Origin of the sequence: Microbacterium sp. SLBN-111, from assembly GCF_049739645.1 — a bacterium.
Taxonomy (GTDB): Bacteria; Actinomycetota; Actinomycetes; order Actinomycetales; family Microbacteriaceae; genus Microbacterium.
In genome coordinates this window covers 1761527-1992212 of record NZ_JBMGQH010000001.1, presented here as the reverse complement: position 1 = coordinate 1992212, position 230686 = coordinate 1761527, and the positions used below count along the sequence as shown (strand labels likewise).

Sequence of the window (230686 nt, the reverse complement as noted above, 5' to 3'; positions counted from 1 at the left end):
ACACGGCGCGCGCGTACCTCGCCGCGTTGAGGACGGTACCTCTGCCGGAGCGTCTGCGGATCTTCGTGCGCGTGCTCTGGCCCGACGACGAGGTCGCTCTCGCCTCCGCGCGGCATGCGGGAGCACCGACGGACGACCCGGCCCGGGCACGACGGCAGAGGCTCGCACGCGCGGTCCGGGGGTGGGCGTTCAGGCGTCGCCCCGGTACGCCCCGGGCGTCCGACGGGGCCGCCTCCCGCCCTCAACGGAACGAAGGGATGCCGACATGATCGGTCCTGTCGTCGCGTTCGTCGCCTGCCTGCTGAGCCTGTGGGTGGTGCTGCGCGGCCCCGCCGAGTCGACGCCCGCCCGGGCGACCTCAGGGATTCTCGTCATCTCGACGGTCATCCCGGTCGGATCCGTGACCGATCAGGCGATGGCGATGATCGCGCTCTCGACCATCGTCCTGCTGAGCATCATCGCGTCCGTGCGCCATGACGAGGCGCTCCCCTGGCCCCCCTCGTGGGGCGCGGTCCTCTTCGCTGCCTTCGGAACGTGGCTGGTCCTCCGCATCCTCGGACAGTTCTCGTTCGCGGCCACGGTCCTGCAGGTGTCGATCGTGGCCTCTGCCATGGCCCTGGCCTTCGTCGTTCCCCTGCTCCGCGCCGACGACCTGCCGATCATCGCGGACACCTTCTTGTGGCTCACCCTGGCGCACACGGCCTATGCCGTCCTCGAGCAGACGGTCGACATGGAAGCGGTCTGGCCCCTCCGATCGTCCGCGCTCGAGGACATCGGCGAACGGGTCAACATCCTGATCCCGGCCCTGGCCGGACGGTCTCAGAGCTCGTTCGGGCACCCCATACCGTTCGCGCTCTTCTCCAGCATCGCCCTCCTCGTTCTCCTCCACGCCGCCGCACAGACCCGGCGGTGGCGCTACGCAGGTGGCGTCGTCGTCGCTGCGACGGCTCTGGCCCTGTCTGGAACGCGCAGCGCCGTGGTGGCAGCGCTGGCCGCGCTCGCGGCCTACGTCGTCGCCAGCATCCGATGGCGTCGACTGCTGTGGATCCTCGTCGGCGCCGGAGTGGTCGCCATCGCCGCGCTCGTCACCGACCTCCCTACGCTCCTCGCCCTCGACGGGAACTTCGAATCGTCCGTGTCCTACATCCACCGCTCGCTGGTCATCGGGTCGTGGGACACCCTGTGGGCTCGCGATCTCGCCACACGTCTGTTCGGATCGGGGGCCGGTGCCGGTGCCGACCTGTTCCGTGAAGGCGTCGTACGAGGGGCGCACACTCTCCTCTACTTCGACAACGTCTACGTCTCCCTCTTCGCCCTCTCGGGTCTCGTCGCGCTCATCCTCTTCTGCGCCGTCCTCCTCCGCTCTGTCCTCGGTGGCGCGTTGGCGGTCGGGGGAGCGACGCTCGTCGCGGTGATGGGCTTCTCCTTCGACGAACAGCAGTGGCAGCTGGCACTCGTGCTGATGGCGTTCTGCACGATGCTCCCGCGGGCGTTCGGCACAGTGTCGCGCCGACCCGAGACCGCCGCAGCGGATGACGGGTCGCCTCAGCGCACGAGCGGTCGCCTCAGCACCAGCACCGCCGAGATGTAGCCGAGCAGGCTCGTCCCCTCGGCCACCGCGAGTGCCCAGGGGATCCCGGGTGCGCCGAGAGCTGCGACCAGGGGAATGGCCGCCACTCCCCCGCAGAACAGGCCCGCGACGTCGGAGATGAGCACGAGTCGGGTGCGTGCCCGGGGAACCAGAACGTTCCGGACGAGCGGTGTGCCGACGGAGACGAAGAAGAACGCGGCGGCGTACCCGCCGCAGTACTCCGGTGTCGCGGCGACGGGCGCACCCCACAGGACCGCGGTGCACCAGGGGCCGAGCACGGCCAGGCCCAGAGCGCCGACGACGCCCAGGGTGACGTGGAGAGCCAGGGCGACACGCTGTCGACGCCCGCCTCCCGCCCCTTCCAGGACCCAGTTCTGCAGCGCGTCACCGAGCGCGGAGATGCTGAAGAGCGAGTACCGGAAGAGACGATCCGCGGAGGACAACGGCACCACCCCGTCCCCGTCGTCGACGACGGTGGATGCGAAAACGGGAGATGACGAGCGGACACCGGCCAGGATCAGGACACCAGCCCCCGGGGCGCTGAGACGCACTGCGGACCGCAGCGCGTGCCGGCCGGGCCAGATCGGAAGGAGTCGCGAGAACCGGCGTCGGTGGAATGCCAGCTGCGCCAGCAGGATGCCCAGGATCGTGCACCCCGGATACCAGAGAGGGTTCCCGGTCAGCGCCACCATGCCCGCGCCGATGGCGAGCGCGACGATGCGCGGCACCACCTCGAATGCGGTGATGAGCCGCGCGCGCCCCAGCCCGATGGCATACCAGGTCATCGACATGCCCGACAGGGCCGCCGAGACGCACATCGCCGCCGCGAGCCAGCCGGTACCCGCGGGCGAACGCGCGATCGACAGCGTGACCGCGGCAGGCGCGACGATCACCAGAACGCCCGCGCGCAGCCACCACGCCGCCGCGTACGTCGACCGGCGTTCACCCTCGTTCGCAGCGAGAGCGACCGCGGGCGGCCCCACGACCTGCCACCCGAACATCGTCACCGCCGTCGCGAACGAGCCGATCGCCTGCCCGACGTTCACCGCCTCCCACTGGTCGAGCGTGGAAGCCCGGGAGACGACCCCGAGGAGGAGAAGCGGTGCGAGCGAGGCGAGCAGAGGCAGCGAGCCGAATCCGAGGATGCGCGCGAGCAGGACCTTCATACGGAGTCGCCGTGTGGGCGGGAGATCACCTCGCGATCCTCCCCAGGGCGCCGCATGGTCACGACCGACGCCCACCCCCGGAATGCGGCGTGACAACTCTCCACGAAGGGGTGATCCCACGGGTGACATGTTCACCAGCGTGCGGTTGCCGCCCGATGGGGAGGAGGCCCGAGCGAAGCGCGCCCGACCCTCCCCTCACGATCGAACCGTCGGGCCCGTCCTTGCGCGCACCGTCGGCTCCGTCCCCTAGAACGGGCGGGTGCCCGCCGAATCCGACGCCCTCCCACGCGTGACCGTCGTCACCGTCACGTACGCCGATCGCTGGGCCACGGGCTTGTCCGCGACGGTGCAGTCCGTCCTCGCGGAGCCGCGCGCCGACCTCATCGTCGTCTGCAACGGCATCGCCCCGGCCTCGGCGGCGTCGTTGACCGGAACCGCGTCCGCAGCGGCCGGTCGTATCGAGGTGATCGACCTCGGACGCAACCGCGGATCGGCCCCCGCCTTCGCGACGGGGCTGGCGGCCGCCTACCGACGTGCGACCGCGGTCCTCCTCCTCGATGACGACAACCCCCTTCCGCCCGGCGCACTGGCCACGCTGGAGGCCGTTTCCGACGCGCTGACTTCGAGGGCCGATGCCGCTCCGACCGCGCTGGCCTGTTTCCGCGCCGTCAATCCGGTCTACAGACTGCTGAAGGAAGGCGCCGCGGCCGACACGCTGTTCCGGGAACTCCGGCCGGGCGCGTTCCTCACCACCGACGTCTTCGCCTCGCGCCATCGGGCGGCGGTCGACCCGCGGCGGACGATCCCCACGGCAGTCGGCGACATCCGCGTGACGCCGCTGCCCAACAGCATGTGGGGCGGGCTGTACCTCCCGCCCGGGATCGCCGCACTCGGCGTCCTGCCCCCGACCGAGCTGGTGCTCTACGCCGACGACAATGCCTTCTCGGCACGCCTGCGGGGGCACGGCTGCGAGATCCTGCTCTGCCTGGATGTGGAGATTCGGGACACCGTCGACTGGCGCGCCAGCGCCGAACCACCGCGGCGGCGCGTGCGCATCCCCCGCGTCCTGCGGACCGCGCCGGACGAGTTGTGGCGGGTGCGCTACCAGAATCGCAACGCCGCGTTCGTGAGCGCTCTGCAGGCGCGGGGTTCGGTCCCGGCCCGCATGCGACTCGCCGTGAACGTCGCAGCCCGCCTGAGTCTTCTCTTCCTGGCGGCCCTGGCGGCAGGGCGACTGCGCGCCTTCGGGGCCGTCGCGACGGCCTGCCTGGCCGGCCTGCGGGGTCGTCTCGGCGAGAGCTATCCCCTGCCCGGTGGCGCGGACACCGGAACGACACCCGCGCGGGTGCGCAGCGCCCGCTCATAGACGTCGCGCGTTTCCCGGGCCATCCGATCCCAGGAGAACTGCGCGACCCGCCGGTGCCCACGACGCACGAGTTCCGCGGCGAACGCGGGGTCGTCGATGACGTCCGCCAAGGCGGACGCCATCCCGCTGACGTCATCGGGGTCGAAGTGGACGGCGGCCCCGCCGTAGACCTCGGGAAGACACGTTGCCGAACTGCTCGCGACCGGGCACCCGTGGCTCATCGCTTCCAGGCCCGGCAGTCCGAATCCCTCGTAGAAGGACGGGAACGCGAAGACGGCGGCATTCTCGTAGAGCCAGCGGAGGCTCCCTTCCGAGACGTACCCGGTGAAATGGGCGGCGCGGGCGAGATCGGGACGTTCCCGCAGGATCCGACGGCCGTCGTCGTCGATGCGTCCCGCGACGACGAGACCGAGTCCCGCGCGGGATGCGGCGAGGGTCTGGACGGCGTCGAAGAGGCGCTCCAGGTTCTTGTAGGGCACCTGGTTGCCCACGAAGAGCACGAATCGATCGAAGGGGACCGACACGGCCTCCGGCGGGTCCGGGATCGGATCGGCGGCCTCGTAGGTGAGAACGATCTTCTTCCGCCCGACCCCCGTGAATCGCCGGAGATCGTCTCCGCTGAACCGGCTGACGACGATGTCGAGACGCCCCAGGTGGGCGGCGGCCGCGAAGGCGAACAGACCGGCGCCCCGGCGCACGGCAGAGGCGAGACGAGACTTCTTCACGTTGCGGATCTTGAGCAATGTCATGTCATGGAAGGTCGTCACCCGCGGCACCCCCAGCACGACGGGTTGCTGCTGCATGCAGAAATGCACGAGGTCGGGCCGAAGGGCGCGGATCTGTCGCGCCAGATCCACCTGTTCCGCGACCGAGAAGAACGGCGCGGAGGATGCCACCGCACGGAAGCGCGTCGAGGGCGCCGCCCATTCGTGGATGCGGTCAGCGGGAAGCACCAGCGTGTACTGGTGGTCGTCGTCCAGGCGCGCGAGGCCCTCGACGAGCTTTCGGATGTAGCGCCCGGTGGTGGTGAAGTAGCCGCGCGCGTCGAGAACGATGTGGGCCATGGCGCCTTCATCGTCCCGGCGGGGCGTTCGACGCCCGTGCATCAGCGCAGCCGGTCCGACAGACGAGCCTCGCCGGTTTCGCGGGTGACGCCACTGATGAAGGCAGGGGACGGCTGACGGTTCCGGCGAAGAACCGGCGGCCGATGGCATCCCTCCCGCAGGAGCGCCGCCCCGCGGTCGGCCCGAGCCGACAGCGTCTTCACCCGCCAGCTCACCCGTCTGGCCCACCGCGCTCGGCGTGCTCGGCGACGCGGACGCGGGCCCAGCATCGGAATCGATTCGCCTCGTCCGCGCACACGTCGTCCCCGCACAGAGAGCATCCGCACATGCCTTCCCCACACGCACCCGTCGTCATCAACGGCCGGTTCCTCACGCACACACCGACGGGAGTGCAACGCTGGGCGCGCGAGATCACCCGCCGACTCGCGGACCGCCTGCGGGTCGTGATCGTGGCACCTCCCGGCGACCTGATCGAGCCCGACCTGGGGGCCCCGATCCTTCGAGTCGGCCGCCTCCGGGGGCACGCGTGGGAGCAGGTGTCGCTGCCCCGGTTCCTTCGGTCCATCGGGTCGCCCCTGTTGATCGGACTCGCGAACACCGGACCGACGTTCTACCGTCCGCAGATCGCGTCCCACCTCGACATCACCTGGGTGCGGCATCCCGAGAGCTTCGCCCCGTCGTTCCGCCTGCTGTACGGCGCGATCGTGCCCGGACTCCTCCGCCGCAGCGCGCACGTCCTGACCTGCAGCGACTTCTCCGCCGGGGAACTGGTCGCCCACTTCGGTCTGCCCCGGGAGAAGATCACGGTCGCGCACGCCGCCGTCGCTCCCGGCTTCCGCGCCGACGGTCCCCGATACGACATCGGCGAGCCGTACCTGTTGGCGGTGTCGTCGCCGAACCGTCACAAGAACTTCGATGCGCTCATGGCCGCCTTCGACGGTGCTCGGCTGTCCACGATCCGCCGGTTGCTCATCGTCGGACACCAGGCTCGGGCCTTCCAATCGCGAACGGAGGAGGAATCCGAACGCGTGGAGTTCCTGGGTCGCGTCGACGACGACCAGCTGATGGCGCTCTACCGGGGCGCCGCGGCGTTCGCCTTCCCGTCGCTGTACGAAGGATTCGGCATCCCTCCGCTCGAAGCGCAGCGCATGGGCACGCCGGTGCTCGCGGCGCGGGCGGCTTCGCTCCCCGAGGTGCTCGGCGACAGCGCACTGTGGGTCGACCCGACAGACGTGGCCGATATCCGGCGAGGCATCGAGAATCTCGACGCCGACCCCAACCTGCGCGCGCGGCTGTCCCTCGCGGGCCGCGAGAACGAGAAGCGGTTCTCGTGGGACACGGCTGCACACCGCGTCTCCGACGTGATCGACGACGTCCGGCGATCGCTGGGGACTCCGTGACCACACCACCCGCCCGGTCCGGCGCACGAGGACTGCTGGTGCACGAGTGGATCGCACCCGCCGGGGGTTCGGAGAACGTCCTCGAAGCGATGAGCCGCGCGTTCCCCGACGCAGAAGTGCAGTGTCTCTGGAACGATGCCCCCGAGCGATTCGGCGCGGCTCGCGTGACCGAGACCTGGATGGCGCGGACCCCGCTTCGGAACCACAAGGCGCTGGCCGCACCGGTCTGCGTGCCCACGTGGCGGATGCTCCCTCGCCGAGACGTGGACTGGATGCTGATCAGCTCTCATCTGTTCGCCCACCACGCGCATCTGCGCGGACGCGGGCCCGAGGTGGAGAAGTACGTCTACGTGCACACGCCCGCGCGCTACCTGTGGGTTCCGGAGTTCGATCCCCGCGGACAGCGCAGGACGGTCCGGGCCGTGGCACCGGTTCTGCGCACCATCGATCGGGTCCGCGCCCGCGAACCTCGCGCGCTGGCGGCCAACAGCGCCTTCGTACGCGAGCGGATCCGCGACTGCTGGGATCGGGACGCGGTGGTCATTCCCCCGCCGGTCGACGTCGACCGCCTCCGCGATATCGCCGGTTGGGAGGGCAGGCTCACCGCCGCAGATCGGTCCTTACGCGCTGCGCTTCCGCGCCCCTTCGTCCTGGGCGCGTCCCGGTTCGCCTCCTACAAGCGACTCGACCTCGTCATCGCCGCGGCCGAGCTGGTGGGGCTGCCCGCGGTGATCGCCGGTCGCGGACCGGACGAGGCCGTACTGCGCGCCCGCGCCGCCGCGGCGAGCGTACCGGTGACGGTGGTCACGTCGCCCTCGGATGCGCTTCTCGCGGCGCTCTACCTCGACGCATCCGTATTCGTCTTCCCCGCCATCGAAGACTTCGGCATCATGCCGGTCGAGGCCCAGGCTCTGGGGACGCCCGTCGTGACGGGACCGTTGGGCGGCCAGACGGAGACCTTCCTCGACGGGGTGTCGGGCATCGTCGCCGCCGGCTTCGACGCCGTCGATCTGGCGGACGCCGTCCGTCGTGCGCTCGCCCTTCCGGCGTTCGCCCCCGACGAGGTCACGGCCCCGTTCTCCGGTGCCGTGTTCGAGCGGCGTCTCCGGGATTTCGTCGGCCGGTGAGCCGGCATCCCGACCGGGGCGGACAGGGAAGGCGCAGGACGTCAAGGGTGCCGCCGCGGTGGGTGCGCTCACTTAGCGTCGCCCCATGACCACCGATCGCGACCAGTTCACCTTCGACAATCCCGTCACGCGCTACTCCCGCGTCGAACCGCCGCTGCAGCACCAGCCGGAACCGGGCGTGCAGGCCGACATGACGCCGGTCCCCGACCTGGGCGAGAAGACGTACCGCGGTCTGGGGCGCCTCACCGGCCGGAAGGCCCTCATCACGGGCGGCGACTCGGGCATCGGCGGCGCGGTCGCGATCGCGTTCGCGCGCGAGGGCGCCGACGTCGCGATCGTGCATCTGCCGGCCGAGCAGCGCGACGCCGATCACGTCCTGGAGCAGATCCGGGATGCCGGCCGGACCGGCGTCTCGATCGCGACCGACATCACCGACCCCGCCGCGTGCCGCGCCCTCGTCGCCGAGGCCGTCGAGGCGCTCGGAGGCCTGGACATCGTGGTGAACAACGCCGGGAAGCAGATCATGGTCGAGAGGGTCGACGACCTGTCGGACGAGCAGTTCGAGCTCACCTTCCGCACGAACGTGTTCGCGCCGTTCTGGATCACCAAGGCCGCGCTGCCGCACCTGCCCGAGGGCGCCACGATCATCAACACCGCGTCCCTCGAGGCGTACGTCCCCGCCCCCGACCGGCTCGACTACGCGGCGACGAAGGCCGCGATCAACAACCTGTCGAAGGGCCTCGCGCAGCAACTCGCTCCCCGTGGCATCCGGGTCAACGTCGTCGCGCCGGGGCCGACGTGGTCGGCGCTTCAGGTGAGCGACGGTGTCTCGGACGACCAAATGGAGCACTTCGACGACGAGAGCACCTATCAGCGCGCCGGTCAGCCCGCCGAGATCGCGCCCGCGTTCGTCTTCTTGGCCTCGGCGGAGTCGAGCTACGTCTCGGGCGAGACCCTGAACGTGAACGGCGGCATGGTCACGCCGTAGCGCCGAAGGCGTGGCATCCACCCTCGTCCCACTTATCGCGGACCATGTCCCGAAATGTGCTGGTTTGCGGCCCCCGGAACGACCAAAAGTGGGACATGGGGTGACGGCAGCCGGCACGTCCGTGCGGCACGAGCGGCGGTGAGGCCCCCGTCTTGCGCAAAACGGCTCGGGGCGCAAGCGGCCCATTCCGGCCGGGGCGGTGCGAAAGCGTGAAGGCATGCCGAGCCCGAACGACGTCCCCACCCTGTACTTCCTGCACGCCCTCGGGGCGAGCGCGGGGTCGTTCCAGCGGCTCGGCGACGCGCTCGCGGGCCGTGTGGACGTGCAGGGCATCGACCTGCCGGGCTTCGGCTCGGAGACGGCCGCGTCGGACACGTCGCTCGAGGCCACGGTCGCGCACGTCATCGGCATCCTGAATCAGCGGGCGCGGGGTCGCTGGATCCTGGGCGGGCACAGCATGGGCGGCAAGATCGCGGGGGTCGTCGCGGCGAAGGTGCTGCGCGGCGAAGCCCCGCTGACCGGGCTCGCGGGCCTGGTGCTGCTCGCGCCGTCGCCGCCGCGACCCGAACCCATGGACGAGGAGCGGCGCGCGCTCATGCTGTCGTGGGTCGCCGACGGCGCGATCTCGGAACCGGATGCCGAGACCTTCATCGACCAGAACACCGCGCGGCCACTCGACCCCGGCGCGCAGAGCCTCGCGCTCACCGACCTCCGCCGCACGTCGCCGACGGCATGGCGCGCGTGGCTCGAGGACGGGAGCCGCGCGGACGCGCGCGCCGAGGTGGGCACGCTCGATCTCCCGGTGCTGGTGCTCGCGGGCGACGACGACGCCGACCTCGGCGCCGCCGCGCAGCCCGGGCTGCTGGCCGACGTCTACCCGCGCGCCCGCTTCCACACGCTCGCCGACACCGGGCACATGATCCCGCTCGAGCGCCCGGCCGAAGCGGCCGAGCTCATCGCCGCGTTCGTGGCGGACGAGGTGCTCGCGGGACCCGTCGTGCCGGAGGAGTGGGCGCGGCTCATCGCCGGGGACCGCGTGGACGACCGGGTGCGTGGCATCCTGAACCGCCGGGCGGTGTCCGACGACCGCGGGTACGCGCCGCGCGTGCTCGACCTCGCGCAGCTCACGCTCCTGCGGGAGATCGCCGATCTCGTCGTTCCGCAGGACGGACCCGCGATCGACATCGCCGCGCGCGTCGATGCGCAGCTCGGCCGCGGCGAGGGCGACGGGTGGCGCCGCGACGGCCTGCCGCCCGATCCCGAGGCGTACCGCGCGGGGCTGGACACGCTCGCGCCCGCGTGGCCCACCGACCCGGCCGAGCGCGAGCGCGTCCTCGCCGCCGCGATCGAGGGTCACGGTCCGGAGGGCGGCCCGCTGGATGCCGACCTGCTCGCGGCCTGGCTCGAGGATGCCCGCGTCGACCTCGTGCGGCAGTGGCTCGCGCACCCGGCGAGCATGGCGCGCACGGGATTCGACGGCTTCGCCACGGGCGGCCGCGCGCCGATCCGAGGATACGTCGAGCTGACCCTCGGCCGACGCGAGGACTGGGAGCCCGCCGGCGTCGGCGGCACGATCGCGACGGGAGACGCCGCATGAACCTCGACGGCATGCGCACGCACGGGACCGACGACATCGTCGACGTCGTCGTGGTCGGCACGGGCGCGGGTGGCGCTCCGTTGACCGCCGAGCTCGCGCGGCGCGGGCTGTCGGTCGTGGCTCTGGAAGCCGGTCGCAACTTCTCCCCCGACGACCTGACGCCCGACGAGACCGAGGCCGTCGAGATCAACTGGATGTCCGAGCGGCTGAGCGGCGGGACGGATGCCACCGCCTTCGGCCCCAACAACAGCGGCCGCGGTGTCGGCGGCTCCACCCTGCACTGGGGTGCGTTCACGCCGCGTCCCGACGCCCGCGACCTGCGGCTGCGCACCGAGACGGGCGAGGGCCGCGACTGGCCGCTCGATCCCGCCGAGCTGCTGTCGTACGTCGCGCGGGTCGAGGGCGACATCGGCGTCTCCGGCCAGACCCCCTACCCGTGGGACCCCGACCGTTCGTACGCCTACGGTCCCTCTCCCCGCAATGCGCCCGCGACCCTCGTCGCGCGCGGATGCGAGGCGCTCGGCATCCGGTACGCCGATGCTCCGGCCGCGGTGCTGACGCGTGCGCGCCTGCAGGACCATCGCGGCGAACGCCGCGCGTGCATCAATTGCGGCGCCTGCCACCAGGGATGCCGAGTGGATGCCAAGGCCACCACCGCCAACACCTACCTCCCGGTCGCGGTGGCCCACGGGGCCGAGATCCGCACCGGCGCGATGGTCCACGACATCGAGCTCGACGCGCGCGGGCACGTCGCCGCGGTCGTTTACCGGCAGGACGGCGTCGACGTGCGGCAGCGGTGCCGGTCACTCGTGCTCGCGGCCGGGGGCGTGGAGACGCCGCGCCTGCTGCTGCACGCGGGTGTCGCGAACGGTTCCGGGCAGGTGGGCCGCAACTTCCTCGCGCACGGCGCGACGCAGGTGTGGGGACGCTTCGACGAGCCGGTACGCGGGCACCGCGGGTACCCGTCGTCGCTCATCACCGAGGACATGATGCGGCCGGCCGACGCCGACTTCGCCGGCGGCTACCTCGTACAGAGCCTCGGCGTGATGCCGCTCACCTTCGCCACGACCCTCACCCGCGGCGGGGGCCTGTGGGGTCGCGAGTTGATGCAACGCCTCGATCAGGCGCAGCACATGGCGGGCATCGGCATCAACGGCGATTGCCTGCCGTCGGACGGCAACCGGCTCGAACTCTCCGACGAGACCGACGAGTTCGGCATCCCTCGCGCCCGGGTGACCTTCACCGCGGGGCCGAACGAGAACGCGATGACCGAGCACGCCACGAGCTTCCTGCTGCGGGTGATGGAGGCGGCGGGCGCACGGGAGACTCTCGTGCTCGCGCGGTCGGCGCACACGATCGGCACCGCCCGGATGTCGACCGACCCCGCGGACGGCGTGGTCGACGGCGACGGCCGCTCGCACGAGATCCCGAACCTGTGGATCTGCGACAACAGCGTCTTCCCCTCGGCGCTGGCCGCGAACCCCGCCCTGACGATCATGGCGCTGTCGTTGCGCACGGCGGACCGGTTCCTCGCGGCACGGTGACGGCCGGGTGGCGGCCCCGAGCCCCCACGGCGGACGCCGCCGGGCCGACACGGGAGAATGGATGCCATGAAGCTCGCGCACCTCGTCCGGTTCGCCGCCCTCGCCGAGGAGCTGCACTTTCCGCGCGCGGCCGAGAAGCTCGGCATCCCGCTCGCGTCGCTGTACACCACGATCGACAAGCTCGAGGAGGAGGTCGGGCAGCCGCTCGTGTCGCGCACGCCCCCGACCCGCCTCACTCCGGCGGGCGTGCTGCTGCTCGACGAAGCACACGCGCGGATCGCCGACGCGCCGCCCCAGGCGACCGCGGCGCCGAAGGCGCAGGGCGGGAAGGCCAAGGCATCCAAGGGCAAGGGCCGCGCGCCGATCGTCAAGGGGCAGCCCAAGCCCTACAAGAAGCGTCAGGGGCGCTGAGCGCTTCCGACGCGGGGGGTTTGCCTCCCCATAAACGCTCGGGCTCGGGAGAAACGCCGCAACAGAGCGTTTTCGGCGAGGGAGAGCGTTTATGGCGGATGCCGGGCACGTGGCTCAGCGCCGGACGCGCTACCGCTCCGCCACCCGCCCGGCCTCGACGCGCCAGTGGCGGTCGGTCTGGACGGCATCCAGCATCCGGCGGTCGTGCGTGACGAGGAGCAGCGTGCCGGTGTACGACTCGAGCGCCTGCTCGAGCTGCTCGATCGCGGGGAGGTCGAGGTGGTTCGTCGGCTCGTCGAGCACGAGCACGTTGACGCCCCGGGCCTGCAGCAGCGCGAGTCCGGCGCGGGTGCGCTCGCCCGGCGACAACCCGTCGACCGGGCGGGTCACGTGGTCGGCCTTCAGCCCGAACTTCGCCAGGAGCGTGCGCACGTCGGCCGAGGTCATCTCGGGGACGAGCGCCTCGAACGTCTCGGCCAGCGGCCGCTCCCCCACCAGCTGCGACCGGGCCTGGTCGATCTCGCCGATCGCGACGCTGGACCCGAGGGATGCCGAGCCCTCGGCGGGCGTCTGACGGCCCAGGATGCCACGCAGCAACGTCGTCTTCCCGGCACCGTTCGGCCCGGTGATGCCGATGCGCTCGCCCGCGTTGACCTGGAGGGACACGGGTCCGAGCGCGAAGTCACCCTGCCGGAAGACGGCCCCGGACAGCGTCGACACGACGGAGCTCGACCGCGGCGCGGCGCCGATCGTGAACTCGAGCTTCCACTCCTTGCGCGGCTCCTCGACCTCGTCGAGCCGCGCGATCCGGCTCTCCATCTGGCGCACCTTCTGCGCCTGCTTCTCGCTCGACTCCATCGAGGCCTTGCGGCGGATCTTGTCGTTGTCGGGCGCCTTCTTCATCGCGTTGCGCACGCCCTGGCTCGACCACTCGCGCTGCGTCCGGGCGCGCGCGACGAGGTCGGCCTTGGTCTCGGCGAACTCCTCGTACTTCTCGCGGGCTTGGCGGCGCAGCGTCGCGCGCTCCTCGAGGTACGCGTCGTATCCGCCGCCGTACACGTGGTGCGAGTTCTGCGCGAGGTCGAGTTCGAGCACGCGAGTTACCGACCGCGCGAGGAACTCGCGGTCGTGGCTCACCAGCACGACCCCGCCACGGAGGCCCTTCACGAACGTCTCGAGACGCTCGAGGCCGTCGAGGTCGAGGTCGTTCGTGGGCTCGTCGAGCAGCGCGATGTCGAAGCGCGACAGCAGCAGCGCCGCGAGCCCGACGCGCGCCGCCTGCCCGCCGGAGAGTCCCGTCATCAGCGCATCGGCGCCGACCTCCAAGCCCAGGTCGGCGAGGACGACCGGCATCCGTTCGTCGAGGTCGGCGGCACCGCTGGCGAGCCAGCGCTCGAGGGCCGTGGCGTACGCGTCGTCGGCTCCCGCGACCGTGGGGTCGCCGAGCGCTGCGGCCGTGGCATCCATCTCCCTCGTCGCCTCGGCGCAACCGGTGCGGCGCGCGATGTACTCCGCGACGGTCTCACCGGCGATGCGCTCGTGCTCCTGCGGCAGCCAGCCGACGAAGGCGTCGGCCGGGGCGAACGCGATCGTGCCCGCGAGCGGTTCGTCGACGCCCGCCAGCAGCCGGAGGAGCGTCGACTTGCCCGCGCCGTTGGCCCCGACGACGCCGATGACATCCCCCGGCGCGACCGTGAGGTCGACGCCCTCGAACAGCGTGCGGTGGCCGTAGCCTCCCGCGAGTCCCTGGGCGACGAGTGTGGCGGTCATGCCTCGATTCTCCCAGGGCCCGGCGGGCAGCCCGCTCGCCGTGCGACGCCCGGGTCTCCTCGCCATAAACGCTCGCGCTCGGCAGAAACGCCGCGTCCGGGCGTTTACGCCGAGCAGAAGCGTTTCTGCCGGGGAGGGGACGCGGCAGGGGCGCGGACACCCCGGGGCGCGTCAGACGAAGCGGTCGCGGGCGCCCCAGCCGCCCACCCCACGCCTCGAGGTGCGGTTCGTCGCGGAGGACGTGGAGACCGGATGCCACGAGCTCGCCGGTCGTGAACCCGACGTCGGCGCCCCACCGCTCGGCGCGACGGCGGGCGCGGCGGGCGACGGCGGTGCCGAGAAGCGTTCCGTCCGCGGCGCGCACGTGCAGCCGACCCTCCTCGCCCTGGCCGAGGTCGGCGAGCCGCGCGGCCAGGGGTTCGGCCTCCTCGATCAGGATCGGACGGTCGAGGCGCCAGACCACCCGGGCGTCGGGGACGGCCCCCGACAGCACGCGCGGGTCGGCCGCGAGCGCCGCGGCGGACGGGGGCGCATCGAGCACCACCGTCGCGCGCGGCAACGCCGCGAGCACGGCATCCACGCACACGAACACGGCGGCTTCGGGATGTTCTCCGGCGAGGTGCACGACGAGGTCGGGCGTGGCGGGGAGGAGCCCGCGGCCGACGGAACCGGTGACGGGGATGTCGGCGGCGAGACGCAGCGTCTGCCGGTTGCCCTCGCGGACGCGGTCGAGGTCGCGGCCGGACCAGTCCGGACCGTCGTGCCAGGCGACGGCATCGGGGACGTGCGCGAGCACCGCTCCGGCCTGCCACGCGCTGTGCGCCCATTCCCAGTCCTCGCCGCCGTACGCGCGGAACGTCTCGTCGAACCCGCCGACCTCGTCGAAGAACGCGCGGGAGCAGGCCAGGACCGCGCCGATCACGAACCGGTACGCGCGGTCGTCGGCGCGCAGCAGATTGGCGGTGCGCGCGTACTCCTCCCGCAGCCACGCGGGTTCGGGGAGCTCGCGCGCCGGGCCCGCCTGGGCGACCGGGACGTCGGGACCGAGGCCCGCGAAGTCGGCGTGCCGACGCCGCCCGGCGGTCACGGCCTCGGGCAGCAGCGCGGGCAGGCGCGTGAGTGCCCGGACGTATCCGGGTTCGGGGGTCGTGTCGGCATCCAGGAAGCACAGGACATCGCCCGTGCTCGCCGCGACGCCCAGGTTGCGGGCGGCCGCGGCGCGGAATCCGCGATCCTCCTGGCGCACGAGCGTGACGCCGTCCGGCACGATCGGCGCCTCGGGCGACCCGTCGTCCGCGACGACGATCTCCAGGCGGTCGGCCGGGTGATCCTGCCGCGCGAGCGCGGCGAGCGTGCGCGCGAGTTCCTCGGGCTGCGCGTAGTGCGTCACGATCACGCTCACCCGCGGCTGTTCGGGCTCGCGTCCCGCCACGAGGTCCCAGCGGTTCCCGACGACCCACCGGGCGTCGTCGGGCGTCGAGTGTCCAAGACACGCCGCATCGGGGTGCGGCCCAACGGCGTGTCTTGGACGCTCGACCTCCAGAGCGGGCGCGGGAGCGGGCGCGGGCAGACCCGCCCACCAGTCCAGGTACGCGCGGGCGACGTCGGCGGGGCCGACGGGGACGGGATGGATGCCATGCCAGGTGGCATCCGGATCCTCCGCCGCCGCACGCACCTCGGCCGCCAGCGCGGACGGATCGACGGGGCGCACGGTGCCGGGGCGGAGCGCAGCCGTCTCGTCCACGTACCGGTTGCGGACGGCGAGGGGGCGGCGGCCCCAGCCGATCCACGACGTCAGCGACGCGGACGCCGAGACGTGCTGATGGGCGATGACCGGCACCGACACGGCCCGCGCCCGCTCGGCCATCGCGGCGTCGTCGAGCCAGCCGGTCACCTCGACCGCGACTCCGGCGTCGGCGGCACGCCGGACGAACGCGTCGAGGTCGGCCGCGTGCCCGTCGGACGCGCGGCCCAGGATCGTGAGCCGCCCGATGCCCGCCTCGACGGCCGCGGCGAGCGCCTCGTCGTGCCCCTTGCCCGGGTAGAAGTAGCCGAGCACGCCGACGGTGCCGTCGGGCTGCGGGCGCGGTCCGGCGGCGAGCGCGGGCACCGGGAGCGGAAGGACCGCGACGGGTCCATGCCACACGTCCTCCTCGGCGAGCAGGGCGCGCTCGTGCGCGCTGTTCACGGCGACCGCGTGCGCGGCCCGGGTCACCGCGGCGTAGAGCGCCCGGCGCCGGGGCCGGTTGCGCTCCCCGTCCGAGGCCTGTGGCACGTCGTGCAGCGTGACCGTGATCGGATGCCGTCGGGCCAGGGCCGCGAACCGCTCGGTCGCTTCCTCGGGCGAGGCTCCCCATAGACGGTCCGTGACGTGGGCGTGCAGGGGCGTGCCGGCGGGGAGGGTGTCGGGGTCGTCGGTCACCGACAGGTCGGGGAAGATCGCCCGCACCTCGTCGGCGATCGACCGCGCGTAGACCGCGACGCCGTGCGGGCCCGGGGGCGTCAGCAGAACAGGACGCACGCTCATGCCGCCCGCCACCGGCGCAGGAGCGGCGCGAGCCGTTCCACCGCCGCGCTCACGAAGTCGGGATGGGCGGCGTACCACCGGCGGTGGGCCTCGGTGACGGTGTGGGCGTCGAGTGTCTCGTCCGCGACGATCCAGTCGCGTCGGGGTTCGGCATCCAGGTTCCAGGCGTCGACGACCCACGGCTCGAGCGGCGCGCGCACGCCGGCGAGGATCGGGCGACCGGGGTCGACCGCGGTGCCCGGCGCACCGAGGGCCGCGACGATGCGCTCGCCCAGGGGCAGGAAGACGGCGTTGCCCGGGTGGTTGACGGTGCGGGCAAGGTCGGCGACGACCGGGGCGTACAGATCGGATGCCACGGCGTCGACGCCCAGGTCTTCGCGGCGGCGCAGCTCGGCGACGGAGTCCTCGGCCACGGCCCGGACGGTGTCCGCCGGAAGGGACGCGGCCACCGGGAGCCCCGCGGCCTCCGCGAGCAGCCGGACGTCGTGGTACGCCACGAGCGGCGGGTCCTCGTCGACGCCCGGAACGCGGATCGCGGCCTGGAACGGGTGCAGTCCGCCGAAGCGGAGCGAGGGCACCACGACCGTCCGGGCGTGGGCGGGCAGCGCCGCGCGCAGCTGCGCGGTGCCGAGCCGTAGGCCGCGGTAGTCATCGCGGATGGGCTGCACGATGAGGAACGACGCGCCCGCCAGCAGCCGGTGCAGGCGTTCGGCATCGGCGGCATCCATCTCGTGCACGGCCGGGACCCGCACACCGGGGTGCGCGTCGTTCGACACGACGAGCCGGATCGACTCGGCCTGGCAGTTGCCCACGACGACGCCGTACCCGTCGGGTGCGGGAGCGTCGCCGAAGAACTCCGCGTAATGCCGACGGCGCGCTAGCACCGCCGCGGTGTCGTCCGCAAGGACGTTCGCCCTTTCATAGCCGCCGCTCATGATGTGAACGTACGCCGTCGCCGCCGACGCCCGGGAAACCGTCCTCATCGGTTGCGACGACCCGGGTCTTGCGGTACGCCCCCCACCGCAGTCCAGGAGGACCCCCGATCGACGCCGCAGCCCCTCGCCGGATCCGGGTCGCCGCCGTGCCCGCCGGGCACCCGTACACGCGAGCCGTGACCGACGAGCGCGTCGTCGACCTCCGGTCCGATCCACCGCCGCCCGGTGCCGCCCCGGGGCAGTGGTGGCCGCCGCAGGTGCTGCTGCCGACGTGGCTCGACGCGCACGCCGACGAGATCGACCTGGTCCACGTCCACTTCGGCAGTGAGTCGTACTCGGCGGAGGAGCTGACGGCGACGGTGGATGCCCTGCGCCGCCGGGGCATCCCCTTCGTCTACACGGTGCACGACCTCGAGAATCCGCAGCTGACCGACCAGCGTGCGCACCGCGCCGCCCTCGCCGTGCTCATCGCGGGCGCCGACGAACTCACGACCCTCACCGCCGCGACCGCCGCCGAGGTGGAACGCGACTTCGGCCGCGCGCCCGACGTGATCCCCCACCCGACGCTCGTGGAGGGCGGGACCCTCCCCACAGGACACCCGCGCGCGACCACCCGCGTCGGCGTCCACCTGCGCGACCTCCGCCCCAACATCGACGGCGTGGGGACCACGGCGACGCTCGTCCGTGCCGTCGCCGACCTCCGGGCGCGCGGGGCGGACGTCGAGGCCGTCGTGCGCCTCAACGAGAACGTGCGCGACGCCGAGGCCGCGGCATCCATCCACGCCCTCGCGGGGAACGCCGACGGCGTGACGCTCGAGCGATCGGCCCGGCTCGACGACGACGCGCTCGCCGTCTGGCTCGCCGACCTCGACGCGTGCGTGCTGCCGTACTCGCACGGTACGCATTCCGGGTGGGCCGAGCTCTGCTACGACCTCGCGGTCCCGGTCGTCGGCACACGCGTCGGCCACGTGGCATCCCAGCACCCGAGCGACTTCCATCTGTTCGGCCTGGGCGATCCGGTGTCGCTGGAGCGGGCGATCGTGGATGCCACGGCCCCCGCGTGGTCGGTTCCGGGATCGGACGCGCGGGCCGCCGAAGTGGCCCGCCGTCGCGAGGAACGGCTCGACGAGCGCGAGCGGGTGCGGGCGGCCCACGTCGCGCTGTACCGCCGGTCGCTCCGGGCGGAGCACGCGGCATGACCCGCGCGCTGAACCGCCTGCGGGTACTCGTCGTCGCCCCGTCGCGCTACCCCCTGCGCCAACCGCACGCCGGCGGCCTCGAGGCGACGGTGTGGGACCGCGTGCGGTGGCTGCGCGACCGCGGACACGAGGTGACGCTGTGCGCCGCCGAGGGGTCGGACTTCCTCGAGGATTCGGCCTACGCGCTGCCCGCCCCGGCGTGGTCGCGGGTCGAGGACGCCTCCGACACCGGCTACCCCGAGGGGTACGCCGCGGCGACCGAGGCCGCGCACGCGGCGCTCCTCGAACGCCTCCGCGACGAGCGGCACCGCTTCGACGTCATCGACAACCACAGCCTGCACCCCGCTCCGATCCGGTGGAGCCGGGAGGCCGGCATCCCGGTCGTCACGACCTTGCACACGCCGCCGCTCGAACCGCTGCTCGAGGCCGCCGCGTACGCCCGCGGGAGCGCGCACCGCTTCGTCGCGGTGAGCCAGGCCACCGCCCGTGCGTGGTCGGTGGAGGGCGTCGATGCCTTCGTCTTCCCCAACGGCATCGACACCGACCGCTGGACCCGCGGACCGGGCGGCTCGCGGTGGGTGTGGTCGGGGCGCATCGTGCCCGAGAAGGCGCCGCACCTCGCGATCGAAGCGGCCCGGGTCGTGGATGCCGAGATCGTCGTCGCCGGGCGCATCGGCGACGTCGACTACTTCCAGCAGGAGGTCGCCCCGCGGCTGGGTGACCGCGCGCGCTACGTCGGCGCGCTGCATCAGCGGGACCTCTGCCGACTGGTCGGCGCCTCGGCCGTCGCGCTCGTGACGCCCATGTGGGAGGAGCCGTTCGGGCTGGTGATCGCGGAAGCACTCACCACCGGAACCCCCGTGGCCGCGTTCGACATCGGCGGGGTGTCGGAGGTGCTCGCCGGGATGCCGGGGACCGCCGCCGTCATGCCGGGCGACGTCACCGCGCTCGCCCACGCGGCCCGCGATCTCGCTGCCCAGGGGCAGCGCGAACCGCTGACGCGCGTGTGGACGCGGCGCGCGGCCGTGCGCGAGCACGCCCTGAGCCGCCGGTACCGCGACGTCGAGCGCGTGCTCGCGCACACCGCGCAGCCGGCGGCCGAGCGCCGCGTGCCGGCGGTGTCGTGGTGATCGGCTGGTACGTCCACCACCACGGGTTCGGGCACGTCGCCCGCTTCCTCGCCGTGCACCCGCACCTGCGCGGACCCGTGCGCGCGTTCTCGTCGCTCCCCCGCCCCGCGGGACTCGGCGACGCCGTCGAGTGGGTCGTGCTGCCGGAGGACGCGGACGCCGTCGAGCACGAGGACGGCAGCCGGTTCGACCCGCGGCACGCCGATCCGACCGCACGCGGCGCGCTGCACTGGGCGCCGCACGACCACCCCGGGCACCGCGCCCGCCTCGCGCGGATCGCCACCGGCGCCGCAGACCTCCGCGCGATGGTCGTCGACGTGAGCGCCGAGGTCGTGGCCTTCGCGCGGCTGCTCGGGCTCCGCACGATCGCGGTCACGCAGCCGGGCGAGCGCACCGACGCGGCGCACGCGCTCGCGTACGACCTGGCCGACCGCATCCTCGCGCCGTGGGCGCACGGCGCCGTCCCCGCCGGAGCGTTGGCGACCCGCACCGACCGCGTCGTGTGGACGGGCGGGATCTCGCGGTACGACGGGCGGGGCGTCGAGAGAGGGGATGCCGAGCGCTCGGTCCTCTTCCTCGGGCGGGTGCTCGACGACGACGTGCGTCGGGATGCCGAGGGCCTTCTCGCCGCGGCCGGATGGCGCACGCGCGCCGTCGGGCACGACGCGGACTCGCGCATCGACGACCCGTGGCCGCTCGTGACCTCGCACACCGTCGTCGTGAGCGCGGCGGGACAGAACAGCGTCGCCGACCTCGCCGCGGCGGGAGCGCGCGCGGTCGTCGTCGCGCAGGACCGTCCCTTCGACGAGCAGCGGCACACCGCGTGCGCGCTGCACCGGTGGGGTCTCGCGCGCGTCGCGCCCGAGGGAGTCGACGCCGCGGGGATCGTCGCGCTCGTCGAGGCCGCCGCCGCCGACGAACCCGACTGGTCACGGTGGCAGGTGGCCGGCGCCGCCGAGCGCGCCGCCGAATCCATCGAGGCGATGCTGCCGTGAGGATCGCGGTCCTCACCGTCGCCTCCGCCGCCCGCCGCGCGCACCTGGAACGTCAGCGCGCGGTGCTCGCCGAGGTCGCGCCGGACGTGATCCGGGTGGAGGTCTTCCTCGACGCGACGATGCCCGATGGCATCCGGGATGCCGACGTCCGCACGCGGCACGTGCCGCCCGGGCCGCACGGACTCCGCGTGGGCGCGGGACGCAACGCCGCAGCCGCGGCCGCGATCGCAGAGGGGGCGGAAGTGCTCGTGTTCCTCGACGTCGACTGCCTGCCGGGACCCGAGGTGTTCGCGCGGTACGCCGATGCCGCCGCGGCGCATCCCGACGCGCTGCTCGCCGGGCCGGTGACGTACCTGGCGAGCGTGCAGCGTCCCGCCGTGGCCGACCTGCCGCACGTGACGCGCCCGCACCGGGCACGGCCGGCGCTGCCCGCCGGGGAGACGCGCGTCGCCGAGCCGGACGAGTACGACTTGTTCTGGTCGCTGTCGTTCGCGGTCACCCCGGCGACGTGGGAACGCCTCGGCGGCTTCCACGACGCGTACGAGGGCTACGGCGCGGAGGACACCGACCTCGCCTGGACCGCGCGGGCCGCGGGCGTTCCGCTCGTGTGGACGGGCGGGGCGGATGCCTATCACCAGTGGCATCCGGTCTCCTCGCCGCCGTGGCAGCACCTCGACGACATCCTTCGCAACGGCGCCGCGTTCCACCGCCGCTGGGGCGTCTGGCCGATGCGCGGCTGGCTCGAGGCGTTCGCCGCCGCCGGCGCGATCGAGCGCCGCGGCGACGCATGGGTGCGGGTGTAGCCCGCGGGGGCACTACCCCCGGCCCGGCGAGTGCGCGAGGTTCCGCGCGCATCTCACGTTCAGTGTCCAAGACACGCGGACGGCGGCGCGTGGCATCCGCGTGTCTTGGACACTCAACGCCACCGGCCGCCGGATCAGCCTAGCGCCGCGCGCAGCGCGTCGATGATGCGGGTCGCGCGCGGGTCCTCGGACTCCATGCGGTTCGTCACGAACGCGAAGCCCACGCGGGCGTCGAGGTCGGCGAAGGCGACCTGACCGCCGGCGCCGTCGTGCCCGACGCTGCCCGGGCCGAGGTAGCGGCGGGCCGCGGAGTCGAGCTGCATCCCGGCGCCCCACTCCGGCCACGGCGCCGGAGCGTCGAACACCGGAGCACCGCTCGTGCGCATGGCCCCGGCGGCACGGACCGCCGCGTCGTCGAGGAGCCGCACTCCGTCGGTCTCGGCCACGGTCGCCGACCACATCGCGGCGAGCGCGCGAGCGGTGGCGATCCCACCGGCGCCGGGGATCACCGCGGCGCGGACGTCGTCGGCGTTGAATCCGTCGTCCTCGGTCACGAGGGTGGGCGGCAGCGCGCCGCCGAGGGTCATCGCCCGGTCGAGCCAGTCGACGCCGTGGGGGTCGCGCGCGGCGGCCTGAGCGGCGACGCCCGCGGCGAGGGTCGGTCCCACCTCGAGGTGGGCGACGGATGCCGCGACCTCCGCCGGCATCCCGAGCCAGGCTCCACCGCCGACCGCGTCCGCCATCTCGCCAAAGGCGGCGGAGATCCCGACTCCCCCGGCGCGCCGCACGATCTCGCCCGAGATCCAGCCGTGCGTCAGCGCGTGGTACGCCCATCCTTCGCCGGGCGTCCACAGGGGTGCCTGCGCCGCGATGATCGCGGACACCGCGTCGAAGTCGAGCAGCTGCGCGCGGCTGACGTCGACGCGCGGGGCCGAGACGCCGGCGCGGTGCGCGAGCGCGTCGCCGACGGTCACGGTGTCCTTCCCTTCGACGCCGAATTCGGGCCACAGCTCCGCGAGCGGACGGTCGTAGTCGAGGCGACCGGATGCCACGAGCCGGGCGGCGAGGATCGACATCAGGCCCTTCGTGCACGAGAACACCACGGTCGGGGTGTCGCGCTCCCACGGGCGGCCGTCGCGGGAGTCGGCGGTGCCGCCCCACAGGTCCACGACCTCGTGCCCGTCGACGCGCACCGACAGGGCACCGCCCATGCCCGGGTGGCTCTCGAACGCCGCGCGGAACGCCTCGGCGACCGCCTCGAACCCGGATGCCGCGAACCCCTGCACCGCGGTCATCGGACGAGCTCCGTCACCACGAGGCGGTCGTCGTCCCACGCGACCGGCAGCGGGTCGGACAGGGTGCCGACGAACGCGCCGTCCGCGGCGACGTTCTCGAACGCCAGCAGCACGGGTCGCCCGTCGGCGTCCTCCGCGATGCGTCCGCTGTACAGGTTCTCCGGCGCCACGAGCGTCGCGCGGCCGACGTCGTACGGGCCGCGCGGGTCGTCGAGCGCCACGGCCCAGATGCCGCCGCGCTCGCCCGTCCGGTCGCCGGCGAGGTGGGCGGAGTCGCACGAGAAGACCAGCGCCCAGCGCCCCTCGACCTGCACGACCTGCGGCACCTCGAGGTGCGCGAACCCCGCGCCGGGGGTGCTGCGCGGCGGCCGCACCTCCCACCGCACGAGGTCCGGCGACCACGCGTGACCGAGGACTCCGCGGTCGCGCCCCGGACCGTTGACGGCGCGGGCGGTGACGAGCATGTGCCAGCCGTCCCCCTCGGGATCCGCGAACACCCACGGGTCGCGCCACGCCTCCTCGTGCCAGGTGCCGGCGGCGAGCGTCTCGTACCAGCGCGGGTCCGCCGCGACCACGACGGCGGGGTCCTTCCCCCACTCGGTCAGATCCCGCGAGGTGGCGGCGAGCACCGTCTCGACGTTGGTGATCCGCCCCGGCTCGAGGAACCGCGACCCGGTGTAGAACATGCGCCACCCGGCCGCTTCCTCGACGATGCTGCCGGTCCAGGTGGCCGTGGCATCCGGAGCCTCTCCCCCGGCCGGCTCGAGCACCGTGCCGTGCACGGTCCACGAGCGCAGATCGCTCGAGGTCGCGTGGCCGACGGTCGCGTTGCGGTGCCGCAGGTCGGGGTCGCCGAGACTCGTCGGCGCCTGCAGGAAGAGCATGTGGTGGGTGTCGCCGTCGCGGGCGAGCCAGAAGTCCCAGACCCAGTGGTCGGGCAGCGTGAACGTCATGATGTCCGTTTCGGAAGGAGGGTCGGGCGCTCAGCCCTTGACGGCGCCCTGGACGAGCGCGCGGATGAACTGCCGCTGGAAGACGAGGAAGAGCAGCACAGCCGGCGTGATGATGATGAGCGCGCCCGCGTTCAGCAGCGGGATGCTGAGCGAGTACTGCCCCTGGAAGAAGGTGAGCGCGCCCGCGACGGTCCGCTGCAGCGGGTCGGCGATGAGGACGACCGGGAGCAGGAACTGGTTCCACGTCCAGATGAACAGAAGGATCGCCAGGGCCGAGAGCGCCGGCGTCGCCAACGGCAGCTGGATGCTGCGGAACTCGCGCCACAGCGACGCCCCGTCCACGCGCGCAGCCTCGGAGAGTTCGCGCGGGACGTTGATGAAGTGCGCGCGCATCCAGAACACGCCGAACGGCATGTACAGGCCGATGAGGGGGAAGATCACGGCCCACGGGGTGTTCACGGTGCCCATGGACTGCGCCTGGTAGTACAGCGGGATGATCAGGGCCTCGAACGGGATGGTGAGGCCCAGCACGAAGAACACGAGCACGCCGCGTCCGAACCGCACCTGCAGCGATCCGAGCGCGAACCCGGCCAGGGTCGCGGCGACGAGGCTCACGGGCACGACGCCGAGCACGATCACGAGGCTCGAGCCCATGAGCTGCCACACGTGACCGGTCTCGAACGCCGTGGCGAAGTTGCCCCACTGCGGGTCGGTCGGCCAGGTGAGCCCGGTCGGGTTGCGATCGGCGGGCTGCAGCGCCGCCGAGAACATGCTGATGAGGGGCAGCAGCGTCACGATCGCCGCGACGGCGAGGAGGACGGTTCCGAGGACGCGCTCGGTGCGGCTCGCGATCACGAGTCACTCGCTCTCGAGAGGCGTTGGATGGGGAGCACGACGACGAGGACGAGGACCATGAGCACGATGCCGAACGCGGAGGCCAGGCCCACGTCGCTCTGCGTGAAGCCGATCCGGTAGATCGACAGGCCGGGCACGAGCGTCGCGCGGCCGGGACCGCCCTGCGTCGAGGTGTAGATGATGTCGAAGCTCGACAGCGCGGCGATGACGGTGACGGTGACGAGCACCGCGATCTCCTGCCGCAGGCCCGGCAGCGTGATGGTGAAGAACTCGCGCCACCAGCCGGCGCCGTCGAGCCGGATCGCCTCGTACAGCGAGACGTCGATCTTGCCGAGGCCGGTGAGCAGCAGCACGGTACACAGTCCCGTGAGGACCCACGAGCCGATGAGGCCCACGGCGGGAAGAGCCGTGCCGTAGTCGGCGAGCCACGGCCGGGTGATCCAGCCGAGCCCGACCCAGCCGAGGATCTGGTTCACCGCGCCGGTCTGCGCGTACATCCACGACCACGCGATGCCGGCGGCGGCGAGCGGGATGATCTGCGGCAGGAACAGCACCGTCTGCGCGGTGGCGGCGAAGGCCTTGTACCGGATGCCACGGATCAGCGTCGCGAGCACCAGCCCGAGCCCCACCGGGATGATCGTGAAGAACGCGATGAGCACGAACGCGTTGCGGATCGCGCCGAGCAGGTCGGGGTCGGTGAAGACGGTGAGGTAGTTGCCGAAGCCCACCCACTTGGCCACGCCGATGCCGTTCCAGTCGTAGAACGAGTACTGCACGCCCTGGAACAGCGGCCAGATGACGAACGCGACGTAGAAGCCGAGCGCGGGGACGAGGAGCAGCCAGCCGGCGAGGGTGGCCCGGCGGGCCACTGCGCGTGCAGCGGCCCGCCGAGGCGGTGCGGTCGTCGTCGCCGGGTCGGCGGCGTCCGCCCGATCGGTCATTACTTGCCGACCTCGCTCTCGTAGAACTTCTGCACGCGGTCGACGAAGTCCTGACCGGTGATCTGGCTGGTCACCAGCAGCTGCGACTCGGGGATGATCGAGCCCGCGTAGATGCCGGCGGTGGTGTTGGCCATGAAGTCGACCTGGCCGTTCTCGGCGCCGATCTGCGCCGACATCTTCAGCGCGTTCTCGATGAGCGAGCCCGGCTGGACGGTCGGGAGCGCGAGGCTCGGGTCGCCACCGGGCGAGGCGCCCGTGACGTCGACGATGATCTGCCGCGCCGCGGGGTCGGTGTGCACCCAGTTGAGGAAGTACACGATCTCGTTGAGGTGCTTCGACTTGGCCGCGACCGAGAACGAGTTGGCCGCCCCCATGGCGACGTGGTTCGCCCCTGCCTCGGCCGGCGGCACCAGGAAGAAGCTCACGTTGTCGCCGAGCGCCTTCTGGTAGTTCGCCGCCTCCCAGTTGCCGTTGAACGTGAACAGACCCTCGCCCGCCCCGAATCGGCTCGTGAAGGTGAAGTAGTCGATCGCGTTGATGTCGGACGGGAAGTAACCGGCATCCGCCCACTTCCGGATGAGTTCGGCACCCTGGACGTTGCCCGGCTCGTCGTAGCGCGCGCCCGGCTCGTTGAACATCCACGACAGGAACTGATCCTTGTCGACGTACTGGTTCATCGCGGCCTGCACGACGAAGTTCACCACACCGTCCTTGTCGCCCGCCATGATCGGCAGGATGCCGGCGGCCTTGGCCTTGGCCATGTCGGCCTCGAGCTCGGCCAGGGTCTGCGGCGGGGCGGTGATGCCGAGCTGCGACGCGAGGGTGTCGTTCATGTAGATGCCGGTGATGCTGTAGCCGAGGCCGAGCTGGTACAGCGAGCCCGAGCCGCGGATGCCGTCCTCGCTCATGCGCAGGGGAGCGAGCTGCGACGCCGGCCAGGCGTCCCAGCCGTACGCGTCGAAGTACGGGTCGAGGTTGGCCACGAGCCCGTCGCGCACGGTGTCGCCGAGCGTGGGGAGGCGGATCAGGTCGGGAGGGGTGTCGCTCGCGAGGAGCTTGGGGGCGTTGGCGGTGAGGTTCTGGAACGTGTCGCGCGTGATGGTGAACGTCACGTTCGGGTGCTGCTTGGTGAACTCCTCGGTCAGCTTGTCGGTGACGGGGAATCCGGTCTCGTCGGCGATCGTGAGCTGCACCGGGTCGCTGGTGAGTTCGGTGCTCACGTCGGTGGCGGCGGCGGTCTGCGGTGCGGCGGCGCCGGGGGCGCAGCCGGCGAGCAGGGCGCCGGTGAGCCCGGCGATCGCCGCGAGCGCGAGGGGCGCGACGCGACGGGTTCGCGGGCGCGGGGTACGGGTGGACATGTCGACTCCTTCGTCTGTGCTGCGGGTACCCGAACGGGGTGTTTCTGGCGCGATCCCTCCTGCGGTACAGTGCTGAAAGGATTTAGCAGGGCTATTTACGCAGACCGCTTCGGCCCTGTCAAGATTCGACGGAGGATCGTTACCGTCGGCACCGGAGCCGACGACCCGGGAGGTGGGCATGGTCAAACGCGTCACGCTGAGCGATGTCGCGCGCCACGCGGGCCTCTCCCCCTCCGCGGCATCCATGATCCTCAACGGCCGACCCGACACCCGGCTCTCGCGCGACGCGCACGAGCGCGTCCTGGCCGCCGCCGCAGAACTCGGCTACCGCCCCAACGTCGCCGCCCGCGCCCTGCGGACCCGCACCTCGCACACGATCGGGTTCGTCTCGGACCTCGTCGCCACCACGCGATTCGCGAGCGGTCTCATCAAGGGCGCGCTCGGCGCGGCGGAGGCTGCCGGACACGTCGTGCTCGTCGCCGAGACGGGCGGCGAGCCCGAACGCGAGGCCGAGGCCGTCTCGGCGCTGCTCGATCGGCAGGTGGACGGGGTGATCTTCGCCTCGATGCGGGCGCGCGAGATCCTCGTCCCGCCGATCCCCGCCGGGGTGCGGGCGGTCATGCTAAACGCCACGAACGAGGTCCACGGCTGCAGCGTCCTGCCCGACGAGGAGACGGGCGGGCGCCGGGCAATCGAGCTGCTGCGGGATGCCGGCATCCGCGACGACATCCTGCTCCTCGGGTACGACGCCGAGGCCGAGCGCGACCTGTTCCGTTCGGCGACGGTCGCCGCCCGCCTGCGCGGGATCTACGACACGATGGCGCGCGAGGGCATGACCTTCTCCCGCGAGGAGTCGATCTGGCTGTGGGAGCCCGATCACGGGCACGAGGTCACGGCGCGGGTGCTGGCATCCGGTCCCCCTCCCCGGGCGATCGTCTGCCTCAACGACCGTCTCGCGTTCGGCGCCTCGCAGGCGCTCGGCGAGGCCGGGCTGCGGGTGCCGGACGACGTGGCGCTGGTCTCGTTCGACAACGACGAGCTCGCCGCGTACCTCCGCCCGGGCCTGACGACGATCGGCCTGCCGCACGAGGCGATGGGCCGCCGCGCCGTCGAGCTGCTCCTCGCCCCCGACGGCCCTCCCCCCGGCGAGCACCTGTTGGAGATGCCGGTGGTGATCCGCGCGTCCCTCCCCTGACGCTCGCCCGCCGCACGTCGCCGCGCCGCGCGTCCCCGCAAACGTTGAGTGTCCAAGACACGCGGACGCAGCCGAAGCCTGTCCGCGTGTCTTGGACACTGAAACGAAGGTGGATGCCACGACCCGCGGCGGGGGGATGTCGGGGGCTATGCGCTCCGGAGCCAGGCGGACGCCTCGCCGGGGAGCGCACCCTCCGCGACGGGAGCGCTCGACAGCAGCACCTCGCCCGCGGGGAGCTCGACCGGCTCGGTGCCGAAGTTCGTCACGACGGTCCAGCCGTCGGGGCGGGCGAAGGCCACCACATCCTCGCGGCCGAGGTCGAGCCACTCCAGCTCCTCGGCGGTCTGCAGCTCGTGCCGCAGATCGAGGGCGCGGCGGTACAGCGAGAGCGTCGAGGCGGGGTCACCGTCCTGGCGGTCGACGGCGTACGCGGCGAACCACTCCGGCTGCGGCAGGTGCGCCCCGCCCGCACCGAAGCCGAACGCGGAGTCGGCGGAGGTCCAGGGCAGCGGGACACGGCATCCATCCCGCCCGATGTCGACACCGGGGCTGCGGAAGAACGTCGGGTCCTGCCGGGCGTCGTCGGGGATCTCGGCGACCTCGTGCAGGCCGAGCTCCTCGCCCTGGTACAGGTACGCCGAACCCGGGAGCCCCAGCACGAACAGCGCGGCGGCGCGGGCGCGACGGGCGCCCCGATCGGCGTCCAGCGCGGGCTCAGTACCACCGGAGAGCAGCCACTCGTTGCCGTGCTTGAGCGTCGGGCGGCCGTCGGCGCCGCGCTCCGCGTCGGGCAGGCCGTAGCGCGTGGCGTGGCGGACGACGTCGTGGTTCGACAGCACCCACGTCGTCGACGACCCCGATTGCGCGGCGAGCGCGAGGTTGTCGGCGACGATGCGACGGAACTGGCCGGCGTCGAAGTCGGCCTCGAGCAGGTCGAAGTTGAACGACTGCCCCAGGCTCTCGATGCTCGCGTACAGCGGCACGCGCGAGGGGTGCACCCACGCTTCGGCGACCGCGGTGCGGGGCGGGTCGTACGAGTTGAACACCGCGCGCCACTCCGCGTACACCTCGTGCACGTCGTCACGGTCGAGGAGCGGGTGGTTGCCGTCCTGGGGCAGGGCGGCGAGTTCCGCGGCGGACGGCAGCGGCTCGCTGAGGTCCTTCGTCAGCATGTGCGCGACGTCGATGCGGAAGCCGTCGACCCCGCGGTCGCTCCAGAAGCGCAGCGTCGTCACGAAGTCGGCGCGCACCTCGGGGTTCGCCCAGTTCAGATCGGGCTGCGAGACGTCGAAGTTGTGGAAGTACCACTGCCCGTCGGCGACGCGCTCCCACGCGGAGCCCCCGAACACCGACTGCCAGTCCGTCGGCGGCTCGGAACCATCAGGCCCGGTGCCCTCGCGGAAGATGTACCGGTCGCGCGCCGCGGAACCGCGGCCGGCGGCGAGCGCCTCCTGGAACCAGGCGTGATCGTTCGAGGTGTGGTTCGGCACGATGTCGACCACGACCCGGATGCCATGCGCGTGCACCTGCGCGATGAGCTCGTCCATGTCGGCCAGGGTGCCCAGGCGCGGGTCGACGTCGCGGTAGTCGGCGACGTCGTACCCTCCGTCGGCGAGCGCCGAGGGGTAGAAGGGGCTGAGCCAGATGGCATCCACTCCCAGTTCGGCGAGGTACGGGACCCGCGAGGTGATGCCGGGGATGTCGCCGAGGCCGTCGCCGTTGCTGTCGGCGAAGCTGCGCGGATACACCTGGTACACCACGGCCTGGCGCCACCAGTCGGGGGCGTCGGAGAGCTCGCGGGCGTGCACGGAGGGTGCGGCGGTGGTCACGGAGGGGTCCTTTCGAGGTGTGGCGGGTCAGCCCTTGACGGCGCCCTGCGTGACGCCGGCCATCACCCATCGCTGGGTGAAGAGGTAGGCGACGATCGCGGGGGCCATGGCCATGAGGTACGAGGCGAAGGCGACGTTGTAGTTGTTGCTGAACTGCGTCTGGAACAGGTTCTGCCGCACGGGCAGCGTCTGCAAGGCCGGATCGCTGATGATGAGCGACGGCATCATGAAGTCGTTCCACGCGTACAGGAAGGCGAAGATGCCGACGGTCGCGCTCATCGGTGCGAGGAGCGGGAAGATGAGCCGCCAGAATGTCTGCCACGTCGTCGCCCCGTCGATGCGCGCGCTCTCCTCGAGCTCGAGCGGGATGGAGCGCAGGAACGCGGTGAACAGCAGCACGCTGAAGCTCAGCTGGAACATCGTCGCGAGGACGATCACGCCGAACGGGTTGTCGAGGCCGACCCGGCCGGTCAGCTGGATCTGCGGAAGAGCGACGACCGGGAACGGGATGAACATCGCCGCGAGCAGGTAGAAGAACGAGTACCGGAACAGCTTGCGGTCCCAGTTGCGGGCGATCGCGTACGACGCGAAGGCCGCGAGGACGATCGTCGCGACCACGGTGCCGGCGGTCACGAGCAGCGAGATCGCGAGGCCGACCGGGAACTTCGTGAGCGTCCACGCCTGCACGAACCCGTCAAAGCTGATCGGCGTCGGGAACGAGAAGGCGTTGCCGTCGACGACCTGCGCGCCGCTCTTGAGCGCCATCGTGACGGTGACGTACAGCGGGAGCAGCACGGTCACGGCGCAGAGGATGAGGACGGTGGTGGCCGACCAGTTGATGCGTTCGGCGCCGACCCGGCGGAAGCGACCGCCGGTGCGACGGCGGGACGGGACGGAGAGTTCTGCCTGCTCGAACGCGAGCGCGGGCTGGTTCACGGCGGTCATGCGAGGGTGTTCCTTCCGCGGGTCAGCGAGAGCTGCAGGAGCGAGATGGCGACGGCGACGAGGAAGAAGAGGGCGGCGTTCGCCATCTGGTAGGCGTAGTCGCCGCCGTTGAAGCCGAGGATGATCGACATCGCGACGCTGCGCGTCGAGGTGCCGGGGCCGCCGCCGGTGAGGCCGACGATGATGTCGTAGGCGTTGAGGAAGCCCTTGAAGCCGAGGATGACGTTGATCACGACGTATCCGGCGACGAGCGGCAGCGTGATCCGCAGCAGCTGTTGGACCTTCCCCGCCCCGTCGAGCCCGGCGGCCTCGTACACGTCGCCCGGCACCGACAGGAGTCCGGCGATGTAGATCAGCAGCGTCCCCGGGATCGCCTGCCACGCGGTGACGATCACGATCGCGAGCCACGCGAGGTCGGGGTTGGCGAGCAGGCTCGACTCGAGCCACGGGATGCCGAGGGCGCTCCCCGCCTGCGGCAGGGAGTTGCTGAAGAGGAAGTTGAAGACGTAGGCGATGATGATGCCCGAGATCACCATCGGGATGACGAAGACCGTCCGCAGCGCTTTCTTGAAGCGGATCTGCGCGGTGAGCCCGACGGCGAGGAGGAACGCCGCGACGTTGACGACGATCACCGTCGCCACCGAGAACCCGAACGTGAACAGGTACGACTGCAGGATCGCCGGGTCGCTGAAGATCGCGATGTAGTTCGTCAACCCGACGAAGTTCCACTCCCCGATGCCGATGGAGTCGGTGAAGCTGAAGAAGATGCCGATGATGCCGGGCACCGTGATCGCCAGCGTGAACAGCACGAGCGTCGGGATGAGGAAGAAGTAGTAGATCGGCTCGACCCGGCGGGTGCTGCGGCGTGCGGACGCCTTGCCGCCGGTGACGATGGTCGTGGTCGTGGTCATCGCTGGCCCCCTTCGGTGGCGGCGTCGGCGGAGTCGCTCGTCGATGCGGCGGGCTGCCGGAAGGCGAGGCGCGCCCAGTCCTGGTCCATGGTGCGCAGAGTTGCCTCGGGCGAGGCGCCGAGGATCATCGCCTGCGCGTAGTTGAACGTCGGGATGGTCTTCGGCACGAGCACCGACGCGCCCTGGTAGATCCGGCCCTCGTCGTAGTACGGGATCATCCCGGCCACGCGCGGGTCGCTCGGGGAGGGGGCGTCCTTGGTCGGGGCGAACCCGAGCTGCGACTCGTTGTACGCCTCGATGATCCGCGGCTGATAGAGGTACTCGAGGAAGTCGCGAGCGGCATCCTGGTGTCGGGATCCCTCGGGGATGATGGCCGCGAGGTCCATGTTGACCCGGACCTTCAGGTCGTTCGGGTCGTCCGTCATCGGGAGCGGGAAGGTGCCCACGCGCAGGTCGGGTGAGGTCTTGGCGATCTCGCCGAGCGCCCAGGGTCCCTGCAGGTACATGCCCGCTTGGCCCTGCGCGAACGCGAGGTTGCCGTCGCCGTACGCCCGGCTGTCGGCATCCGGGTTCGTGTAGGTCGAGGCGAGCTGGGTCATGCGGTCCATGGCCTGGCCGAAGTCCTTCTGGAACGACACCGTGGAGTCGGGGCCGACCTGGTCGCCCTCGGCGGCGAGCGCGTCGAAGAAGTCGATGACGTCGAGCGACCCGCCGACGGCGTAGTCGTACCAGCCCTGGCCGACGGTCCAGTCGTCCTTGAAGGTCCCGTAGAAGGGCGCGATGCCGTTCGCCTTGAGGGTTTCGGCGGTCTGGATGAGCTCGTCCCACGTGGTGGGCACCGAGAGCCCGAGCCGGTCGAAGATCTCCTGGTTGTAGATCACCGACGCAGCCATCACCGAGTACGGCAGCGCGCTCGTCCGCCCGGGGCAGACGCCGTACTGGTCCATGAGGGGCTGCAGGTCGTCGCGGACCGTCGCCGCGGCGGCGGTGCCGGATAGGTCGCTGAGTGCGCAGCGCTGCACGAACCGGGCGACCTCGTAGTTGTAGTTCGCGAGCATGATGTCGGGCGGGTTGCCGCGGACGAAGCTCGCGGACACGACGTCGACGCCCGAGGCATCCATCTCCACGCGGACCCTGTCCTGGGACGCGTTGTACTCGTCGACCACCTGGCTCATGAAGCCGAGGGCCTCGCGCTTGCTGAAGGTGAAGCGGATCGTCTCGCGGCCGTCGGCGGAGCAGCCGGCGAGCATCGCTGCTCCCAGGGCCGTCACCGCCAGCGCCGCGAGCCCGCGTCGCACCGTTGTCTTTCTCGACACGTGTCTCCTCGCATCCTTGCGATCTTGAATCAGAGATTAAATCTACTCGCCAAATCAATGTGTTGACGGCAGTATTGCATCAGGGACGAGAGGGGTCAAGAACCGATGACGGATGCCATGCCCTCGGTGCCCTCGCTCCGCCGCCACAGCCTCGACGCCGTGCTCGCCTACGCGTGGGACGCCGAGGTGTTCACCGCGAGCGACGTGATGTCGGCGGTCGCGCTGACCCGTTCGACGACGATCGACGTCCTCGACGAGCTCGTCGCGCGCGGGCTGCTGGTGGAGCTGCCGAACGCGCGCGCCGTGGGCGAGTACTCCAAGGGGCGGCCCGCCCGGCGCTTCGCGCTGCGCGCCGACGCCGCACTCGTGGTCGGAGTGGATGCCGGCCGGGGGCACGTGACCGCGACGGTCGCCGACCTCCGCGGCGTCCCGATCGCGACGTCGCGGCTGTCGATCGACCCCGAGCGCGACTCCCCCGAGCGGCGGCGTCGCGCGGCCGAGAAGGTCGTCGACGCGACGCTGACGCGCGCGCACGCCTCGCGCGACGCCCTCGTCGCGGTGTGCGTGGGCGTGCCCGCCCCGGTCGACCGCGCGGGCCGCTCCCCCGTGCACCACGACGGTTTCTGGCAGCGGATGAACCCCGACTTCGTGGACACCTTCGCGTCGTGGGCGCCGGTCGTCCGTGTCGAGAACGACGCCTCCCTCGCCGCGGTCGCCGAGCACGCGCAGGGCGCCGCCGTCGGCTACGACGACTTCGTGGCGCTGCTCGCCGGCGAGCGGTTCGGCGCCGGGCTGTGGCTCGACGGGCGGCTGCTGCGCGGAGCGCACGGCGGCGCCGGTGAGACGGTGGCGTTCGACCGGGTCGAGGGCGTCGGCAGTGCCTACGGCCTCGCGCCGCGGTGCGTCGACGCCGCGCGCACAGCGATCGCCGCGGGCACCCTGCCGGCCGGCAGCGCACTGGCCGACGTTCCCCGAGACGACCTGGATGCCAAGCGCATCCTCGACCTCGCCGCCGCCGGCGGACCCGGGGGCCCTGGCCGTCGCCGCCGAGGTCGGCGGCCAGCTCGCGATCGTGACGGGTCTCCTCGGCAGCCTGTTCGACGTGCGAAGGGTCGTGATCTCGGGCGCGATCGCCGCCGGCGCGGGGCCGATCATCGCCGCCGCGACCGAGACTCTCCCCGCCGCTCTGCACCTGCCGCCGCCCGAGATCGTGGCCTCCCCGCTCGGCGCCGACATCGTCTCGACCGGCGCCGTCGCCGCCGCCATCGAGGCGACCCGCGCCCGCGCGATCGACCTGGAGCCCTTCGCCCTGCCCGCCGAGCGCGCGCGGGCCTGAGTCGGAGGCGCGGGCGCAACCCGGTCGCCCGACCGAATGCCGGCGAATAACCTCGGGGCATGCCCGACTGGCCCGCGCACGTTCTCTGGTGGCACCTGTACCCGCTGGGGTTCGTCGGTGCTCCGATCCGCGACGGCGTGGGCCCCGAGGCGGAACCGGTGCACCGCCTCGAGCGCATCGAGCCGTGGCTCGACTACGTCATCGAGCTCGGCCTGAACGGTCTGCTGCTGGGGCCCATCTTCGCGTCCGAGACCCACGGGTACGACACCGTCGATCACTTCCGCGTCGACCCGCGGCTCGGCGACGACGCCGACGTCGACCGGCTCCTGGCCGCGGCGCGGGAGCGTGGCATCCGGGTCCTGCTCGACGGCGTGTTCAATCACGTGGGGCGCGGGCATCCCGCGTTCCAGGCCGCGCTTGCGGGCGGGGACACGACCCTGTTCCGCGGGGCGTGGGTCGACGGGCGGTTCGAGCCCGATGTGTTCGAGGGGCACGGCGCGCTCGTCGCGCTCGACCACTCGTCCGACGCGACCGCCGACCTCGTGGTCGACGTCATGTGCCACTGGCTCGCGCGCGGGATCGACGGCTGGAGACTGGATGCCGCCTACGCGGTGCCGACGGAATTCTGGGCGCGCGTGCTGCCCCGCGTGCGCGAGCGATTCCCCGAGGCGTGGTTCCTCGGCGAGGTCATCCACGGCGACGGGCCGGCGATCGTGAACGCATCGACGATGGACTCGCTGACGCAGTACGAACTGTGGCAGGGCATCTGGCACGGCATCGCCGACGGCAACTTCTTCGAGCTCAGTCACGCGATCGAGCGGCACGACGAGCTGCTCGCGACCTACGTTCCGCAGACGTTCGTCGGCAACCACGACGTCACGCGGATCGCCTCGGCCGTCGGGCCGGAGTTCGTGCCGCACGCCCTCGCCGTTCTGTTCACGGTGGGCGGCACCCCGTCGGTGTACGCCGGCGACGAGTTCGGCTGGACCGCGGTGAAGGAGGAGCGCGAGGGCGGCGACGACGCGGTGCGGCCGGAGTTCCCCGCGACACCGGCGGACGTGACCGACGTCGACGAGCGCATCCTCGACGCGCATCGCGCGCTCATCGCCCTGCGCCGGCGGCATCCGTGGCTCTGGCGCGCCCGCACCGACGTCGTCGAGGTCACGAACGCGACCCTCGTGCTGCGCACGGCCGTGGATGCCGAGGCGGTGATCGTCGCGCTGAACCTCGGCGACTCCCCCGCGTCGCTGCCGTCCGCCGACGCCCGGGCCCTGTCGGCCGGCGACGCGTCCGTGCGGGACGCCCGGGTCGACGTCCCGCCCCGCGGCTGGGCGGTGCTGTCCTCGCACGCGTGAGGGGTCAATTTCTGTCGCTTCAACGGGATGGAAGCGACAAAAGTTGACCCCTCACGCGCCAGAAACCCGGAAGCGGTGCTCGGGGCGGCCCGTCGAGCCGTAGCGAAGACCCACCGTGACCAGGCCCCGCTCGGCCAGTGCCGTCAGGTGGCGCTGCGCGGTCGCGCGCGAGACGCCGATGCGTTCCGCGACCTCCGTCGCCGACGCCTCGTCGCCGCCGAGCGCCGCGAGGATCGTCTGCTCGGTCGCCGAGCGGGCGAGCGAGGCTCCGTCGCGCTCGCCCCGCATCACCGCCGCGGCGCGGTCGACGTCGTCCTGCGTCAGCGGCCGCGGCGTCGCAAGCAGGTTGCGGTACCGGGCGTAGCGGTCGAGGCGCTCGGCGAGGACGCGCGTGTCGAACGGCTTCACGAGGAACGCCAGCGCGCCGGCCGCGAACGCGCGCCGCACGGTCGCGGCATCCGTCGCCGCCGACAGCACGAAGGCGTCGAGCCCGAGCGACCGGACGAGGTCGATCCCGTCACCGTCGGGCAGGTACACGTCGGCGAGCACCAGGTCGGGGGCGTGCGCGGCGACCGCCGCCCGGGCCTCGCCGACGGTGCGAGCGGGTTCCAGGGCCGCGAAGCCCGGGCGCGTGTCGACGGTGTCGCGGTGGAGCCCCGCCACCCGGAAGTCGTCGTCGACGACGAGCACGCGGATATCGGTCATCTCTCCTGCTCCGTTCCGGAATGCAGCACGCCCGGCAGTCGCGCCGCCACCACCGCGCCGCGGCCGGACCCGCCGGCATCCACGATCCAGACCTCTCCCCCGCGCCGCCGGGCGAACTCCCGCGACAGCGGCAGCCCCACGCCGAGGCCGTGGACGGCGGCGGGGTCGTCGGTGCGCTCGCGCGGCGCGAAGGCGGCGTCGACGTCGGCGATGCCGCCACCGGTGTCGGCCACCGTGAGCACCACGTCGGCGCCGTCGCCGAGCACGGCGACCTCGACCTCGCGGGGCTCGCCCCCGGATGCCGCGGCGCTCACGGCGTTGTCGACGAGGTTGCCGAGCACGGCGACGACGTCCTCCACGTCGGCGACGGTCGACGGCAGCCACGTGTCGTCGCTCACCCGCAGCGCCACCCCGCGCTCCCGCGCGGAAAGCCCCTTCGCGCCGAGGAACGAACGCAGCATCGCGTCGCCGACGAGGTCGAGACCGGGAACGGCCCAGTCGACCGAGCCGCGGTCCACGAGGTCGGCGAGGAACTCCCGCGCCTCGGCGGTGCGTCCCGCGTCGAGCAGCCCGACGGCGGCGTGCACGCGGTTGGCGTTCTCGTGGCGCTGCACGCGCAGCGCGTCGCCGAGCGCGCGGACGCTGTCGAGACGGTCCGTGAGCGCGACGACGTCGGTGCGGTCGCGGAGCACGGCGACGCGGCCGAGCGCCCGCGGCCCGCGCCGGACCGGCCGGACGTCGACGAACACGATGCGGTCGCCGATCGGCATCCCGTTCGGGGCTCCGGATCCGGCGAGCGCGGCGACGACCGCGGCCGGCACGCCCAGGTCGTCGAGCCGGCGCCCGACGGCGCCCGCCACCCCGAGGAGCGTCTCGGCCGTGGTCGTGCACACGCGCACCACGCCCGTGTCGTCGATGGCCACGACCCCCTCGTCCGCGCTCTCCAGCACGGCGGTCTGGGTCTGCACGAGGGCGACGAGCTCCTCGGGCTGCACGCCGAGCGTGACCCGTTCGAGGCGTCGGCGCATGAGGAGCGCGACCGCGACGCCGAGCCCCACGGCCACGACCACCGCGATGCCGATGCCGATCAGCAGCGCGGGGAGGTCGTCGAACACGCTCGCGCGCTCGAACCCCACGCTCACCTCGCCCACCGGGTCGCCTCCCCCGGGCGGGTACACCGGCACCTTGGCGCGCGCGGATTCGCCGAGCGTCCCGGTCTCCCACGTCACGACCTCGCGTCCGGCGAGCGCGTCGGCGAAGCTCGTGCTCACGACCTCGCCGAGGCGGTCGGGGTCGGGATGGGCGAGTCGGATGCCATGGTCGTCGGTGATCACGACGAACAGGCCCTCGGTCCGCGCGGTGACGTCGGAGGCGTAGCGCTCGAGCGTCCCGCCGCGTAGGGACGCGGCATCCGGAGTCCCCGGGTCGGCCGAATACTCCGCGACGAGCTCACGGACCTCGGGTGCTTCGGCGACGGAGCGGGCGATGTTGAGCGCGGACGAATCGGCTTCGGCACGGAGCTGTTGGATGCCGAGCCACGCGAACACCGCGGTGCACACGGCGACGACGGCCACCATCGTGGCGATCTGCACGAGGAGCATCCGGGTGGCGAATCGCATGACACCTCCGGACGCCGTCGTGCGCGAAATGCGCAGAACACACGCTACGCGCACAACGCCGCTCAATGCGAGCAAGCGCGCGCGGGGGCACCGCGATCCGTAGCCTCGGCCCATTCCCCGGCGCGGAGCGTGCCGGCATCCACGACGAAGGAGTCGCGATGACCCCCCACATCCTCTCGGCCGCGGCCGACGACTACGCCGTGGCGTACACGCCCGCGGACGGCGTGCTCGTGGCGCTCGGCTTCCTCATGGTGCTGTCGTTCATGGCGCTGATCATGACGCGGCGACTCACGCCGATGGTCGCGCTCATCGTGGTCCCCACGGTCTTCGGTCTCATCGCCGGGGCGGGCTTCGGCCTCGGCGACATGGTGATCGACGCGATCGGCAAGATGGCGCCCACCGCCGCCCTGCTGCTGTTCGCGATCATGTACTTCGGCATCATGATCGACGTCGGCCTGTTCGATCCGCTGATCCGCGTGATCACGCGCTTCCTCGGCGACGACCCCGCCAAGATCGTCCTCGGCACGGCGATCCTCGCCGGTGCGGTGTCGCTCGATGGAGACGGCTCGACGACGTTCATCATCACGACCTCGGCGATGCTGCCGCTCTACCTGCGCCTGGGCATGAGCCCGGTGGTCCTCACGTGCGTCGCAGGCCTGATGAACGGCACGCTGAACATCGTGCCGTGGGGCGGCCCGACGGTCCGCGCGGCCACGGCCCTCGGCCTGCAGCCGACCGACGTCTTCGTTCCGATGGTCCCGTCGCTGCTCGCCGGTCTCGTCGTCGCGCTCGCGTTCGCGTGGTTCCTGGGCCTCTCGGAGCGCAAGCGCCTCGCCGGCTCGGTGGACACCTCGAAGCTCGACGGCCCCGGCGGATTCGGCCGCCTGGGTGCGCCGAAGCTGTTCCGCGGCGCCGAGTCGAAGCCCGGCGCGCTCGCGTCGCTGCGCACCGGCAACATCGTGACCGTCCGCGGTGGGCGGGGCGCGGTCGCCGCCCCCGAGCTCGTCGAAGCGGCCGACACCGCGATGGCCGACACGATGCTCGACCCCAACCGCGCGACGCTCCGCCCGAAGCTCATCTGGTTCAACCTCGCTCTCACGATCGCCGTGATGGTGCTGCTCGTGCTCGACCTCTTCCCGCTGGCGTTCGTGTTCATGGTCGGCGCGGCCCTCGCGCTCATCGTCAACTTCCCGAAGCTGCGCGGACAGGCGGACGAGATCGTCGCCCACGCCCCGAGCATCGTCGGTGTCGTCTCGATGGTCCTCGCCGCAGGCGTTCTGGTCGGGGTGCTGAACGGCACCGGGATGGTCACCGCGATGGCCGACTGGATCACCCAGGTCATCCCGTCGTCGCTCGGACCGTTCCTCGCCGTCATCACCGGTGTGCTCTCGATCCCGTTCACGTTCTTCATGTCGAACGACGCGTTCTACTTCGGCATCCTGCCCGTGCTCGCCGAGAGCGCCGCGAACTACGGCATCACTCCGGTCGAGATGGCCCGCGCGTCGATCACCGGCCAGCCGGTCCACCTGCAGAGCCCGCTGGTGCCCGCGATCCTGCTGCTCGTCTCGCTCGCCGGCGTCAACCTCGGCGACCACCACAAGAAGGTGCTGTGGCGAGCGACGATCGTCTCTCTCGTGATGCTCGCCGTCGGCGTGCTCGTGGGGGCCGTCCCGCTCCTCGGCTGAGCCGCCCGTTCGACGGGGGCCCGGATGCCATGGCATCCGGGCCCCCGCTCGTGTCGGCGCAGCACCGATAAACGCGATCCACGCGCAGAAACGCGGGGCCAGCGCGTTTCTGCGCGTGGATCGCGTTTATGAGGGAGGGCTCGCCGGCGTGACCCCCAGCGCGGCCCGCAGCGCGGCGACCACCTCGGGCGCGGCACCGTCCCGCACGAACACCGGGATGCGGTCGAGCGGGGCGTCCACCTCCACCTCGCCGCCGCCGGCGAACACCTCGCCGCTCCACAGGTCGGTCCACTCCGCCCCGGCCGGCAGCACGACGCGACGCGAGCTCGCACCGGCGGTCACGACCGGGGCGACGAGCAGATCGGGGCCGAACAGGTACTGGTCCTTCACGGCCCAGCAGCGGGCGTCGTCCGGGAACTCGTGGAAGAGTCCGCGGAGCACCGGCTGGCCGTCCTCGTGCGCGTCCCGCATGACGTCGCGCGTGTAGGGCCGGAGCGCCTCGCGCGCGAACAGGTACCGCTCGAGGATCGGGGTGACGGCGTCGCCGTAGCTCCACACCTCGTTGGGGCCGCCGGTCGGCGAACGATGCGACCCGTCGGCGGCGCGCACGGGCGTCGTGGGCAGCCGGTCGCCGTGCAGCCGCATCACGGGGCAGAAGGCGCCGAACTGGAACCACCGCACGAGCAGCTCGCGGAACCCCTCGTCGTCGGGGTCGCCGTGGTGGAAGCCGCCGATGTCCGTCGTGAACCACGGGATGCCGGCGACCCCCATGTGGATTCCCGCCGTCACCTGCGCGCGCAGCGCCTCGAAGGTCGACGCGATGTCGCCCGACCACACGAGCGCGCCGTAGCGCTGGCTCCCCGCCCACGCGGTGCGCAGGAGGTTGACGACCTGGCTCTCGCCGTCGCCCCACTGCCCCTCGGCGACCAGACGCGCGTAGTGCTGCGGGTAGAGGTTCCCGACCTTCAGCACCGACCCGAGGTGGTAGCGGAAGTTGTCGTAGTCGTACACGCCGTACTCCGGCTCGGCTTCGTCGAGCCAGAAGGTGCGGATGCCATGAACCCCGTAGTTCGCGCGGATGCGGTCCCACACGAACGCGCGCGTGCGGGGGTTCGTGGCATCCAGGAAAGCACTCGGCCCCTCGAACGCCATGTGCACGTCGAGGCCCCGCTCGGCGCGGACGAGCAGGTTCTCCTTCTTCATCCGCGGGTAGTTCTCGGAGTCGAGCGACACCTGCGGCCACACCGACACCATGAGCTCGATGCCGAGCTCGTCGAGCTCGCGCACCATCGCGGCCGGGTCCGGCCAGAACTCCTCCTCGAAGCGGAAGTCGCCCATCTTGGGCCAGTGGAAGAAATCGGCGACGATGACATCCATCGGCCATCCCCGCCGCTTGTGCTCGCGCGCGACCTCCAGCAGCTGCTCCTGGTTCCAGTAGCGCAGCTTGCACTGCCAGAACCCCAGGCCCCGCTCGGGAATCATCGGGGCGTGGCCGGTCGCGTCGGCGTAGGCGCGGACGATGTCGCGCGGGCTCTCCCCGGCGGTGACCCAGTAGTCCAGCTGGTCGGTGGCCTCCGCCGACCAGCGCGTGCCGTTCAGCGCGAAGGACGCCTCCCCGATCGCGGGGTTGTGCCACAGGAATCCGTACCCGCGGCTGGACAGCACGAACGGCACGCTCGACTGCGAGTTGCGGTGCGCGAGTTCGAAGGTGCAGCCCTTCAGGTCGAGCACGTCCTGCTGGTACTGCCCCATGCCGTACAGGTGCTCGTCGGGGGCGGTGTCGAACGACGCCGTCAGCCGCACGTCGCCGCCCGGGATCGGACCGGTGCTCGCGCGCGATCAGGGCCAACGAGCCGCCGGGATCGCGTTCCTCGAACAGGAGCCGTCCGTCGGCGTCGAAGAAGGCGAGGTGGCACGCGTTGCGGTCGTACCCGGTCTGCAGCGACCTCCCGGTCGAGGACGTCGCCACCACGGTCAGCCGCCCGTTGGTCAGGGTCGCGCGCGTCCCGTCGATCGTGATGTCGGGCACGATCGCGGGCGGCTCGAGGAGCGCCCAGTCGTGGTCGACGACGTCCTGCATGAGCCGCGCCCGCACGCGCACGCTGTCCCGTCCCCACGGTTCGACGACGACCGTCTCGCCGTCGCCGCGCCAGACGAGCCGCGTCCCGTCGATCGCGAAGTGCGTGACGACCGGGGTCACGCGGATGCCTCGAGCGCGGCGGAGCGGTCCGCGACACGTCGCGTGTGCTCGTGCGCGAACACCAGGTAGACGCTCGCGGTCCAGGTGTACGCCCGGTCGCGCAGTCCGGCACCGCTCCGCGCGTCGAAGTTCTCGGCGAAGCCCGACCGCTCGCACAGGGCGCGGAATCGGGCGTTGACGGTGTCGGCGAGCTCGATGTGACCGCCGCGCCGCAGGCCCTCCTCGATGAGCATCGTCGACGGCGCCCAGATCGGGCCGCGCCAGTAGCCGTCGTCCTCGTACTCGGGGGTGTCGACGAGTTGCGTCGCGGGTCCCCACTCCGTCAGGTGCGCCGCGATCTGCCCGGCGAGACGATTCGACACCTCGGCGGGGAAGCGGTCCGACGCGAGAACCGGCAGCAGGTTCAGCAGGCTCGTGCGCTTGCTCACGATCCCGCTGAGGGCCCCGACGGCGAAGAAGCCGTCGGCGTCGCGCAGTTCGGCGAGGAGCGCCCGCTCGACGCGATCCCGCACCTCGCGCCACGCCGGCCCCTCGTCCACGCCGAGTTCGTCGGCGAGGTCGGCCAGCACGTCGAGCTGCACCGTGAGGAACGCCGCGAGGTCGGGCGATTCGATGACGCGATCGTGGTCGAACGTGGTGGAGTTGTCCCACCCGCTGTCGTTGCCGTGCTGGTAGTAGGGCAGCGTGTGACCCGGGGCCGTGCGGAAGTCGAGCCAGAAGCGCGACCAGCGCGACAGGTGGTCGTAGACCGTGCGGAGCTCCTCCCCGGTGAGCGGCCGCGCGAGCCGCTCGCGGAGCTTGGCGAGCGCCCAGCCGTGGATCGGCGGCTTGACGTAGTTGTACAGCACCTCGGAATGCGTGACGGAGTCGGGCATCGCGCCCGCGGCATCCTGGTGATCGAACGGCGCGAGGAACTGGTCCAGGGCCGCGTGCGGGAGTCCCGGGGCGAGGGCGAGGGCGTTGAACGTGTGGTCCCAGCTCCACACCTTGTCCATCCAGTGCTTCGACATCAGCACCGACTCGCGCCGCACGAACCCGGCCGGTGCCACGGTCGCCGACCACAGGACGTAGGCCGCGCGCGCGACGGCGGGCGTCTCCTCGGTGCGCCACCCGGCGATCGCGTCGAGATAGTCGCCGAACTCCGTCGCGACGCGGGCCCGGATGTCGGCGAACGACTCGATGGCGACGTACGCGGGGGCGGCCGACTCGATCTGCTCGATCGCGATCTCCCACCCGTCGCGGCCGCCGATCGTCAGGGCACGCGCGCTCTGCCCCAGTGCCTCGGCCCCCACGACCGACACCTCGCCCGACAGCACCGTCAGCCGGTACCGGCGCCCCGTCTCGTACGACGTGAACACGTGGGCGCCGTCGAACGGGTCGCGGAAGAAGTACGACCCGGTGAACGGGGTCAGCTCCTCGGCCGCGTCCGCGAGCGTGAGGTCCGCCCCGCCGCCCGCGATCCGCACCACGTCCGTGGCGGCGAACACCGCCTCGGCCACGGCTTCGCCACCGACCGACCAGGTCAGCGACGCCGCGTCGCCTCGGGTCGTGGCATCCACTCTCCGACCCCCGATCGTGGGGACGAGGCTCAGCACCGCGTGCATGCCGTTCACGTGCGAGACGAGGTGGACGTCGTCGGCGTGACGGTGCAGGCCCACGACGGGAGAGAGATCCAGCCACGAGCCGCGATAGCTGAAGGGGATTTCGCGGACGTCGAACGTGGGGAGCGACGGTGAAGACAACGAGGGGCCTTTCGGAGGAGGGGTCAGTCCTTGACGGCGCCGGCGGTCACGCCGGCCGCGACGTATCTCTGCGCCAGGATCAGCAGGACGGCGGCGGGAATGGATGCCACCACGGCGGTCGCCATGATCGCGTTCCACTCCTGGTTGTTGTTGCCGATGTAGCGGTAGATGCCGATGGTGATGGGCTGCAGCTTTCCGGCGCTGTTCAGGGTCGAGGCGAAGATGAAGTCGGACCACGACCACAGGAACGCGAACAGCGAGACGGTCACGATCGAGTTGCGGCTCACCGGCAGCACGATCGAGCGGAACGTGCGCCAGGTGCCGGCGCCGTCGATGCGCGCCGCGGCGAGCAGTTCGTCGGGGATCCCCCGCATGAACGCGGTGAAGATCAGCACGCCGAACGGGACCGCCAACGTCGAGTCGGCGAGGATCAGCCCGGGCACCGAGTTGAGGATCCCCGCGTTGAGGTAGATCGCGTAGAACCCCATCGCCATGATGATCCCGGGGATCATCTGGGCGATGAGCAGCGCGAAGCTCAGGGCGTTGCCCCCGCGCGGGCGCAGCTTCGCGAGCGCGTAGGCCGCGGGGGCCGACAGGACGAGGGTGAGGACCACCGTGCCCACGCCGATCACGAAGCTCGTGCCGAGGTAAGGCAGCTGGTCCGAGAGCACCTTCTCGTATCCCTCGAACGTCGGCGCGAGGGGGAAGAGGTCCGGCGGCGACTTGCGCATGTCGCTCTGGGGCGTGAGCGAGACGTTGATCATCCAATAGATCGGGAACAGCATGATCCCGGTCAGGATCACCCCGATGGCGGTGATCCACCACGGTCGGCGGGTCATCAGACCTCCAGACGGCGCTGGGCGCGGATGTAGATCAGCCCGAAGACGAGCGCGATCACGATGAGCAGGTTCCCCACGGCCGCCGCGGGGCTCAGGTCGGGGAGCGCGGAGCCGAAGCCGAGCCGGTACGACCAGATGGCGAAGGTGGTGGAGCTCGACCCCGGTCCTCCCCGGGTCATGATCCAGATGATGTCGAACACCTTCAGCGTGTACACGAGCCCCAGCAGGATCGTGATCGCGGAGACCGGGCGCAGCAGCGGGAACGTGATGCGCCAGAACTTCTGCCACGCGTTCGCCCCGTCGATCGAGGCGGCCTCGTAGATGTCGCTCGAGATGTTCTGCAGTCCGCTGTAGAGGATGACGAGGTTGAACGGGACCCCGATCCAGATGTTCGCGATGAGCACCGAGACGAGGGCCCACTGCGGCGACGTCAGCCAGTTCACGGGCGCGAGACCGATGGCGCTGAGGGCCGCGTTGACGACACCCGAGTCGGAGTTCAGCATCCAGGACCACGCGGATGCCGACACCAGCAGCGGCAGCAGCCACGGGACGAGGAACAGCGCCCGCAGCGTCGACGACAGCGGGAAGCGCTGGAAGAAGAACACCGCCAGCGCCATGCCGATCGAGTACTGGAAGGCGATGGAGACAAGCGTGAAGGTCGCGGTGTTCCCCAGCGCCGGCCAGAACGTCGGGTCCTGGAAGATCGTGACGTAGTTCGCGAACCACACGAACGGGGCGTTGCCGTCGATGAACGAGCGGACGGTGTAGTCGCGCAGGCTCAGGTCGAGGTTGCGGATGAGCGGATAGGCGTAGAAGACGATCAGGTAGAGGACGACGGGGGCGAGGAACCCCCACGCCGCCCACTGCCCCCGGCGCCGCGGACGACGACCGGGGCCGGGGAGGACGGCGGATCCCTCCGCCGCCCTCCCGGTGTCGCCGGTGCCCGTCGAAGCAGCGATCTGCGTCGCGGTCATGACGGCGTACCCCTTTCGATGGATGCGATTACTTGCTCGAGGCGGCCTGCTGCGCGGCGGTCAGAGCGTCCTGCGGCGACTGGGCGCCGGTGAGCGAGTTCTGCACGGCGGTCCACAGCTGCTCCGAGATGACCGGGTACTTCACGCCGAGGTTGTCGCCCGTGCGCGCCTTCGCGGCGCCGACGGCCTCGACCCACGGCTTCAGCGTCGCGTCCTGCGCGAGCTGCTCCTTCTGCGCCTCGGGGGTCGCGGCGATGTAGTTCAGCGTGTTGTCGGTGCCGACCACGTTCGCGGTGCTGGTGAGGCACTCGACGATCTTGGCGGAGGCGGCGTAGCGCGCCGAGTCCTTCTGCACCGGCAGGGTGAGGAACTCGCCGCCCGTGGGCGCCGGAGCCGATCCACCCTTGGCCCCGGGGATCGGGATGACCTCGTAGCCCGCCTTGGCGGCGCCGGCCTTCTGCCACGTGCCGTTCTCGGCGAAGCCGAAGTCGCCGGTCTGGAACTCCTGCCAGCTGGTGGTCTGGGTGTTGTTGATGACCGAGTTCGGGGCCCAGCCCTTCTTCACCCAGTCGGTCCACAGCTGCACGGCGGAGACCGCCTGCGCGGAGTCGAGCTTCGTCAGGTCGGCGCCGGCGCCCCAGAACCACGGCAGGAACTGGAAGCTGCCCTCCTCGGTGCCGATGCCCGAGAACGTGATCCCCTTCTTCCCGGATGCCACGACCTTCTCGAGCGCGGCGTTGAGGGTCGACCAGTCCTTGATCGAGGAGGGGTCGACGCCCGCGGCGCTCAGGACCGTCGGGTTGTAGTAGAGCGCGAGGGTGTTGGCGCCGATGGGGACGCCGTACGTCTTGCCGTCGACGACACCGGCTCCGAGGATGTTCTCCGAGACATCGCCGACCTGCAGGCCGTTCTCGTCGGTCGCGGTGACGATACCGGCTTCGACGAGCGTCGAGACGGCCGGGTTGTCGATGAGCAGGATGTCGGGCGAGTTCCCCTGCTGGCCGGCGAGCAGTGCCTTGCTCGTCAGGTCGCTGGTGTCGAAACCGGTGCGTTCGACCGTGACTCCGGCATCCGTCGCGCATTTGTCGATGACCTTGGCCCAGTCCGACGAGGCGTCGTACTGCGGGTACGGGTCCCAGAAGGTGTACGTGCCGCCGGCGGCATCCGTGCTCCCTCCGGTGCTGCCACCGGAGCATCCGGCGAGAGCGCCGACGGCGACGACGCCGACGGCGAGCGCTCCGAGAGCGCGGGTACGGGTAATGAACGTGCTCACTGGTATTTCCTCTCTGAAATGTGACTGCGTTGTCGTGCGAGCGACGCGTTGAACCGGTTCGACGATGGGCGGCGAGACGGGCGCGCGTCTACCGCCTCGTCAGGCGGTGCTCCCCCGGTCGGTCAGTTCGGGCTCGATGAACCCGACCACGGGGGGTCCGTAGTCGGGATCCGCGATGCGCCGGACAAGGTGCTGGACCGCCTTGCGTCCCAGACCGTCGGGGGAAGTCTCGACCGCCGTGTACGGCAGCAGGAACGTGCGACCGAAGTCCCTCGAATAGAGGCTGACGACGGACAGATCGCGCGGCACCTGGGTCCCGCGCTCGCGCAGGACTCCGGGGAGCGCCGCGATCGACGCGTCGTTGTGCACGATGAGCGCCGTGGCGTCGCGGCGGGCGTCGAGGATCGCGTTCAGGCTGCGCTCGATGGCCGGCTGCTGCGACTCGCCGTAGTGGGCGTGAATGCGGATGCCATGGCGGGCCGCCCGCTCGAGCGCGGCATCCCGGAACCGCCAGGCGTACGCTCCCCCGCGCTCGAAGACGTGACGGGGAGGGGAGACGAGCGCGATCTCGTGGTGGCCGAGCCCGTACAGGTGGTCGACGATGAGGCGCGCGGCCTCGCCGAAGTCGAGGTCGAAGACGTCGAGGCCCTCGGTGTCGCGGGGCAGGCCGACGAGGGCCCCGGGCTGGCGCGCGGCCCGCAGCGCGTCGAGACGCGGGTCGTCGTGCGTGACGTCGAGCAGCACGACACCGTCGACCATGTTCGACGACGTGATGCGCTTGATCGCCCCCGCGCCGTCGCTGTCGGTCACCATCAGGATGTCGTAGCCGCGCTCCCGCGCCGCCTCCGACACCGCCAGGATGTACTGCAGCATGGCGGGCGGGAACTCGTCCTCGTGGAACTGCAGGAGCAGCGCGAGGACCATCGTCTGCGACGTCGCGAGGGCCCGCGCGCCCGCATTCACGGTGAAACCGAGCTCGGCGATGGCGGCATCGATGCGCTCGCGCGTCTCGCGCGAGATCGGGCGATTGCCGGAGAGGGCGTAGGAGACGGTGCTGCGGGAGACCCCCGCGGCCTTCGCCACGTCGCCGATCGTCGGCATCATCGCCCTCCCTTCGTCGTCGAACCGGTTCGATCATCGTAGCGCCGTTCCCGGCGCGGAGCAAGCGATCTGTCGTCGAACACAGTTCATTCTTGCGACGCTCGCGGCACCCGCGCGCGGGCGCGCCGACGCGGCGCCGTCACCGCGCCGCCGGGCGCCCCGACGCCGCGCGGCCCACCCGATACGCGAGACTGCACGCACGTGGCATCCCGGCAGCACGCTGCAACCGAGATGTCGGGCGGATGCCGTCTCGCGGCCCGGGGCCGCGCCGCGCGGGCGCACCTCCCGCCCGCAGAGAACGGCGAGAGGCCCCGAAGTCCGCGGACCTCGGGGCCTCCCTCCCACGGCGACGCGCTACACGATCGAGCGAGCGCGACGCCGCGCGACCAGTCCGGCTCCCGCGGCCACGGCACCGGCCGCGGCGAGCAGCACGCCGAGTCCCGCGAACGCGCCGCCCGTCGCCGCGAGCGAGCCGGCGGTCGACTCGGCCGTCGAGCCTACGCCCGCGGTCGCGCCACCGGGCGTTCCCGCGGTACCGCCGTTCCCGGGCGTTCCACCACCGGGCGTCCCCGCGCCCCCGCCGTCGCCCGGCGTTCCGCCACCCGGCGTTCCCGCGTCGGCGGCGGGGTGCAGCGCGGTGAAGGTCAGGCGATCGAGGTTCGGCGCCCACTGCGACCGGAGCCCGAGAGTCGGGAACCGCTGCGAGATGTAGGTGTCCGCGTGGAAGTCGGTCTGCTCCTCGGAGGCGAACCGAATGGTGTTCTCCCCGGCCCGCAGCTGCACCTCCACCGTCAGCTCCCAGAACTGGTTGGCGTTGTAGCTCTGCGGGAACAGCACCTTCTGCACGGGGCCGCCGTTCACGCTGATGTCGGCGCGACGGGCCACCGGGTCGGGGTTGTAGTGCGACGCGGGCGACTGCTCCTCGTTGGAGTAGCGCACGGTCATCGCGTACGTCCCGGCTTCGGCCACCGTGACGGTGTTCGTCAGCGTGTTGCCGTTGCCGGGCGCCCCGCCGACGCCGACGACCGCCGTCCCACCGCTGGCCAGCGACAGGTTCTGCGTCGTGGCCGTGCCCGCGAGCGTTCCCGACTCGGCCTCGATCGTCTGGGAGGCCAGGACGTTCTCGGACGCACCGACCGCGACACGATCGACCGCCAGCGCGCCGGACTGACCGACGATCTCCACCTTGTTGATCCCGCCGACGAGGAACGCCGGAACCGTCACCGTGTCGGACACGGATGCCAGGTCCACACCGTTCACGCGAAGGGTCGCCGTTCCGCCGCCGAGCGTCTTCACCTCGAGGGACTTCTCTGCGTCGTCCTTGCCGTAGACCCAGAACGTGGCGGACTGGCCGGCCGCGACGGGAACGTAGCCCGACCCCGAGACGCCCGCCCGGTCGTACGCGGCGGTCGTGCCGTGGAGCACGGCGTTCTCCGCCTCGTAGATCGGCACGTACCCCGGGTTCGCCGTGGTGAGGTCGATCTTGTCGATGATGGCGGTGCCCACCGTCTGCTTCGATCCGTCGAGGCTCTTCGCGGCGATGGTGATCGTGTTCTTCCCCGCCTGCAGATCGACCGTGGTGTCGATGTGGTTCCAGACGACCCACTTGTATCCGAGCTCCGCGTAGATCTCCTGCTCGGCACCGCCGTTGACGGTGACGAACATGTTCACGGGGCCCTGGGCCTCGTTGAGCTGCTCCTTGTTGAAGGCGCTGGCCAGCACGCTCAGGTCGTAGGGCCCGGCCGCGGGCACGTCGACGTCGAAGTTGATCTGGAGGTTCGATCCCCCGCGGATGCCACCGACGTCCTTCGTACCCGACGTGTAGAAGCCCGACACGTTGCTCGGCGTACCCTCGGGGCCGTTGATCTCCGGAGCCGCGCCCGTGAACCGCGCGTTCTCGGCCTCGTAGGTCCCGCGCCAGGAGACGGGCGACTGCGCGGGGCTCGTCGTGTCCGTTCCCGGGGTCACGATGATCTCGTAGGCCGAGTCCGTGCCGAGCTGCGGGAGTCCGCCCTGTCCGAACTGCAGACCGAGCGACCCGCCGCTGACGGGTGCGTCGAATTCCGCGATCGTCTGGGGTTCTCCCGAGTCGCCGATCTGACCCGTCCACCGGATGTCGCGCACCTGCACATGAGCCGACGAACCGAGGTAGTCCGGGAGCCGATCGAAGTACACGCTCTGGTTCCCCGAGCTCCCCCCGAGCAGCGCGTGCACCTTCTGGTTCGCGTCATCCACGGTCGCGACACCCTGCAGCGTGTAGCTCTGGCCGGGCTGCGGCGGGTGCACCGTCACGGTGTCGCCGGTCATGTTCCCGTACGCATTCAGCAGCCACCACTGACCGTTGCCCCGGTTGGACTGGACGGCCGAGTCGCTGAGGTTTCCGTCGATGTTCCAGTACGCGATGTCGGCATCGATCTTGGAGTCCTCGATGGCCGAGATCCACTGGATCATCTGGGCCGGCACCGACGTGTGGTAGTTGAACGCGTACTCGTTCACGTTGACGGGGAGGTGCGTGCCTTCCCACTTCGTCCCCGCGAAGAGCTCGTCCTCCCACCCGCGGTAACGCGCGACGGAATCGCGGATCGTGGCGGGGTTGCTGAGCTCGTGCCACGTGAAGGCCTGCGGGACGGTGTCGTTCGCGATCGCGTGCTGCAGGAATCCGTAGTCCTGGTCGTAGAGGATGCTCGTGTTGGGTCCGCCGATGCGCGCGTCCGGCATCTTCTCCTTGATCATCCGGTACGCGCGGTCCCAAGCGCTGAAGAAGCGGTCGGGGTCGTCGAGCCAGCTCTGCCCCCAGAACGATTGGGCCCCGTTGCCGTACATGTTGCCCTCGGGCTCGTTGAACGGCACGAAGACGATCCGCTTCTGGTACTCCGCCGGGAGCTGCAACACCTGGTCGACCTGCTTCGCCATCGCGTCGAAGTACCAGGTCTCCTTCTCGGTGCCGTTGGCGCCGGGCACCTCGTAGGGGAACCCGCGGTTGATGTCGGTCATGTAGATGTAGACGTCGCCGTTGGACGAGTCCGCGAGCGGCTTCACGACTTCCAGCGCGTCGGCTCCCGGGTGCTGGGGGCCGTCCTGGGCCTTCGTCGACACCGTGCGGAGCTGGATGCCGTCGATGAGGTTGTTCGACGGGAGGCCGGGGCCGTAGAGGCCGTACAGCGTGCCGGAGGCACCGCCCATGAACGCGCCGGTGCGGTCTCCGACGTCCACCGAGAACTCGTTCGGAGTCGTCACCCGCACGGTGGCCGTCACCGTCGTGTCGGTGCCGTCGACCGTGCCCTCGACCGTGAAGACGCCGCGGTGAGCGTATGCCGAGGCGGGCACGTCGGCCCACGTCACGGGCGCGAGCCGTTCCTGGCCGTCGCTGAACCGCGCGGACACGCCCGGCAGCTGCGGCGCCACACCGACGTCCGTCCGAACCTCGGTCGACGTCTGCAGCACCTCGGTCACCGTCGGCGCCGAGTCGCCCGCGAGGGAGCGGACCTGCTCGGCCGTCAGCGCGGTGTCGTAGACCTGGAAGTCGTCGATGGCCCCCGCGAAGAACGGGTGCACGCCGGTCCAGAACGGCTGGCCGATGTATCCGGAATTCGGCGAACCGGCACCGTAGAGCGCCGTGGCGACGTCGACGCCGACGTTCGTGCGGCTCACCTCGAGCCCGTCGAGGTAGGAGATGAGCGTGGAGCCGTCGATCGTGGTGGTGACGAGGTGCCACTCGCCGGCGGGGAGAGCCGCCGAACCCGACGCGCCGACCTCGCCCTGGGACGTCGGCTTGACGCTGGAGCGGGCCTTGTCGTCGCCCGCGAAGCGGGGCGTGTAGAACGTCGCGCTGTCCTTGTCCTTGCCCAGCGTGTAGAGCCACTGGAAGGCGTCGCCACCGTTCCACTTCACCCACGAGGAGATCGTCGTGGACGAGAGCCCCTGGAACAGGCCCTTCGGGACGGTGATGTAAGGCGCCGTGCTCGACCCGGCCGCACCGCCGGAGAGCTCGAGCGCGTGACCGGTGCCTCGCGGGCCGTCGACGAGCTGCGCGGAGCCGGGGTTGGTCAGCACCCCGTCGCGGCCCTTGCCGGACGTGTCCGTCACGACCGCGTCGACGCCGGTGGCGCCGTCGAAGTCGTAGTCGAGGATGACGTGGCCGGCGACGTCGTCGGGGGTGGCGGCCGACGCCGGTGCGGCCAGCGCGGGTTGACCGAGGGACAGGGCAGCGGCGGCAAGACCTGCCGTGACTGCCGCGAGGGATCTGCGGGGGGAGATCCGTGAAACGGAGGGCATGGACTCTCTTCCTCATCGTCGAGTGGGAAAGGGCCGGTGCGTGTCGAACCGGTTCGATGAACGATAGGCAAAGCCGCCCGGAAGGTCAAGAGCCACCCGGGCGAAGGGTCGACCTCCGGCCCTCGCACGCCCCGCGCGCGGCGACGAGATCCGACCCTCCGAGAAAACACGCAACGCCTCTCCGCTTGCATTGCGGCGCGAGTCGTGTAACGATACAGGACGTCGCCGTTTGTATCGATAAACGGGGAGAAGCCATGGAGGCATTGTGAGCGCAGAGCAGCGCGGTCGGAGATTCTTCGCGGATCCCTCCCTCTCGCACTTCGATGGCAGGTTCTTCCTGTATCCGACCACCGACGGCTCCCCCGAGTGGGCGGCATCCAGCTTCCGCGTCCTGTCCTCGACCGACCTCGCGCAGTGGGACGACGACGGCGTCATCCTGCGCCTCGGCGAAGACGTCGCGTGGGCCGATCGCTTCGCGTGGGCACCGTCGGCCGCCGAGCGCGACGGACGGTTCTTCTTCTACTTCACGGCCGACGACAACATCGGCGTCGCCAGTGCCCCCACCCCGCGCGGCCCTTTCGTCGACTCGGGTCGCCCCCTCGTCGCCCGCGGCGCGTACCCGGGCCGCGCGATCGACCCCTCGGTGTTCGTCGACGACGACGGCACGGCGTACCTCGTCTGGGGGAACACCGTCGCCCACGTCGCCCGACTCAGCGACGACATGCTGGCCATCGACCCCGAGACCGTGTCGTCGTGGGAGCACCCGACCTTCCGCGAGGCGGCGCACCTGCACCGCCGCGGCGACCGGTATTTCCTGACCTGGTCGGAGAACGACACCCGCGATCCGTCCTACCGCGTGCGCTGGGCCGACGGCCCGGGACCCCACGGGCCCTGGCAGGACCGCGGCGTCCTCCTCGAAACAGCGACCGGATGCCGGCATCTACGCGACCGGCCACCACTCGATTCTGCGCCTCCCCGGCACCGACGAGTGGGTCATCGCCTATCACCGCTTCGCCGTGCCCGACGGCGACGGCTACCGGCGCGAGATCGTCATCGACCCGCTGCGCTACTCGGCGGTCGGCGATCTCGTTCCGGTGGAACCCGGCTCGCACGCCATCCGCTTGACCTCGTCCCTCGTACCCGAAACCCTCGACACCTGAGAAGAAAGAGAAAGCAATGATGCTCCCCACCCCGTCCTCGGTCGCGCACCGTCGCACGACTCGGACCGCCGTCGCACTGACCGTCGTCGGACTCGCCGCGGCCGCGCTGACCGGATGCTCCGGCGGCGCCGGAGGCGGCACCGATTCCCAGACCGTGACGTTCCTGTCCTGGGACACCCAGGACACGATGCAGCCCCTCATCGACCAGTTCGAGAAGGAGAACCCCGGGCTGACGGTGAACGCCTCGTACGCCCCGCCCGTCACGGACTACGTCCAGAAGCTCCAGACGCAGCTCGGCTCGAACACCGGCCCCGACGTGTTCATCATCACCGCCGAGAACAAGCACCAGCTCATGGACGGCGGCTTCGCGAAAGACCTCAGCGGCGAGTCCTGGATCTCGAACATCTCCGACGCCGCCCAGCAGACCTACAGCAGCAACGGCAAGGTCTACGGCGCCGCGATCGCGTCGTGGGGTGGCGGCATCCTGATCAACAAGGACATGCTCGCCAAAGTCGGGTACACCACGCCGCCCGCCACGTGGGATCAGTTTCTCGACCTCGGCACGAAGCTGAAGGACTCCGGCGTCACCGCGTTCTACGAGGCCTCCGACGGCATCCCCGTGACGCTGTCCGCCCTCCTCGGCGTCGAGAACGCCTCCATGGACAACGCGATGGACCAGGACATCTGGGACGGCAAGACCACCTTCGCCGACACCTGGACCCAGCCCCTCACCACCTGGAACCAGCTCTTCGAGAAGGGCATCGAGCCCCGCTCCGCCGCCGGCCTCACCGGCGACCAGGTGCTCCAGGCGTTCGAGCAGGGCCAGGTCGCGATGATCGGCACCGGCTCGTGGGCACTCGGCAACATCAAGAAGGCCGCCCCGAACCTCAACCTCGAGTACCTCGCCGTCCCGAACCCGAAGGGCGACCTGTACTGGTGCGGCGCCGTCTCCCCCGGCTACGCCATCAACGCAAAGGCGAAGAACCCCGAGGGTGCCGACAAGTTCGTGCAGTTCCTGCAGAGCAAGGAAGGCGTGGAGCTGTACCAGAAGGAGACCCAGTCGATCACCACGACGAAGGACTTCACGCCGCAGCTCGACCCGTCGCTCAGCGAGATGGCCCCGGCCGTCCGCGACGGCAAGATCTACCTGCCCGCCGTCAACTGGCCCGACCACGCCGACGTCATGACGAGCGAGTCGGTGGCTCTGCTTCAGCAGACCATCTCGGGCAAGATCACCCCGGCGCAGTTCGCGCAGGGAATGGACGACAAGCTCGCCTCCACCAAGTGACGGACGGGGCGGGGATGCCATGGCATCCCCGCCCCTTCTCGCTCCGGTCCACTCCTCCAGGAAGGAAGACGTCATGGCCGACGTCGCCACGACACGACGCCCGATCCTCGTCGAACCGACAAGGACGGCCCCTCGCGCGATCCCGCGTCTCCGACGACGGCGGGACGGCTTCGCCGCCGCGTGGTTCGTGCTGCCGATCCTCGTGGTGTTCGTGGTGCTGTACCTGATCCCGCTCGGGCAGTCGCTGTACTACAGCTTCACGGACTACAACGGCTACAGCCCCGACGTGAAGCTCGTCGGCTTCGACAACTACCTGCGGATCTTCCGCGACTCCTCGATGCTGTCCGCGCTCGGGTTCACGCTCGCCTACGCGATCCTCACCACGCTGCTGGTGACGGTGTTCGCCATCCCCCTGGCCATGGCCCTCAATCGGCGCTTCGTCGGCCGCGCGTTCGTCCGCTCCGTGTTCTTCTTCCCCGCCGTTCCCAGCGTCGCGGTCCTGGGTCTGGTGTGGACGTTCATCCTCAGCCCGCTCGGATCGGGTGTCATCAACTCGGTGCTCGGCGCGATCGGCGTCGCTCCGATCCCGTGGCTCGCCGACGAGACGCTCGCCCAGATCAGCGTCATCCTCGTCGCCGTGTGGGCGCAGACCGGCTGGCACGCGATGCTGTACCTCGCGTACCTGCAGAGCATCCCGTCCGACATCTTCGAGGCGTCCAAGCTCGACGGCGCCTCCCCGTGGCAGGAGTTCCGCAGCCTCACCCTCCCCCTGCTCACCCCCGCGATCACGGTCAGCCAGCTGCTGCTGCTGACCGGCGGGCTCAAGGTCTTCGACCTCCCCTTCACGCTGACGCACGGCGGCCCCGGTTTCGCGACCCGCACGCTCACCCAGTCGATCATCGAGAACGGCATCGCCCAGTCCGACATCGGCAAGGCGTCGGCCCTCAGCGTGCTGTTCCTGCTCGCCGTCGGGGCCGTGATCGCCCTGCAGCTCGTCCTGTCCCGTCGCATCGAGGAGCGCTACTCATGAAATCGAGCCGTGGCATCCTGCTCAGCGTCTTCCTGGTGCCCCTCGCGTGCCTCGTGGCGCTGCCGTTCTACTACATCGTCGTCAACACGCTGAAGACGCAGCCCGAGACGGCCGCGCAGCCGCTCGCCCTGCCGACATCGCTGTACCTCGACAACTACATCGAGGTGTTCCGCGACATCCCCGTGCTGCAGAGCTTCCTCAACACGCTGTACGTCACCGTCCTGTCGATCGCGATCATGCTGCTCATCGGTTCGATGGCCGCGTTCGGCGTCCTGATCGGCCGCGGGCGCCTCGCGAGCATCGTCGGCGTGATCCTCGTCATCGCGTTCGTCGTACCCGGCCAGGCGACGCTCGTCCCGCTGTACCGCATGCTCGCGGGCGTCGAGCTGGTCGACTCGCTCAACGGCCTGGTCGTGATGTACGCCTGCGGATCGATCTTCTGCTATTTCCTGATCATCGGGTACATGCGCAGCCTCCCGACGGAGCTGTTCGAAGCGGCCCGCATCGACGGCGCGGGCCCGTTCCGCGTGTACTGGTCGATCGCGCTGCCGCTCATCCGGCCGATCCTCGTGACCGTGGGCGTGTTCCAGACGATGTGGGTGTGGAACGACTTCATCACCCCGAACGTCTTCATCAACTCGCCGCAGAAGCAGACGCTCGTGCTGCAGGTCTACACGGCGGTCGGCGAGTTCACCACGAACTGGCCGGTGTTCATGACCCTCACCGTGATCGTGCTGATCCCCATGGTCGTGTTCTTCGTCTTCGCGCAGCGGCAGATCGTCAGCGGCCTCGTCAACGGCAGCGTCAAGGGCTGAACGCGGCGCGAACGCCCCGGAGCCGTCGGGTTCCGGGGCGTCGCCGCGATTCGCGCCTTCAGGAGGTTCGAGGGAGCGCCGCGCGCCGGGTCAGCCGGTGGACTCGCGCGCGACCACGCGGAACGGGCTCAGCACCTCGACCGCCTCGTGCGCGTCGTCCGCGATGCGAGCGATGAGGAGGTCGACCGCGGTGCGCGCCATGAGCTCGTGATCGGGGTCGACCGACGACAGCGACGGCACGAGGTGACGGCTGAACTCGACGTCGTCGAAGCCGATCACCTTGACGTCGTCGGGCACCCGCCGGCCCGCGTCCGCGAGGCCGCGCAGCACGCCGAGCGCGACGTAGTCCGTGACGCAGAACACGCCGTCGAACTCGATGCCGTCGGCGACGAGGGATGTCACGGCCTCGGCGCCGCGGCGCGGCGTGAACTCGTCGAGGGCCACCGTGAGCTTCGGGTCGTACGGGATGCCGGCATCCTCGAGCGCCTGCCGGTATCCGGCGTGCCGCAGCGTGGACACGTCGACGTCGCCGTTCTCGGGGAGCGGTCCATGCAGCACCGCGATGCGCCGTGCGCCGCGCTCGATGAGATGGGCGACGGCCGCGCGGGCGCCGTCGACGTTCGACATCGCGACGTGGTCGACGGGGCCCTGGAAGATGCGCTCGCCCAGGATCACGACGGGGAAGTCGACGCGCAGAAGATCGCGGTCCTCGCCGCCGAGGCCGACCGCGCTGAGGATCAGACCGTCGTACATGCGCACGCGCGACAGCGCCAGAGCGTTCAACTCGCTCTCGCGCTCACGACCGGTCTGTTCGATGACGACGTGGAGGTCGTGTCGGGCCCCCTCGGCGATCACCGCCGCGGCCAGCTGGCCGTAGTAGGGGCGGTCGATCTCGGGGACCGCGAGGCCGATCGTGTGGGTGCGGCCGCGGCGGAGGTTCCGCGCCGCGACGTTCACCCGGTAGTCGAGGCGGTCGATGGCCTCGAGCACCTTCTCGCGCGTCGCATCCGCGACGTGCGGGCGCTTGTTGAGCACGTTCGACACCGTCATCGGAGAGACGCCGGCCGCATGGGCGATGTCTCGGATCGTGACCACCCTGGCCGCCTTCCCGCGCTCAGGGGAGCGCTCTCTATAACGTTACAGCGAACCGCAGGCATCCCACAGCATCGGGATTGTCGCCAGCCATTTGTATCGATACAGTGGGCGCGGAGGGATCAATGGAGTTCGACCGGTACCTGTTCGCCTACTTCGTCAACGGCAGCGACGCCGACGCCGAGCAGGTGCGCTTCGCCGTCAGCCACGACGCCACCGCGAAAGGGTGGACACCGCTGCATGCCGGCGCTCCGGTGCTGCGGTCGACGGTGGGCGAGGGCGGCGTGCGCGATCCGTTCCTGACCCGCGACCCCCGGACCGGGCGCGTGCACCTGCTCGCGACCGACCTGCACGCGGCGGCGGACGATGCAGAGGGCCGCGCGGCGACCGGCGGTGAGGGCGGCGCGTGGGACCGCGCGGTGCGGCACGGAAGCCGCTCGATCGTGGTGTGGTCCAGTGACGACCTGGTGCGCTGGACTCCCCCGCACCTCGCGACCATCGCCCCCGCCGACGCCGGCAACGCCTGGGCCCCCAAGGCGTTCTGGCGAGCGGACCGCGGCGGGTGGACCCTGTTCTTCGCGTCCGCGCTGTACCCCGAGGGTGACTCGAGGTCGCGGGAGCGGCACCAGCGGGTGCTCTCCGTCGAGACGTCGGATTTCCGCGAGTTCTCCGCCCCGCGGACCTTCCTCGATCCCGGCCACGACGTGATCGACGTGACCTTCGCCGAGTTCGGCGGCCGGCTCCACCGCTTCTCGGCCGACTCCCTGACCGACGTCCCCGACGAGAAGTGGCGCTTCGTCTCGCAGGAGGTCGGCGACGCCATCGACGATTCCGCCTTCGTCGTCGTCCGCCGCGACCTCGGCCGTCCCGAACTCGAGCGCGCCGAGGGTCCCGCACCGTTCCCCGCCCTCGACGGCTCGGCCCTCTTCCTGCTCCTCGACGAGTTCGAGAAACGCGGATGCCAGCTCTTCCGCAGCGACGATCCGGCGAGCGGGCGCTGGGAACACGTCCCCGACGCCGGGCTCCCCGAGGGTGCCCGCCACGGCTCCGTCCTTCCGATCACGCGCTCCGAGGCCGAGCGCCTCCTCGAGACGGAGGACCCGTCGTGACCGAGACCACCGTCCACATCGACGACGTCGCGCCGGGCGTCGCGATCAACCCCGACATGTGGGGGGTGTTCTTCGAGGACATCAACGGCTCCGCCGACGGCGGGCTGTACGCCGAACTCGTGCGCAATCGCGACTTCTCGTTCGGCCCCCGCGACGATCCGGAGTGGCATCCGCTCACCGGATGGACGACCGACGGAGCCGTCGAAGTGGGCGACGCGCGCGCGAGCGGCGGACACCGGGTGCGGCTCACCGCTCCCGCCACGCTGGAGAACACGGGCTTTGTCGCTCTGCCGCTCACCGCCGGAGCCGCCTACGCCCTCACGGTGCGGGCGACCGCCTCCCCCGGCGCCGACGTCCGCGTCGCGCTCCTCGACGACGCCGGCGAAGCCGTGGCTGAGGCGCCCGTCACGGGCGACACCGACGCCGTGCTCGTCCCGCGACGCGACGCCGCCCACGGACGGGTACGGCTGCACGTGGCATCCGGATCCTGTGAGGTCTGGTGGGTGTCGCTGATGCCGACCGCGACGTTCCGCGGCGAGGCGAACGGGCTGCGCGACGACCTCGCGCGCACGATCGCCGACCTGCGCCCGCGATTCGTGCGGTTTCCCGGCGGCTGTGTCGCGCACGGCTTCGGCCTCGACAACCTGTACCGCTGGAAGCACACCGTCGGTCCGGTCGAGGAGCGCGTCGGCGACCGCAACATCTGGGGCTACCACCAGTCGATGGGACTGGGCTTCTTCGAGTACTTCCGCTTCTGCGAGCAGCTCGGCGCCGAGCCGCTCCCGGTGGTCGCGGCCGGCGTGTGCTGCCAGAACTCCCCCGGCGGCCAGGCCGGCTTCACCGACGCCGAGATGGACGACTACGTCCGCGACGTCCTCGACCTCATCGAGTACGCCAACGGCCCCGTCGACAGCCCGTGGGGCGCACGCCGCGCCGCCGCCGGCCATCCCGCACCGTTCGGCCTGCGCTACCTCGGCGTCGGCAACGAGGACGAGATCACGGATGCCTTCGCCGAGCGGTTCGCGCGACTGCTCGAGGCCGTGCGGGCCGCCGCCCCCGACATCGTGGTGATCGGGACGGCCGGGCCCTTCCCCGCCGGATCCGACTACGACCGCGGCTGGGAGCTGGCCCGCGAACTCGCGGTCGACATCGTCGACGAGCACTCGTACAAGGCGCCGAAGTGGTACTTCGAGCACCTCGACCGCTTCGACGCCTACGACCGCTCGGGGCCGCGGGTCTACGTCGGCGAGTACGGCTCGCGCGGCAACACGATGCTGTGCGCCCTCGCGGAGGCCGCCTCCATGATGGGGATGGAGCGCAACGGCGACGTCGTGCGGCTCGCGTCCTACGCGCCGCTCCTCGCCCGCGTCGACCACACGCAGTGGACCCCCGACCTCGTGTACTTCGACGACACCGAGGTCATGCTCACGCTCAACTACCACGTGCAGGCCCTGCACGCCCACGCCCCGGGCACGCGCGCGCTTCCCGTGCTCGTCGAGAACGCTCCGGCCTGGGAGCGCCCGCGCACCGGGCGCATCGGCATCCGTCTCCGGGCCGAGTCCGGCACGCTCACGGTCGAGCACGCGTCCCTGGATGCCGGCGGCCACCGGCAGCAGACCGGGCTCCACCGCGGCGAGCGCGACGTGCGCCTCCCGCTCGGAGCCCGGGGCACGGACTACACGGTGCGCGCGCGGGTGCGCCTCGAGGAGGACGGGCGCGACGGCTTCCTCGTCGCGTTCGGCGACGTGGACGGACCCGATCACTTCGAATGGCGGTTCGGCACGTGGGAGAACCGCTTCCTCGTGCTGTGCGAGGTCAGCGACGGCCTGTCGGACGAGTGGACCGAGCCGCTCCCCTCCCGCTTCGACGCCGGCCGCACGTACGACGTGGAGATCCGGGTCGAGGGCGGCGGGAAACACGTCGTCTGCCTCCTCGACGGCGACGTCGTGCACGACATCGCGCACGACGGCAGGCCCGAGGAGCGCTTCAGCGCCTCCGCCGTGGTCGACGACCGCGACGGCACGACGTGGCTGAAGATCGTGAACGCGACGGATGCCGCCGTCCCGCTCACCGCCACGCTCGCGTCCGGTCACGCGGTGTCGGCCCTCGAGATCACGAGCCTCACCGCCGACCCCGGTGAGGGCCGCCCGTTCGCCCCCGCCCCGGCCGCTCCGCGCGTCTCGCGGGTCGACGGCGCACGGTGGACCGTCCCCCCGTTCACGTTCGCCGTCGCCCGGGTCGTGCGCTAGCGCTCTCCCTTGGGGCCTCGGCGTCCGCGCGACGCGGCCCCGGCGCCCACGTGACGCGGCCCCGGCGTCCGCGCGACGCGGCCGCGGGCCGCGGCATCCCGTTGAGTGTCCAGGACACGCGGACCCGCGCGCTTCCGCTCCGCGTGTCCTGGACACCGAACAGCCGACCGCGCCCTCAGCAGGCTCCGGCCGCGACGCACGGAGCGTGCGCGAGGTCGCCCAGCGCCGGAGCGAGGCTGACGTCGGCCGCCGCGACGCGGGCGTCGACGAGGCTCGTGTACTGCTCCTCGAGGGCGGAGAGCCGCACGGCCTCGTCGGGGGCCGCCGCCGCCTCGGGGTGCTCTCCCCGATAGGACTGCACGGCAGTGGCGGAACCGTCGATCGCACCCGCCGACGCAAGCGCCTCGGACACCTCCTGCCGCAGGGCCCCGAGGAAGTAGTCGATGAAGTCCGACTCCGACAGGCTCGGCGGTCCGTACACCGGTTCCCCCGCACGCAGTGCCGCCGCACGGCGGTCGTTCTCCGCCGTCCACGCCTGCACCAGGTCGGCGTAGGTGCGCGGCGCGGACACGCCCGCATGCTCCGCGGCATCCAACTCGACCTGCAGACGGACGACGGATGCCTCGGCCCGGTCGATCAGGGATCGTGCGGGGGTCGTGCCCTGGATCGGGGTGTCCCAGAACCCCGCCGCCGCGACGTCGGCCCCGGAGGCCTGCGCCTGCGCGACGACGTCGGACCGTTCACGGGCGAGGAAGACGCTCACGGCACGGAAGGGCACGGGCGTCCCGTCCACCGTCAGCGCCGTGGCGTCCGGGAGCGGGGGTGCGGGATCGACCGGGGCCGGAGACCGCGGGAGGAGGAGCAGGACCACCGCGACGGCCAGGAGGCCGACGAAAGCGGCGGCGATCAGCACCGGGCGCGCACGGCGCCCGGCCGAGGGGCGGGTGCCGCCTCGACCGGGCGTCGTCCGGCTGCCGGCCGGGCGGGAGGTCCCACCCGGCCGACGTGCGTCACGGAGTGGCGAGCGTGGTGATCTGGGCGCCACTGAGGACCCGGTTGTAGAAGTGCACGTCGTCGATCTTCCCGCTGACCGGGTCGACGGGCGACAACGCCCACTCCGCTCCGCCGATGACCGTCGCCCCGATGGACTTCCAGGGTGTCGTGTACGACGCCGTGCCCTGCAGCGCGCCGTTCACGTAGAGCGAGATCGTGCCCGCACCCCGGTCGTACATCCCGAGCACGTGGTACCACGTGCCCGTCGCCGCGCTCGAGGTCGCCGACACGCTCGTGGCCGTGGAGTTGGTGTCGTCGGCGCTGCGCATCGTGAACGTGAACTTCCCGCCGCTGAGCTGCAGGTAGAACGGGCTGATGTTGAAGCCCGACATGCTCGCGAACGTCTGGTTTCCCGCTGTGTAGTCCAGGTTCACCCAGGCACTGACCGCGAAGCTCTGACTCGTGTCGACGGCGGAGGTGGGCGCCTCGCCGTACGACCCGGCCGAGCCGGGGAACGACAGGGCGTTGGCACCGATCTTGCCGGCGCCGGCCCACGCCGTCCGGGACTCGAGGTGGCCGGTCGGGAGGCCCGCCGTGACGTCGGTGAACGTGCCACCGCTGCCCTCGTCGAGCTGCCAGTACCCGGTCGCCCCGGTACCGAACGCGAACGCCTCGCGGTCGCTGATGGCGCGCGGCAGCGCGTGCACGTCGTCGACGGTCGCGTTGGCGAAGTCGACGGCGGCGCCGTTCCACTTGGCCTGACCGACCTTCGTGTGGCCCGTCGCCTTCCAGCCACCGCTGAACGCGGTCGAACCCTGGAGCGCACCGTTGACGTACAGCTTGATGACCTTCGCCGACGCGTCATAGACGCCGACCAGCTGCGCCCACGTTCCCACGGTCGCGGCCGGTCCGAAGACCTGGGCGTACGTGGATGCCGTGGAGTCGGCGCTGCGCGCGGTGAAGACGTACTTGCCGCCCTCGATCTGCAGGTAGAACGGGCTGATCGTCGACCCGTCGATGCTGAGGTACGTCTGGTTGCCGGTCAGCGAGGCGGGCTTGACCCACGCTGCCACGGTGTAGCTCGCGGACGTGTCGACCACGGGCGAGGCGGCATCCACGAATCCGGAGGCCGTACCGTTCAGCGCGACCGCACCGCTGCCCATCTGGGCCGAGGTCGTCCACGTCGCTCCGGACTGCAGCGTCGCGGGGTTGGCGTGCCCCGACGTGTCGTTCGCCGTCGTTCCGTTCGACTCGTCGAACCGCCAGTACACCCCGGGCGTCGACGCGCTCGTCGTGACACCGGCGCCGTTGTACGCACCGATGTTCGGCGCCGCGGTCGACGACACGGCGTTGCCGAAGTAGTCCTTGCCGCCGTTGTTGGAGATGACGTTGCCCGCGCCCAGTGCCGGGGAGCCCGCGCGCAGCTGGTACGCCGACGCCGTCGCGCGCCCGTCGCTCGCCCCGCCCGGATTGACCAGGAGCGGGTCGGCCGTGATCTTGCTCGTGTCCGCCGGCTCGGACGCCGGGTGCTGGCCGTAGAAGAGGTTGCGCGACCAGGTGGTGTTGTTCGTCTGGTAGCCGCCCGTGCCGTGCTTGACGATCAGGTTGTTCGTGAACGTCACGTTCCCCGGCGGGGTGCCGTTGGTCACGTCGCCGTTGTCCCCCGGCGGCATGTAGACGGTGTTGTTGGAGAAGTTCGCGGTCCCGCCGTTGGCGATGCCCTGGAGCGTCGCCCACACGGCGTTCGAGGCGCCGTCGTTCTGGCTGATGTTGTACCGGATCGTGGTCGTGCCCAACGCACCGAAGGTCGACGAGCAGCAGAACTCGATCGATCCCCACGGGTTGTCGTGCGTGTAGTTGTACTGCAGGGTCCAGTCGGTGTTGTTGTTGTCGATGTCGAACGCTTCGCCGTCGTAGAGCGCCCGCCAGTTGCGGGCGACCTCGTTGTACTGCAGGACGGCGTTGTTCGTCCATCCACCCCAGATCGCCGCACCCGAGAACCGGTAGCCGCTGTCGGTGACGACGTTCGACTGGATGACCGGACCCGAGCAGAACACGCAGACGATGGCGTTGCCACCCGCGTCGGTGATCGTGTTGTTCTGGATCACGATGTTGGTCGAGTTGATGTTGTGGTTGAGGCCGATCGCCGAACCGATGTAGATGCCGCCGGCATCCACGTTCTTCAGGGTGTTCCCCGAGAGCAGCACGTCGTCCCATGCCGCGGTGGTGTTGTTGTCGGTCTGGTCGAACGAGATGGCCGACGTGCGCGACGGCTGGGGGTCGCCGTTCTTCCAGAACCCGCTGACGTTGTCGATGAGGTTGTTGACGACGTGGATGCCGTGGAGCGTCCCGGTCGTGTCGTTGTCGGCGAGGAACCCGGCACGCGAGGCGTTCCCGCCGGCGCTGTTGGTGATCTCGAGGTTCTGGATCGTCCAGTCGTGCTGGTCGTGGAGGTACACGGTGGCCGCCACTCCGCCGCCGGCCAGGAGCGGCGCCGCGCCCGAGCCGTAGGAGGAGACGACGATCGGGGACGTGGACGAGCCCGACCCGAGGGGCGCGAACTGCCCCGCCCAGGTCCCTCCGCGCTGGAACAGGATCTGGTTGCCGGCGGCGAAGGTGGTGCCGTTCAGTTTGCCCAGGGTCTTCCACGCCGTCGTGGTCGAGCATCCGTCGGCGGCATCGTTGCCGGACGGGGAGACGTAGTAGGTCGTGCAGGCGGCTTGCGCCGGCGCGGACGCGATGACGGGGAGACCGATCGCGGCGAGGGCTGCGACGGCGAGCATGGCTGCGCGCCGTCTCCAACGAGGAGTCACGGGATGCCTTTCGAACAGGGCGCGCGCGGGGGGAGCCGCGCGCGCCCGAGGGAGGGGTGGGAGGTTACGGAGCGACGTGGAACGTCGCGTCGGCCTGGTCGTTCGCCGACGAGATGGGGTCGAGCTTCAGCTGGAAGCTGTAGTGCCGGATGTAGCGGTCCGGGTAGTTGTACGAGCGGAACGAGCTCCAGGTCGAGTTCGCCAGGCCCGGAACACGGGTGAAGGTCGCGTCCGCGGCGAACTGCGCGGAGTTGTCGTTCTGGTTCAGCACCAGCGCGAAGTTCGAGTGACGCAGGTAGTACCCGGGGATGTTGACCGACTCGAACGACACGGCGTTGGGATCGGCGAGCCCCGGAACGATCCGCCACTGCGAGTCGGCCTGCGGGTCGAACGGCAGCGGGTCGATGCGTCCCTGGTAGTTGGAGTGCCGCACGTAGCGGTCGGGGAAGTTCCAGGACTTCAGCCGCATGACCGAGGTCGTGCCGTACGTGCTCTGCAGGGCGTTGTACTCCGTGGCGGTGATCGGCTGGATGGTGTTGTGCTTCGAGCCGAGCGGCGCCGTGAAGTTCGCCTTGCTCACCGCGGTCCACGACCCCGTGGTGATGTCGCCCTGCCACACGTTGAAGGTGTTGTTCGGGCAGTAGTTGTCGCCCCACAGCCACCACTTCGTGCTGTCCGTGAGCGAGCGCACCACGGTCGGCGCCTCGACGCAGCTGCCCTGCGGCGGTGCCGTGACGTACTCGGTGAACGACCCGGGGTTCAGCGTCGTCGACTTGGCGCCTCGCAGCGTCGCGTCGCTCCCGCGGTAGTAGAGGTAGTTCACGCCGTTGACGCCCGTCACCATGTCGGCGTCGATGATGTTGCCCTGACCGTTGTTGTCGAAGAACACGGTCGGCGAGCTCGCGGTCTGGAAGTCCGTCGTGTACGACACGAGGATCTTCGCGACGTTGGACCCGTTCGGGATGCCGCTGAACAGGATGCCGTACTGCTGGCGCCCCGCGTCCCAGAACGCCTCGGGCGCCCACGAGTAGGAGTTGGTGTTCACCGCGTTGACGGTGAGCATGCGGTCGGCGGACCAGTTCACCAGGTCGGGCGAGGTCCACACGTGGATCGCCGGATTGGCGGCGAAGAAGTCGTTCCCCGTGGCGATGTCGGTCGCGAGCAGGACCCACGAGCCGTTCTGCAGTCGGTACAGGAAGGGATCGCGGATGCCTTTCGTCCCGGCGGTCGGAACGAGGATCGGCTGGTTCTGGTTGAGGGGCGTCCACTCCAACGCGTCCGGGCTCACGGCGAGGTGGACGGTGTTGGAGTTGCCGGAGCCGCTGGGGCTCTCGGTGAAATAGGCCATCACGTAGTCGGCGTTGGCCGTGGCGGCCTGCGTCGGGGCGGCCGGGGCGGCCACGACGCCGACCGTGGCGAGCGCCGCGGCGAGCGTGGCGATCGCAAGGAGGCGCCGGCGGATCCGGCGGGCGGGAGGCGACACGACGTCGCTGCGGTCATGCACGGGGTTCTCCGATCTGGAGCTGTCACCGATGACCGCTCCACGCGCGAGATTAGGGCAGTATGTATCGATACACAACCATGTATTCGTAACGATACAAACGGAGTTTTCCCCGCCCTGTCGGTGCGACCCTCGTCGCCCGGGCGGAACGACGGAGGACCCCGGATGCCAAGCATCCGGGGTCCTGCGTCGATCGAACGATCAGCCCCTTACGCGTCCGCGCGGCGGGGGCGACGCATCGTCCACACCACCCCTCCCGCGACGAGCAGGAAGGCGGCAAGGAGCGCGCCACCCAACGGAGCCTGCGCCCCGGTGGCCGCGAGCTGGCCGGCCGCGACCACCGTGATCGGCACGGTGGCGATCGTGCGCCCGTTCGCACCGAACACCACGATCGAATGGCTGCCCGCGGCGAGGTTGCCGGGGATCTGCACGTCGAACGTGACGCGGCCGCTGGCGTCGGCGGCCGGGATGCCGGCGATGCGGATCGGGGTGCTGCGCAGTTCGGCCGTGACCTGCTCGCCGGGCTGCAGCCCCGTCACCGTGACCTTCACGATGCCGCCCCGCTCGACCGTCGTCGTCGAGACGGACACGGTCGGCGTGGAGCCGGGTGTCGCGGTGGGCGACGCCGTCGGGGTCGGCGTGGCCGTGGGCTCGCCCGTCGGCTCCGGCGTCGCGGTCGGCTCCGGCGTGGCCGTCGGCGTCGGGGTCGCGGTCGGCGTCGGCGTGGCCGTCGGCGTCGGCGTCGCGGTCGGCGTCGGCGTCGGCGTCGGACCCGGGTCGTCCGGAACCTCACGCGGCGCGACGCTCGAGAGCGTCGGCTTCACGGCCTGGAAGAGCCCGTCCGCACCGATCTCGAGGCGGTCGATCGTCGTCTCGCGGTTGGTTCCGCCGCCGCCCGGGATCGCGAACCGGTGGTACGCGATGTACCACTCGTCGGTGCCCGGCACGTTGATGATCGAGCTGTGGCCCGTGCCGAGGATCCCCTGCGAGGCATCCTTCGACAGGATCACGCCGCGGTAGGTCCACGGCCCGTCGATGCTCGTCGACGTGGCGTACCCGACCCTGTAGTCGGGCGAGCCGGTGTCATCGATCGAGTACGTCAGGTGGTACAGACCGTCGCGGTAGTTCACGAACGAGCCCTCGCGGAAGTCGTTCAGACCCGAGATCGGCTTGATCGTGCCCGCCTTGATGCTCTTCATGTCGTCCGACAGCTCACCGTAGACAGGGTTGCCGTTCCCCCAGAACAGGTAGTACTTGCCCGTCTTGGGGTCCTGGAACGCCGCCGGATCGATGGCCTGTCCGCTGTGGACGCTCTCGCCGTTCGTGATCATCGGCTGCGCGTCCGCGGTGAACGGCCCCTCGGGGCTGTCGGCCACGGCGACGCCGATCTCCTTGCGGTTGTCCTGCGGGTTGTGGCCGCTGAAGTAGAAGTAGTACTTCCCGCCCTTCTCGATGATCGTCGGCGCCCACGCGTTGCCCGAGGCCCACGGAACGTTGCCGTTGGCGCCGTCCAGCGTCAGGAACGGCTTGTCCGAGCGCGTCCAGTCGACGAGGTTCTTCGACTTCCACACGTAGAACGTGTTGCCACCCCAACCGGGAGTGCCGTCGGTCGTGGCGTAGATGTAGTACGTGTCGCCGAACACCGCGATGTTCGGGTCGGCGTACAGCCCCGGCAGGACCGGGCTCTTCATCTCCACCGCCTTGAACGTCCACACGACGTCGGACTGACCCTCGGTCTTCAGCGTCACCGTCACCGGCGTGCTGAGATTGCGGACCGTTCCCGACGCCGGGGTGGCCGTCGTGCCGGGTGCGGTCGTGAACGTCGGACGCAGCTTCGACAGGTCGGTTCCCGGTACGACGGGGAACAGCACCGTGCGGTTGTCGGCGTCGACGATCGGGGCGACCTTGAGCGCAGCGGCATCCTGCAGACCGATGCCGGTCAGGAGGCCCGGGTTCTGAGCGGCGATCTCCTCCGGGCTCAACGCACGGTTGTAGAGCGCGAACTCCCGCATCTGGCCGCGGAACAGGTTGTCCTCGTTGTACACGGACTTGCCGAGGTAGTTCGCCAGGGTCGCGCCCTTGCCGATGTCGCCCGGTCGAACCGTGACGTTGGTGTTCTCGGCGACCTTCTGCCCGTCCAGGTACAGCCGCGCGGTGTTTCCGCTCAACGTGTAGGTGAGGTGCACCCAGCGGTCACGCGGGAGGGCGCTGGCGGCGGACGCGTTCTGCTCTCCGGTCCAGTTGCCCGTGGTGATGGCGCCCCGGTACTGGCCGTTGCCGGTCGAGAACAGGTAGCCGTTCCCCTTGCCGTCGGTGCCGGTGTTGCCGAAGCCGTACAGGAAGTACGGGTTCTTCTGCGCCGGATCGATCCGCACCTCGGTGTCGACGGTGAAGTCGGTCACCCCCGCCAGCACGTTGTCGGGCAGATCGACGTAGTCGTTGCTGCCGTCGAAGGTGAGCGCGCCGTTCGAGAACGTCGCACCGCCCTGGATGGTGCCGTCACGCCCCGCACCGGAGCGATCGTGGAGCGTCGCGCCCGAGCCCTCGGTGAAGTCGTACCGCAGGACCTCGCCCTTGGCATTGGCGGTGACCGGCGTCACGCCGGGGTCGGCCGGGAAGTTCGCGCGCAGGGCGGCGAGTTCTTCCGCGGTGACCGGCATGACCGTTCCGTGACGCGGGCTGCTCGGGAGCTTGTAGCTCGCCGGAACCTGCCAGTTCGGGTGCGCGATGTCGGTGGTGGCCAACGGGATGTAGCCGCGCCCGCCGTACTCGTCGACGAACAGGTAGTACTTGTCGCCGTTGACGTCACCCGGGTTCGACTTGAAGATGCTCGGGCCTTCGACGGCACCCGTGCCGGCGTTCTTGCCGATGCACGAGGCGACCTGCGTCCAGTCCTTCAGCGGAGCCGTGAGCACCGCGGAGCTCTCCTGGATGATGTCGCTGCACCCGGTGGTCCCGGCGCCCTCGTCCTTGGTGAAGCGCTGGTAGACGCCGTTCGCCTTGATGACGGTCGAGTCGATGCGGGAGATCCCGCCCTGCCAGACCTGGGGCTCGCTGAACGTCACGAAGTCGCGCGTGGTGGCGTACATCATGCTGTTGGGCACGTTCGAGGTGTGACCGGGGTCGTTCGCGGGGTAGATCTTCGACGCCCAGAACACGACGTACTGGCCGAGGCCCTCGTCGTAGTACGCCTCCGGCGCCCAGGTGTTGCCCGCGGTGTCGGGCGAGACCCGCACGTGACGCTGGTCGCTCCAGTGCACGAGGTCGTGCGATTCCCACACCTCGATGTACTTCGAGCCCACCGTCTGCGAGTCGCCCCAGGACGTGCCGCCGCCGATCGAGAGGTCGGTCGCGATCAGGTAGAACGTGTCGCCTTCGGGAGAGCGGATGATGAACGGGTCGCGCAGGCCCTTCTCGCCGTACTTCGAGGTGAAGACGGGCTTGCCGCCGTTGAGCTCGGTCCACGACAGGGCGTTGTTGCCGTTGCTCGCGGCGAGGTAGATGTTCTCGCCCGCGAGCGTGTTGCCCGTGAAGTACGCGAACGTGTAGCCCTCGAAGGCGCCGAGGTGCACGGCCTTCCGGACCGTCACGACGATGTCGCGGGTCTTCGTGGTGGAGCCCTTCGTGACGGATGCCGTGAGCGTGACCTTCGTGTCCGACTCCGGCCGCACGACCACGCCCGTGGTGGACACGACCGCGGGGTTCGAGCTCGTCCAGGTGACGGGCAGTCCGCCGGCCGTGGTCGGCAGGGTCAGGTTGCCGCGCGCGTCGTCCGCGTTGACGACGGTGATCGAATCGAGCGCCTTCTGCGCCGTGCCCGCGTCATCGGGAACCGCGAGCACCGTCGCGGTGAAGCCGGCGGTCTCCGTCGCGGATCCGCGGGTGAGCGTGGCCGTCAGCGTGACCTTCGCGTCCGGCTGTCCTGCCGCGGGGCGCGTCACCGCGCCGGTGGAGGACACGACCGCGGCGTTCGAGGACGACCACGAGATGCTCGCGCCGTTCGGGCCACTCGTGGGCAGGGTGATGTTCGCGGTGACGGCGCTGAGGTCTCCGAGATCCAGCGCGGCCTTGTCGCGCGCGACCCGCTGCGCGTCGGTGGCGACGAGCGCGGTCACCTCGTCGGCGGCCAGCGCCCGGTCGTACAGGCGGAAGCCGCGGAGGCTGCCCGCGAGGCGCTTGTCGGGGGTGTAGTTCGAGCGGCCGAGGTAGTTGGCCGTCGTCGTGCCGTTGCCGATCGATCCGGGGGTCGTCGTCGTATTGGTGTTCTCGGCGACCTTGACGCCGTCGATGTAGAGGCGCGAGGTCTTGCTCCCCGCGTCGAGGGTGTAGGTGAGGGTCTTCCAGACGCCGCGGTCGAGGTTCGCCGACCCGCGCGTCTCCTGCTCCGTGGTCCAGTTGCCGCTGGCGATGCCCGTGCGCGCGGGGTTTCCCGTGGCGAACAGGTAGCCGTTGCCGTACCAGTCGGTGGTGTTGCCGAGGCCCCAGATGAAGTAGTTGCCGGACTGCTCCGGGCGCACGAGGACGTCCGTGCTGACGGTCACCGACGAGAGCCCCTTGAGGATGTCGTTGGGAACGCTCACATAGTCGTCCGCGCCGTCGAGGCGCACTCCGCCGGCGCCGGTCAGCGACGGTCCACCGACATAGGTGGCGTCGCGGCCGTGGCCGGAATCGTCGCGGGCGACGGTTCCCGATGTCTCGTCGAGCGGGTAGGAAACGACCAGTCCGGTCGCGGGAGTGTCCGCATTTGCGGCTATCGGGAGTGTGATCGGCGCCGCGACCAGCGCGGCGACGACCGGGACGGCGAGCGTCCAGGACGGGAGACGGCGGGGGAGAGCCGTCCGATGGAGCGTAGGCACGGGGGTGCTGATCCTCTCGTGAATGCGACATTGCATGGGGTCGTCGACAGCGACGACTCTCGTGATGTTAGCGCTCACACTCCGCGAAGACCAGGCTGTGACGCGATCGTTGCCGTGTGAGCGGTCCCACGAACGGCGGGTGAACCGCGGTGCGTGTCGAGCGGTCGGGGCGGCCCCGGGCGCCCGAACGGCTCGCCTCAGGGACGCAGCGGCGCCGAATCGCGCACGACGAGGCGCGTCGGGAGCGGGGTGCTCTCACTCACCGTGTCCGGCTCCTCCACCATCAGCAGCACCTTCTGCATGAGGATTTCACCCAACGCGGCGAAGTCCTGGCGCACGGTGGTGAGCGAGGGGAACAGGAACGGCGCCTCGGGCACGTCGTCGAAGCCGACCACCCCGATGTCCTCCGGCACGCGGAGGCCGCGCTCGCGCAGCGCGGACAGCACTCCGATGGCCATGTGGTCGTTGGCGACGAAGATCCCCTCGCCGGGGGCGAGGTCGGTCTCGGTGGCGATCCGGTAGCCGCTCGCGGCCGACCAGTCGCCGTGGACGGGAGGCGTCGACTGCGCCCGCGCGGAAGCGATCTCCTCGCGCCACCCGCGGAGGCGCTCGACCGCGTCGGGGTTGCGCGCGGGACCGGCGATGTGACGGACCGTGCCGTAGCCCGACTCGAGCAGGTGCCGCACGGCCGCCCGGGCGCCGCGGTACTGGTCGATGGCCACGAGGCGCGGGTGCGGGCGGCTGGTCGTGGCCGCGGCCACGATCGGCACGTCGATCTCGATGGCCTGCACCGCCGCGAGCACTTCGACGTCCACGACGATGAGCACGATGGCATCCACGCGCTGTTTCAGGAGCCCGTCGATCGCCGAGCGGACGGCGGCGACGTCGTTCTGGGGCGAGCTGATCGCGTCGACGTTGTACCGCGCGGCGCGCGCCGCGAAGTTGAAGTTCGTCGCGATCGACGAGGGGCCGTAGTCGACGGTCCCGGGAGTGACGAGGCCGATCGTCCGGGTGCGACGCGTGACGAGCGCCCGCGCGGCGGGCGACGGGCTGTACCGGAGCTGCGCGATGGCCTGTTCCACGCGCGCCCGCGTCGCCGGGCGCACGTTGGGCATGTTGTTCAGCACACGCGACACCGTCTGGTGCGAGACGCCGGCCAATCGGGCGACGTCGAAGATGTTGGCGGTGCGGGATGCCTTCTCGTCAGCCATCGGACAGCCCCTCTTCCTCCGTGGCGGGCTTGGCCACGAGGGCGAGGAGGGCGTCGGACGTGAGTTCCGCGGCGGGGAGGATCTGCGCGAGCACGCCGTCGCGCATCACCGCCACCAGGTGGGCGACACGCAGCACCTCGTCGAGCTCCGCGGAGATGTAGACGATCGCCAGGCCGTTGTCGGAGAGCTCCCCCACCAGGCGCTGGATCTCGGCCTTCGCTCCCACGTCGATGCCGCGCGTCGGCTCGTCGAGCACGATGACGCGGGGCGACAGCGCGAGCAGTCGGGCGAGGAGCACCTTCTGCTGGTTTCCCCCCGAGAGTGTGGAGACGGGGCGATCGATGTCGGCGGGACGGATGTGGAGCGCCTCGACCCAGCTCGTCGCCAGCTCGCGGCGTCGCGCGGTGCTCAGCCGGTGGAAGATCCCCCGCTGCGCCTGCAGCGCGAGCGTGATGTTGTCGAGGACGCTGAGGTCGCCGATGATCCCCTCGGTGCGCCGGTTCTCGGACGAGTAGGCCACCCGCCGACGGATCGCGTCGCGGGGCGACCCGAGCCGCACCGGCTCGCCGTCGATGCGCACCTCTCCCCCGTCGGGATGGTCGACGCCGGTCAGCGCACGCGCCAGCTCGCTGCGTCCCGACCCGAGGAGACCGGCGACGCCGATGACCTCGCCCTCGGCGATGTCGACGTCCGCCTCGCGCAGGCGGGGTCCGGATGCCAGTCCCCGCGCGCGCACGATCGACGGGCCCTCCGCGGGCAGGGACGTCCGCTGTCCCAGCGGCGCGAGAGCGTCGGCGGCGGCACCGAGCATCTTCTCGACGAGGTCGATGCGGAGGAGCTCGCGCGTGCCGTACTCCCCCACGAGGCGCCCGCCGCGGAGCACCGTGACCCGGTCGCAGATCTCGTAGACCTGGTCGAGGAAGTGCGACACGAAGATGATCGCGATCCCCTGGTTCTTCAGGTCACGGATGACGCGGAAGAGCTCGGCGACCTCGTCGGCATCCAGGCTCGATGTCGGTTCGTCGAGGACGAGGACCTTCACGTCGATCGAGACGGCGCGGGCGATCGCGACGAGTTGCTGGATCGCCAGCGGATGCGTCGACAGCACCGAGGACGGGTCGACGTCGACACCGAGGGCGGAGAGCGCTTCGATCGCGCGCTCGCGCATCGCGCGGTGGTCGATCATCCCGAAGCGGCGCGGCTCCCGGCCGAGGGAGATGTTCTCGGCGACCGTAAGGTTGGGGAGGAGATCGATCTCCTGGTAGACGGTCGAGATCCCCACCGCCTGGGCGTCCGCCGGGGTGGAGAACTGCCGCGGGCGCCCCTCGAGGAGGATCTCGCCCTGGTCGAGCCGGAGCGCGCCCGTGATCGCCTTGATCAGCGTCGACTTGCCGGCACCGTTCTCGCCCATGAGGGAGTGCACCTCACCGGGGCGCAGCCGGAAGTCGACATCGGCGAGCGCCGACTCGACGCCGAAACGCACCGTCGCCCCGCGCACCTCGAGGAGGGGCGGGGCGACGGTCGACATGGGGTCAATCATGCCCTCGCGATGACCGCAGCGTGAACATCCTGTGCGGGCGCGTCATTTGCTGAGGGCCGAACGGGACACGATGATCCGCTGCACGACGACGAAAAGGAGGAGGAGCGCGCCCACCGTGATGCGCGTCCAGGACTGCTCAGCACCCGAGAACGAGATGATCGTGCGGATCAGGCCGTAGACGAAGACGCCGATCATCGAACCGAGAACGAAGCCACTGCCGCCGGTCAACAGCGTCCCGCCGATGACGACGGCGGCGATCGTGTCCAGTTCCGTGCCGACACCGTTCAGGGGGTATCCCGCACCGGAGTAGGCCGTCAGGACGATCCCCGCGAGACCCGCGCACACCCCGCTGATGACGTACACCGAGAGCTTCGCGCGCACGACCGGGAGACCCATGAGCCGGGCCGACTGCTCGTTGCCACCGACGGCGTAGACGGTGCGCCCGAACCGCGTGAAGCGGAGCACGAAGGCCGCGAGCGCCACCGTGAGGAGCGCGATGATGCCCGTCGGCGTGATGTACCACCCGGCGAACGAGAAGCGGGTGGACTGCAGCCACAGGATGCCCTCGTTGTCGACCTTGATCGACTCGAGGCTCACCACGAACGCCAGTCCACGGGCCAGGAACATGCCGATCAGCGAGGCGATGAACGGCTGCACGTCGAAGAACTGCACCAACACCCCGATCAGCAGACCGATGGCGGCGCCGATGAGGATCATCGCGGGGACCGCGACGGCGACCGGAACGCCCTGCGAGAGCAGACTCGCGCACAGGATGCCGGTGAACGCCATGACCGCGCCGACCGAGAGGTCGATGCCCCCGGTGAGGATGACGAAGGTCATGCCGACCGCGAGGACGAGCAGGTACGCGTTGTCGAGCAGGATCGACGACAGGATGCGCGGGAGCTGGAAATTGGGGAAGTACGCCATCGCCCCGGCGATCATGATCAGCAGGATCGCGATCGCGGCGAACACCGGGATCCAGGAGACGTGACGGTTCAGGAACCGGCGATACGTGGTGGTGGCGGCGGCACCCGAGGGGCCGCGCTCGGCGGTGAGAGTGACCATCAGGACAGCACCTTTGCGTCGGGACGTCGGGTGAGGGGCCGCAGGGCCGAGCGGCCCGCGGTCTGGAAGAACGCGCGGAACCGGCGCGACTGCAGCAGCACCACGATCAGCACGGCCGCGGCCATGAACACGGGGCTGACGGCGGGCGGCACGCCCAGGAACGTGATCGTGCTCTTGAGCGTCTGGATCGTGAAGACACCCACGACCGTGCCGGCCAGGCTGAACTTTCCACCGGCGAGCGAGGTGCCGCCGAGGACCACCGCGAGGATGGCATCCAGTTCGATGTACAGACCGGCCGCGTTGGCGTCGGCGGCCATGATGTTCGAGCTGTAGAGGACACCGGCCATGCCGGCCAGGGTGCCGCTCGCGATGTAGGCGCCCCAGATGATGCCGCGCGAGCGGACACCGGCCAGACGACTCGCCTCGGGGTTGATGCCGACGGCCTCGGTGAGCATGCCCAGCGCCGTGCGCCGCTCGACGATGCCCACGACGATCACCGCGGCGATCGAAACGTAGAACGCGAACGGCAGCCCCAGGACGTATCCCTGCGCCATGAACTGGTACGGGTCGCTGTTGATCGTCGTGATGAAGCCCTTGGTGATGAGCAGGGCCACGCCGCGACCGGCGAGCATCAGCACGAGTGTGGCGATGATGGGCTGGATGCCGAGCACCGAGACCAGGAACCCGTTCCAGACGCCGAGCAGCAGCGCGGTGCCGACGGCGGCGACGATCGCGATCATGACGACGCCGAGGTTGCCCGGGTCGGGTGAGGCCTCGATGATCGTCAGCGCCACGGCACCGGAGACCGCCATGATCGCGCCGACCGACAGGTCGATGCCGCGCGTGGCGATGACGAGGGTCATGCCGAGTGCGACGAGCATCAGCGGAGCGCTGTTGCGGAGGATGTCGATCAGCGACCCGTAGAGCTCGCCGTTCTGCACGGTGATGCTGAGGAACGACGGCCGCGAGATCGTGTTGACGGCGATGAGCGCCACCAGTGCGGCGATGGGCCACACGAGGCGGTGCGAAAGGAACTTCTTCATGCGATCTTCTCCCGATCGGACGACGTTGTCTCGGGCTGCCCCTCGGCGATGTAGGCCACCAGGCCGTCGAGGTCGACGTCCTGGGTGGCCAGCTCGCCGATCTTACGACGATCGCGCAGGACGGCCACGCGTTGTGCGATGCGCAGCACCTCCTCGAGTTCGGAGGAGATGAACACGACGGACAGGCCCTTCTGGGCGAGCTCGGCGACCTTGCGCTGGATGTCGGCCTTCGCGCCGACGTCGATGCCGCGCGTGGGCTCGTCGAGGATCAGCAGTTCCGGCGCGGTGGCCAGCCACCGGGCGAGCAGCACCTTCTGCTGGTTGCCGCCCGAGAGGTTGCGGATGAGCGCGTTCGGATTCGCGGGGCGGACGCCGAGCGCGGTGATGTATTCGTCGACGATGGCCTGCACCTCGGCGGCTCCGAGCTTGCGCAGCGCGCCACGACGGGCCTGCACGCCCAGGATGATGTTCTCGGCGACGGTGAGGTCGCCGACGATGCCCTCGGCGCGACGGTCCTCCGACGAGAAGGCGATGCCGCGGTCGAGAGCGTGACGCGGCGAGCCGAGACGCGACGGCGATCCGCCGACGTCGACCTGGCCCTGGTCGGCGCGGTCGGCACCCGCGATCAGGCGCGCGAGCTCCGTTCGGCCCGAGCCCAGGAGTCCCGCGAGACCGACGATCTCGCCGGGGAAGACCTCGAGGTCCACCGGCTCCAGGGCGTTCTTGCGGGCCAGCGAGACGGCCTTCAGCACGGGCGTACCGGAGCGGTCGATGACGCGCTCGGCGCTGGCCGAGATGGCATCCAGTTCGCCGAGCTCGCGGCCGATCATCTTCGCCACCAACTGCTCGCGGCCGAGCTCGGCGATCGGGTACTCCCCCACCAGCGTGCCGTTGCGCAGCACGGTGAGGCGGTCCGAGATCTCGTAGATCTGGTCGAGGAAGTGCGAGACGAAGAGGATCGCGACGCCACGGTCGCGGAGATCCCGGATGACGCCGAACAGCTGTTCGACCTCGCCGCGGTCAAGGCTGGACGTCGGTTCGTCGAGGACGAGCACGGTGGTGTCGACCACCATCGCGCGACTGATCGCGACGAGCTGCTGCACGGCGATCGAGTGGCTGGCGAGGATCGAGCGGGTGTCGATATTCAGGCCGAGCTCGGCGAGAGCCTTCGCGGCCGCAGCGTGGGTCGCGCGCCAATCCACGAGGCCCGCGCGGCGGATCTCGTTGCCGAGCATCACGTTCTCGCCGACGGACAGGTTCTGGCAGAGGTTGACCTCTTGGTACACGGTCGCGATACCGGCGGCTTGTGCGTCGGCGGTCGAGCGGAACAACCGCTCCTCACCCTGGACGCGGATGGTGCCGGAGTCGATCCCGTACACACCGGTGAGGGCCTTGATGAGGGTGGACTTGCCGGCGCCGTTCTCTCCCATGAGGGAGTGCACCTCACCGGGATAGAGGGTGAAGTCCACGCCGTCGAGCGCCTTCACTCCGGGGAAGGAGATGCTGATGCCGCGCATCGCGACGACGGCAGCACGTTCGGATGTCATGCTCGATCGCTTTCTCAGGGGGTGAGCGGAGGGTGTGCGGGGCCGAGTCGGCCCCGCACACCCGGAGAGGGGACGGACGCGATCGCGTCCGCGGAGGGATCAGTACTTGCGGTCGGGCAGAGCGGCCTTCGCCTGCTCCTGGTCGAACGCCTGGTCCTCGACGATGTACTGCTTGTCGACGGACTCGCCGGCGACGACCTTCTTCACGACGTCGGCGACCTTCTCACCGAGCAGCGGGTTGCACTCGACGATGTAGTTGAACTCGCCGTCGGCCAGAGCCGTCATGCCGTCCTTGACCGCGTCGATCGTCACGATCTTGATGTCGGTGCCGGGCTTGAGACCGGCGGCCTTGATCGCGTCGAGGGCGCCGAGGCCCATGTCGTCATTGTGCGCGAACAGCAGATTGATCTGCGAGCCGTACTTCTGGAGGAAGCCCTCCATGACGGTCTTGCCCTCGGCGCGGGTGAAGTTACCCGTCTGCGAGTCGAGCACCTTGATGTCGGTGCCCTTGATCGCGTCGTTGAAGCCGGTCGCGCGGTCGGTAGCCGCCGACGAACCCGTGGTGCCCTCGAGAACGACGAGGTTGGTGGGGGTCTTGCCGAAGTTGTCGGCGACCCACTTTCCGGCGGTCTCACCTTCCTTCTTGAAGTCGAGGCCGACCCAGCTGGCGTACAGGTCCTTCGACGCGGACACCGTGCGGTCCTCGAGGATCACCGGGATGTTGGCATCCTTGGCTTCCTTCAGCACGTCGTCCCAACCGTCGGTGACGATCGGGGCGAGGACGATGGCATCCACACCCTGGTTGATGAAGCTGCGGACCGCGGCGATCTGCGCCTCGGGCTTGTTGTCGGCGGCGTTGAAGATGAGGTTGAAGCCGTTGGCCTCGGAGAACGCCTCCTTCATCGACTCGGTGTTGGCGCTGCGCCAGCCGCTCTCGGAACCGGTCTGGGCGAACCCGACCGTGATCACCTTCTTGTCGCCGCCGTCTCCGCCGGCCGTGGAGCCGCCACCGGCGCAGCCCGTCGCGGTGAGAGCGATCGCGCCCACGAGCGCGAGCCCGGCGAGAGTCTTCTTCGCCTTCATGTTGAAACCTCCTCGTTTCGCCGGCTGCGTCGCCGGTTCATGTGATGCAGCCCCCTCGGGCGGGCTGACTCCTGAATGTTAGCGCTCACACTTGCGGTGCTGTCAAGAACGATTTGCAACGGAAAGATCACGGCGTGCGCGATGTGAAGCCTCACAAAAATGAGAAGGCGATGAGAAACAGTCCGCAACGGGTGCGCGCGCCGCATCCCCGGCCTACCGTTCCCCTACGCGACGACGACGTCGCGCAACATCCGAAGGAGAACAACGATGAAAACCCCCCGGACCTCTCGTTCCCTGCGTCGGCTCGTCCTGGCCGGTGCTCTCGCAATGGCCGCGGTGATCGCGCCCCTCACCGTCACCCCTGCCCCCGCCGAGGCGGCGGGACGCATGACCTACACGCTGTACACGGAGGCAAACCCCACGGCCGACCAGGCGGACGCCTACCAGCGCATCACCGCCGCGATGGACGCGGCCGTCGCGCGATACAACGAGTTCAGCGACTTCGACCGGCACCTGAACGTCTACTACGTGCCGGGCGTGCCCACCGCCGAGGCGAGCATCGACGGCACCATCCGTTTCGGCGAGAACCGCAGCTTCATGCAAGAGCGCACCGCTCTCCACGAGATCTCGCACACGGTCGGAAACGGGACGGCCAACGCGTGGTACGCGATGTGCCAGAACGGCCAGTGGACCGGTCCGAACGCCAACGCCAAGCTCGCCGAGTTCGACGGGGCCGGCGCAACGCTCAACTGCGGGGGTTCCCACATCTGGCCCTACGGCCTGAACTACGACGACGAAATGTCGGACGTCAACGCCGACCGGCACGTTCAGATCATCTGGGCGATGATCGCCGACGGCATGTGATCCGCGGCGGACGGGGTCGGGATGCCGAGCGCTCCCGGCCCCGTCGGCGCGCTCCACGTTTCGCCGGATTTCGCCTCGAGGCCCCGGCGTCCGTGACGCGCGTTACCGTCGAAACATGACTTCCCTCCCGCAGGAGCGCCCCGAGCACACGCCGACCATCGGCACGTCCGTCACCGCGGACGACTTCAAGCGCGCGTTCCGAGGCCACCCCGGCGGCGTCGCGGTCATCACGGCGTACGGCGAGCACGGCCCCGTCGCCCTCACCGCTTCGTCGGTGTCGTCGGTCTCGGCCGACCCGCCGCTGCTGATCTTCTCGGTGTCGAGCCTGTCATCGGCGACGCCCACGATCGTCGCCGCGTCGACCATCGTCGTGCACCTGCTGGACGTCGAGGACATCTCGCTCGCGCGCGCCGGAGCCACCAGCGGCCTCGACCGCTTCGCCGACACGTCGGCGTGGTCGCGCCTGTCGACCGGCGAGCCGGTCTACCACGGCGTGCGCGCATGGCTGCGCTGCGCCGTGGTGAGCCGGATGGATGCCGGCGGCTCGACGGTCATCGCGGCCCAGGCCCTGCAGGTGAACATCGAGCGCGACCTCGAGCCCGGCGAACCCGGTGCGGCGCTGGTGTACCACAACCGTTCGTGGCACGCCCTCGGCGGAGCACTCGCTCCTGGACTGAGCTCTCCGCCCGGGGTCAGTGCGCGGCGGCCTCGCCGCGCGAGAAGATCCGACGGATGCCGCTCACCACGGCGACGATGAGGAGGCCGAGGATCAGGCCGAACACCGCCGAGATCGCCGTGTCCACGATCCAGACGACGACCGGTCCGGTCACCTCGATCGCGTGCTCGACGGCGTGCAGAAGGTCCGCCGGTCCCGCCCACAGCGTCTCGCCCAGGTTCTGGATCACGAGGTGGCCGCCGACCCACAGCATCGCGATCGTCCCGATGACGCTGATCACGCGGAAGACGGCGGGCATGGATGCCACGACCCGGGCACCGAAACGACGGACGCCGCGCGCCGGGCTCTTCATGAAGCGCAGGCCAATGTCGTCGATCTTCACGAGCAGCGCGACGGCGCCGTAGACGACCACCGTCATCGCCAACCCGATGATGAGCAGTGCGCCGAGCGTCATCCAGATTCCGAAGTCCGGGTCGAGACTCGAGAGCGCGATGAGCATGATCTCCGTGCTGAGGATGAGGTCGGTGCGCACGGCGCCGAAGACGAGCTTGCGCTCGTCGCGCGGCCCGTCCTCCTCGTCTTCCCCGTGTGAGACGCCGAACCACTCGAGCACCTTCTCCGCGCCCTCGTAACAGAGGAAGCCACCGCCGAGGATGAGCAGGAACGGGAGGACGCCCGGAGCGAAGGCCGTCAGCAGCAACGCGATCGGGATGATGATGACGTACTTGTTGATGATGCTGCCGAGGGCGATCTTCCAGACCACGGGCAGCTCGCGCGCGGGCGTGATCCCCTGGACGTACTGCGGCGTCACCGCGGCGTCGTCGATCACGACGCCGGCGGTCTTCGCGCTGGCCTTGAGCGCGGCGCTGAGGATGTCATCGACGACGGCGAGCAGTCCGACCGACATGCGTGGATCTCCCTGGGTGGATGGCTGCGACGGGAGGCCCGCGCAGTGACGGAGTCGTCAGAGCGACCCTAGCGGCCCGGCGCCGCAGGGGTCGCCGGGGAGCTTTCGCCCGGGGTGATCGAGTACTGTTGCGCCGCTTCGGCGCGGCGAATCGTGCGACGCTGAACGGATGCTCGAGACCCTCACGCTTCCCACCCTGGTCGTCGCCGCGGTCTTCGCCGTCAGCGGCATCGGCAAGCTCCTCGACCTCCGCTCGGCTCCCGCCACCCTGCGGGCGCTGCGACTGTCGGGGCTGCCGCCGCGCCTGGTCGTCGCCGGTGTCGCCGCGGTCGAGATCGTCCTGTCCGCCGCGCTCCTGCTCACCAGCGGTCCCGTCCGCGTCGGGGCGGCGGTCGCGGCGCTCGCCGTGACGCTCGGCTTCCTCGCGATCGGGCTGCGTGCCCAGGCGCGCGCGTCGACCGACGACTGCGGCTGCTTCGGGCGACTGGCATCCACGCGTGTCGGTCCCGCCATGACGGCGCGCAACATCGCGCTGACGGTACTGGCGGCACTCGCCCTCCTGGGGGCAGTGCTCTCTCCCCTCGCGTCGGCGGTGGCCCTCAGCCTCGTGCTGTCGCCGTTGCTCGCCCTCGTCGTGCTGGTCAGCATCGTCGCGGTGGGGGTGGTCGGTGCGACGCTGTGGAGCCCGCCCACCCCGACCGCGCCGACGAGCGGGAGCGTCCCGGATGCCGCTCTGATCACGCCCGAGGGCGGCGTCGTCGTTCCGCGCCAGCGCGCGCTCCGCGGGCGCGCGCAGCTGCTCCTGTTCGTCCGCCGCGGATGCAGCTCGTGCGAGAACCTCATCAGCCGGATGACGTGGGACCGCGAGCTGCTCGAGACCCTCGTGGACGTGCGGCTCATCGTCCCGGTCGGCGACGGTTCTCCCCTCAGCACCGCGGACGAGGGCCTCCACGCCGATCCGTCCGGGGAGTTCGCCGTCGCCCTCGGCATCCCGGGCAACCGTCCCGTCGGGGTCCTCCTGACGACGACGGGGGAGATCCTGCAGCCGGTCGCGGTGGGCGGCGACGAGACCGCGACGCTGGTCGACACCGTGCTCGCCGCGGCCGCCGACGCGCGCGCCGACGAGGGCTCCTCGACGACCTGACGCGTGGGGCCCGGAGGATCCGACAATCGTCCCTGTCGCGGCCACGACGACCTGGCTAGGGTGAATCACGTCCGCTCCGGGGAGGAAAGAGGCATCCATGTCGTTCATCACTCGAGGGTTCTCCGGACGCCGAGGCGACCGCGATCCGCGCCTCCCTCCCGGCCAGACGCTGGTGGGCGACTGGCCCGTGCTGTCGGCGGGACCGACACCGGAGGTCGAGTTGGACGAATGGGAGTTCGTCGTCCGTACCGAGAACGGCGATCACCGCTGGAACACCGAGCAGCTCCAGGCGCTCGGCATGGAGGACATCACCGTCGACATCCACTGCGTGACGCACTGGACCAAGCTCGACATGCCGTGGCGTGGGGTATCGCTCGACCGCATCTTCGAGGAGGTCGAGACCGCGCACGACTACGTCATGGCGCACTCGTACGGCGGCTACACGACGAACGTGCCGCTCGAGGACCTGCTGGACGGCAAGAGCTGGATCGCGTTCGAGGCCGACGGCGAGCCGTTGACGCCCGAGCACGGCGGACCGGCGCGGCTGCTCGTCCCGCACCTGTACTTCTGGAAGAGCGCCAAGTGGGTGCGCGGCCTCGTGACGATGCCCGACGACGACCCCGGATTCTGGGAGCAGAACGGCTACCACCTGCACGGCGACCCGTGGCAGGAGGAGCGGTACTGGTGACGCGCCGCCCGACGGCCTGGCACACCGCGACGGTCGCGGACATCCGCGCCGAGACCCCGACCGCGCAGCGCATCGAGCTCGACGTGCCGACGTGGCCGGGGAACGACGCGGGCGCGCACCTCGACCTCCGGCTCACCGCACCCGACGGCTACCAGGCGTCGCGCTCATACTCGATCGCGTCGTCGGGGGACGGCACCCGCGTGCTGCTCGCGGTCGACGAGGTCCCGGACGGCGAGGTCTCCCCCCTTCCTCGTGCACGATCTCCGCGTCGGCGACGAGATCGAGGTGCACGGACCCCTCGGGGCATTCTTCGTGTGGACGCCGCCGACCGAGGCATCCCCCCGGCCCGTGCAGCTCATCGCGGGAGGATCGGGCGTGGTGCCGCTGTACGCGATGGCCCAGGCTCACGCCGCGGCCGGCGACACCACCGACTTCCGTCTGCTCTACTCGGTGCGCACCCCCGACGACGTGTTCTTCGCGGAGGAACTCGCCGCACTCGCCGCCACGGGAGCGGTCGACGTCGACCTCGTCTACACGCGCGTCGCTCCCCCCGAGGCATCCGTTCCTCCCGGCCGGCTCACGGCCGACCGGTTGCGTGACGCGGTCGTCCCGGCCGAGCAGGATCCGCGCGTGTACGTGTGCGGCCCGACCCCGTTCGTCGAGGCGGTCGCGCGCTGGCTCCAGGACGCCGGGCATCGCCCCGGCGACATCCGCACCGAGCGATTCGGAGGCTCGTGATGAACGTGCTCGACGGCAACGCGCTGGCCGGCCGGTTGGCCGACCTCCTCGGGTGGGATGCCACGGACTCCCCGATCCGCTGCCGCTCCTGCGGCGCCGGCGACGCGGTCGCCGTGTCCGCCGTGTACGTCAGCCCGATGGGAGTCGTCGCGCGGTGCCGCTCGTGCGACTCCGTCCTCCTGACGATCGTCGACGCCGTCGGAGGACGGTCCTGGTTCGGGATGCCGGGCATCGACGCGATCGAGGTGCGGCGGGCGTAGCGCGGCGTGGCGCTTGCCACGGGTGAGGGATGCCGTCAGACTCGGGCGAGCACCGAGTGGGGCGGGCGAGAAGGGGGAGTCCAATGGCGGACGCACAAGCGGGCTGGTACGACGACGGTTCGGGCCGGATGCGATGGTGGGACGGTCAGCAGTGGACTGATCAGTACCAGGCACCTGCCCCACCGCAGCCGGGCATTGAGGGCTTCATCGCCCGCGCGCAGGCGGATGCCGTCGCGGGGGCGCAGCCGCGTCCGGCCCAGAACGGCTGGAACTACGTCGTGCTGCAGGTGGTCCTGAAGGAGAAGTTCTTCGGCACCGGGTCGGGCAACCTCACCGAACTCGAGAACGTCATCAACCGGCAGGCGGCGCTGGGCTTCCGGCTCCACACGATCACCACCGCGTCATCGGGCAGCACCGGCTTCGGCGGCGGTGACCGCATCCAGGCGACGATGGTGTTCGAGCGCGAGAGCTGATCCCGGTCAGTCGTCCGTTCCCGGCAGCAGCGCGATCGCCGCTTCCGGGGTCGCGATGCGGAAGCTGAAGGACTCCTCGAGGTACAGGTGGACCCGATCCTCGGTGGTCGCCAGGTATCCGAGGGCGACGTCCTGACCCATCTCGAGCAGGAAGTCGCCACCGCGCAGGCTGATCACGACGGCACCTTCGATGCCCGGCGTCCACACGACGTCGCCGCCGAGGATCCGCTCGATGTGGCGACGGAGCGGCTGTCCGCCGGCGTCGTTCCCGCCGAGCACCTCGACCCACTCCCGGGACCCGACCGCCATGCCGTACGGGCCGCCGACCCCGGCGTCGCCGAGTCGGCGGACGGCCTCGGCGGTACGACGCGTGAGCCCGGTGGCATCCCCCGCTCCATCGATGGGGGGATGCGGGGAGCTCGGGACGATGCCGGCGAATCCGACCTCCGGCCACCCCGTCAGGATCGCCGCGTTCTCGCGCACCGCGAGCCGGTGCGCCGCCTCGTCGAGAGCCGAGAGGTCGGTGTCGACCGCACCGCGCGCGGTGTCGTCGAGCTCGGTCCGCGCCAGGGCGAAGTCGGCGCGTACCTCGGTGAGTGGCAGCACGACCCGCTGGCGCGCCCGCAGTCCGGTGTCGTCTCCGACGGGGCGCACTCGACCGGTGTTCGTCGACGAGTGCTGCCACCCGAGGGGACCGGCGAAGTCGACGAGGCGGCGCGCGCCGAGGACGGGCTGCAGGCGCGTACGGGCTTCGTCGTCGAGGGCATCCCAGGTCTCGTCGGTGATCGGGGCGAGCGGGCGAGTGAGATGGTCCATCAAACCTCCTGGGGAACGGGGGCGCGGTTCGCGCCGATGCCGAGGGACGTGGGGGATGCCGCGACGCTCGGCGAGGCGGCAGCGGCCGGTGCAACGACGGCGTCGCCGAGCGTCGACAGCAGCTCCGCCGAGGGGGCGAAGAACGTGGAGCCGGTCTTCGGCACCGAGAAGTCGAGGAGCCGGTCGTGCACGCCGGGCGGGTCGCCGACGAACATGCGGCGCAACATCGTCTCGATGACCCACAACGCGCGCGACTGGCCGAGGAAGTACGTCCCGAACTCCGCATGGCCGGGACGACCGAACGGCATGTTGTCGCGGATGATGTCGTGTTCGACCCCGTCGTCGTCGACGATCGTGGCCAGTGTCTTGTGCGACTTCTGACCGGAGGTCGCGTCGTCCAGCTCGACGTTGTCGGCCTTCGTGCGCCCCATGATGCGCTCCTGCGCCTCCGTGGGCAGGGCCTGCCATCGGTCGAGCGGATGCAGGTACTTCTGCACCACGATGTAGGTGCCACCGACGAAGGCGGCGTCCTCGTCGCCGACGAGCACACTGTCAGCGGCATCCGTCCCGACGGGGTTGGCGGTCCCGTCGACGAAGCCGAGCAGATCGCGCCGGTCGAACGATCGGAAGCACGACGTCTCGTCCTCGACCTGGATGCCATCGCCCAGCGCCGCAATCAGGAGCCGTTCGAACTCGAAGCACAGGTCGGCCCGGTCGCCGCGGATGTGGAAGAGCAGATCGCCCGGCGTGGCCACCGCGGTGTGGACGGCGCCGACCACCGGCGCGAAGGGATGCAGTTCGCGCGGCAACGGTCCGCCGACCAGCGCCGGCCAGATCCTCGCCCCGATGCCGACCGTGCACGAGAGCCCGTCCGCGGGATCACGGAAACGCACCGTCTGCACGAGCCCGCCGAGGTCGCGGAGCACATCGCGGACGCCGTCGGCGGCCTGGTCCGACACGGTCACGACGAGGAAGATCGCGTGCCCGGTGAGAGGCGCGGTGAACCGCTGCACGCCGTCCGGTACCCCGCTCACCCGCGCACCTGCCGTGAAACCCGCATCCGTCTCCCTTTCCCTCCGAACGCTCTCGAACGCTAGGCGCTCGGACCCGGCATCCGCTCCGACACGAGTCGAAGAACGAACCGACGGGCGCGGAACGGGCGATCAGCCGCGGTGGAGCAGGCGGCGCAGGACGTTGGTGTCGGCGAGGTCGATGAGCTCGTCGCCCCGGCCCGAGAGCAGCGTCCGCAGCGCGAACAGGGCGAATCCCTTGGCCTGCGCCACGGTGATCGTGGGCGGGATCGCGAGCTCCTGCCGCGCCACGACCGCGGAGATGAGCGCGGGTCCCGGCGTGTCGAGGGCCTCGGCGAGCGCGTGCCGGAGCTCGTCTCCGGTCGTCACGCGATATCCCGGGATGCCGATGGCCCGGGCGACCTCGGCGAAGTCGGGGTTCTTCAGGTCGGTGCCGGCGTTGACGATGCCCGCGGCCTTCATCTCGACCTCGACGAAGTCCAGCGCCGAGTTGTCGAACACGACGATCTTGATGGGCAGGTCGTTCTGGCGGATCGACAGGAGGTCGCCGAGGAGCATCGCGATGCCGCCGTCGCCGGCGAGCGCGATGACCTGGCGGTCACGGTCGACCGCCTGCGCCCCGAGCGCCTGGGGCATCGCGTTGGCCATCGAGCCGTGCGTGAACGACCCGATGAGGCGGCGGCGCCCGTTCATGTGGAGGTACCGGGCCGCCCAGATCACCGGGGTGCCGACGTCGGCTGTGAAGACCGCGTCGTCGGCGGCGAGCTCGTCGATGAGACGCGCGACGAACTGCGGGTGCAGAGGTTGCCGACCGTCGTCGTTCGCGAGCTCGTCGAGTCCCTTCCGGGCGTGCTGGTAGTGCTCGAGGCTGCGGCGGAGGTGACGGTCGTCACGTCCCTCGCGCAGCAGCGGGAGAAGGGCGCGGGCGGTGTCTCCGGCATCCCCCACCAGGCCCACGTCGATGGGGGTCCGACGGCCGAGCTGTTCGCCGCGGAGGTCGACCTGCACGACCTTCGCGTGCGACGGGTAGAACTGCCGGTAGGGGAAGTCGGTGCCGAGCAGGAGCAGGGCGTCGCAGTGCTCCATGGCGCGGTAGCCGGACGAGAAGCCGAGGAGTCCCGTCATCCCGACGTCGTAGGGGTTGTCGTACTCGATCCACTCCTTGCCGCGGAACGCGTGCACGATCGGCGCCTGGAGTCGCTCGGCCAGCGCGAGGACGTCGGCGTGCGCCCCGGCCACCCCGGCGCCCGCGAGGATCGTGACGTTCTCGGCGCCGTTGAGCACCTCGGCTGCGGCGGCGAGTCCGTCGTCGGCGGGGACGACGTGCGTGCGGGTCGCGACGATGGGCGCGCTCGCCCGGCGCTCCGGGGCCTTCTCGAAGAACACGTCGCCGGGGACGACGACCACCGCGACGCCCTGCTTCTCGATGGCCGTGCGCATCGCGGTCTCCAGGACCCACGGCATCTGCTCGGGGCTGCCGACGAGCTCGGAGTACACACTGCACTCGCGGAACTGCTCCTGCGGGTGCGTCTCCTGGAAGTAGCCGGAACCGATCTCGGCCGAGGGGATGTGCGAAGCGATCGCGAGGACGGGCACGCGCGAGCGCTGGGCGTCGTAGAGACCGTTGATGAAATGCAGGCTGCCCGGTCCGCAGCTGCCCGCCACCACCGCGAGGCCGCCCGTGATCGCGGCCTCGCCCGCGGCGGCGAAGGCCGCGGATTCCTCGTGGCGCACGTGCATCCACTCGAGCGTCTCGTCGCGGCGCAGCGCGTCGGTGAACGCGTTGAGGGAGTCGCCGGGGAGCCCCCACACGCGCTCCACCCCCGCTCGACGCAGCGTTTCCACGATCAGTTCGGCGATGTTCATCTCTGCCTCCGGCTCTGCTCGTCCACGGCGGGCGCCCGCCGCCAGCGACGCTACGCCGAGGGGCGGACGCACGGGTCGGACGTGCGCCGATCGTCCGTTCGACATCCGTCGGATCGCGTCGCGCGGGGCATCGCCTAGCCTCGGGTCACAGCGGCGCGCCCGGTGACCGCTTCGACAGGACGGACCACACCATGACCGGAGCCGACGCGAGCACCCTTCCCGATCTCACCGGATCGGTCGACGACCGCCTCGCGCTGCTCACCGAGCTCGAGCGGGCGCACCCCGCACTGCCTTCCGACTGGCTCCACCGTCAGCTCCGCTCGGCTCTCGCGGAGTGGGCGGGCGACGAAACGCAGCTCGACATCGCGCGCGAGAACCACGACGACTACTGAGCTGGCGCGGTCCCGGTAACCGCGTGCCGGCCGCTCCCGACGCGCACGGCCTCGCTGCCCGGGAGCCGGATCACCGCCGTGCAGCCGGGCGGGATGTCGGCATCCAGACGCACGGCATCCCCGTCGAGCTCCCACCGGACGCGGATCGTCCCGAACGGTGAATCGAGTGACCCCTCCGCCCAGGTCAGGCCCCCGCCGATGAGCGGGGCGATCGAGATCTCCCGGTACCCCGGGGTCAGCGGCGCGATGCCGGCGATGCGGCGGTGCAGGAAGTCGGCCACGGCCCCGAGGGCGTAGTGGTTGAAACTCGTCATCTCACCCGGGTTCACCGTGCCGTCCGAGAGGAGCGAGTCCCACCGCTCCCAGATCGTCGTCGCGCCGAGCGTCACCGGGTGGAGCCACGACGGGCTCTCGGTCTGCATCAGCAAGCGGAACGCGACGTCGGAATGGCCGGTGTCCGCGAGCGCGTCGAGCACGAACGGCGTCCCCGCGAAGCCGGTCGAGATGCGGTAGCCCGACTCAGCGACGAGCTCGGCGAGCCGACCCCCGGCCCTCCCCCGGTCGGCGTCCGTCAGGAGGTCGAAGGCCAGGGCGAGCGCGTAGACCGTCACGCAGTCGCTACGGACGATCCCTTCCGAGACGTAGTGCGCGCGAAAGGCCCCGCGCACCCGCTCGGCGAGGTGGGTGAAACGCTCCGAGTGCTCGCCCAGTACCTCGGCGGCGCGCGCGACGGTGGACAGCGTCCGGTACGCACAGGCGGTGGCGACCACGCCCGGATCGGCGCGGGCGGCGGAGGGATCCTCGGGCGGGGCGGCGGGGTCGAGCCAGTCGCCGAACTGGAATCCCGTGTCCCACAGTCCCGTCGGCGAGAGAAGCCCGGCGATGCGCTCGGCGTGCGCGGTCATCGAGGCGAACTGCCGTTGGAGCACGTCCGGATCGCCGTACGCCCGCCAAACCGTCCACGGCACCCACACCGCGGCATCCCCCCAGATCGCCGTGTCCGTGGCGGGGAGCCCGCCGTACGCGGGGTCGTATTTCAGGATGTCGGGTACCACGTGCGGAATCCGCCCGCCCGCGAGATCCTGCTCGATCGCGACATCGCGCAGCCAGTCAGACAGGAAGTCGTGCGTGTCGAACAGGAAGGATGCCGTGTCGGCGAACGCCGCGATGTCGCCCGTCCAGCCGAGACGCTCGTCGCGCTGCGGGCAGTCCGTCGGCACGTCGATGAAGTTGCCGCGCATGCTCCACACGACGTTCTCGTGGAGCCGCGACAGCAGCGGGTCGGAACACGAGAACCGGCCGATCCGACGCATGTCCGAACCGATCACGACGGCCTCGACGCTCTCCTCGAGCGGAGGAGCGGATGCCGGCCACCCGGTGATTCCGGCATACCGGAAGCCGTGGAAGGTCAGGGTCGGCTCGAAGACGTCGTCATCGCCGCTGAGGACGTAGCGGTCGGTCGCGCGGGCGCTTCGCAGTGGCCGGGTGGCGAGCTCCCCGCGCTCGAGCACCTCGGCGTGGCGGACGACGATCGCGTCGCTGCGCGGCCCCCGCACGCGGAGGCGGACGAACCCGACGAGGTTCTGCCCGAAGTCCACGAGGGTCTCGCCGGACGGCGAGGTCCACACCCGCTGCGGCGCGATCGTCTGGATGCGACGCACCGGCGGCGCGAGATACGGCTCGAGGTCGCGCTGAGAAACGATGATCGCCTGCGCGCCGTTCGCTCCATCGGGTGAGGACCAGTCATCGGCGAGAGTGGCATCCACTGTCTGCCCGTCGTACAGGTCGGCGCTGCGGATCGGGCCCTCGCTCCACTCCCACGTCTCGTCGGTCTCCACGGTCTGCGTGTGACCGTCGCGGTAGGTGATCCGGAGGCTCGCGAACACCGCGCCGCGATCGCCGTAGATGCGCGACTGGCCGCGCCAGCCCAGCCGCCCGAGGTACCAGCCGTCGGCGAGCTGCAGCCCGAGCACGAACCGGTCGGAGAGGAGGGATGCCACGTCGGCCTCGGCATACCGCAGCCGACGCTCGTACGCGGTCCAGCCCGGGACGAGGAGCTGGTCGCTCGCGGGCGTCCCGCCGATCGACGCCTCGACGATGCCCTCGGCGCTCCAGCGCAGGGTCGCGCTCACGACCTCGGTGGACGGGCGGTCCAGCTCGACGACGCGTCGGAAGCGGGGCGGCGCATCCGTGGCAGCCGAAGCGGCGATGAAGACGCCGGTCATGAGGCGTTCCGGTTCGTTCGTGCGGCGTGGGCGTCCACGTCGGCCACGGTGGAGGCGCGCACCACCAACGTCGGCGGGACGAGACGATGGCGGTCCGGCACCGGCCCACCGACCCCGAGTTCGGCCAGCAGCAGGTCGACCGCGGACTCGCCGACGGCTTCGCCCGACGTTCGGATCGTGGAGAGGGGGATGGCGGCGACCTCGGCGATGTCGTCGCCGTCGAAGCCGATCACCGCGACGTCGCGGGGAACCTCGACGCCGCACGACAGTAGCCCCCGGACGACGCCCAAGCCCACGAGGTCGTTCACGGCGAACACTCCGTCGGGCAGCGGCGAGCCGCTCGTGGCGAGTTCGACGCCCGCGGCGAAGCCGGCATCCATCGTGCGCTCGTCCGCGCGTACGGCGGTGAGCGTCGCACCCGGCGTCTCGCCCACGGCGCGGCTCGCCCCGTCGAACCGCTCGCTGATCTGCAAAACGCGGAACGGTCCGCCCACGAACGCGATCCGGCGCCTGTCGAGGTCGAGCAGGTGCCGCGCCGCGAGATACCCGCCCGTCGCGTCATCGGCCGACACCGACGAGATGAGGTCGGAGGACGACCGGCGACCGGTGATGACCGTCGGCATCCCCCGTTCCCGCAGCTCTTCGAGCTGGGGCTCGACGCCGTCGAGCGTCGCGACGATGATGCCCGCGACGCGCTTGCGCTCGAAGAGTTCGAGGTACTCCGCCTGGCGCCTCGGTGACCCCGCCGAGTTCGCGATCATCACCGTCCGTCCGGCCTCGGCCGCGCGACGCTCGATCGCGTCGGCGATGACGCCGGAGAACGGGTTCGTGAACTCGTAGGCGATGTAGCCGATGGTTCCGGTGTCGCCCGAGCTGATCTTCCGGGCGGCATCGCTCGGCACGAACTGCAGTTCCGCGATCACGCGGGCGAGGCGCTCCCGCGTCGACGCGGAGAGGAGGTCGGGGTGGTTGAGGTAGTTGGACACCGTGGACCGGGAGACACCTGCGGCCGCGGCGACGTCGGTGATGGCTGCGCGTCGTGTGGTCATGTCCGTTCGCCTCTCTGCGGGTCGCTGGGGTGGGTGCGATCGAACTGGTTCAAGCGCGGCCGGGTGATGTGATTCTGGCCGCTCCCTGGCCGAGAGCGCAAGGGAGGCGCGCCGTAAATTGGACCGATTCAAGTTTAGGGCGTCGGAGCTTCTCGACCGAACCCTAGGAACCCGGGAATACGATCGCCCACACGGCCCATCACACGGCCATCCGCGCGCACTGCCTCATCAGCGAGGAGCACCATGAGAGAACGCATCCTCGACCTGGTGTTCCTCATCGGCGTGCTGTTCAAGGGGATCGACGGCCTCCTGGAAACCGTCGGCGGGATCATTCTGCTGGTCATCAGCCCCGACCGGCTCGTCTCCGCGGCGAACGCCGCCACGGCGAGAGAGCTGGCGGAGGACCCTCACGACGTCATCGCCAACCTGCTCGTCCACGGCGTCGCGCACCTGAGCGCCGGGAGCAAGACCTTCATCGCCGTCTACCTGCTGCTCCACGGCGTCGTGAAGCTCGCGATCGTGATCGCCCTGCTGATCGGCTCGCGGCGCGTCTACCCGTGGGCGATGGCGGCGCTCGGCGCGTTCGTCCTGTTCCAGCTCTTCGAACTCGTCCGGTCCCCCTCCGTCGGGGTCGTCGTCCTGACGCTCCTCGACGTCCTGATCATCTGGCTGACTTGGCGCGAGTGGCGACGCAACCGCGAACTGCGGCACACCTGGCGCGGCACGGTGGATTGGATCCTGCGGCGCCAGCCGGCGCGGTGACCCGCGAGTTCGCGAAGGATGTTAAATATTTCACACCTTGGCCGGGTGTTCGATTTACCTAACAAACTGGTGATGGTATATTTTACGAACAAACTAGCTGGGGGCTCCTGCCGGCCATGAAGGAGGCGGCGCACGTGAAGCTGCAGACCTCGTCCGACCTCGCGCGCCTGATCAAGAACGCTCGTGTTCAGCAGAACCTCTCCCAGCAGGAAGTCGCCGACGCCGTCGGCATCACACGCCAGTCCCTTGCTCGCCTCGAACGCGGCAACGGGGCCACCTCCTTCGACACGGTGCTGCTCATCCTCGATCACCTCGGCATCCATCTGAACGTCACCACCGACCGCCGCTCCCCTGCTCCCACCACAGTCGCCACGAGGGGGTCAGCCCTAGCCGCGGCCGACGCACTCACCGCGCGCACCACACGGCAGATCAGCTCAGGAGTTCGTGACGCACTCCGCACGCAGATTCTCGAAGCTCACCACGAGATCGATGCTGCGTTCCGTCCAAAGATCGACCCTGCCGACTTCCTGGAACAGATCACGGCCAACATCGACCCGGCCGCACTTTCCTCCCTCCGCGAAGCCACCCGCGGGCTTACCACGCGTCTCGCCATCCCCGGCTCGGTCCTCGAAGATCCGCCGCGACCCGGCTCCCCCGCCACCGCGGAGGCCGGAGCGGAGGCGGACTCGGACGCACCAGGGGGGATCGAGTGATCCGGTCCCTCGACGTGTACCTCTACGACACCCATGTCGCCGTGATCACCCGGCAGGGCGAGAACCTGCAGCTGCGCTACCGGCCCGAGTACGTCGAGTCTGACAGCCCCGTCCCCATCTCCGTGACACTCCCCGTCGTCACGACCCCGTTCGGGAACGACAGCACCAAGCGGTTCCTCGACAACCTCCTGCCCGACCGCGCCGATGTCCGTTCGCGCTGGGCACGGGAAGCGAGGTTGGCAAGCGACAGCACCTTCGACCTGCTCACCGTCTACGGCGCCGATGTCGCCGGCGCGCTCGAGTTCTCCCCGGCGGGCGCAGCACCTCGACAGGAGGAGAACCTGACGCCACTCACCGAGGTGGAAATCGGCGACCGGATCCGACAGATCCGCCGGGATGACTCCGACTGGCTGCAGCACCGCGCCATCGAGGAGGGGTTCTCGCTCGGCGGCGCTCAGGGAAAGTTCGCGCTCACTCTTCGCGACTCCCAGTGGTTCGAGCCGTCGGGGCGGCAGCCGTCGACGCACATCTTCAAACCGGGGATCCAGCCGCTGCCCGGCTCCGACGTCACCGAGCACATCACCCTGCACGTCGCACGCCTGCTCGGGATCGATGCGGCGGCATCCGTGATCGCCGAGTTCGACGGCGAGCACGTCCTCGTCGTAGAACGCTTCGACCGGTTCGACGACGATGGCAGAGTCGGCCGACTCCACCAGGAAGACCTCGCGCAAGCCACCGGGACGTCGCACGTGCAGAAGTACGAGTCCGACGGGGGTCCCGGCTACCGCGACATCTTCACCGTCTTCGACCGCAATCTCACCGCCACCGACGCCAGAGCCGCCAAGGAGCGGTTCGCGAAGCTACACGTCTTCTCCTGGATCATCGGTCACAACGACGGCCACTCCAAGAACTACTCCTTGACTCATGTTCCCGGTCGTAGCGTGCTCGCCCCGTTCTACGACCTCAACAGCTCGCTCCCGTTTCTGCCGCGAGAGCAGATTCTCGCCCACGACCCCACCGTGTTCGACAACGTCGAACTCGCCTTTCGCGTCAACGGCGCGAACACCCTCGGCACTTTCAACGCCGGTAGCATCCGGCGTCTCGAAACCGACGCCGGACTCCCCGAAGGGCACCTGAGCGGGTTCGCCCTCGAGATCGCCGCGGGCCTTCAGCCCGCCGTCGCCGTCGCGACAGAAGCGCTCCCCGATCGCCTGAAGGAAATCCCCGCCGTCAGGCTCTATCCCCACGCGACGTACACGCGGACGCGGCGAGTCGTCGACGTCCTCACCTGACCGAGCCACCGTCGTCTTGGCGGGCGACTCCTCCCGGGAGCATCATCGGTGTGAAGCAGAGAGCGGCGTGCCCGTCGATGAAAACGGAAAACCCCCGGCAATCCTGAGGATTCCGGGGGGTTCGAGTCTGGCGGAGACGGAGGGATTTGAACCCTCGGTCCCCTTACGGGGACTCCACCTTAGCAGGGTGGTGCACTAGGCCTGACTATGCGACGTCTCCAGGTGATCGACGCCGGAGCGCGAGCACACCAGTCCATAGTAACCGGTCGGGGCGTGGCATCCGAATCCGAAGAAGGGATGCCACACCCCGCACGTCAGCGGACGTTTCCGTTCGAGCAGGTGGCCTGCGCGGCGGTCTGACCGGCGATCGACGACGGGAGCGTGATCACGGTCGACGAGGGCTCGGGCGTGGGCGCCGCGCTCTCGGTCGGGGCCGGCGCCGCGGTGTCGGTGGGCGCCGGGGTCGCGCCGTCTTCCGCGATCACGCCGTTGCCGTCGCTCAGGTTGCCGGACAGCTGGATCGGCTGGTTCGCCGCGAGTGCCGACCACAGGGCATCGGCCGCGTCGTACTCCGGCACGACGCGGTTCGGGTCGGCCGGGTCCGCGGCGGTCGGGTACTGCACGAACACGATCTCGTTGAACGGCACGTCCTTGACGGCCATGGCGATCTGCACGAGGGTCAGCGGGTTCGTCAGCGACGTCGACGGGTCGACGTTACGCAGCGCGGTCGAGGCGAGCTTGTACAGCGTCGCCGGGTTCGACAGGACTTCTTCACTGCGGAGCTTCGAGGTCAGGCGCGACATGTACTGCTGCTGGTTCGAGATGCGCCCGAGGTCGCCGCCGTCGCCGACGCCGTGGCGGGTGCGAAGGAACTGCAGCGCGTCGAGGCCCTTCACGGTGCGCATGCCGGCCGGCCAGTCGATGCCTGTGTAGGGGTCCTTGATGCCGTTGGCGATGCAGACGTCCACGCCGCCGATGGCATCCGTGATGTTGATGACACCGCCGAAGCTGACCTTGGCCGCGAACGGGATCTGCAGGCCGCTGAGATCGGAGATGGTCTTCACGACGCAGGCCAGGCCGCCGTACGAGAAAGCGCTGTTGATCTGCTGCTTCGACATCGCCGAGCTGACGTTGCCGTCGGCATCCGTGCAGGACGGGATCGGCACCATGAGGTCGCGGGGGAAGGAGATCACCGTGACGCGGCGCGGCTCATCGGAGATGTGGATGAGCATATTGACGTCGTTGAGGTTGTCCCCCGCGTCCGGACCCGTGCAGCGGTCGCCGAAGTACTGCGCGAAGTCGGGCTCGCACTCGTCGGTCCCGACGAGGAGCAGGTTCACCCCGCCCTGCAACTCCCCGAGGTCCGGCGGAACGGCCGGCTGATCGGGCAGATCCACGGCATCCGCGGTAAAGCTCGACGACAGGTCGTACACGGCGTACGCGGCCACGCCCGCACCGGCGACCAGGAGCACGGCCATCGCGACGGCGAGTGCGCGGAAGAACTGGCCGAGCGGCCCCACCGACCGCAGGCGTCCGTGACGCGCGATGGTCGTGCGCCCGCGCGGGGTCGTGGTTCTGCTCACTCGGGTCCTTTCGGGAGGACGGATGCCACGAGGCGCGGCACATCGGGACCTCGACGAAGCGCAGGTCGGAGACAGTTTAGGGATGAGCTCCTGTGAACTGCGTGAAGAAGTGGACAGCGTTTGTTCACGTCGCGTTCAGTCGACCCCGCCCGCGGTCGGGAGACCGACTCGGCAACAACGAGACCCGTTCGATCGGCCCACCCGCACTCATCGTCAGCCGGAGATGATCGTCGATTCGGCAGGGATCACACCGGTGACCAGCAGCACGATCAGCACCACGCCCAAAACGACGCGGTAGATCACGAACGGCAGGAAGCTGCCCCGGCGGAGGTACTGCATCAGGAACGCGATGACGAGATAGCCGACCACGAACGCGATCACCGTCGCCAGTGCGGTCTCGCCGAGGTTGTACGGTCCCGTGCCGTCGTCGAAGCTCTTGTACAGCTCGAAGAATCCGCTCGCGAAGACGGCGGGGACGGCCAGGAGGAACGAGTACTCGGCCACGGCGGTGCGCTTGTAGCCCAGCGCCCGACCGAGCGTGGTGGTCGCGCCCGATCGCGACACCCCGGGGACGAGAGCGAGAGCCTGCGCGAACCCGTAGGCGAGGCCGTGCGGGTAGGTGAGGTCGTCGAGGTCGCGGCGCTTCCGGCCGTACCGGTCGGCGACCCCGAGCAGGATGCCGAACACGATCAGCACGATCGCGGTGATCCAGAGGCTCCGAAAGTTGTCGCGGATGAGGTCCTGCAGCAGCACGCCGAGGACCGCGATGGGGATCGTGCCGATGATGATCAGCCAGCCCATGCGGGCGTCGGGGTCGTTGCGCGGAACCCGGCCGACGAGCGAGCCGAACCAGCGCGAGACGACCGTGACGATCTTCTTCCAGAAGTAGATGAGCACCGCGGTCTCGGTGCCCAGCTGCGTGATCGCGGTGAACGTCGCCCCGGGATCGGTCTGCGACGGCAGGAACTCTCCCACGATCCGCAGATGCGCACTCGAGGAGACGGGGATGAACTCGGTCAGGCCCTGAACGAGCCCGAGGATGATGACCTCGAGAATGTGCATGCGATCCTTCGGTGCGGCGCGGAAAGTCGTCAGGCCGCACCGTACGGGAGGGATTCTGAGGCGCGTCTAAGAATCCGCGCTCTCGCGCCGCGACGCCCTCCACTTGCGGAGGACGGCGACCACCACCGGCAGCACCGAGATCAGGACGATCACGATCATCAGCACATCGATGTTGTCGACGATGAACGGGATGCCACCGAGCAGCAGCCCGACGACCGTCATGACGACGACCCACAGCGTCGCCCCCGTCGTGTTCCAGAGGAGGAAGCGGCGGTACGACATGTGCGCGGTGCCGGCGGCGACCGGGACGTAGGTCCGCACGATCGGCACGAACCGACCGAGCACGAGCGAGCCTCCCCCGTATTTCGCGAAGAAGCGCTCGGCATCCTGCAGACGCTCCGGTCGAAGGACGCGCGCTCCCTCCCGGAACAGCCGCCTGCCGAAGCGCCGACCGAGCCAGTACCCGGTCTGATCCCCGAGGATCGCGGCCGGGATGGCGACGACCAGCACCTGCCACGGCTGGATGCCGAGCGGCCCGGCCAGCACCGCGGCGGTGACGAGGAGCGAGTCGCCGGGGAGGAACGGGAACAGCACGCCGGACTCGATGAAGATCAAGAGGGCGATGCCCGCCAGCACCCACGGGCCGAACGCATGGAGGATGGATGCCGCGTCGGGGATCATCCCGCCGGCGGCGAGCGTGTGCCCGGTCGCCGTCAGCACGGAAAGCCGATCGTCGCGCGCGTCTGCATGATGCTCAGCATGCTGCCCTCGGCGCTCCGGTCCGCGGCGTTGACGTCGTCATCCCGGCACGGTACGAATGCGGCTCTCAGATACGCCTGAGAATTCGCGCGGCCTGCGCTCGGCTGTCAGGGGTAGGTCGGGGAGCCTAGCTTGAGCGCATGCGCATGCGCCTCGAACTCCTCCCGTTGACCGTCTCGGACGTCGACCGCAGCATCGTCTTCTATCGCGACGTGGTGGGATTCGACCTGGACCACGACGTCTCCCCCGGCAACGGCATGCGCGTGGTGCAGCTGACCCCGCCCGGGTCGGCCTGCTCGATCGCGTTCGGCACGGGGATGGGAAGCTCAGCGCCGGTCTCCAACATCCACCTCGTCGTCGACGACCTGGAGGCGACCCGATCGACCCTCGTCGCGCGCGGGCTCGACGTCACCGAGATCCACGACATGGGTGGCGTGCGATACGCCTTCTTCTCGGATCCGGATGCCAATTCGTGGGCGCTGCAGGAGATTCCGCCGGGGGCTTCTCTCTGATGGCCGAGCTCGGCGCCCCCGAGGTCGCGGAAGCGGCTCCTTAAGCGAGGCTCGCGATGAGCTGCTCCACCCGACCCTTGATGTCGTCGCGCACTCCTCGCACGACATCGACCGGCTGCCCGGCGGGGTCGGTGAGCTGCCAGTCTTCATAGCGCTTGCCGGGGAAGATCGGGCACGCATCCCCGCAGCCCATGGTGATCACGACATCCGCCTGACGCACGGCATCCGTGGTGAGGATCTGCGGGGTTGCCGAGGACAGGTCGATCCCTTCCTCCGCCATGACCGTGACGGCAGCCGGGTTCACGGCATTCCCTGGTTCGCTTCCGGCCGAGAAGACATCGATGCGATCTCCGGCGAGAGCCCGGAGGTAGCCGGCGGCCATCTGCGATCGACCGGCGTTGTGCACGCAGACGAAGAGGACGGCGGGCTTGGTGGAGTCGGTCATGGCATTCCTTGATTCGGGTTCACGCGGGGGTGGTGGCGGGCTGAGAGAAGGAGAGCAGGTGTGCGGACGGCACGCAGCACGCCCCGGCGACGGGCGCCCCGGCCGCGTCGAACAAGCCCGCCCCACCGCACACACCGGTATCGGGCAGCGACAGCTCGACGCGGCGCGCGGCTTCGTGGTCCCCCGCGAGCTGCGCGACGACGCTGCGCACCTGCTCGTATCCGGTGAGCGCGAGGAACGTCGGCGCGCGACCGTAGGACTTCGCGCCGACGACGTAGAAGTCGGGTTCGGGGTGAGCGAGATCCGCGGCCCCGGTGGCCGCGACCGAGCCGCACGAGTGCACGTTGGGGTCGACCTCGGCAGCGATGCGAACGGGCGCCTGCAGCGTCGGGTCCAGTTCCAGGCGCAGCTCGGACAGGAACGATAGGTCCGGGCGGAAGCCGGTCAACACGACGACGCGATCGGCGGTGATCGTGCGCCCGTCCTCGGCGACGAGCACGGCTCGGTCGCCGTCGCGGGCGATCCGCTCCGTCCGGAAACCGGTCGCGAGGGACACGAGACCCGCGTCGACGGCCTCCTTCGCCCTCAGGCCGAGCGCGCCGCGGGCCGGGAGCTCGTCGGCGTCACCTCCGCCGAAAGCATTGGCGGTGGTCGCGCGCCGAAGCGCCCAGGTCACCGTCGTTCCCGGATCGCGTCGCGCCATCTGCGCCAAGGCCAACACAGCGGTCACCGCAGAGTGCCCGGATCCGACGACGACGGTGTGCTTGCCCTCGAAGCCCGCGCGGTCACGGAAATCCGGAATGCGGTAGGAGAGCGACTCACCGGCCTCCGGTTCCCCGAGCGCGGGGAGCCCGTCGGCGCCGGCAGGGTTGGGAGTCGCCCAGGTACCGGACGCGTCGATGACCGCACGCGCTGAAAGCCGGTAGGCCGCTCCATCGGCCGGCTGTACGTGCACCGTGAACGGCTGCTCCCCCCTGCCCGAGTCCACCAGGCGGTCGCGGCCCCGTCGGGACACCCCGGTCACGCGGGCTCCATAGACGACGCGTTCGCCCAGCACCCCCGCGAGAGGGGCCAGGTACTTCTCGATCCACAGGGCGCCCGTCGGGAACCCTGCCTCCGGCGCCGACCAGCCCGTGGGCTGCAGGAGTCGCGCGCTCGCGGCATCGACGAGTTCCGGCCACCCCGAGAACAGGCGGACGTGACCCCACTCGGATACCGCGGCTGCAGGCGTGCGGCCCGCTTCCAGCACGACGACGGGCATCCGTCGTTCCGTCAGGTGGGCGGCCGCCGCCAAGCCCTGGGGGCCTGCACCGATCACGACGACGGGAAGCTCTTCGGCCATCGGGGACTCTTCCTCACATTGAAACCTGTCGATGGGACAAGATTCGAGGACATATCGACAGATGTCAATATGAAATGCCAGAATCGTGACATGCCGACCTTCCTACCGCTGCTCTCGAACGACGCCGATGCCTGCTGCTCGACCGCACCGGCGTCGGCGCTCACGGCAGAGGAAGCAGATCCCATCGCGCGCACGTTCAAGGCCCTCGGTGACCCCGCACGGGTTCGGCTCCTGTCGCTGATCGCCGCCTCCGACGGAGGCGAGGCCTGCATCTGCGACCTGACTGAGCCCGTCGGGCTGTCGCAGCCGACCGTCTCACACCACATGAAGCTGCTCGTCGACGCCGGCCTCGCGACCCGCGAGCAACGGGGAAAGTGGGCCTACTACCGGGTCGTCACGGATGCACTCGATCGGGCCGTGAGCGCCCTCCGCGCGTGAGCGATTCGCGGGTCCGCGCCCTGCGGCCGGAGGACTGGCCCGCGGTGGAGTCGATCTACCGAGAGGGCATCGCGACAGGGAACGCGACCTTCGAAGCGGAACCACCCTCGTGGGAGACCTTCGACGCCGGGAAGCTCGAGGCCGGCCGACTCGTCGCGGTCGGCGCGGATGACGCGATCCTCGGTTGGATCGCCGCATCTCCGGTGTCGACGCGCGAGGCCTACCGCGGAGTCATCGAGCACTCCGTATACGTGTCAGCGCACGCACGCGGCCAGGGTGCCGGCACAGCCCTGCTCGGCGAGTTTCTCCGGGCTGTGGATGCCGCGGACTTCTGGACCGTGCAATCGAGCATCTTCCCCGAGAACCTCGCGAGTCTCGCCCTGCACGACCGCATGGGCTTCCGCCGTATCGGCCACCGCGAACGCATCGCGCGCATGACCTACGGGCCGTGGGCCGGCCAGTGGCGCGACACAGTTCTGGTGGAACGCCGCCGAACGCGGTGACTCCAGCCTCAGAGGAGGGCGGTCATCTCATTCCCCCCGGGCGCAGCTCGATGACTGCCCACGACACGGCCGGGAGCGTGACCTCGAGGGTGCGCTCGTCGACGCGCTGGACGGGCAGGTCGCGCAGCGCGATCCGCTCGGGATCCTCTCGCGTGTTCCGCGCATGGATGTCGACATCCGACAGCACGCGCGCCGACGTCGCGCTCATCCCCCCGAGCATCGTCACGTCGATCTCGAACGTCGCGGACTCGTGCAGGCTCCGGTTCACCACGAAGATCGCCACCGCGCCGGTGTCGGAGTCGAGGCTGGCCACCGCGTCGACCACGGGCACCCGCCCGAACCTCGCGGTCTCGTACTCCGCCGCGTCCACGCGCACGTCCAGCGCCGTTCCCCGCGCGAGCCGGGCGGTCTCGGCGAAGGGGAAGAACGTCGTCTGGCGCCACGCGCCGCCCCCGGGCTGGGTCATGATCGGGGCGATGACGTTCACCAGCTGTGCGAGGCTCGCCGCCTTCACGCGGTCGGCGTGACGCAGGAGCGAGATGAGGAGATTGCCCACGACCACGGCATCCGCCACCGAGTAACTGTCTTCGAGAAGGCGGGGCGCGATCGGCCATGTCTCGATGTCGGTGATCTTCTCGACGTCGTTGTAACGCGACTGGTACCAGACGTTCCACTCGTCGAACGAGATGTGGACGTCCTTGTCGCTTCCGGTCCGCGCCTTGACCTCGTCGGCGATCGCGGCCACCGTCTCGATGAAGTGGTCCATGTCGGTCGCCGACGCGAGGAAGCTCGCGTAGTCGCCGTCGACGGGCTCGTAGTAGGCATGGCACGAGATGAAGTCGACGTTGTCGTAGGTGCGCTCGAGCACGACGCGCTCCCACTCTCCGAACGTCGGCATCTGCGCGCCGGAGCTGCCGCAGACGACCAACTCGACGGAGGGGTCGATCTGCCGCATGGCGTTCGCCGTCTTGGCGGCGATCTCGGCGTACTCCGCGGGCGTGCTGGCGCCGAGCTGCCACGGCCCGTCCATCTCGTTGCCCAGACACCACATGCGGATGCGGTGGGGCTCCGGCGTCCCGTGGGCGACGCGCAGGTCGGACCACCGCGTGCCTGAGCGGATGTTCGCGTACTCGAGCACGTCGAGCGCCTCGGCTATGCCACGCGTCCCCAGGTTCACCGCGTACATCAGTTCGGCGTCGGCTTTGCGCGCCCAGAGCGCGAACTCGTCGAGACCGATCTCGTTCGTCTCCAACGAATGCCACGCCAGGTCGAGTCGGCGCGGGCGCTCGTCGCGCGGCCCGACCCCGTCCTCCCATCGGTAGCCCGACACGAAGTTGCCGCCCGGGTAGCGCACGGTGCTCACCCCCAGCTCGCGCACGAGCGCGAGGACGTCGCCGCGGAAGCCGTCGGCGTCGGCGGTCGGATGACCGGGCTCGTAGATGCCGTCGTACACGCACCGGCCGAGGTGCTCGACGAACGAGCCGAAGAGTCGCCTGTCGATGATTCCGACGGCGCGGTGGGGGTCGAGGGTCACGCGTGCAGACGTCATGCGGAACTTTCGTGAGGAGGGTCGGGACGCGCTCACGTGCGGCTGCCGGTCGAACGTCGGCGCAGAACGAGGGCGGTCGTGTACAACGTTATAGGTAAACGTTGTAACGCACCATAGGGGCGGCCTGATCGACCTGTCAAGGCGCGGACGACGACGCCCTAGAGTGGGAACCCGATGCGGCGGAAGGACGGTGGATGGGCGCGACACTGCACGACGTCGCCCGCGCCGCGGGGGTCTCGATCAAGACCGTCTCGAACGTCATCCACGACCATCCGCACGTCCGCGCCGACACTCGCGATCGCGTGCGGGCCGCTATCGCCGAGTTGGCCTATCGCCCGAATCTGTCGGCGCGCGGACTGCGTTCAGGCCGCACGGGCGTGATCGGCCTGGCCGTCCCCGCGCTGCGCGAGAGCTACTTCGCCGAGCTCGCCGACCACATCATCCGCCTGGCCGACGCGCGCGGGATCGGCGTGGTGATCGAGCAGACCAACGGGGAACGGGATGCCGAGCTCCTCGCGATCAGCGGGGGGCGGCGCCGCTTCACCGACGGCCTGCTGCTCAGCCCGGTGAGCCTCGGGCAGGCGGATGCCGAGGTGCTCGGCATCGACTACCCGCTGGTGCTGCTGGGCGATCGGATATTCGGCGGTCCCACCGACCACGTCGCGATCCACAACACCGCCGCCGCGCGCGCCGGCGTGGAGCACCTGCTGAGCCTCGGGCGCCGGAACATCGCGATCCTGGGCGGCAGTGACGACACCCCCGGGCAGCCCAGCTCGGCGAGCCTCCGCCTCGCGGGGTATCGCGAGGCGATCGCGGCCGCCGGCATCGCCGAGAACCCCGCTCTCATCCGACCGCTCGAGACCTGGACCCGCGCGTGCGGCTCGCAGGCGGCGCACGCGCTCGTCGCCGAGGGCGTGATCTTCGACGCCGTGTTCGCCCTCAACGACACGATCGCCCTGGGCGCGCTCCGCGCACTCGCCCGCGAGGGGATCGCCGTTCCCGACGACGTGGCCGTTCTCGGGTTCGACAATATCGACGAGGCGCGGTATTCGGTCCCCTCCCTGTCGAGCGTCGACGTCGGCAAGGAGCAGATCGCCGAAACGGCCCTCGAACTGCTGCTCGAGCGGATCGCCGAGAAGGGCCCCCGGCAGAGCCCGCGAACGGTGCAGCCCGCGTTCCGGGTCGTGGCGCGCGAGTCGACGGGCTTCCCCGGCGACACCTGAGCGAGGGCGGGTCCGCCCGCCGCTGCGCGGCTCCCTGAGCCCCCGGCGGCGTGGGCCCAACTGCGTTCGCATCCCGCTCGGCCGGCCGAAACGAAGGAACGCGGACCCCTACGGGACCCGCGTTCCTTCGTGGCGGAACCTGCGCGATGGCTTTCGAACCCCTCGTGGGAGACGCAGCGTCTACTCGACTGGATTAGCTCACGTGTTCGCTGACGTCGAGCCGTCTGAGCCCGATGCGCCCGAACGAGGAGACTTCTAGCTCCAAGACGACGCGGTCGCCAACCGCTAGCTCGCGCGGGCCTCGGTCTCCAGCTTCGCAATTTGCTGGACAAACCGCTGCGATTCGGCAAGGAAGGGACGAGCTTGCAGTAGTCGCAGGTCATCGCGGGAGGCGAGAGCACGAAAGGTTCCCACGATGTCCCGCTGTGTGTATTCGCAGACGGCAACCCAGGCGTCTGCCAACCGGAGGAGGATAAGCGCCGAGGTGGCCAGCCGACTGCGGGCGACTACGATGCGGCCTCGATCGTCGGGATCCAACTCAACATGTTGACCATGCTGCTCCAACCCCGCGTGGGCGATTTCGCTCAACGCTCCATAGAGGGGACCGATACCCGGAATTAACTTCTTCAGTGCGGAGATGGAGTACGACGCACTGACCTTCTCCATTTCCTCAGAAGTACCGAGCCTCGACGCTTCGAGTGCCCAGGCAATCTGTTCGAGGATTTGTCGGGAGATCGTGTCACCTTCGATGTTCAACCCAAGCCGGTAGAGGATGTGCGCGGCGCGGAACCCCGAGTCCAGGCGCTGTAGTGCTACCGCAGCCGCGAAGGCGCCGTAGTTGTCACCCTCTTCAAAATTACCCAAGTCGCTGAGCGTCTCTTTCATGTGCCTTCGTGCCGCGAAGTAAGCCTGTAGATAGCGATCGGTCGCAGTCGGCTCGTCCTCCTCATCGTTGTGCGTGTAACGACGGCGCGCGTCGTCCAAGCTTGTGAGCCCGAGGGCACTCGCCGCCGATGCAGCCCGGAGGTTTCGCGGCAGGCTGGTTGCTCGCCACCTGGACGAATACAGGACCGCACCAGCGATGGGTGCCGCGAAAGCATCGAACGCCTCAAGAGTGGACAGCACGTCCTCGTGTAGGTTGCGGATGGGGGACGCGGCGAACGAGTCGGACATGATGCGAGGCTAGTGACAACGCTGAGACATCCGAAGAGTTCGAGGAGCAACTAGACAAGACCAGGTGGGAGTGCCCACCGGGAGCCCACCGCGCCGAGAGACGAGGCTGACTTGAATGTCTGGAGTCGTGCAGGCGCGATCGCCGGCCGCGGATTTCATTTCCAGGATGCTGTGGGGGCATGGTTTTGTGCTCGGCTACTGGGCGGATCCGATGGAGCCCACCGCGTAGTGCCCGAAGGCTACGAAGATCTTCAAATCGACGGTGATGTGCCTCTTTTTGTTCAGGTGAAGAGCCGACAAGAGCGACGGGGATCGTTCACGTTGTCAGAGACCGGGGACCATCTGGTCGAGATGTGGGAGAAGCACCGGGCACGAGGGTTCGTGACTGGTCGGCTGGTCCTGGTGGTAGAACGACCGGTGGCGGGCGAAATCTTCGATGATCTCAACCGCACTCTCAGCGACCTCGACGCCTCGCATCCGCTGAGATCCGTCATCGCAGAGAAGGTTGGCCCCGATCTCGCCGAACTCTTGACGATCTCGACCATCCTCACTCTCGACTGGCAGCTCGCCCACGATCAGGCGGTTACCGCCCTTGCAGACTCCTTGAATGCTGCCCGCGCTGCCTGCGAGTTCGTCGAGCGGTCGTTGCGAATCGATGTCGCAAACGCCGCCGACGCCAATGCAGCCGTTACCGTCCCTGAACTTGCTGTCGGCATCGACCGATCGGAGGTCAGACACCGGGCAGAGAATGCACTGCGGTTGCTAGATGCAGATGCGCTATCACGAGCGATCACAGACGGGACCTGCGTGCCTGTCAGATTTGTCGACCTTGGAGCCCACGACGACTATTACGCAGGTACGTCGGCGCGGCCCGAGCATATTGCCGCAGGGCTGCCCGCCCCAATGCCCGACGCTGTCGGCGATGCAGTCACGGCCCTGAGCGCGGGCAAGCCAGTCCTGTTCGTCGGACCGTCCGGAGTCGGCAAGTCAACGGCGGTATGGTCCGCTGTCTATACGCGACGTGATGTCGTTTGGTACGAGGTGAGGCGTACAGATACAGAAGCAATCCGGAGCATTGTCGACCTGGCAGTTTCCTTCGCCACCAACGACCGGAATCAGATCGGATTCGTCCTCGACGGGGTGGGAACAGGCCAGTTGCTCGGGTGGGACGAACTCGTAGACGCAACTTCGCACTTGACCGGGGTTATGACGCTCGGCTCAGTCAGAAATGAAGACTTAATCGGCGTCCGCGACACGGCGCGATGCGCGCTCGTTCGCGTGTCTCTTACTGAGCAGATAGCGGAGGCGCTGTATCTCAGTCTCCAGAACGACCGGCTCACCAGTCTCCCACACTGGCGGGAAGCGTATGACGCGGCGGATGGGCTGACTCTCGAATACACCTACATGCTCACACGAGGACGTCGTCTTGGAGCCGTCCTTCGCGACCAAGTGATGAACCACATCTGCCAAGGTCGAGAAACCGAACTGCGGGTGCTTGCCCTCGTTTCCACGGCCTCGCAATGGGGAGCCGCCCTGAGTATCCCCCAACTTGAATCCGCGCTGCCAACAGAAGGCGCACTGCGCCGTGCGTTGCTTCGCCTGGCGGAGGAACACCTCGTGCTGGTGTCCGGCGAAACCGTGCGTGGATTGCACCCACTTCGCTCGCGTCTACTGTCCAAATACTTACATGAGGCGCCCCCACCTTCGGTGGCCCAAACAATTCAGAAGCTCGTCAGCCTGGTTGCGGCGGAATTCCTGCCGACTCTTCTTGTAGGCATTGCACGCGATGCGCCTGCGGCTCTTCCGTCGGCAATAAACAGGCTTCAGAACCGGTTGGCGCAGGCACCAGTTGGCGAGTTGATCACGGGTTTGCAAGCAGTCAAGCTCGCGGATCTGCAGGGCCGGTCCGAGCATTGGCTTGAAGTGCTCAACCGAAATGACGTGCCTCCACCATCTCGCGTTTTCACGCTGCAACTGGCGATCGTGGACGGCGACTGGAGCGGCATGCCCTTTCCACAGAACGTCGCCAAGGCCGTCAGTGAGCTGCGTGAGGTCGCCAAGGAGCCGTTCCCGGGCCTCGCAACAGTCATGAGAGAAATCGGGGTCAGTCGTATAATGGACGCCGTCTTTTCGCTAGACCGACTATCGGACCTCGAAAGCCTATTCAGCGCGATCCACGGAGCAGATCCGGAACTCCTCCAGGACATCGACGTCAATTTCGGCACGCATCTGGACAACGGACGCCGACCGGCTAGTTTCTCTCAGGAACCGCCGCTGGAGGCGTTAGCCGAGTTGACAATGGCGGCGCGGATGCTTACTCTAGGTGTCGCTGAAGGAGTCACAAGATTGGCCGGCGGCGCAGACCGGATCCTCGATCGACTGACCGAGCGGTTCATGGGCGCGCATTCGCTATTCATTGTCGATTCCCACGATGGCAAAATACTGCATGGTTCCATCATCCATGTTTCGGACGCGGTTCAGGGTGACGCTGATCGAAATGCGAAGGAACTTGCTCGTCTCGGCGTCGCATGCATACCGAGTGTAGATAGCGCAGACATATCAACGAAGCTCCCAGGCGGAAATGACTATCGCATCGGCGATATGCAGCTGGGAATATCTAAGCTCCAACGAAGATCGCTCCACGCGAGGTCCTCCGTCGCTTCGAACAGGCAAACCGCTAACCTCGCGGCCGCACGGCTGCATCAGTTGACACGGACTGAGCGCGTTTCCGTCGGGGAAGTGGGGCTAAGACTCGCGGATGCTGTTCTGGACCGCACGACATTGATCTGGCTACGTGGTGAAACTCGCTCCAGCGTGGTTGCCGCATTACAGAAAGACGCGGCGTCGCTCGCGGAGATGGCTAATCGATTGGTTCCGGTTGTCGATTCGCCGCTAGATGGGACGTCGGCACCCCCATCCGATGAGTTGCATAGTGTCTTGAGCGGGATTGCGCTCGATCTTCCCAGAAGACTGGTCGATCCCACAGGTCACCGAGCGTTGGCGATGTATCTGAGTGAAAACTTGGTGGAGGCTGCGATCAAATGCAAACGAGAACCGTGGGACCTGATTACTGAAGACCCGTCCGATGCAATTGACCGGATTGTCGGACGTCTCGAGGATCTTTCCGCCGTCCTGGAAACGATTGCGGTGAACGAGACAAGCGGCAGTGATATACGCCGAGCGGCCCGTTCGGGTGAGTCCGGTCTAGCTCTCGCTCGCGCTGCCACCCTTGCCCGACGAAATGCATCTCGAAGCGCTCAGCGCCAGCGCGACCTGCAACTGTCTGCCTTGCGCAAACTAGGGCTTGAGGCGACCTCATACGAGCGCGCCACAGGTCGTGTTTACGAAGGCTGGCCTCCGCAGCAGCGCGCCGTCGGAATCAAGGTTCCTGATCTGCTCGAATGGTTCAAGCACTCGCCGGAGGTGCTGCATAAGCTGACCCCAGACTCGGGTTCGTATGGCTACCGACCCCCCTTAATCGTTTTCCCGGAGATTGGGGGATACCGAGTGAACCGCCTCGCATTCACGATCATCCGTACCGCACATTCGAGCGAGACTGCTCTCGACGATTGGACAGGACTGGTGCCGCCGGCCTGGACGACCCCTCGATCCGATGCATACAAAGCAGGAATCCACGCGGCTACCGTGCTTTCTGGGCTCGAAGTGATGCGGCGTTACCACATCGCCCACGACGTTGCGGAACTGCGCGCCCGCTTCCAACTCGAACTCGACCAGGCGGTTCTCGAATTGGAGGCGTTCGACAACGTCGCGACGGACGTAGTTGCCAAGCACCTCGATACTATTCGCGCGCGTCTAGTTGAGGAGCTAGAAGATTCAACTCAGGTCGCTGAGGACGAGACGATCGCCGCACATCTGCTCGGATCGGCGTTAGGGGTGGAATCCGAACTCGGAACATCGGTAACCGCCCACGGCGTGCTAGCACTGCAATGCGACGTGGATATCGAGGTGGCAACTTCTTTCACCGAGTGATAGGCCGCCATCTATGGCAATTAGTGGTCGCGACACCGTCTCATGTCGAAGGGCAGCTGAGGCGCGCGGCACAGGCAAATACAGAGAGGAACCCGCACCCGGAGTCTAAGGCTGAGCCGCCTATAGCGAGCCGCGGAAGTCGAGCATGTAGAACTGGTCGGTGCCGCTTGAAATGACGGCATGGACCCGGTTCAGGTTGCGTAGCGTCACTCGGACGTAGGCAGGAATCAAGGCCAGGACGTCCTTCAGTTCTGCTCGCCAATCGATGACTTGGCCCGCGAATCTTGGAGGTGACAGAGGAATCTCCTGACGAGAGATGACCAAGCGCTGCGAGAAGTGGACGTACAAGGGTGACCGCCCGCTGCCCTCAATCGCCTCGACGTACTCGAAGACCTGCTCCTGTGAGTGCACGCCGCTATCGAAATCCACCGCGAACCGCATGGGAGGGACACCACGTCGATCGTCACCATCGACGGTTGACAGCCGAACCCCAGCGATATCCGTGCCAATTGACGACAGAACTGTCGAAACAATTACGGGAGTGATATTTCGATGCTTGTTTGCATTGGATAGTTTACCGATAAATATTGCTGACATATTCATCGGAATGTCGCGCATCCCGCCGGCGTAGTTCGGCTGCGCCTGTTCAATGACTTCTATGAAACGAGAATCTAAGCGGTCGAGAGATGTGCGGAGCCTTCCCCTCGAACGTGCAGCCTGGAAATCGTCTTCAAGAGGAAATTGAACCAAAGCTCCTCTGCGGTCGAGCCCATACTCCCGCCAGATAGCGTCTATCGCCATATCGAGGCACGACCTCGCATCCGTCACAATGTTGCCGATCAGGAAATTGACCTCGTCGGGCGGGGAGGGCACTTGCGGAACATCAACGACGAACTCAATGCGCTCCGCGGTAACCACATCCGGACGGCTGACACTCATGGGCGCACGCGGAGAAAGGTTCAACCAGGGCGCTGCAAGCCCCCTCACGCGCTCCGCTTGAGACTCAACCCATGCAAGTCTCTTCCAAGAGTCGTGGAAGATCTCCGCCTGCTGTTCGCGCTCTCCCTCCATAATCCGAAGCGTACCGAGATGTCCCGCGGTCAGTGGATGGCGCGTCGCGCACAGGGCACGCGCCATCCACCACTCTCGAATGGGCGGCGAGTGTTGTCGCGGGAAACCAGTCATGCACCTCCAGTCTTGTCATCGAGCGATGGCTGCGCCAAGATGCGTCTGTGACGGACGGTGGGGGCAGCAAGACCGAGGAATCGCGAGGAAAACGCTGGTTCCGACACGGTCGGTGGGTCGCCGCGCTTGTGCTGCTCGTGACTGCGTTCTGGCTGTTCTCGTCGGGCACGTTGCGGGAGTGCAGTGACGTGACCACGAAGTCACAGACGACGCAGGCGGGGGCTACAACAGACGTCAACGGCACTGTGACCTCATGTGGGCCCTCCCCGGCGGGGAGCGGAGCCGGGTTGGTAGCCCTTCTGCTCGTAGCAGCTCTTTTCTGGCCAGATCTGTCTGAGATTACGGTACTGGGAGTCACGCTGAAGCGTCGAGTGGCCGAGGCGAACAAGAAGTCTGAGGAAGCGGCAGCCGTGGCCGAGGATGTGAAGGCTTCCATATCAGTACTGCAGGCTCGAATTGACAATCTGAACTTCGCGGTTGCGTCGAACACAAACAACATCTCAGTCCACGTCGATCGTGGTGAGTATTTCACAACATCGGACTCGCGCCGATTGGCCGACGAGACGGATCGTGATGCCCCTGGACGTTCACCGCTAGATACCGCCAGCTATTCAGAGTATGAACTGATTGGTCGAGTCATTACGTTCTGGGCGAGTTTGACGCAGGCGTTGAACCTCGATGGGCGACTAGAGGTCGCGCCGGACGGTCTTTCTCCTTCCGACCTCGCTAGAGCGGAGCGTCGGAGGAAGTTCGTTGATGAGAATCGCAATCGTCTTCGGCTCTTGCGTCGCCTCCGAAATGCGGCCGCGCATCATAACCCAGTCGACGAGGAAGACCTCGCTCGCGGCGCGTGGCTCCTGGAATCTCTCCTCGGCGAGGTCAACTCAAAGGTAAACCGACCGGTCGACCTTGGCGACGACGGGTTCTGAGTCACACTGCGGGCCGGGGAGGCCAGGACAGATACGCTCGATCGCTCGAGGCGAGACCCTCGGAGTGCACCTGACATCGCCGCCGAGAACCTCGGGCGGGACTGGCAGGGGATCGAGCTGAACCCGGACTACGCCTCGCTCGCGCTCGCTCGTATCGAGGGAGCCCGCTCGCTTCACATCCAGCGGCCCTCAAGAAGGGGTGCGCGCTGAACACTAAATGTATTCACTTGCATAAATATGCGTCACGTGGTCCACTGACCAGCGCACCCAGCGAAAGGAGGTGAACATGAACGAACAAGCCCCGAAGGCGCCCACCAAAGCGAGCGAAGTGGTGATCCGCTATGGTCACCCCACTCATCAGCCGAGCAGCAAGGAGAGTGGGGCAGTGGCACCCGACTACGACGCCAGAACCCAGGGAGTCGCGCAGGACCGCGGACCGACTGATCCGAAGTGGCAAGCCAGAAAGAGCTTGTACCAAGGCGCTCACACCGACCTCGTCCAGCGGCTTCGAAACGGCGAGACGCCGACCTCTGAACCTCTGCTGACACCGGCAGCAGAGGCGCACAAGCGACGTCGCGGCCGGGTCGCGATCTACTGCCGAGTGAGCACCGAAGAACAGGCCCGCATGGGCGGTAGTGAGTTCGGCCTCTCGATCCCGTACCAGCGCGAAGCCTGCGAACGCTACGCCCGCGAGCACGACCTCGAAATCGTAGACTACATCGACCCAGGTCGGACCGGAACGACAACGAATCGTCCCGCGTTCAAGCAGATGCTGGCCGACCTTGCCGAGCGCCGCATCACGCACATCGTCGTTCACAAGCTCGACCGCCTGAGCCGCTCCCCCAAGGTTGATTACGTCGTGGACGACGCGCGGGAGAAGACGAAGACCGCGCTCGTTTCGGTCACCGAGTACATCGACGAGACGCCCCAGGGGCTGCTCAACCTCCAGTTCATGCGCGGTGTCGCCGCCTACTACTCCAACAACCTCGCGAGCGAAGTCCGCAAGGGCATCACTACGAAGCTGAAGGAGGGCGGTACGCCCGCCCAGGCACCACTCGGGTACGTGAATAGGCAGCGCAAGGAAGGGCGCGCCGACATTCGTTGGGTGGAAATCGACGAGCAGCGCGCACCACACATCCGCTGGGCATTTGAGGAGTACGCCAACGGAAACTGGAGCCTCCAGAACCTCTGTGCAGCGCTGGAAGCACGGGGGCTGGTCAATCGGGCCGGGTACAACAGACCCGCCCGGCCCATCACCGTCTCGACGCTCCACCGTCTCCTGGCTCACCCGTATTACGTCGGCATCGTCGTCTACAAGGGGGCGTTCTACGAGGGCTCGCACCCGTCGCTCATCCCGCGGGAGCTGTGGCTTCGCGTCCAGGATGTCCTCGCCGCGCACAATTCTGCAGGCGAGAAGGATCGCCGCCACCCGCACTACCTGAAGGGCACCATCTACTGCGGAGAGTGTGGCAATCGGCTCGTCTTCACCCGCAACAAGGGAAAGCTCGGCGCGTACTACGACTACTTTTTCTGCCTCGGACGGCGCGCCAAGGCCGCGCCCTGCACGAGGAAGTACGTCAGCGTGGAGGCAGTGGAGAAGGGCGTCGAGGACTTTTACCTCCGCCTGCACTTCACGCCGAAGCGCATCGAAGAGATCCGCCAAGTCGTCCGCGAGGAGCTAGCCAACGGCCAGGCCGACGCGCGCTTCACGCTCGGTGAGGCGCGACGCCGACACGCGGCGCTCAAGAACGAACAAGCCGCGCTCATGAAGGCGCACTACGCGGGTGCCGTGCCCCTGGACATCCTTAAGAGCGAGATGGAGCGGATCACCCGCGAGGCCGACGCCGCCGAGCACCAGATCGCCGCGTCTGAGCAGGCGCTGGAGCAGCTAGATGATTAGCTTGAAGGCGCATTGGAAGTCGCTCGCCTCTGCCACGAGCAGTACGTCAACGCCATTCCGGCCGAACGACGGCTACTCAATCAGGGGCTGTTCACGAAGCTGTTCATCGGTCAGGACGGCTCGGTCGAGGACGCCGAAGTGCAGGAGCTGTTCGCGGGGCTCCTGTCCAAAGATTCGACCCTCGCTGTCGAAGCGCGCGAGATGGCCGTAGTCCCGGTTCCGACTCAACAGGACGCCGCTCACAGCGCCACAGGAACGGACGGAGCACTTGTGCCCGTCCGAGAATGGGGGAACCGTCCAGAGCGCCGCTGGAGCCCTTCTGCCGTGCTTCTACGCATGCAAACTGCGGACGACGGCGACGAATATGCGCAAACCCCGCCCAAACTTTCATTTGGGCGGGGTTCGAATAACGCACATTTGGCGGAGGGTGTGGGATTCGAACCCACGGGACATCTCTGCCCACTGGTTTTCAAGACCAGGTCCATCGGCCGCTCGGACAACCCTCCCGATCGCCCGAGTCTACCCAGCCGCACGCCCGCGCACCGCGCCGGCCCACGGCCGCCCGCGCCCACCCCGGCCGCCCCCGCGCCTCACTCGCACCCCACAGCCCGCCGTTCACAGCCCTGTGAGGGACCCTTCACTTCGCCCGGCTACGATCTGCCCGTGACCGTGGGGACCCTGCACAACGATCGCGCCGACAACCGCACGCGCCGCGGGGCGCGGGCGACGCAGGGCACAGGTCTCACCCGCAAGCAACCGGCCGCCCGTCACGCCGCGCCGGAGAGCGCGGGCCAGCGATGGAGCCGCACGGCTGTGATCGCGATGGCCGCCGTGGGGGGCCCGCTCACGGTGATCGTGTTCGCCGTCCTCCTCACCGCCGGCGCGTTCGCGTGGCAGGTGATCCAGGTGCGCGACGACCTCGAGGGCGCGCTGGACCAGTCGAAACTGCTGGCCCATGCCGCCGCGAGCGGCGACGCCGATGGCATCCAGAGATCCGGGGAAGACATCGTCGCCCGGGCGCGGCACGCCTACGACACCGCCCAGGGTCCGCTGTGGGATCTCGCCGCCGAGATCCCGGCCGCGCGACCGAACGTGCTCGCCGTCCGCGACGTCACAGAGATCGCTCAGACCATCTCGTCGCAGGTGCTTCCTCCGCTCATCACCACGATGGCCGCGTCGAGCGACGGCTCCTCCGACGGGATCAACCTGAAGCCGTTCCTGCACGCGGGGAAGATCATCCCCACGGTGCTGACGTCGTTCGACGAGGCATCCCGGATCGCGTCGTCCATGGACCGCACCGGCGTGCTTCCGCAGATCTCGGCTCCGGTCGACCAGCTCCAGAGCCTCATCCAGCAGGCGACCCCGGTGCTGAAGACGGTCGACGCGCACCTGCCCGAGCTGCTCCGCGCGGCCGGCGCCGAGCGCCCGATGCTCTACCAGCTCATGATCCAGACGCCGGCCGAGATCCGCGCCACCGGCGGGGGTGTCGCCCAGTGGCTGGTACTCAAAGTCGACGACGGCCACGTCGACATGCTCAGCCTCGACACGGGCACCGACCTGATGTATTCGGTGCTGCCCTCGGTCGGATTCGACACCGTCAACGGGTCGCTGATCACCCTGCCGTGGCAGACGCGGGAGCTCTACCCGCCGGAGCTGACGAACTGGTCGTCGAACTTCAACATGACCCCGAACTTCCCGACCGCGGTCGAGCTGTTCCAAGCGACGCGCAAGTGGACCGACAAGCCGCAGTTCGACGGGTCGTTCTCGATCGACCCCATCGTGCTGGCCCATCTCCTGGAAGCGACCGGCCCGATCACGCTCGCGTCGGGTGAGACCGTGGACGCCCAGAACGCGGCATCCAAGCTGATGAGCGAACCGTACGAACGGTACGGCGTCGACAACGCCGCGATGGACCGGTACTTCAGCGAGATCAGCGCGAGCATGTTCGCCAAGCTCACCGGACGCCAGTGGGACCTCGGCTCGATGTGGAACCAGATCACCCGCAGCGCCGGCGAGGGCCGCATCTTCGCGTGGTTCGACGACGCGGGCCTGGAGAGCCTGGCCCACCAGTACGGCCTCGACGGCACCCTCCCGAAGGACAACCAGGATGCCACCCAACTCGGCATCTATTTCAACGACTACTCCATCGGGAAGCTGGAGTACCACCTGTCGTACTCGCAGTACGCGACCTGCAACGCGGACGACCGCACCATCACCGTCTCGATGGACCTGCACAACAGCATCACGGATGCCATCAAGAGCGGTTACACCCTGGGTCTGCGCAACATCGACCGGGGGATCGACCTGCGGACGATGATGCTCGACGTGCTGTTCTTCGCCCCGCCGGGCGGGGAGATCGTGTCGACCGATCCCAAGATCGGCGACTGGTGGGACCCGACGTTCCGCGACCGCTCCGGCTCGGATCACGGCAACCCCGCGGAGAGCAGAACGGTCCTCCTCGCCGAGGGAGAGACGCGCACGGTGTCGTACACCGTGAAGCTGCCCGACGGCGACCTGGGCCCGTTGGAGCTGCGTCACACTCCCGGCGCGAACGACACCAAGGTCACGATCGACTCGAACTGCGCGCCGCTGTTCCGCAGCCCGGCGGGCTCGGACAACGTCCTGCTGTCCAAGATCGGCTGAGCGCAGGCCTCAGAGCTCGCGCAGCACCGCGGCGACGCCGCCGTCCGTCACCGACAGGCCCACCTCGCCGGCGGCGTCGTGCACCTCGACCGGACCCTGGCCCATCGCGATCGCGCGTCCGCCGTGCGAGACCGCCCACTGCATCATCTCGATGTCGTTGCGGCCGTCGCCCATGACCAGGACGTTCTCGGGCGGGATGCCGAGCCACTCGCGCACCAGTTCGAGCGCGGTCGACTTGTTCACGCCCTGTGGGGCGATGTCGAGCCACGCGGTCCAGCCGATCGCGTACGACACCTGGCTGAGGCCGATGTGCTTGACCAGCTCGAGGAAGTCCTTGTCGGTCTTCTCCGGCGCCACGACGACGACGCGGCACACGGGCTGGTGCGAGAGCTCGGCGAAGGTCACCTTGTTCGCGCCCTTGAGGTTCCAGTCGTCGAGGTAGTCGGTGAAGAGCCGCTGCCCGTCGGGCAGCTCGACGAGGAAGTGCGCGTCCCCGAGGTGCTCGCCGAGCAGCGTGAGCACCTCGGTCGGGTCGAACGTCTCGACGTGCGCGCGCTCGTAGTCGGTGGCATCCGGTCCGCCGATCCGGCGCATCACGATGGCGCCGTTCGAGCACACCGCGTATTCGGGATGGATGCCGAGCAGGCTCATGACCGTGTGCGTGCTGTCCCAGCTGCGCCCGGTGGCGAGCATGACCTCGTGGCCCTGCTGCTGCGCGTGGCGCACGGCATCCACGACTCCGGGGCTGAGCGACTCGTCCTCGAGGAGGACGGTGCCGTCGATGTCGAGCGCGATGAGCATGCGGCCGACGGGAGCGGTGCGCGCGATGTCCGCGACGACCTCGGCCGCCTCGTGCTGCGGCTCGGCGTCGACGTCACCGATGCGGGGCAGGGCGGCCTCGTCGGTCACGCGATGGGCTCCATGACCTCGAGGCCGCCGAGGTACGGCCGGAGCACCTCGGGTACCGTCACCGACCCGTCGGCGTGCTGATGCGTCTCGAGCAGCGCGACGATCCAGCGCGTCGTCGCGAGCGTGCCGTTGAGCGTCGCCACCGGCTGCGTCTTGCCGCCGTCGGCGGGACGGAACCGGGTGTCGAGGCGACGCGCCTGGTAGGTGGTGCAGTTCGAGGTGCTGGTCAGCTCGCGATAGGCATCCTGCGTGGGAACCCAGGCCTCGATGTCGAACTTGCGCGCGGCGCTGGAGCCGAGGTCGCCCGCGGCGACGTCTATCACGCGGTACGCGAGCCCGAGGTCCTGCAGCATGCCCTCCTGCATCGCGACGAGACGGTCGTGCTCGGCCTCGGCATCCGCCGGGTCGGTGTAGACGAACATCTCGAGCTTGTTGAACTGGTGCACGCGGATGATGCCGCGGGTGTCCTTGCCGTACGAGCCGGCCTCGCTGCGGTAGCACGTGGACCAGCCGGCGTAGCGCTTCGCGCCGCGCTCGAGGTCGAGGATCTCGTCCATGTGGTAGCCGGCGAGGGGCACCTCGCTGGTGCCGACGAGGTACAAGTCTTCCTTGTCGAGGTGGTAGACCTCGTCGGCGTGCTGGCCGAGGAAGCCGGTACCGCGCATGACCTCGGGGCGCACGAGCGTCGGCGGGATCATCGGCGTGAAGCCGGCCTGCAGGGCCCGGTCGAGCGCGAGAGTCATGAGCGCGAGCTCGAGGCGCGCGCCGATGCCGGTGAGGAAGTAGAAGCGGCTGCCCGAGACCTTCGTGCCGCGCTCCATGTCGATCGCGCCGAGCTTCTCGCCGATGGCGAGGTGGTCGAGCGGCTCGAAGTCGAACGTCGGGATCTCGCCGTGCGTGCGGAGGGTCACGAAGTCCTCTTCGCCGCCCGCGGGGACGCCCTCGAGCACGATGTTCTCGATCTTGGCGAGTGCCTCTTCCGCGGCCTCTTCGGCGACGGTCACCGCGCGCTGCGCGTCCTTGACCTTCTCGCTGAGCTCCTTGGCCTCCGCCACGAGGGCGGCCTTCTCGTCCTTGGGTGCCTGCGCGACCTTCTTGCCGTGCGCGTTCTGCGCCGCCCGGAGCTCCTCGAACGCCGTGATCGCGGCGCGGCGCTCGCGGTCGGCGTCGATCGCGGCGTCGACGGAGTCGGGCGACTCCCCGCGCGCGATCTGGGAGCGCTTCACCAGTTCGGGATCTTCACGCAGCAGAGTCAGGTCGATCACGCGTCCATCCTACGGTCGGGGCGGGAGCCGCTTCGCGGCGCGGTCCGCGGCTTCGTGCGGCTCACAGGGTGGATGCCGGGTCCATCGCGCGGGTGACGGCCACGACATCCGCGTACTGCGCCTCCAGCGCTGTGCGGCTCGCCGCGTCATCCGCCTCCCGCGCCGCGACCGAGGCCGTTCTGGCCTCGATGTCCTGACGGCGCTCCTCGAGCCAGGTGTACCGCGCCGCCAGGACCTCTTGCAGCGACCCGGTGAAGCTGTCGCCGCCGACGTCCTGCCAGAACCCCCGCTGCTGCGACCGCACCACCGGATCCATCGCGTTGTAGCGATCGGCATCCGCTTGATACGCCGCGCGCGAAGCCTCGAACGAGATCCGGTCGACGTCGAGCTGGGCCCGTTCCTGCGCCGTCTGCGCCTCGGCGGTGGCCAGATCCTGCTCCGCGACCGCGTACTCGGCGACGAGCGCCTCGACGTCGTGACGGACGCGCGCCTCGACCGCGACGAGAGCGGCGCGGTCCGTGAAGAAGCGCGCGTACACCTGCTCGAGTTCGGGTGCGAAACCGCCCTCGGGCATGACGGAGGAGCCGAGATGCGCGAACATCTCCGTGGTGCGGTTCTCTTCCCGCCCCGCGACCGACCATTCGATCCGCGCGCGGACGGGGTCGTCCGGCGCGAGGCGATCCATCTCGGCGCGCAGCAGCGCGGAGACACGGACGCGCTCTTCGATGCTGAAGCGGTCGAATGCCGCGTGCAGGAGTTCATGCGCGAGGATCGTCACCGACTCGTCGGCCAGGCGCGGATCCGCCGGCACGTACACCCGGATGCCGAATTGCGAGTAACAGCCCGCAGCGATGTCGTCCGGTGCCTTGCCGGGTACGGCGCACGCCTGACGCAGCACCGTCCCGTTCGCCTCCAGGGCGCCGACGTCGTGGAGGAGGGCACGGGCGTCGTCGGTGAGGAAGGCCCGGTCCGCGACCGCCTCGAGTGCGGGCGAGACCGATCGGGCGCGCTGCTGCGCCGTGAACGCCGAGAAGACCGCACGGTCGGCCCCGGTCGCCACGACGACTCCGGCCAGGACCAGGACGCCGACCACCGCCGCCGCGACCAGCACCGCGGTGCGACGGCGCCGTCGGCGGCTGTGGTGCCGTGCGAAGACATCCGCGTCTCGCGGCCGCGGCGACGGCTCCCAGAGCGACATGGGCAGACGATAGGGGCCGGCGGAGAACGGCGGGTGGCGGCACCGTGAACGCCCGCAACGGTGCGCGGTGGGCTGTCGCGCGTCAACCCCTTCGTCCGCGGAAGTCTGCCGCGCGTGGGCGGTCCTATGGTGGATGCCATGGCCGACCCCCAAGAACCGCGCGACGACGCGGACGCCCCCGTCTCCCCCGAGGCCGAGAAGGACCGGGCGGCGTCGGAGGGCTCGCCGGAGGACTTCCACGAGGCGTCCCTGCGACAGGAGGACGAGCCCGACACCGTCGCGGCCGACGAGCCCGACCCCAAGGACGCGGCCGAGCCCGACGACGTCATCCACGAGCCCGGCGACGTCGACTCCGACACGTCCGACGGCACGTCCGGCGAGGCGGTGCGGGTCTCCGCCGACGGCGATGACGCCCCGATGGATGCCGAGCCCACGAGCAAGAAGCGCGCGGCTCTGGTCTACAACCCGACGAAGGTCGACCCCGAGGTCCTGCGCCCGCGGGTGAGCGAGCTGTCCGCCGAGGCCGGGTGGGCCGAACCGCTCTTCTACGAGACGACCGTCGACGACCTCGGCGACCTCGCGACCCGTGCCGCCCTCGAGGAAGAAGTGGATGCCGTTCTCGTGGCCGGTGGCGACGGCACCGTCCGCGCTGTGGCCGAGGCCCTGACCTCGACCGGCATCCCGCTCACGATCGTCCCGAGCGGCACCGGCAACCTCCTCGCCCGCAACCTCAACCTGCCGCTGGACGACGCCGACGCCATGATCCGCGCGACGTTCGACGGGAAGGTGCTCGCGACCGACACCGGGATCGCACGGATCCGCCGCGCCGACGGCACCGTCGAGGAGCACGGTTTCGTCGTGATGGCCGGAATGGGACTGGATGCCGCAATGATCCAGAACACCCGTCCCGAGCTGAAGAAGTCCGTCGGGTGGGTGGCGTACGTCGACGGCGCCGCCCGGTCGCTCGTGAACGCCAAGCCGTTCCGCGTGATGTACCAGCTCGACGGTCACGGACACCGCCTGCACTCCGCCAAGGTGCAGAGCGTGCTGTTCGCCAACTGCGGCGCGCTGCCCGGTGGCGTGGCCCTGATCCCGGATGCCTCGATCGCCGACGGCATCCTGGATGTCGCCGTCATCCAGCCCAGCGGCGTGTTCGGCTGGCTCGGCGTGTGGCGCAAGATCTGGTGGGACAACTCGGTGCTGCAGCGCTTCCGCGCCGGACGTCGCGTGCTCGAACGCCGCCGCGACACGTCGGTGCGTTACCTCCGCGGATCCGGCATCGAGCTGGCGACCGCGCCGGCGCAGCCCATCGAGCTCGACGGCGACGAGTTCGGCGAGGCCACCCGCATCTACACGCGCGTCATCGAGGGCGGCCTGACGGTCGCGCTCCCGGCCGGCCACGACACGTCCGCGCTCTAGGTCGCGTCGGCAAGGGCCGCCCGATCACGTGTCGGCTCCGACGGTCGCGCCGTCATCCAAGCTGACCGGTGAAAGGGCCACCCGGCGGCGGCATTTGTCATCAATGAGCGCTTTCGCCACCAGAATTCGGCGTGAACGAGATCGTGACGGAACTCGCAACCACCGTGGCTCGATGCACAAGGTGTTCTTATCGACAGGAACGTCACCTTGACGCGAGATTCATCAGCACCCACTCGAAAATGTAGATGAAAAGGTTGTGCAGGTCATGACGCTTGACGAGATCGTGCCAAATGCCTGATCTGAATGCGCGCGGCAATATACGGCTGCTTCCCTCAACTCAGATACAGCAACCTCGCCAGGCGAGGCCGTCGATACCTGACAAACATCACCCCTGACCACCGGCAAGCGCAGGAGCGCCCGCATTGCGGCGGGCGCTCCTGGAAGGGCTGGACTCAGCCACCCGATCAAGCAGTCGGGGCGTTGACCGTGTTCGAGTGCACCCAGAACCCCGCGTTCTGGGCGAGAGTGTTGTTGTATGCGCCGCTCCACAGCGAATTTCCGGCCGAGATCACCTGACCGGACGGGTTACGGAAACGCCACCCCATGCTGCGCTGCGTCGCCGGCAACAGACTCCAACGCTGCGGCCCCTGCTGCGGACCGAAGTACGTGCGAATGGTGTCGACGTCTGCCAGCGCCCAGTTGATCCCTACCACACGCGTCTGGCCCGCAAGCACGGTCATGGTTCCTGTGAAGTAGTAGCGACGCCAAGTGACGCCGTCCTCCGTATAGTTGCCTCCGTTCCCGAGCGTGAAGCCCTGCTCAGAACCGGGGTCTTGTCGCAGAAGCCGAATTGGCAGGTCGATCTGCAACCTGACCGGGCCCGTCCAGTTACACGACGTGGGATTGTGCAGGGCGATATTGGCCTTCATGCGCGAATCAGGCAGGATGCCGCCGATTCCCAGGCGCGCCCCTGTGCCGTTCGACTGAAGTTCGCCGTACCACCCATCGGTCGAGTCTCGGATATACGAGGCGGCGGTGACCTCAATACGGCCCTCACATGGAGTCACCGACGCCGACGCAGCCGGAGCGGCCACGGCAGCTGCAATCACCGGGATCGACCAGGCCGCCCCCTTGACGATTGTCCGTCGCTGGATACCGGCGGCCCCCTGCTCCGCGGTGTTCTCTTCTTCGTTCATTGCCCGTCCTGTCGTTCGCAGATTTGAAAACACTCTCGCCGACCGGCGTCGCGCCCCAAACAGAAATAGACCGATTTGCGAGATCTGCATGTTCTTTTCACCCGATTTCTCGCAGGATTGCGAATCCGCCAGAGCGGCGATCGAACCAGGTGCTGAATCGGAGGTTCCCGTGCCTGCCGTGCAGGTGCAGCGCGGCGGCGTGTCAAGCCCGGCAGCGCGGAACGTCGGCTGGATAGCGTCGCTGCATGGCTTCTCCGTCCCTCGTGTGGTTCCGTGACGATCTGCGGCTGACCGACCACCCGGCCCTGCGCGCGGCGCTCGACCGCGGCGAGCCGGTGGTCGCGTTATACGTGCTCGACGAGGAGTCCGACGGCGTGCGCGAGATCGGAGGGGCCGCACGGTGGTGGTTGCATCACTCGCTGGCATCCCTCGCCCAACGTCTCGAGGAGCGGGGGTCGACGCTCGTGCTGCGCCGGGGCCGCGCGGCCGACGTCGTGCCCGCCGTGGTCGACGAGACCGGAGCCGGGGCGGTGTTCTGGAACCGTCGCTACGGCGGCGTGGAGCGCGAGATCGACGCGGGGATCAAGGAGAAGCTCCGCGGCGACGACGTCACCGTCGCGTCGTTCGCGGCGAACCTGCTGTTCGAGCCCTGGACTGTGCGCACGGGCGCCGACAAGCCCTACGGCGTGTACTCGCCGTTCCGTCGCGTGGTCGAGAAGATGCCGTCACCCCGCGCACCGCTCCCCGAGGCTCGGAAGATCCCGGGGCCATCGAAGGCACCCGCCTCGGACGACCTCGACGTGTGGGCCCTGCTCCCGACCAAGCCCGACTGGGCCGGCGGCCTGCGCGAGACGTGGGAGCCGGGCGAGCCCGCCGCCCTGGCGCGCCTGCGCGAGTTCCCTCGACGACGACCTCGGCGACTACGCCTTCTCGCGCGACGCCTTCGCGGGCGGTGCGACCTCGAACCTCTCGCCGCGGCTGCGCTGGGGCGAACTGAGCCCTTACCAGGTCTGGCACGCCACGCTCGAGCACCGAGGCTCGGGGAAGCACGCCGAGTCCGCCACCGGCTTCCTCTCGGAGATCATCTGGCGCGAGTTCGCCTGGCACGTGCTGTTCCACTCCCCCGATCTCGCGACGAAGAACTGGCGCGAGCAGTACGACGCCTTCCCCTGGCCCCGGCTCAACCGCGCGCACCTCGAGACGTGGCAGCGCGGCGAGACCGGCATCGCCGTCGTGGATGCCGGGATGAAGCAGCTCTGGCACACCGGGGTCATGCACAACCGCGTGCGCATGGTCACGGCATCCTTCCTCACCAAGAATCTCCTCATCGACTGGCGCCACGGCGAACAGTGGTTCTGGGACTGCCTCGTGGACGCGGATGCCGCGAGCAACCCGTTCAACTGGCAGTGGGTCGCGGGATCCGGGGCGGACGCGGCGCCCTACTTCCGCGTGTTCAACCCGGAGACCCAGCGCGAGAAGTTCGATCCGCACGACGAGTACATCCGCCGGTGGGCCCCCGAGTACCTCGACGGCGGCGCGCCGGAACCGATGGTCGACCTGAAGGAGACGCGCCAGCGCGCGCTGGACGCGTACGACAAGGTCCGGCACGGCGGCTGAGCCCCGGATACACGAAAGGGGCGCCACCCGGAGGTGGCGCCCCTTGTCACGGGAACGTCAGTTGACGCGGGTCTCGGTGACCTCGTCCTCGTCGTCGTCGCCCGGGATGAAGACGTCCACGACGGTGACGTTGATCTCGGCGACCTTCATGCCGACGAGCTCGGTGATGGCCTGGTGCACCGCGGCGCGGACGTTGGCGGCCACGCGCTGCAGCTGCTCCGGGTAGTCGACCTGGATCGCGATGTCCGCGGCGACCTCGGTCTCGCCGACCTCGACGCTCACGCCCTGCGCGTAGTCCTTCGCGCCCACGGCCTGACGGATGTTGCCGATGACGCGAGCCGCGCCGCCGCCGAGCGCGTGCACGCCGGGGACCTCGGCCGCGGCGATGCCGGCGACCTTGGCGACGACGGCATCCACGATGACGGTCGAGCCGCCGTCCTTCGTGGCGGTAGCGGGGGTGGTGGTGGCGGTGTTCTCAGCCATTGCACTTTCCTTCCGTGAGTGCGGAACCCTGTGTTCCGCGAAGTCACAGTGGAGACGCGCTCGGGCCGGGATTCGTCACGAGGTAACGGCTGAGAGAACCCTGAGCGTCCGAGATGGGCGGCGTCACTCGTCGAAGGAGCCGCCGTACGGGACGTTGGCGTCGCCGTCGTCCCGCTCGTCGAACGCGACCGTCTCGACGGAGAAGGCCACGGACGTGTGTGGAGAGAAGAGCACGCTCACCTCCCTGTCGCCCACGACCACGAACGACTCGAACCGGCCGCCGCGCTCGACCGCGCCCTCGATCCTCGCCTTCAGCGCCTCGATGTCCTGCCCCTGCGCCAGGGCGAAGACGGCGTCGTTGACGGCCAACTGCGTGCGGAACATGGTCTTGCCCCCGTTCATGCGGGCGAGATTAGGTCGGCGTCCGCGAGGGGGCGCAGGGGGTTGCGGTTCCCGCGCGATGCGGAATACTGCGTCCCCGGCCGACGTTGTCCTCGAGGTGAACGACGCGATCCCCTCCCTCTCCGTTCTCGACCTCGTCCCCGTGCGCGCAGGTCAAAGCAGCGCGCAGGCCGTCGCCGCGTCGCTCGATCTCGTCGAGCGCGCCGACCGTCTCGGCTACCGCCGGTACTGGTTCGCGGAGCACCACAACATGCCCGCGGTCGCGTCGACGACCCCGCCGGTCCTGATCGCTGCCGCCGCCGCGCGCACCGCGCGCATCCGCGTCGGCTCGGGCGGTGTGATGCTCCCCAACCATTCACCGCTCATCGTGGCCGAGCAGTTCGCGGCCCTCGAGGCCCTCGCCCCGGGCCGTATCGACCTGGGGATCGGGCGCGCGCCCGGCAGCGACCCGGTGATCACGCAACTCCTGCACCGCTCGGGTGCGACGAGCGACGTCTCGCGGTTCCCCGACCACGTGACCGACATCCTCGCGCTCACTTCGCCCGATGGTGCCACCGTCCGTTTCACCTCCGGCACCGAATACCAGGTGAAGGCGACGCCGGTGGCATCCGGGATGCCGCAGGTGTGGCTGCTCGGCTCGAGCGACTACTCGGCGCAACTCGCCGCGTCCTACGGGCTCCCCTACGTCTTCGCGAACCACTTCGCGGGCGAGGGTCTCGAGCACGCGCTGCGCCTGTACCGCGACCAGTTCCAGCCGAACCAGTCCGGTGACGGTCCGCGCACGTTCGTCACGGCCAACGTCGTCGCCGCTCCGACCGCCGAGGAAGCGGAGGAGCGCGCCCTGCCGCAGCTGCGGATGATGGCGCGCCTGCGGACCAACCGTCCGCTCGTGCCCCTCGAAACGGTCGAGCAGGCGAAGGCCGACCCGTTCGACGCGATGGCGGAGTCGATCATGGCATCCAGTCGCCAGAAGTGGTTCGTCGGCACCGGAGACGACGTGCGCGCTCAGCTCACGGAGTTCGCGGCGCGCTACGACGTCGACGAGATCATGCTCTCGCCCGTCGCCGGCGCGTACGACGGCGAAGCGCTGGACGCCGCGGGCGGCCGCGCGCAGACGCTCGAGCTCGTCGCGGGGGTCGCGGCGTCCGTCGCCGCCTGACGCCGGGTTACGCCTCGGGCTCGCCGCTCAGCAGGCCGCGGAGCCAGTCGCGAGCCTCGACGAACACGTCGTCGGAGTAGCGCTGCGGGTAGCGCACGATCGCGCGGTCGGCGCGCGCGTACGACCCCAGGAAGATCACCTTGGGGCTGAAACGGCGCAGGCCCAGCAGGGCGTCGGCCATGCGCTCGTCGTGCACGTGTCCGTCGGCGTCGATCACGAAGCGGTAGCGCCCGAGGGCGTCGCCGATCGGACGGGATGCCAGGAGGCTGAGGTTGATGCCCCGCGTGGCGAACTGCTCGAGCAGCTCCAGCAGCGCGCCCGGGTGGTCCTCGGGCAGCTCGACGATGAGCGACGTCTTGTCGGCGCCGGTCGGCGGCGCGGGCGCGACGGTGCGGCTGACGAGGACGAAGCGCGTCACCGCGTTGGGGTTGTCGCCGATCCCCTCGGCGAGCACCTCGACCGTGTGATGGTCGACGATGCCGGGCGCCGCGATCGCGGCATCCGCCCCGCTCGATCCGTCCAGGACCCCGAGGGCGCTGGCGACGTTGCTGGAGGCCGGGAGGTGGGCGTGCGCGGGGATGTGCTCGCGCAGCCACCGCAGGCACTGGCCGTACGCGACGGGGTGCGCGGACACGAGCGAGACGTCCTCGAGGGTGGTTCCCGGTCGACCCACGAGGACGAAGTTCACGGGGACGAGGTACTCGCCGATGATGCGGAGGCCGGGCACCGTCGCGAGCGCGTCCTGCGTGGTGGACACTCCCCCGTCGACGGAGTTCTCGATCGCGATCATCGCGGCATCCGATCGCCCCTCGACGACGTCGGCGAGCGCCTCCCCGACGTTGCGCACGGGGCGCCAGATCTGGTCGCGCGCTTCGGGCACCTGCGCCAGCGCGGCCTCGGTGAATGTCCCGGCCGGGCCCAGATAGCTGTAGGTACGGCGAACGGACGCGGTGTCGGTGTCGGGCAGCACCGGCTCAGCCTAGTCCTCTCGTTCGAGCGGGCCACACGAGGGCTGCACCGGGACGAATCTCGGGGTGAACAGAACCACCGGAATAGGGGGTCGCCGCGGGCCCTCCGGTTGCGGTGGTGTTGACACGATGAACCGTGCCCGTCTGCCCGAGACGGGCACACCCGCCGCCGCGCGCTTCAGCACCGCGCGAGCAAGGAGCCCGATCCGATGGAACGCGCACGCCCGAAAACGCCGCGTCGACCTCGTCCCCGAGGCCCGCTCGACCCCACCCCGGGTGCTCTGCACCCCCGACCGTCGCCCGCAACCATCGTCCGCTCACGCGTGGCCCTCCTGGCCACCGTCGGACTCTGGCTGCTGTACATGGCGACGGTCGTCGTCACGCTGTCGCGCGGCGACGTGCTCACGAACGTCGGGTACTTGATCGGCACCGTGGTCTTCCTCGTCTCGGTGGCGGCGCTGACGTTCTCCTCGAGCATGTACTTGCTCGCTCGCGTCGGCGCGTTGCCTCGGCTGGCCGCGCACCGTCGCGCGCGGCGGGCCGACATCGACGAGCGCTTCGACCGAGACGATCTGAGCGTGCTCACGCTCCTGCCCTCCTACGGCGAGGATCCCGCCTACGTCCGGATGGCGCTGTGGTCGGTCGCCCTGCAGGAGGTTCCCGACCTCCGAGTGGTGCTCCTCCTCGACGACCCGCCGACCGACGACCCCGAGATCGTCGATCGGCTGGCCCGCACGCGCGCGATCATCGACGAGATCCGCCTGGAGCTGTCGGGACCCCTGGAACTCGCGCGCGAGGCGTTCGACCGGACCGAGACGGACTCCGTGGCCGACGCCCGCAGCGCCGTCGCCGCGGCCTACCACATGGCCGCCTGGTGGCTCCGCAGCCGGGCCGATGTCGAGCCTCGCACCGGCCACGTCGAGGAGTTCTTCGCCGAGAGTGTCCTGGAAGCCCTCGCCGACGAGCTCGGCGCGGTGGCGTCCGCGCTCGACGAGGCGGAGGACGACGGAGAGCAGGGGTTGTCCCCCGCCCGGGTGCGCTCGCTGGCGCACCGGCTCGTCCGCATCTTCAGTGCCGACGTCGCCGTGTTCGAGCGCAAGCGCTTCCGCGAACCGTCGCACGAGCCCACGAAGGCGGCCAACCTCAACGCCTATCTGGCCCTCGTCGGCGGCGCCCACGAGCTGCACGACCTCGACGGCGTGCCGCACGTGGTGGACATCCCGGCGTGCGACGTCGTCATCACCCTCGACGCCGACTCGATGCTCCTGCCCGAGTACGCCGCTCGTCTGGTCTACGCGCTGCAGCAGCCGAGCAATGAGCGCGTGGGGATCATCCAGACCCCGTACTCCGCGTATCGCGGCCGACGCAGCCACCTCGAGCGCCTCGCCGGGGCGACGACCGACGTCCAGCACATCGTGCACCAGGGCCTGACCGCCTTCGACGCCACGTTCTGGGTGGGGGCGAACGCCGTCATCCGCTGGGCTCTGCTCGAGGACCTCCGCACGGTGGAGACCGTGGACGGACACGACATCGTCCGCTTCATCCGGGGGCGCACGGTCATCGAGGACACCGAGTCCAGCATCGACGTCATCGCCGACGGATGGTCCCTGGTGAACTACCCCGAGCGGTTGAGCTACAGCTCCACCCCGCCCGACTTCGGCACCCTGGCAGTCCAGCGACGGCGCTGGGCGAACGGCGGGCTGCTCGTGCTGGCCGGGCTCTGGCGCACCGCCGTCGCCCGGCGCGCAGCGGGGCATCCGATGCGCCTGTCCGAGATCCTGTTGCGGGCGAACTACCTCGGCTCGATCGCGTGGGTGACCGCCGCGCTGATCATCCTGCTGACCGTCGTCCCGCTCAACGGCGAGCTGGTCAGCGTCACGTTGATGCTCATGGCGCTGCCGTACTTCGTGGAGATGGCGCACGACCTGCGCGTCCTCGGCTACCGGCGGCGCGACATCTTCGGCGTGTACGGCCTGAACCTGCTCCTCGTCGCCGTGAACATCGCCGGCACGCTCGGCTCGATCGCCCAGGCGTTCACGGGACAGCGCGTCGCGTTCGCGCGCACACCGAAACAGGGCGAGCGAACTCCGGCCGGGGCCCTGCTCATCGTCGCACCGCTCATCATCGCCGGTGGTGCGGTGGTCGTCGCCGTCCGCTCGATCCAGGGCGGGTCCTGGATCGCGGCGGCCTTCGCGATCTTCACCGCCGTCTGCGTGGCCGCCGCCCTGGTCCGCCTCATCGGAGTCGGAGCCGCGGCGGCGGACCTGTGGAACGGGTGGCTGGAGTGGATCTGGGTGCCGACCGAGCGACGCGCGGCCCACGCGGCCGACACGACCGTTCCGGCGTGGCGTCGCGTCCTCGACGACGGCCTGATCGAACCGGTGCGCGCATGAACGCCCGGCGTCCGCGGAGGTTCCGCGGCCGACGGGTGTCCTGGCTCCGGCTCGGCGCGAGTGTCCTCGGAGGACTCGCTCTCCTCGTGGCGGGCGTCGCCGCCGTCGCTCCCCCGATCTCCTTCCTCCCGACCGGGACGCCCGTGGACCAGCGGTGGTTCGCCGGCTACTACGACGTGACGCTCGACCAGGGCGTCGCACTCGCCGGTGACGAGATGACCGCGGCGCCGGGCGGTGCGGTCCTCGCTTTCGTGGTCGCCGCGGGCGACGCCGATTGCACTCCGACCTGGGGGAAGACGTACACCCTGGACGATGCCGCCACCAGCTTCGACCTGGATCGTCGAATCGAACGGATGCGCCGGGAGGGACATCCCGTGATGATCTCCTTCGGGGGCGCGATCAACACCGATCTGGCCGTCGCGTGCACGACCTCGGTGGAGGCCGCGAAGGCCTACGGCGCGGTCATCGATCGGTACGGAGTCGACTCGATCGACCTCGACATCGAGGGCAAGACCCTCGCCGACCGGACGTCGTGGGGACGTCGCGCCAACGCCATCGCGCGACTGCAGGGCGCCCGACCCGCGGACCACCCCCTCACCGTGTGGCTCACGCTCCCCGTCGCGCCCGACGGCCTCACCGCCGACGGTCGCGACCTCATCGCCGGCATGCTGAGCGCCGGGGTGAAGCTGGCCGGGGTCAACGCCATGACGATGAACTACGGCATCCAGGATCCGAAGAATCTCGTCGACGTCTCGAAGCGTGCGCTGGATGCCACGGCCTCACAGCTCAGCACCCTGTGGGACGACGCCGGCCTGGATCTGCCGCCCGGCGGCGTGTGGGAGCTGATGGGCGCGACCCCGATGATCGGGCTCAACGACGTCACCACGGAGATCTTCACCCTCGACGACGCGCGAGCGTTCACCGAGTTCGCGAGCGATCGCGGGCTCGCCCGACTGTCGATGTGGTCGATCAACCGAGATCACACCTGCGGGCCGAACTACCCCTTCACCGGGACGGTCTCGACGCAGTGCAGCGGCGTGGACCAGGGCGACGAGACGTTCGCGGGCGTGCTGTCGAACGGGTATCTCGGGCGCGTCGCACACGCGACCGTCGAGCCCGACCCACCGATCATCGAGGACGATCCGAAGACCAGCCCCTACCCGATCTGGAACTCCACGACGTTCTACTCGGCCGGCGTGAAAGTCGTCTGGCACGGCTCCGTCTACGTGGCGAAATGGTGGAACCAGGGCGGCAACGCGCCCGACGACCCGACGCTCGACACCGGCGCCGCCGCCTGGAGTTACATCGGTCCGGTCCTGGCATCCGATCAGCCCTTCCGCCTGCCGCAGCTCCCCGCGAACACGTACCCGGAATGGGATGCCACGACCCTCTACAACCAAGGCGACCGAGTGATGGTCGATGGCACCGGGTACGAGGCCAAGTGGTGGTCACGGGGGCAGAACCCGGCCCGCTCGATCCTCGACCGCGACTACTCGCCGTGGACGCCGATCGAGGGCACGGTCGACGCCGGTGCCTCCGGGGAGGGCGCCGGCGGGAACGCCGCAGGCGCGGCGGGCCGCGCGGCGGGGGTGCCCGGCCCCCCGGCCGCGGGGTAGATCGTCAGGCGCCCGTCGGCGACCACGTGGGCGAGGGCGAGGCGTCCGGGCGGGAGCACCCGGACGACCACCCGGTGCTCCGCCGCCCCCAGCCGGTCACGGACGAGGGCGGCGAACTCCGGCACCCACGTCTCCGCACGGCCCGTCGAGCCCCCGTCATCGAGCAGAACGACGTCGACGCCGCGCAGACGCGCCTGCATCGCGGCATCCGCGATCCCGTGTCCGTGCAACCGGCCGGCGCGGTAGCCGTCGCGGAGGCGCCCCTCGACCGCACGCGCCTGTCGCCGGTCCTCGTCCGTGATGGCACCGGCGCGGACGACGCGTTCCAGCAGGGGACGGGCGTACTCGTCGACCTCCGTCAGATGCGCCACCAGCTCGGCGTGGGCCGCGGCATCCCAAGCGGCACGGCGGGCCGATTCGACGCGCGACTCGGCCTGCGCGGCTGCCGAACCGCGCAGCCGCCGAAGCACCGCGACGAACACGACGCTGAGTCCCACCATGGTGGTCACGCGGGTGCCGATCCCCAGCATCTGCTGCAGATCCGCGCTGCGCGTGATGGCGTCGACCACCAGGAGCGCCAGGAGAATGCCCCCGCCGATGAGCGCGACCCCACCGCGATCTCGGAGAGCGAGGGCGACCGCCACGAATGCCGAAGCGGTGACGAACCAGGCCGATCCGTAGCTGATCGGCGCCGGGAGAGCGGAGATCCCGAGCGCGACGCAGCCGCTCAGGAACATGACGAGCGCCAGCGCGCTGAGACGAGAGACGCCCTCGCGAGCGCGCGCCACCATCGCGGTGAGGAGAAGAAGGAGCGCGAGCATCACGAGAGACACGATCCCGGTCCCCGTGATCCCGGCTTGGACGGCCGCGGCAAGCCCCACGGCCGTCTGCGTGACGACGAAGATGGATCCCACGAGCCGTTCGCGATTCCGGACGGTCCACGCGTCGGGCGGCGCCGGAGGAGGGGACACCGGCGACTCGTCGATGGTCCACTGAAGCCGCACCCGCGTGCCCGCACCGGGGGCGCTGTCGACCTCGGCCCGCATCCCGGGGATCTCCGCCGGCACGCCGAGCACCGTCATGGCGAGCCCGAGGCGGTTCGTCCGCACACTCTCGGGGGCGAACCCGGGGCCGTCGTCGGCGATCTCGATGCGTCCCCCGGTCGCCTCGACCCGGATGCGGACGCTCACCGCGGAGCCCGGAGCGTGCCGGCGTGCGTTGTCGAGGGCCTGGGCGGTCGCGGCGACGAGGGCGTCGGTGATCTCCGGCGAGCATGTCGTCGCCTCCGGGGAGTGCTCCGTGTGGAGCAGCGCCCCGGCCTCTTCGGCGAGCGCGGCGACCCGCGCGACGAGGTCCGGCGACGGCGGATGGGCGCGCACGGACGCCGTGGCCCGCGTCGCTTGCAGGAGGACGGCATCCTCAGACCCGGGCGTCGCGTCGGCGACCCCGTGCAGCGCCGCCAGCACCTGGTCGTGCACGAACGCTGCGGCACGGGAGCGGGCAGTCAAGCGCGCGCGCTCGCCCGCCTCGGCCACCGCTGCGGCCGCCGCCCGCCCAGCCGCCCGATCGACGTGGACCGCGGTGCGCAGCGCGATGTCGGCGACGGCGCACGTGGTCACCGCGGACAGGAGGGCCTGGGTGTCGTTGGCGAGACCCGTGAGCGAATAGCCGCCCAGGACGAGGCGAGAAACCACGATGACGACGGTCCAGAGACAGAGGAAGGCCGTCGTCCACCGCCACCCTCCGGCCACCAGGATCGCCAGCGACGGCGCGGACACCGCGGTGAGCAGCCAGGGAACCGTGCCCGGACTCCCGGGGTCCATCACGGCGATCGCGGCGAAGGGATAGACCCCGACGGCCGCCGCGAAGGCGATCGCCGCGATCCGGGCGACCCGTCGCCCGGCCGCAGCGCCCATGATCGCGGCGACGCCCCCCGCGAGGGTGAGGGCACCGAATCCGCCGACCATCCACGCGGACCACCACGCCGGCGCCGTCGCCGCGTTGACCGTCGACACGACGAGCACGGCGACGGTCGCGGAAGCGAGGATCGACACCGCGACGCCGAGCAGGAGCGCACGGCGGGTCGCCTCGACCGCCGACTCGACGCGCGGCTCAGTCACGGCGCGGAACCGGGAGGAACCCGTCCTCGATGCCGCGACGGTACAGATCGACCTTGCTCGCCGCGGGGCGGCCGAGGCGCTGGTAGACGCCCTTGATGCGGCGGAGGTGGTCGTTCACGGTGTTCTCGGTCACCCACAGGGCCCGCCGCGACCTCGCGGGCCCCCATGCCCGAGGCATACAGCGACAGCACCTCGCGCTCACGCTCGGTCAGGGGCGCGGCGGTGAGGCCGGGGTCGGAGTCGAGCGCCGACGCCCACTCGGTCGTCGGGACGTGGTGCCCCTCGGCGGCCTCGAGGATCGCGGCCAGCAGATCGTCTCCGGGCAACGACTTGCGGGCGATCCCGAGGGCCGCGGTGCGGGACGCCTCACGGACGAGGTAGGGGTTCTCTGCCGAGGTGAGCACGAGCACGTGCGCTCCCCACCGCCGGAGAGCCTCGACGTTATCCTGCGGGGTGCTGCCGTCGCGCAGGCTCAGGTCGAGCAGCACCAGGTCGGCGTCGCGCACGTGCCGCGTCATGGCGGGGACGGTCTGCTCGTGGCGCGCGAACGTCATCAGCGGGGAGGACCCGACCAGGTTGCGCAACGCGAGGCCGACCAGATCGTGGTCATCCACCAGCGCGATGCGTTTCACCAGCCCTCCCGATCAGACCCTATCCATCCCGCGCAGTCGAAGGGGACAGATGACGCACACGAATTCCGACCGTCGTCACCAGCACGCCGGCGACGAGCAGCACGCCGCCGATCACCTCCGCGGGGGCGGGGATCTGGCCGAGCAGCGCGGCGGCCGCGACCATCGCGACCACCGGCGCCAGCAGCACCCAGGGCACGACCGCCGCCGAGGGGTTGCGGGCGAGCAGACCGTTGAAGATCGCGTAGCCGACGAGCGTGCAGAGCCCCGCGGTGTACAGCGTCGAGAGAGCGGCCGGCCAGCCGAAGGACGCGAGCCCCGCGGCGATCGCCGTCGGTCCCTCCACGACGAACGCGAGCGCGAGCGCCGGAACCGGCACCACCAACGCCGACCACACCGTGAGCGACAGCGCGCCGAGCCTGCCGCGACCCGCGACGACCCCGGCGCGGCGCGAGATGACGTTCCCGACCGCCCACGACAGCGCCGCGGCGAGCGCGAGCACCACGGCGAGCGCGCGGGGCATCGCCACCCCGGCCGAGCGCGACCGCGGCCAGGCCGACGACCCCGATCGTGACGCCCACGGTCTGCCCGAGCGTCGGCCGCTCGCGCAAGACTCCGGCGGCGATCACGACGGTGAACACCGCCTGCGCCTGGAGCAGCAGCGCGGCGAGGCCCGGCTGCAGCCCGAGGGCGAGCGAGGTGTACAGCAGGCCGAACTGGCCGAGGCTCATGAACAGCCCGACTCCGACGATCGTGGTCCAGGATGCCACCGGGCGCGGCACGATCACCGCGAACGCCGCCACGACGGCGAAGCGGATGGCCACGAACAGCAGCGGCGGGATGCCCGGCATCCCCCAGTCGATGACCAGGAAGTTGAAGCCCCAGGCGGCCGCCACCCCGGCGGCCAGGATCATGTCGCGTCGTCTCACGGCATCAGTTCATCGCCTCACTCGATGAAGCACCAGCGAACGTTTCTTCACGAAAAGCGGTAGCGTCGCTTCATGATCGATCTCGAGGCCGTCCGCTCCCTGCGCACCGTCGCCCGGGAGGGCAGTGTGTCCGCCGCGGCCGCGACCCTGGGCTTCACGCCCTCGGCGGTGTCGCAGCAGATCAAGCGTCTGGAGCGCGAGACCGGAGTCGCCCTGCTCGAGCGCGTCGGCCGCGGGGTCACGCTCACCGACGCCGGGACGCAGCTCGTCGTCGGCTCGACGCCGATCCTCGCCGAGCTCGAGCGCCTGCGCGCCGACCTCCAGGCGAGTGCACCCGGCGACGGCGCCGTCAGCGGCGAGGTTCGCATCGCCGCGTTCTCGACCGTCGTGCGCGGGCTCCTCGCACCGCTCCTCGTCGACCTCGCCCGCACCCACCCCGACCTGCGACTGCTCGTGCGGGAGAGCGAGCCGTGGGAGACCGTCGCGCTCATCGCCTCGGGGCAACGCGACCTCGGCATCGCCCACCAGTGGGGCGGAGTCGCGCTCGCGATCCCCGAGAACATCGTGGTCACGCCGCTGTTCACCGACGTCGCCGACATCATCGTGCACCGCGACCACCCGCTCGCCGGCCGCGACGTCCTGCACCCGCGCGACCTCGCCGACGAAGCGTGGGTCGCGACCTTCGAGACGACGATCTGCCGGCAGTGGCTCCGACGGCTGTTCGACGGCGTCAGCAATGCCCCGCGCGTGATCTACGAGTCCATGGAGTTCGAGAACCACCTCGAGCTCGCCCGCACCGGCGCCGTGGTCGCCCTCGTCCCCCGCCTCGGACGCGCCCCGCTCGGCCCCGACCTGGTTGCGATCCCGACGATCGACCCGGCATCGACCCGCGACGTCGTCGCCGTGCACCGGCGTTCGCAGTCGGATTCCCCCGCGCTGCGCGCGACGCTCACGGCGCTGCGCGAGCGCGGCGCGGCCCTGCAGGCCTGATCGGTCGACCTCTGGGGAGATTCGCGGGATCTTCTGCGCCCCGAATGTGCCGGTGCGCATGCATGACCGCTCCACAGCGGGCAGACTGTGGGCATGAGCAGTCGCGCAGGACAGCCCGCCGAGGCATCCGATCTCATCGACATCGACGAACTGATCTCCGCCTACTACGACCGCAAACCGGATGCCACCGTGCCCGAGCAGCGCGTCGCGTTCGGCACGAGCGGGCACCGGGGATCCTCGCTGAGCACGAGCTTCAACGAGGACCACATCCTCGCCACGACGCAGGCGATCGTCGACTACCGCGCGGCGCAGGGCATCACCGGCCCGCTGTTCCTCGGTCGCGACACGCACGGTCTGTCGCTGCCGGCCGAGCGCAGCGCCATCGAGGTGCTCGTCGCGAACGGCGTCGACGTGCGCGTCGACTCTCGCGATTCCTGGGTACCGACCCCGGCCCTCAGCCACGCGATCCTCGCCTACAACCGCGGCCGCGCCACCGACGACCCGGGCCGCGCGGACGGCATCGTCGTCACGCCGTCGCACAACCCGCCCCGCGACGGCGGCTTCAAATACAACCCCCCGCACGGCGGCCCCGCCGACACCGACGCGACCGGCTGGATCGCCGACCGCGCCAACGCGCTCATCGCGGCAGGCCTCGAGGGCGTCCACCGCACCCCGCACGCCGACATCGACCTCGACGCCCTGGGCCAGTACGACTTCCGTGACGCGTACGTGCGGGATCTGGCATCCATCATCGACGTCGACGCGATCAAGAACGCCGGCGTCCGTATCGGCGCCGACCCGCTCGGCGGCGCGTCGGTCGAGTACTGGGCGCTCATCGCGGAGGTGTACGACCTCGACCTCACCGTCGTGAACCCCGAGGTCGACCCCACCTGGAAGTTCATGACGCTCGACTGGGATGAGAAGATCCGTATGGATCCCTCGTCGCCGTCGGCCATGGCGTCGCTCGTCGCCGCGCGCGCCGACTACGACATCCTCACCGGCAACGACGCGGACGCCGACCGCCACGGCATCGTCACCCCCGACGCGGGCCTGATGAACCCCAACCACTACCTCGCCGTCGCGATCGACTACCTCTTCTCGCACCGCGAGGGATGGCCGACGGATGCCGCGGTCGGCAAGACCCTGGTCTCGTCGATGATCATCGACCGCGTGGCATCCGCTCTCGGCAAGACCCTGCTCGAGGTGCCGGTCGGGTTCAAGTGGTTCGTCCCGGGCCTGCTCGACGGATCCGTCGCGTTCGGCGGCGAGGAGTCGGCCGGCGCGTCGTTCCTGCGCAAGGACGGCACCGTCTGGACCACCGACAAGGACGGCATCCTGCTGTGCCTCCTCGCCGCCGAGATCCTCGCGGTGACGGGCAAGACGCCGTCGCAGCGGTACGCCGAGCTCGAGGCCGAATTCGGCGCCTCGGCCTACCAGCGCGTCGACGCCCCCGCGTCGCCCGCGCAGAAGTCGGCGCTGTCGAAGCTGTCGCCGGATGCCGTGACCGCCACCGAACTCGCGGGCGAGCCGATCATCGCGAAGCTGTCGCACGCGCCGGGCAACGGTGCCGCGATTGGCGGCATGAAGGTGCAGACGGAATCGGCGTGGTTCGCCGCCCGCCCCTCCGGCACCGAGGACGTCTACAAGCTGTACGCCGAGTCGCTCCGCGGCGAGGAGCACCTGCGCGCGGTGCAGGAGGAGGCCCGTGCGGTCGTCTCCGCCGCGCTCGGCGAGTAACGCGTCTGCCCCAGCGGCGCCGCTCCGCGAGGGGCGGCGCCGCTTTCGCGTGCGGGGGTAGCGCTCTCGCGCGCGGAGCGAGCTCGAACAATCACAATAAGCGCTTCCCCCGGCAGGAAACGGCGTCACGCACCGTTTCCTGCCGCCGATCGCGTTTATCGCGACGAGGAGGGCGGGGGATGCCGCGGCCCCGGCGCTCCGGAGAGCGTCGGGGCCGTGGCATCCGGGATCAGGCGAAGGTCGCCGCGTCGATCACGAAGCGGAAACGCACGTCGCTCTTGAGCACGCGCTCGTACGCCTCGTTGATCTGCTCCGCCGAGATGAGCTCGATCTCGGGCGCGATGCCGTTCTCGGCGCAGAAGTCGAGCATCTCCTGGGTCTCGCGGATGCCACCGATCGACGACCCCGCGAACGAGCGGCGGTTGTTGAACAGCGTGAAGACCTGGATCGGCAGCGGCTCCGGCGGAGCGCCGACGTTGACCATGGTGCCGTCGAGCGTCAGGGTGCCCAGGTACTGCTTGAGGTCGAGCGGCGCGCTGACGGTGTTGACGATGAGGTCGAACGTGTTCTTCAGCTTGTCGAACGTCTCGGGGTCGCTCGTGGCGTAGTAGTGGTCGGCGCCCATCGCGAGGCCGTCGTCCTTCTTGCTGAGCGTCTGCGACAGCACGGTGACCTCGGCGCCCATGGCGTGTGCGATCTTGACGGCCATGTGGCCGAGCCCGCCGAGGCCGACGATCGCGACCTTCTGGCCGGGGCCGGCGTTCCAGTGGTTCAGCGGCGAGTAGGTGGTGATGCCGGCGCACAGCAGGGGAGCTGCCTTCTCGTACGGGATCGACTCGGGCACCCGCAGCACGAAGTCCTGGTCGACGACGATCTTCTCCGAGTAGCCGCCCTGGGTGACGGTGCCGTCGCGGTCGATGCCGGCGTAGGTGCCGACGTTGCCGTTGAGGCAGTACTGCTCCTCGCCGGCGAGGCAGTTGGCGCACTCGCGACACGAATTGACCATGCAGCCGACGCCGACGCGGTCGCCGACGGCGTACTTCGTGACGTCGGAGCCGACCTCGGCGACCGTGCCGACGATCTCGTGGCCCACGGTCAGCGGATAGGGCACCTGGCCCCACTCGCCGCGGATGGTGTGGATGTCGGAATGGCAGATGCCGGCGTAGGCGATGTCGATCAGGACGTCGGCCGGGCCGACCGCGCGCCGCTCGATCGTCGTCGGTTCGAGCGGGGAGGTGGCGGACTTCGCCGCGTACGCGTTGACGTGCATGGGTCTCCTCGGTGAGGGGTTGGGGATACGTCCATCTTTCCGCGTGCCGCAGCCCGGAGGGCGGGGTTGCACGGACGTGCGCGAGGGGTATGGATGCCGAGCGGCGGGCGCCGCAGACGGAACGGGCCGCGCCGACCGCCCGAAGGCGACCGGCGCGGCCCGTTCCCGCGTGGATCAGGCGCGCGTGTCCCCCTGGCCGCGCCGACGACGCCACAGCAGGAGTCCGCCGCCGATGAGCAGCAGCACGATCGCGCCGGCCGCGCCGACCGCGATGCCTTCGCCGTGCAGACCGGTTGCGGCGAGGTCGCCGCGGGAACCGTTCGTCGATCCGGAGCCGGTGGATACCGCCCCCGATCCGGCGGAGGAGCCGGTGCCCGAGCCGCCGCCCGAGCCGCTGCCGCTGCCCGTGCCGGAGCCGTCGCCGCCGCCCGTGCCCGGGTCGACCGGCGCAGCCGCCGGCACGATCGCCGCGGACCGCGCCGTCCCGGCCGCGAAGCCGTCGGCGGACGCGGTGATCTCGACCGAGATCTCCCGCCCCTCATCGGCCGCGACCAGCGCGTAGGCGTCGGCCGTGGCATCCGGGATCGGCGAACCGTCGCGCAGCCACGTGTAGGTCAGCGCGGCGTCGGCCGGGTCGGTCGTGGCGCTCGCCCGCACGGTCGATCCGACGCGCGACTCCCCTGTGACGACCGGGGTGCTGACGTCGACGCTGCGCTCGACCGTGACCGTGTAGGTCTGCACGGTGCCGTCGGGGGCCGTCACGCGGACGGAGCCGACGCCGCCGACCGCACGGGCCGTGTCGACCGTGTCACCGGGCTGGGCGACCTCGACCGCGGCATCCTCGTCGACCGCCAGCGCGTGGAGCTCGGGCCACGCGGCGCCCGTCGATGCGACCGTGTAGTCGAACACCTTCGGGTCGAAGCCCGCGACGGGCTGATCCCCCACCGTGAGCCGCGCGAGGTCGGCGATGCCGGCCGGCGAGGCGGAGGCGGCGAAGATCTCGACCTCCGACACGATCATGTGCGTCTGCGAGCGGGCGTTCATCACGACCCGCACCTCGTCGGCCGCACCGCTGACGGGCACGTCGACGCGCGGCGCGCCGCTCGAGGGAGCCGGCACCGGGACGAGGTCGCCCTGGACCCACTCCCCTCCGCGCACCCGGTGGTCGATGCGCATCGTGGCCGGCCAGCTCAGGCTGTTGCCGTCGCGGTAGAACTGCACGGCGACGTGCGTGAGCGTCTCCCGCTGCGCGAGCGCGTAGCTGAGGGCGTCCTGCTCGTTCTTCGTGCCGCCCTTCCAGTTCGACCAGCCCTTGTCGGTCGCGATGCCGTTGATCGTGTTGCTCACCGGGTAGCCCGACTCGGTGAACGTCGCCGACGGCTGGCTGTCGGGGGCGACGTTGCGCTCCGAAGCGGCGGTGACGATGACCGTCAGCTTCGCGTCGAGACGTTCCCCGGCGGGGCCGGTCGCGACACCCGGGACGGTCACCGTGCCGGGCTGTGCGAACGCGGCATCTGTCAGCCCGTCCCACGTCCACTCGACGGGGATCCAGTAGCCGCCGCCCGAGGGGGTCAGTTCGGCCTGCACGTCGGCGTCGGCCTGGCTCTGCACGAGCGACAGCGCGCTCCCCGCGGGCACCGTGACCGAGGCGGGACGCGTTACTGCGAAGGCACCGACCTCGACGGTCGCGGTCGCCTCGAACGCGGCGCCGAAGACGTCCGTGCCCGTTCCGCGCACCTGCACCGTGCCCGGTCGCGACCAGTCCGCACCGTCGAGCTCCCACGTCACCGTGGCCGCACGCAGCTGGCGACCGGCGTACCGGACGACCGCCTGGGCCGGGAGCGTCGGAACCACACCGACCGCCGTGGCGACCGACACCGGCTCGGTGCCCACGATGCGCGAGCTCGACAGGCGCCACTGCTGGTTCGCGCCTCCGTTCGAGGTCCACAGACCCACCGTGGCCCCGGGCGTCGTGCTCTGCCCGTTGACGTCGAGCACCCGCTCACTCGCGACGTTGAGGACCGAGAGGTACGTGCCGTCCGTCGTGGATGCCATCCACTGCAGCGCCGGATCCGCTGCGGCGGTCGCCGGGTCGGAGTCGACCAGCGCGGTGCCGCCGTTGCGGGACGCGAGGAACTTCCCCGTCCCGTTCTGGAGCGTGAACCGGTGCCGGTTCGTGCCGGCGCCCGAGACGGTGCGCACCGTCCAGGACTGCGCGCGGATCGCGTCGGTGATGGTGGCGCTGCGCTGGAGCGCGAGGCCCGCGCCCGACCCGTCGAGCGCGAGACCGCTCTGGAGCCCGGTCAGCTGCACGGTGTCGCCATCGCGGAACGCCGCGGCGTCGTCCGAGACGCCCGAGACGCCGTCGATCACGAACGTCGTGACCGACTTCGCGGGAACCGTGACGGTGGCGGTTCGGGATGCCACATTCACGGCCACCTTCTCACCCTCCTGGAGGGCGTTGGCCGAGGGCTGATCCGCGGTGGACTGCGTCGTGACGATCGGGGTCACCGTCGCGCCCGGCGCGATCGTGCCGAAGTCGCGCAGGTCGATCTCGACCGTGCGGTCGGTCGCCTCGGAGTTGACGTGCACGATGGTCGCGCCCTGGCCATCGGCATCCACGGCCGCCGTCGACTGCGCGTTGTCGGTGGACATCAGGCGATCGCCCGGGTGGATGTAGTGCGTGAAGTTGCGCACGGTGTTGAACTTCTCGTTGGTCAGCACCTTGCAGGACGGGTCGGCTTCACCGTCGGCGATGCGCCTCGCGGAATTGCCCTCGGCGTTGCAGTCGAAGTCGATGAAGACACTGCCCCAGTTGAGCTTCTCGACCTTCTGCATGTTGTAGAGGTCTTCGACCGGCTGCCAGAAGACCCACGCCGTCGGCTCCAGCTCGCGCAGGTCGCCCACGATGTGCTGGGCCATGCCGAGGCCGTTCTCGATGTCGTTCGTCACGAACCCGCGGCTCTGGTCGGTCCAGTTGCCCTCGACCTCGCTCATCCACAGCGGTTTGTCCGCGGCCTTCGCGATGTCGCGGACGACCTGACGTCCGTCCGTGCCGTAGGTGTGCACGTTCAGCTGGTCGACGAGCCCCTTCGACTGCGCGGACCACGTGTTCCAGTTCGTCGCGAAGAGGCTCGGGTTCGTCTCGTCCATCGCCGAGATCACGGCATCCGTCGTCGTCCCCGGCTGCGCGAGACGGGCCGCGAGCGCCTTGATCATGGCATCCTGCGCCTGCGGGCCGATGTGTGCGCCCTCCTGACGTCCGCCCGTCGGCCACTGCTTGCCCTGGGGAATCTGCGTCGACCAGTAGTTCGTATTCGGCTCGTTGAACGGGTCGATCGTGGCGAATTTCACCCCGTGCTTCTTCTCGAGCTCGTCGACGACGTTCACGAGGTAGCCGGCGAACTTGTCCATGTCGGCCGGGGCGAGCTGCTCGCTGGTGGCGTTGTTGATTCCACCCGAGACGTAGCCGCTCTGCGTGAGGAAGTACGGCGGGGAGTTGCTGAAGGCCTCCCAGTGCGTGACCTTGTCCTTCAGCGCGTCGATCCACCACTGCTGCGCGGAGTCGGCGTCGAAGTCGTAGGCGTTCGGGTCGTCGGGATTCCACGCGGCCTTGTACCGCGCGCGATCGGCGTAGTTCGACGTGATCGGCCCCTGGGAGTCGGAGGCATTGAGGTCGGGGTTCCAGAACCCCGGGACGGCGCCGCCCGGCCGCAGATATGCCGGCACGTCGGAGGCGTTGCCGCCGCCGATGTTGTAGCGGGCGATGTTGAGGTTCAGCCCGTCGTCGCCGAAGACGGCGTCGAAGAGCTTCTGCCGCACCTCGGGCGGGTAGTTGCCCGTGGCGTTGGCGAACCACACCAGGCTGGTACCCCAGCCCTCGAACGGTTCCGCCGCCGTCGCGGGGTTCGGGGTGATGTGGACCGTCGCGTTCGGCGCCGCCACCGCGGGGGCGGGGGTTACGGCGCTGGTTGCGGCGATTCCGCCGGTCGCGAGGGCGACCGCGCAGGTCATCGACAGCAGTCGAGCTGACTTCATCGTCATTCCGATTCCGGCCGCAGCGTCGCGACCTTGGGGGATGGGACATGTTGACGTCAACATGTTGACGTCAACACCGAACCTATCGGAGGGTGCCGCGGTGACACAACGCCCGCGCGCGACTCAAGCGGGTGATCTTGGTGGTCGCCGCGGCCCGTCTCGCGGGCCGGGTCAGCGCGTGATCAGCGGAGGAAATGCGGCGAAGGGAGGACGGATGCCACGACTTCGGCCCTCCGCTCCCCGCATCTCCTCCGCTCGTCACCGCGCGCACCGGCACCGGCGCCGCAACGACACCCGCCCCGCAGAGCGCGTCAGGCCCGCGGCCCGGAGCTCTGCCGCACCACGAGCGACGTCGGGATGAGGGTGCGGGCGTGCTCGCCGCCGGCGCCCTCGATATCGGCGATCAGTGCGCTCATGGCCTCTTCGCCGACGCTCTCGAAGCGCTGGCGCACGGTCGTGAGCGGGGGCCAGAAGTTCGCGGACTCGGGCATGTCGTCGAAGCCGACCACGCTCACCCGCCCCGGCACCGCGCGCCCGGCCTCGTGCAGCGCACGGATGACGCCGAGCGCCATCTGGTCGTTGGCCGCGAACACCGCGGTCACGGCCGGATCCTGCGCGAGCGCCGCGCCGATGCGGTGCCCGGATTCTGCGGTCCAGTCGCCGAGTTGCACCGGGGGGACCTGGCATCCACGTTCCTCCAGGGCCGCGCGCCAGGCGTCGCGGCGACGCTCCGCGGCGAAGGACTCCGGCGGGCCCGACACATGCCACACGGTCTCGTGTCCGAGGTCGAGCAGGTGCTCGGTCGCCAGGCGCGCGCCCTGCGCCTGGTCGTTGTCGACGACGGCGTAGGGGTAGTCGGCGCTCGAGTCGACGACGACGACGGGCAGCCCCGAGGGGATCGACAGCTCGTTCTCTCCGAGCCGATGCTTTTCGATGAGGATCACGATCCCGTCGACGGCGTGCTCCCGCAGGCGGAGGAACGCTCCGGACACGTCGCTCTGCGAAGCCGTCTGCACCGTGATGAGGGTGATGGAGTACCCGGATGCCGCGGCCACCGACGCGAGCGCGTCGAGGGTGCGCGTGTTGCCGTAGGAGCTCAGCGAGAACATGATCACGCCGATGCTGCGGAAGCGGCCCGACCGAAGCGCGCGCGCGGCGCTGTTGGGGCGGTAGCCGAGCGAGGCCATGGCGTCCAGCACGCGCTGACGCGTCTCGGGATCGACGTTGGAGCGGTCGTTGGCGACGCGCGACACCGTCTGCCCCGACACCCCCGCCGCGGCGGCGACGTCCGCCATCGAGACTTCGCGGCGCCGCCCGCGCTTCCCCGCCGTGGTCGACGTCATCGTCGTCTCGCTCACGTCTGCCCCCTTGGATGTTGACGTTGACATGCTAGCGGCCTCCGGCTATGTTTACGTCAACATCTCAGCGACCCGACCGAGATGCGCACCAACGAAGAGGCAATCGGACGATGACGACCACCGCGGCACCCCCGCCCGCACTGCGCGCCCCTCGGCGCCGGCGGCGCACCCGAATCGACGATCGCGGCTGGCTGTTCGTCGCTCCGTTCGCGATCGTGTTCGCGCTGGTGTTCCTCGCACCGCTCGTGTACTCGGTGTACCTGAGCCTCTTCCGCGACCAGCTCGTCGGCGGCAACGCGTTCGTCGGTTTCGCGAACTACATCGCCGCCTTCAACGACCCGAAGTTCTGGGACGGCCTGGGCCGCGTCTCGCTCTTCCTCGTCGTGCAGGTGCCGATCATGCTCCTGCTCGCCCTGGCGGCCGCGCTCGCGATCGACAGCGCGCGCCTCCACGCCGCGGGCTTCTACCGCATCGTCATCTTCCTGCCGTACGCCGTCCCCGCCGTCGTCGCCGTGCTCATGTGGGGCTACATCTACGGCGACCAGTTCGGCCTCACGCGCAACCTCAACGACCTGCTCGGTGGCACGTTCGTCCAGCCGTTCCTTCCCGAATGGATGCTGCTGTCGATCGGCAACATCGTCACGTGGCAGTTCGTCGGCTACAACATGCTGATCTTCTACTCGTCGCTCAAGACGATTCCCGGCGAGCTGTACGAAGCGGCATCCATCGACGGTGCCGGCGCCTGGCGGACGATCTTCTCGATCAAGATCCCGGCCGTGCGCGGAGCGATCGTGATCGCCACGATCTTCTCGATCATCGGCAGCTTCCAGCTGTTCAACGAGCCCAACATCCTCAAGCCCCTGGCCCCGAACACGATCACGACGTTCTTCACGCCGAACATGTACGCGTACAACCTGTCGTTCGCGGGTCAGCAGTACAACTACGCGGCGACGGTCGCGATCATCATGGGCGTCATCACCGCCGTCATCGCCTACGTCGTGCAGCTGCGCGGCTCTCGTCAGGAGGCGCGATGACCACCGCGACCGCTCCCCGCACCGACACCGTGGCCGTGACCACGTCCCGCTCGCGTTCGCGCCGCGGCTTCGCCCGCACGTCGCCGACGCAGAGCAAGAAGTCGGTCGTGCTCACCATCGTCATGGCGCTGTACCTCGTGTACACGCTGGTGCCGCTGTTCTGGCTGATCATCAACGCGACGAAGACGCAGCCCGACCTGTTCACCACGTTCGGCCTCGGCCCGGGCAACACCTTCGCACTGTTCGACAACATCGCGCAGACGCTCACCTACCGCGACGGCATCTTCCTCCGCTGGCTCGGCAACACCCTGCTGTACGTCGTCGTCGGCGCGGGCGGTGCGACGCTGCTCGCGACCCTCGCGGGTTACGGTCTCGCGAAGTACAACTTCCGCGGCCGCAAGGCGGTGTTCGCCGTCGTGCTCGGCGCGATCGCCGTGCCCGGAACGGCCCTCGCCGTCCCGACCTTCCTGCTGTTCAGCCAGCTGGGCCTCACGAACACCCCGTGGGCGATCATCATCCCGTCGCTCATCAGCCCGTTCGGCCTGTACCTCATCTGGGTGTACGCGACGGATGCCATCCCCACCGAGCTGCTCGAGGCGGCGCGCATGGACGGCGCGGGCGAGTTCCGCACGTTCTTCACCATCTCGATCCGTCTGCTGACCCCCGGCATCGTGACGGTTCTGCTGTTCGCCGTGGTCGCGACGTGGAACAACTACTTCCTGCCGCTCATCATGCTGAGCGACCCGGCCTGGTACCCCCTCACGGTCGGCCTCAACCAGTGGAACGCGCAGGCCACCGGCGTCGGCGCCCAGCCGATCTACAACCTCGTGATCACGGGAGCCCTGCTCTCGCTGATCCCGATCGTCGCCGCCTTCCTCGTCCTGCAGCGCTTCTGGCAGTCCGGCCTCAGCGCCGGAAGCGTCAAGCAGTGACCCTCGACTCCCTCCCGAACCCGGAGCGTCCTGCCCCGGAAACCGCATCACCCATCCACAACAACGAAGTGAAGGAATCCCGATGACATTCATGCGCAAGGGCACCGCCGCCCGGCGGGCCGTGTTCGCCGTGGCAGCGACCGCGCTCACGGTGGGCGCACTGACCGCCTGCTCCGGCGGCGGCACGGGCGGCGGCAGCAACGGCGGCAGCGCCGACGACATCGAGAAGGCGCTCCAGGAGGGCGGCGAGATCACGTACTGGTCGTGGACGCCCTCGGCCGAGGCGCAGGTCGCGGCGTTCCAGAAGAAGTACCCCAAGGTGAAGGTCAACCTCGTCAACGCGGGCACCAACACCGAGGAGTACACCAAGCTCCAGAACGCCATCAAGGCCGGCTCGGGCGCCCCCGACGTCGTGCAGATCGAGTACTACGCGTTCCCGCAGTTCGCGCTGTCGGACTCGCTGCTCGACCTCGCCCCGTACGGCTTCGGCGACCTGGAGAGCGCGTACAGCGCCGGTCCGTGGAGCTCGGTCGACTTCGACGGCAAGATCTACGGCCTCCCGCAGGACTCGGGCCCCATGGCCCTCTTCTACAACAAGTCGGTCTTCGACCAGTACGGCATCGCCGTCCCCACCACGTGGGACGAGTACTACGCCGCGGCGCAGAAGCTGCACGCGGCCGACCCGACGAAGTACATCACCGCCGACACCGGCGACTCCGGCTTCACCACCAGCATGATCTGGCAGGCAGGCGGCACCCCCTTCAAGGCCGACGGCACGAACGTGACGATCGACCTGCAGGATGCCGGCTCGAAGAAGTTCGCCGAGAACTGGAACCGCCTCATCGACGGCGGCCTACTGTCGGACACCCCGAGCTGGAGCGACGAGTGGTTCAAGGGCCTCGGTGACGGCTCGATCGCGTCGCTCGTCATCGGCGCCTGGATGCCGGGTGTCCTCGAGTCGTCCGTGAAAGACGGCGCGGGCAAGTGGGCCGTCGCCCCGATCCCGACGTACGACGGCAAGCCGGCGACGGCGGAGAACGGCGGCGGTGGTCAGGCCGTGACCAAGCAGAGCAAGAACCCGGCTCTGGCCGCGGGCTTCCTCAAGTGGCTGAACAACGACGACGAGAGCCTGAAGATCTTCGCGGAGTCGGGCGGCTTCCCCTCGACCACGGCGCAGCTGAGCGACCCGTCGTTCGTCGACCAGAAGTCGGACTATTTCGGCGGCCAGCAGATCAACCAGGTCCTGACGCAGGCGTCGAGCGACGTCGTGAAGGGCTGGAGCTACCTGCCCTTCCAGGTCTACGCCAACAGCATCTACGGCGACACCGTGGGCCAGGCCTACGCCACGAAGGGCGACCTGAACAAGGGTCTCTCGACCTGGCAGGACCAGCTCGTGCAGTACGGCAACGACCAGGGCTTCACGGTCAACAAGTAAGTCGATGAACCGGGGGCGGGCCGCAGTTCGAGCGGCCCGCCCCTTTCCTTCCCTTCCCGCTCCAGGAGAGCCCGCATGACCTCCCCCACCCGCATCTCGCTCGACCCGCGCCGACCCGGCCCCGAGGTGCCCCGCCGCCTGTTCGGAACGTTCGTCGAGCACATGGGCCGCTGCGTGTACGACGGCATCCATTCGCCCGGACACGCCACCGCCGATGCGGCCGGCTTCCGCTCCGACGTGCTCGCCCTCGTGCGCGAGCTCGGAGCGACCGTGGTGCGCTACCCCGGCGGCAACTTCGTCTCGGGCTACCGCTGGGAGGACGGCGTCGGGCCGCGCGAGGATCGTCCGGTACGACTGGATGCCGCGTGGCACAGCACCGAGACCAACCAGGTGGGTCTGCACGAGTTCGCCGACTGGGCGGATGCCGCGGGCCTCGAGGTCATGGAGGCGGTGAACCTCGGCACGCGCGGCGTCGCCGAGGCCGCCGATCTGCTCGAGTACGCGAACCACCCGTCCGGTACGGCGCTGAGCGACCGCCGCCGCGCGAACGGACGCGACGAACCGTTCGGCATCCGCCTCTGGTGCCTAGGCAACGAGATGGACGGCCCGTGGCAGATCGGGCACAAGACCGCTGACGAGTACGGACGCCTCGCCGCCGAGACGGCGCGCATGATGCGGTTCATCGACCCGACGGTCGAGCTCGTCGCCGCGGGCAGCTCCAACCACGAGATGCCCACGTTCGGCGACTGGGAGCGCACGGTGCTGCGGCACACCGCCGGACTGGTCGACCACATCTCGGTGCACGCGTACTACGAAGAAGACCCGTCCGACCCGCAGAGCTTCCTCGCCAGCGGCGCCGCGCTCGACCGTTACATCGGCGAGGTCGTCGACATCATCGACGAGGTCGACGCCCGGACGCCCGACGGTGCGCCCGTGGGCATCAGCGTCGACGAGTGGAACGTGTGGAACCAGACGCGGTGGAACGAGGTCGACAAGCCCCGCGTGTTCACGGGCGACTGGCCGATCGCGCCGCGCCTCATCGAGGACGACTACACCGTGACCGACGCCGTCGTCGTCGGCTCGCTGCTCATCACGCTCCTGCGCCGCGCGGACCGCGTCTCGATGGCGAACCTCGCGCAGCTCGTCAACGTCATCGCCCCGATCCGCACCGAGCCCGACGGCGGACCCGCGTGGCGGCAGACGACGTTCCACCCCTTCCGCCTGACGGCCGAGGCCGCGACCGGCCACGTCGTCCCCGTCGACGTCCGCGGCGACCGTATCCCCACGGCGCGCCACGGCGAGGTCGACGCGGTGGACGCGATCGCCACCGTCGACGGCGACACCGTCCATGTCTTCCTCGCCCACCGCTCGCTCGACGCGGCGACCGAGGTCGAGCTCGACCTCGGCGCCGTGGCATCCGCCGAAGCCGTCGTCATCACCATCCCCGAGGGCGGCGACCGCGACACCACCAACTCCGCCGACGCCGAGCCCGTCGCACCGGCGGACCTGCCGGTCGAGGTGGTCGACGGCATCCTGCGCTTCACCCTTCCCCCGCTCGCGTGGGCCCGCGTGCGGGTCCAGCTGGCCTCCTGACCCGAGAGAGAACGTGACCACCTTCACCATCGGCGAGACCGATTTCCTCCTGGACGGCGAACCCTTCCAGGTCATCTCCGGAACGCTGCACTACTTCCGCATCCACCCCGAGCACTGGGCCGACCGCATCCGCACGGCCAAGGCGATGGGTCTCAACACCATCGAGACGTACGTCGCGTGGAACGCGCACGAGCCGGTGCGCGGGGAATGGGATGCCACGGGCTGGAACGACCTCGGACGCTTCCTCGACCTCGTCCACGCCGAAGGTCTGCACGCGATCGTGCGCCCGGGACCGTACATCTGCGCCGAATGGCACAACGGCGGTCTGCCCGTGTGGCTCACCTCCACGCCGGGCATCGGCCTGCGCCGCTCAGAGCCGCAGTACCTCGCGGCCGTCACGGAGTACCTCGAGCGCGTGTACGAGATCGTCGTCCCGCGGCAGATCGACCGCGGCGGCAACGTCGTGCTGGTCCAGATCGAGAACGAATACGGCGCGTACGGCTCCGACAAGGACTACCTGCGCGAGCTCGTGCGCGTCACGCGCGACGCCGGGATCACCGTGCCCCTCACGACCGTCGACCAGCCCATGCCGTGGATGCTCGAGAACGGCAGCCTCCCCGAGCTGCACCTCACCGGCTCGTTCGGCTCCCGCTCCGCCGAGCGCCTCGAGACCCTCCGCGAGCACCAGCCCACCGGTCCGCTCATGTGCTCGGAGTTCTGGGACGGCTGGTTCGACTGGTGGGGCAGCATCCACCACACCACCGACCCCGCGGCATCCGCCCACGATCTCGACGTGCTGCTCGCCGCGGGCGCGTCCGTGAACATCTACATGGTGCACGGCGGGACGAACTTCGGCACCACCAACGGGTCGAACGACAAGGGCCGGTTCGACCCCATCGTCACGTCGTACGACTACGACGCACCGATCGACGAGGCCGGGCACCCCACCGCGAAGTTCCACGCCTTCCGCGACGTCATCGCGAAGTACGCGCCCGTGCCCGACCTCGAGCCCGCGCCGCGGCCGGATGCGCCGGTGTTCGACGTGGCGCTCTCGGGAGAGGGCGACTGGATGCCGGCATCCACGGGTTCCGAGCCGACGTTCGACCCGCAGACCTTCGAACAGCTCGGGCACCTCGGGGCCCTCGTGCGGTACGACGTCGACCTGCCCGCGAACGCTCCCGCCGTGCTCGCGTTCGGCGAGGTCCGCGACCTCGCGTGGGTACACGTGGACGGCGTGTTCGTCGGGCGCCTGTCCCGCACGCTGCACGAGCGCGCGCTCGCGATCCCGGCGGGGGCGACGCTGACGGTGCTCGTCGAGGACCAGGGCCGCGTCAACTACGGCCACCGGCTCGGCGAGGAGAAGGGCCTGATCGGCGGCGCGACGTTCGACGGCGCCCCGCTGACCGGCTGGACGGCGACGCCGATCGATCTCGCGACGGCCGCGGGCACCGGTACCGGCGCGCTCGGCCGCGCGCTCCTGCGCGGAACGTTCGAGCTCGACGCACCGGCAGACCTGTTCCTCGACACCACGGCGTGGGGCAAGGGCTTCGCGTTCGTGAACGGCTTCTTCCTGGGCCGGTACTGGCGGAACGTCCCGCAGGAGACGCTGTACCTCCCCGCGCCGGTGCTGCGCGCGGGTACAAACGAGATCGTCGTGCTCGAGCTGGAGCAGGCCGCTGAGCCCGTGGCCCGTTTCGTCGCGCAGCCCGCGCTGGGGCAGCTCGAGGAGTAGGCCGCGACGCGTCCCCTCCCGGTTTGGGGCGCGTCGCTCGGTTTCCCCTCTGGGTTTGGGGCGCGTCGCTCGGTTTGGGGCGTGAGAACTCCGCCCCGAACGGCGAAACGCGCCCCAAACCCGGCAGCAGCCGGGGCCCCGGCTACGGCGTCAGCGGGCGCTGGCGCGGACGATCAACGTCGCGGGCACCGTCTCGCCCGTGTGCGGGCCGCCCTCGATCGCGGCGACCAGGGCCGCGACGGCGCGGGCGCCGAGGGCGTCGAAGTCCTGCCGCACCGTGGTGAGCGGAGGGCGGTACTCCGCGGCATCCACGATGTCGTCGAAACCCACGACCGCGACGTCCTCCGGGACGCGTCGACCGGCGTCGGCGAAGGCCCGCAGCGCACCGAGCGCCATCTGGTCGTTCGCGACGAAGACCGCGGTCGCGTCGGTCAGTTCCGAGACGGCGGCGTGACCGGATGCCGAGGTCCAGTCGCCGCGCACGAGCTCGGGCACGGGCCGCCCGGCGTCGACGAGCGCGGCGCGCCAGCCCCGCTCGCGTTCGGCCGCGGCGAAGGAGCGCGCGGGACCGGCGACGTGGTGCACCGTGTCGTGGCCGAGGGCGAGGAGGTGCTCCACGGCCGCGCGGGCACCGCCGGCGTGGTCGGTCTGGACGATCGAGAACCGCGGGTCGGGCGGCGAATCGACGACGACGAGGTGCAGGTCGCCGGGCGGGTCGACGTCGCGCGCGAGTTCGGTCGCCTCGTTCAGCACCACGGCACCGTCGACGCCCTGCGAGCGCAGGCGGGCGAAGGCGTCCCGGATGCCACGCTCCCCCACCGTGACCACCGCGAGGGCGTAGTCGCGCGCCGCGGCCGCTTCCGAGATCGCCTGCAGCATGCGGGAGTTGCCGACCGAGGCCAGGGTCGAGACGACGAGTCCGATCGTCGAGGTCTGGCCGGTGCGCAGCGCGCGGGCGGCGCGATGCATGCGGTACCCGAGGTCGCCCATCGCCTTCTCGACGCGGGCGCGGGTGGCGGGATCGACGCGCGGGCTGCCGTTCGCAACGCGCGAGACCGTCTGCGCCGACACGCCGGCCGCCGCGGCCACATCGGCCATCGATACAGGCATCGAACCCCCTCGTGTTGACGATATCACGCCCGATCTGTAGCGTGTTATCGTGAACACGCTCAGCCCCACCGCGGTGGCTCTCGGCGCCGGAGTCGTCAAGCGCTCCACGCGTCTCGCCGACGGCCGCGAACTGATCTACTTCGACGACGCCGACACGACGCTCGGCCCGGAGCGCGCCATCGACGCGCGCACCCTCGACCCCCGTCCGGTGACCGCGACCATGCGACAGGATGTGCTCACGGGCGACTGGATCACCGTGGCATCCAATCGCCAGAACCGGGCGTTCCTGCCTCCCGCGCACCTCGACCCGCTCGCCCCGCAGACGGCGACGAACCCGTCCGAGGTCCCGTCGCGCTACGACGTCGCGGTGTTCGAGAACAAGTCGCCGTCGTTCGGTCCCGCGCTCGACATCGCCCACGGCGACGCCCCGGCCGCCGTCGACCCGCCGCGCGGCGACGACGACCTGGAACACCTCGGCCTCGGCCGCACGCGCACCTCCGTCGGGCGCTGCGAGGTCGTGTGCTTCAGCCCCGAGCACGAGGGGTCGTTCGGCTCGCTGTCGCGCACCCGCGCGCGCACGGTCATCGAGGCATGGGCCGACCGCACGGCCGCGCTGTCGGCGCTCCCCGGCATCCGGCAGGTGTTCCCGTTCGAGAACCGCGGACAGGAGATCGGCGTCACCCTCCCCCACCCCCACGGCCAGATCTACGCCTACCCATACGTCACCCCGCGCACGCAGCGCCTGCTCGACACCGTCTCGCGGACGTCGCCCGACCTAATCGCGCGGATCCTGGAATTCGAGGCATCCGGTCCCCGCGTGGTCCTGCGTGGCGAGCACTGGACGGCGTTCGTCCCGTTCGCGGCGCGGTGGCCCATCGAGGTGCACGTGCTGCCGCACCGTCACGTCGCCGACCTCGCCGAGACGACGGATGCCGAGCGCGACGAGCTCGCCCCGTTCTACCTGCGGCTGCTGCGCGGCATCGACGCGCTGTACGAGACCCCCACGCCGTACATCGCCGCGTGGCACCAGGCGCCCGTGGGCCGTGCGCGCGACAGCGTCCGGCTCAACCTGCAGATCACGTCGCCGCGCCGCGCCGCCGACAAGCTGAAGTACCTCGCCGGATCCGAGGCCGCCATGGGCGCCTGGATCGGTGACATCACCCCCGAGTCGCAGGCCGAACGCCTGCGCGCCGCCCTCGACACCGTTCCGGAGGTGACGGCATGACCGCCGTCGACGACGCCCGCGCCCTGCTCGCCACCCTGACCGACGCCCCCGCCGTGGGCGTGTGGTCCGCGCCCGGACGCGCAAACCTCATCGGTGAGCACACCGACTACAACGAGGGCTTCGTCCTCCCCTTCGCGATCGCACAGCGCACCGCCGCCGCCGTCGCGCTCCGCGACGACGACGTGATCCGCGTCCGCTCGACGTTCGCCGACGACGCCGTGGAGGTGTCGCTCGCCGAACTCGACGCCCGCATCGCCGCCGGAGGGCTCGGCTGGGCCGGGTACCCGCTGGGCGTGGCGTGGGCGCTGCGCGCCGAGGTCCCGGATGCCGCGACCCGCGGCGTCGACATCGCCCTGGCATCCGCGGTGCCGGTGGGTGCCGGTCTGTCGTCGTCGGCCGCGATCGAGGGGGCCGTGGCCTCCGCCCTCAACGACGTGTGGGGAACCGGGCTCGACGGGGTCGCCCTCGCCCGCGTGGGCCGCACGGCCGAGAACGACGCGGTCGGCGCCCCGACCGGGATCATGGACCAGATGGCATCCATGCTCGGCGTGGCCGACGCGGCGACGTTCCTCGACTGCCGGACGCTGCAGACGCGGCCGGTGCCGCTCGGGTTCGCCGAGGCGGGCCTCGAGATCCTCGTCGTCGACACCCTCGTCGAACACGCGCATGCGTCGGGCGGGTACCGCGAGCGTCGCGCCTCGTGCGAGAAGGGCGCCGCCGCGTTCGACGTGCGGGCGCTCCGCGACCTCACCGTCGACGACCTGCCCCGCGCACGGGAGATCCTCGACGACGTGACCTTCCGTCGCGTGCGGCACATCGTCACCGAGAACCAGCGCGTGCTCGACACCGTCGCGGCCCTCGACCTCGCGGGTCCGAGCGCGATCGGCGACCTCCTCACCGCCTCGCACGCGTCGATGCGCGACGAGTTCGAGATCTCGGTGCCCGAGCTCGACCTCGCCGTCGAGACGACGCTGGACGCGGGCGCGCTCGGCGCACGGATGACCGGCGGCGGCTTCGGCGGCGCGGCGATCGCGCTGATCCCCGCCGAGCTCGTGCCGGCGGCGACCGACGCCGTGTACGCCGCCTTCGCGGCATCCGGTTTCCGCGCCCCGAACGTGTTCACGGTGACGCCGTCGGAGGGCGCGCGCCGCGACGCGTGACGCCGTCGGCGGCGGCGGGCGCTACCGCCGCGGACGGCGGAGGCGCTGCGTCCCCCTCCCCGATAAACGCGATCCACGGCAGGAAACGGCGCCTCGCCCCGTTTCTCCCCGTGGATCGCGTTTATCGGCATGAGGGGGCGCGGCCGCGCGCAGCCGTGCGGCGAGGGGGCGCGGCCGCACGCCGAGACCCGGTGCTATGCGGACCGGCCGTGCGGGCGTAGCGTGCGGGGCATGGAATCGGATGCCGCTGTCCTCGCGTGGCTGCACGACAGCGACCCCGCGCTGCGGTGGAAGGTCGAGCGAGACCTGCTCGACGCGCCGGCGGCGCAGTGGGAGGAGACCCGCGCCCGGGTCGCGCGCGAGGGCTTCGGCGCGCAGCTGCTCGCCCGGCAGGATCCCGACGGGCAGTGGGCCGGCGGCGCGCACTTCCCCGCCGGCTTCCGCGGTGACGAGCCGCAACCCTGGACGGCGACGTCGTGGTCGCTGATGTCCCTGCGCGAATGGGGCGTGGATGCCACCGCCCTCCGCCCCGACACGGCCGGGCTCCTCGAGCGCAACGCCCGCTGGGAGTACGAGGATCTTCCGTTCTGGGACGGCGAAGTGGATGCCTGCATCAACGCGTTCACCCTCGCCAACGGCGCGTGGCTCGGGGCGGAGGTCACTGGCATCCGGGACTGGTTCGTCACCCATCGTCTGCCCGACGGCGGCTGGAACTGCGAGTGGGTGGAGGGCTCGACGCGGTCGTCGTTCCCCTCGACGCTGAACTCGGTGATCGGGATCCTCGACGACGAACGGCGCACCGGCGGGACCCCGGCCCTGCGCGACGCGCGGCACGGTGCGGAGGAGTATCTGCTCGAACGGCGGCTGCTGTACCGCCTCTCCACCGGCGAGGAGCACCGGTGGGCGGACCACCTCGGGTATCCCTTCCGGCATCGGTACAGCGTGCTCCGCGCCCTCGACCACTTCCGCGCGGCCGCACAGCACGACGGAACGGCTCCCGATCCGCGCCTCGCCGACGCGATCGAGCGGGTGCGCGCGGCCCGCGACCCCGACGGCACCTGGCACCAGGCGTACCCGCCCGAGGGCCGCGAGTGGTTCCCGGTCGACGTGCCCGCGGGCGAGCCGTCGCGTTGGCTGACGTTCTTCGCGCTGCGCGTCCTGCGGTGGTGGGACGAGGCGTAGGAGCGCGGCGTGCCGCACATACTCGGGGCAGCTTCGGCATAAACGCTCGCGCTCGGCAGAAACGCCCGGGCGCGGCGTTTCTGCCGAGCCGGAGCGTTTATGGCGCAGGGGTGTCGCGAAACATCGGCGCCGCGTGCGCCAGGATGGGGCGATGGATGCCACAGCCCCCGTCGTCGCCACCACCCGGGGTCGCGTGCGCGGTTTCACGCGCGGCGGAACGGCGGTGTTCCTCGGCATCCCCTTCGCGCAGGCGCCGGTCGGGCCGTTGCGGTTCGCCGCCCCGGAGCCCGTCGCCCCCTGGGTGGGCGAGCTCGACGCGACGGCCTACGGCCCGACGGCTCAGCGCGGCGACACGGGCATCACGCTCATTCCCGAACCCAGCGTGCCGGGCGACGCCACGCTGAACGTCAACGTCTTCGCGCCGGCGGACGCGACTCCGGATGCCACTCTCCCGGTGCTCGTGTGGATACACGGCGGCGGCTTCGTCTCGGGGTCCCCCGCGAGCCGCTGGTACGACGGCGACGCGTTCGCGCGCGACGGCGCGGTGACGGTCACCCTCTCGTACCGGCTCGGGTTCGACGGCTTCGGCGCGATCGACGGCGCCCCGTCCAACCGCGGACTCCGCGACCAGATCGCCGCCCTGGAGTGGGTGCGCGACGAGATTCGCGCGTTCGGCGGCGACCCCGCGCGCGTGACGATCGCGGGGCAGTCCGCGGGCGGAGGGTCGGTGCTCGCACTGCTGGCGTCGCCCGCGGCATCCGGTCTCTTCGCCCGCGCGATGGCGCTGTCCCCCCGCGGTGGGTGCCGTCGCCGCGCCGGCCGCGCGTCGATTCGCCGAGCGGCTCGCGGCCCTCGCCGGCGTGCGGCCCGACCGGGACGGCTTCGCCACCCTCCCCGAGGAACGGCTGCTCGACCTGCAGCGGCTGGCCCAGAAGCCCGAGCGTGGGGCGCGGCTCGCGGGTCTGACCGAGCTGCTCGACGGCGGACTGCCGCTCGGGCCCGTCATCGACGGCGACGTGCTCCCTCGGTCGCCGCTCGAGGCGCTCGCAGACGGGGCCTCGGCGGGCATCCCCCTCGTCGTCGGCTCGACGGACGACGAGTTCACGATGATCACCGCGCGCGCCCGGCGTCTGCTCGATCTGGCGCCCGTGCCCCTCGCCCTCGCGCTCCTCGGCCTCGGACGCTCGCGACGTCGCGCCTACCTCGCCCGGTCACGCCGCCGGGGCGGAGCCGCGCGGCTGGGCGGTTACGTCTCGGACCGCCTCATCCGCTCGGTCGTTCTGCGCACCGCCCGCGCCCGGGCATCGGCCCCGACCTGGGTGTACCGGTTCGCCTGGCCCTCACCCCCGATCGGCTACGCGTGCCACTGCCTCGACGTGCCGTTCTGGTTCGACCACCTCGGCGCCGACGGCGTCGGCACGATCGCGGGCGACGCTCCGCCCGTGGACCTCGCCGCCGCGATGCACACCGCCGCGGTCCACTTCGTCAGCGACGGCGATCCGGGATGGCCCGCCTGGGACGCCACGGCCCGCCGCGCGCGCGTGTTCGGCGCTCCGGCATCCATCCCGTCCGTCGAACCCGACGCCTACGCCGACGTCGCGCCGCTCGTCTGAGCGGCGACGGTCAGCAGAGGTCGGAGTGGGGCTGTGTCCGGCGCTGCAAGCCGAGCACAACCCCACTCCGATCCACCACCGTTACGGAATCGCTGTGTTGGCCTCGACCCGGATGGGCGGACCCTGCGAGGACTTTCGCTCTTGAAATCACCGCAACGGAGTTACCAAGCAATCATTAGCATGCTTGAGTATCGCGCCATCCTGCACGCTTTCGATTCGATGAACCCCAATTCACGAATGCTGCGTCAAAATCTTTGACAATCGAACTGACGGTGGTTGCGTCATTTCGATATACGGTAGATCCAGAGCGCCAATACCACCCCGCCGCCAGTGGAGTCAGGCCCTTAGGCATCTGATTGTGACCCGGAACGAGTCCTTGATAGATCGGACCGCTGGATCCCCAAACTTCCTCCCAGAGATCGCCGCCAGACGTTACCCACCCAGCGCGCTTCTGATTCGCCGATCCCCAATTGTTGTATGTCGCGTCGATCTGCGCGACATCACTTGAAACCGTCGAGCCATCCATCCGCCACACAACGCTGCCTGATTTCCAGTAGTGCCCTCCAGCGAGCGGAAGAGAGAATGACGGGACCGTCGATGAGGGCGTTCCCTGGAAGGGGATAGCAGAGTTCCACACTTCGTAGTGAGGCTTCCCGTCTGAGGAGAGCCACCCCACCCGCTTCTCGTTGTTGCTCCCCCAGTTGGTGTATACAGCCTCCACGGTCGCGACGTCGGCCGAAAGAGTAGACCCGTCTTGGCGGTACACCGTGTTACCCGACTTCCAATACCAGCCACCCGCGAGAGGGACTGCATTCTTCGGGATAGTAGTACTGGGGCTCCCTTGGAATGGAGGGTTACCGAGGGTGTTCCACACCTCGTAGTAGAGGTCGCCATTCGGCCCAACCCACCCCAGCCGCTTCTCGTTTCCCGTCCCCCAGTCTGTGTAGACGGCGTCCACGGCCGTGGCGTTTGACGCCGCCGTCGTCCCATCGTTTCGATACACCGTTGTGCCGGATTGCCAGTACCAGCCTGCGGCAAGTGGAACCGAATCCAGGGGGATGATTGACGGCTCCCCGTCCGGGCTACCCGTTGAACTCACCCAAACTTCTTCCTTAAGAGTGCCCACGGACGGCGCGTTGAGCGAGACAGCGACAGAAGTTCCCTGGGCCGACGCGGAGATGAGACCCGATCCGCCGCCAGGAGGGACATTTATCGAAGGAAGGGTGACCATCCCAGCCGCGTCAGTGGCGCTGGAGATACCCCCCCCCCCCCCCCCCCCCCCCCCCCCCCCCCCCCCGGAGAAGGTGTAGTCCCCCGACAGGGTGAAAGAGATCACCGTGTTGGCCGCGGGGAGGTTTTGCATCGTAGCCGTAACAGTCACGCCTTGGATCGAGCCGCAAGCCTGCCCGGCGTAAGCAGCCTTGCCAAACTTGAGGACGAGTGGGGTCGAGGCCGCCCAGCTCGGTGTACCGGCCGTCAGCGCAACTGCGGGGATCGTCCATGCCGCCCCGGCGACCAGCGTTCGTCTTGCGATCGCACGTTCCGAACCGCTCGTCGCCGCGCGTCGATCTGCATCACTCATAGGTTTCTCCTGATCGAAGTTGCGGCCCGTCGGGTTCTGACGACTTTCGTCGTAGGCCGCAGTGAGACTCAGACTTTAGGAGTGAGTAAGCCGGACAGAATGAACCGCCGAGCATCATTAGTCACTTGATCAGGAACTTTTCTGGTATCGGAGACGAGACAAGCACCAGCGACCTAACCCTCCGATTGCCAGCGAACCACCCTGGGGCAGCAACAAGACCTCCCCAAGTCTCCGCGACGGTTGCGCAAACGCCGCGCCGTCAGAGCGCCGGAACCACCTCGCGCTCGAACAGCGTGATGCCGGAGGTGTCGTACGCGGCCTCGGGGAAGTAGTGGATGGCGTAGCCGAGGCCGTGCTCGGCGCGGGCCCGCAGCCGCTCGACGATCTGCTCGGGGGTGCCGAACGCGTCGGATGCGCGGTAGTCGGCCTCGATGGCTTCCGCCCGCTCGTCGCCCACGTGGGGCCGGAGACGCGCCACGACCGCGGCCAGACGGTCCTCCGCCTCGGCCTCGGTGGGCGCGACGATCGTGTTGAAGTTCGTCGAGCGCGTGATCTCGCCGAAGTCGCGACCGAGCGTCTCGCAGTGATCGCGGAGCACGGCCGACTTGTGGTCGAACTCGTCGAGCGAGCCGCCGAAGTTCGTGTACGAGGCGTACTTCGCCGCGACCTTGAGCGTCACCTTCTCGCCGCCACCGGCGATCCAGAGCGGGATGCCACCGGGCTGCAGCGGCTGCGGCTGGACGATCGCCCCGTCGACCTCGTAGTACTTCCCGGCGAGGGTCGCCGAGCCCGTGGTCCAGGCCTGGTGCATGATCTCGACGCCCTCGCGGAGCCGTCCGAGGCGCTCGGCGATCGGCGGGAACCCGTAGCCGTAGGCGCGCCACTCGTGCTCGTACCAGCCGCCGCCGATGCCCATCTCGGCACGACCGCCGGAGATGAGGTCGACGGTCGCGGCGACCTTCGCGAGGTACGCGGGGTTGCGGTAGCCCATGCACGTACACATCTGCCCGAGCCGGACGCGGTCGGTGACCGCGGCGAACGCGGCCATCAGCGTCCACGCCTCGTGCGTCGCCTCGGCGCTCGGCACCGGCGTGGTGTGGAAGTGGTCGTACACCCAGATGGACGACCAGGGCCCCTCGTCCGCGCTCTGCGCGAGCGAGCTCATCGCCCGCCACTGCTCGGCGGGGTCGATGCCCACCAGATCGAAACGCCAGCCCTGCGGGACGAAGATGCCGAATTCCATGGGCTTCACCTTAGGGCCGAGGTCCGACATCCGCGCGGGCTTGCGGTCGATCCGCGCAGCCTCCGGCCGGGCGCGTACCCCCGGCGGCCCGTCGCAATCTCCCCGATCTGCACAACCTCACATCGGAACCCCCGATTCGCGCTGAGGTTGCGCAGATGACCGATCCTGCGCACACGTGCAGCGGCTCCGGCTCAGCCGCGGAACGCGGCGAGACGCTCGTGCATCACGGCGACGGCGTCGGCGTTGTCGTCGATCAGGACGCTGTGCCGCCCCAACGGCGCCGCCACGGCGCCGAGCGTGCCGCTGCCGGCGAACATGTCGAGCACCCGATCACCGGGACGACTGGATGCCTGGACCATCCGCCGCAGCACCCCCTCGGGCTTCTGCGTCGGGTAGCCCGTCTTCTCGCGGCCCGTGGTCGGCACGATCGTGTGCCACCAGACGTCGGTCGGGAGCTTGCCGCGCGCCGCCTTCTCGGGGGTCACGAGGCCGGGAGCCATGTACGGCTCGCGATCCACGGCATCCGAGTCGAAGAAGTACGCGGACGGGTTCTTCACGTACACGAGGATCGTCTCGTGCTTCGTCGGCCAGCGGCGCCGCGTCTTCGCGCCGTAGTCGTACGCCCAGATGAGCTCGTTGAGGAACCGCTCGCGCCCGAACAGCGCGTCGCACATCACCTTCGCGTAGTGCACCTCGCGGTAGTCGAGGTGCAGGTACAACGTGCCGTCGTCGGCGAGCAGCCGCCACGCCTCCTCGAGCCGCGGCTCGAGGAATGCCCAGTAGTCGTCGAAGCGGTCGTCGTAGGTGCGGAGGTCGCCACGCAGCCGCGCGTAGTCGCGTCCGTGGAATCCGCGCTGCACGACCGGCGCCGGAGCGGGTTCCTCCTCGTCGGGAAAGACGAGCATCGCTGGGTCGTGCGGGGGTTCGGATGCCGGGACGAGAGGCTCCTCGGCATCCGGGGCATCCTCGACGGGAGGCGTCCACCGTGCCGACTCGACGGCCTTCGACCGCGTGCGGCCGGTGTTGAACGGCGGGTCGAGGTAGACGAGCGTGAACGAGCCGTCGGGGAGGCCGGGCGTGACGGTGAGGTTGTCGGCGTGGTGGATCTCGACGGTGCCGTGGTCGAGAACGCCGTCCAGGGTCGTGCCGCTCACGGAACGCGCTGGAGCCACGCCTCGGTGGCGAACTTCGAGGCCACGAGGGCCTCGGCCTCGGCATATTCCTCTTCGGTGATATGCCCGGTGGTCGCTCCGTAGAGGGTCGTGAAGGTGTCGATGAACCGCTGGATCACGGCATCCCGGGGAAGACCGGTCTGGCTCCGCAGCGGGTCGACGCGCTTCGCGGCCGACACTGTGCCCTTGTCGCTCAGCTTCTCACGGCCGATGCGGAGCACCTCGGTGAGCACCTGACCGTCCATGTCGTAGCTGAGGGTCGCGTGGTGGAGGACTCCGCCGTTGGCGAGGCGCTTCTGCGCGGCCCCGCCGATCTTGCCGTGCGGACCCGCGATGTCGTTGAGCGGCTGGTACACCGCGTCGATGCCGAGCGAGCGCAGCGCCTGCAGCACCCAGTCGTCGAGGAACGCGTAGGAGTCGGCGAACGTCATGCCGGCGACCAGCGACGCGGGCACGTAGAGCGAATACGTGACGATCGAGTTGGCGGCCATGAGCATCGCGCCGCCGCCGGAGATGCGGCGGACGACGTCGAACCCGTACTTCGCCGCTCCCTCGGGGTCGACCTCGTTGCGCAGCGACTGGAACGAGCCAATCACGACGGCGTTCTCGTCCCACTCCCACAGGCGCAGCGTGGGCTTGCGCAGGCCCGCGCCGACGCGCGCGGTGAGCACCTCGTCGAGCGCGAGGTTCATGCGCGGTGAGACGGGCGCGTCGTGCACGACCTCCCACTCGAAGTCGCCCCAACCGGGCGCGGTGACGAGCGCGCGACGGATCGCGGTGGCGACCGACTCGGGCGTGAACCCGAGCAGCTGCGCACCCTCGGGCAGGGCGGCGCGGATCGCGGCGGCGATCGTCGGGACGTCCGACTCGACCGGGAGGCCGTTCACGGCCGCGTCGATATCGTCCAACGCGTCGTCGGGCTCGAGGAAGAAGTCGCCCGCGAGGTGGAAGCCGGCGATGCGGCCGTCGCGTTCCTCGAGGTCGACGACGACCAGCTTCCCGCCGGGGACCTTGTACTCGCCGTGCATGCTTCCAGCCTACGGCGCGCGGCCGGAGCTCCCGCCCGGCGTCACGGGGACGGGCGATGCGCCCACACGCCCTCAGCCGCGCCGGGGGAAGCGCGGATCCAGCCACGCGGCGAGGTCGGCGCGGACCTCGGCCTGCGCCGCTTCGTTGAAGATCTCGTGGCGCGCACCGGGGTAGACGAGCGTCGTGACGTCGGTGAAGCCGGAGCGGTTCCGGTAGGCGTCGGCGAGACGGTGCACGCTGCGGGGTCCGCCGACGGTGTCGTCGCGTCCGACGAGGAGGAGCGTCGGAATGTCGTGCCCGAGATCCCGACGCGGGCGGCCGATGAGCCGCGCGGTGTCGATCGGGCCGAAGAGCCGCAGCAGCGGCGTCGAGGTCGTGAGGGGGTCGGCGACGAAGTCCCGGCCGACCTGCTCGACGCTCGACAGCCACTCCAGGCCGGTGCCTTTGAGGTGCTTCCACGGGGCGTTGAGATCGCCGGAGTTCAGCGCGCCGGGCCAGCGGAGCGCGGAGCCGCTCAGGACGAGGGCGTCATAGGCATCCGGATGCCGATCCACCAGCATCTGCGCGAGGAACGAGCCCCAAGAGTGCCCGAGGAGGACGAGCGGCAGGTCGGGGTGCGCCTGGCGGATGATCTGGGTGAGGGTCCAGACGGCGTCGCGGGCCGCCGCGAGGCCGCCGGGTCCCAGGCGGCCGAGCTTGCCGTGGTCGCCGTTCCACTGTCGCAGGCCCGTGCGTCCATGCCCGCGGTGGTCGTCGGCGTAGACGGTGTAGCCGTCGGCGACGAGGGCGTCGATCAGGGCACCGTAGCGCCCGGCGTGCTCGCCCACGCCGTGCAGGAGCTGGACGACCGCGCGCGGCGCCTCCGCCTCGTAGACGTCGTAGACCGTGGTGATGCCATAGGCGTCGACGAACTCGGGCATGCGCAGAGTCTAGGGGCGGGATCCCGGCCGGAAAACGACGGATCGAACCGTTAGCAAGACTAATGAGCTATGCTAAATATCGAGCATCATGAACGAACGCGTCGACGAATCCCCCCGATCCGGCCCGCGTGATGAGCTCCACAGCCCGACCTCCGAGCTGCGGATGGCCACGTTCCGCCTCGCTCGTCGCCTGCGCGCCCAGCGCGCAATCGACACCATGAGCGACGGGCAGTTCGCGGTGCTCGCGGCGCTCTCGCTCCACGGCGAGCACACGCTCGGACAGCTCGCGGATCGCGAGCGCGTCACCGCCCCCTCGATGAACCGCACGGTGTCGCTCCTCGAGGAGGCGGGTTACCTCACCCGCACCCCCGACGACGACGACCGCCGCAAGGTGACGATCGCGCTGACGGATGCCGGTCGCCTCGTCGTCGCCGAGACCGTGCGGCGCCGCGACGCCTGGCTCGAGGAGGCCCTCGCCGCGCTGACCGACGAGGAACGGAAAACCCTGGCCGCCGCGGCCGAGATCATGCGAAAGGTGGCAGACACATGAGTGCGATGTTCCGCTCGTTCTCGGTCTACAACTATCGCGTCTGGTTCATCGGCGCCCTGGTGTCGAACATCGGCGCCTGGATGCAATCGACGGCGCAGAACTGGGTCGTCCTCACCGAGCTGACCCCCAACGACGCCGCCGCGATGGGCGTGACGATGGCGCTGCAGTTCGCGCCGCCCCTCCTGCTCGTCGGGGTCACCGGGTGGGTCGCCGACCGGTTCGACCGTCGCAAGCTCATCATGTGCACGCAGAGCGCGATGCTGCTCATGGCCATCACGCTCGGCATCCTGCTGCTCACCGGCGTGATGACGCTCCCGCTCATGTTCGTGTTCGCGCTCGCCCTTGGCGTCATCACGGCGTTCGACAACCCGGCGCGCCAGGCGTTCGTGTCCGACCTGGTCCAGAAGGAGAACGCCTCGAACGCCGTGGCGCTCAACGCCGCGTCCTTCAACACCGCCCGCCTGATCGGCCCCGCGGTGGCCGGGATCATGATCGTCGTGGTCGGCACCGGGTGGGTGTTCCTGGCCAACGCGCTCACGTTCGTCGGCATGCTCGGCGCCCTCGCGCTGATGCGCCCGCACGAGCTGGTCCGTCACCACCGCGGCGGCGGTCCCGCGCGTCTCGCGGACGGGTTCCGCTACGTCGCGAAGCGCCCCGACCTGGTCGTGACCTTCGCGATGGTGTTCCTCCTCGGCGCGTTCGGCATGAACTTCCCGATCTTCGCGTCCACGATGGCTCTCGAATTCGGCCGCGGCGCCGACGGCTTCGGGCTGCTGAGCTCGTTCGTCGCGATCGGGTCCCTCGCCGGAGCCCTGCTCGCCGCGCGCCGCGAGCGTGCCCGCATGCGGGTCGTGATCTTCGGCGCCGGCGGTTTCGCCGTGGCATCCACTCTCTCCGTTCTCGTGCCGAGCTACGAGGCCTACGCCGCGACGCTCGTCCTGACCGGCTTCTGCGTCGTGACGACGCTCACCACGGCCAACGGCTACGTGCAGACCACGACCGACCCCGCCCTGCGCGGTCGCGTGCTGGCGCTGTACATGGCGATCCTCCTCGGCGGCACGCCCATCGGCGCCCCGATCGTGGGGTGGGTGGCCGAGGCGTTCGGACCGCGCTTCGCGATCGGCCTCGCGGCGATCGTCGCGTTCCTCGCGTGCGGCATCGGCGTCGCGTGGACGATGGCGAGCGGTCGCGTGCACAAACACGAGACGAAGCGGTTCCGCCTGACGCTCGACGAGACGCGTCCGATCACCACCATCGCGGTCGAGCCCGAGGACTTCAGCGACGAGGTCGCGGGGACGACGCCGATTCCGCTCCCGTCGGACCGGTCCGCGGCCACGGTCCGGCCCGCGCCTCACGCGCGGCCGTCGGCCTGAGCGCAGCCGCGCCCACCGCGACCGCCGGACTCAGCGGGGCCCGCGCCACCGCGGGGCCGTCAGCCCCGGCGCCGTACCGTCACACGTAGAAGCCGTGCGCCTCGAGCACGGCGACCGCGGCGTCGCGACCGGACACCTGCAGCTTCGAATAGATCGAGCGCAGCTGCGACTTGACGGTGTTCGGTGACACGTCGAGCTCCTCGGCGATCTGCGGCAGGCTGCGAGGACCGCGCAGCGACAGCGCGAGGCGCTCCTCCCGCGGACTGAGGTTGGGCAGCGGAGGACGGTGGTCGTGCGTGGGCACGAGCTCGAGCATCGCGGCCAGACGCTCCGCCGTCCCCGCCGAGGCGGGATGCTGCGCGGCCAGCCGCTCCAGCAGCGCCAGAACCTCGGCCTGCGGCAACGTGAGATACGGCGTCAGCGATCCCCCGAGGGATTCCGACAGATGGAACCCTTCCGCGAAGGCGGCATCGGCGGCCTGGTCGTTGCCCAGCCGCGCGTGGGCCACGGCCCGGCGCAGGAGCAGCGGCGTGAGCGTGCGGACACAGTGCTGAGTGCCCATGCGGAGGCACGGGTCGGTGGTCTCCAGAACCTCGCGTTCGCGGCCGAGGGCGATGAGCGCCGCGGCGCGCTGCATGTCGAAGCACAGGGCGTGACCCGGGGGCGACACGCGCCCCTCGAGCACGGCCAGGGCCCGGCGCGGTTCGCCGCGCGCGAGCAGCAGGTCGGCGTACACGCCCTGGGCGAATCCCCGCACCATGGCGTGCCCCGACGACGACTCGGTCCCCCCGGCGAGGGCAGCCACGAGCACGATGCCCTCGGCGTAGTCCCGGCGGACCAGCGCGCACATCGCCTCGGCAGCGCGGGCCGTGTACTGCCAGAACGGGTCGTTCGGAGCGCCCTCGCGCAGTTCCATCGCCGTGGCCGCCAAGGACTCGACATCCAGCGCGGCGGAGGAGATCAGTATCCGCGCCAGCAACACCGCGTAGTCCGGATACACCATCTCCCATCCGGACGTGGATGCCAGTTCCTCGCACACCGCGAGACTCTCCCCCGCCAGGCGGTATTCGCCGTTGATCGCGGCGGCCAGGGTGCGCACGGCGTGCGCGCGGTAGAGCGTCACCGCGTCGTCCGCGTACGTGATCGCCGTCGCGGCGTACTCCCCGGCCCGTCGGCAGGATCCGGATGCCGCGTACACCTCGGCGACCGCGGAGAACAGGGTGGAGCGGGTGGCCGCGGCCAGCCGCGCGGGCGCGCGCAGTCGACCGTCCGCGAAATGCGCGTCGATCAGGCGGAGCCCATCGTCGACGTGGTCGACGCGGGAGCGCGCGATCAGGAGCGCTTCGAGCGCCTGCGCGCTGGCATCCACCCACACTCGAGGCGCGGGACCGGCTTCCACGTCAGCCAGGAAACGCAGGTCGAGGATGTCGGGCGCAGGCGCGATCGGCAGCGCCCCCCTCACGACGCGCGCCCCCACGGCCTTGACGTTCAGTATCGGGGAGGTCTCGGACACCGTTCGCTCCTCATTCCCCGATGCTAAGACACCGTTGCGTTGCGTGGCCTAAGGAACCTCTAAAGGATTGCTACCCATAGAGCATTTTCGCTAGATAAGCTAGCAATATGAACGAACGCATGGCCGGGCGCCGCTGGGCGGGGCTCGTCTTCATCAGCATCGCCGTGTCGCTGATCATCGTGGACTCGACGATCGTCAACGTCGCCGTTCCCTCGATCGTGGAGGATCTCGGCATCTCCTCCACCGAGGTGCAGTGGGTCCAGGAGGCCTACACCCTCGTCTTCGCGTCGCTGCTGCTCGTGTTCGGCAGCCTCGCCGACCGGTTCGGCAGGCGCCGGCTCATGCTCATCGGCGTCGCGATCTTCGGTGTCGCCTCGATCGCCGCCGCGCTCGCCCCGAGCGGCGGCGCCCTCATCCTCGCGCGGCTCGTGCAGGGCGTCGGCGGGTCGATGATCCTGCCGACGACGCTGTCGCTGATCAACGCGACCTTCCGCGGACGCGAACGCGGCATCGCCTTCGCCGTGTGGGGCTCGACGATCGGCGGCATGGCGGCCGTGGGCCCCCTCCTCGGCGGCTGGCTCACCACCTCGTTCTCGTGGCGGTGGGCGTTCGGGATCAACATCCCCCTCGGCATCCTGATCGTGATCGGCGTCCTCGTCACGGTGACCGAATCTCGCAGCGACCGGCGCGAGAGCATCGACGGCGTCGGGGCGCTGCTGTCGGTGCTGACGATGGCGCCACTCGTCTTCGGACTCATCGAGGGCCGCACCTACGGCTGGTGGACCGTGAAGCAGAACCCGCAGATCGGCGAGTGGCAGTGGCCGCTGTCGCTGTCGCCCGTGCCGATCGCGTTCGCCGTGGCGGCCGTCGCCCTCGCGGCGTTCGTCGCGTGGGGCGTACACCGGCAGCGCGCGCGCCGCTCGACGCTGCTCGCGCTGGGCCTGTTCCGGATCGCGTCGTTCCGCAACGGCAACATCGCCGCGGCCGTCGTGTCGCTCGGGGAGTTCGGCATCATCCTCGCGCTCCCCCTGTGGCTGCAGTTCGTCGTCGGATTCGACGCGCTGCAGACCGGTCTCCTGCTGCTCGCGCTCGCGATCGGGTCGTTCGTCGCGAGCGGCGTCGCGGGCGCCCTGAGCGGCCGCATCGCGCCGGTGTGGGTCGTCCGAGCGGGCCTGCTGGGCGAGATCATCGGCGTGGCGGGCGTCGCCTTCACGATCGGACCGGATGCCACCTGGGGCCCTCTCATCCCGTTCCTGTTCGTCTACGGCATGGGCGTGGGGCTCGCCACCGCGCAGCTCACCGGCGTCGTGCTCGCCGAGGTCCCGCCTGCGGAGAGCGGCGCGGCCTCGGGCACCCAGTCCACCTCGCGGCAGTTGGGCGCGGCTCTCGGCGTCGCGATCCTCGGCACGGTGCTGTTCTCCACGACGGGGAGCGTGCTGGCATCTGCCCTCGACGACCGCGGTCTGCCGGCCGACCAGCGTGACCAGGTCGTGTCGCAGGTCGTCGACAGCGCCGGCGCGGCGATCGTGGGGCTCGAGCAGGCGCCGCAGACGCAGGACCTCGCGTCCGACGCGAAGGCGGCGTTCAGCGACGGCACCCGTGCGGCGGCGTTCACCGCGGCCGGCTTCCTCGCCCTGGGCCTGCTCTCCACGCTCACGCTGGGAGCGGCCGCGAGCGCCCGAGGTTCGCGCGGGGAGGCTGCGTAACGGCGGTCGACGCGGCACAACCTCAGCGATCCGCGCCGAGTCAGCGGCATCCAGGGGATCCGGAATGAGGTTGCGCGAATCGCCGACGCTGCGCGGCGGCGGCGACCGGCGGCGGCACAAGCTCAGTCATCCGCGCTGGGTCAGCGGCATCCACGGATTCGGACTGAGGTTGCGCGAATAGCTGACTCTGCGCGCCGGAGCAATGGATGCCACGGCCCGCACCGCGCGACCTCTTCAGCCCGGGGCGCCAGACGCCCGGCACAACCTCAGCGATCCGCGCCGGGTCAGTGGCATCCATGCATTCCGGACTGAGGTTGCGTGGATCACTGACGCTGCGCGGCGGCGGCGACCGGCGGCGGCACAAGCTCAGCGATCCGCCCAGGCTCAGCGGCATCCAGGGGATCCGGACTGAGGTTGCGTGGATCACTGACGCTGCGCGGCGGCGGCAGCGCCCCAGCGGCTCCCCGACGGGCCACGCGCCCCAAGACTCAGACGCGAGCGTCGGCCCCGTCGGCGACCGGCACGAGACGCGTGAGCTGCGTGATGTGGCGGGGCTCGAGTTCGGCGAGCGACGAGACGCCGAGCAGCGCCATCGTGCGCTCGATCTCGCTGCGGAGGATCGCGATCGTCCGGTCGACGCCCTGGCGTCCGCCGGCCATCAGGCCGTAGAGGTACGCGCGGCCGATCAGCGTGAACTTCGCGCCCAGGGCGATGGATGCCACGATGTCGGCGCCGTTCATGATCCCGGTGTCGATCATGACCGTGGCGTCCTTGCCGACCTCGCGCACGACGTGCGGCAGAAGGCGGAAGGGGATCGGCGCGCGGTCGAGCTGGCGTCCGCCGTGGTTCGACAGGACGATGCCGTCGACGCCGAGGTCGACGAGGCGGGCCGCGTCCGCGACGTTCTGCACGCCCTTGACGACGAGCTTGCCCGGCCACATGCCCCGGATGATGTCGAGGTCGTCGTAGCTGATCGTCGGGTCCATCGCGGCGTTGAGCAACTCGCCGACGGTGCCGCCGGTGGTGCTGAGCGACGCGAACTCGAGCTTCGGGGTGGTGAGGAAGTCGTACCACCACCACGGACGCGGAATGGCGTTCACGATCGTGCCGAGCGTGAGCTGCGGCGGGATCGAGAATCCGTTGCGCTTGTCGCGCAGGCGGGCGCCGGCGATCGGGGTGTCGACCGTGAACTGCAGGGTGTCGAACCCGGCCTTCGCGGCCCGCTCGACCAGACCGTACGAGATCTCGCGCTGCTTCATCACGTACAGCTGGAACCAGTTGCGCCCGACGGGATTCGCGGCCTTGACGTCTTCGATCGAGGTCGTGCCGAGCGTGGAGAGCGTGAACGGGATGCCGGCGGCCGCCGCCGCGGAGGCACCGGCGGTCTCGCCCTCGGTCTGCATCAGGCGCGTGAAACCGGTCGGGGCGATGCCGAACGGCAGGGCCGACGGGCCACCGAGGATCTCGCACGACGTGTCGACGTTCGCGGCCGGCCGGAGGATGTCGGGGTGGAACTCGACGTCCTCGAACGCGCGGCGGGCGCGGTCGAGCGAGAGCTCTCCCTCGGCGGCACCGTCGGTGTAGTCGAACGCCGCCTTGGGCGTGCGGCGCTTCGCGATCGTGCGGAGGTCGTTGATCGTGAGTGCGGCGTCGAGGCGGCGCTTGCGTGCGTCGAGCTCGGGCTTCTTGAACTGCATGAGCTCGAGGAGCTCGCCGACCTTGGGCAGCTGTCGCTGAACCATGGAGTCTCGCTTTCGTGTGGTCTGACCACAGACTACGCCGGTTCCGCGACGACGGAGCCGCGGGGCGTGTATCGGATCGGAGGGAAGGCGCGCGCGACACGCGCACGCAGGTTCTCGAGGCTCGCGTCGGCGCCGAAGCTGCCGAGCGCGCGCGCCTGGACCAGAACATTGCCGAGCGCCGTCGCCTCGACGGGCCCGGCCAGCACGGGAACGCCCGCGCGGTCGGCGGTCGCCTGGCACAGCAGCGCGTTGCGCGCGCCGCCGCCGACGAGGTGGATGACGTCGACCTCGCGGCCGGCCACCTCACCGGCGGTCTGCACGGCACGGGCGAACGCCGCAGCGATGCTCTCGACGATGATGCGCGCGAACATCGGGCGCCCGGCGCGTCCGGGACGGTCGGCGCCGAGGAGCTCGGCGATGCGCCCGGGCATGTCCCCCGGCGCGGCGAGCTCGGGCGCGTCGGCGTCGAACAGGCGCGCCGGTGGCGACACCGCACCCGCCGAGGCGAGGAGCAGCGGGAGGTCGATCGCGGAACCGTCCTCCTCCTCCCACGCGCGCACCGTCTCGCTGAGGAGCCACAGCCCGGTGACGTTGTGGAGGAACCGCACGCGCCCGTCGACGCCGCCCTCGTTCGTGAAGTTCGCCTGGCGGGCGGCATCCGTCACGATCGGCTCCGGAAGCTCGAGCCCCACGAGCCCCCACGTGCCGCACGAGATGTACGCCGCGTTCGGGGTGGACAGCGGAACGGCGACGATCGCCGACGCCGTGTCGTGCGACCCGACCGCGACGACGGGCACCGCGCCCAGGTCGGCGGGGGTCTCGCCGATCGTCTCACCCGGGTCCACGAGCGGGGGCAGAACGGATGCCGGGATGCCGAGCACGTCGGCGAGATCCGTGTCCCACTCCCCCGTGCGCACGTCGAGCAGGCCGGTCGTGGAGGCGTTGGTGCGTTCGGCGACCGCGCGCCCGGTCAGGCGCTCGGCGATGAGATCGGGGATGAGGACGCTCGCGTCCGCTTCACCGAGGCGCGGGTCGGCCGCGTACTGGTATAGGGAGGTGAACGGCAAGAACTGCAGACCGTTGCGGCGGTACAGCTCCTCGAACGGCACCGCCGCGTGGACGGCCTCGACTCCGCGCGCGGTGCGGGCGTCGCGGTAGTGGAACGGTTCGGCGAGCAGCTCACCGCCGCGGAGCAGGCCGTAGTCGACGGCCCACGAGTCGATGCCCACGCTCTCGATCGACGGCTCGCGCCGGAGGGCTTCGGCGAGCCCGGCACGAACGTGCCCCCACAGCGCCTCGATGTCCCAGTGCCATCCGTCGGCGCGCTCGACGGGTCCGTTCGGGAAGCGGGCGACCTCCTCGAGCGCGAGCGTGTCGTCGCCGACGCGGCCGATCATGACGCGGCCGCTCGTGGCACCGAGGTCGACGGCGGCGACGGCGCGTACCCCGCCCGGCGCCGCAGCGCCGGCCGCGCCGTCGGGCTCGGCCGGCGTCATCGCAGGAACGCCGCGGCGACGCCCGAGTCCACGGGAACGTGCAGACCGGTCGTGCGGGACAGCTCGGGCCCGGTGAGGACGTACACCGCGTCGGCGACGTTCTCGGGCACGACCTCGCGCTTGAGGATCGTGCGGTTGGCGTAGAACTGGCCGAGGTCCTCTTCCTTCACGCCGTAGGTCGCGGCGCGGTTGGCGCCCCAGCCGGCGGCGAAGATCCCCGAGCCGCGGACCACGCCGTCGGGGTTGATGCCGTTGACGCGCACGCCGTGCTCGCCGAGCTCGACCGCGAGAAGGCGGACCTGGTGCGCCTGGTCGGCCTTCGTCGCGGAATACGCGATGTTGTTGGGCCCGGCGAAGACGCTGTTCTTGGATGAGATGTAGATGACGTCGCCGCCCATCCTTTGCGCGATGAGCGCCTTCGCGGCCGCCTTGGACACGAGGAACGAGCCCTTCGCCATCACGTCGTGCTGCAGATCCCAGTCCTTCTCGGTGGTCTCCAGCAGCGGCTTCGACAGCGAGAGACCCGCGTTGTTGACGACGAGGTCGATGCCGCCGAATGCCAGCAGCGTCGCGTCGATCGCGGCCTGCACGCCCGCGGCATCCGCCACGTTCGCGGCGACGCCGATCGCGACGTCGGTTCCGCCCAGCTCGGCGGCAGCGGCCTGGGCCTTCTCGAGGTCGAGGTCGGCGACGACGACGCACGCCCCCTCCGCGGCCAGGCGCGTGGCGATGGCCTTGCCGATCCCGGATGCCGCACCCGTGACGAACGCGATGCGCCCCTGGTGCGTCTTGGGCTTCGGCATGCGCTGGAGCTTGGCCTCTTCGAGCGCCCAGTACTCGATGCGGAACTTCTCGGCATCCGAGATCGGCGCGTACGTCGACAGCGCTTCGGCGCCGCGCATGACGTTGATCGCGTTGACGTAGAACTCCCCCGCGACGCGGGCCGTCTGCTTGTTGGCGCCGTACGAGAACATGCCCACGCCCGGCACCAGGACGATGAGCGGGTCCGCCCCGCGGATCGCCGGGGAGTCGGCATCCGCGTGCGCGTCATAGTACGCCTGGTAGTCGGCGCGGTACTCCTGGTGGAGTTCCTGCAGCCGCGCGATCGCGTCCTCCACCGGCGCGTCGGCGGGCAGGTCGAGGATCAGCGGCTTGACCTTCGTGCGCAGGAAGTGATCGGGGCAGCTCGTGCCGAGCGCGGCGAGGGCGGGCGCCTTCTCGGATGCCAGGAAGTCGAGCACGACGTCCGAGTCGGTGAAGTGGCCGACCATGGGCTTGTCGGTGGACGCGAGCCCGCGGATCGTCGCGGCGAGAGCGGCGGCCTTCGCCCGACGCTCGGGCTCGGGCAGGGCCGCGAAGCCCGCGCGGACGCCGCCGAAGGGCTCGGCCGCACCGTTCGCGTCGATGTACGCCTGGGCGGTGTCGATGATCCAGAGCGAGTTGCGCTCGGCCTCCTCGGACGTGTCGCCCCACGCGGTGATGCCGTGTCCGCCGAGGATCGTGCCGATCGCCTCCGGGTTGGCGGCCTTGATCGCGGCGATGTCGAGGCCCAGCTGGAAGCCGGGCCGACGCCACGGCACCCACACGACCTTGTCGCCGAAGATCTTCGTCGTCAGCGCCTCACCGTCGGCCGCGGTCGCGATCGCGATACCGGCGTCGGGATGGAGGTGATCGACGTGGGCGGCATCCACGAGTCCGTGCATGGCGGTGTCGATCGACGGGGCCGCGCCGCCATTGCCGTGCAGGCAGTAGTCGAACGCGGCGACCATCTCGTCCTCGCGGTCGATGCCGGGGTAGACGTCGACGAGGGCGCGCATGCGGTCCAGGCGCAGCACCGCGAGGCCCTTCTCGGTGAGTGTGCCGAGGTCGCCGCCGGAGCCCTTGACCCACAGCAGCTCGACCGGCTCGCCGGTGACGGGATCGATGTCGGTGCCCTTGGCGGACGTGTTGCCGCCCGCGTAGTTGGTGACCTTGGGGTCGGAGCCGAGGCGATTGCTGCGCGCGACGAGGTCGGCGGCGGTGGAGCTGGTCATGTGAGGAGGTTCCTTTCACCATTCGGTGTCCAGAACACGCGGACGCCTGCGGGGCGCGTCCGCGTGTCTTGGACACTCGAGCCATATGTGGGCCGCCCGGCGCGGGGCGGCAGCGGGATGGACACCGGGACGGCGGATTCGGGGCGCCGCCCCGGTGGGTTCGGATCAGGCGCCCCAGCCGGCCTGGGTACCGCCGACGCGCTCCTCGGCGATACGGGGCAGGTACCCGGATGCCGCGAACGCGGCCATCGGGTCGGCGGGGAGGCCGCGCGACTCGCGCCACTCGGCGAGCGCGGGACGGACGTCGGTGTAGAAGGCATCCATCAGCACCGCGTTCGCGGCGAGGACGTCGTTCGCCTGCTGCGCGGCGGCGAGCGCGTCACGGTCGACCAGCAGCGCGCGGGCCGTCATCTCCTGGACGTTCAGCACCGAGCGGATCTGCCCGGGGATCTTGTCCTCGATGTTGTGGCACTGGTCGAGCATGAACGCGACATCGGGGTTGTTCAGGCCCCCGCCGCGGACGACCTCGGTGAGGATGCGGAAGAGCTGGAACGGGTCGGCCGCGCCCACGATGAGGTCGTCGTCGGCGTAGAAGCGCGAGTTGAAGTCGAACGAGCCGAGCTTCCCGAGGCGCAGCAGCTGCATGACGATGAACTCGATGTTCGTGCCGGGCGCGTGGTGACCGGTGTCGAGGCACACCAGCGCCTTGTCACCGAGGGCCGCCACCTGCGCGTAGGAGGTTCCCCAGTCGGGAACGTCGGTGTGGTAGAACGACGGCTCGAAGAACTTGTACTCCAGCACCAGGCGCTGGTCGTCGCCGAGGCGCGCGTAGATCTGCTGCAGCGAGTCCTGCAGGCGGTCCTGTCGGCCGCGCATGTCGTTCTGGCCGGGGTAGTTCGACCCCTCGGCGAGCCAGATCTTCAGATCGCGCGAGCCCGTGGCATCCATCACGTCGATGCAGGCGAGGTGGTGGTCGATGGCCTTGCGGCGGATGCGCTCATCGTGGTGGGTGAGGGCGCCGAACTTGTAGTCCTCGTCCTGGAAAGTGTTGGAGTTGATCGTGCCGAGCTTCACGCCGAGGTCCTCGGCGTGACGGCGGAGGGCGCCGAAGTCGTCGACGAGGTCCCACGGGATGTGCAGCGCGACGGTCGGGGCGAGCGCCGTGAGGCGGTGCACCTGCGCGGCGTCCGCGATCTTCTCGAACGGGTCGCGCGGGGTGCCCGCGGTCGGGAACACGCGGAAGCGCGTGCCGGAGTTGCCGAACGCCCAGGACGGCAGTTCGATCGCCTGACCTTCCAGCGTCGAGAGGATTTCGGGGGTGAGGGTGCTCATGGGCGTTCCTTTTCCGCGACGGTGGGGGAGGCCGAAACGCGTGAATCGTTTCAGAAGGTGAATCGTTTCAGACTGTAGTGTGGGAGCTTCGACTCGTCAAGCGGAGGAGGCACCGGTGTCAGCGAGCATCAAGGACGTGGCGGCCGCCGCCGGGGTGTCCGTCGGAACGGTGTCGAACGTGCTCAACCGACCCGAGAAGGTCTCCCCCGCGATCCTCGAACGCGTCCACGCGACGATCGAAGAACTCGGTTTTGTCCGCAACGACGCCGCGCGCCAGCTGCGCGCGGGGCGCAGCCGCTCGGTCGGGCTCATCGTCCTCGACAGCGCGAACCCGTTCTTCGCGGAGGTCGCGCGCGGGGTCGAGGAGCGCGCCGACGCCGAAGGCCTCTCGGTGCTGCTGGGTAACAGCGGGCAGCACGGCACGCGTGAGGGCGCCTACCTCGACCTCTTCCGCGAGCAGCGCGTGCGCGGAGTGCTGCTGACCCCGAGCGATCCCGGTGCCGCGGCGCTGGCGCAGGCCGGCATCCCTCTCGTCCTGGTGGACGGCGACTCGCCCGACGGGAACCTCCCCTCGGTCGCGGTCGACGATGTCGAGGGCGGCTATCTCGCCACCCGCCATCTCCTCGAGAGGGGTCGTCGCCGCCTCGCTTTCGTCGGTGGGCCGCTCGCCGTGCGTCAGGTGGCCGACCGCCTCGCGGGCGCACGACGCGCCCTCGCCGAGGTGCCGGGCGCGCACCTCGAGATCGTCGAGAAGCCCGCGCTGACCGTCCTCGCGGGGCGCGAGGTGGGCGAGGAATTCGCCGCGCGTCGACCCCAGGATCGACCGGATGCCGCCTTCTGCGCCAACGACCTGCTCGCCGTCGGCGTGCTGCAGGGGTCGGCGATCCTCAGCGGCATCCGGGTCCCCGCCGACTTGGCGATCATCGGCTACGACGACATCGACTTCGCTCAGTCGACGGTGGTGCCGCTGTCGTCGGTGCGCCAGCCGGCGCGCGAGATCGGCGCGACCGCGATCGAGCTGCTGCTCGAAGCGGACACGGGCACGCCGCGCCGCGTGCGCTTCCGGCCCGAACTCGTCATCCGCGCCTCGACCGGCGGCTGACGCCACGGGGCCGGCCGCGCCGAGCAGAACTCCGGCACCTCGGCGGCACGGGGGCGTGGTTCGACACGTCGGCGCGGGTTTCGCCGGAGTTGTGCGGATCCCGCCCCGCACCGCGAGGGCGGGAGACTCACGTCTCCCGCGTGATCGTCACCTTCACCTTGAGCTGGCTCTTGCCGGGCCCGGCGTAGACACCGCGCAGCGGCGGGACGTCGTTGTAGTCGCGGCCGCGGCCGACGAGGACGTGGCGGTCGCCGATCTCGATGTTGTTCGTGGGGTCGAAGCCCTGCCAGTCGCCCGCGAACCACTCGACCCAGGCGTGCGACTCGCCCGTGACGGCCTCGCCGATCTCGGCCGAGGGCTTCGGGTGCAGGTAACCCGAGACGTACCGGGCCGGGATCCCGACCTCGCGCAGCGCACCGAGGGTGATGTGCGCGATGTCCTGGCACACGCCCTTGCGGGCCTCCCACGCGTCCACCGCGGTGGAGTGCACGCCCGTGACACCCTGCATGTACTCGATGGCGTCGCCGACGGCCTCGGCGATCGCGTGCGCGGCGGGACCGGGACGCTCGTGCTGCGCCGCGATCTCGCGCGCGAGGGCCGCCACCTCGGGGTGGGGCATGGTGCGACGTGTCTGCGTCAGCTGTTCGACCGTCGTGATCGACCGGGCCGCTTCCTCGCGGAGCCCCTCCCACGTGATGTCGGCGTGCTCGATCGGGCGCGGGCGCACCTCGACGAGCGAGCGGGCGGTGATCGTCAGCCCCAGGTGCGGGGAGAGCACGTCGAACGCCGCGACGCGGGTGCCGAAGTAGTCGACGTACTGGTTCACCGAGGTCGAGGGCTCGATGTCGAGCGACGAGCTGAGGACGAACTGGCTGTCGGTCGAGCCGGGCAGCATCCGCGCCTCGTTGTACGAGGCCACGACGTCGCCCGGGTAGACGAACCCGGTCTGGTGCTCGATGCGCAGACGCTTCACGAGATCTCTCCGATCCACGCCGGCTCGGCCTGCGTCGGGAAGAACCGCGACCGGATGGCCTCGGATGCCTCGCGGGTCACCGTCTGCACGCGCTGCATGTGCTCGGGGAGTTCGGCGAGGATGTCGCTGATCGGGCGGTACTCCAGGTCGTTGCGGATCTGCCCCAGGGCACGCAGCACGGTGTTGGAGTGGCCGACGCGGTCGGCGCGGGGGTCGATGGCGCTCATGCAGTCCTCGGCGCGCTGGATGGAGTAGATGATCGACCGCGGGAACAGGCGGTCGAGGAGCAGGAACTCGGCCGCGTTGCGGGCGCTCGGCATCCCGCGATACGTCCGGAGGTAGGCCTCGTACGCGCCGCACGAGCGAAGGATCGTCGTCCACGACGGACCCGAGACCTCGGTGAGCGACCGCGTCGCCAGCAAGCGCGCGGTCATGTCGGTGCGCTCGATGCTCCGCCCGAGGGTGAAGAACTGCCACGCCTCGTCGCGGTTGGTCGAGGAGTCCACGATCCCGATCGCGAGCGCCGCGCGCTCGCGCACCCACTGGAAGAACTCGTGCACCTTCTCGGTCTGCAGACGCCGTGGCATCCGGGAGTTCGTCGTGTTGAGGATCTCCCACAGCTCGGTCGACACGATCTCGCGCGCGCGGCGGGCGTTCTCGCGGGCCGCGGTGATCGAGTACGCGATGCTCGACGGGTTCATGCGGTCGACGGCGAGACGCGCCAGCACGTCCTCGCGGCGGACGGTGTCGACGTTCTCGGGGAACGGCGAGCCCATGACGCTGAGGAGCGACCGGCACGCGGTGTCCTCGTCGATCCACGGGTCCTCGAGCAGCAGCTGCAGGTGGACGTCGAGGATGCGCGCGGTGCCGTCGGACCGCTCGATGTAGCGGCCGATCCAGAACAGCGACTCGGCGATGCGGCTCAGCACGACGACACCTCCCCCGTCTGCTGCTGCTGTTGCTGCTGCTCGGCCTGCGGACCGTGCTCGACGCCCGCATCCGCCTGTTGCTGCTGCTCCTGCTGGTCACGGTCGGCGCGCGGATCGCGCGGGGCCGTGGCGGGGGCGGGCTGCCCGTCGTAGACGATCGCGATCGCTTCGGTCACGGCCGCCTGGTCGGCGACGAGGCCGGACACGCCGTTGCCCTGGCCGTACTCGACGTGCGAGGGGGCGGAACCGCCGACGACCCAGGTGTCCTTCGAGCCGCCACCCTGGCTCGAGTTCACGACGAGCTGCCCCTCGGGGAGCGCGACGCGCGTCAGACCGCCGGGAAGCACCCAGATGTCGTCGCCGTCGTTCACTGCGAAGGGACGCAGGTCCGCGTGCCGGGGACGCATGCCGTCCTCCACGAGCGTCGGGATGGTGGAGAGCATGACGACCGGCTGCGCGATCCAGCCGCGGGGGTCGGCGAGCAGCCGCTTCCGCAGCTTCTCGAGCTCTGCGGGCGAGGCATCCGGTCCCACGACCAGGCCCTTGCCGCCGGAGCCGTCGACGGGCTTCACGACGAGTTCGTCGAGGCGGTCGAGCACCTCCTCGAGCGCGCCCGGATCCTCCAGGCGCCACGTGTCGACGTTCTTCAGGATCGGCTCCTCGGAGAGGTAGTACCGGATCAGGTCGGGCACGTACGTGTAGAGGAGCTTGTCGTCGGCGACGCCGTTGCCCACCGCGTTCGCGATCGTGACGTTGCCCAGGCGCGCCGCGAGCATGAGGCCCGGGGCGCCGAGCATCGAGTCGGCGCGGAACTGCAGCGGGTCGAGGAAGTCGTCGTCAACGCGGCGGTAGATGACGTCGACGCGCTGCGGGCCGCGGGTGGTGCGCATGAAGACCTTGCCGCCCACGCACAGCAGGTCGCGTCCCTCGACGAGCTCGACGCCCATGAGGCGCGCGAGCAGCGTGTGCTCGTAGTACGCCGAGTTGTACACACCCGGCGTGAGCACGACGATGTTCGGGTCGTCGATTCCGGGCGGGGCGGACGCGCGCAGCGCCGCGAGCAGCTTGTTCGGGTAGTCGCCGACGGGTCGGACGCGCATCGAGACGAAGAGCTCGGGCAGCGTCTGGGCCATGACGCGGCGATTCGAGATGACGTACGAGACCCCCGAGGGCACGCGCACGTTGTCTTCGAGCACCCGCATCTCGCCGTGCTCGTCGCGGATCAGGTCGATCCCCGACACCTGAATGCGAACGCCGTTGGCGCTGCGGATGCCGGCGGCCTGGCGGTAGAAGTACTGGGACGAGGCGATGAGTCCGGCGGGCAGGACGCCGTCGCGCACGCAGTGCTGGTTGCCGTACGCGTCGTCGAGGAACGCCTCCAGCGCCCGCACCCGCTGCTTCACCCCCGCCTCGATGCGCGACCACTCGTCGTACGCGATGACCCGGGGCACGGCATCCAGGGGGAACGGACGCTCCTCGCCGGCGAAGTCGAACGTGACGCCCTGGGCGAGATAGGAGCTCGCGAGCGAGTCGGTGCGCCCGCGCAGTTCCTCCTGCGTCATCTGCGCCAGCGTCTGGTAAAGCTCCCGATACGCCTCGCGCGAGGGTGCGGTGTCTCCCGGGGTGGCCGGGACGCCGAACATCTCGTCGTACGCCGGGATGCCGGATGCGGTCTTGCGCGGCGCCAGCGTGGAGCCGTAACCGTCGAACAGGTCACCCATGTGACGACTCTACTCAGCGTCGTGTTGCGGACGCGTTTCCCCGCACCCTCGAATCGTTTGACTGTCGACAGTTGAATGTCGACAGGGTATTCTCGACCGCGATAGACCAGCGGTCCGTTCAGAGAGGAACACCCATGTCGCTGAGCCCGCGTGTGATCTGCAGCACGATCACCCTTCGCCACCTCCCCCTCGGAGCCGCCCTCCGCGAGATCGCCGCGCGCGGATTCGCCGGCATCGACCTCGGTGCCCTGCCGGGCGTCTGCGACCACGTCCCCTACGACCTCACCCCCGCCGCGGTCGCCGAGGTGGCGTCGACGATCCTCGACTCGGGACTGTCCGTGGTCTCGGTCAACGGTGACGTCGGCGACCTGAACGTGCCGATGGATGCCACGGGTGCGGCGGCCCGCGCCGTCCACGCCGATCTCCTCCTCGACCTCGCCGCCCGGGTCGGCGCCCGCGCCCTCGTCCTCCCGAACGGGCGGCTCGACCACGCGCCCGTCCGCGACCTCGAGACGGACCTGGACCTCGTCGCCGCGGAGCTCTCGCGGGTCGACGAACGCGCCCGCGACCGCGGGCTCGAGCTGTGGGTCGAAGCACCGCACTGGTTCCGCCTCACCTACGACCTCGACCGCTCCGGCGCGCTCCTCGAGCGCCTCCCCGACTCGATCGGGGTCGTGTGCGACGTGAGCCACATCACCGCGGGCGGATCGACGCCGCGACGCTTCCTGGATCGGTTCGCCGACCGCACGCGTCACGTGCACATCCGCGACGCCGCCCCGGGCGACATCCACCGCTCGGTCGGCCGCGGCGAGGTCGACTTCGACGACCTGACTCTCTCGCTCGCCCAGCACGGGTACGACGGCGCACTCTCGCTCGAACTCGAGACCCGTGACGTCTCCGACGACGAACGCGCCGACGCCGCGCTCACCGCCGGGCGGTTCGTGTCCGCGCGGCTCGAGGCCGCGGCATCCCTCGCGGGAGGTGTGCGATGACCCGCCTGTTCAACGACCCGGCCGCGTTCCCCCTCGAGCTCATCGACGGTTTCGTGGCCGCGCACGCCGACGAGGTCATGGCCGTCCCGGGCGGCGTCGTGCGATCGACCGCCTACGACGAGGTCGCCGTGATCGTCGGAGGCGGGACGGGCCATTACCCCGCGTTCTGCGGCCTCGTCGGCGAGGGCGTCGCGCACGCCGCGGCGATGGGCAACATCTTCTCGTCCCCCTCGGCGCAGCAGGCCTACTCGGTCGCACGAGCCGCCGATCGCGGACACGGGGTCATCTTCACCTTCGGCAACTACGCCGGCGACGTGCTGCACTTCGGCGAGGCGGCCGAGCGGCTGCGCGCGGAGGGCGTCCCCACCGAGATCGTCCTGGTGACCGACGATATCGCCAGCGCCCCGGCGGGCGAGGAGCACCGCCGTCGCGGCATCGCCGGCGACCTGACCGTGTTCAAGACGCTGGGCGCGGCGGCGGGCGCCGGCTACGACCTCGCCGAGACCGTCCGGATCGGGCGCCACGCCAACGACCGCACCCGGAGCTTCGGCGTCGCCTTCGCCGGGTGCACCCTCCCCGGGGCGGACGCGCCGCTGTTCACCGTCCCCGACGGGTTCATGTCGCTGGGTCTCGGCATCCACGGGGAACCGGGCATCTCCGACGTCCCGATCCCCCCGGCCGCCGACCTGGCCGCGCTGCTGGTGGAACGCGTCCTCGCCGAGCGACCCACGGGCGCGGGCGACCGCGTCGCGGTGCTGCTCAACGGCCTCGGCACCGTGAAGTACGAAGAGCTCTTCGTCGTCTACGCCACCGTCTCGCGTCTCCTCGCGGAGGCGGGACTCGTCGTCGTCTCCCCCGACGTGGGCGAGCTCTGCACCAGTCTGGACATGGCCGGGATCTCGCTCACGCTGTTCTGGCTCGACGACGAGCTCGAACGCCTCTGGACCAGCCCCTCCGCGGCGCCCGCGTACCGCAAGGGCGCCGCCTCGGCGGCCGCCGCCCTCAGTCCGGAGGAACGCGCCCGGGTGCAAGACCGGGCCGCGACCCCCGTCCACGCTCCGGCGGCACCGGGTAGCGACGTCTCCCGCGCCGCCGCCGCGCGCGTCGTCGACGCTCTCGACGTCCTCACCCGGACGGTGGTCGACGCGGCAGACGAACTGGGCCGGATCGATGCGGTGGCGGGGGACGGCGACCACGGGATCGGCATGGAGCGCGGTGCTCGCGCAGCTCTCGACGCCGCCCGCGCGGCGCGGGACGCGGGAAGCGGCGCGGGCTCCGTGCTCACCCGCGCCGGCACCGCCTGGGCCGATGTCGCGGGCGGCACCTCGGGCGCCCTGTGGGGCGCCGCGCTGCGCGCCGTCGGTGACCGCTTCGGCGACGAGACCGCCGTGACCGCCCCCGCGATCGCCTCCGCGATCCAGGCGGCCCGCGACGAGATCGCCCGCCGCGGCGGTGCCGCCCTCGGCGACAAGACCATGATGGACGTCCTCCTCCCCTACGCCGACCGCGTCGCCGCCCTCGACCCGCACGACCCCGCCGCGTGGCGGGATGCCGCCGCTGCCGCCATGGCCGACGCCGATGCCACCCGTGACCTCGTCCCCCGGGTGGGGCGTGCGCGGCCTCTGGCCGAGCGGAGCGTCGGCACCCCCGACGCCGGAGCGACGTCCCTCGCCCTCATCATCACGGCCGTCACGGCTCACGTGCTCGGTGCCACCCCGAAGGAGACCCCCGCATGACCGCCACACCGCTCCGCATCGTCGTCGGCTGCGACGACGCCGGCTACACCTACAAGGAAGCCCTCAAGGCCGACCTCCTCGCCGACCCGCGGGTGGCGTCGGTCGTGGACGCGGGAGTGGATGCCGACGGCCACACGCCCTACCCCACGGTCGCCATCGCGGCCGCCGAGCGGGTGGCCCGCGGCGAGGCCGATCGCGCCCTGCTCGTGTGCGGCACGGGCCTCGGCGTCGCCATCTCGGCGAACAAGGTCCCCGGCATCCGCGCGGTGACCGCGCACGATTCGTTCTCGGTCGAGCGCTCGGTGCTGTCCAACGACGCCCAGGTGCTGTGCCTCGGTCAGCGGGTCATCGGCCTCGAGCTCGCCCGTCGCCTTGTGCGGGAGTGGCTCGATTACCGATTCGACTCCGCGTCCGCCTCGGCCGACAAGGTGGCCGTCCTGAGCGCCTACGAAGCCTCCGGCACCTGCTGAGCCACCGATGACGATGCCCCCGGCGCCCGAGAGCGGCCGGGGGCATCGTCGTCTGCGGGATCAGGAGGTGAGGACCTCGGCCGCGTGCTGCATGTGCTCCTCGACGGTGGCGCCGGCCTGCGCGGGGTCGCCCGCGGCGATCGCATCGACGATGGCGACGTGGCGCGCGACATCCATGTTCTGGACGGCACGATCGATGCCGGAGTTTGTCACCGACATCTGGATCGAGCTCTCCAGTGCGGTCCAGGCCTGCAGGAGCGTCTCGTTCCCGGTCAGGCGGCACATCTCGCGGTGGAAGTCCATGTCGGCGGTGAGGCGCGCTTCGACGGCCCCGCTCCCCGCCGCGTCGAGGCGGGCGACCGCAGCGCGCAGGGTCTCGACGATCGCCGTGCGGTCTTCGCGCATCGTCAGCTCGCGCGCGGCCATCGCCTCCAGCGCCCCACGGACGGCGAACAGGTCGCGCACCTGACGGTCGGTCATGTGACGCACCAGCAGGCGCCCGCGGGGTCCCGCCGTCAGGAGCCCCTCGATCTGCAGGGATCGCATTGCCTCGCGGAGCGTGCCGCGGCTGATCTGCAGGCGCGTGGCCATCTCGACCTCGGAGACGTGCGAGCCCGGCGGCAGTTCCCCGCTGACGATGGCGCCACGCAGAGCGTCGACGGCCTGCTCGCGGAGCGTCAGACGCTGCAGGCCGAGGATCGACGATTCGCTCATCGGACGACGCCCCTTCCGTTCGTTTCCCTCATCCTAGATTCGCCCCGCCCCGGCGCGGGGACGCGCGCACGAGCGCCGGAACACGCCCCGGCCCGGTCACGCGCACGAGCGCCGGGACCGCACGTGCTCGGCAGAGCGGCCCCGGCGCCGAAACGCGCGTGGGCGCGGGACGACGTCGATACGTCGTTCCCGCGCCCACGTCTCCCGAGGTTCAGGCGGCGGCGTGCACGCGCTCGGCCTCGACCACCGCTTCACGCTGCTGGCGGGTCCAGGTCTCCCGGGTCGCGAGCGCCGACACCAGGCCGATCGCGGCGTACAGGGAGAACAGCGCCGCGGGCCCGACCCACCCGAAGGACGCGAACAGCAGGGTCGTGATGAACGGGGTGAAGCCCGACACCATCGCCGAGATCTGGTAGGCCAGCGAGGCTCCGGACGTGCGGGTGTTGGCGGTGAACAGTTCCGGGAACCAGGCGCCCTGGCATCCGGCGAGCGCGTTCTGGAAGACCGCGTACGACAGCACGATCACGACCACGATCAGCGGGTACACGGCCGTGTTCACGCCGAGGAACATCAGGAAGCCCCACAGGATACCGAGCGCGCAGACGACGATGTAGACCGGGCGGCGACCGATGCGGTCGGTGAGCTTGGCCCAGCCCCAGGTCGCGAAGATGCCGACGCCGGCCGCGATGCACAGGGCGGTAAGGGTCTGCCAGCTCTGGGTGATCTTGTTGGTGTTGAGGTACGAGATCAGGTAGGTGACCGACACGGCGTATCCGGCCGTCTCGGCGACGCGCAGACCGATGCCGCGGAGGATGTTGCGCCAGTCCGACTTGATGACCTCCGTCAGGGGCGACTTGAGGATCTTGCCCTCGTTCTTGACGTCTTCGAAGACGGGCGACTCGGGCACCTTGGAGCGGATCACGAGACCCACGATGACGAGCAGGATGCTGGCGAGGAACGGCACGCGCCAGGCCCAGTCGCCGGGCAGGTGCACGCTGATGAGGAAGACGAGGTTGGCCATCAGCAGACCGACCGGGAAGCCGGCCTGGACGATCCCGGTGAAGGATCCCTTCGAGCGCCACGGGGCGTGCTCGTAGGTCATGAGGATCGCGCCGCCCCACTCGGCTCCGAACGCGAGACCCTGGATGATGCGTACGGTCACCAGGAGGATCGGCGCGACGATGCCGGCCACCGCGTAGGTGGGCAGCAGGCCGATGGCGAACGTCGCGAGGCCCATCACGATGAGCGAGGTCACCAGGACCGGCTTGCGTCCGACCCGGTCGCCGAGGTGCCCGCCGATGATCCCGCCCAGGGGTCGCGCGGCGAATCCGACGCCGAGCGTCGCGAACGACAGGAGGACTCCCGTCAGCGCGTCACCGCCGGGGAAGAACGCGGTTCCGAAATACAGCGCCGCAGCGGTTCCGAATCCGATGAAGTCGTAGGTCTCGATGACCGCGCCGACTCCGGAGCCCACGGCCACGCGCCGCACGTCCTTCGTCCCGCGGACCGGCCCTCGCATCTTGATGGCTTCTGTGCTCATCACTGTGCCCTTTCTCACGTCATTGTGCACGAGCGGTACCGGACCGCCGTCGGATCGATTGTGCAGGTCCAGAGTCTTACTGTCAACAGTTCTACGCTTGTACTGCCGACAACTTCGATCTAGCATGGCGACGGTCGCGACGACGCGACAGAAGGAAGGGTGATCCCATGACCACGACCCGCACCGCCGTCCTCACCGGCGCCGCCGCCGAGCGGGGCATCGGCCGCGCCACGGCCCACGAGTACGCCAAGGCGGGCTGGGCCGTCGCCGTCCTCGACCTCGACGGGCCGCTGGCCGAGAAGGTCGCGGCGGAGATCGCCGCCGAACACGGAGTCGCCGCGTACGGCGGGAAGGTCGACGTCGCCGACGAAGCGTCCGTGCAGGCCGCGCACGCCGCCGTCCAGGCCGAGGTCGACGCCGGCCGCCTGCCCGCCGTCGGCGCGTTGGCGAACATCGCCGGGATAACGTCTCCCGTCCCGTTCCTCGAGACGACGCTCGACCTGTGGAACAAGGTCATGGCCGTCAACGCCACCGGCACCTACCTCGTGACCAAGGCGTTCCTCCCGGGCATGATCGCTCAGGGCTTCGGCCGGATCGTGAACATGTCGTCGGTCTCCGCGCAGCGCGGGGGCGGCGTGTTCGGCAAAGTCCCCTACTCCGCCGCGAAGGCCGCGATCCTCGGCTTCACCAAGGCGCTCGCGCGCGAGCTCGGCGACTCCGGCGTGACCGTCAACGCCGTCACGCCCGGGGCCGTCGACACGAACATCCGCGTCGGGAGCACCGACGAGCTCGAGGCGAGCATCGTGGCCGGCATCCCGCTCGGACGCACCGCGACCCCCGAGGAGGTCGGCGCGGTGTTCGTCTTCCTCTCCAGCGATCAGGCCGCCTACCTGCAGGGCACCACGATCGACATCAACGGCGGCAGCCACCTCCACTGACCGCCCATCGTCTCGACGAGGAGTCATCGATGACCACTCAGACACGTCCGACCACCGAGACCGACCGCGTCGCCCGCGTGCGCGCGGGCGCGCAACGGATCCGCCTCAACGCCCTGCACATGGGCGAGGTCCAGGGACAGGGCTACATCGGCCAGGCCCTCGGCGCCGCGGACGTGCTCGCCGCGGTGTATCTCGACCAGCTGCGACAGCGTCCGGCGGATCCGCACTGGGACGAGCGCGACCGCTTCCTCCTGTCCACCGGGCACTACGCGATCGCGCTCTACGCGGCGCTGGCGGAAGCCGGCATCCTTCCGCTCGAAGAACTCGACACCTACGGGTCGGACGATTCGCGCCTGCCCATGTCGGGGATGGCCAGTTACACGCCCGGGATGGAGATCTCGGGTGGGTCCCTCGGTCACGGGCTCACCGTCGCGGTGGGCATGGCCCTGGGCCTGCGCCATCGTGGCAGCGACTCCCGGGTGTTCAATTTCCTTTCCGACGGTGAGCTCAACGAAGGCTCGACCTGGGAGGCGGCGATGAGCGCGGCATCCCATCGGCTCGGGAATCTCACCGCCCTGGTCGACATGAACGCCCTGCAGGCCGACGGCCCCACGGCGGGGGTGCTGGCGATCGAACCGGCCGAGGAGAAGTGGGCCGCGTTCGGATGGAACACCCAACGCGTGAACGGGAACGACCCGGATGCCGTGCTCGCCGCGTTCGACGCCATCGCCGACCGCGACCCCGTCGGGGCTCCGCAGGTGATCCTGTGCGACGTCACCGTGGGCAAGGGCGTGCCGCTGCTGGAGCAGCGGGAGAAGAACCACTTCATGAGAATCGACGAGCACGAATGGGCCATCTGTCGTCAGCAGCTCATCGCGGGCTTCGAGGAGGCCGACCGATGAGCACCACCACCACCAAGCTGAAGACGTCGGCGATGATCGCCTCGTTCGCCGACCCGGGGCAGAAGACCGCGCCGGCTCCGTTCGGCCACGCGCTGGCCGCCCTCGCCGAGCGCGACGAGCGCGTCGTCGGCCTGAGCGCCGACCTCGCCAAGTACACCGATATGCACATCTTCCGCGACCGGCATCCCGAGCGGTTCTTCCAGATGGGGATGGCGGAGCAGTTGCTCTTCGGCGCGGCCGCGGGCATGGCCGAGGTCGGACTGGTGCCCTTCGCCTCCACCTACTCGGTGTTCGCCGCGCGTCGCGCGTACGACTTCATCTGCCTCGACATCGCCGAGCCCAACCTGAACGTCAACGTCGTGGGCGGCCTCCCCGGCCTCACGACCGGCTACGGTCCGAGTCACCAGGCGACCGAGGACGTGGCGATCTTCCGCGGGATGCCGAACCTCACCATCGTCGATCCGTGCGACTCGGTCGACATCGCCGCGGCCGTGCCGCAGCTCGCGGAGCACGACGGCCCCACCTACCTGCGCCTCCTGCGGGGCAATGTGCCGACGGTGCTCGACGAGTACGGCTACACGTTCGAGCTGGGGAAGGCGAAGGTCGTGCGGCCGGGAGCCGACGTGGTCTTCGTCTCGAGCGGGCTCATGACCATGCGCGCCCTCCAGGCGGCCGAGCGGCTCGCGGCGGACCGCATCGACGTCGCCGTGGTGCACGCCCCGACGCTCAAGCCGTTCGACGAGGAGACCGTCGTGCGGGAGCTCGACACTCCGCGCCTCGCGGTGACGCTCGAGAACCACACGGTCGTGGGCGGCCTGTTCGAGACCGTCGCCGGCGCCCTCATCCGGCGCGGGATCGGTCGTCGGGTGGTGCCGGTGGGGCTGCCGGACGAGTTCCTGGATGCCGGGGCGCTGCCGACGCTGCACGAGCGGTACGGCCTGTCGACCGACGCGATCGTCGCGAAGGTGAGGGCAGAGCTCGGGTGAGCCGGCGACGGTCGGTAGGCTGACGCCACGATCTGCCGGCTCGACCGAGGGTGCCTCCATGCGCGTGCTCATCACCAGTTCCCGCAACACGTTCGCCCTGGACCTCGTCCGCAAGCTCGGCAGCGTCGGCCATACCGTCTTCGCCAGCGACACGTACGACGGCGCGGTCGGCAACCACTCCCGTTTCCTCGCCGGCCACCTGGTCACCCCGTCTCCTCGATTCGAGACGGATGCCTTCATCGAGACGGTCGGCGCGTACGTGCGCGAGCACGACATCGACGTGATCATCCCCACGTTCGAGGAGGTCTTCTACCTCGCGGCCCGCGTCGCCGACCTCCCGGACGGCGTCGAGCTGTACGCGGGGAGCTTCGCCGACCTGGCCCGCCTCCACGACAAGGCGAGCTTCCAGCGCCTGGCTCAGGATGCCGGCGTGCCGATCCCCGAGACGGTCGTCGTCACGTCGCCCGACGAACTCCGCGCGGCGATCGACCGCTTCCCCCGGTACTTCGCCCGCGCGGCGTTCTCGCGCGGCGGGGTCGGGCTCCTCACGAACACCGGGCCGCTCGCGGGCAAGGTGCCGATCGAGGACTGCGTGCCGACGCCCGAGCAGCCGTGGCTCGTGCAGCCGTTCGTCGACGGGCCGATGGTCTGCACGTACAGCGTCGTCGTCGACGGCCGCGTCACGGCCCACACGACGTACAAGGCCGCCGAGCAGTGGGCGCACAGCACCGCGATCGGCTTCATCGCGGTCGACAGCACCGACACGCTGCGGTACACGCAGCAGCTCGTCGATGCCCTCGACCCGACGTTCACGGGCCAGATCTCCTTCGACTTCGTCGACCACGGCACCCCCGACGCACCGGACTACAAGATCATCGAGTGCAATCCGCGGCCCACGAACGGCGTCATCCTGCTCGAGGCCGAGGACGTCTCCCGCGCCATGGAGGGCTCCATCGATCGGACGGTCGTGGCGGTCCCCGGCACGCAGCGTCAGATCACGCTCGCCGTCCTCGCCGACGCCTTCACCGAGCCGCTGTCGCACCTCCCGCACACGCTGCACGACCTCGTGCGGGTCCGCGACGTCGGCGCCGGATGGTGGGACGACGCCGCGATGCTGTGGAGCCCGGCGACCATCGTGCACGGAGCCAAGATCTCCCACGGCGACCGCAAGGAGGTGCTCGCCGCCCTCGGCGACGACATCGTCTGGAACGGCGAGCCGATCACAGGCATGTCCCCCGCGGATGCCGAGGCCCTCGAGGCCGTGCACGCGGGCCGCGCGTAACTCCTCGGCATCCGCTCACCATGCCCGAGGGGCGCGCCGTCGTGCGGACTCCGCGCCCGACACGCCGGTGACGTAGGCCCGCCACCGGCGCGCCGCCGCCGGACTCCGCACGACGGTACGTGCCCGCGCGACGCCTGTCAGGAACCCGGCTGCAGCACGACCTTGATGCAGCCGTCCTCCTTCTTCTGGAACGTCTCGTACAGGCCGGGGGCGTCCTCGAGGGGCGCGTGATGCGTCACGAGGTCCATCACGCCGAGCGGGTCGGCGGGGTCCTCCACCAGCGGCAGCAGGTCGCCGATCCAGCGCTTGACGTTGCACTGGCCCATCCGCAGGTTCAGCTGCTGGTCGAACATCGTCTTCATCGGCAGGATGTCCGCCTCCCCGGCGTAGACACCGCTGAGCGACACGGTTCCGCCGCGGCGGACGACGTCGATCGAGGCGTGCATCGCGGCGAGCCGATCGAGGCCGGCGGTGTCCATGAGCTTCTGGGCGATGGCATCCGGGAGCAGGCCGATCGCGTTCTGCGCGAAGGTGATGCCGCCGTTGCCGTGCGCCTCCATACCGACCGCGTCGACCACGCCGTCGGCGCCGCGACCCTCGGTGAGGTCGCGCAGCTCGTCGATCACCGTGTCGGTGAGGTCGAAGGTCTCCACGCCATGTCGCTCGGCCATCGCGCGGCGCTCGGCCACGGGCTCGACCGCGAGGACGCGGTATCCCAGATGCACGCCGATGCGCGAGACGAACTGTCCGACGGGGCCCAGGCCCATGACCGCGAGCGTGCCGCCGTCCGGGACGTTCGCGTACTGCACGCCCTGCCACGCCGTCGGCACGATGTCGCTGAGGAACAGGTACCGGTCGTCGGGGAGGTCGGACCCGACCTTGATGTGGTTGTAGTCCGCGAGCGGGACGCGCAGGTATTCGGCCTGACCGCCGGGGACCTGGCCGTACAGCTTGGTGTAGCCGAACAGCGCCGCACCGCTGCCGTACTCGCGCACCTGCGTGGTCTCGCACTGCGACTGCAGCCCGCGCCGGCACATGAAGCAGTGCCCGCAGGAGATGTTGAACGGGATGACGACGCGGTCGCCGACCGCGAGGTTCGTCACCGCCGAGCCGACCTCGACGACGACGCCCATCGGCTCGTGGCCGAGGACGTCGCCGGGGTCGATGAACGGCCCGAAGATCTCGTAGAGGTGCAGGTCGGAGCCGCAGATCGCGGTGGACGTGATCTTCACGATCGCGTCGGTCGGTTCCAGGATCTGCGGGTCGGGGACCTCCTCGACGCTCACGTCGCGCTTGCCCTGCCAGGTCAATGCCTTCATCGTGCTGCCTCTCGTCGGGGGAACGAGGGGCCAGTGTCATCCGCGGCTCGTGATCGACCGACCCCGTTGACGAACCGGCCGCCGGTCGACAGGGGGACGGATGCCAGGGCTCAGAGCCGCGGGCGGAGGGCGGTGTCGGCCTGGGACAGGGCCTGCAGCACCCGGGGGAACCGCGCGGAGACGCCGGTGCGGCGGAGCCGATCCAGCGCGGGCTCGTCGGCGGGCAGCCGGTCCTGCTCGCCGCGGACGAGCCGTCGCGTGGCGTTGAGCAGCGCCATGGGGTGGGTGTCCAGGGCGCTGTGTCCGTTGTGGAGCCGGACCAGGGTGGCATCCGGAGCCGTCCGCACCACCCGCTCGGCGATCGCCGGCGGAGTCCGCAGGTCGCGATCGCCCGAGAGGACCACGAGGGGCCACGAGAATACCGCGGCGGCGGTCGTCAGGTCGTAGGGCTCTCCCGCGAAGGCGGGGAAACGCTCCGCGAGCGGGGCGTAGGTGAGCGCCGGGTCGAGCGGGAGTCCGTCGGGTGGGGCGCCGTAGTGCAGCTCGCGGAACGCGATCGTGCCGACGACGTCGAATTCGTAGATGCCCGGGACCCGCGCGATCGAGGCGTCGCGCGTCGCGTACGCGGCGAGCGCGCGCCACGCGAGTCCGGGGCGGTGCCGTATGAGCGTCCGCAGCAGTTCCGGGCCGGCGAGTTCGTAGGCCGCGCGGACGACGTCGAGCACGACGCGCTCGTCGATCCCGTCCTCGACGAGACGCCGCACGCCGCGGGACAGGTCGTCGTCGGCATCCCAGAAGAGGGCCCGTAGACGCGCCCGCTCGAGCGCGAGGTCGTCGGCGGACTGCAGCGCCGAGTCGAGCAGCATGCCCGCGACCCGGTCCGGATGCCGAGCGCCGAAGCTCGACGCGAGATAGCTGCCGTACGACGACCCGACGATGTACGCCCGGTCGACGCCCTCGGCATCCATCACCGCCGCGATGTCGTCGAGGACCGCCGTGATGCGCATCGCGTCGGGCGGCAGGACATGGCCGGCGAGGTCGTGGCGCGAGCGCCCGATCCCGCGGTGCTCGACCATCAGGACGTCGAGTCCGCCCTCGGCGGCGCGCCGGCGGAGTCCGCGGTAGGGCAGAACGGATGCCAGTCCCGGGCCGCCCGGGATGATCAGGGCCGGGGTCGCGGTGCGCGGACCGGTGCGGACGTACGCGAGGTCGAACGGCGGCACCCCGTCCACCGCCGGGCGCCGCACGGTCCTCACTCGCTCGCGCATGCCCCCGACGGTACCCGCGGATTGCGCGCGTGAGTCGCCACGATTTGTCGCTTCACAGCGGGCCCAGGCGACATTCTTTGGCGACTCACGCGGCTCGTGCGGCTCATGCGGCGACTGACGGCCCCAGGACCGCCAGGAGCCGGAGCTTCTCGGCGCTCTCGCTGCCGGGGACCGCGGTGTAGACGAGCAGCGAATGCGACGTCTCGGGGTCGACCAGCGACTGGCAGTGCAGCTCGAGCGCGCCGACCGCGGGATGCACGAACCGCTTGGTCGCACTCGGGCGCAGTCCGACCTCGTGCGCGGCCCACAGGGTCCGGAATTCCGCGCTCCGTTCGAGCAGATCGTCGGCGAGGGCGGCGGCTCGAGAACCCGGGCCGCGGCGGCCCGCGAGCTCGCGCAGCCCGGCGGCGAAGAGCCGGCTGAGGAACTCGTGCTCCTCGGGCGCGTACAGCGCCCGCGACGCGGGATCGCTGAACCACCGGTAGCCGAGGCTCCGCTCGGGCCCCGACCGGAGCGACGCGTCACCGACCAGGGCGGCGCCCAAGGGCGACTGCCGCAGCGTCTCGCCGAGTTCGGTGACGATCTCGGCGGGGGTGTCGTCGAGGCGATCGAGGATGCGGAGGAGCCCCGGGCTGACGTGCTCGCCCGCGGCGGAGCGCTCGTCGGGCACGTGACCGGCGAGCCGGAACAGGTGGTCGCGCTCGGCGCGCGTGAGGTGGAAGCCCTGCGCGATCGCGGCGAGCATCTGGGGCGACGGCTGCGGTCCGCGTTCCCGCTCCAACCGCGCGTAGTAGTCGGTCGACATGTGCGCGAGGGCCGCGGCCTCCTCGCGCCGGAGCCCGGGCGTGCGACGCCGTGCGCCGCGCGGCATCCCGACGTCCTCGGGTTGGAGCGCCTCGCGCCGGGTGCGGAGGAAGTCCGCGAGGGCCGTTCGGTCGATCATGCTCCCTGTCTACCCGTCGGTCGGGCGCGGATCCAGGACGCGGCGATCCCCCTCTCCGCGGTTCGGCGGGAGACGCGGTGCGGTTCGGCGGGAGACGCGGCTCGGGCGGGGCGGGAGACGCGGTCCGCTCAGCCGGGGATCGACGGGTCCTGGTTCGGGTGCGGCCCATGGACGCACGCTGGGACCGACCCCGACCGAGGAGACACCATGACCGACATCGACATCCCCCTTCCCTCCCTCGCCGGCCGCCGGGCCGTGCTGACCGGCGGCAGCGACGGCATGGGCCTCGTGATCGCCGAACGCCTGGCCGCGGCGGGCGCCGAGGTCGTCCTGCCCGTCCGCAACCGAGCGAAGGGCGACCGTGCCGTGCGGACGATCCGCGAGCGCGTTCCCGGCGCCCGCGTCGAGCTCCACGATCTCGACCTGTCGTCGCTCGCGAGCGTCGCGGCGTTGACCGACGCGCTCCGCGCGGACGGGCGGCCGGTGCACCTGCTCGTCAACAACGCGGGCGTGATGACGCCGCCCGAGCGGCAGACGACGGCGGACGGGTTCGAGCTGCAGTTCGGCACGAACCACCTCGGTCACGTGGCGCTCGTCGGTGGCATCCTTCCGCTGCTCGTCGCCGGGCGGGCGCGGGTGGTGACGCAGCTCAGCATCGCCGCGCGCAGCGGACGCATCGACTGGGACGACCTCCAGGCCGAACGCTCGTACGACGGCCAGCGGGTGTACTCGGCGTCGAAGATCGCCCTCGGCCTCTTCGCGCGGGAACTCGATCGGCGTAGCCGCGAGGGCGCCTGGGGCGTCACGAGCGTCGTGTCGCACCCGGGCGTCGCGCCCTCGAACCTCCTGGCCGCCCGCCCCGAGATCGGCCGCACCACCGACGTCCCCGCGGTGCGCGCGATCCGCTGGATGTCGCGTCATGGCATCCTGCTCGGCACCGTCCCCTCGGCCGCGCAGCCGGCACTGCTCGCGGCGACGACCACGGACCCGCGCAGCGACGTGCTGTACGGTCCGCGCGGCCTGATGAACCTCGGCGGCGCCCCGACCACGCACGCGCTGTACCGCCCCCTTCGCGACCTCGACGAGGCCCGCCGCGTCTGGGACGAGTCGCAGCAGCTGGCGGGGGTGTGATCAGCGCGTGAGGGGTCAAGAATTGTCGCCTGCACACGGGTCAAGGCGACAATTCTTGACCCCTCACGCAGGTCACCCGCGTTCCGGTTGGCTGTGAGTTCGGGATGCCACGGCGCCCGCTCCCCGTGCGCTGCCTATGCTCCGAACGTGGCCTCTGCTTCCCGTTCCCTCGACCTGCTCGCAGCCGGTGCCGGCGTCGCGGCCGCCGTGCTCGGCGCGGGACTCGGCGAACTCACCGCGGCCGTGGTCGCGCCGTCGGCGAGCCCCTTCGCCGTCATCGGCGGCGGGATGATCGACATCGCACCGCCGTGGGGGAAAGACCTGGCGATCAGCTGGTTCGGCACGAACGACAAGGCCGCCCTGCTGGTCGGCATCGCGATCCTCCTCCTGGCGGTCGCCGCCGCCGCAGGCGTGCTCGAACGCCGCCGCCCGCCGTGGGGGCGCGTGATCCTGGGCGGACTCGGTGTCGTCGGCGTGATCGTGTCGATGACGCGGGCCGATGCCGACGTCCTGTCGCCGGCTCCGTCGTTCGTTGCGGGAGCCGTCGCCGTGATCACCGGAGCGCTGCTCATCGCGCGCCTCCGCCGCACGAGTGCCGCCCCCGCGGAGACCACCGGCCCGTCCCGACGCAACGTCCTCGCGTTCTCGGGCGTCGCGGTCGTCGTCGGTGCCCTCGCCGCGGTCGGTTCCGCGGCCGTCCGCGGGGGCGCGCAGGCGGCGTCGACTGTCCGCTCCGCCCTCCGCCTGCCGACCCCGGCGACCACGACGCCCGTCCCGGCCGCGGCGGAGCTCGGCATCGACGGCCTCGCGCCGGTGATCACGCCGGCCGCGGACTTCTACCGCATCGACACCGCGCTCGTGGTGCCGCAGGTCGATCCCTCGACGTGGAGTCTTCGCATCCACGGGCTCGTCGAGGAAGAGGTCGTGCTGACCTGGGACGACCTCGTCGCCCTCCCCCAGCGCGAGACCGTCGCGACGCTCGTGTGCGTGTCGAACGAGATCGGCGGCGACCTGATCGGCACGGCGCGCTGGCTGGGCGTCCCGATCCGGGAGCTGCTCGCCCGGGCGAAGCCGACGGCGGGTGCCGACATGGTCCTTTCGCACTCGATCGACGGCTTCACCGCCTCGACGCCGCTCGAAGCGCTGACCGACGAGCGCGACGCGCTGCTCGCGATCGGGATGAACGGCGAGCCGCTCCCGATCGCGCACGGATTCCCGGTCCGCATGGTCGTCCCGGGCCTGTACGGCTACGTCTCCGCGACGAAGTGGGTGACCGAGCTCGAGGTGACGCAGTACGCGGTCGCCGAGGGCTACTGGACCTCGCGCGGATGGTCGGCGCGCGGCCCGGTGAAACTGGCATCCCGAATCGACGTCCCCCGCGCGGGCGCGCGCGTCACCGCCGGCTCCACGATGATCGCGGGAGTCGCCTGGCAGACCCACGTCGGCGTCTCGGGCGTCGAGGTGCAGATCGACGACGGCGCGTGGCAGCCGGCGAAGCTCGCAACGGCGATCTCGTCCGACACGTGGGTGCAGTGGAGCCTGCCGTGGGATGCCACGGCGGGAACGCACACGATCCGCTGCCGCGCCACGTCCGCCACCGGCGAGACCCAGACCCAGCAGCGCGCCGCGCCCGCCCCCGACGGCGCGACCGGCTGGGACGAGCTGACGCTCACCGTCGCGTGAAACGCGAAGAGCCCCCGCACGTGGCGGAGGCTCTCGCGTGAGTCGCGCTCTCAGGGCAGGACGTGCCGCAGCTGCTCGATGGCCCAGTCGATCTCGGTGGCGCGGATCGTCAGGGGCGGCGCGATGCGGATCGTCTGCCCGTGCGTGTCCTTGACCAGCACGCCGCGCGCGAGGAGCTTCTCGGCGATCTCGCGCCCGCGGCCCGCGGCCGGGTCGATGTCGACGCCGGCCCAGAGCCCTGCCACGCGCACCGCGGTCACGCCGTGACCCACGAGCGACTCGAGCCCCTGCGCGAGGTGCTCGCCGAGCGCCTTCGCGCGGGTCTGGAACTCTCCGGATGCCAGCATCTCGACGACACCGCAGTCCCACCGCGGCAGCGAGCGGGTTGCCGCCGAAGGTCGAGCCGTGCTCACCGGGACGGATGACGCCGAGGACGTCCTCGTTCGCGACGACGGCGGACAGGGGCAGGATGCCACCGCCCAGCGCCTTGCCGAGGAGATAGACGTCGGGCACGACGCCTTCGCGGTCGCACGCGAACGTCTCGCCCACGCGGCCGAGGCCCGACTGGATCTCGTCGGCGATGAACAGCACGTTGTTCTCGGTGCAGATCTCCCGCACCCGGCGGAGGAACCCCTCCGGCGGGATGATGATGCCGGCCTCGCCCTGGATCGGCTCGAGGAGCACCGCGGCGGTGTTCTCGTCGATCGCGGCGGCGATGGCATCCGCGTCTCCGTAGGGCACATGGACGAAGCCGGGCGCGTACGGACCGAAGTCGTCGTGCGCGGTGGGGTCGTCGCTGAAACCGACGATCGTCGTGGTGCGGCCGTGGAAGTTACCGTTCGCGACGATGATGGTCGCGGCATCCGGGGCGATGCCCTTCGACCGGTAGCCCCACGCGCGGGCGACCTTGATGCCGGTCTCGACCGCCTCCGCGCCGGTGTTCATCGGCAGCACGAGATCCTTGCCGCACAGCTGCGCGAGCGCCGTGGCGAAGGGACCGAGCTGGTCGTTGTGGAAGGCGCGGCTCGTGAGCGTCAGACGCTCCAGCTGCTCGCGGGCGGCGGCGAGGATCGCCGGGTGCCCGTGGCCGAAGTTCAGCGCGGAGTACGCCGACAGCAGGTCGAGGTAGCGCTTGCCCTCGACGTCGGTGACCCAGACGCCCTCGGCGCGCGCCGCGACGACCGGCAGCGGGTGGTAGTTGTGCGCGAGGTGCGCGCCTTCGGCGGCGATGAGCTGCGCGCCGAGGTCGTCGACGGCGGTGCTCATCGGGTGCCCCCGCGCAGTTCGAGCGTGCAGCACTTGATGCCGCCGCCACCGAGCAGCAGCTCGGACAGGTCGACCAGCACGGGCGTGTAGCCGCGCTCGCGCAGCTGCGCCTCGAAGCCTTTCGCGCGCGGCGAGATGATGACGTTCTTGCCGTCGCTGGCGGAGTTCAGGCCGAACACCGCGCCATCGGCATCCGAGACCCGGATGGCATCCGGGTAGCGCTCGCGGAGGATCGCCTGGCTGCGCTCGTCGAACGCGTTCGGCAGGTACGCGATGTTGGCCTTCTCGACGCCGCCGGCACCCTCGACGGGGTCGAGCACGGCGATCGCGGTGTCGAGGTGGTAGAACCGCGGGTCGGTGAGCGTCAGCGACACGACCTCGCGCGAGAACACCTCGCCGACCTCGCGGTGGCTGTCGCCGGTGGAGCGGAAGCCGGTGCCGGCGAGGATCGTGTTGCCGACGAGCAGGAAGTCGCCCTCGCCCTCGTTGACCTCGACCGGCTCGGCGACCTCGAAGCCGTTGGCGGCGAACCAGTCGATGAACGCGGGCGCCTCGTTGGCGCGCTCGCGGAAGCGGAACTTCGGCCCGTACGCGACGCCGTCGATGACGAAGCCGCCGTTGGCCGTGTAGACCATGTCGGGCAGACCCTCGAGCGGGTCGATGAGCTCGATCTCGTGGCCGAGCTCGGTGTACGTGTCGTAGAGCGACTGCCACTGGCGCAGGGCCAGGGCGGTGTCGGTGGGGCGCGACGGCTCCATCCACGGATTGATGCTGTAGCTCACGGTGAAGTGCTCGGGCCGGCACATCAGGTAGCGGCGGTGCTGCTGCACGCGCTCGACCGTTGCGGTCTCGGCGGTGGCGGCGGTGGGGTTCGCGGACATCTCTGCTCCTCAGGAGAAGGTGCGGCGGACGCTGTCCTCTGGGCCCGGTGGCCCTTCGACCCGGCGGCGCCTTCGCGCCGTGCGGGGAAAGGTCGGTCCGAGCACGCCGCGGCCATTGTCTCACGCGGGCGCGGGCGCGCGCGAGCCGCCGGGCGGGCGTGGCGGAACCTCAGCGATTCGCGCCGGGTCAGCGGCATCCGGTCGGCTCCGACTGAGGTTGCGCGGATCGCGGAGGATGCGCGGATCGCGGAGGTTGCGCGAATCGCGGAGCCGGCGCGTCGCGCGGCGTCACGGGCGCCGGTCGTGTCGGAGGTGCATGGGAGAATCGTCGCGATGTCTGCCACGCTCGAGAATTCCGTCGTCTTCGACGAGTCGGCCGGTGTCGTCCGCATCCTCGATCGCCGCGTGTTCCCCGCGCGGGTGGAATGGGTGGATGCCACGACCCCCGACGAGGTCGCTGCGGCGATCCGCGACATGGTGACCCAGAGCTCGGGGCCCCTGTACGCCGCGACCGCCGGCATGGGCCTGGCCGCGCTGCAGGTGCGGGGGCTGCCGCTCGGCGAGGCGCGCACCGCGCTCGGCCGCGCGGGCCGCGCCCTCGCCACCGCCCGCCCGACGAACGCCCACCCACGCGATGCCGTCGCCCGGATCCTCGCGGCCGGACGGGATGCCGACGACACCGACGCCCTGGTGTCCGTGACGCTCGAGACGGCCGCGGCCGTCGACCGCGACTACCGCGAAGCGAGCCTGCGGCTCGGTCGTGCGACGCTGTCGCTGCTGCCGGAGTCGCCGCGCATCCTGACGCACTGCTGGGCCGACGCGTACCTGTTCGGACTCGTGGCCGCGGCGCGCGAGGCCGGCCGCGAGATCGAGTGGATCGCCACCGAGACCCGCCCGTACCTGCAGGGCGCGCGACTGACCGCGCACTCGCTGCGCGAACTCGACCAGAAGGTCACGCTGATCACCGACGGCATGGCCGCGGCGGCCCTCGCCTCGCCGCGCGGCGTCGGCTCCGGACCGATCGATGCCGTCGTCACCGCCGCCGACCGTGTCGCGCTCGACGGATCCGTGGTGAACAAGGTGGGAACGCTCGCGCACGCGGCCGCGGCGGCGGCGTTCGGCATCCCGTACTACGCCATGGTCGAGGCGCCCGACCCCGGTGCTCCGACGGGCGCCGACGTCGTGATCGAGGACCGCGACCCGCGCGAGGTTCTCGAGGTGCTCGGGCAGCGCACCGCGAGCCCACTCGTGACCGACGCGTGGTACCCCGCGTTCGACGTCACCCCGCCACGCCTCGTGACGCGCATCGCGACGAGTCGCGGCACCTTCGCCCCGGCGAACGTCGGCGAGCACTTCGCGACGGATCCGGATGCCGAGGCGCCCGCGCCCGCGCTCCGGCGCCGCCGCTCGCCCGCCGAGCCCGCGCCCGTCGCCGCGACCGTGCAGCCCGACACCATCGCCTTCCGCTCCGTGCCCGCTTCCCCCGACGAGGACCCGCAATGACCGCCATCTCCGCCGACGTCGTCGTGCTCGACATCGAGGGCACGACGAGCGCCGCCGGGTTCATCCTCGGCGACCTGTACGACTACGCCCGCCCGCGCCTGGACGCGCTGCTCGCCCGCGACGACGACACCGTGCGCGCCGCCCGCGCGGACGCGATCGCCGAGACCGGACTGGATGCCGACGCCACCGATGCCGAGGTCGCCGACGCGCTGCGCGAGCTCATGGCATCCGATGTGAAGTCGACGCCGCTGAAGACGCTGCAGGGCATCCTGTGGGCCGAGGGTTTCGCGGCCGGCGAGATCCACTCGCAGTTCTTCGAGGACGTGCCGCCGCGCCTGCGCGCGTGGCACGAGGCCGGGATCCGGCTCGCGGTGTACTCGTCCGGGTCGGTCGCGTCGCAGGTGCCGTGGTTCCGCCACGCACCGCAGGGCGATCTGACGCCGCTCGTCGAGGACTTCTTCGACACGGTGAGCGCCGGGCCGAAGAAGGAGTCCGGGTCATACGACCGCATCACCGCGGCCCTCGGCGTCGCTCCCGAGCGTGCGCTGTTCCTCACCGACCACCCCGACGAGGTCGCCGCGGCGCTGGCGGCCGGCTGGCAGGTCGTCGCGCTCGATCGCGCCGGCGAGCCCTGGCACGGCGCGGAGTTCGCGGCGCCGTCCGTGGCATCCTTCGACGAGATCGAGCTGTCGCGGTGAGCCTCCCCCTGACCGCGCGCGTGCAGGAAGCCGGCGCCGCCCTGGCCGCGGAGGCCTCGCGCTTCTCGGGGTACGGCTGGATGCGCGGCACCTCCGGCAACCTCTCGGTCGTGATCGACCGCGATCCGCTCGTGCTCGCGGTCACGGCATCCGGTCTCGACAAGTCCGAGCTCACCGACCGCGACGTCGTGCTCATCGACGCCGACGGCGCGGCGATCGACCCCGACGATCCGCGGCCCCCGTCCGCCGAGGCGGGGCTTCACGCACACATCGCCGCGCGGACCGGCGCGGGAGCGGTGTTCCACGTGCACGCGTTCGACGCGGTCGTCGCGGGGCACCGGTGGCCGGCCGGCGTCGAGATCCGCGACATGGAGATGCTCAAGGGCATCGGCCATCGCGCGCACGGCGAGACCGTGACGATCCCGGTGATCGCGAACGACCAGGACATGACGGTCGAGGCCGCCCGCTTCGACGAGGTCTACGTTCCTGCCACGGCCGAGGTGCCCGAGGTCCCCGCGCTCATCGTGGCGCGCCACGGCATGTACGCGTGGGGCGAGGACATCGCCGCCGCCCGCCGCCACCTCGAGATCGCCGAGTGGCTGCTGCGTTTCACCGTCGCGACGCGCTAGTCCTCGGCATCCGTCACCGCTCGGCCGCGCTGCGGCCAGGACCAGCCCCCGCATAAACGCTCCGGCTCGGCAGAAACGCTCGGAGAGGGCGTTTCGGCCGACGCGCAGCGTTTATGCGCGCGGACGGGGCCGTGCCCCGACCGCGTCAGCCGAGCAGCGCCACCGTCCGCGCGGTGAGCGCGCGCGGGTCGGCGGTCTCCAACCGCGCGGTGCCGAGGGTCCGGGCCGCGCGCAGCACGAAACGCGCCGCGACGGCGCGCTCCGGCTCCGGCAGCGACTGGATGTCGGCGACCTTCGAGAACCCGACGATGCGGCGCACGGCCTTCGCGGCGCCGTAGATCGCGGCATCCGATCGCACGACCGCCAGCGTGCGCTCGAGCACCTCGTCGCCGTACACGCGCGGGTCGACGCGCTCGGGCCAGCGGCGGCGGAACTCCGCCTCGAACGCGTCGACCAGCTCGACGGGCAGCGTCACCAGCGCCTCGGCATCCGCCGTCCGTCCGAGCACGTGCGCTCGGGCGGCGGCGATCACGAGGTTCGCCCACACGGCACCGAGGTCGAAGCCCGTGGGGCCGTACGTGCCGAACTCGGAGTCGAACGCCCGCACCGACTCCCCCTCGGCGCGCACGAACACCGACCCGGTGTGCAGGTCGCCGTGCAGCAGGCTCTGCGTGCTCTCCTGGAACCGCAGCTTGGCCAGGCCGATCTCGCGCACGAACGCCCGGTCGGCGCGGAGATCCCGCACGTCCTCGTCGTTCGCGGCCAGCCACCCGTTGTGCTCGTGGTCGACGTACGGCTCGGTGAAGACCAGGTCCTCGGTGATCTCGCTCAGCTCCGGGTTGGTCGCGGCGGCGATCGCGCGTCGGCGCTCGGGACCGGGCGTTCCGAAGGCGCTCGTCGCGAAGCCGACGGCCCCCACGTACTCGCCGAGCTGCGCCGCGGCGTACGTGTGCAGCCGCCCGGCGTTGAGTTCCCCGCGCCAGACGGCGTGGTCGCTCAGGTCCTCGATCGACAGCGCGAGGTTCTCCGCGTCGAAGCCGTGGAACGCGGGCACGTGCGCCGGATCGATCCGCTCGTGCACGCCGAGCACCACGGCCTCGCGCGCCGCCCGCTCGCGCGTGAGCGGCCAGGACGGGTCGACTCGCACGTGCGGCAGCGACTGCTTCACGACGACGCCGTTGCCCGCGGCATCCTTCACGATGAAGACGAGGTTCAGGTTGCCGTCACCGACCTCGTCGACGGACACGATGGATGCCGGATCCACCGGCCCCGAGAGGTGCGGGCGCGCCGCGAGGTAGGCGGGGACCGTGTCGACGGTCAGCTGATCGGTGAGGACGGTCATGATGCGGTGGTGCTCCCGGCGACGATGGTGGTCTTGCGACGGCGGAACGTGAAGCTGAACAGCAGGGCCACGAGCAGCACGAGGCCCTTCCCGAAGTCCTGGATGTAGTACGGCAGGCCCATCATCGAGAACCCGGTGACCATCACGGCCACCAGGACCGCGCCGAGCGCCGTGCCCCACGCGTTCGGGCGCCCGATGCCCAGCACAGAGACGCCGACGAGCGCGACGGCCACGGCATCCAGGAGCAGGCTGTTGCCGGCCGAGACGTCGCCCTGTCCGATGCGGGCGGCGAGGATGAGACCGGCGATGGATGCCAGGATCCCGCAGCCGATGTACGCGGCGGCGCGGTAGGCGCGGACGCGGACACCGGCGAGGCGCGCGGCCTCCGGGTTCGAGCCGACGGCGGCGAGCGCGCGACCCCAGCGGGTGCGGTCGAGGACGAACCACAGCACGACCGTGAGCCCGAGGAAGAGCACCACGGGCACCGAGATCGGCCCGATGAAGCCGCGGTCGAACCACACGAAGTCGGGCGTGAAACGGCCCGGTGCGGTGGTGCCGTCGTCGAGGGTCATCTGCGACGAGATGGACTTTCCGTCGACGATGATGAGCTTCAGCCCGACGACGGTGAACATCGTCGCGAGCGTGGCCAGCAGGTCGGGGATGCGGGCGAACACGATCAGCGCGGCGTTGATCGCGCCGATGAGGGCGCCGGAGAGCAGCACGACGCCGACGGCGATCCCGCCGACCTGGTTCGCGATCACCATGGTCCACGCGGCGATGGACACCGCGAATCCGGCATTGGCGCCCACCGAGAGGTCGAGTCCGCCGACGGTCATCGCGAGGGTCACGCCGAGGCCGGCGATGCCGATCGGGGCGATGTACTTCAGCATCCCGACGAGGTTCTCGGGGGTCGCGAACGCCGGCTGACTGACGGCGAAGAACGCGATCAGCAGGACCGTGACGGCGACGAAGCCCCATTTGGCGATGGCATCCACGATCCGGGATCCGACGCTCACCCGCGCGGGAGCGAGAGCGGTGGTCATGCGGTTTCCTTCCGGTGGCCGGGGTCGTCGAGCAGCGCGGCGACGATGCGCGCGCGGTCGAGCACTCCGGCGGGGGTGTCCAGGGCGATTCGCCCGGAGACGAGGACGACGATGCGGTCGGCGACGTCGAGGATCTCGTCGACGTCGCTGGAGAGCACGATCACGGCGGCGCCCTCGGCCGCGCGGTCGCGGGCGGCGTCGCCGATGCGGCGGCGGGCGCCGATGTCGACGCCGCGGAAGGGCTCGTCCAGCACGGCGAGCCGCGGCCCGGTACGGAGCCACCGCCCCACGACGACCTTCTGCTGGTTGCCGCCGGAGAGGTCGTCGACGCGCGTGTCGGCGGACGGCGCGACGACGCCGTACGCGTCGATGACGTCGTCGGCGGCCGCGCGCTCCCGGCCCGGCGAGACGACGCCCCAGCGCGAGATCTGCCGGAGCACCGGGAGTCCGACGGTGCGGCCGATCGACCAGCCGGGCTGGATGCCCTGACGCTGGCGGTCCTCGGGCACGAGCACGACGCCCGCGTCCTTCGCCGCGGCGGGCGAGGAGGGCCGGTACGGTGCGCCGTCCAGTCGTAGGCGCGCGTCACCGTCGACACGGACGCCCGCGATGAGTTCGGCGAGCTCGGTCTTCCCGGCCCCGAGCAGACCCAGGATGCCAGTCACCTGGCCCGCGGCGACTTCCAGGTTCAGCGGCTCGCTGCCGGGGAGCAGCACGGCTCCGTCGACCGCGAGGACCTCCGCGCCCGCGGGGAGCGGCTCGGTGACGTGCTGCTGCAGCTCGGTGGGGACGCCCAGCATCGCCTCGAGCGCGGCGGTCCAGTCGAACGGACGCCCCGACTCGAGTTCGAGGCGGCCGTCGCGCAGGACGACGATGCGATCGGCGAGTCGCTCGATCTCGCCGAAGCGGTGGCTGACGAACAGGATCGACAGGCCCTCGTCGCGCAGCACCCGCAGCACGGCGAACAGGCGGTCCGCCTCCGCCGCGGTCAGCGCCGAGGTGGGCTCGTCGAGGATCAGCAGGCGCGGGGTCGAGCGCAGGGCGCGGGCGAGCACGAGCAGCTGCGCATCGGAGGTGCCGAGGCGCGCGGCATCCGCTCGCAAGACCTCGTCGGACCACGACAGGCCGAGCCGTTCGAGCGCCGCACGAGCCACGCGCTCCGCCTCCGCCCGGCGCACGAGGCGGTGACCTCCGGTCGCGAGGTCGGTGAGCGCGAGGTTGTCGGCGACGCTCAGCCCGGGCACGATGCCGTCGGCGATCCGCTGGTGCACGGTCTCGATGCCGGCGCGGCGGGCGCGGGCGGGCGAGGTGAGGCGCTGCGCCGACCCCTCGACCGCGATCTCCCCCGTGTACGCCGCGTTGGCGCCGGAGATCGCGCCGATGAGCGTCGACTTGCCCGCGCCGTTGGTCCCGAGGAGCGCCGTGATGCTCCCCGGGTACAGGTCGAGCGAGACGTCGCGGAGCACCTGGTTGGTGCCGAACCGCACGCCGACGCCGCTCAGGCGGACGACGGGAGCGTCGTTCACCTGAGCGGCGTGCGAGAGCGGAAAGGTCATCCGGAGACGGCCGGCAGCCAGTCGGCCACGACCGTGTCGTTGAGCAGCAGCGACGGCTCGGCCTCGCGCAGCTGGGCGACGTTGGTGATGCCCTTCTCGATGAGGAAGTCGCGCGTGATCGTCACGGCGGGGAACTGGACGGTGTCCTCGGTGAGCTGGCCGGCCAGCTTCAGCGCCAGAGCGCGCACGACACCGGCGCCCACGGCCGACGGGTCGGTCGCGCTCGTGGCGACCCACGGGCTGCCGTCGGCGGTGATGACCTCGATGTCGGCGTTGGAGATGTCGATGCCGTAGACCTTGACCTTGTCCTGCAGGTTGTTCTGCTCGACGGCCTGGACGACGCCCTTCGTGATCTCGTCGTACGGGGCGAAGATCGCCTGCACGCCCGGGTTGGCCTTGAGCGCGGCGTCAACGAGCGGGATGTTGTCGGTCGCGGTCGACTCGGTCACCTTGCCGGTGAAGAAGAGCTGGTCGAGGTCGTTCTTCGCGATGACCTCGTCCCACACCTTCTTGCGGCGGTCGAGCGGCGCGAAGCCCTCGGCGCTGACGAGGCCGACCTTGGCGCCCTGGCCGTTGTCCTTCACGAGCTGGTCGAGGACGCCCTGCGCCATCGAGGCATCTGACTGCGAGGTCACGACGACACCAGTGGAGTCCTTGAGCGCGAGGTCGTAGACGATGACCGGGATGCCGGCATCCACCGCCGCGTGCACGCGCGGCTCGATCGTGTCGGTCTGGCCGTGGTCGACGATGATCGCGTCGGGCTTGGCGGCGATCGCCTGCTCGAGGTCGGACGCCTGCTTGGCGTTGTCGTTGCGCGCGTCGAAGACCGTGAGGTCGATGTTGATCGCGGCGGCCTGCGCCTTCGCGCCGGCGGTCCATGCGGTGAAGAAGTCACCGGCGCCGGACTGCTGGACGAGGGCGACCTTGAGCGGTGCGCCGTCGAACGGCGCGGGGAGGTTCTCGGCCTTCTGGACGGGCGCGGACGAGGCGGCGGGCGCGGCGGTGTTCTGCTGGGCGCAGCCGGTCAGGGCGAGGGCGGCGATGCCGGCGGTGGCGACGAGCGTCGCCCAGCGGTGGGAACGAACGGACACGGGGGTCCCCTTCGGAGGAGGTCGGGTGCGGGAAGCCGCGTCGGGTGCTGTGGGGCGGCGGCCGTCGAGCAGTAAATCAGCGCGTGCTGTGCGGAACCGTCCGAGGTTGCGGTTTGTTACGGGTCGGTGCGGCGGGAACGCCCCGGGCCCTCGCCGGGGGCGAGACAATCGACACGTCCCGACCGCATCCGTCCGAGAGGAGGAGCCATGACGCTCCTGACCGTCTGGAAAGAGACCGACCCGACCAGCCCCGTCCTCGAGACGACCGACGAGGACGAGATCCGCGCGGCCCTCGCCGAGCTCGGCGCGCGCTTCTCCCGGTGGGACGTGCACGAGATCGCGTCCGACGCCGCCCTCGACGACGTGCTCGCGCTCTACGCCGAGCAGGTCGAGAAGGTGAAGCAGGACGAGGGCTACACGCTCGTCGACATCGTGGGCCTCTCCCCCGCGCAGGAGAACTACGACGAGGTCAAGGGCGCCTCGCGCGAGCGCTTCCTGTCCGAGCACCGCCACGACGACGACGAGGACCGCTTCTTCGCCAAGGGCGCCGGCGTCTTCTACCTGCACGTGAACGAGAAGGTCCACGCGCTCTACTGCGAGGCGGGCGACCTCGTCTCGGTCCCGGCCAACACCACGCACTGGTTCGACATGGGCACGAACCCCGAGTTCGTCAGCATCCGCTTCTTCCACGACGACGACGGCTGGGTCGGCCACTTCACCGGCAACCCCATCGCCGAGTCGTTCGCGACGTTCGACGAGCTGCACGCGCGCCGGGCCCAGCTGGTCTGACGCCGCTTCTTCGCAGATCCGCCCCTTTCTCGCAGATTCCCCGGGGAATCCTGCGAGATAGGGGCGTTTCTGCGAGTTTCAGACGACGTGGCGCAGCGCGAGCGCGGCCCATGCGATCGGCGGGAGCGTCACGCGCAGGATGCCGTCCTCGACCCACGCCCCCGAAACTCGATGCCGGGCGGTGGCCCGTCGAGTGCCCACGATCGGGTCGAGCGCCCACGTCCCGGCCGCCCCCATCGTGGGCGCTGGACCGGATCGTGGGCGTTGGGTGTCCCGGAGCGGGCGGGCCCGGGGCGGCCGCGTCAGATGACCGCGGCGCTCCAGGGGTCGGGGAGGCCGAAGCGGAACGCCTCGATCGACACCGCCTGCTCGCGCAGGAACGGCAGCAGCTCGATGCGGCCGGCCGTCGTGACCTCGCCGGCGTACACCGTCAGCGTGGGGTCGCCGCCGAGGGTCTCGGCCAGCGCGACGCGCAGGCCCTCCGCCGAAGCCGCCGTGCCGACGAGCCGCACGCGCGACGGACGAGGGACGACCGCCGCGTCATCGGCGGACTCGGCATCCGGGATGCCACCCGCCAGGCGCTGCAGCCACTCCGCATCGGACTCGACCGAGACGGGCACGCCGCTCTCGCCGAGCAGGTGCCGCACCGCGGCGGGGAGTCCGACGGGCGTGCTGAGCGTGAAGCGGGATCCGGACCGGACGGCCGCGACGAGCACGCGCAGCACCGCCTGCCACGGAGCGTCAGCGGTCGCGCGCACGGCCACGTCGGTCGGTCGGTACCGCAGGAGGTTCCGCTCGAGACCGAGGCGGGAGGCATCCTTCACCCGTCCGAATTCGCGGTCCCACGCGACGGCGTCCGACAGGGCACCGCGCCGCAGCCATTCGAACGCGGCGTAGTCGAGCGTCGGCTGGGCGGCTTCGATGAGCGATGATATCCGCGTGTCGAGCCCGCGCAGGTGCAGCGTCGACGACGCGGGACCACCCGACGACGGCCGCCACGACCCCAGAGCCACGAGCCGGTTCGGTCCGCCCGACATCGCGCCCGGGCCCACGCCCGCCGCGCCCCAGCCGCCGAGCGGCTCGCGCTGCACGACCGCGCCCGTGGTGGGGCGGTTGACGCGCAGCACCGCGGCGTCGGCCGTGTCGAGCCACAGCTCGAGATCGGCGGCGTCGCGGGTGTGGAGCCCGGCGACGAAGCCCGAGCCGACGAGGTTCTGCAGCTCGATCGCACGGGCCAGGGTCGGAGCGTGCAGGATGCCGAGCACCGGCGCCGCGACGGCGGTCCGGGTCAGGTGCGAGCCCGCGTGTACGCCCGTCCGGACGCCGGGCGTCCAGAAGCGGCCCGCGGTCTCGGGGCCGAGGTCGAGTTCGCGCGGCTCGACGAGCCACCGCTCGCCGTCGGCGAGGACGGTCAGCGCGCGGCGGACGTCGCCCGCGGGCTCCTCGACCAACGGACCGACGTCGGACAGCGGATCGTCGGCGGGCCCGACGCGGAGCGACCCGACGGCATCCTTCAGCTGCGCCAGGAACCGCGTCGAGCGCGCGACGGCCCCCACGAGGATGACGAGGGACGATGACGTCGCGGCCTGACCGGCGCGGGCGAACGCCCCCGTGACGATGTCGGCGACCGCCCGGTCGAGGTCGGCCGACGGCGTGACGACCACGGCGTTGCGCCCGGCCGTGAGCGCCTGCAGCGGCAGGGCGGGGCGCCATTCGACGAAGCGCTCGGCCGTCTCCCGCGCCCCCGCGAGCAGCACGCGGTCGACGCCGGGGTGCACGATCAGGGCGCGACCGGATGCCTCTTCGTTCAGGTCGACGTACGCGAGTGCGTCGCGCGGGACCCCGGCGGCCCACAGCGCCTCGGCGACGACGGCTCCGGCTCGCCGCGCGCGCGGCGACGGCGTGAGCACGACGCCGGAGCCGGCGGCGAGCGCCGCGAGGGTCTCCGCCGCGCACAGACCGACCGAAGAGTTCCAGCGGGGCGCGACGACCGTGAGACGGTCGGGCACGAACACGGCTCCCGCGACCCGGTCCAGTTCCTTCGCGGTCGCGGCGTAGTACGCGGCGGCGTCGATGGCCTGGTCGGCCTCCGCGTCGGCCTCGGCGAACAGCGCGCCGCCCTCCGAGGCGAGCACCTCGACCAGCTCCGCGCGGCGCTCGGCGAGCGATCGGGATGCCGCCTCGATCACCGCGGCGCGGTCGGTCGCGGCTCGGCTCCCCCACTCCTCGGCGGCGTCGCGGAGGCGCGAGATCACGGCATCCAGGCCCGCCTCATCGTCGATGCGACCGGCGGCGGCCGTCGCGTCCCCGGCCGTCGATCCGGCGACGGCGGCGAGGACGTCGTGCGCCCACGCGCGGTCCTCGGGGACGTTGGGGTCGGCGGCGGGGACGTTGCGGAAACCGGGTGCCGCGCCCGACAGCTCCACGGTCTCGCGCACGGAGAACACCGCGGTGTCGACGAACGCCTGACCGCCGAAGAGCATCTGCTGGACGTCGGGTCCGAGCGCCTGCGTGTCGCCGGGGGCGGCGTCGCGGGCGATGCCGAGCACCGCCTGCGTCAGGCCGCCCGGCTCCCCCGCGTCGTCGGCCGCGGGTTCGCGCAGGAGCCGCGGGGTCGGTGCGATGCCGCGCTGCGGGGCGCGGGCGGGCGCGGGCGTCGCCTCGGGGGTCGCGAACGCGGCGGCGATGCGGGTCTCGAGGTCGTCGTCGCCGTCTTCGGGATGCCGCTGAGCCCCTCGCGCGGCGAGCCCGGCGATCACCGCGTCGGCGTCATCGGGATGGACGACGGGCACGAGCAGGACGTGTGGTCCGTCGACGCTCCATCCGCCGCCGAGCGGCAGCGCGAGGTCGATGTGCCCCTCCGCGTCCTCGGCGAGGGTCCGCACGATCGCGGCGCGCACCGGGTCGCCCGTGGCGAACTCGACCCTCAACCCCTCGGTCGCGCGGCGGCCGAGTGCTTCACGCACCGTCGCGACGGTGAGCGCGTCCAGGTCGGCGGGGGCCGTGACGGCGGGAGCGGGCCAGCCGCCCCGAGCGGCGCGGAGAGCGTCGTCGGTGGGCGGAATCGCGTCGTCGAGGCGCACCGCGAGCGGCGCTCCGCCATCGCTGACGCGCACCCTCGCCCACGCGGCGAGTTCCCGCAGCGCTCCGAGCGTCTCGGGCACGGTGACGGGCAGCGCGATTCCGGCGGACGCGTCCCGCAGCCGCGGCTCCTCGAGCACGCGGGTGAGGACGGCGACGGTGAGGTCGAGGTCGTCGCGTCCCTCGGCGACGAGCGTGACGCGCGTGCCCGAGCCCGCGGCATCCAGGAACACCGGAAGCAGCCGCTCGGCCGCGTACTCGACGTCGGCTTCGAACGCCCACCGCGACAGACCCGCGACGACCTCGGTCACGGCGACGGAGACGCGCGGCATGTCCTCGCGCGCAACGAGGGCCCGGATGCCATCGAGCCGGTGCCGCGCGGCCGATTCGCCCTGCACGGCGGGCGCGGTCAGCCGCAGGTCGGGGGTCGCGTCAGGGCTCAGAGCGGCGAGCGCCGGACCGAGGTGGTCGCCGCGCGCGTCGAGGAACAGGGGCGAGAGCGCGTCGGAGAGGAAGCGCCGCGCGAGGGGAACGGCCGGGGAGGGCAGCACAGGGGCGATGGCCGCACCGAGCTGGACCGCGCCGCGCGCCACCCAGGGCAGCCCGGCCGGGACCTCGCCCGACAGGCGGTGGAGAGCGGCGGCCGGGGCGGCTGTCCCCTCGGGCCGCAGTACACCGTCCGCGGCGCGTGCGAGGAACCCCGCGATCTCGGGCGACGTGGAGGAGGGCGCCGCGAACGTCGCGGCGTAGGAGACGGCGCGCTCGACCGGGTCGGTGGAGAGCAGGGGGCCGTGCGCGTGCGGCTCGTTCTCGCTCATGCTCCACAGCCTAAAGAGCCGACGCGCCCGGCCCCGGCGGCCCCGCCGCGTGGCCCCGAATCGACGCGGGAGGGGTCCCGCCGCACGAGCGACGGGACCCCTCCCCTGGCGGGCGCGTCAGTTCTCGCCGACGCGGCGCCGCCGCCGGACCACCACCCCCCCGCGGCCAGCGCGAGCAGACCCAGCACGAGCGCGGCGATCGACACCGTCCCGCCGGTCACGGCGAGGGGCGTGCTCGCGGTGGCAGCCGGGGGCGTCGTCACCACGGGCCCAGCCGCCGCACGGATCTCCACCGGCACGGACGCCTGTACGGCCCCCACGATCGCGACCAGATCGTGCGTCCCCGCCGGAACGTCCGCCGGCAGCGTCACTGTCACCCGGAACGTCCCCTCACCGTCGGTGCGCAACGCCCCGAGGGCGATCGGCGTCGAGTGCAGCTCGAGGCGACCGTCGGCGTTCGCCGGCCAGCCGGTGCCCGTGACGGTGATCGTCCCGCCCGCGACCAGGTCGCCCGACACCGCCAGCGTCGGGTCGCCCGCGGTGGCGCCGACCGAGGCCGAGCCCGTCCCCCCGACGTTGCCGGCGACATCGACCGCGCGGTAGGACACCGTGACGGCCCCCGCCGGAGCGGTCACGACGGCCTCGGCGCCGGACACGGCGGTCCAGGTCACGGCATCGCCCAGACGGTACTCGATGCGGTCCACGCCGGAGGCGGCGTCGGCCGCGATGAGGCGCACCGTCCGGGTCGTGGCATCCACCGCGCTCGTCACCGTCGGGGCGGCGCGGTCGACGCGGACCGTCGCGGGGACGGATGCCGAGACGTTGCCGGACGCGTCCGTGGCGCGGAACGCGAGGTTCGCCGTGCCATCGACCGGCGTGACCGCGCCGGTGTACGCGGCCCACGTCGCGCCGCCGTCGGTGCTGACCTCGAGCCGCGGGGCCGCGTCGGTGTCATCGGTCGCGGTCGCGGTGACCGAGACGGGCGACACGAACCAGCCGTTCGCACCGTCCGGCGCGGCGGGCGAGCTCGAGACCGTGACGCTCGGCGCCTGGGTGTCGGGCGTCCGGGTGTGCATCCGCAGGAACGTGACGGAGTACGGCGCGAACGTCCGCGTGAAGCTTCCGCTCACGGTCACGTCCGACGTGGTCGGCGCCACCGGAGTGGCCTCCGCCGTGTTCACCGCACCCGGAGCCGCGGCCAGCACGGTCATCTGCGCGGTCGGCAGCACCGCGAGTCCGCCGAGGTCGACCTTCGTCACGGCCTCCTTCGCCTGCGCGTTGACGACCTTGAGGATGACGTCACCGGTCGCCTCGTCCTTCGTCATCACCTGGGCGAACGGCTCGACCGCGGTGTTGGTGAAGTGTCCGGCCTGCTGACCGTCGACGAAGAGCGTCACCTCGGGGCCGCGCACCTGGATGCGCAGGTCGTAGGTGCGTCCCGTCTCGACGCGCGGTGTCCCGGTGTCCGTCACGATCGACTTCGCCCCGTCGACGGCCTTCTCCACGACGCTGCGGGTGTTGCCCCAGCCGCCGAGGTTCCACCACAGGTAGTCGGCCGCCCCCTTCACGCCGAACCCGACGAGGAAGCCCTCGGCACCCGCGAGCTTCGTGGCCTTCAGCGACACGTCGTAGTCCGTGGCATCCAGGGCGGGCCCGGCGACGAGCGTGTTGTTCGCCGTCGTCGACGACTGCACGTAGCTGCCGTCGGCCGCTGACCACGACCCCGCGTTCGCGAGCTTCGTCCAGCCGTCGTCGTTCTTGTCGGAGAAGTCGTCCGCGAAGAGCGTCTTCCCGTCCGGGTCGGTGACCTTCACGTCGTCGTAGCGCGCCGACGTGCTCCACGTCGACAGGCCCACCGAACCGGCCAACCCGGTCGGCGCGAGGTCTCCCCCGGCGGTGGTCGGCACGACGCGGTCGCCCGTGTTGCCCATGAACAGCTTCTGCACCTCGTAGTTCGCCGAGCCCCACACCTGGTCGCGGTCGAACCAGATGAGGTCGGGGCGCCACTGGTTGCTGCTCTGGTCGGCGAGGAGCGGCGCGTACGAAGCCATCTTCACGACGTCCGCGTTGCGCTCGAGCCCGGTCATGTACGCAGCCTCCGACAGCGCGTTGAAGAAGCGGTTGTCGCGCGAGGCGTACTCGCCGATCCACACCTTCGGGCCGTTGCGGTCGTACGAGTCATAGCGGATGTTGTGCGAGAGGAACCACGACGGGTCGCGGTAGTAGTGCTCGTCGACCATGTCGACGTTCTCGGCCCGGTTCTGCGCCCAGTGCTTCTCGAAGTTCGCGCCCTCGGCATCCGGTCCCGAGTTGCTGATCAGGATCATGTCGGGGTACTTCGCCGTGATGGCATCCCGGAACTTCACGAAGTTCGCCATGAACGCCTCGGGGTAGTTCTCCTCGTTGCCGATCTCGATGCGGTCGAGACCGAACGGAGCGGGGTGGCCCATGTCCGCGCGGAGTTTTCCCCACGTCGTGTCGACGCCGCCGTTGGCGAACTCGATGAGGTCGAGCGTGTCCTGGATGTGGCGCTGGAGCAGCGCGGGGTCGGTCTGCTGCAGAGCCTGGCCGCAGCCGTTGAGCAGCGCCGGCACGTCGGGCACGGGCTTGGCGCCGATGTCCTCCGCGAACTGGAAGTACTCGTAGTAGCCGAGGCCGAGCGACTGGTTGTAGCCCCAGAAGTTGGCGTTGGTCGCGCGGGTCTCCACGGGGCCGACGCTGTCCTTCCACTGGTACGACCGGGCGCGCTGGTAACCGGATGCCGCGGAGTAGTCCTCGTGGCTGTTGACGTTGACGATGCAGCCACCGGGGAACCGGATGAACTTGGGGTGCAGGTCGGCGATCTTCTGCGCGATGTCCTTGCGCAGCCCGTTCGCGTGGCCCTTGAACGTGTCGCGCGGGAACAGCGAGACCTCGTCGAGGCGCAGCGTGCCGGTGCCGCCGGCCTGCACGAGCAGACGGGCGCGGTCGGTGGTCGCGGATGCCGTGACGGTCCCGGTGTATTTCACCCACCCGTCGCCGGCCACCGTCGCGGTGACCGCGTCGGAGAGCGCGCTGCCGTCGGCGGCGCGCAGCACGAGCGAGACCGGCGTGCCGGCCGGAGCCGTGGTCCGCGCCCAGAACGACACGTCGTACAGCCCACCCGACGTCAGCGCGATGCCCGTGTCGAACCCGGCGTTCTCCACGCCGAACGTGCCGGTGCCGGTGTTGTTCAGGTCGAGCTGCAGGTACGTGCGGTTGCGCTCGTTCATGCGCGCCGCGTCGTTGACCGGCTTCGCGGACCCCTTGCCGCCGCCCAGACCCACGGGAGTCCAGGCCGTCATGCCCGTGAAGTCACGGTTGTCGACCGGGAGGAACTCGAACGAGCGGTTGCGCACGAGCTCGGCGTAGAGGCCGCCGTCCGCGGCGTTGTTGATGTCCTCGAAGAACACGCCGTACATCTCGTCCGAGATCTCGGCACCGTCCTTCGACGGGCCGGCGGTGATCGAGTAGTCCGCGGTCTCGTCGGTCGGGTACGCGGCGTTCAGACGCTGCTGCTCGGCGACGCTGATCGGCAGGACCGTTCCGTGACGCGGACGGCTCGGGAGCCCGGCATCCGGAACCGACGTCCAGTTCCCCGACGCGATGTCGCGGGTCTCGAACATCATGTAGCCCTGGCCGCCGTGGTAGCTCGGCTGGTCGATGAGCATGTACCAGTGGCCGGCTTCGGCGTTGTCGGCGAACACCGTCGGGCCCTCGCCGTTGGTGAACGTGCCGCCCCACGGGTTGGGCTGGCCGACGCCGATCTGCTCCTTTACGAGCTGCCAGCCGGGCGTCGAGGTGGTGGTGGGGAGCGAGCCCGTGACGGTCGCGGTCAGGTCGGTCGAGCGCTCCTGACGGACGGTCATGGATGCCTCGTCCTTGAGGAAGCGGTAGTACACGTCGCCGTCGCGCACCACGGTGGCGTCGATGGTGCCCTTGCCCGCGCCGCGCTTGACGTCGACCCACGGCTGCGGCTCGCTGAACGTGACGAAGTCACGGGTGGTGACCATCATCATGCGGTTGTAGCTGTCGGCGGCGCGACGGCCGTCGGTCGAGGCGCTCGGGTACAGGTTCGAGGCCCAGTAGACGACGTACTCGCCGCGGTCCGGGTCCCACGTGGCCTCGGGCGCCCACGTGTTGCCGGCGAGCGCGCTGGACACGGTGATCTGACGCAACGGGCTCCAGGTCACGAGGTCGTCGGACTGCCACACGTTGAGCTTGCGGCTGCCGACCTCCTGGGCGCGACCGAAGTCGCCGTTATAGCGGTCGAACATGTTGAGGTCGGTGGACAGCATGTAGAAGCGGTCCCCGTCGGGCGAGCGCATCACGAACGGATCGCGGATGCCTTCCTCGCCCTGGTCGGAGGTGAGCACGGGCTTGCCGTCGTTGAGGGTCAGCCAGCTCTTCGGGTCGTTGCCGCGCGACGTCGCGAACGAGATCTCCTCGTCGGTCGTCGTGCTCTCGCCCGTGAAGAACGGGAAGAAGTACGCACCGAGCTCCTGCTTCTCCGGCAGCGGCTGCACGACGAGCGAGAAGGTGCGGGTGACCGAGCTCGAACCCTTGCTCACGGTCGCGGTGACCTCGACCGTCTTCGCGGCGGAGCCGTGCGCGGGGCGGGTCACCTCGCCGGTGGCCGTGACGACCGCGGCGTCGGACGACGTCCACGCGACGGTGGTGCCGTTCTGCCCGGCGGTGGGCAGGGTGACGTTGCCCCGGATGTCGTCGGCGCCGGGGATCGCGAGCGCTGCGGCCGCGGCATCCACGTCCTGCTGGTTCGAGGGCGTGCCCTCGGCGACGAGCGCCTTCACCTCGTCGTCGGTGAGCGCGGAGTCGTAGATCGCGACGTCGCGCACGCCGCCCTTCCAGATGCGGTCGGGGTACGACGACTTGCCGATGTAGGACACGAGCCCGGTCCCGAAGTCGGCGACGGTCCGGGTGGATGCCACGGTGCCGAGCTTCGTGCCGTCGAGGTACGCCGTGATCGAGGTGGGCGTGATGACCGTCGTGTACAGCGCCCACGCGTCGGTCGCCGCGGGTCCGGCGACGCCGCGGGACGCGTCGGTCGGCGAGATGCCGCGCTCGAGCGTCCACGGCTGGCCGATGCGCGGACCGTCGGTGAACACCGACTTCACGCGGCCGGCGGGGTTCGACGGGTTCAGCAACCAGTACTGCTGCGGCAGGTTCTCGGTGGTGCCGAAGAACATCGCGGCCTGGTTCCCCGCCCCGGTGCGGTCCTGCAGCCACGCGGACACCGTCACGGTGCTGTGGCCGTCGAAGAGTCCGGTGGGCAGTTCGACGTACGCGGCGTTCGACCCCGCCGCCCCGCCCGGGAGCGACAGCTTGTCGCCGTCGAGGGCGAAGCCGGTGCCGCGGATCGTCGCGGCGTGACCGTGGCCGGACGTGTCGGGAACGGTGGTCCCCGTCGTCGCGGCGAAGTCGTACGACGCCAGCGGCACGGGCAGCGGCGCCGCGGCCGCACCCACCGCGGGAACGAGCCCGCTCAGGACGACGGCGGCAGCGGCCAGGAGGGAACCGGCGCGACGGAGTGTCCTCCCGCGCGCGGCCTCAGGGGTTCGGGGGCGTGACAGCACCAAGATCGTCCTCCTCGACGATGGGTGATCCGGCGGGGGCCGGCGGAAGCGGGCTCGAATTGTGAGCGCTCACTTTCGCATCATCTTTGAGGTTGTCCAGCGTCCGTGTCAACAGTCCTCACCCGTGGTAGCGCTCCCGGTCGCGAAATGTGAGGCTTCACACGAAAGGGCGCATGTTGCGTCCGACGCGCCTCCGGCGCCCGGCCGCGACCCTGGTTCGCTACTGTCGATTCGCCCCGACCACTGGAGACCGCCATGGCTCAGACCTTCACCGACATGCCGCTGGACCTGCTGCACGAGTACCGCCCGGAGCTCATCGAGCCCGAGGGCCTGGATGCCTTCTGGACCGAGACGCTCGCGGAGGCCCGCGCCGCCGCCCGTCCCGCGACGCTCACCGCGGTGGACGGTCCCGTCCGGGCCCTGTCGGTTCAGGACCTGACCTTCACGGGGTACGCGGGAGACGAGATCCGCGGCTGGGTCGTGCGCCCCCACGGCGACGAACCGCTACCGGCGGTCGTCGAGTTCATCGGGTACGGCGGCGGTCGCGGCCCTCCCCGGCGACAAGATCGCGTGGGCCGCCGCGGGCTACGTGCACGTCATCATGGACACCCGCGGCCAGGGCTCGGGATGGAGCATCGGCGACACCCCCGACCCCCACGGATCCACCGCCGCCTACCCGGGCGTCATGACCCGTGGCATCCATGATCCGCGCGAGTACTACTACCGCCGCCTGTACACCGACGCCGCGCGGCTGGTCGACGTGGTCCGCGAGCTTCCCGGAGTGGATGCCACCCGCATCGCCGTCACCGGCGGCAGCCAGGGCGGCGCGCTCGCGATCGCCGCGGCGGCGCTGTCGGGCGACGCGGTCGCCGCAGTGATGCCGGACGTGCCGTTCCTGTGCGACATCCCGAACGCGATCGTGCGCACCCCCTCCCCACCGTTCACCGAGGTCACGCGGTGGCTCTCGATCCACCGCGACGACACCGCGGCCGCCCTCCACACGCTGTCGCACATCGACGGCGCGATCCTCGCGCGACGGATCGCGGTCCCCGCGTTCTTCTCGGTCGGACTGATGGATGACATCGTGCTGCCGTCAGGGGTGTTCGCGGCGTTCCACGCCCTGGCATCCGAGGACGCCGCGATCGAGGTCTACGCGTACAACGGTCACGAGGGCGGCGGATCGCGGCACTGGGCGCGTCAGGTCGCGTGGCTCGACGCCCGGTTCGGCCTTTCGGGCTGACGCCCCGGACGCGCCCGGCTCAGCGCCAGTCGCTCGGTGCGGGCCGCTTCGTCGAGGGCAGCGCGGAGGCCGCGGCCCAGTCGTGCACCCACGGCTCGACGTCGGGCACGCCCTCGGGGCGCCCGACCGCGGCGAACAGCTCCTCGTGCGGCACGGTCCCGCCCGTGCGGCGCAGGATGCGAGCGCGGATGATCGCGCGGGCGAAGATCTCGCCGTCGACCACGGCGCGGTGCTCGAGGTAGACGGCGCGGTCGTCGTGGCCGAGCATGCGCGTCTCGAGCTCGAACCGCTGCCAGAGTTCCAGCGACCGCCGGAACGTGATCGTCTCGGCCGCGACCACGGCGTACCAGCCGTGCGCCTTCATCGCGCCCGCGATGCCCGTGCGCGTGAGCAGATCCCAGCGCCCGAGGTCGAACAGCGACAGGTAGCGGCCGTTGTTGAGGTGCCGGAGCAGGTCGATGTCGGTGGGCAGCACGCGGATGCGGATGCGTCCGACCGAGTTCGGGTCGACGGGGCCCTCGCGCCGTAGGCGACGCTGCGCGCGGAGGAGGACGAGAAGGGTGCGCCAGAGGACGTTCACGAGCCGCGAGCGTAGTGATCTTCCTACGAAGCGGCGATTCCTTTGTACGCAGCCGACAACGCCGGGGCGTCGGGTTCGCGCGGCGGATACACCCAGGCCACCAGCACGACCGACACGATCATCAGCAGAAACCACGACGACAGCTTCGACGCGTCGACCGGATGCCACCCGTCCACCTGCGACGGATACAGCCACGCGCCGGCGTACGTGGCGATGTTCTCCGCGAGCCAGATGAACACCGCGACACCGGCGAACGCGAGGAGCAGTGGCATCCGGAATGTGCCTCGGAAGAAGCGGAAGTGCATCACCGTGCGCCCCCACAGCATGACGACCGCGACGACGAGCACCCAGCGCAGGTCGACGATCCAGTGGTGGGTGAAGAAGTTCGCGTAGATCGCGGCGGCCACGATCGCCGTGAGCCACCGCCGCGGATAGCGCGTGAAGCGCAGGTCGAACAGCCGGTAGACCCGCACCATGTAGCTGCCGACCGCGGCGTACATGAAACCGCTGTAGAGCGGGACGCCGCCGATGCGGAGGACGCCGTCGGCCGCGTACATCCACGACCCGACATCGGTCTTGAACAGCTCCATCACCGTGCCGACGACGTGGAACAGGACGATGACGCGCAGCTCGCGGAGGGTCTCGAGCCGGCCGACGACCATCGCGACCTGGATGACGACCGCGGCGATCGTCACGGCGTCGTTGCGGGCGAGCGCCGCGTCGTCGGGGTACCAGAGCTTCGCGGCGAGAACGACCGCGAGGAACGCCGCCCCGAACACGCACGCCCACGCCTGCTTGAGCACGAAGACGGCGAACTCGACGAGACGCGCGCGGGCACCGGTGGCGGGGGCGGAGCGCAGCAGCCGGTTCGCGTATGCATCGATGCTGGCCTCGACCGGCGTGAGGGCGGGGCGCGCGATCATGCCCCGGATCGTGGCACGCGAGTCTGGCAGGACGCCGATGCCTACCGCATCCCGGGGTCGTCGGCATCCGATTTCCGGGTGACGGGAGGGCCGCGTAGAGTCGCGCCATGACTGCGGAAACCCGAACCGACATCGTCGTCCGTCCGGTACGCGATGTGGATGCCGAGGCCCTCGGCCGCGTGCACGCGACGTGCTGGCACGAGACGTACGATCACCTGATCAGCACCGCCGCTCTCGAAGCGGTGTCCCCCAAGCGCATGGCCGAGCTGTGGACCCACTGGGCCGCCCAGGGCGAGGACTACCGCATGCGCGCCGCTCTCGTCGACGGCGAGATCGTCGGCTTCGTCGGCTCGGGTCCCGCCCGCGACGAGGACGCCCCGCGAGCACGCGAGCTGTACTTCATCTACCTGCTCGACCAGTTCCACGGAACCGGCATCGGCCAGCAGCTCTTCGACGCCGCCGTCGATGAGGGCGAAGAGCTGTACCTGTGGGTCGCGGAGGACAACCCCCGCGCCCACCGCTTCTACGCGCGCAACGGCTTCGCGCTGGACGGCGCGTCGCACGTCGAGCCCTTCCTCGGTGAGGAGCTCACCGAGGTGCGCTTCGTCCGCTGACGTGCTGGAGATCTGGGCCCTCGAGGGCATCGGCGAGATCACGCCCGGCACCGACCTGGTCGGGGTGATCCTCGAGGCCGCGGGCGACACGCTCCGTGACGGTGACATCGTCGTCGTGACGAGCAAGATCGTGTCGAAGGCCGAGGGCCGGATCCTGCACGCCGACGACCGCGAAGACGCGATCACGCGCGAGACCGTTCGGCTCGTGGCATCCCGCACCTCCCCCGCCGGCCACGTGACGCGCATCGTCGAGAACCGCCTCGGGATCGTCTCCGCCGCCGCCGGGGTCGACGCCAGCAACACTCCCGAGGGCACCGTGCTGCTGCTGCCCGAGGACCCCGACGCCTCTGCGCGCGAACTCGCCACCGGCCTGCGGGTCGCCACGGGCGCGTACGTCGGCGTGCTCATCACGGACACGCTCGGCCGCGCCTGGCGCGAGGGCCAGACCGACCACGCGATCGGCGCCGCGGGCGTGCACGTGTTCGAGGACCTGCGCGGGACCGTGGATGCCGAGGGCCGCCCCCTCGTCGTGACGCTGCCGTGCGTGGCCGACGAACTGGCCGCCGCCACCGACCTCGTGAAGGGGAAGGCCGCGCGACTGCCGGTCGCCGTGGTGCGCGGCCGTGGCGACCTCGTCGGCGACCTCGACCTCCCCGGCGCCCGCTCGATCGTGCGGCCCACCGAGCGCGACATGTTCGCGCTCGGGTCGGACGAGGCGTACGCCGCCGGGTTCGCGGCGGGGCGCGCGGCGCGCGACTGAGCAGGACAATCGGTCGGCCCCACAGAGTTACAGAGTTACGGAGTTATGGGCGTTTTATCCGATCTGGATAAAGTCTCCTAAAATCACTAAAGTGGCGGCGTGGAAGCGCTGACCAACCCGTACACGCCCAACGCCGGAGCCGAGCCTCAGGCGGTCGTTGGACGCGACGACCAGCTCGGATCTTTCGACCTCCTCCTGGCCCGCATCGAACGGGGCCGAACGGAGCAGTCCATGATCATCACTGGACTGCGGGGGGTGGGGAAAACCGTGCTGCTTGGGCAGTTTCGGTCGAAGGCCCTCGGGCGTGACTGGGTTGTGGTGGAACTCGAAGTGAGCAAGAACGACGAAAGCCACTTCCGCCGAACCCTCGCGTCGAAACTTCGCACCGCGCTGTACGAGCTCTCACCGAAGGCACGCTGGACAGACCGCTTCCAGCACGCGGCCGGCGTGCTGCGATCGTTCACCGTAAGCGTCGACGCCAGCGGCGCGTGGGCCGCGGGTCTGGATGTCGACGCTGCAGAGGGTTTCGCGGATCATGGCGACCTCGCTCTCGACGTCACAGATCTGTTCATCGCCATCGGAGACGCGGCACAGGAACGCGGCCGAGGACTCGTGCTCTTGCTGGATGAGGTCCAGTTCCTAAATAAGCAGCAGCTTGAGGCGGTCATTGAGGCCCTGCACAAAATGGTGCAGCGAAAGTTGCCGGTCACGCTGGCCGGCGCCGGACTGCCCCAGATTGCGGAGCTGGCCGGCGACGCCAAGTCCTACGCCGAGCGCCTCTTCAAGTTTCCTTCCATCGGGAATCTCAACGAGGAGGACGCAAGGGCTGCGCTCATGAAGCCCGCATCCGATGAGGGCGTCTCGTTCGACGAGGAATCGCTCGCGGAAGCGCTCAGCGTCACAGGCGGGTACCCGTACTTTCTCCAAGAGCTCGGGTACGCCGTATGGACGGTTGCGCAGGGCCCCGTCATCACTCGTGAAGACATCGTGACAGCGCTGCCAGCTTATGAAGCGAAGCTCGACGAATCGTTTTTCCGCGTGCGGTTGGACCGTGCCACCGAGATGCAGAGGGCCTATCTGCGCGCCATGGCAGAGCTCGGATCACAGCCGCAGAAGGCTTCGGACGTCGCTGATGTGATGGGACGCACGTCTCAGAATCTTGGCCCTACGCGGGCAGAACTCATCAACATGGGGTTGCTGTACACACCCGAGCATGGCTACGCCGCCTTCACCGTTCCGCACTTCGATACGTTCCTCGTCCGAGCAATCCCTGTTCTGGACGTGCCGCCCCTCCGCGCTCGCAAATCCAAGAACGGGGTGTAGCTCGAGCGATCAGCGGACGCCGCGGGCGGCCAGCGCCTCGCCGAGTTGATCGGCATGCTGGAGCGAGAGCACGAGGAACGGCACCAGACCCGCACGCAGGGACGGACGGATGCCACGGGCGCGCTGCGCCTCCCGCACCTCGGCCGCGAGCCGCGCGAGGACCGGAATCGTCGTGATCGTCACCGCGAGGAGGAGCGCTGCGCGCTCGGCATCCATTCCGATCCGGCGAAGCGGGCCGAGGCCGCGCTCGAGGGCGTCGAGCATGTCGTCGACGCGCGTTGTGAGCGGGAGGAGCGCCGCCACGAGCAGGGCCGCGGTCACCCGCGCGGTGTTCGCGAGCGCGGGTTCGGGGCCGAGGAAGATCAGCTGTCCGAGGGCGGTGACCGCGATGATCCAGCGGAGCCCCCACACCTGCCGCCCCAGTTCACGCAGCCCGACGCCCGAGACGACATACGCCAGCAGCACCGCTCCGGCGCAGACCGCGGCCGTCCACGCCACGGTCGGGAGCGCCGCGAGCGCGATCGCCGCGACGGCGAGCACCAGCATCTTCGGGCCCGCGGGCAGGCGGTGCAGGATGCCGTTTCCGGGGCGGTAGAGGCTCAGCACACGAGCGCCCGTTCGTATTCGTCGACCACCTCGGATGCCACGCCCGCGGCGCTGACGCTCCCGTCGGCGAACAGCACGGCGGCTTCGCACCGGCGCGCGAGGGCGAGGTCGTGGGTGACGAGGACGAGCGCGTGACCGGCGTCGGCGAGCAGGTGGCTCGCGATGCGGCGGGCGTTGCGGGCGTCGAGGTACGCGGTCGGCTCGTCGGCGACCACGAGGTCAGGCTCGCGCACGAACGCCCCCGCGAGCGCGAGCAGCTGCTTCTGTCCGCCGGACAGGTCGTGGGCGGGCCGCTCCGCGAGGTCGGTCAGACCGAATCGCTCGAGCGTCCGCGCGACCCGCTCGGCGCGCTCCGCTCTCGGGAGTCGTTGCGGGCGCAGCGAGAACGCGACGTCCTCCGACACCACCGGCATGACGATCTGCGCGTCGGGGTTGCTCAGCACGAGCGCGACGCGGCGGCGGTGCTCCGTGGCATCCGTGTCCGGGTCGAGTCCGAGCACCCGGACGTCGCCGGTGTCGCGACGGACGAGCCCCGCGAGCACGCGTGCGAACGTCGATTTGCCCGAACCGTTGTCGCCGATGACCGCGATCGTGCGGGCGTCGAGATCGAGGGAGACGCCGCGCAGGACGTCGCGGCCGTCCAGCCGCACGCCGAGGTCGCGACACTGCAGGATCACGCGGCGACGCGCTCCTCGACCGGCGCGGCGCTCCACTGACGGCGGAACCCGCGCGGGTACACCCGCACCAGGAGGGTCACGACGATCGTCGCGATCGCCGCCTTGAGCAGGTCGCCCGGGATGAAGACGAGGCTCGCGATCACGGTGTCGCCGAGGGGCAGGCGCGTCACGAGGCTCTGGACCGGGATGCCGAGGGCGTAGATCGCGACGACACCGCCGGCGACCATGCCGATCGCGGTGCGCCACCAGACGGGGCGACGGTTGCCCGCGTGCACGATGAGGCCGACGACGATCGCGCCGAGGATCCAGCCGATCGCGTAACCGGCGGTCGGGCCGAGGAACACCGCGAAGCCACCGCGACCGCCGGCGAGGAGCGGAAGCCCGACGGCGACGAGGACGAGCAGGACCGTGACCGACAACGCCCCGAGCCACGGCCCGAGGATCGCACCGGCGAGCATGACACCGAGGGTCTGCGCGGTGATCGGCACGCCCCCGAACACCGGGAAGCTCCCGGGCAGGCCGAGCACCGCGATGAGTGCGGCGAGGACGGCCACCCGCGCGAGGTCGGTGGCATCCGGAGTGCGAAAGGTCATGGTCGAATCCTTACCTGAACAGTGTTCACCTGAACGGTGTTCACTATAGTGGCATCGTGACTCCTTCCGCACGCGGCCGTGGACACTCCGCCGACGACGTCGCGCGCACCGCGCTGCGGATCCTCGACGACGACGGCCTCGCCGACCTCACGATGCGCCGCCTCGCGATGCGACTCGACGTCCAGCCGAGCGCGCTGTACTGGCACTTCCCGAACAAGCAGTCGCTGCTCGCCGAGCTGTCCGACCGCATCGTCGGGCAGGCGGCATCCCTCCTCCGCGGATCCGGAGTCGTCGCCGAAGCCCGCGCGCTGCGCGACGCGCTGCTCGCCTACCGCGACGGCGCCGAGGTCGTCTCGAGCACGCTCGCGCTCGGACTGGGTTCGTCCGCGGCGCTGGATCGACTGACGGCCGCGGTCGCCGCCGAGGGCTTCGTGCCCGAGGTCGCCGCCCGCGCCGCCACGACGCTGCTGCATTTCGTCCTGGGGTTCGTCTGGCACGAGCAGCAGCGACTCCAGTACGACAGTGTCGGGGTCGTTGCCCCTGGCGCGGGACACGTGCCCGAGGCGGACTTCGCCTTCGGCGTCGACCTCATCCACCGCGGGCTGCACGCCGCCGCGGGGGCACGGCCGGCGTAGGCCGAGCGGGGCGTAGGCCCGGGGCGGCGTAGGCCGGCCGACGGGGGCCCGGGCCGCGCGGCCTCAGCGCTGGCGGACCTCGCCGAACAGGCGCGCCACGGGGATGATGAGGCGCGGACGGGCGGCGATCCACGTGGCGGCCATCACCAGCAGGGATGCCGCGAACAACAGCAGTCCGGTCGGGTCGGTGGCGAAGGCGTCGGGGTCGACCGAGCCGCGGGCGGCGTACATGTGGTCGAGGTTGCGCAGCGCACCCGTTGCGAGCACGAGGAACACGTGTACGGCGATGAATACGACGAAGAACAGCATCACCGGGAAGTGGATGCGACGCGCCCACTCCGCGGGGAAGAGGCGGTTCAGCCGCGCGGCATCCTTCGGCCAGACGCCCGACAGGCGCACGCCGGTGACGATCGCGAGGGGGGCCGCGACGAACGTGATCGCGAAGTACGACAGCTGCTGGAGGCTGTTGTAGTTCACCCACCCGTTCTCGGTGGGCCAGTCGAGCGAGACGTACTGCAACGCCGCCGAGACCGCGTTCGGGAAGACGTCCCACGACGTCGGCACCACGCGCATCCATTGCCCCGTCGCGAACAGCAGCACGATGTAGATCACCCCGTTGGCGATCCACAGCACGTCGATGGCCTGGTGGAACCACAGGGCGAGGCTGATGCGGCGGCGCTTGTTGCCGCGCGGCGACCAGAAGGCATCCGGTCGCTTCTGCCGGCGGAACTGCAGCCCCGAACGGATCACGAGCAGCAGGAACAGGCTGTTGAGGAAGTGCTGCCAGCCGAGCCAGGCCGGGATGCCGACGGGTGCCGCCTCGGGAAGCGCGTACTGCCCCGGGTACGTGGCGAGGAAGTCGCGGAACGGTCCGAGTGACACCAGCACCCGCGCGATCAGGACGAGGAACACCGCGAGCACGAGCGCCGCGAAGCCCAGCAGGAGAACGGACCCGATCCATTGCGCGGGCGTCAGCTCACCGAAGACGCGCGACGGCCCGCGTTGGGGGGTGCGGGGTGTGGACGCCATCTACTTCTTCGGGCCGGAGCGAGCGCTGACCTCCCGACGATACCGAAAGCGACAGCGTCCCCACCGAGCGCAGCGCGGTCTTGGTCGCCGGGGTCCGGGGTGGTAGGCGGATCAGCGGTGCGTGAAGTTCGGCGAACGCTTCTCGCGGAACGCCGCCATCCCCTCCTTCTGATCGGCGGTGTCGAAGAGGGAGGCGAACGTCTGCCCCTCGAAGCGCAGCCCCTCGGCCAGGGTCGACTCGAGAGCGACGTCGAGCGAGGCCTTCGCCGCGTACAGCGCGGGAAGCGGCTTGGCGGCGATGGTCTGCGCGACCTTGTCCGCCTCGTCGAGCAGCTCGGCGGCCGGCACGACCCGCGAGACGAGCCCCGCACGTTCGGCCTCGGCGGCGTCGATCATGCGCCCCGTCAGCACCATCTCGGCGGCCTTGTAGTACCCGATCGCCCGCACGAGTCGCTGCGTACCGCCGAGCCCCGGGATGACGCCGAGCTGGATCTCGGGCTGCCCGAACTTCGCACGATCGGATGCCAGGATGATGTCGCACATCATCGCGAGCTCGCACCCGCCGCCCAGGGCGTATCCCGCGACCGCGGCGATCACGGGAGTCCGCACCGCGGCGAAGCGCCGCCAGGCCCCGAAGTGGTCGGTCAAGGTCATGTCGAGCCCCGACTTCGTCTCCATCTCCTTGATGTCGGCACCGGCCGCGAACGCCCTCTCGGAGCCGGTGACGACGATCGCCCCGATGTCGGGAGACTCGTCGAACGCCGTCGCCGCGGCGACCACCTCGACCATCGACCGCGTGTTCAGGGCGTTGAGCGCCTCGGGACGGTCGAGGGTGATCCACCCGACCCGCCCGCGCTGCTCGACCCGGATCGTCTCGTACTCGACGGTGTGATCGGCCATGCCGCTCCCCTCGTGGTGTCCTCCTGGCATCGTCGCACGCCCGTCCGACATCGCCGAGGGGGTTCCGCTCACGGCCCGGTCGCCGCACCGCTCTCTCGCAGCGCCTCCCGCAGCGCTCGAGCCGACGGGAATCCCGACAACCGCGCTGCTTCCTCGATGGATGCCGCGACCGCCGGATCGCGTCCGGACAGCAGCCGTGTCGCCACGCGCAGGCGCTCCTGCCGGATGCGCCGCTGGGGCGAGTCCCCGGTATCGGACAGCAGCTTCGAGACGTATCGCCGGGACAGGTTCATCCGGCGCGCGAGGGCCTCGACAGTGAAGTCGGGGTCGGTCGCGTACTCACGGATGAGCTGGTCCGCCTGTGCAATGGTGCGGTCCTTCGCTGAGGAAGCCCCCCCCCCCCCCCCCCCCCCCGGACCTGTTGAGGCGGCGCTCGACCAGGAGGGCGGCGGCGGCGTGCTCCGTCGCCTGCCGCATCAACGACAACACCGGCTCGTCGATCGGTTCTTCGCTGTTGAGGAGGGTGATGAGCATCGAGGTCAGCGTGGTCCACGCGGCCGTCGGACGCCCGCTGCCCTCATCCACGTGGATGCCATTCGTGTCGGCGATCCACTCGTGGTCGGCGTTGCTCACGACCATCTCGGCCCACGCAGCTCCTGTCGTCGTCTCGAACGCGAGCGGTCGATCGGCGGCTGCGAGGAAGAGCCCGGGGGGCTCTACGGAACCGAGCGACCCCTGCAGCGCCAGGACCAGGCGAGCGCGACTGTTCGGGCCGATGGCAGCGTCGCATCTCATCGCCGCGCCCGAGTGCCACACGCGCCGCAGCACCCCGTCCGGCGTCACGAGTTCGTCGGAAAAGACGCGGAGCGGCAGCTCGACGGGTTCAGCCCGCCATCCGCGATCGGCGAGCCACGTGGATGCCACCTCCCCCTCGGCATACACGTGGCTGACCTCGCCAGCCCGCCGCGGCGCCACGGCAGACCGCCGAGGGGAGAGGACGGTGACGTGCATGGGGGGATGGTGCCCACGCACACGAGGAGCCGCGCCGCGGGAGCCCGGAAGTCTCGCCCCATGAATCCCGGGATTTCACCAGGCGAACCGGATGCCGATGGCGGCGAGCCCCCAACGACACGTCCAGCCGGCGTCGCCGATGGGAACACCCCATCCGCGAATGACGCGGATGCCCCGTCCTGGCCCGCGCGCGCCCCCCGAACGGGCCGAAGGTGACAGGTGCCCTTCACCCGAACTAAGGAGCATCATGAGCACTGACTTCACCGAAGACCCCGCCGGCGTCGACCGTCGCACGATCATGGCCGGAGCCGCGTGGACCATCCCCGCGATCGCCCTGGCAGCAGCGGCTCCAGCGCAGGCGCTGTCCGGACCTGTCTCTCTCGCATTCGACAAGCCGTCATACGCCGGCACGCTGTGCTCCGCCATCAGCGGGGCATATGTCACCGTTACATCATCCGGAGCTCCCATGGGTCAACAGAGCGTGACCGTCGCGGTCAGCTCCGGATTCGCGTTCGAAAACGGCCTATCGACATACTCGGGCGTAAGCGGGTCGGACGGCAAAGTCGCTGTGCCGACAGTCCTCGTCAAGACGGCGAGCGCCACGGGAACCTTGACCGCGAGTGCCTCAGGAGTTTCGGTGTCATCGCCGCTGACCGCGCCTGCGGCAACCACCACTCAGACAGGTCGATATCGTTCGTTCAACGGTTCTGGCGCGGAGAATAGCGGAGCGGCGGGTAGCTTCTCCGTTCCTACCGGTGCCCGGGTTGTCGGCCCTTTGTCCACGCTCGATCCGGACGGAACGCTGCGCCGGCTCGGAGGTCAGGCCGCCACCAATGTCACCTCCGCCGTAGCTGCCTGGGACCACACGGGCGAACTCGCGATCACGTACGTCTACGGCAGCAAAGCTGCATACAAGCTGTGGGACACCAACGGAAACTTCTACGCCCCGGCGAGTGGAGACTTCGCGACGGTGAACCCGGGGGCACTCGCCGTCGGTCCCCGCATGACACTGGACACCACTCGCGTCTTCCGCCTGTTCCTCATGTCGAACCAAGCGCCGACTGGGGTCACATCTGCGGTGGGCAGCTGGTACAGCACGGGCGAACCAAACGCCACCTACGTTTACGGCACGAAAGCCGCGTACGGTCTTTGGGGTACAGACGGCACGTTCTATCCTCCGGCAAGCGGAGACTTCGACACTGTCGATTCCCGCACGCGAGCGGTCGGACCCCGGATGATCCTCGACTCCACCGGAGCGCTCCGACTTTCCGGGAGCCCGATTTCGTCTGGCGTCACTTCGGTCGTCGGCGAGTGGAACAACAGCGGTCAGCTCACCGCCACCTATATCGACGGGACGGGCGGCCATTATCGCCAGTGGCAGTCGAACGGCACGCTTATCTCTTCTGCAAACGTTGATTTCAAAGTCACCGCCGGAGCGAAAGTTGTGGGCCCCCGAACCACTCTCGATTCCAGCCAGGTCCTTCGGTACCTCGAGAGTCAAGTTGACACGGGGGTTTCCTCGGCCGCTTCGACGTGGACGACGACGGGCGATGTGCAGATCACCTATGTGAATGGGGCGTGCTGAATATCACGCCCGAAAGGCGACTCCCGCCGGGGCACGAGGTGCAGCTACGGGGGTCTTCCGGCCGCTGAAGTCTCAGCCCGCCGCGACCCCGAACAACGCGCCGACCGCGTACGTCGCACCCAGCGCGAGCGCGCCGCCGATCACCGTGCGCAGGATCGCACGGCCGCGGCGCGCTCCGCCGATCCACGCGGCGAGGTACCCCGTGACCGCGAGCGCGACGAGCACCGCGACGAAGGTGAGCGGCACGCGAACCTCCACCGGTGCGAGCAGGATCGTGAGCATCGGCAGGATCGCGCCGACCGTGAACGCCACCGCCGACGCGAGCGCCGCGGCCCACGGGCTCACCACGTCCTCCGCGTCGATGTTGAGCTCGACCGCGAGGTGGGCTTTCAGGGCATCGGATGCCGTGAGCTCGGTCGCCACGCGCTTCGCGGTGTCGCGGGTGAGCCCCTGCGCCTCGTACAGGCCGATGAGCTCGGCGAGTTCGGCCTCGGGGTCCTCCGCCAGCTCGCGGCGCTCCTTCTGGATGAGCGCGTGCTCGCTGTCGCGCTGGCTCGACACCGACACGTACTCTCCGAGGGCCATCGAGATCGCACCGCCGACGAGGGCCGCGAGACCGGCGATCAGCACCGGGCCGACCTCGCTCGTGGCGCCCGCGACACCGACGACGACCGCGGCCGTCGAGACGATGCCGTCATTCGCGCCGAGGACCCCGGCTCGCAACCAGTTCAGTCGCTGCGCGAGTCCCTGGCGGTGGGGTTCATCGGGATGAGTTCCGGCGGGCGAATCGGTCACGCGATCAGGTTAGTCGCGTGGGGAATCGCATCGATCCGATCGGTCACATCGCGGCATCCCGCCCGGTCTCTTCCCGTCCCGTTCACCGGATCGTCACCATCGGCCGACACAGTGGAGCGACCGGCGCCCCCGCACCGGCCGTTCCCCCTCATCCCCCGCAACCGAGGACACAGCCATGCCTTCGACGTTCCTTCGTCGCGCCGTCGCGTTCACCGCGACGACCGCGGCGGTGTGCGCGCTCGCCCTCTCGAGCGCGACCGCGGCTTCGGCCGCCATCGTTCCCACGCCCGTCTCCGACAGCGCGCCCGGCGCGGCAATCGGCCTCACCCCGGTCGGCTCCTACGACACGAACGTGTTCAAGAAGTCCGCCGCCGAGATCGTGCAGGCGTACCGCGACCGCCTGTTCGTCGTGAACGCGCAGGCCGGCGCCGTGACCGTGCTCGACAACAGCGACCCGTCGAAGCCGACGAAGCTGTTCGACATCGCGTCGGACGGCGTCGCCAACTCCGTCGCCGTCCGCGATGACGGCCTGGGGGTCGTCGCCTTCGAAGCCGCGAACAAGACCGCGCCCGGTCACCTGATGTTCTTCGACGCCAACAAGGACGACGCCGCCAGCGCGAAGCTCGGCGAGGTCACCGTCGGGGCTCTCCCCGACATGGTCACGTTCTCCAAGGACGGCACGTACGCCGTCGTCGCGAACGAGGGCGAGCCGGACGACAAGTTCACTGTCGACCCCGAGGGTTCCGTGAGCGTCGTGCCGCTTGCATCCACTCTCTCCGCTCCCGCGCAGACGGCCGTCAAGACCGCCGGCTTCGGCGCGTTCGAGCAGGGCGGCTCGAAGACGCTCGACCCGAAGGTGCGCGTGTTCGGCCCCGACGTCGCCGCGCCCGACCAGGGCTCGAAGCCCCTGTCGGCGAACCGCGTCGCGCGCAACCTCGAGCCCGAGCACATCACCGTCGACGGCACCGTCGCGTACGTCGCGCTGCAGGAGGCCAACGCCATCGCGACGGTCGACCTGACGAAGGCGGAGGTCACCGGCATCCTGCCCCTCGGCTACAAGGACTGGGGCGCCAGCGGTCTGGACACGAGCGACAAGGACGGCGGGATCAACATCCGGTCGGTTCCGGGGCTCAAGGGCCTGTACATGCCCGACGGCATCGCCTCGTACTCCGTGCCGGTCGCGGGCAAGGCCACGACCTACCTCGTCACCGCGAACGAGGGCGACGGCCGCGAGTGGGGCAGCTTCACCGACGAGGCCCGCATCAAGGACCTCGGCAAGAAGGACCTCGCCCCGATCTGCGCGACGTCGCCGCTCGCGGGCCGCTCGGCGGATGCCGACCTCGGGCGCCTCAAGGTCGTCACCGACCTCGGCAAGACCACCGACGGCTGCTACAGCGAGCTGTACGCGTACGGCGGCCGCTCGTTCTCGATCTGGGACACCAAGGGCGCGCTCGTCTTCGACTCGGGCGACGACTTCGAGCAGAAGCTCAAGGAAGTCGCGCCCGAGCTGTTCAACGTCTCGAACGACAACAACACCGTCGACGACCGCAGCGACGACAAGGGCCCCGAGCCCGAGGGCGTCGCGATCGGCGTGGTCGACGGCCGTACCTACGCCTTCATCGGCCTCGAGCGGGCGGGCGGCGTGATGGTCTACGACATCACCGACCCGAAGAACGCGACGTACGTCACGTACGTGAACAACCGCGACGCGTCCGCGAACGTCGAGTCGGCCGCGGCCGGTGACCTCGGTCCCGAGGGCCTCACGTTCGTGTCGGCACTGCGTTCGCCCACGGGCGTTCCGCTGCTGATCACCGGCAACGAGGTCTCGGGCTCGACCACCGTCTTCGAGGTGCGTCCGACGCAGCCGAAGACCCCCGACCTGCAGATCCTGACGATCAACGACTTCCACGGCCGCCTGCTGCAGGAGACCGGCGGGGTGGCGGGCGCGGGCGTGCTCGCCGGCGCGGTCGAGAAGTACCGCCAGCAGAACCCGAACACGCTGTTCGTCTCGTCGGGTGACAACATCGGCGCGAGCGCGTTCGAGTCGTTCATCGACCAGGACACCCCGACGATCAAGGCCCTGAAGGCCGCGACGCTCGATGTCAGCACGGTGGGCAACCACGAGTTCGACCGCGGCTTCGCCGACCTGACCGACCGGGTCATCCCCGCCTACGGCGGCAACACCGGCGACTTCAGCGACTTCGCGCTCGGCGCCAACGTGTACGAAAAGGG

General features: G+C 70.4%; 177 protein-coding genes, 2 tRNA genes and 6 pseudogenes (2 of these 185 cut by a window edge). 84 read left to right on the top strand and 101 right to left on the bottom strand.

Going from position 1 to position 230686, the window contains the following annotated elements; all coding sequences use genetic code 11:
• Positions 1-269: the end of a hypothetical protein gene (locus RKD05_RS09235; RefSeq protein WP_424709564.1), read on the top strand. Its footprint begins 940 nt before the window's first position; 269 of the gene's 1209 nt are visible here — the last part of the coding sequence; its start codon lies off the left edge, out of view; its stop codon occupies positions 267-269.
• Positions 266-1591: an O-antigen ligase family protein gene (locus RKD05_RS09230; protein WP_424709562.1), complete on the top strand. Its 1326-nt coding sequence runs from the start codon at positions 266-268 to the stop codon at positions 1589-1591. Before RKD05_RS09235 ends, RKD05_RS09230 begins: the two co-directional genes overlap by 4 nt.
• Here RKD05_RS09230 and RKD05_RS09225 read toward each other — a convergent pair.
• Positions 1546-2757, bottom strand: a complete 1212-nt coding sequence (locus tag RKD05_RS09225; protein ID WP_424709560.1) for a hypothetical protein — start codon at positions 2755-2757, stop codon at positions 1546-1548. The two genes, RKD05_RS09230 and RKD05_RS09225, sit on opposite strands and share 46 nt — an antisense overlap.
• A 259-nt stretch (positions 2758-3016) precedes the next feature.
• Here RKD05_RS09225 and RKD05_RS09220 point away from each other — a divergent pair, with 259 nt between their 5' ends.
• Positions 3017-4123, top strand: a complete 1107-nt coding sequence (locus RKD05_RS09220; protein WP_424709559.1) for a glycosyltransferase family 2 protein — start codon at positions 3017-3019, stop codon at positions 4121-4123.
• Here the strand turns inward: RKD05_RS09220 and RKD05_RS09215 are convergent.
• Complete coding sequence (locus RKD05_RS09215) at positions 4057-5187, bottom strand: glycosyltransferase family 4 protein (protein WP_424709557.1); 1131 nt, start codon at positions 5185-5187, stop codon at positions 4057-4059. The two genes, RKD05_RS09220 and RKD05_RS09215, sit on opposite strands and share 67 nt — an antisense overlap.
• A gap of 326 nt (positions 5188-5513) precedes the next feature.
• Between RKD05_RS09215 and RKD05_RS09210 the strand changes: the two genes are divergently transcribed.
• The 6 genes from RKD05_RS09210 to RKD05_RS09185 all read left to right on the top strand — a co-directional run bounded on the left by RKD05_RS09210 (position 5514) and on the right by RKD05_RS09185 (position 12254).
• Positions 5514-6587: a glycosyltransferase family 4 protein gene (locus RKD05_RS09210; RefSeq protein WP_424709556.1), complete on the top strand. Its 1074-nt coding sequence runs from the start codon at positions 5514-5516 to the stop codon at positions 6585-6587.
• Positions 6584-7714 carry a glycosyltransferase gene (locus RKD05_RS09205; protein WP_424709555.1) on the top strand — a complete coding sequence of 377 codons (1131 nt, stop codon included), beginning with the start codon at positions 6584-6586 and terminating at the stop codon, positions 7712-7714. The genes RKD05_RS09210 and RKD05_RS09205 overlap by 4 nt, the downstream gene beginning before the upstream one ends.
• Positions 7715-7799: 85 nt before the next feature.
• On the top strand, positions 7800-8702 hold the full coding sequence (locus RKD05_RS09200) for an SDR family oxidoreductase (protein ID WP_424709553.1): 903 nt from the start codon (positions 7800-7802) through the stop codon (positions 8700-8702).
• Between the two features lie 217 nt (positions 8703-8919).
• Positions 8920-10299: an alpha/beta fold hydrolase gene (locus RKD05_RS09195; protein ID WP_424709551.1), complete on the top strand. Its 1380-nt coding sequence runs from the start codon at positions 8920-8922 to the stop codon at positions 10297-10299.
• Positions 10296-11843, top strand: coding sequence for a GMC family oxidoreductase (locus tag RKD05_RS09190; RefSeq protein ID WP_424709550.1), 1548 nt, complete (start codon positions 10296-10298; stop codon positions 11841-11843). Before RKD05_RS09195 ends, RKD05_RS09190 begins: the two co-directional genes overlap by 4 nt.
• A 66-nt stretch (positions 11844-11909) precedes the next feature.
• Positions 11910-12254, top strand: a complete 345-nt coding sequence (locus RKD05_RS09185) for a LysR family transcriptional regulator (RefSeq protein ID WP_424709548.1) — start codon at positions 11910-11912, stop codon at positions 12252-12254.
• 129 nt (positions 12255-12383) lie between these two features.
• Here the strand turns inward: RKD05_RS09185 and RKD05_RS09180 are convergent, their stop codons facing one another.
• The 3 genes and pseudogenes from RKD05_RS09180 to RKD05_RS09170 all read right to left on the bottom strand — a co-directional run bounded on the left by RKD05_RS09180 (position 12384) and on the right by RKD05_RS09170 (position 17486).
• A complete protein-coding gene (locus RKD05_RS09180; protein ID WP_424709547.1) occupies positions 12384-14024 on the bottom strand; it encodes an ABC-F family ATP-binding cassette domain-containing protein in 1641 nt (546 codons plus the stop codon).
• A 769-nt stretch (positions 14025-14793) separates the two neighbouring features.
• A pseudogene (locus RKD05_RS09175) lies at positions 14794-15891 on the bottom strand (glycosyltransferase family 2 protein); the annotation flags it as partial.
• 656 nt (positions 15892-16547) lie between these two features.
• Positions 16548-17486, bottom strand: a complete 939-nt coding sequence (locus RKD05_RS09170; protein ID WP_424709546.1) for a WcbI family polysaccharide biosynthesis putative acetyltransferase — start codon at positions 17484-17486, stop codon at positions 16548-16550.
• 146 nt (positions 17487-17632) lie between these two features.
• On the opposite strand from RKD05_RS09170, the gene RKD05_RS09165 reads away from it, so the two are divergent.
• The 4 genes from RKD05_RS09165 to RKD05_RS09150 are packed head-to-tail and all read left to right on the top strand — an operon-like array spanning position 17633 to position 21613.
• A complete protein-coding gene (locus RKD05_RS09165) occupies positions 17633-18685 on the top strand; it encodes a glycosyltransferase (RefSeq protein ID WP_424709544.1) in 1053 nt (350 codons plus the stop codon).
• Positions 18682-19815 carry a glycosyltransferase gene (locus RKD05_RS09160; RefSeq protein WP_424709543.1) on the top strand — a complete coding sequence of 378 codons (1134 nt, stop codon included), beginning with the start codon at positions 18682-18684 and terminating at the stop codon, positions 19813-19815. Before RKD05_RS09165 ends, RKD05_RS09160 begins: the two co-directional genes overlap by 4 nt.
• Positions 19809-20810 (top strand): hypothetical protein, encoded by a 1002-nt coding sequence (locus RKD05_RS09155; protein ID WP_424709541.1) that lies wholly within the window; start codon positions 19809-19811, stop codon positions 20808-20810. Before RKD05_RS09160 ends, RKD05_RS09155 begins: the two co-directional genes overlap by 7 nt.
• Complete coding sequence (locus RKD05_RS09150) at positions 20807-21613, top strand: glycosyltransferase family 2 protein (protein ID WP_424709539.1); 807 nt, start codon at positions 20807-20809, stop codon at positions 21611-21613. Before RKD05_RS09155 ends, RKD05_RS09150 begins: the two co-directional genes overlap by 4 nt.
• 134 nt (positions 21614-21747) lie before the next feature.
• On the opposite strand, the gene RKD05_RS09145 is transcribed toward RKD05_RS09150, so the two are convergent.
• Genes RKD05_RS09145 through RKD05_RS09125 form a run of 5 tightly spaced genes read right to left on the bottom strand, consistent with a single transcriptional unit; the run spans position 21748 to position 27015 of the window.
• Positions 21748-22908 (bottom strand): serine hydrolase domain-containing protein, encoded by a 1161-nt coding sequence (locus RKD05_RS09145; protein ID WP_424709537.1) that lies wholly within the window; start codon positions 22906-22908, stop codon positions 21748-21750.
• Positions 22905-23861: a glycosyl hydrolase family 32 gene (locus tag RKD05_RS09140; RefSeq protein ID WP_424709535.1), complete on the bottom strand. Its 957-nt coding sequence runs from the start codon at positions 23859-23861 to the stop codon at positions 22905-22907. Before RKD05_RS09140 ends, RKD05_RS09145 begins: the two co-directional genes overlap by 4 nt.
• Positions 23862-23891: 30 nt before the next feature.
• Positions 23892-24716 (bottom strand): carbohydrate ABC transporter permease, encoded by an 825-nt coding sequence (locus tag RKD05_RS09135; RefSeq protein ID WP_424709534.1) that lies wholly within the window; start codon positions 24714-24716, stop codon positions 23892-23894.
• The gene (locus RKD05_RS09130) at positions 24713-25657 is read right to left on the bottom strand and encodes a carbohydrate ABC transporter permease (RefSeq protein ID WP_424709533.1); all 945 of its coding nucleotides are present in this window, start codon (positions 25655-25657) and stop codon (positions 24713-24715) included. The genes RKD05_RS09135 and RKD05_RS09130 overlap by 4 nt, the downstream gene beginning before the upstream one ends.
• Positions 25657-27015 (bottom strand): ABC transporter substrate-binding protein, encoded by a 1359-nt coding sequence (locus RKD05_RS09125; RefSeq protein ID WP_424709532.1) that lies wholly within the window; start codon positions 27013-27015, stop codon positions 25657-25659. Before RKD05_RS09125 ends, RKD05_RS09130 begins: the two co-directional genes overlap by 1 nt.
• Positions 27016-27193: 178 nt before the next feature.
• On the opposite strand from RKD05_RS09125, the gene RKD05_RS09120 reads away from it, so the two are divergent.
• Positions 27194-28210 (top strand): LacI family DNA-binding transcriptional regulator, encoded by a 1017-nt coding sequence (locus RKD05_RS09120; protein WP_424709531.1) that lies wholly within the window; start codon positions 27194-27196, stop codon positions 28208-28210.
• A gap of 146 nt (positions 28211-28356) precedes the next feature.
• On the opposite strand, the gene RKD05_RS09115 is transcribed toward RKD05_RS09120, so the two are convergent.
• Genes RKD05_RS09115 through RKD05_RS09100 form a run of 4 tightly spaced genes read right to left on the bottom strand, consistent with a single transcriptional unit; the run spans position 28357 to position 33211 of the window.
• Entirely contained in the window at positions 28357-30039 is a 1683-nt protein-coding gene (locus RKD05_RS09115) for a glycoside hydrolase family 13 protein (protein ID WP_424709529.1), read from the bottom strand.
• A 27-nt stretch (positions 30040-30066) separates the two neighbouring features.
• Positions 30067-30984, bottom strand: coding sequence for a carbohydrate ABC transporter permease (locus tag RKD05_RS09110; RefSeq protein WP_424709527.1), 918 nt, complete (start codon positions 30982-30984; stop codon positions 30067-30069).
• Entirely contained in the window at positions 30981-31895 is a 915-nt protein-coding gene (locus RKD05_RS09105; protein ID WP_424709525.1) for a carbohydrate ABC transporter permease, read from the bottom strand. Before RKD05_RS09105 ends, RKD05_RS09110 begins: the two co-directional genes overlap by 4 nt.
• The gene (locus tag RKD05_RS09100) at positions 31892-33211 is read right to left on the bottom strand and encodes an ABC transporter substrate-binding protein (protein ID WP_424709523.1); all 1320 of its coding nucleotides are present in this window, start codon (positions 33209-33211) and stop codon (positions 31892-31894) included. Before RKD05_RS09100 ends, RKD05_RS09105 begins: the two co-directional genes overlap by 4 nt.
• Positions 33212-33328: 117 nt before the next feature.
• Between RKD05_RS09100 and RKD05_RS09095 the strand changes: the two genes are divergently transcribed.
• Both RKD05_RS09095 and RKD05_RS09090 read left to right on the top strand, forming a co-directional pair.
• A complete protein-coding gene (locus RKD05_RS09095) occupies positions 33329-34597 on the top strand; it encodes an ROK family protein (RefSeq protein WP_424709522.1) in 1269 nt (422 codons plus the stop codon).
• 9 nt (positions 34598-34606) lie between these two features.
• A complete protein-coding gene (locus RKD05_RS09090) occupies positions 34607-35902 on the top strand; it encodes an alpha-amylase family glycosyl hydrolase (RefSeq protein WP_424709520.1) in 1296 nt (431 codons plus the stop codon).
• Positions 35903-35953: 51 nt separating this feature from the next.
• On the opposite strand, the gene RKD05_RS09085 is transcribed toward RKD05_RS09090, so the two are convergent.
• Positions 35954-36607, bottom strand: coding sequence for a response regulator (locus RKD05_RS09085; RefSeq protein ID WP_424709519.1), 654 nt, complete (start codon positions 36605-36607; stop codon positions 35954-35956).
• Positions 36604-38226, bottom strand: coding sequence for an ATP-binding protein (locus RKD05_RS09080; RefSeq protein ID WP_424709517.1), 1623 nt, complete (start codon positions 38224-38226; stop codon positions 36604-36606). Before RKD05_RS09080 ends, RKD05_RS09085 begins: the two co-directional genes overlap by 4 nt.
• 158 nt (positions 38227-38384) lie before the next feature.
• Between RKD05_RS09080 and RKD05_RS09075 the strand changes: the two genes are divergently transcribed.
• Positions 38385-39911 carry a CitMHS family transporter gene (locus RKD05_RS09075; protein WP_424709515.1) on the top strand — a complete coding sequence of 509 codons (1527 nt, stop codon included), beginning with the start codon at positions 38385-38387 and terminating at the stop codon, positions 39909-39911.
• A gap of 126 nt (positions 39912-40037) precedes the next feature.
• Here RKD05_RS09075 and RKD05_RS09070 read toward each other — a convergent pair whose 3' ends face one another.
• The 7 genes from RKD05_RS09070 to RKD05_RS09040 all read right to left on the bottom strand — a co-directional run bounded on the left by RKD05_RS09070 (position 40038) and on the right by RKD05_RS09040 (position 52315).
• Entirely contained in the window at positions 40038-41714 is a 1677-nt protein-coding gene (locus RKD05_RS09070; protein ID WP_424709514.1) for a TIM-barrel domain-containing protein, read from the bottom strand.
• Positions 41715-42107: 393 nt separating this feature from the next.
• Positions 42108-43853, bottom strand: a complete 1746-nt coding sequence (locus RKD05_RS09065; RefSeq protein WP_424709512.1) for an amylo-alpha-1,6-glucosidase — start codon at positions 43851-43853, stop codon at positions 42108-42110.
• Between the two features lie 23 nt (positions 43854-43876).
• Positions 43877-44692 carry a carbohydrate ABC transporter permease gene (locus RKD05_RS09060; RefSeq protein ID WP_424709511.1) on the bottom strand — a complete coding sequence of 272 codons (816 nt, stop codon included), beginning with the start codon at positions 44690-44692 and terminating at the stop codon, positions 43877-43879.
• The gene (locus RKD05_RS09055; protein ID WP_424709509.1) at positions 44692-45666 is read right to left on the bottom strand and encodes a carbohydrate ABC transporter permease; all 975 of its coding nucleotides are present in this window, start codon (positions 45664-45666) and stop codon (positions 44692-44694) included. The genes RKD05_RS09060 and RKD05_RS09055 overlap by 1 nt, the downstream gene beginning before the upstream one ends.
• 28 nt (positions 45667-45694) lie before the next feature.
• Positions 45695-46939 carry a sugar ABC transporter substrate-binding protein gene (locus RKD05_RS09050; protein WP_424709508.1) on the bottom strand — a complete coding sequence of 415 codons (1245 nt, stop codon included), beginning with the start codon at positions 46937-46939 and terminating at the stop codon, positions 45695-45697.
• A gap of 99 nt (positions 46940-47038) precedes the next feature.
• Positions 47039-48043, bottom strand: a complete 1005-nt coding sequence (locus RKD05_RS09045; protein ID WP_424709507.1) for a LacI family DNA-binding transcriptional regulator — start codon at positions 48041-48043, stop codon at positions 47039-47041.
• Between the two features lie 351 nt (positions 48044-48394).
• The gene (locus tag RKD05_RS09040) at positions 48395-52315 is read right to left on the bottom strand and encodes a LamG-like jellyroll fold domain-containing protein (protein WP_424709506.1); all 3921 of its coding nucleotides are present in this window, start codon (positions 52313-52315) and stop codon (positions 48395-48397) included.
• 265 nt (positions 52316-52580) lie between these two features.
• Between RKD05_RS09040 and RKD05_RS09035 the strand changes: the two genes are divergently transcribed.
• From RKD05_RS09035 to RKD05_RS09020, 4 genes are all read left to right on the top strand, one after another.
• Positions 52581-53495: a family 43 glycosylhydrolase gene (locus RKD05_RS09035; protein WP_424709505.1), complete on the top strand. Its 915-nt coding sequence runs from the start codon at positions 52581-52583 to the stop codon at positions 53493-53495.
• Positions 53492-54763, top strand: a complete 1272-nt coding sequence (locus tag RKD05_RS09030; protein WP_424709504.1) for an ABC transporter substrate-binding protein — start codon at positions 53492-53494, stop codon at positions 54761-54763. The genes RKD05_RS09035 and RKD05_RS09030 overlap by 4 nt, the downstream gene beginning before the upstream one ends.
• 73 nt (positions 54764-54836) lie before the next feature.
• Complete coding sequence (locus RKD05_RS09025) at positions 54837-55793, top strand: carbohydrate ABC transporter permease (RefSeq protein ID WP_424709503.1); 957 nt, start codon at positions 54837-54839, stop codon at positions 55791-55793.
• Positions 55790-56608, top strand: a complete 819-nt coding sequence (locus RKD05_RS09020; protein WP_424709502.1) for a carbohydrate ABC transporter permease — start codon at positions 55790-55792, stop codon at positions 56606-56608. Before RKD05_RS09025 ends, RKD05_RS09020 begins: the two co-directional genes overlap by 4 nt.
• Before the next feature lie 90 nt (positions 56609-56698).
• Here RKD05_RS09020 and RKD05_RS09015 read toward each other — a convergent pair whose 3' ends face one another.
• The gene (locus tag RKD05_RS09015; RefSeq protein ID WP_424709501.1) at positions 56699-57703 is read right to left on the bottom strand and encodes a LacI family DNA-binding transcriptional regulator; all 1005 of its coding nucleotides are present in this window, start codon (positions 57701-57703) and stop codon (positions 56699-56701) included.
• Between the two features lie 122 nt (positions 57704-57825).
• On the opposite strand from RKD05_RS09015, the gene RKD05_RS09010 reads away from it, so the two are divergent.
• Together RKD05_RS09010 and RKD05_RS09005 are read left to right on the top strand one after the other, a co-directional pair.
• Entirely contained in the window at positions 57826-58809 is a 984-nt protein-coding gene (locus RKD05_RS09010; RefSeq protein ID WP_424709500.1) for a glycoside hydrolase family 43 protein, read from the top strand.
• Entirely contained in the window at positions 58806-61058 is a 2253-nt protein-coding gene (locus tag RKD05_RS09005) for an alpha-L-arabinofuranosidase C-terminal domain-containing protein (protein ID WP_424709499.1), read from the top strand. The genes RKD05_RS09010 and RKD05_RS09005 overlap by 4 nt, the downstream gene beginning before the upstream one ends.
• Positions 61059-61233: 175 nt before the next feature.
• Here RKD05_RS09005 and RKD05_RS09000 read toward each other — a convergent pair whose 3' ends face one another.
• The 10 genes from RKD05_RS09000 to RKD05_RS08955 form a co-directional block, all read right to left on the bottom strand.
• Entirely contained in the window at positions 61234-61971 is a 738-nt protein-coding gene (locus RKD05_RS09000; RefSeq protein WP_424709498.1) for a hypothetical protein, read from the bottom strand.
• 97 nt (positions 61972-62068) lie between these two features.
• Positions 62069-64834, bottom strand: coding sequence for a LamG-like jellyroll fold domain-containing protein (locus tag RKD05_RS08995; protein WP_424709496.1), 2766 nt, complete (start codon positions 64832-64834; stop codon positions 62069-62071).
• A 94-nt stretch (positions 64835-64928) separates the two neighbouring features.
• Complete coding sequence (locus RKD05_RS08990) at positions 64929-66368, bottom strand: AbfB domain-containing protein (RefSeq protein ID WP_424709495.1); 1440 nt, start codon at positions 66366-66368, stop codon at positions 64929-64931.
• Positions 66369-66574: 206 nt separating this feature from the next.
• Entirely contained in the window at positions 66575-71221 is a 4647-nt protein-coding gene (locus RKD05_RS08985; RefSeq protein WP_424709493.1) for a family 43 glycosylhydrolase, read from the bottom strand.
• 197 nt (positions 71222-71418) lie between these two features.
• A complete protein-coding gene (locus RKD05_RS08980) occupies positions 71419-72432 on the bottom strand; it encodes a LacI family DNA-binding transcriptional regulator (RefSeq protein ID WP_424709491.1) in 1014 nt (337 codons plus the stop codon).
• Positions 72425-73960, bottom strand: coding sequence for a sugar ABC transporter ATP-binding protein (locus RKD05_RS08975; RefSeq protein ID WP_424709490.1), 1536 nt, complete (start codon positions 73958-73960; stop codon positions 72425-72427). Before RKD05_RS08975 ends, RKD05_RS08980 begins: the two co-directional genes overlap by 8 nt.
• Positions 73961-74014: 54 nt before the next feature.
• Positions 74015-75037 (bottom strand): ABC transporter permease subunit, encoded by a 1023-nt coding sequence (locus RKD05_RS08970; RefSeq protein WP_424709488.1) that lies wholly within the window; start codon positions 75035-75037, stop codon positions 74015-74017.
• On the bottom strand, positions 75037-76080 hold the full coding sequence (locus RKD05_RS08965) for an ABC transporter permease (protein WP_063258372.1): 1044 nt from the start codon (positions 76078-76080) through the stop codon (positions 75037-75039). Before RKD05_RS08965 ends, RKD05_RS08970 begins: the two co-directional genes overlap by 1 nt.
• Positions 76077-77627: a sugar ABC transporter ATP-binding protein gene (locus RKD05_RS08960; RefSeq protein ID WP_424709487.1), complete on the bottom strand. Its 1551-nt coding sequence runs from the start codon at positions 77625-77627 to the stop codon at positions 76077-76079. The genes RKD05_RS08965 and RKD05_RS08960 overlap by 4 nt, the downstream gene beginning before the upstream one ends.
• A gap of 99 nt (positions 77628-77726) precedes the next feature.
• On the bottom strand, positions 77727-78710 hold the full coding sequence (locus RKD05_RS08955) for an ABC transporter substrate-binding protein (protein ID WP_424709486.1): 984 nt from the start codon (positions 78708-78710) through the stop codon (positions 77727-77729).
• 267 nt (positions 78711-78977) lie between these two features.
• Here RKD05_RS08955 and RKD05_RS08950 point away from each other — a divergent pair, with 267 nt between their 5' ends.
• Complete coding sequence (locus tag RKD05_RS08950) at positions 78978-79574, top strand: hypothetical protein (protein WP_424709484.1); 597 nt, start codon at positions 78978-78980, stop codon at positions 79572-79574.
• 115 nt (positions 79575-79689) lie between these two features.
• Positions 79690-80331, top strand: coding sequence for a flavin reductase family protein (locus RKD05_RS08945; RefSeq protein ID WP_424709483.1), 642 nt, complete (start codon positions 79690-79692; stop codon positions 80329-80331).
• Here the strand turns inward: RKD05_RS08945 and RKD05_RS08940 are convergent.
• Entirely contained in the window at positions 80267-81157 is an 891-nt protein-coding gene (locus RKD05_RS08940; protein WP_424709481.1) for a DUF808 domain-containing protein, read from the bottom strand. The genes RKD05_RS08945 and RKD05_RS08940 overlap by 65 nt on opposite strands.
• A 169-nt stretch (positions 81158-81326) precedes the next feature.
• Here RKD05_RS08940 and RKD05_RS08935 point away from each other — a divergent pair, with 169 nt between their 5' ends.
• The 5 genes from RKD05_RS08935 to RKD05_RS08915 all read left to right on the top strand — a co-directional run bounded on the left by RKD05_RS08935 (position 81327) and on the right by RKD05_RS08915 (position 84460).
• Positions 81327-82301: a MauE/DoxX family redox-associated membrane protein gene (locus RKD05_RS08935; RefSeq protein WP_424709480.1), complete on the top strand. Its 975-nt coding sequence runs from the start codon at positions 81327-81329 to the stop codon at positions 82299-82301.
• Positions 82302-82398: 97 nt separating this feature from the next.
• Entirely contained in the window at positions 82399-82989 is a 591-nt protein-coding gene (locus RKD05_RS08930) for a molybdopterin-dependent oxidoreductase (protein WP_424709478.1), read from the top strand.
• A 252-nt stretch (positions 82990-83241) separates the two neighbouring features.
• A complete protein-coding gene (locus RKD05_RS08925) occupies positions 83242-83727 on the top strand; it encodes a hypothetical protein (RefSeq protein WP_424709476.1) in 486 nt (161 codons plus the stop codon).
• Positions 83727-83987 carry a DUF6510 family protein gene (locus RKD05_RS08920; RefSeq protein ID WP_424709475.1) on the top strand — a complete coding sequence of 87 codons (261 nt, stop codon included), beginning with the start codon at positions 83727-83729 and terminating at the stop codon, positions 83985-83987. The genes RKD05_RS08925 and RKD05_RS08920 overlap by 1 nt, the downstream gene beginning before the upstream one ends.
• 83 nt (positions 83988-84070) lie before the next feature.
• Positions 84071-84460 carry a DUF2510 domain-containing protein gene (locus tag RKD05_RS08915; RefSeq protein WP_424709474.1) on the top strand — a complete coding sequence of 130 codons (390 nt, stop codon included), beginning with the start codon at positions 84071-84073 and terminating at the stop codon, positions 84458-84460.
• A gap of 6 nt (positions 84461-84466) precedes the next feature.
• Here the strand turns inward: RKD05_RS08915 and RKD05_RS08910 are convergent, their stop codons facing one another.
• The 3 genes from RKD05_RS08910 to poxB all read right to left on the bottom strand — a co-directional run bounded on the left by RKD05_RS08910 (position 84467) and on the right by poxB (position 88173).
• Complete coding sequence (locus RKD05_RS08910; protein WP_424709473.1) at positions 84467-85276, bottom strand: family 1 encapsulin nanocompartment shell protein; 810 nt, start codon at positions 85274-85276, stop codon at positions 84467-84469.
• Complete coding sequence (locus RKD05_RS08905) at positions 85276-86310, bottom strand: Dyp-type peroxidase (RefSeq protein WP_424709471.1); 1035 nt, start codon at positions 86308-86310, stop codon at positions 85276-85278. The genes RKD05_RS08910 and RKD05_RS08905 overlap by 1 nt, the downstream gene beginning before the upstream one ends.
• Positions 86311-86439: 129 nt before the next feature.
• Positions 86440-88173: a ubiquinone-dependent pyruvate dehydrogenase gene (gene poxB, locus RKD05_RS08900; RefSeq protein WP_424709469.1), complete on the bottom strand. Its 1734-nt coding sequence runs from the start codon at positions 88171-88173 to the stop codon at positions 86440-86442.
• Between the two features lie 191 nt (positions 88174-88364).
• Between poxB and RKD05_RS08895 the strand changes: the two genes are divergently transcribed.
• On the top strand, positions 88365-88565 hold the full coding sequence (locus RKD05_RS08895) for a hypothetical protein (RefSeq protein ID WP_424709468.1): 201 nt from the start codon (positions 88365-88367) through the stop codon (positions 88563-88565).
• Here the strand turns inward: RKD05_RS08895 and RKD05_RS08890 are convergent.
• On the bottom strand, positions 88559-90790 hold the full coding sequence (locus RKD05_RS08890) for a family 78 glycoside hydrolase catalytic domain (protein WP_424709466.1): 2232 nt from the start codon (positions 90788-90790) through the stop codon (positions 88559-88561). The two genes, RKD05_RS08895 and RKD05_RS08890, sit on opposite strands and share 7 nt — an antisense overlap.
• The gene (locus tag RKD05_RS08885) at positions 90787-91839 is read right to left on the bottom strand and encodes a LacI family DNA-binding transcriptional regulator (protein ID WP_424709464.1); all 1053 of its coding nucleotides are present in this window, start codon (positions 91837-91839) and stop codon (positions 90787-90789) included. The genes RKD05_RS08890 and RKD05_RS08885 overlap by 4 nt, the downstream gene beginning before the upstream one ends.
• A 243-nt stretch (positions 91840-92082) precedes the next feature.
• Here RKD05_RS08885 and RKD05_RS08880 point away from each other — a divergent pair, with 243 nt between their 5' ends.
• The 3 genes from RKD05_RS08880 to RKD05_RS08870 all read left to right on the top strand — a co-directional run bounded on the left by RKD05_RS08880 (position 92083) and on the right by RKD05_RS08870 (position 94606).
• A complete protein-coding gene (locus RKD05_RS08880; protein ID WP_424709463.1) occupies positions 92083-92601 on the top strand; it encodes a DUF2127 domain-containing protein in 519 nt (172 codons plus the stop codon).
• 134 nt (positions 92602-92735) lie between these two features.
• Entirely contained in the window at positions 92736-93314 is a 579-nt protein-coding gene (locus RKD05_RS08875; protein ID WP_424709461.1) for a helix-turn-helix transcriptional regulator, read from the top strand.
• The gene (locus tag RKD05_RS08870; protein ID WP_424709460.1) at positions 93311-94606 is read left to right on the top strand and encodes a type II toxin-antitoxin system HipA family toxin; all 1296 of its coding nucleotides are present in this window, start codon (positions 93311-93313) and stop codon (positions 94604-94606) included. Before RKD05_RS08875 ends, RKD05_RS08870 begins: the two co-directional genes overlap by 4 nt.
• A gap of 128 nt (positions 94607-94734) precedes the next feature.
• On the opposite strand, the gene RKD05_RS08865 is transcribed toward RKD05_RS08870, so the two are convergent.
• The 4 genes from RKD05_RS08865 to RKD05_RS08850 form a co-directional block, all read right to left on the bottom strand.
• Positions 94735-94826, bottom strand: a tRNA-Ser gene (locus RKD05_RS08865).
• 94 nt (positions 94827-94920) lie between these two features.
• Entirely contained in the window at positions 94921-96189 is a 1269-nt protein-coding gene (locus tag RKD05_RS08860; RefSeq protein ID WP_424709459.1) for an LCP family protein, read from the bottom strand.
• 213 nt (positions 96190-96402) lie between these two features.
• On the bottom strand, positions 96403-97251 hold the full coding sequence (locus RKD05_RS08855; RefSeq protein WP_424709458.1) for an undecaprenyl-diphosphate phosphatase: 849 nt from the start codon (positions 97249-97251) through the stop codon (positions 96403-96405).
• A 66-nt stretch (positions 97252-97317) separates the two neighbouring features.
• Complete coding sequence (locus RKD05_RS08850) at positions 97318-97932, bottom strand: DedA family protein (protein WP_424711801.1); 615 nt, start codon at positions 97930-97932, stop codon at positions 97318-97320.
• Between the two features lie 218 nt (positions 97933-98150).
• Here RKD05_RS08850 and RKD05_RS08845 point away from each other — a divergent pair, with 218 nt between their 5' ends.
• Positions 98151-98522, top strand: coding sequence for a VOC family protein (locus RKD05_RS08845; RefSeq protein WP_424709457.1), 372 nt, complete (start codon positions 98151-98153; stop codon positions 98520-98522).
• Positions 98523-98562: 40 nt separating this feature from the next.
• On the opposite strand, the gene RKD05_RS08840 is transcribed toward RKD05_RS08845, so the two are convergent.
• Together RKD05_RS08840 and RKD05_RS08835 are read right to left on the bottom strand one after the other, a co-directional pair.
• Positions 98563-98967 (bottom strand): arsenate reductase ArsC, encoded by a 405-nt coding sequence (locus tag RKD05_RS08840; RefSeq protein WP_424709455.1) that lies wholly within the window; start codon positions 98965-98967, stop codon positions 98563-98565.
• A 19-nt stretch (positions 98968-98986) separates the two neighbouring features.
• Positions 98987-100309: an NAD(P)-binding domain-containing protein gene (locus RKD05_RS08835; protein ID WP_424709454.1), complete on the bottom strand. Its 1323-nt coding sequence runs from the start codon at positions 100307-100309 to the stop codon at positions 98987-98989.
• Between the two features lie 90 nt (positions 100310-100399).
• On the opposite strand from RKD05_RS08835, the gene RKD05_RS08830 reads away from it, so the two are divergent.
• Together RKD05_RS08830 and RKD05_RS08825 are read left to right on the top strand one after the other, a co-directional pair.
• Complete coding sequence (locus tag RKD05_RS08830) at positions 100400-100747, top strand: ArsR/SmtB family transcription factor (protein ID WP_424709452.1); 348 nt, start codon at positions 100400-100402, stop codon at positions 100745-100747.
• On the top strand, positions 100744-101250 hold the full coding sequence (locus RKD05_RS08825) for an N-acetyltransferase family protein (protein ID WP_424709451.1): 507 nt from the start codon (positions 100744-100746) through the stop codon (positions 101248-101250). Before RKD05_RS08830 ends, RKD05_RS08825 begins: the two co-directional genes overlap by 4 nt.
• 22 nt (positions 101251-101272) lie before the next feature.
• Here RKD05_RS08825 and RKD05_RS08820 read toward each other — a convergent pair whose 3' ends face one another.
• A complete protein-coding gene (locus tag RKD05_RS08820; protein WP_424709449.1) occupies positions 101273-102799 on the bottom strand; it encodes an alpha-N-arabinofuranosidase in 1527 nt (508 codons plus the stop codon).
• Between the two features lie 194 nt (positions 102800-102993).
• Between RKD05_RS08820 and RKD05_RS08815 the strand changes: the two genes are divergently transcribed.
• Positions 102994-104022: a LacI family DNA-binding transcriptional regulator gene (locus RKD05_RS08815; RefSeq protein WP_424709448.1), complete on the top strand. Its 1029-nt coding sequence runs from the start codon at positions 102994-102996 to the stop codon at positions 104020-104022.
• Positions 104023-104307: 285 nt separating this feature from the next.
• Here the strand turns inward: RKD05_RS08815 and RKD05_RS08810 are convergent, their stop codons facing one another.
• Positions 104308-105195, bottom strand: coding sequence for a hypothetical protein (locus RKD05_RS08810; protein WP_424709447.1), 888 nt, complete (start codon positions 105193-105195; stop codon positions 104308-104310).
• A 228-nt stretch (positions 105196-105423) separates the two neighbouring features.
• Here RKD05_RS08810 and RKD05_RS08805 point away from each other — a divergent pair, with 228 nt between their 5' ends.
• A complete protein-coding gene (locus tag RKD05_RS08805; protein WP_424709445.1) occupies positions 105424-109185 on the top strand; it encodes a hypothetical protein in 3762 nt (1253 codons plus the stop codon).
• A gap of 120 nt (positions 109186-109305) precedes the next feature.
• Here RKD05_RS08805 and RKD05_RS08800 read toward each other — a convergent pair whose 3' ends face one another.
• Positions 109306-110322 carry a hypothetical protein gene (locus tag RKD05_RS08800; RefSeq protein WP_424709444.1) on the bottom strand — a complete coding sequence of 339 codons (1017 nt, stop codon included), beginning with the start codon at positions 110320-110322 and terminating at the stop codon, positions 109306-109308.
• 95 nt (positions 110323-110417) lie between these two features.
• Here RKD05_RS08800 and RKD05_RS08795 point away from each other — a divergent pair, with 95 nt between their 5' ends.
• A complete protein-coding gene (locus RKD05_RS08795) occupies positions 110418-111299 on the top strand; it encodes a hypothetical protein (protein WP_424709442.1) in 882 nt (293 codons plus the stop codon).
• 286 nt (positions 111300-111585) lie between these two features.
• Positions 111586-113199, top strand: a complete 1614-nt coding sequence (locus tag RKD05_RS08790; RefSeq protein ID WP_424709441.1) for a recombinase family protein — start codon at positions 111586-111588, stop codon at positions 113197-113199.
• A gap of 418 nt (positions 113200-113617) precedes the next feature.
• On the opposite strand, the gene RKD05_RS08785 is transcribed toward RKD05_RS08790, so the two are convergent.
• Positions 113618-113705 (bottom strand) — tRNA-Ser (locus tag RKD05_RS08785).
• A gap of 157 nt (positions 113706-113862) precedes the next feature.
• Between RKD05_RS08785 and RKD05_RS08780 the strand changes: the two genes are divergently transcribed.
• Positions 113863-115842 (top strand): DUF4012 domain-containing protein, encoded by a 1980-nt coding sequence (locus tag RKD05_RS08780; protein ID WP_424709440.1) that lies wholly within the window; start codon positions 113863-113865, stop codon positions 115840-115842.
• A 9-nt stretch (positions 115843-115851) separates the two neighbouring features.
• Here RKD05_RS08780 and RKD05_RS08775 read toward each other — a convergent pair whose 3' ends face one another.
• The 3 genes from RKD05_RS08775 to RKD05_RS08765 form a co-directional block, all read right to left on the bottom strand.
• Positions 115852-116751 (bottom strand): HAD family hydrolase, encoded by a 900-nt coding sequence (locus RKD05_RS08775; RefSeq protein WP_424709438.1) that lies wholly within the window; start codon positions 116749-116751, stop codon positions 115852-115854.
• Positions 116748-118016: a serine--tRNA ligase gene (serS, locus tag RKD05_RS08770; RefSeq protein ID WP_424709436.1), complete on the bottom strand. Its 1269-nt coding sequence runs from the start codon at positions 118014-118016 to the stop codon at positions 116748-116750. Before serS ends, RKD05_RS08775 begins: the two co-directional genes overlap by 4 nt.
• A 61-nt stretch (positions 118017-118077) precedes the next feature.
• On the bottom strand, positions 118078-119214 hold the full coding sequence (locus RKD05_RS08765; RefSeq protein ID WP_424709434.1) for a hypothetical protein: 1137 nt from the start codon (positions 119212-119214) through the stop codon (positions 118078-118080).
• Positions 119215-119352: 138 nt separating this feature from the next.
• Here RKD05_RS08765 and RKD05_RS08760 point away from each other — a divergent pair, with 138 nt between their 5' ends.
• Positions 119353-120633: a diacylglycerol kinase family protein gene (locus RKD05_RS08760; RefSeq protein ID WP_424709432.1), complete on the top strand. Its 1281-nt coding sequence runs from the start codon at positions 119353-119355 to the stop codon at positions 120631-120633.
• Between the two features lie 464 nt (positions 120634-121097).
• Here the strand turns inward: RKD05_RS08760 and RKD05_RS08755 are convergent, their stop codons facing one another.
• Positions 121098-121829, bottom strand: coding sequence for a hypothetical protein (locus tag RKD05_RS08755; RefSeq protein ID WP_424709430.1), 732 nt, complete (start codon positions 121827-121829; stop codon positions 121098-121100).
• A gap of 245 nt (positions 121830-122074) precedes the next feature.
• Here RKD05_RS08755 and RKD05_RS08750 point away from each other — a divergent pair.
• Positions 122075-123446, top strand: a pseudogene (locus tag RKD05_RS08750) (cryptochrome/photolyase family protein).
• 57 nt (positions 123447-123503) lie between these two features.
• On the opposite strand, the gene RKD05_RS08745 reads toward RKD05_RS08750, so the two are convergent.
• A complete protein-coding gene (locus RKD05_RS08745) occupies positions 123504-123929 on the bottom strand; it encodes an Asp23/Gls24 family envelope stress response protein (RefSeq protein WP_022880214.1) in 426 nt (141 codons plus the stop codon).
• A gap of 123 nt (positions 123930-124052) precedes the next feature.
• Positions 124053-124331, bottom strand: a complete 279-nt coding sequence (locus RKD05_RS08740; RefSeq protein WP_424709429.1) for a hypothetical protein — start codon at positions 124329-124331, stop codon at positions 124053-124055.
• A gap of 58 nt (positions 124332-124389) precedes the next feature.
• Between RKD05_RS08740 and RKD05_RS08735 the strand changes: the two genes are divergently transcribed.
• Positions 124390-125490 (top strand): LLM class flavin-dependent oxidoreductase, encoded by a 1101-nt coding sequence (locus tag RKD05_RS08735; RefSeq protein WP_424709427.1) that lies wholly within the window; start codon positions 124390-124392, stop codon positions 125488-125490.
• Between the two features lie 7 nt (positions 125491-125497).
• Here the strand turns inward: RKD05_RS08735 and pheA are convergent, their stop codons facing one another.
• Complete coding sequence (pheA, locus tag RKD05_RS08730) at positions 125498-126460, bottom strand: prephenate dehydratase (protein WP_424709426.1); 963 nt, start codon at positions 126458-126460, stop codon at positions 125498-125500.
• A gap of 321 nt (positions 126461-126781) precedes the next feature.
• Between pheA and RKD05_RS08725 the strand changes: the two genes are divergently transcribed.
• The gene (locus RKD05_RS08725; protein ID WP_424709424.1) at positions 126782-128851 is read left to right on the top strand and encodes a glycosyltransferase family 2 protein; all 2070 of its coding nucleotides are present in this window, start codon (positions 126782-126784) and stop codon (positions 128849-128851) included.
• Positions 128848-130467, top strand: coding sequence for a chitinase (locus RKD05_RS08720; protein WP_424709423.1), 1620 nt, complete (start codon positions 128848-128850; stop codon positions 130465-130467). The genes RKD05_RS08725 and RKD05_RS08720 overlap by 4 nt, the downstream gene beginning before the upstream one ends.
• Positions 130468-131468: 1001 nt before the next feature.
• On the opposite strand, the pseudogene RKD05_RS08715 reads toward RKD05_RS08720, so the two are convergent.
• The 4 genes and pseudogenes from RKD05_RS08715 to RKD05_RS08700 form a co-directional block, all read right to left on the bottom strand.
• Positions 131469-132290: pseudogene (locus RKD05_RS08715) on the bottom strand (ATP-binding protein); the annotation flags it as partial.
• 293 nt (positions 132291-132583) lie between these two features.
• Positions 132584-133201 (bottom strand): DNA-binding response regulator, encoded by a 618-nt coding sequence (locus RKD05_RS08710; protein ID WP_424709421.1) that lies wholly within the window; start codon positions 133199-133201, stop codon positions 132584-132586.
• A gap of 37 nt (positions 133202-133238) precedes the next feature.
• The gene (locus tag RKD05_RS08705; RefSeq protein WP_424709419.1) at positions 133239-133739 is read right to left on the bottom strand and encodes an EamA family transporter; all 501 of its coding nucleotides are present in this window, start codon (positions 133737-133739) and stop codon (positions 133239-133241) included.
• 79 nt (positions 133740-133818) lie between these two features.
• Positions 133819-134130 (bottom strand): annotated as a pseudogene (locus RKD05_RS08700) (EamA family transporter); the annotation flags it as partial.
• Positions 134131-134217: 87 nt separating this feature from the next.
• Here RKD05_RS08700 and RKD05_RS08695 point away from each other — a divergent pair.
• Entirely contained in the window at positions 134218-135135 is a 918-nt protein-coding gene (locus RKD05_RS08695) for a LysR family transcriptional regulator (RefSeq protein WP_424709417.1), read from the top strand.
• A 93-nt stretch (positions 135136-135228) separates the two neighbouring features.
• The gene (gene pgm / locus RKD05_RS08690; RefSeq protein WP_424709415.1) at positions 135229-136872 is read left to right on the top strand and encodes a phosphoglucomutase (alpha-D-glucose-1,6-bisphosphate-dependent); all 1644 of its coding nucleotides are present in this window, start codon (positions 135229-135231) and stop codon (positions 136870-136872) included.
• A gap of 229 nt (positions 136873-137101) precedes the next feature.
• Here pgm and RKD05_RS08685 read toward each other — a convergent pair whose 3' ends face one another.
• From RKD05_RS08685 to RKD05_RS08675, 3 genes are all read right to left on the bottom strand, one after another.
• On the bottom strand, positions 137102-138142 hold the full coding sequence (locus RKD05_RS08685) for an NAD(P)-dependent alcohol dehydrogenase (protein WP_424709414.1): 1041 nt from the start codon (positions 138140-138142) through the stop codon (positions 137102-137104).
• Positions 138143-138316: 174 nt separating this feature from the next.
• Positions 138317-142180 carry an RICIN domain-containing protein gene (locus tag RKD05_RS08680; protein ID WP_424709412.1) on the bottom strand — a complete coding sequence of 1288 codons (3864 nt, stop codon included), beginning with the start codon at positions 142178-142180 and terminating at the stop codon, positions 138317-138319.
• A 311-nt stretch (positions 142181-142491) separates the two neighbouring features.
• Complete coding sequence (locus tag RKD05_RS08675) at positions 142492-143475, bottom strand: LacI family DNA-binding transcriptional regulator (RefSeq protein WP_156496107.1); 984 nt, start codon at positions 143473-143475, stop codon at positions 142492-142494.
• Between the two features lie 173 nt (positions 143476-143648).
• On the opposite strand from RKD05_RS08675, the gene RKD05_RS08670 reads away from it, so the two are divergent.
• From RKD05_RS08670 to RKD05_RS08650, 5 genes are all read left to right on the top strand, one after another.
• Complete coding sequence (locus RKD05_RS08670; protein WP_424709411.1) at positions 143649-144572, top strand: carbohydrate ABC transporter permease; 924 nt, start codon at positions 143649-143651, stop codon at positions 144570-144572.
• Positions 144573-144694: 122 nt separating this feature from the next.
• Entirely contained in the window at positions 144695-145504 is an 810-nt protein-coding gene (locus RKD05_RS08665) for a carbohydrate ABC transporter permease (RefSeq protein ID WP_051038574.1), read from the top strand.
• 82 nt (positions 145505-145586) lie between these two features.
• Positions 145587-146939 (top strand): ABC transporter substrate-binding protein, encoded by a 1353-nt coding sequence (locus tag RKD05_RS08660; protein ID WP_424709409.1) that lies wholly within the window; start codon positions 145587-145589, stop codon positions 146937-146939.
• Between the two features lie 75 nt (positions 146940-147014).
• Positions 147015-148532, top strand: a complete 1518-nt coding sequence (locus RKD05_RS08655; RefSeq protein WP_424709408.1) for an alpha-N-arabinofuranosidase — start codon at positions 147015-147017, stop codon at positions 148530-148532.
• Between the two features lie 13 nt (positions 148533-148545).
• The gene (locus RKD05_RS08650; protein WP_424709407.1) at positions 148546-150264 is read left to right on the top strand and encodes a beta-galactosidase; all 1719 of its coding nucleotides are present in this window, start codon (positions 148546-148548) and stop codon (positions 150262-150264) included.
• Between the two features lie 150 nt (positions 150265-150414).
• Here RKD05_RS08650 and RKD05_RS08645 read toward each other — a convergent pair whose 3' ends face one another.
• Positions 150415-151374 (bottom strand): LacI family DNA-binding transcriptional regulator, encoded by a 960-nt coding sequence (locus RKD05_RS08645; protein ID WP_424709405.1) that lies wholly within the window; start codon positions 151372-151374, stop codon positions 150415-150417.
• A 49-nt stretch (positions 151375-151423) separates the two neighbouring features.
• Here RKD05_RS08645 and galT point away from each other — a divergent pair, with 49 nt between their 5' ends.
• From galT to RKD05_RS08620, 5 genes and pseudogenes are all read left to right on the top strand, one after another.
• On the top strand, positions 151424-152599 hold the full coding sequence (gene galT / locus RKD05_RS08640; protein ID WP_424709404.1) for a galactose-1-phosphate uridylyltransferase: 1176 nt from the start codon (positions 151424-151426) through the stop codon (positions 152597-152599).
• Positions 152596-153759: a galactokinase gene (gene galK, locus RKD05_RS08635; protein ID WP_424709402.1), complete on the top strand. Its 1164-nt coding sequence runs from the start codon at positions 152596-152598 to the stop codon at positions 153757-153759. The genes galT and galK overlap by 4 nt, the downstream gene beginning before the upstream one ends.
• A 231-nt stretch (positions 153760-153990) precedes the next feature.
• Entirely contained in the window at positions 153991-154941 is a 951-nt protein-coding gene (locus RKD05_RS08630; RefSeq protein ID WP_424709400.1) for a squalene cyclase, read from the top strand.
• A 151-nt stretch (positions 154942-155092) separates the two neighbouring features.
• Positions 155093-155674, top strand: a pseudogene (locus RKD05_RS08625) (carboxylesterase family protein); the annotation flags it as partial.
• A gap of 64 nt (positions 155675-155738) precedes the next feature.
• Positions 155739-156554 carry a hypothetical protein gene (locus tag RKD05_RS08620; RefSeq protein WP_424709399.1) on the top strand — a complete coding sequence of 272 codons (816 nt, stop codon included), beginning with the start codon at positions 155739-155741 and terminating at the stop codon, positions 156552-156554.
• A gap of 1841 nt (positions 156555-158395) precedes the next feature.
• Here the strand turns inward: RKD05_RS08620 and RKD05_RS08615 are convergent.
• The 4 genes from RKD05_RS08615 to RKD05_RS08600 all read right to left on the bottom strand — a co-directional run bounded on the left by RKD05_RS08615 (position 158396) and on the right by RKD05_RS08600 (position 162500).
• Entirely contained in the window at positions 158396-159379 is a 984-nt protein-coding gene (locus tag RKD05_RS08615; RefSeq protein ID WP_424709397.1) for an LLM class F420-dependent oxidoreductase, read from the bottom strand.
• Positions 159380-159570: 191 nt separating this feature from the next.
• Positions 159571-160533 (bottom strand): DNA methyltransferase, encoded by a 963-nt coding sequence (locus tag RKD05_RS08610; RefSeq protein ID WP_424709396.1) that lies wholly within the window; start codon positions 160531-160533, stop codon positions 159571-159573.
• Positions 160530-161579 (bottom strand): lipoate--protein ligase family protein, encoded by a 1050-nt coding sequence (locus RKD05_RS08605; protein ID WP_424709395.1) that lies wholly within the window; start codon positions 161577-161579, stop codon positions 160530-160532. Before RKD05_RS08605 ends, RKD05_RS08610 begins: the two co-directional genes overlap by 4 nt.
• A 72-nt stretch (positions 161580-161651) precedes the next feature.
• Positions 161652-162500, bottom strand: coding sequence for an alpha/beta fold hydrolase (locus RKD05_RS08600; RefSeq protein WP_424709394.1), 849 nt, complete (start codon positions 162498-162500; stop codon positions 161652-161654).
• An 88-nt stretch (positions 162501-162588) separates the two neighbouring features.
• On the opposite strand from RKD05_RS08600, the gene RKD05_RS08595 reads away from it, so the two are divergent.
• Both RKD05_RS08595 and RKD05_RS08590 read left to right on the top strand, forming a co-directional pair.
• Positions 162589-163050, top strand: a complete 462-nt coding sequence (locus tag RKD05_RS08595) for a MarR family winged helix-turn-helix transcriptional regulator (protein ID WP_424709392.1) — start codon at positions 162589-162591, stop codon at positions 163048-163050.
• Complete coding sequence (locus RKD05_RS08590) at positions 163047-164423, top strand: MFS transporter (RefSeq protein ID WP_424709390.1); 1377 nt, start codon at positions 163047-163049, stop codon at positions 164421-164423. Before RKD05_RS08595 ends, RKD05_RS08590 begins: the two co-directional genes overlap by 4 nt.
• A 79-nt stretch (positions 164424-164502) precedes the next feature.
• On the opposite strand, the gene RKD05_RS08585 is transcribed toward RKD05_RS08590, so the two are convergent.
• A complete protein-coding gene (locus tag RKD05_RS08585) occupies positions 164503-165936 on the bottom strand; it encodes a response regulator transcription factor (RefSeq protein WP_424709388.1) in 1434 nt (477 codons plus the stop codon).
• A 107-nt stretch (positions 165937-166043) separates the two neighbouring features.
• On the opposite strand from RKD05_RS08585, the gene RKD05_RS08580 reads away from it, so the two are divergent.
• Positions 166044-167642: a DHA2 family efflux MFS transporter permease subunit gene (locus RKD05_RS08580; RefSeq protein ID WP_424709387.1), complete on the top strand. Its 1599-nt coding sequence runs from the start codon at positions 166044-166046 to the stop codon at positions 167640-167642.
• Positions 167643-168130: 488 nt separating this feature from the next.
• On the opposite strand, the gene RKD05_RS08575 is transcribed toward RKD05_RS08580, so the two are convergent.
• The 4 genes from RKD05_RS08575 to rhaI form a co-directional block, all read right to left on the bottom strand.
• Positions 168131-169384 (bottom strand): alpha-hydroxy acid oxidase, encoded by a 1254-nt coding sequence (locus RKD05_RS08575; RefSeq protein WP_424709386.1) that lies wholly within the window; start codon positions 169382-169384, stop codon positions 168131-168133.
• Between the two features lie 32 nt (positions 169385-169416).
• Positions 169417-170880: a rhamnulokinase gene (locus tag RKD05_RS08570; RefSeq protein WP_424709385.1), complete on the bottom strand. Its 1464-nt coding sequence runs from the start codon at positions 170878-170880 to the stop codon at positions 169417-169419.
• Positions 170877-172913, bottom strand: a complete 2037-nt coding sequence (locus RKD05_RS08565) for a bifunctional aldolase/short-chain dehydrogenase (protein ID WP_424709384.1) — start codon at positions 172911-172913, stop codon at positions 170877-170879. Before RKD05_RS08565 ends, RKD05_RS08570 begins: the two co-directional genes overlap by 4 nt.
• A 165-nt stretch (positions 172914-173078) precedes the next feature.
• On the bottom strand, positions 173079-174245 hold the full coding sequence (gene rhaI, locus RKD05_RS08560; RefSeq protein WP_424709382.1) for an L-rhamnose isomerase: 1167 nt from the start codon (positions 174243-174245) through the stop codon (positions 173079-173081).
• A gap of 115 nt (positions 174246-174360) precedes the next feature.
• Here rhaI and RKD05_RS08555 point away from each other — a divergent pair, with 115 nt between their 5' ends.
• Positions 174361-175347 carry a LacI family DNA-binding transcriptional regulator gene (locus tag RKD05_RS08555; RefSeq protein WP_424709381.1) on the top strand — a complete coding sequence of 329 codons (987 nt, stop codon included), beginning with the start codon at positions 174361-174363 and terminating at the stop codon, positions 175345-175347.
• Between the two features lie 127 nt (positions 175348-175474).
• Here the strand turns inward: RKD05_RS08555 and RKD05_RS08550 are convergent, their stop codons facing one another.
• The 3 genes from RKD05_RS08550 to RKD05_RS08540 are packed head-to-tail and all read right to left on the bottom strand — an operon-like array spanning position 175475 to position 178970.
• A complete protein-coding gene (locus tag RKD05_RS08550; protein WP_424709379.1) occupies positions 175475-176320 on the bottom strand; it encodes a transglutaminase family protein in 846 nt (281 codons plus the stop codon).
• Positions 176317-177249 carry an alpha-E domain-containing protein gene (locus tag RKD05_RS08545; RefSeq protein ID WP_022877639.1) on the bottom strand — a complete coding sequence of 311 codons (933 nt, stop codon included), beginning with the start codon at positions 177247-177249 and terminating at the stop codon, positions 176317-176319. Before RKD05_RS08545 ends, RKD05_RS08550 begins: the two co-directional genes overlap by 4 nt.
• Entirely contained in the window at positions 177243-178970 is a 1728-nt protein-coding gene (locus RKD05_RS08540) for a circularly permuted type 2 ATP-grasp protein (protein ID WP_424709378.1), read from the bottom strand. Before RKD05_RS08540 ends, RKD05_RS08545 begins: the two co-directional genes overlap by 7 nt.
• A 134-nt stretch (positions 178971-179104) precedes the next feature.
• On the opposite strand from RKD05_RS08540, the gene RKD05_RS08535 reads away from it, so the two are divergent.
• From RKD05_RS08535 to RKD05_RS08525, 3 genes are read left to right on the top strand one after another with little or no spacing between them, the layout of a single operon-like run.
• Entirely contained in the window at positions 179105-179962 is an 858-nt protein-coding gene (locus RKD05_RS08535) for a sugar phosphate isomerase/epimerase family protein (RefSeq protein WP_424709376.1), read from the top strand.
• Entirely contained in the window at positions 179959-181698 is a 1740-nt protein-coding gene (locus RKD05_RS08530) for a dihydroxyacetone kinase family protein (protein WP_424709375.1), read from the top strand. The genes RKD05_RS08535 and RKD05_RS08530 overlap by 4 nt, the downstream gene beginning before the upstream one ends.
• Complete coding sequence (locus RKD05_RS08525; protein ID WP_424709374.1) at positions 181695-182168, top strand: ribose-5-phosphate isomerase; 474 nt, start codon at positions 181695-181697, stop codon at positions 182166-182168. Before RKD05_RS08530 ends, RKD05_RS08525 begins: the two co-directional genes overlap by 4 nt.
• Before the next feature lie 60 nt (positions 182169-182228).
• Here RKD05_RS08525 and RKD05_RS08520 read toward each other — a convergent pair whose 3' ends face one another.
• Both RKD05_RS08520 and RKD05_RS08515 read right to left on the bottom strand, forming a co-directional pair.
• Positions 182229-182882, bottom strand: a complete 654-nt coding sequence (locus RKD05_RS08520; RefSeq protein ID WP_424709373.1) for a GntR family transcriptional regulator — start codon at positions 182880-182882, stop codon at positions 182229-182231.
• 211 nt (positions 182883-183093) lie between these two features.
• Positions 183094-184422 carry an MFS transporter gene (locus RKD05_RS08515; protein ID WP_424709371.1) on the bottom strand — a complete coding sequence of 443 codons (1329 nt, stop codon included), beginning with the start codon at positions 184420-184422 and terminating at the stop codon, positions 183094-183096.
• A gap of 167 nt (positions 184423-184589) precedes the next feature.
• On the opposite strand from RKD05_RS08515, the gene RKD05_RS08510 reads away from it, so the two are divergent.
• Genes RKD05_RS08510 through RKD05_RS08495 form a run of 4 tightly spaced genes read left to right on the top strand, consistent with a single transcriptional unit; the run spans position 184590 to position 188530 of the window.
• Positions 184590-185360, top strand: coding sequence for an SDR family NAD(P)-dependent oxidoreductase (locus RKD05_RS08510; protein ID WP_424709370.1), 771 nt, complete (start codon positions 184590-184592; stop codon positions 185358-185360).
• A 29-nt stretch (positions 185361-185389) separates the two neighbouring features.
• The gene (locus RKD05_RS08505) at positions 185390-186262 is read left to right on the top strand and encodes a transketolase (RefSeq protein WP_424709369.1); all 873 of its coding nucleotides are present in this window, start codon (positions 185390-185392) and stop codon (positions 186260-186262) included.
• On the top strand, positions 186259-187248 hold the full coding sequence (locus RKD05_RS08500) for a transketolase family protein (protein WP_424709368.1): 990 nt from the start codon (positions 186259-186261) through the stop codon (positions 187246-187248). The genes RKD05_RS08505 and RKD05_RS08500 overlap by 4 nt, the downstream gene beginning before the upstream one ends.
• A 58-nt stretch (positions 187249-187306) precedes the next feature.
• On the top strand, positions 187307-188530 hold the full coding sequence (locus RKD05_RS08495; protein ID WP_424709366.1) for a carbamoyl-phosphate synthase large subunit: 1224 nt from the start codon (positions 187307-187309) through the stop codon (positions 188528-188530).
• Between the two features lie 137 nt (positions 188531-188667).
• On the opposite strand, the gene RKD05_RS08490 is transcribed toward RKD05_RS08495, so the two are convergent.
• The 3 genes from RKD05_RS08490 to RKD05_RS08480 all read right to left on the bottom strand — a co-directional run bounded on the left by RKD05_RS08490 (position 188668) and on the right by RKD05_RS08480 (position 192060).
• Positions 188668-189849: a zinc-dependent alcohol dehydrogenase gene (locus RKD05_RS08490; RefSeq protein WP_424709364.1), complete on the bottom strand. Its 1182-nt coding sequence runs from the start codon at positions 189847-189849 to the stop codon at positions 188668-188670.
• 110 nt (positions 189850-189959) lie between these two features.
• Positions 189960-191117 carry an alpha/beta fold hydrolase gene (locus tag RKD05_RS08485; protein ID WP_424709362.1) on the bottom strand — a complete coding sequence of 386 codons (1158 nt, stop codon included), beginning with the start codon at positions 191115-191117 and terminating at the stop codon, positions 189960-189962.
• Between the two features lie 103 nt (positions 191118-191220).
• Complete coding sequence (locus RKD05_RS08480; RefSeq protein WP_424709360.1) at positions 191221-192060, bottom strand: helix-turn-helix transcriptional regulator; 840 nt, start codon at positions 192058-192060, stop codon at positions 191221-191223.
• A 207-nt stretch (positions 192061-192267) separates the two neighbouring features.
• Here RKD05_RS08480 and RKD05_RS08475 point away from each other — a divergent pair, with 207 nt between their 5' ends.
• Positions 192268-193191, top strand: a complete 924-nt coding sequence (locus RKD05_RS08475) for an SDR family oxidoreductase (protein WP_424709359.1) — start codon at positions 192268-192270, stop codon at positions 193189-193191.
• 147 nt (positions 193192-193338) lie between these two features.
• A complete protein-coding gene (locus RKD05_RS08470) occupies positions 193339-194874 on the top strand; it encodes a molybdopterin-dependent oxidoreductase (protein ID WP_424709357.1) in 1536 nt (511 codons plus the stop codon).
• 50 nt (positions 194875-194924) lie between these two features.
• On the opposite strand, the pseudogene rocD reads toward RKD05_RS08470, so the two are convergent.
• A pseudogene (gene rocD, locus RKD05_RS08465) lies at positions 194925-196140 on the bottom strand (ornithine--oxo-acid transaminase).
• Positions 196137-197021, bottom strand: a complete 885-nt coding sequence (gene ddaH, locus RKD05_RS08460; RefSeq protein ID WP_424709356.1) for a dimethylargininase — start codon at positions 197019-197021, stop codon at positions 196137-196139. The pseudogene rocD and the gene ddaH overlap by 4 nt, the downstream one beginning before the upstream one ends.
• A gap of 333 nt (positions 197022-197354) precedes the next feature.
• Between ddaH and RKD05_RS08455 the strand changes: the two genes are divergently transcribed.
• The 3 genes from RKD05_RS08455 to mtnB are packed head-to-tail and all read left to right on the top strand — an operon-like array spanning position 197355 to position 199851.
• Complete coding sequence (locus tag RKD05_RS08455) at positions 197355-198524, top strand: hypothetical protein (protein WP_424709355.1); 1170 nt, start codon at positions 197355-197357, stop codon at positions 198522-198524.
• The gene (gene mtnC / locus RKD05_RS08450) at positions 198521-199222 is read left to right on the top strand and encodes an acireductone synthase (protein WP_424709353.1); all 702 of its coding nucleotides are present in this window, start codon (positions 198521-198523) and stop codon (positions 199220-199222) included. The genes RKD05_RS08455 and mtnC overlap by 4 nt, the downstream gene beginning before the upstream one ends.
• Entirely contained in the window at positions 199219-199851 is a 633-nt protein-coding gene (gene mtnB, locus RKD05_RS08445) for a methylthioribulose 1-phosphate dehydratase (RefSeq protein WP_424709351.1), read from the top strand. Before mtnC ends, mtnB begins: the two co-directional genes overlap by 4 nt.
• Before the next feature lie 145 nt (positions 199852-199996).
• Here the strand turns inward: mtnB and mtnK are convergent, their stop codons facing one another.
• Genes mtnK through RKD05_RS08425 form a run of 4 tightly spaced genes read right to left on the bottom strand, consistent with a single transcriptional unit; the run spans position 199997 to position 204883 of the window.
• Positions 199997-201193 (bottom strand): S-methyl-5-thioribose kinase, encoded by a 1197-nt coding sequence (gene mtnK, locus RKD05_RS08440; RefSeq protein WP_424709349.1) that lies wholly within the window; start codon positions 201191-201193, stop codon positions 199997-199999.
• Entirely contained in the window at positions 201190-202236 is a 1047-nt protein-coding gene (locus RKD05_RS08435; protein ID WP_424709347.1) for an ABC transporter permease, read from the bottom strand. The genes mtnK and RKD05_RS08435 overlap by 4 nt, the downstream gene beginning before the upstream one ends.
• A complete protein-coding gene (locus RKD05_RS08430) occupies positions 202233-203792 on the bottom strand; it encodes a sugar ABC transporter ATP-binding protein (protein ID WP_424709346.1) in 1560 nt (519 codons plus the stop codon). Before RKD05_RS08430 ends, RKD05_RS08435 begins: the two co-directional genes overlap by 4 nt.
• Positions 203789-204883 carry a substrate-binding domain-containing protein gene (locus tag RKD05_RS08425; RefSeq protein ID WP_424709345.1) on the bottom strand — a complete coding sequence of 365 codons (1095 nt, stop codon included), beginning with the start codon at positions 204881-204883 and terminating at the stop codon, positions 203789-203791. The genes RKD05_RS08430 and RKD05_RS08425 overlap by 4 nt, the downstream gene beginning before the upstream one ends.
• Before the next feature lie 207 nt (positions 204884-205090).
• On the opposite strand from RKD05_RS08425, the gene RKD05_RS08420 reads away from it, so the two are divergent.
• Positions 205091-205672, top strand: coding sequence for a 1,2-dihydroxy-3-keto-5-methylthiopentene dioxygenase (locus RKD05_RS08420; RefSeq protein ID WP_424709343.1), 582 nt, complete (start codon positions 205091-205093; stop codon positions 205670-205672).
• A 78-nt stretch (positions 205673-205750) separates the two neighbouring features.
• Here RKD05_RS08420 and RKD05_RS08415 read toward each other — a convergent pair whose 3' ends face one another.
• The 3 genes from RKD05_RS08415 to RKD05_RS08405 all read right to left on the bottom strand — a co-directional run bounded on the left by RKD05_RS08415 (position 205751) and on the right by RKD05_RS08405 (position 215183).
• On the bottom strand, positions 205751-205909 hold the full coding sequence (locus RKD05_RS08415; RefSeq protein ID WP_424709341.1) for a hypothetical protein: 159 nt from the start codon (positions 205907-205909) through the stop codon (positions 205751-205753).
• Between the two features lie 65 nt (positions 205910-205974).
• The gene (locus tag RKD05_RS08410; protein ID WP_424709339.1) at positions 205975-209571 is read right to left on the bottom strand and encodes a proline dehydrogenase family protein; all 3597 of its coding nucleotides are present in this window, start codon (positions 209569-209571) and stop codon (positions 205975-205977) included.
• Positions 209568-215183, bottom strand: a complete 5616-nt coding sequence (locus RKD05_RS08405; protein WP_424711799.1) for an alpha-L-arabinofuranosidase C-terminal domain-containing protein — start codon at positions 215181-215183, stop codon at positions 209568-209570. The genes RKD05_RS08410 and RKD05_RS08405 overlap by 4 nt, the downstream gene beginning before the upstream one ends.
• A gap of 255 nt (positions 215184-215438) precedes the next feature.
• Here RKD05_RS08405 and RKD05_RS08400 point away from each other — a divergent pair, with 255 nt between their 5' ends.
• Both RKD05_RS08400 and RKD05_RS08395 read left to right on the top strand, forming a co-directional pair.
• Positions 215439-215888, top strand: coding sequence for an acetylxylan esterase (locus tag RKD05_RS08400; RefSeq protein WP_424709337.1), 450 nt, complete (start codon positions 215439-215441; stop codon positions 215886-215888).
• A complete protein-coding gene (locus RKD05_RS08395) occupies positions 215785-216423 on the top strand; it encodes an acetylxylan esterase (RefSeq protein ID WP_424709336.1) in 639 nt (212 codons plus the stop codon). The genes RKD05_RS08400 and RKD05_RS08395 overlap by 104 nt, the downstream gene beginning before the upstream one ends.
• Positions 216424-216442: 19 nt before the next feature.
• Here RKD05_RS08395 and RKD05_RS08390 read toward each other — a convergent pair whose 3' ends face one another.
• Both RKD05_RS08390 and RKD05_RS08385 read right to left on the bottom strand, forming a co-directional pair.
• Entirely contained in the window at positions 216443-217003 is a 561-nt protein-coding gene (locus RKD05_RS08390) for an acyl-CoA thioesterase (protein ID WP_424709335.1), read from the bottom strand.
• A 23-nt stretch (positions 217004-217026) separates the two neighbouring features.
• On the bottom strand, positions 217027-217926 hold the full coding sequence (locus tag RKD05_RS08385) for a DUF817 domain-containing protein (RefSeq protein WP_424709334.1): 900 nt from the start codon (positions 217924-217926) through the stop codon (positions 217027-217029).
• Between the two features lie 107 nt (positions 217927-218033).
• Here RKD05_RS08385 and RKD05_RS08380 point away from each other — a divergent pair, with 107 nt between their 5' ends.
• The 3 genes from RKD05_RS08380 (at position 218034) to RKD05_RS08370 (ending at position 220623) form a co-directional block, all read left to right on the top strand.
• Positions 218034-218540 carry a GNAT family N-acetyltransferase gene (locus RKD05_RS08380; protein WP_022879470.1) on the top strand — a complete coding sequence of 169 codons (507 nt, stop codon included), beginning with the start codon at positions 218034-218036 and terminating at the stop codon, positions 218538-218540.
• A gap of 1 nt (position 218541) precedes the next feature.
• Entirely contained in the window at positions 218542-219300 is a 759-nt protein-coding gene (gene cofE, locus RKD05_RS08375) for a coenzyme F420-0:L-glutamate ligase (protein WP_424709332.1), read from the top strand.
• A 99-nt stretch (positions 219301-219399) separates the two neighbouring features.
• Positions 219400-220623, top strand: a complete 1224-nt coding sequence (locus RKD05_RS08370; RefSeq protein WP_424709331.1) for an ATP-binding protein — start codon at positions 219400-219402, stop codon at positions 220621-220623.
• Positions 220624-220632: 9 nt separating this feature from the next.
• Here the strand turns inward: RKD05_RS08370 and RKD05_RS08365 are convergent, their stop codons facing one another.
• Genes RKD05_RS08365 through RKD05_RS08355 form a run of 3 tightly spaced genes read right to left on the bottom strand, consistent with a single transcriptional unit; the run spans position 220633 to position 222499 of the window.
• Complete coding sequence (locus RKD05_RS08365) at positions 220633-221229, bottom strand: energy-coupling factor transporter transmembrane component T family protein (RefSeq protein ID WP_424709329.1); 597 nt, start codon at positions 221227-221229, stop codon at positions 220633-220635.
• Positions 221223-221906 (bottom strand): energy-coupling factor ABC transporter ATP-binding protein, encoded by a 684-nt coding sequence (locus RKD05_RS08360; RefSeq protein ID WP_424709327.1) that lies wholly within the window; start codon positions 221904-221906, stop codon positions 221223-221225. The genes RKD05_RS08365 and RKD05_RS08360 overlap by 7 nt, the downstream gene beginning before the upstream one ends.
• Positions 221903-222499, bottom strand: coding sequence for a biotin transporter BioY (locus RKD05_RS08355; RefSeq protein ID WP_424709325.1), 597 nt, complete (start codon positions 222497-222499; stop codon positions 221903-221905). The genes RKD05_RS08360 and RKD05_RS08355 overlap by 4 nt, the downstream gene beginning before the upstream one ends.
• Before the next feature lie 56 nt (positions 222500-222555).
• Between RKD05_RS08355 and RKD05_RS08350 the strand changes: the two genes are divergently transcribed.
• Complete coding sequence (locus RKD05_RS08350) at positions 222556-223134, top strand: TetR/AcrR family transcriptional regulator C-terminal domain-containing protein (RefSeq protein ID WP_424709324.1); 579 nt, start codon at positions 222556-222558, stop codon at positions 223132-223134.
• A 63-nt stretch (positions 223135-223197) separates the two neighbouring features.
• Here the strand turns inward: RKD05_RS08350 and RKD05_RS08345 are convergent, their stop codons facing one another.
• The 4 genes from RKD05_RS08345 to RKD05_RS08330 form a co-directional block, all read right to left on the bottom strand.
• Complete coding sequence (locus RKD05_RS08345) at positions 223198-224163, bottom strand: cytochrome b/b6 domain-containing protein (protein WP_424709322.1); 966 nt, start codon at positions 224161-224163, stop codon at positions 223198-223200.
• A gap of 111 nt (positions 224164-224274) precedes the next feature.
• Positions 224275-225063 carry an enoyl-CoA hydratase-related protein gene (locus RKD05_RS08340; protein WP_424709320.1) on the bottom strand — a complete coding sequence of 263 codons (789 nt, stop codon included), beginning with the start codon at positions 225061-225063 and terminating at the stop codon, positions 224275-224277.
• 68 nt (positions 225064-225131) lie between these two features.
• The gene (locus RKD05_RS08335) at positions 225132-225356 is read right to left on the bottom strand and encodes a hypothetical protein (protein WP_424709319.1); all 225 of its coding nucleotides are present in this window, start codon (positions 225354-225356) and stop codon (positions 225132-225134) included.
• 46 nt (positions 225357-225402) lie between these two features.
• The gene (locus tag RKD05_RS08330) at positions 225403-226074 is read right to left on the bottom strand and encodes a hypothetical protein (RefSeq protein ID WP_424709318.1); all 672 of its coding nucleotides are present in this window, start codon (positions 226072-226074) and stop codon (positions 225403-225405) included.
• Positions 226075-226321: 247 nt separating this feature from the next.
• On the opposite strand from RKD05_RS08330, the gene RKD05_RS08325 reads away from it, so the two are divergent.
• Positions 226322-227659, top strand: coding sequence for a hypothetical protein (locus RKD05_RS08325; RefSeq protein WP_424709316.1), 1338 nt, complete (start codon positions 226322-226324; stop codon positions 227657-227659).
• Between the two features lie 72 nt (positions 227660-227731).
• Here the strand turns inward: RKD05_RS08325 and RKD05_RS08320 are convergent, their stop codons facing one another.
• Entirely contained in the window at positions 227732-228454 is a 723-nt protein-coding gene (locus tag RKD05_RS08320; RefSeq protein ID WP_424709315.1) for a VIT1/CCC1 transporter family protein, read from the bottom strand.
• 175 nt (positions 228455-228629) lie between these two features.
• On the opposite strand from RKD05_RS08320, the gene RKD05_RS08315 reads away from it, so the two are divergent.
• Positions 228630-230686, top strand: the 5' portion of a protein-coding gene (locus tag RKD05_RS08315; protein ID WP_424709313.1) for a choice-of-anchor I family protein. Its footprint extends 1435 nt past the window's final position; 2057 of the gene's 3492 nt are visible here — the first part of the coding sequence; its start codon is at positions 228630-228632; its stop codon lies beyond the right edge, outside the window.

Coding starts and splice junctions, on each gene's coding strand:
- RKD05_RS08570 (WP_424709385.1), bottom strand. CDS start 170,880: ATGACGCCGGCCGAGCCCGACGGCGCGGCCGGCGCTGCGGCGCCGGGC.
- RKD05_RS08660 (WP_424709409.1), top strand. CDS start 145,587: ATGACATTCATGCGCAAGGGCACCGCCGCCCGGCGGGCCGTGTTCGCC.
- mtnC (WP_424709353.1), top strand. CDS start 198,521: ATGACCGCCATCTCCGCCGACGTCGTCGTGCTCGACATCGAGGGCACG.
- RKD05_RS08915 (WP_424709474.1), top strand. CDS start 84,071: ATGGCGGACGCACAAGCGGGCTGGTACGACGACGGTTCGGGCCGGATG.
- RKD05_RS08510 (WP_424709370.1), top strand. CDS start 184,590: ATGACCACGACCCGCACCGCCGTCCTCACCGGCGCCGCCGCCGAGCGG.
- RKD05_RS08820 (WP_424709449.1), bottom strand. CDS start 102,799: ATGACGTCTGCACGCGTGACCCTCGACCCCCACCGCGCCGTCGGAATC.
- RKD05_RS09170 (WP_424709546.1), bottom strand. CDS start 17,486: ATGAGCGGCGGCTATGAAAGGGCGAACGTCCTTGCGGACGACACCGCG.
- RKD05_RS08655 (WP_424709408.1), top strand. CDS start 147,015: ATGACCTCCCCCACCCGCATCTCGCTCGACCCGCGCCGACCCGGCCCC.
- RKD05_RS09140 (WP_424709535.1), bottom strand. CDS start 23,861: ATGACGTTCACGCTGCCCGACCACTGGGTCTGGGACTTCTGGCTCGCC.
- RKD05_RS08475 (WP_424709359.1), top strand. CDS start 192,268: ATGACCGACATCGACATCCCCCTTCCCTCCCTCGCCGGCCGCCGGGCC.
- RKD05_RS08850 (WP_424711801.1), bottom strand. CDS start 97,932: ATGATCCCCGACGCGGCATCCATCCTCCATGCGTTCGGCCCGTGGGTG.
- RKD05_RS08520 (WP_424709373.1), bottom strand. CDS start 182,882: ATGAGCGAATCGTCGATCCTCGGCCTGCAGCGTCTGACGCTCCGCGAG.
- RKD05_RS08835 (WP_424709454.1), bottom strand. CDS start 100,309: ATGGCCGAAGAGCTTCCCGTCGTCGTGATCGGTGCAGGCCCCCAGGGC.
- RKD05_RS08500 (WP_424709368.1), top strand. CDS start 186,259: ATGAGCACCACCACCACCAAGCTGAAGACGTCGGCGATGATCGCCTCG.
- RKD05_RS08645 (WP_424709405.1), bottom strand. CDS start 151,374: ATGCCTGTATCGATGGCCGATGTGGCCGCGGCGGCCGGCGTGTCGGCG.
- RKD05_RS09160 (WP_424709543.1), top strand. CDS start 18,682: ATGACCCGCGCGCTGAACCGCCTGCGGGTACTCGTCGTCGCCCCGTCG.
- RKD05_RS09095 (WP_424709522.1), top strand. CDS start 33,329: ATGCCCTCGGTGCCCTCGCTCCGCCGCCACAGCCTCGACGCCGTGCTC.
- RKD05_RS08695 (WP_424709417.1), top strand. CDS start 134,218: ATGATCGATCTCGAGGCCGTCCGCTCCCTGCGCACCGTCGCCCGGGAG.
- RKD05_RS08720 (WP_424709423.1), top strand. CDS start 128,848: ATGAACGCCCGGCGTCCGCGGAGGTTCCGCGGCCGACGGGTGTCCTGG.
- RKD05_RS09085 (WP_424709519.1), bottom strand. CDS start 36,607: ATGACCGATATCCGCGTGCTCGTCGTCGACGACGACTTCCGGGTGGCG.
- RKD05_RS08895 (WP_424709468.1), top strand. CDS start 88,365: ATGACCGGAGCCGACGCGAGCACCCTTCCCGATCTCACCGGATCGGTC.
- RKD05_RS09130 (WP_424709533.1), bottom strand. CDS start 25,657: ATGACCGATCGGGCGGACGCCGCCGACCCGGCGACGACGACCGCACCG.
- RKD05_RS08735 (WP_424709427.1), top strand. CDS start 124,390: ATGCGGAATACTGCGTCCCCGGCCGACGTTGTCCTCGAGGTGAACGAC.
- RKD05_RS09125 (WP_424709532.1), bottom strand. CDS start 27,015: ATGTCCACCCGTACCCCGCGCCCGCGAACCCGTCGCGTCGCGCCCCTC.
- RKD05_RS08435 (WP_424709347.1), bottom strand. CDS start 202,236: ATGACCACCGCTCTCGCTCCCGCGCGGGTGAGCGTCGGATCCCGGATC.
- RKD05_RS08910 (WP_424709473.1), bottom strand. CDS start 85,276: ATGGACCATCTCACTCGCCCGCTCGCCCCGATCACCGACGAGACCTGG.
- RKD05_RS08335 (WP_424709319.1), bottom strand. CDS start 225,356: ATGAACCTGTCCCGGCGATACGTCTCGAAGCTGCTGTCCGATACCGGG.
- RKD05_RS08355 (WP_424709325.1), bottom strand. CDS start 222,499: ATGACCTTTCGCACTCCGGATGCCACCGACCTCGCGCGGGTGGCCGTC.
- RKD05_RS09190 (WP_424709550.1), top strand. CDS start 10,296: ATGAACCTCGACGGCATGCGCACGCACGGGACCGACGACATCGTCGAC.
- RKD05_RS08790 (WP_424709441.1), top strand. CDS start 111,586: ATGAACGAACAAGCCCCGAAGGCGCCCACCAAAGCGAGCGAAGTGGTG.
- RKD05_RS08745 (WP_022880214.1), bottom strand. CDS start 123,929: ATGGCTGAGAACACCGCCACCACCACCCCCGCTACCGCCACGAAGGAC.
- RKD05_RS08940 (WP_424709481.1), bottom strand. CDS start 81,157: ATGTCGGTCGGACTGCTCGCCGTCGTCGATGACATCCTCAGCGCCGCG.
- RKD05_RS09080 (WP_424709517.1), bottom strand. CDS start 38,226: ATGCGATTCGCCACCCGGATGCTCCTCGTGCAGATCGCCACGATGGTG.
- RKD05_RS08840 (WP_424709455.1), bottom strand. CDS start 98,967: ATGACCGACTCCACCAAGCCCGCCGTCCTCTTCGTCTGCGTGCACAAC.
- RKD05_RS08395 (WP_424709336.1), top strand. CDS start 215,785: ATGGACACCCGCGGCCAGGGCTCGGGATGGAGCATCGGCGACACCCCC.
- RKD05_RS09210 (WP_424709556.1), top strand. CDS start 5,514: ATGCCTTCCCCACACGCACCCGTCGTCATCAACGGCCGGTTCCTCACG.
- RKD05_RS08845 (WP_424709457.1), top strand. CDS start 98,151: ATGCGCATGCGCCTCGAACTCCTCCCGTTGACCGTCTCGGACGTCGAC.
- ddaH (WP_424709356.1), bottom strand. CDS start 197,021: ATGTCCGCGAACCCCACCGCCGCCACCGCCGAGACCGCAACGGTCGAG.
- RKD05_RS08420 (WP_424709343.1), top strand. CDS start 205,091: ATGACGCTCCTGACCGTCTGGAAAGAGACCGACCCGACCAGCCCCGTC.
- poxB (WP_424709469.1), bottom strand. CDS start 88,173: ATGAACATCGCCGAACTGATCGTGGAAACGCTGCGTCGAGCGGGGGTG.
- RKD05_RS08665 (WP_051038574.1), top strand. CDS start 144,695: ATGGCGCTGTACCTCGTGTACACGCTGGTGCCGCTGTTCTGGCTGATC.
- RKD05_RS08495 (WP_424709366.1), top strand. CDS start 187,307: ATGCGCGTGCTCATCACCAGTTCCCGCAACACGTTCGCCCTGGACCTC.
- RKD05_RS09090 (WP_424709520.1), top strand. CDS start 34,607: ATGCCCGACTGGCCCGCGCACGTTCTCTGGTGGCACCTGTACCCGCTG.
- RKD05_RS08515 (WP_424709371.1), bottom strand. CDS start 184,422: ATGAGCACAGAAGCCATCAAGATGCGAGGGCCGGTCCGCGGGACGAAG.
- RKD05_RS09040 (WP_424709506.1), bottom strand. CDS start 52,315: ATGCCCTCCGTTTCACGGATCTCCCCCCGCAGATCCCTCGCGGCAGTC.
- RKD05_RS08965 (WP_063258372.1), bottom strand. CDS start 76,080: ATGAAGAAGTTCCTTTCGCACCGCCTCGTGTGGCCCATCGCCGCACTG.
- RKD05_RS08330 (WP_424709318.1), bottom strand. CDS start 226,074: ATGCACGTCACCGTCCTCTCCCCTCGGCGGTCTGCCGTGGCGCCGCGG.
- RKD05_RS08945 (WP_424709483.1), top strand. CDS start 79,690: ATGACTTCCCTCCCGCAGGAGCGCCCCGAGCACACGCCGACCATCGGC.
- RKD05_RS08685 (WP_424709414.1), bottom strand. CDS start 138,142: ATGCACGTCAACGCGTACGCGGCGAAGTCCGCCACCTCCCCGCTCGAA.
- RKD05_RS08605 (WP_424709395.1), bottom strand. CDS start 161,579: ATGCACGGCGAGTACAAGGTCCCCGGCGGGAAGCTGGTCGTCGTCGAC.
- RKD05_RS09055 (WP_424709509.1), bottom strand. CDS start 45,666: ATGACCGCGACGCAGATCGCTGCTTCGACGGGCACCGGCGACACCGGG.
- galK (WP_424709402.1), top strand. CDS start 152,596: ATGACCGCCGTCGACGACGCCCGCGCCCTGCTCGCCACCCTGACCGAC.
- RKD05_RS08705 (WP_424709419.1), bottom strand. CDS start 133,739: ATGCCCCGCGCGCTCGCCGTGGTGCTCGCGCTCGCCGCGGCGCTGTCG.
- RKD05_RS08930 (WP_424709478.1), top strand. CDS start 82,399: ATGTCGTTCATCACTCGAGGGTTCTCCGGACGCCGAGGCGACCGCGAT.
- RKD05_RS08505 (WP_424709369.1), top strand. CDS start 185,390: ATGACCACTCAGACACGTCCGACCACCGAGACCGACCGCGTCGCCCGC.
- RKD05_RS08540 (WP_424709378.1), bottom strand. CDS start 178,970: ATGGGTGACCTGTTCGACGGTTACGGCTCCACGCTGGCGCCGCGCAAG.
- RKD05_RS09030 (WP_424709504.1), top strand. CDS start 53,492: ATGATGCTCCCCACCCCGTCCTCGGTCGCGCACCGTCGCACGACTCGG.
- RKD05_RS09105 (WP_424709525.1), bottom strand. CDS start 31,895: ATGACCACGACCACGACCATCGTCACCGGCGGCAAGGCGTCCGCACGC.
- RKD05_RS08595 (WP_424709392.1), top strand. CDS start 162,589: ATGAACGAACGCGTCGACGAATCCCCCCGATCCGGCCCGCGTGATGAG.
- RKD05_RS08760 (WP_424709432.1), top strand. CDS start 119,353: ATGGCCGACCCCCAAGAACCGCGCGACGACGCGGACGCCCCCGTCTCC.
- RKD05_RS08680 (WP_424709412.1), bottom strand. CDS start 142,180: ATGAAGTCAGCTCGACTGCTGTCGATGACCTGCGCGGTCGCCCTCGCG.
- RKD05_RS08400 (WP_424709337.1), top strand. CDS start 215,439: ATGGCTCAGACCTTCACCGACATGCCGCTGGACCTGCTGCACGAGTAC.
- RKD05_RS08385 (WP_424709334.1), bottom strand. CDS start 217,926: ATGATCGCGCGCCCCGCCCTCACGCCGGTCGAGGCCAGCATCGATGCA.
- RKD05_RS08485 (WP_424709362.1), bottom strand. CDS start 191,117: ATGCGCGAGCGAGTGAGGACCGTGCGGCGCCCGGCGGTGGACGGGGTG.
- RKD05_RS08345 (WP_424709322.1), bottom strand. CDS start 224,163: ATGGCGTCCACACCCCGCACCCCCCAACGCGGGCCGTCGCGCGTCTTC.
- RKD05_RS08490 (WP_424709364.1), bottom strand. CDS start 189,849: ATGAAGGCATTGACCTGGCAGGGCAAGCGCGACGTGAGCGTCGAGGAG.
- RKD05_RS08630 (WP_424709400.1), top strand. CDS start 153,991: ATGGAATCGGATGCCGCTGTCCTCGCGTGGCTGCACGACAGCGACCCC.
- rhaI (WP_424709382.1), bottom strand. CDS start 174,245: ATGAGCACCCTCACCCCCGAAATCCTCTCGACGCTGGAAGGTCAGGCG.
- RKD05_RS08600 (WP_424709394.1), bottom strand. CDS start 162,500: ATGCCCGAGTTCGTCGACGCCTATGGCATCACCACGGTCTACGACGTC.
- RKD05_RS08670 (WP_424709411.1), top strand. CDS start 143,649: ATGACGACCACCGCGGCACCCCCGCCCGCACTGCGCGCCCCTCGGCGC.
- RKD05_RS08325 (WP_424709316.1), top strand. CDS start 226,322: ATGAGCACTGACTTCACCGAAGACCCCGCCGGCGTCGACCGTCGCACG.
- RKD05_RS08815 (WP_424709448.1), top strand. CDS start 102,994: ATGGGCGCGACACTGCACGACGTCGCCCGCGCCGCGGGGGTCTCGATC.
- RKD05_RS08380 (WP_022879470.1), top strand. CDS start 218,034: ATGACTGCGGAAACCCGAACCGACATCGTCGTCCGTCCGGTACGCGAT.
- RKD05_RS08575 (WP_424709386.1), bottom strand. CDS start 169,384: ATGGTTCAGCGACAGCTGCCCAAGGTCGGCGAGCTCCTCGAGCTCATG.
- RKD05_RS08480 (WP_424709360.1), bottom strand. CDS start 192,060: ATGATCGACCGAACGGCCCTCGCGGACTTCCTCCGCACCCGGCGCGAG.
- RKD05_RS08975 (WP_424709490.1), bottom strand. CDS start 73,960: ATGTCGACCGTCGCCCCGCCCCTCCTCGAGGTGCGCGGGGCGACGGTG.
- RKD05_RS08955 (WP_424709486.1), bottom strand. CDS start 78,710: ATGAAGGCGAAGAAGACTCTCGCCGGGCTCGCGCTCGTGGGCGCGATC.
- RKD05_RS08675 (WP_156496107.1), bottom strand. CDS start 143,475: ATGGCGGACGTCGCCGCCGCGGCGGGGGTGTCGGGGCAGACGGTGTCG.
- RKD05_RS09145 (WP_424709537.1), bottom strand. CDS start 22,908: ATGACCGCGGTGCAGGGGTTCGCGGCATCCGGGTTCGAGGCGGTCGCC.
- RKD05_RS08615 (WP_424709397.1), bottom strand. CDS start 159,379: ATGGAATTCGGCATCTTCGTCCCGCAGGGCTGGCGTTTCGATCTGGTG.
- RKD05_RS09215 (WP_424709557.1), bottom strand. CDS start 5,187: ATGGCCCACATCGTTCTCGACGCGCGCGGCTACTTCACCACCACCGGG.
- RKD05_RS09010 (WP_424709500.1), top strand. CDS start 57,826: ATGGAGTTCGACCGGTACCTGTTCGCCTACTTCGTCAACGGCAGCGAC.
- RKD05_RS08340 (WP_424709320.1), bottom strand. CDS start 225,063: ATGGCCGATCACACCGTCGAGTACGAGACGATCCGGGTCGAGCAGCGC.
- RKD05_RS08590 (WP_424709390.1), top strand. CDS start 163,047: ATGAGTGCGATGTTCCGCTCGTTCTCGGTCTACAACTATCGCGTCTGG.
- mtnK (WP_424709349.1), bottom strand. CDS start 201,193: ATGACCGTCCTCACCGATCAGCTGACCGTCGACACGGTCCCCGCCTAC.
- RKD05_RS09110 (WP_424709527.1), bottom strand. CDS start 30,984: ATGACCGCCGTGAACCAGCCCGCGCTCGCGTTCGAGCAGGCAGAACTC.
- RKD05_RS08580 (WP_424709387.1), top strand. CDS start 166,044: ATGAACGAACGCATGGCCGGGCGCCGCTGGGCGGGGCTCGTCTTCATC.
- RKD05_RS08950 (WP_424709484.1), top strand. CDS start 78,978: ATGAAAACCCCCCGGACCTCTCGTTCCCTGCGTCGGCTCGTCCTGGCC.
- RKD05_RS08565 (WP_424709384.1), bottom strand. CDS start 172,913: ATGACCAGCTCCACCGCCGCCGACCTCGTCGCGCGCAGCAATCGCCTC.
- RKD05_RS09020 (WP_424709502.1), top strand. CDS start 55,790: ATGAAATCGAGCCGTGGCATCCTGCTCAGCGTCTTCCTGGTGCCCCTC.
- RKD05_RS08800 (WP_424709444.1), bottom strand. CDS start 110,322: ATGGCGCGTGCCCTGTGCGCGACGCGCCATCCACTGACCGCGGGACAT.
- RKD05_RS08410 (WP_424709339.1), bottom strand. CDS start 209,571: ATGAGCGAGAACGAGCCGCACGCGCACGGCCCCCTGCTCTCCACCGAC.
- RKD05_RS08960 (WP_424709487.1), bottom strand. CDS start 77,627: ATGACATCCGAACGTGCTGCCGTCGTCGCGATGCGCGGCATCAGCATC.
- RKD05_RS09185 (WP_424709548.1), top strand. CDS start 11,910: ATGAAGCTCGCGCACCTCGTCCGGTTCGCCGCCCTCGCCGAGGAGCTG.
- RKD05_RS09060 (WP_424709511.1), bottom strand. CDS start 44,692: ATGACCCGCCGACCGTGGTGGATCACCGCCATCGGGGTGATCCTGACC.
- RKD05_RS08525 (WP_424709374.1), top strand. CDS start 181,695: ATGACCGCCACACCGCTCCGCATCGTCGTCGGCTGCGACGACGCCGGC.
- RKD05_RS09230 (WP_424709562.1), top strand. CDS start 266: ATGATCGGTCCTGTCGTCGCGTTCGTCGCCTGCCTGCTGAGCCTGTGG.
- RKD05_RS08885 (WP_424709464.1), bottom strand. CDS start 91,839: ATGACCACACGACGCGCAGCCATCACCGACGTCGCCGCGGCCGCAGGT.
- RKD05_RS09120 (WP_424709531.1), top strand. CDS start 27,194: ATGGTCAAACGCGTCACGCTGAGCGATGTCGCGCGCCACGCGGGCCTC.
- RKD05_RS08765 (WP_424709434.1), bottom strand. CDS start 119,214: ATGTCGCTCTGGGAGCCGTCGCCGCGGCCGCGAGACGCGGATGTCTTC.
- RKD05_RS08830 (WP_424709452.1), top strand. CDS start 100,400: ATGCCGACCTTCCTACCGCTGCTCTCGAACGACGCCGATGCCTGCTGC.
- RKD05_RS09045 (WP_424709507.1), bottom strand. CDS start 48,043: ATGATGCCGACGATCGGCGACGTGGCGAAGGCCGCGGGGGTCTCCCGC.
- RKD05_RS08810 (WP_424709447.1), bottom strand. CDS start 105,195: ATGTCCGACTCGTTCGCCGCGTCCCCCATCCGCAACCTACACGAGGAC.
- RKD05_RS08430 (WP_424709346.1), bottom strand. CDS start 203,792: ATGACCTTTCCGCTCTCGCACGCCGCTCAGGTGAACGACGCTCCCGTC.
- RKD05_RS08855 (WP_424709458.1), bottom strand. CDS start 97,251: ATGCACATTCTCGAGGTCATCATCCTCGGGCTCGTTCAGGGCCTGACC.
- RKD05_RS08920 (WP_424709475.1), top strand. CDS start 83,727: ATGAACGTGCTCGACGGCAACGCGCTGGCCGGCCGGTTGGCCGACCTC.
- RKD05_RS08755 (WP_424709430.1), bottom strand. CDS start 121,829: ATGAACGAAGAAGAGAACACCGCGGAGCAGGGGGCCGCCGGTATCCAG.
- RKD05_RS08890 (WP_424709466.1), bottom strand. CDS start 90,790: ATGACCGGCGTCTTCATCGCCGCTTCGGCTGCCACGGATGCGCCGCCC.
- RKD05_RS09200 (WP_424709553.1), top strand. CDS start 7,800: ATGACCACCGATCGCGACCAGTTCACCTTCGACAATCCCGTCACGCGC.
- RKD05_RS08415 (WP_424709341.1), bottom strand. CDS start 205,909: ATGGGGGCGGCCGGGACGTGGGCGCTCGACCCGATCGTGGGCACTCGA.
- RKD05_RS09225 (WP_424709560.1), bottom strand. CDS start 2,757: ATGAAGGTCCTGCTCGCGCGCATCCTCGGATTCGGCTCGCTGCCTCTG.
- RKD05_RS08935 (WP_424709480.1), top strand. CDS start 81,327: ATGCTCGAGACCCTCACGCTTCCCACCCTGGTCGTCGCCGCGGTCTTC.
- RKD05_RS08880 (WP_424709463.1), top strand. CDS start 92,083: ATGAGAGAACGCATCCTCGACCTGGTGTTCCTCATCGGCGTGCTGTTC.
- RKD05_RS08535 (WP_424709376.1), top strand. CDS start 179,105: ATGTCGCTGAGCCCGCGTGTGATCTGCAGCACGATCACCCTTCGCCAC.
- RKD05_RS09195 (WP_424709551.1), top strand. CDS start 8,920: ATGCCGAGCCCGAACGACGTCCCCACCCTGTACTTCCTGCACGCCCTC.
- RKD05_RS09075 (WP_424709515.1), top strand. CDS start 38,385: ATGACCCCCCACATCCTCTCGGCCGCGGCCGACGACTACGCCGTGGCG.
- RKD05_RS08980 (WP_424709491.1), bottom strand. CDS start 72,432: ATGGCTGACGAGAAGGCATCCCGCACCGCCAACATCTTCGACGTCGCC.
- RKD05_RS08995 (WP_424709496.1), bottom strand. CDS start 64,834: ATGCTCGCCGTCGCAGCCCTCGCCGCGATCGGTCTCCCCGTCATCGCG.
- RKD05_RS08740 (WP_424709429.1), bottom strand. CDS start 124,331: ATGAACGGGGGCAAGACCATGTTCCGCACGCAGTTGGCCGTCAACGAC.
- RKD05_RS08455 (WP_424709355.1), top strand. CDS start 197,355: ATGTCTGCCACGCTCGAGAATTCCGTCGTCTTCGACGAGTCGGCCGGT.
- RKD05_RS08970 (WP_424709488.1), bottom strand. CDS start 75,037: ATGGTCACTCTCACCGCCGAGCGCGGCCCCTCGGGTGCCGCCGCCACC.
- pgm (WP_424709415.1), top strand. CDS start 135,229: ATGAGCAGTCGCGCAGGACAGCCCGCCGAGGCATCCGATCTCATCGAC.
- RKD05_RS08530 (WP_424709375.1), top strand. CDS start 179,959: ATGACCCGCCTGTTCAACGACCCGGCCGCGTTCCCCCTCGAGCTCATC.
- RKD05_RS09180 (WP_424709547.1), bottom strand. CDS start 14,024: ATGACCGCCACACTCGTCGCCCAGGGACTCGCGGGAGGCTACGGCCAC.
- RKD05_RS09025 (WP_424709503.1), top strand. CDS start 54,837: ATGGCCGACGTCGCCACGACACGACGCCCGATCCTCGTCGAACCGACA.